Below are 221,366 nucleotides of genomic sequence, written 5' to 3'. Positions count from 1 at the left end.
CATCCGCTCGACCAGCTCTTCCGTCTCGGGGCGGGGGATCAGCACCGCAGGGGTCACGCAGAAGTCCCTGCCCAGAAAGCGCGCCCGCCCCTCGATGTACTGCAGGGGCTCAAAATTGCAGAGCCGCGTCAGAATGTCGTCCAGTTCCTGTTCGTTTTTTGAAGATAAAGCTATATCTTTGCCCAGGTAATAGTCGGCCGACGACTGCCCCAGCAGGTCGCAGCACACGATGCGCGACAGGGCCGCCGCCTCGCCTGCCTCGTAGCAGGCCGCCAGGCGGGAACGGATGGAAGCGATGGTCACTATGCTCATATTGTTGAATTGAAAAGTTTGTACAACGGGGATAATGTCGTGCAAAAGTAGGCATTCTCCCCCAAAAACGAAGAATATGGAAGACGAAAAATACATGCGCCGATGCATCCAGCTGGCGCGAAACGGACTTTGCAACACCGCTCCCAACCCCATGGTGGGGGCGGTCATCGTACACGACGGACACATCATCGGCGAAGGCTACCACGTGCGCTGCGGACAGGCCCACGCCGAGGTGAACGCCGTCCGCTCCGTCCGCGAGCCGGCCCTGCTGAAGGAGGCCACCCTCTACGTCAGCCTGGAGCCTTGTGCCCACTACGGCAAGACGCCGCCCTGCGCCGACATGATTGTGGAGAAGCAGATACCGCGCATCGTCGTCGGGTGTCAGGACCCCTTTGCCAAGGTGGCGGGTCGAGGCATCCAGAAGCTGCGCGACGCGGGCCGCGAGGTGGTGGTGGGCGTGCTCGAGGACGAGTGCCGCGCCCTGATCCGACGCTTCATCACCTTCCACACCCGCCGGCGCCCCTACATCACGCTGAAGTGGGCCGAGTCGGCCGACGGCTTCATCGACCGCCTGCGGACGGACGGACACCCCACCGTGCTCTCCAGCCCCCTGACATCCATGCTGGTACACAAGATGAGGGCCGAGCATGCGGCCATCCTCGTGGGCACCGACACCGCCCGCCTGGACAACCCCAGCCTCAACGTGCGCCACTGGTACGGCCCCGCACCCGTACGCGTCACCATCGACCGCCATCACCGCCTGCCGCAGGACCTGCACCTGTTCGACGGCTCTTCGCCCACGCTGGTCTACACCCGCGAATCGCTGGAAGAGATACTGGCCGACCTCTACGACCGCCAGCTGCAGTCGCTCCTGGTGGAGGGCGGAAGCCGTCTGCACCAGTCGTTCATCGACGCGGGCCTGTGGGACGAGATCATGGTCGAGGAAGCTCCCGTCAGGCTGGGCGAGGGCGTCAGCGCGCCCGTCGTCAGCCCGCGGATACCCTACCGGCGGGAGTGCCACTTCGGCCGCTTCTACCGCCACTACCTGGCGGCGGAGACCTGCCCCGATACACCTGCAGAAAGCCTGTTTTAATCGGCAAAAACCAGCGTATTATCTATAATTTTATATAAAACTTCCCGACAAAGGCATTTTAGAATAAAAATGTTCCTATTTTTGCAGCTTGTAAATAAACAACATAAAAGCAACATAGTAGCCAATTAGCAACAAATGAGACTGAAGTTTTTATCTATCATTGTAAGTTTTCTCATCGTGTCCGTCGCCGTCAGTTCGTGCCTGAACTCGGACAACAACTACGAATTCAGCACCGACGCCACGATACACGCTTTCCAGCTCGACACCATCTATGGCAAGACTTACAAGTTTGAAATAGACCAGATACAGCGCATCATCTACAACCGCGACTCCCTCCCCATGAGCGCGGACACCATCATCGACAGCATCCAGATCAAGACATTCACCACGACCAGCGGCATCATCATGTCGGGCACACCCGACACGCTGCTCAATACGGACAACTACCAGAACCTGCTGCCTGCCATGAACGCTTCGCCCGGCATGACCTTTACCGTGCTGGCCGCCGACGGCGTCACCAAGCGGCAATACCACCTGGTGATCAACGTACACCGCGAAGACCCCGACTCGCTGGTGTGGAAGAAGATGGACGCCATCCCCTCCTTCAACGCCGCCACAGGCCAGCTGAAGGCAGTGACGCTGGACAAATATCTCCTGGTATATACAGGCCTGCAGACGGCCTACCGCACCTCGACCGTGCCCACTGAATACGGCTGGGAAGCCTTGACGACCGACCTGCCGACCAACGCCGTGACGGCCTCCCTCACCAACCATCAGGACACCCTGCTGGTCAACACCGACGACGGGGCTGTCTATGCCTCGACCGACGGCATCGGATGGAGCCGGCGGGAAGCCCTGAGCGGACAGGTGGTCAGCCTGCTGGCCAGCTTCCCCGCCAACCAGACAAGCGCCACGCCCGCCACGCTGAACGCCATCGTGAAGGATGCGGCCGACGGCAAGAGCTACTTCGCCACGACCACCAGCACCCTGTCGGCCTGGACGCTGGGCGAAGAGGTGCCCGAAGGATTTCCCTCGGCTCCCTATACAGCCTGCATGAGCCTGACGTCCAACGGACTGAACAAGGCTTTCCTCGTGGGCAGCGAGGCTGAAGGCAGCGAGCAGACCGTCCCCTGGTCGTCCATGACCGGAACGGGATGGGTGGACCTGAGCACGACTTCCGATACCCATTGCCCTGCCCTGTCGCGTCCCTACATCATGAACTACGGCGACGCCCTCTACATCTTCGGCGGACAGCTGGAGAGCTTCTACAAGTCGGCCACGGGCGGCATCGCCTGGGAGAAGCCCGAAGAGAAATTCCTGTTCCCCGCAGAGTTTGCCCTGAAGGGGACATCCTATACCGCCACCGTAGACCAGAACAACTACATCTGGATCGTATGGGGAGGCGCGGGCCACGAGGTGTGGCGCGGCTGCCTCAACCAACTGAAAAAGTACTAACACCGACTTTATTGATATAAAGATGACGTATAAAGAACAAATCGACCTTGACAGAATACCGCGGCACGTGGCCATCATCATGGACGGCAACGGACGATGGGCCAAGCAACGCGGACAGGAACGCAGCTTCGGACACCAGGCCGGCGCCGAGACGGTACATGTCATCGCCGAAGAGGCGGCCCGCCTGGGCATCCGATACCTGACGCTCTACACCTTCTCTACCGAGAACTGGAACCGTCCCGAAACGGAAATCGCCGCCCTCATGAGCCTGCTCTTCGACTCCATCGAGGAAGAGACCTTCATGAAAAACAACATCCGCTTCCGCGTGATAGGCGACACGGCCAAGCTGCCTGCCAACGTGCAGACACGCCTCAACGCCTGCATCGAGCATACCTCTGCCAACACGGGCATGTGCCTGGTGCTGGCCTTGAGCTACTCCTCGCGCTGGGAACTGACCGAAGCCACCCGCCAGATAGCCCGAAAGGTGCAGGCGGGACTCCTGACGCCCGAGCAGATAGACGACCATACCATCGACGAGCATCTCGCCACGAGCTTCATGCCCGACCCCGACCTGCTGATACGCACGGGTGGCGAACTCCGCCTGAGCAACTACCTGTTGTGGCAATGTGCCTACTCGGAGCTATACTTCTGCGACACCTACTGGCCCGACTTCAAGGAAGAGGAGCTGTGCCGCGCCATCTGCGACTATCAGAAACGCGAACGCCGTTTCGGCAAGACCAGTGAACAAATCAGTTGAACCACCTGACAGACAGACGCTCAACGTTGAAATAAAGGAACCTGTAACATTATTAATATATATAGTGAATAGAATGCAGCATCGTATCTTCTCCATATTGGTAGGAGCACTCCTCATCCTCGGCTGCCTGCCGGTAGCAGCGCAGGACAACAACACGGAAAAACCCGTTGTCCTCTACACCAGCACGCCCAAGAAGTATGAAATAGCAGACATCCGCGTAGAGGGTGCCGACAATTACGAAGACTATGTCATCATCAACCTGTCCGGACTTTCGAAAGGACAAGTCATCTCCATCCCCGGCGAGGAAATCAGCCAGGCGTGCAAGCGCTACTGGCGCCACGGACTCTTCTCGGACGTCGCCATCACGTGGGACAAGGTGGAGGGCGACAAGGCCTGGATCACCATCCACGTCAAGATGCGCCCGCGTGTGTCTGAAATCCGCTTCCATGGCGTCAAGAAGTCCGAACGCGAAGACCTCGAAGCCAAAATCGGCATGATCAAGGGAAACCAGATCACCCCTAACCAGATAGACCGCGCCAAGACACTGATACAGCGCTACTTCGACGACAAGGGATTCAAGAACGCCGAGGTCATCATCAACCAGAAGGACGACAAGAACAACGAAAATCAGGTCATCGTCGACATCGAAATCGACAAGAAGGAGAAGGTGAAGGTGCACAAGATCACCATCGAAGGCAACAAGGCCCTCACGGCCAAGAAGCTGAAGCGCGTGATGAAGAAGACCAACGAGAAGGGCAAGCTGCTCAACCTCTTCCGCACGAAGAAGTTCGTGGAGGAGAACTACGAGGCCGACAAGCAGCTCATCATCGACAAGTATAACGAGCTGGGCTACCGCGACGCCATGATCGTGGCCGACAGCGTGACGCCCTACGACGAAAAGACGGTCGACGTCTACCTGCAGATTGAAGAAGGACAGAAGTACTACCTGCGCAACGTGACGTGGGTGGGCAACACGCTCTATCCGTCCGAGCAGCTGAACTACCTGCTCCGCATGAAGAAGGGCGACGTCTACAACCAGAAGCTGCTCGAAGAACGTACCTCGACCGACGACGACGCCATCGGCAACCTGTACTACAACAACGGTTACCTCTTCTACAGCCTCGACCCCGTGGAGGTGAACATCGTGGGCGACTCCATCGACCTCGAAATGCGTATCTACGAAGGCCGCCAGGCTACCATCAACAAGATTATCATCAGCGGCAACGACCGTGTATATGAAAACGTGGTGCGCCGCGAACTCCGTACCCGCCCGGGCGACCTTTTCAGCCGCGAAGAGCTGATGCGTTCGCTCCGTGAAATCCAGCAGATGGGACACTTCGACCCCGAACAGCTCCAGCCCGACATCAAGCCGCACCCCGAAGACGGTACGGTGGACATCGGCTATCCGCTCGTGTCCAAGGCCAACGACCAGGTGGAATTCTCCGCCGGCTGGGGACAGACGGGTATCATCGGAAAGCTGAGCCTGAAGTTCACCAACTTCTCGCTGGCCAACCTCCTGCATCCGGGCGAGAACTACCGAGGCATCCTGCCGCAAGGCGACGGACAGACGCTGACCATCAGCGGACAGACCAACGCCAAGTACTACCAGTCGTACAGCGTTTCCTTCTACGATCCGTGGTTCGGCGGAAAGCGCCCGAATGCCTTCTCCGTATCGGCCTTCTACTCCCGCCAGACGGACATCAGCAGCCAGTACTACAACGATGCCTACTACAATAGCTACTACAACAGCCTCTATAGCGGCATGTACGGCTACGGCCTCTACAACTATGGCAACTACACCAACTACGAAAACTACTACGACCCCGACAAGTCGGTACAGATGTATGGTGTGGCCTTGATGTTCGGTAAGCGTCTGAAGTGGCCCGACGACTTCTTCCAGTTCACCGCCGAGCTGTCCTACCAGCGCTACGTGCTGAGAGACTGGCAATACTTCCCCGTGACCAACGGCAAGTGCAACGACCTGAGTCTGAACCTGACCTTGTCGCGCAGCTCCATCGACAACCCCATCTATCCGCGCCAGGGTTCCGAGTTCTCGCTCTCCGTACAGTTCACCCCGCCCTACTCTTCGTTCGACGGCGTGGACTACAGCAAGTACAACCTGAACAGCCAGGACGACATCAACAAGATGCACAAGTGGGTGGAATATCACAAGTGGAAATTCAAATCGAAAGTATACATCCCGTTGATGGACCCCTACAACGTGAAGCGCACCCCCGTGCTCATGGGCCGCGTGGAGTTTGGTATCCTGGGCCACTACAACAAGTATAAGAAGTCGCCCTTCGGCACCTTCGAAGTGGGTGGTGACGGCATGACCGGCTACTCCTACTACGCAACCGAGACCATCGCCCTGCGTGGATACGAGAACGGCTCGCTGGCTTCCTACGGCAACGAAGGTTACGCCTACACCCGCCTGGGCCTGGAGCTCCGCTACCCGCTGATGCTCGAGACAAGTACCAGCATCTACGCCCTGACCTTCGTCGAGGCCGGTAACGCCTGGCAGGAAGTGAGCGACTTCAATCCCTTCGAGCTGAAGCGTTCGGCCGGCGTCGGTGTCCGCATCTTCCTCCCGATGGTGGGTATGATGGGTATCGACTGGGCCTATGGTTTCGACAAGGTTCGCGGTTCGAGCTCCTACGGCGGAAGCCAGTTCCACTTCATTCTGGGACAAGAATTCTAACCACAATGTTTCACCAAAACCGAATAATCATGAAAAAGAATGTTTTAACGACTTTGTTGCTGCTGGCTACATTCAGCCTGGCGGCACACGCACAGAAGTTCGCCCTGATCGACATGGAATACATCCTGAAGAATATCCCGGCCTACGAGCAGGCCAACCAGCAACTGGAGCAGGCCAGCAAGCAGTGGCAGGCCGAAATCGAGAAGGCCGGCGAGGAAGCCAAGAGCCTGTATGAGAACTACCAGGCCACGGCCAAGAACCTGAGCGACGCCCAGCGCACGCAGAAGGAAAACGAAATTGTGGAGAAGGAAAAGGCACTGGCCGAACTCCGCCGCCAGTACTTCGGCCCCGAAGGCGAGCTTTACAAGAAACGCGAAGCGCTCATCGGCCCCATCCAGGACCAGATATACAACGCCGTCAAGGAGATTGCCACACAGAAAGGATATGCCGTCGTAACCGACCGCGCATCGGCCACCAGCATCATTTTTGCCTCGCCCAGCATCGATATCAGCAACGAAGTGCTGGCAAGGTTAGGATATTCCAATTAAAATCAATACATTTGCGAACGAGAGAAGTAGAACAAGAATAAACAAATCATTTAAAAATAAACATTATGCTTAAGAAAATCGCACTCATTGTAGTTATGTTCATCCTTCCGCTGGGAATGATGGCACAATCCAAGTTCGGCCACATGAACTCACAGGAAATCATTACCGTGATGCCTGAATTCACCAAAGCCCAGACCGACCTGGACGCCCTTTCAAAACAATATCGTGAAGAAATGCAACGCTCCGAAGAAGAGTTCAACAGAAAATACCAGGAACTGCTCCAGCAGCAGGACTCTCTGCCCAAGAACATCCTCGAAAGACGCCAGAAGGAAGTGCAGGACATGGCACAGCGCCAGCAGCAGTTCCAGCAGGAAGCCTACCAGGCCATGGAAAAGGCTCAGCAGGATGCTATGGTACCCATCTACAAGAAGCTGGACGAAGCTGTACAGGCTGTAGGCAAGGCTGAAGGTGTAGTCTACATCTTCGACATCGCCCGTACGCCGGTCGCTTACATCGGTAGCGAAAGCATCGACCTCACCGCCAAGGTAAAGACTCAACTGGGCATCAAGTAAACCCACATAACCGTACTTTTTAACCAGCAGGGGGGAGGCGGCCGGACAGGCACCTTCCCCCTCTTCATTTCACGCATGAAACAGACACTCCCCACTCAGCCAGGCCCCATCGGCGTGTTCGACTCCGGCTACGGAGGCCTCACCATCCTGAGCAAAATCAGAGAGGCCCTTCCCCAGTACGACTTCATCTACCTGGGCGACAATGCCCGCGCCCCCTACGGCACCCGCTCCTTCGACATCGTCTACGAGTTCACCCTCCAGGCCGTCCGCCGTCTGTTCGAACTGGGCTGCCACCTGGTGATACTGGCCTGCAACACCGCTTCGGCCAAAGCCCTGCGCAGCATCCAGATCAACAACCTGCCTACGATCGACCCCGACCGCCGCGTGCTGGGCGTCATCCGCCCTACGGTGGAGTGCATCGGCAACCTGACCCACACGCGCCACATCGGCGTGCTGGGCACAGCCGGCACCATCAAGTCCGAATCTTACGTGATGGAGGTCCGCAAGCTCTTCCCCGACATCCGCGTCAGCGGGCAGGCCTGCCCCATGTGGGTGCCGCTCGTGGAGTATGGCGAGTCGCAGAGCGACGGAGCCGACTACTTCGTGCAGAAATACATCGACGCCCTGCTGGCGCAGGACGAGCGGATAGATACCGTCATCCTGGGCTGTACCCACTATCCCCTGCTCCTGCCCAAAATCAGGCGCTACATGCCCGAAGGCATCACCATCGTATCGCAAGGCGAGCTGGTGGCCGAGAGCCTGAAGGACTACCTCCGCCGCCACCCCGACATGGATGCCCGCTGCACCCGTGGCGGAAGGTGCACCTACTACACCACCGAGTCCGAAGAGAAGTTTGCCGATTCGGCCTCGGCCTTCCTCAACGAAACCATCCGCGTCAGCCGCCTCGACCTGAACGAATGACAGGGTGCACTACAACCTGCTGCCTTCCGACGACACAACAGAAGAAAACAGGAAGCAAATGTATCTTTTCGCATAAATAATCGTCACTTCACGCGCTTTTGAGAAAGGAATTTGTTACTTTTGTGGGACCAAACCTTTTAAATCGGAAAAGTCATGAAAGCTGAAGACAAAAGCAAACTCGTGGAAGTATTCAAAGGTTCCCTGTGGGAAGCCGAGTTGGTCAAGGGCCTGCTGGAGGCCAACGGCGTGAAAGCGGTCACCAAGGACGACATGGCCGTCAACGTGGCCCTGCCCGAAACGGCCATCGACGTCACCGTACTGGTGAACGAAGCCGACTACGAACCCGCCATGGAGGTGATGCGCGCACGCGACAGGGAAGCCAACCCCTAACAACTATTCTCCCTACCAACTACCACAAATATGAAACAACCTTTCACTCGGATTGCTGTCAAAGTAGGCAGCAACGTACTGACACGCACCGACGGGACGCTGGACATCACCCGCATGTCTGCCCTCGCCGACCAGATAGCCGCCCTCCACAAGACGGGCATCGAAATCATCCTCGTCTCCTCGGGAGCCGTCGCTTCGGGCAAGAGCGAAATCAGCCCGGCCTGCTCGCTGAACGATGTCGACCAGCGACAGCTGTTCTCCGCCGTGGGACAGGCCAAGCTCATCAACCGCTACTTCGAGCTCTTCCGCGAGCATGGCATCCCTGTGGGGCAGGTGCTCACGGTCAAGGAAAACTTCGCCTCGCGCAGCCACTACCTGACGCAGCAGAACTGCATGAGGGTGATGCTGGAGAACGGAGTCATCCCCATCGTCAACGAGAACGACACCATCTCGCTCAGCGAACTGATGTTCACCGACAACGACGAACTGTCCGGCCAGATAGCCACGATGATGGAGGTACAGGCGCTCATCATCCTGAGCAACATCGATGGCATCTACAACGGAGCGCCCACCGACCCGACGTCGCACATCCTGCGCGAAATCAGCCCCGACGACCGGCTGGACGACTACATCCAGAGCGGCAAGTCGAGCCTGGGACGGGGCGGCATGCACACCAAAGCCCGCATCGCCCGCCAGATAGCGGCACAGGGCATCGACGTGTACATCGCCAACGGCAAGCGCAACGACATCCTGACCGACCTGATGGAACGGCCCGAAGAGACGCCCTGCACCCACTTCCTCCCATCGCACCAGCCCGCCCAAGGAGCAGCCGCCCCACCGGCACCTCACTCGCTGGAAGACACCTTCGCCGCCGTCCGTACTGCCAGCCTCCACCTGCTGGCCCTGAACGACGAAGACATCAACCGCGCCCTGCGCGCCGTGGCCAATGCCGTGGAGGCCGACATGCCCTACCTGCTGGAAGAGAACTGCAAGGACCTGGCCCGCATGAGCCCCTCCGACCCCAAATATGATCGACTGAAACTGACCGAAGCCCGCCTGAAGGACATCGCCGACGGCATCCGCCACGTGGCCACCCTACCCTCACCGCTGGGACGTATCCTCAAGGAGTCGACACTGCCCAACGGCCTGCACCTGCAGAAGAGGAGCATCCCCTTCGGCGTCATCGGCATCATCTACGAGGCACGCCCCAACGTGACGCTCGACGTCTTCGCCCTCTGCCTGAAGAGTGGCAACGCCTGCCTGCTGAAGGGCGGGAGCGATGCCGACCAGTCCAATCGCGCCCTAGTGCGTACCATACACCGCGTACTGGCCCAGCAGGGCATCGACACCCGTTGCGTCGAGCTGCTGCCCGCCAGCCATGAGGCTGCCGCTGAACTGCTCCATGCCGAAAAGTACGTGGACCTCATCATTCCCCGCGGAGGCAGCAAGTTGATAGACTTTGTCCGCCGCGAGGCAACCGTGCCGGTCATCGAGACGGGCGCAGGCATCTGCCACACCTACTTCGACCGCGATGGCGACCTGACCAAAGGCACTGCCATCGTCTTCAATGCCAAGACCCGCCGCGTCAGCGTGTGCAACGCGCTGGACTGCCTGCTGACAGACCGCCAACGCCTGGCCGACCTGCCCCAACTCTGCGCGCCGCTGGCCCAGAAGAACGTCATCCTCTATGCCGACGAACCAGCCTACGCCGCCCTGAAGGGACATTACCCCGACGAATGGCTCCTCCCGGCCACGGAAGAAGACTTCGGCCGCGAATTTCTGGATTACAAGATGGCCATCAAGACCGTAGACGGCCTGGACGAAGCCCTGGCCCACATCCGCCGATACAGTTCCCGCCACAGCGAGTGCATCGTGACAGAAAACGCCGCTACCGCCACCCGCTTCTGCCGCGACGTGGACGCCGCCTGCGTCTATGTCAACGCGCCGACCTCGTTCACCGACGGAGGCCAGTTCGGCATGGGTGCAGAGATAGGCATCAGCACGCAGAAGCTGCATGCCAGAGGTCCCATGGCACTGGAGGAAATCACCACCTACAAGTGGATCATTGAAGGCAACGGACAGGTGCGCAAGCCTTAGAAGACGGGGATGGTATAGACCAGTCCCAACGAGATGCGCTGCGAGGAATAGTCATCGGCCCCCAATGCCTTGGCACGAGCCGTCAGACCATGCTGCTTGTAGAGCAGGTGCAGGTAAATCTTCAGCTCGCTGTTGTCCATCGGGAAGTACTCTGCGCAAAGCTGGGCATTCCACGTCCGGCGGTAGAGGCCTTCCTCGTACGGACCGTTCGCACGATACACACCGCCCAGTTCGTAGGCACCTTTGGCATAGACATTCCAATGCTTGTGTACCCGATAGTCCAGGTTGACGATGGTGGTGAAGTATTGTACGTGCTGGGCCGTCACCCCACCCTCGGGTAGGGAGGCCGACAGCTCGCTGACCAGTCCCTTCGTGTCGATGCCCTCGCGCGAGTACATCAGGTCGACGTAGGCCACCACAGGCCCCTTTTCCCAGACATTACCCGCTGTTACATACAGGATGTCACGTTTGCGGGCCAGCTCGCCCCACGAGAGGGAGTAACGCAGGTTCAAGGCCTTGTTGCAGAAATAGCCGTCCCAGTTGAGGGTCGAAAGCACAGGTACCTTCACCTTCTCCACCCCCTCGGGCCGCCCGTACAGAAAGGCTTCATCGCCCCGCCCGGCCGAATTGTTCACCATCTGCACATTAATCTGCTGCGTGGGCGACAAGATGACAGACCCGTTCACGCCCGCCTGATAGCAGTCGATATAATTGTTGAAGTCGCTAAACTCACGCACCCGAATGGCATTCACCCAATATTCATAACCGCCCAGCTGGATGGCCTGCTTGCCCACCGTCAGCGCAAAGCGGGGCTTCACGTGCCACCCGACGGACGCGCACTCTACCGACGAGGACAGGTTGTCCAGCACGCGTGGATTGCTGTACTTGTTGAAGGACTGGCGGAAATGATAGGAAAAGTTCTTGCCAAAATCGCCCAGCAACTCCAAGCGCACTCCGTTGATCTTGAACGCAGCCTCGTCGAGCGACCCGTCCACAAAATTGGCGGCCGCCGAGGTATAGAACTGCAGGTTCATGCTACTCGACGTGATGGACTTGCCTCCCTTGGTGAAGCGTTCGAGCAAGGTACGGCCTTCTTCCGGCTCGATCAGAGGTTCCTGCGCCTGCATCTTCATGCCCAGCAACAGACAGCAGGTCAATAGCCATGTTTTCTTCATATCAGACTTTTTGTAGGGTTTACAAGGCAAATATAAAGAAAAAGCCGGACATTGTCCGACTTCCTGCAAAAAAAAGAAGGTGTGCCACAGGGGAAATTCCCTTCCGACACACCTTCTTCTTTATATCAAGTTTACTTATTTCTTGTCAGCTTCCTGAGCCCATTCCTTGGCGCCCTGCTCTTTCAGCTTGGCGGTGAAGGCCTGTGCTTTCTCCATGCTGGCTTTTTCGTCCTCGGGGCTTGCATAGGCATGCTTGTAACCCTTCACAACGTTCCATTCGCCACGGGTAAAGTCGGGGAATTCGACCGGAGCGCAACCGTTGTCCATAGACAGCTCACCCAGCTCGGCCAGGCAGCACCACTCGGCCAGGTCGTATACATCCATATCCAGCGGCAGACCGTTCTGCAGGCAGTATACCAGACGGCTGTCCATGATGAAGTCCATACCACCGTGACCGCCCACTTCCTTGGCCATCTCACCATATTTCTTCAGGATGGGGTGCTGGTATTTTTCAACCAGTGCCTTCATGTCGGCATCAGACATGAATCCGTGTGCACTCAGGTCGTCTACCTTGGGCTGTACACCCGAAGCGCTCATCTGTGCGGCGTCGAGGGCATAGCCTTCTACCGGATATTTGTTGGCGAATCCCTTGGTACCGGTCAGCTGATACAGACGGTTATAGGGCTGGGGAGTCATAACGTCGTGCTGGATTTCAATCACCTTGCCATTGGCAGTGCGAATCAGCGTAGTGGTGTGGTCACCGTTGCGGAAGTTGTTGCAGACAGAGTCTGTTCTTTCCTCCACGAGAGCCTTGCCGATCACCGACTTGGTATCCATAGCTACCAGCGTCGTCATGCGGTCGCCACGATGGATGTTGAGTGCCTGTGCCACAGGGCCAAGGCCGTGAGTGGCGTATACGTCGCCGCGATGACGCATGTTGTAGTCCAGACGCCAGCCCAGCTTGTCGTTCTCGCCGTTCTTCCAATAGTAATCCCAGAATTCGTTCAAGTTGTGGATATAGGCACCCTGTGCACGGATGATTTCGCCGAACACGCCGTTCTGAGCCATGTTCAACGTATTCATTTCAAACCAGTCGTAGCAGCAGTTCTCCAGAATCATGCAATGCTTGCGGTTTTTCTCGCTCAGGTTGATCAGCTCCCAGCATTCCTTCAGGTTCATGGCCGAAGGTACTTCGATAGCCACGTTCTTGCCGTTCTCCAAAGCACACTTGGCGATGGGGAAGTGATGCAACCAGTCGGCAGCGATATAAACCAAGTCAATGTCATCGCGCTTGCAGAGCTCTTCATAGCCCTTGGCGCCCGAATAGATGGCAGCTTTCGGCAGGGAAGCCTTCTTCAGCAGCTGCTGGCAGCGCTCGGCACGTTCCTTCTCATAGTCGCAAAGAGCTACAATCTGAGTACCGGGGATATAAGTGAAGCGCTCTACAGCACCCGGACCACGCATGCCCAGGCCTACAAAGCCCACACGTACAACGTCCATCTTCGGGAGGGTCAGTCCCAGCACGCTCTGTTGTCCGGCCGGACGTTCAGGTGTTTTCACTACAATGGTTCCTTGTTTCCACTCCCACTGCGTACCCTTGTCGTTCGTCTGAACGGTCGAGGTCGATTGTGTGGAGCATGCACCCAAAGCCAATGACATGGCTAACAATAATGTTCCAATTTTTTTCATAAACGGTTTATATTTAAAAGTTAAAGAATAAAATGATTCTTTTCACAGAAAGAAGGGGCGCGTCCGGCCCATGGTTTCGAACCGCCACGCGCCTCTTCTATTAAATATGTCGCAAAGGTAGACATTACTTGCTCACGAAACAAGAATATCCCTTTCTTTTTCAAAACTTTCTGACTTCCATCCGCTTGTTCACCAGTAGACCGTCCTTGGCCTGCAGATTGAGCTTTACGTTTCAGCCAGCCTTCAGCTTGACGACAAACAGGTCCCATCGGTCAAACCGGTCTGTTTCTTACCGGTCTGTCACTCCGCAATCGACACGTTCGTCACCCGTTCCAGCCGGAAACGGTTCCGATTGAAATGGAACGGAGGATATTCCCGGTTCGTCCGAATCACATTGTTCCGAAAGGCCAGACCGTCGACCGACTTCGCATACAGGATAGGGGCATCGAACGTGTCGAACGTATTGCCCTCAATCACAATGCCGCCGTCTTTCCCACCATGGAAATAAGCCTGTTGTTGCTCCAGTTCGGGAATTTCGGGATATATGGATATCACGGCATTGGTGAATTGGTACAGGCTGGTCAGGGCATTGATGAAGCGGTTGTTCCGAATCAGGACCTTGCGGCAGGCACCTGTCTCAAACCATCCGTTACAGTCGCCGCACAACAGGATGGCCGTACCCGAAGTATGGTCGAAGGTATTGTTTTCCACCAACGTAGGCCGTGGCGTACTGAACAAGGCTCCCCGGGCCCGGTTGTTGCGGATCAGATTGCCCGCGAACACCACTTCGGGAGCCCATGTCAGATTCTCGATGCCGAAACCGTCCGCTTCACTGACAGAAGCATCTACCGGTTCCTGAAAGATGATCAGAAACTCGCGTGCGCCCTCCGTCGTCTCGCGGTCGTAAGGGCGGATGGAAGCGATGCGGTTCATCCCGCCTGTCAGTTCCATGGTACGCGAACGGATGAACTGCACTTCGTCACCTGCCCGTCCCCATTCGAAGCCCCAGGCCTGGTCGTGCATGTAGCGGCCCACCAAGGTATGGTCGTCCAGCCGTTTGATGACTTTCAGATACGTGCCGTGCACATTGATGGCATCGTCCATCATTCCCTCGTACAAGCCGTTGCAGGAAACAATCTTCCCCTTGCAGCCCGAAAAATGGGTGGCATCGGCCTGCGTCGTGAAGTAACGCGGATCGTCGTCTCCCTTCAGACAGACCTGGAACTTCTCGAGCGTGATGTTTTCACAAAGCTGTGCCAGCAGCCCCATCCCTTCGGCATAGTGCACCCGGATGTTCTCCAAGCGCGTATCCACGTTGTGTGACAGGAATATTCCCGGCGTAGGCCGCCCCCATCCACGCATCACGAAGATGGTACCCGGCACCAGCTTCTCGTCCTTCCAGGCAGGCGCCTGTACGCAACCGTCGTCCGTCAGGAAAGCTCCCCGGGTGTTGCAGCCACGGTCACCGGCGTTGTAGACAATCCGTTTGGTCGTCTTTTCAAAAGGAATGCCCCAGCTGTGCCTCACCGTCCAGCCGTCACCGTATGCTTCGAATACGCTGTCCTTGGAAATGCGGTACTTTACCCACGGAGCAGGTTTGAAGGTGATACCCTCCCGAGGGTCGTTCTTCACTATCTCTACCTGCGCGATATGTGGATTGGCAAAGTCTATACTGAAATTTTTCAGTGTGCACCCCTCCGAACGGAGCAGAGAGACTGGCAGCATCCGCCCATGAAAGACAAACGAAGCCCCGCCGCCATCCAGCGTCAGCCGCTTCATATCCTCCAAAGCAAGTCCCACTTTCTTCGGATTGTCCTGATCGTGATTGGAAATATAGTACTCCCGGACGGTCGCACCTTTTTCATAGAAATGATAGGTTCCTTCGTGAAAACGGACCACTACGCTGTCACCGTCTCCACATTCGGCCTTGATTTTCTTTCGCATCTTCTGCCACACGGCCGACGCATCTTTCGTGCCGCCCGCCTTCAAGCCAAAGTCGGCCACGTCATACACGCGGACAATCTGTGCACCCAGGGGAAAAGACATCCATACTCCCAGCAGAAACAAGCACAACGCTTTCATTCTTTTCATGATCTTTAGATTCAGTCCATGTTATAAAAAGAGGATGCCAGACCTTACAATCGGGCATCCTCCGCAAAGATACTTAGATTTTAAAAGGTAGAAGAAATTATGGCTTTAAATTTTTTCGTATGCCTTAAAATAGGCTATTTGGCAGGCATTGTTGCTTGTGTTGGTTTCGGTAATCTCAATCTTCATGTAACGAGCCTTTACCGGTTCCGCCGGGAAAATCTCCTCATAAGCCGGAATCAGCGGGCTATTCGGACCCTCTACAACGGTTCCATCAGCAGCCGTCCAGGGGAAAGTGAAGGTAAAGCCGCCCACTTCCGTAAAGTTCTCGTTGTCCGTGCTGGCATACAGCTTCAAGGTCTTCACCGAACCGTAATTATTGCCATTGCCTGCATAATATCTTCTACCGATATCAAATTTGGCAATCTCCAATTCTTCCTGCATATCCACGACAATCCAATAAGGCAAAGAGGGAGCGTCGCCACTATACTGGCTGTGCCAGTAAGTCGTACGGTCATCACTGAACAGGCTGGCATAACCGCCACCGTCGCTGCTCTCTACACTGTTGCCGGTAGCAGTCCAGCGCGTCCAGTCGTACTGCAGATATTCCTGTCCGGCATATTTCTGCAGCACCTGGAATGACTTCAACCAATAACCGCATTTCACATTGACCGTGGCCGTACGGTAGTTCGCACCCGTGTTGGCCTGAGTCGTAGTCACCGTAATCTCCTTACCGCTGGTAGAGATGGTACACCATTCGTCCACCCCTTCTCCAAAATCGATGGATTTGATTTCAATCGGCGAGTCGATGTCCGTGTCGGCAGTTATGGTAGCTGTCGAATTGGCCTCAGCTTCGACTACCGCACGCTCTATCACCACATATCCCACATAGGGCTGCTCCGTTTCGGCACATCCGGCATACACAAATGCCAGAAGGAGCAAGAATAAATATGATAACTTTTTCATTTTACAAGTTCTGCTATTTATAGATGAAACAATTTTTTTAATCGTATCCGAATGTTTGTCTGCATTCGGATACGGAAGGTATCTTCACACCCGATCAGGGATTCTGTCCCAAATCGTAGGGATAAGCATCATACTGGGCCTGCGGGATATATTCGCATACCGAAGGTGAGTTGTAAGGTATCTCCAGATAGCGGTCACCCTGTCTCAAGGTATGTCCGCCCGGATACTTGCGGTCCAGCGTCTGGCGCCAGCGGAACACATCGAAACGACGGAGTCCTTCCCATGCAAATTCCAGCATGCGTTCTTCCTCGATAATCTTGTGGACATCCTTCGGCTGGCCGTATTCGGCAGTTCTGATATTGTCCAGCGTCCACAGAGGAATACCGGCTCTTTCACGCAGTACATTCACGTCGTCCAGCGTAGCTTGGGTATCGCCGCCCTTCTCCAGATTGGCTTCGGCACGAATCAGATACATTTCGGCCAGACGGGAAATGATGGGCGACCACAGGTGATAATACTGTTCCTGATAAGAGCACTTGTTAATAGCATAAACCAGGAACATGGCTTCCTTCTGACGGAGCGTCTTGGCATCGTACACACGCGGCTCGATACGTCCGATATACTTAGTACCATCCGATGCCACTACATAATAACGGGTACCCAAGTTATAGGGTTCCGACTGAATGGTAGCGCTTTGGAACGATGCAGCATCGTCAGCACTCATGGCATACGTTCCGTCGTCCTGCTTCGTAATGGAAATCTGGCGATACTCATAGTTGGAGTTTGCACCGGCCTGCTTGGCTCTATAGGCAAAAGTCCAGTCCTGATAGTTCCGCTCTGGATTGCCGGTAATGGGATACTTGGACGTATTGGTTCCGTCTTCCACATAACGCTTGGTAATGAAGCTGCTGCGCAAATCCTTCGGATATCCCTTGTCATCCAAATACAGCTCCAACAATTCCAGATAAGGAGCAGAAGCATACATTTCTTCCCAACCATTATTGTCTACCTGGATATACAAACCACCCATTCTACCATTTCCAGCATCATCCTTCAATTTTGTACGGCGAACGGCAAAAATCGTTTCAGTATTTTCTTCCGGAACATGCTGGGAATAGATTGCATATTCTTCACCCTGCAACAGTTCGAAACGGCCGGAGGTAATGACGGCATTCGCCATGTTCCAGGCACCTTCCCAATTTTCCATATACAGATATACTCTGGCCAGCAAAGCCTCAGCAGCTTCCTTGGTGGCATAGCAACTGTTTTTCGGAGACATACCGGCCGGCAGTGTCATATAAGTGATGGCATCCTGCAAGTCTTTCACCACCTGGTCATAGATTTCGGCCACCGTCGAACGGCTTTGGGGCAAATCGTCCGGATCGCTGGTCAGCTTCAACGGCAGACCCGGATTCTGTGTGGGATTATTGGAGTAAGGCTGTGCAAACTCGTTTACCAGCAGGAAATAGGACAAGGCACGGAGGTAATAGTTTTCACCGACAATCACCTTCTCCTCATCGGTAATGTTGGACCCCAACTCATTACCCATTTCAATGACTTTATTGCAATTGCCGATGGTACGGTAACCCAACTCCCAGGCATATTCAGTAATGGAACTGGTAATGTTACGACCGTAGTCATAGATATCAAACTTTTGATCGGTAGAAGTACCCCCCCAGGAGAGGTCGTCTGCGCCATAGGCCCAGAAATAATAACCGTAGTCAATCAGTCCGCCATCGTATTTCAACATGCTGTAACTGCCTTGCGACAATTCCACAATGTTACGGGCAGTGACATCCTCACCCGTCACGCCGTCGTACATATTTACGTCCAGACTGCAGCCGGCCAATGCAGACACGGCAGCCAGGGCACCCAATGTATATTTCAGTTTCATAGTTTGTTCTTTATTGGTTATCATTACTTAGAAATTAACACTCAACCCTACGGTGAAACGTCTTACGGTAGGATAGCCGAAACTGCTGGCACTTCCGTTGTAATTAGAAGACAACAGGATTTCGGGATCCTGGCCGGAGAACTTGGTAACAGTGAACAGGTTTTCGCCCGTCAGGCTGATATTGGCTCCCGTAATCTTCATGGGCTTCAGCCACTTCTTGGGAAGGCTGTATGCCAACGTCAAGGTTTTCAGCTTAAAGTAGTCTCCATTCTCCAGGTAACGGGTAGAGGTATTGGAAGACTTGTTATTACCACCGGCTATCAGCTGCGGATGAGTGGCAATGTCGCCCGGCTTCTCCCAACGGCTCCAGCCGTCGGCCAGCTTCATGGCAGGCTGCGAAGGACGTTCTGCATCACGGTCGAGCGCACCGGCACGCATGCCGTTGTAAATCTTGGCTCCGGCGCTGAAGGTAAAGTTGGCATTCAGCGACAGGCCTTTCCAACTGAGGTTGGTGCTCAGACCACCATTCACTTTCGGTGTAGGAGAAGCGTCCAGCAACACGTTGGTAGCTTCATTGTAATTGCTGGTCACAGTCTTTTCACCGGTGGTCGAATCAACCTTGAACCACAGCGGTGTTCCGGTCATGGTATCCACACCGGCCCATTCCTTCATATACCAGTTCATGTACGGATAGCCCACAGCGACTGCCTGCATCGTCAAGTCATCTCCATCCGGCATGTAGGTCACCTCATTGCGGTTATAGCCCATGTTGAAGCTGATGTCCCAGTACCAGTCTTTCGTCTTGATGATTTCAGGAGTAATGGTCAGTTCCACACCCGAGTTTTCCATCTTTCCGTTGTTGGCCGTCTGACGGTTGAATCCCGTCACAGCAGGCAGGTGACGCAGGTAAATCAGGTTCTTCACTTTCTTCAAATAATAATCGAACGTGATGTTCACGCGATCGAACAGGCGGATGTCCACACCGGCATCGAAGTTGGCCGTCTCTTCCCAAGACAAGTCGGGGTTACCCTGATAGTTGGACAAGAAAGCAATCTCGTTGGCATATTGAGAAGTGTAACCGAAAATGGTAGCCCATTCGTAAGCGCCACCCGGCTGGTTACCGCTGATACCGTAAGAAACACGAGGCTTCAATTCGTTGATCCACTCGAACTGGCTGATAAAGTCTTCCTTGTGCATGTTCCAACCGGCACCTACCGACCAGAAAGTAGCCCAACGCTTGTCGCTACCGAACTTCGAAGAACCGTCGCGACGGATCATACCCTGAATCAGATACTTGTTGTCGAACGAATAATTGACATTCAAGTAAACGGCAGCATTCTTGGATTCCGATTTGGTACCGCTGGCGTCGGGGTCATCCGCACCGGCGTTGATAATCTCGGCACCCTGGAAAATCTTATAGGCAGTGGCCGACAAGTCATAATAGCGGTACTCATCGTAGTCATAACCCAAATAGGCATTGATTTCATGCTTCTCACCAAAAGTCTTCAGGAAACGCAGTAACTGGCTGGTATAGATGGAGCGTGTATTGGACTCGCCGTCATAATACGATCCGCTGGTACCTGCACCCGAACGGCTGTTCGGATCCACGTAGGAGCTGGAGTAGTTGTTGGTAAAGCCGATGCGGTTGTTGGACTCGAAAGTCAAACCATCGATAATCTTGAAATCAAAGCCCACACCCAGGTCAATACCGTTGTTGCGGCTCTTGGACCAACTCAAATCACGGTCATACAGGAAGTTCGAACCACCGTCCGAATACCAGTAGTCATCAGGATTGGCAGTCGGAGCAGCGTCGGCTGTCGGCACGCCTTGCGTACCATCCTTCAGGTTACCCTGCGAATCCCACGGCGTATCCCACGGCGTATAGCTGGTATGGGCCAAGGAGTATTCCTGATTGAACGTTTCCTTATAGCTGGCAGCCACTTTGGCCTTCAACGTCAGGCGGTCATTCACAATATAATCGGTATTCGAACGGAACGTGAAGCGGTCGTAATCAAAACCCTTGATGGTACCTTCTTCCGTATAGTAGTCACCGGAAACATACGACCGGATCTTGTCGTTACCGTAACGGTAACCGATGTTGTAGTTCTGGGTCAAGGCATTTTGTGTAGCCAGGTCCCACCAATCGAAATTGCGGTCACGCAGATAAGGCTGCAACCAACCTTGTGAATCCAGTGTACCGGCATTCTTGTAGGCTGTATATACATAATCGTAATACTCGGCACCCGTCATCATTTCCAGATTACCCTTCTGCAACTGCGACACACCGAACTTGGCGGACAAATCAACCTGCGACGTACCGGTAGCGGCACGCTTGGTAGTCACCTGGATAACGCCGTTGGCACCACGAGATCCATAGAGGGCAGTCGCCGAACCGTCCTTCAAGATTGAGATGGTTTCAATGTCGTTGGGGTTCAGGTCTGCGGAAGAGGCACCGACCACACCGTCGATGACCCACAAGGGTTCCACGTTACCGCGAATTGAACCGATACCACGCACACGGATGCTCACACCCTCGCCCGGACGACCGGAAGTGGGGGCAACCACTGCACCGGCCACCTTGCCCTGCAGCATATTGGCAACACTCGGAGTCGTGATATCTTTCAGCTTGTCGGCCTTGATGGACGAGATAGAACCGGTGATGGAGCTCTTACGCTGCATACCGTAACCTACTACCACCACTTCGTCCAATGCCTCAGCATCCGGTGCCAGGTTTACGGTTACCTTATTGGCATCCTTCACCACAATCTCGTGGCTGGCATATCCGATGAAGGAAACCACCAGCGTCGTACCTTTGGGTACGCTCAGCGTAAAGTTACCGTCGATATCGGTCACTGTTCCGATGGAAGTATTCCCCTTGACGGTTACATTGGCACCCGGAATGGTCTCGCCGTTCTCGTCAAAAACCTGTCCGGTCACCTTGATGGTGCTGCCCTGCTGCTGTACAACCGGAGCCTTTTTTGTCACCGTCACCTGACGGTCGCTGATCTTGAATTCCAGATTGGCTGCAGCAGCCAGTTCGCGCAAGATTTCTTCGGCATTTTTTCCATTCGTATTGATGGAAACCTTCCTGTTCAGTTCAGACAAAAGACCTTTAGAATAAAGAATGACGAAATTGCTGTTCTTTTCAATGTAGTTGAACAGTTCCTTCACCGTCAAGGTCGTTTGTACTGCTTGTCCGTTACTTCCGCCCGTATCAGCGGCACGAAGGGGGAACAAGGCTCCTTCTGTTACTAAAAAAACACTAATTAATAGATAAAGAGGTAAAAAAAAGCCCTTCATCCGACCAAAAGTCGTTTTCTTTTTCATACTTTCGTACTGATTTTGGTTACTAATAATTGGGATAATTAAAATCACTTTCCGGTCGGGCAATATTGGGAGTATTGTCCGACTTTTTTTAGGTTCATACACATGCTTTCTTTACGTCATCGGTATATCAATTTAAGATTAATATTCAAGTCTTCTCATTCGACGGCAATGCCCAGCGTTTCCTGCGAAACTTGCAGTTCCTCCGGTAGCGTCCGTCGGATGGATTCCAACACTTTATCCAGTTCTTCATTCAAGAACAACTTGCCGTAAAACAGTTCATCCGCCACGGCCGGATTGCAAACAATCCGTTTTCCGTAGTATTCGCTCAGATAGTCCAGCACCTCCTTCAGCGGTTTACCGTTCAACACCCACACGCCGTCTACCCAATGGATATAGTCCAACGCATGGACGGTCTCCTTCTGCAAGTCACCGGCATCATCCAGCTGCACCCGTTCGTTGGGCTGCATCCTGACATGACGGTCTGCTCTATCCTTCACATCCACCGCGCCTTCTACCAGCACTACCGATGCATGAGCGTCTCCGCGGTAGGCCGACACATTGAACGACGTGCCCAGCACCTCGACATCCAGCGCGGAAGTATTGACAACAAACGGGCGGGTCTCGTCACGGGTCACCTGCAGATAGACTTCACCTTCCACAAAAATTTCCCGTCGCTCTCCGGTAAAGGTACGCGGATAAATCACCTTACTGCCGGAATTGACCCACATCTTGCTGTTGTCGGCCAGCACGACCATCGAGCGCCTCCCCTTCGGTACAATCAGCTGATTGTATTCCACCGTTTCGCTTTCGCGGGCAGCAGCCTCCTGACTTTCCTGTTGCTGTGCAACGGTCTCAGACAAACGGGTAGAATTGACACTTACCTGCCCCGATGCATCATAGGCAACCTTCGAGTTATTGGCCAGCTCGATCTTTTTCTCGTCCGAAACGACCAGTGTCACTTCTTCCACTCCACTCGTATCGGCATGAGCCAACATCATCTGCTCCATTCTGGTGCGTTCATCCATTCCAGTCTCCGTATTCGTCCTCCAGAACAAAGCCGCACCTATCAACAGAACAACGGAAGCTGCAGCTGCCCATCCCCATACGGGAACAAGACGTCTTCTGCGCCCAGTCTGCTGTTGTTCCACCTGCCCAATCCGTTGAAGAATCTTTTTCCAAACCTTCTCAGCATCCGCTCCGGCCGGATGGCATTCATTCCACAGATACAAGAGCTTGCGGGCCTCCTCATCCGAAGAAAACGGCTCCTCCTCGTCCGAACGCTTTGGTTCGTCCAGAAAGGCCGCTAACTTTTCATACCTATTATTATATTTCTTTTTGTCGTCGTTCATCTTTTCACAATATATTAATCAAGACGCAATTTTGGCAAGAATCTCCTATTGCGTCTTCGTTTTTTTTTCAAATAAAATTCAAAGTTATTTTTTCAAGGCCGAAGAAATGGCCTCCAAAGCCTTGGCTACGTGGACATTAATCGTTTTTACCGAAATGCCTAAAAAATCTGCAATTTCCTTATAGGGAAGCCGTTCGATCTTGGCCAGGACAAACACCTGACGGCACCGGGGAGGCAACTGGGCAATCACCCGGTTGATGCGACTCATCTCCTCCCGACTGATCAGCCGGGTATCGGGAGTCTGCAAATCGACAGGAGTACCGTAATCCTCTATCTCTTCCCAGGAAACGGAATAAGGATCATTTCCCTTTTTACGCAGCAAAGATACGGCCTTGTTGTGAGTGACTCTCAACAGCCATAACTTCTCCTGCCTGATCTCCGAGAATTTTTCCCGATTCTGCCAGACCTCAAAGAAAACATCGCTCACGATTTCCTCCGCCTCCTCCTTGGAATGGAGCAGATACTGCGCATAGTAAAGCAAATCATCGGAATATGCTTCAAAAAGGCGTCGGAGGGAACGCTCATCCATATGATTATTATTACTATGCATTTCGGATACTTAATAAATTTCTACACCGGCAGGGAAAAACGGCATATAAAACTGGCCTCCGCCGGAACATTTGGCAAACTTACAAAATTTTTTCGTCTTTATATGGATTTGAACAAGATAAGAAGTTTCACTGCAAAAAAAATCGGAAAAATTGTACCCTTCTGCTCTTGGATCAGATTATCTTTGAACAAGACAGGAGGCGGCTCGGCATAGCCAAACTGAAAAACTTTGTTTTTCATTTGTCTCTGCTCTCGCCTTTCACTATCTTTGCTACCAATAAACATCCTAAAAAGAAGTAAGTTATGAGAAACTTTACCTGCGTGCAGGACATCGGAAACCTGAAAACTGCACTCGCCGAAGCATTCGAAATCAAAAAAGACCGGTTCAAATATGTAGAACTGGGCCGCAACAAGACACTGATGATGATATTCTTCAACTCCAGCCTGCGCACGCGACTGAGTACACAGAAAGCCGCGCTGAATCTGGGAATGAATGTCATCGTGCTCGACATCAACCAAGGAGCTTGGAAGCTGGAAACCGAACGGGGCGTCATCATGGACGGAGACAAGCCCGAACACCTGCTGGAAGCCATTCCCGTCATGGGCTGCTATTGCGACATCATCGGCGTACGCTCCTTCGCACGCTTCGAAAACAAGGAGTACGATTATAACGAGGTTATCCTCAACCAGTTCATCCAATACTCAGGCCGACCCGTATTCTCGATGGAAGCCGCTACCCGTCATCCGTTACAGAGTTTCGCCGACCTCATCACCATCGAAGAATACAAGAAGAAGGACCGTCCGAAAGTGGTCATGACGTGGGCTCCCCATCCGCGCCCTCTTCCACAGGCCGTACCCAATTCATTCGCTGAATGGATGAACGCTACAGATTATGAGTTCGTCATCACTCATCCCGAAGGCTACGAACTCGATCCGAAATTCGTAGGTAATGCCCGCGTGGAATACGACCAGATGAAAGCTTTCGAAGGTGCCGACTTCGTTTACGCCAAGAACTGGGCCGCCTATACCGGCGACAATTACGGCCAGATTCTGAGCAAAGACCGTGCCTGGACGGTAAGCGACCGCCAGATGGCTGTCACCAACAACGCCTACTTCATGCATTGCCTGCCTGTACGCCGCAACATGATTGTGACGGACGATGTCATCGAAAGTCCGCAAAGCATCGTCATTCCCGAGGCTGCCAACCGTGAAATTTCGGCAACGGTTGTATTGAAACGCATGCTGGAAAGCCTGTAGGATTTTGGCTTTCAACTAACAAAAAGAGCGTGTGCTCCAGACGGGCATACGCTCTTTTTTCATATCATGGGAATCTATTCTCCTATTCCAAAATAATCTCATCCACAAACAGGAAACCCGGATTTCCCTTGCCGCCATGCCATGCCGGAATCTCATGCTCGGAAAGCGCCTTCACCTTGACGTAGCGCGTCTTTACAGGATCGAATTGCAACTTGTGGGTGTAAATCTGATTGGGATCATCAGCCTTCATCGCCGGATAGGATTCGGAAGCCACTTCCTTGAACGTCTGGTTGTCATCCGAAACCGATACCGTAATGCCACGGGCATCAAAGATCCAGTCACCCTTCTCCACACAAGTATGCAGTGTCATCGAAGAGATTTCCGTCGGTTCCTTCAGGTCGATCACGGCTTCCATATCGTTTTTGTAGAAGGCAATCCAGCGCCCCGTCTTATAGTTCATGTTGCCCGTCATGCCGTCCACCAGCACCGTAGCGCCGGTAAACTCGTATTGCTTGTTGATGGGCTGCAGCATGGTTATCGGCTTCATCGACGACTTGCTGAAGCTGATTTCATCAGTTGTCACCTTCGACTTACCAGAAGGACGGATAGCCACGGTACGAAGCGTACAAGGCTTGTCAATCTTCAACACTTCCGTATAGAGTTGCGAAGCACTGGTAGGCTCACTGCCGTCCAATGTATAATAAACAGGAGCATTGTCAATTGTACCGGCAGTCACATCAAGGGTACCGGTTTCCGTATTGGGTTTCAGTTCAAGCCGCACATCGAATATATGGGTGGCATAGTTCCATCCATTCTTCTGATAGATGTCCACCAGACGGCTTACCCGCTTCAGGAACGATTCGTAATCCTTCTGCCCGGACAGGCTCCACTGTACCTCGCACAGCGCTGCCATGCGTGGCAATACCATGTATTGTATCTGCTTCAGGTCCGGAATGTATTCGGTCCACAGGTTGGCCTGTACACCAATGATGTGCTTCTGCTCTTCGTCCGACAGCGCCTTGGGCATGGGTTCATAGCTATAGACACGTTCCATCGGCAGGTATCCTCCGATGGCCAGCGGTTCGGTATCCGTATCTTTCGACTGGTAGTAGTCAAAATACAGGTAAGTATTCGGGGTCATCACCACATCGTGCCCCTGCTTGGCCGCCTCAATGCCTCCACCTTCGCCGCGCCACGACATGACCGTAGCCCCGGGGGCAAGGCCGCCTTCCAGCGTTTCATCCCAACCGATCATCTTCCGTCCCTTCGTGGCAAGGAAGGCTTCGGCTTCGTGGATGACATAACTCTGCAAACGTTCTTCCTTGGTATGCCGGCTGTCGCTCTTCAAGCCCAACGCCTTGATGCGGGCCTGGCACTTGGGGCACTTCGCCCATACCGTCTTGGGACACTCGTCACCTCCCACATGGATGTATTCGGAGGGGAATATTTCCACGATTTCGGCCAGTACATCCTTGACAAACTGGATGGTCTTGTCATTGCCGGCGCACAGCACATTCTCCGAAACGCCCCACTGCGTCCATACTTCATACGGTCCGCCCGTACAGCCCAGTTCAGGATAAGCCGTCAAAGCCGCCTGCATGTGTCCGGGCAGATCAATCTCCGGAATGACCGTGATATAGCGCTCGGCGGCATAAGCCACGATTTCCTTCGCCTGCTCCTGGGTATAGAAGCCACCGTAAGGCTTTCCGTCGTATTTGCCGCCATTGCGTCCGATGACCGTTTCCTTGCGCTGCGAAGCAATCTCGGTCAGCTTCGGATATTTCTTGATTTCGATACGCCAACCCTGGTCATCGGAGAGATGCCAGTGAAGACGGTTGATGTTATGCAGAGCCAGCATGTCGATATAGGTCTTGACATCGTCCACGGAAAAGAAGTGACGGCTCACGTCCAGCATCATTCCCCGATAGCTAAAGCGCGGTTCGTCCGTTATCTGTACAGCCGGCAGTTCCACAGCGCCACCTTCGGCCACACCGACGGACTTGCGCAACGTCTGGATGCCATAGAACACACCGGCCTCCGTCGGCGCAGCAATCGTCACCCGGTCCTGATTCACCTCCAGCGTATAGGCTTCCGGGTTGTCGGCTTCCAGTCCCAGCGTCAGCAGGATACCTTTTCCTTCTTCACCGCCCTCTTTCACTTCCAGACGGATTCCCGTCTGCCGCTCCACGTAGGAAGCCAGGAACTCGGCATTCCGGCGCATCCGTTCGTTATCAGGCGTATAATGAATCGCCATACCTTCTTTCAACAGGAAAGGCTTCTCCTGCTCCACCGCAATTTCCCTGGGAATGGGAACGATTTCATAATCGGCTACCACGGGTGCCTTACCCGCACAGGAAGCCAACAGCCATCCGGCCACTGCCAGACTCCCCCAACTGACATTTGATAAAATTCGCATATTCAATAAACTTAAAAATTAATGACGACCTGACAACAGGTATTTTCCGCGTCAAGATAAGGAAAAAAATCGGGACAAACAAGCATCAGGGACAAATACTGCGAAAAAACATTTTCCAGAACAAGAAACGACGACGGCAGCACTATTTCTCAACCGTCTGTCCGGCTTCCACCCAGCCGTTAAAGCCCGTGGACAGTTCATAAACCTTGAAGCCCTTTTCACTCAATATGCGGGCGGCCTTCTTGCTCCGCTTGCCACTGCGGCAATAGAGGGCCACCGGCCGGGAAGGCTGCAATACAGAGTCGGCCACAGCAGCAAACGATTCGTCCAGCACATTGACGTTCACACTGCCGGGGATATGCCCTTCGGAGTATTCGGCCACCGTACGCACGTCCAGACGCTGGACATCCGGATCGCTGATGACATCGGCAAAATCGCCGACAGACAGGGATTCAAAACTTCCTCCCTTTTGCTGGCAGGAGAAGAAAGAGGAGAACAACAGACAAATGGATGCAAACAAAGTTTTCATGATAAAAATCGCTTTTATACGGTCTGCAGGCGCAAGATGTCCGGCAGATATTTATAAGATTGGAATATATTCAAAATGATAGGTACTTACTTCGCCCGAATAGGTATGTACATGGAAGTCCAACTCCACAACATCCACTCCCTCCACGGCATATCCCGCCAGGGGCACGGAGCAATAGGCCCGCTGGGTATAGGCCTGCGTATCGCCTCCATCGTCGTGATACAGGGTCAGTTCCACCGACGAACGGCGGGCTTCGGTATCGACCGTCACCCGGTTCTCCACGAAATGGAATTGATGCCGGGCGTGCTGGGCCTTGACTTCGAGCATCAGATTCAGGTAATTGCGCCCCAACCAGATGCTCAGCACATCCACGGGGTCGGTCTTTACGCCATCGGCAAACTTGTCGGCAGGCAAGGGTACAGGAGCAATAGCCGCCGACACGGCATACAGGCGTACCCCTTCCGTCCCCTCGGCCTGCACCACCTCGTAATTGCTGATGATGCGTACCAGCGAGTCGGGACGGGTCTGCAAACCGGAGTCGTCGGTCCATACCGGATATTCCTTTCCGTCATCGGCCACCACCCGGTCCAGCCATCCTTCCGCATCCGAATAGGCCGTCAGAAATTCCAGCCTGACGGACGGATAGTGATAGGCATCCTCCCCGCAGGCCGACAGCAGCAGACCGACCGTTATCCACACCCACATCCACAGACCGTATTTTCTTCCCTTCCTCATGCCTCCATCGCCTTCAAGTGGTTCTTCAACGGATTGGCATACATCTCCAGTATCTTCGTGCGCAGGAAGGATTCATCCTTGTTTGCCAACTGAATATGTTCTATCCGTTCCTCCAGATAAGACAGGAATTTCCACCGATCTTCCTCGGTATAATGTCCGGCATACACATAGGTCCCGGCCAGCAGGTCGGCCGCCACATAGTTGCACGGATACAACCGATAGCCCCGATGAATTTCCCGGTCAATCAGGGCGGAGACATGACTGAATAGTTCCTGACGGGGCATCTTGCGGTCCATAACAGCCAGCCGGTCGTTGATGCACGGGGCAATGTGGAAATGTACCCGTCCCTTGTAGCCCAACAGTCCTGTCTGCATGTTCTTCAGGTCGTCGGCCGTAGACTTCTTATAGTCGGGATGGTCGCGCTTCAACTGGAATTCCCAAGCCTTGAGGAAGTCACAGGGATCAAATTCATAGGAGATGGAAAGTGGAGCGATGTTCATCTGCATCAGCCGGTCCACCACATCGCCCTCCCCGCCGATGGCCAGCATCTTCAGCACACTGTCCTGCGTACGGTCGTCGGAGTCCTTGGCACGGCCTTCGCGCTGGGCTATCCAGATGGACTGCCGCTTCTCGCCGATGGTGTAGTGCATGTAACGCGACATGCGGGCCGACGATTCGAGCATCTGACGCATGGGAAGCCCCCGCTGCACAATGAACGACTTGTTGATGCGTACCAGCTTCTTGATCCAGGGATAGATGAGCAGGTTGTCGCCGATGGCTATCTCCACCGTATCGCCTCCATTGTCCACCAACAATACGGAAAGGAACCCTGAATCGAGAATGATGTCACGGTGGTTGGAGATATAGGTATAGGCCCCTGCCTTGTCGGCCAGCTCATTGTCCAGCGTCACCCCGTCCGAAGCCTCCTGCATGATCTTCTTCAATATCACATAGCCGAAAGCCTTCTGGAATTCCAGCTTCGTCCGGCAACTGCGCATCTTGGCGGCCAGCATTTCGAAAGGCACACCGGGAAAGGCAGCCATGGCCACCTGCCTGAAAGCGGGGTCGGCAATCAGCTCTTCATACACCCCGGGAAGCTCTTCGTCGTGGTAAGGGCGGATTTCATCAAATTCGTCGTACATAGCGATTCGTGGTTAAAACTTGTTTTCTATAATGTCTGTCATCACATCCTTGATGTCCAGGCCGGCCGCACGCACCTGCTGGGGAATGAAGCTGGTAGCCGTCATGCCGGGGGTCGTGTTCACCTCCAGCAGATTGATTTTGCTGCCTTCGGTGACGATGTAGTCCACACGGATAATGCCCTGTGCCCCCAGGATGTCATAGATGGCCGAAGTCAGCTTCTTCACCCGGTCGGCCAGTTCGTCGGGGATGCGGGCGGGCGTAATTTCGTCGGACTCGCCGTTGTACTTCGCCTTGTAGTCGAAGTATTCGTTGTGACTCACCACTTCGGTGATGGGGAAGACCACCGACTTGTCGCGCGTCTTGTAGCAACCGCAGGTCAGCTCGATGCCGTCCATAAAGGCTTCCACCACCACTTCCTGCGCTTCGTCGAAAGCCTTGGCAATGGCGGGCTGTATCTGTTCGCGTGTCTTCACCTTGGTCACGCCGAAGCTGGAGCCTCCCAGGCTGGGCTTGATGAAGCAGGGCAGGCCGATCTTCTCCACCACTTTGTCATCGGTAATGGTCTGTCCCTGACGCAAAAGGAGCGACTCAGCAATGCGCACGCCATAGGCATGCAGGTACTGGTTGCAGGCAAACTTGTCATACGTAAGCGCCGCCGCCAGCACGCCACAACAGGAGTACGGGATGCGGAGCATGTCGAAGTAGCCCTGCAGGCGTCCGTCCTCGCCCGGCGTACCGTGGATGGTGATGTAGGCAAAGTCGAACTTCACCTTCTGCCCGTCCAGCTGGAAGCTGAAGTCATTGCGATCCACGGGCAGCGTGCGTCCGTCGTCGAGCCGCACATGCCAGTCAAGACCGTGCATGCCTACTATATATAATGTATATTTCTCCTTGTCGATGAAGGAGTAAATCCCTTGTGCGCTGCGCAGGGAAACTTCATACTCGGAGGTATCGCCTCCGGCAACAATGGCAATCGTGCGTTTCATTCCAATTCTCTGTTACTGATGTAGCTTCTCCATTTGCCGATGAGGTTCGTCATGTCGTCGGGCAGTTCGGAAGTGAAGTACATTTCCTCACCGGTGACGGGATGGACAAAGCCCAGCGTCATGGCGTGGAGCGCCTGACGCGGGCAGATGTCAAAGCAGTTGTTTACAAATTGTTTGTATTTGGCAAAATGTGTACCTTTCAGGATTTCGTGGCCGCCGTAGCGTTCGTCGTTGAAGAGCACGTGGCCGATGTGTTTCATGTGCACGCGTATCTGGTGCGTGCGCCCCGTCTCGAGGATGCACTCGACGAGCGTGACGTAGCCGAAACGCTCCAGCACGCGATAGTGGGTCACGGCATGCTTGCCTTCGCCCTCGGGCAGGACAGCCATCTGGAGGCGGTCCTTGGGATTGCGGCCGATGTTGCCCACAATCGTTCCCTCGTCCTGCTCCACGTTGCCCCACACCAGGGCCCGGTAGCGGCGCTTGGTCGTCTTGTGGAAGAACTGCCAGCCCAGGTTGGTCTTGGCGTCAGCCGTCTTGGCAATGACCAGCAGGCCGGAGGTATCCTTGTCGATGCGGTGCACCAGCCCCAGGTGCGGGTCGTTGGCATCGTAGCCCTTGGTGTCCTTCAGGTGCCACGCGATGGCGTTCACCAGCGTGCCATGCCAGTTGCCATGGCCCGGATGCACCACCAGTCCGGCGGGTTTGTTGACCACCATCACGTAGTCGTCCTCATAGACCACGTTCAGCGGGATGTCTTCGGGCACCACTTCGTTGTCGTAGCGGGGGCGGTCCATCATCACCGTTATCACATCGAACGGCTTTACCTTGTAGCTGCTTTTCACGGGCTTGCCGTTGGCCATGACAAAGCCCGCGTCGGCCGCCTTCTGGATGCGGTTGCGCGAGGAGTTGGTGATGCGGTCGAAGAGATACTTGTCCACGCGCATCATCTCCTGCCCCTTGTCCACCACCACGCGGAAGTGTTCGTAGAGCTGGGCCTCGTCGCCCACCGGCTCCACGTCGTCCGGGCAATCGTTCTCTATATCGTCTATTATGTCAATGTCTTCTTCCATCATAGGCCGTCAAAACCAGTCTTCTTCTTCCAGCATCTGTTCGTCGGTCTGCGTAGATTCGGTCTGCGGGTTGCCCAGCGAGTCCGTACCCAGTGTCTCGTCGGGCTGGGGAGCCTCCTTACCGTTCCCGATAACCAGCGTGAGCGTGGCCCCCGTCGGCACCTTGTCGCCCAGCCTCAACACCTGTCCTCTGTATCTCACCTCGTACACCCAGTCCTTCTCGCCGGGAATGGAGTCGTTGTTCGTCAGCCGGAAACCGGCAGCCAGCAAACGGGCTTCAGCCTGGCGGACCGAACTGTTGTCGGCCACATCGGGCACTTCCTGCAACGGGGTGCTCAGCGTATTGATGGTCAAGTAGACCGTCCGTCCTTCCTTGACCCGCTGTCCGGCCACGGGATTATAGTCGAGCACACATCCCGCAGGCTGGTTTTTCACATAGCTGGAGTCGGCCACTACCGCCGTCAGTCCACGGTCGGCAAACATTTTCTGCGCATCCGCCAGGTCCAGCCCCTTGACATCGGGCACCACCACCGCTTCGCCGTGGCGGGTATAGACATCCAAAGCCTTCAGCACGCCGAATATCACCACAACCATCACCACGACCATCGCAATGATGTTTACCCAGAAAAAGCGGTTCTGCCGGAACGAGAAAAATTCTTTTATAGTCATAATCCTTCATTTATTGCGACAAAGATAGTGCAAACCGAGAGAAGTACAAAGCAAAAGCCATGATTTTGCTTTTACTTCCGAGGTGCAGCCTGTCTTATCCAAAAATGAAAATAAAGGTAAATACTACGTCATCCCGGCCTTGAGCCGGGATCCATGCCATGACTTTTGTTTGTGTGTACTGGATCCCGCATCAAGTGCGGGATGACTACGAAGTGCAGGGTAACGGGATAAATACGGGATGACGGAACGCCAGCCCTCCCCACCACGATGCAGCCCCAACTGCAAGCACAAAAGAAAAACCGCAAAAGACAGAAGCTATCTGACTTTTGCGGTCTTCTTATTTTTTCTTTCTACGAGAAGATGCTTATGCCTTCACGCCGTTGTATTCGTCGGAAACGGTCAGTTTCTTGCGACCTTTGGCGCGACGTGCTGCCAATACTCTGCGGCCATTGGCTGTAGCCATTCTCTCACGGAAACCGTGTTTGTTTTTTCTCTTTCTGTTAGAGGGTTGGAATGTTCTTTTCATTGCTGTATCTTGTTTTACGTTATTATTCTCACGAATTCGGGCTGCAAAAATAGGGAGTTTTTTCAAATAAACCAAGAGATAACTCATTTTCTCTCAAAAGTTTTTGTGTTTTTTACCGAATTGCATTAATTTTGCACCGCATTTCGCAAGGAAAGTACTCATTAATAACATATAATATATAAAAGAAGAAAGTTATGATTAATGCCCAAGACATTAAAATCGGAACTTGCATCCGTATGGACGGCAAGCTGTATTTCTGCATCGACTTCCTGCATGTAAAACCGGGAAAAGGCAATACCTTCATGCGTACCAAACTGAAAGACGTAGTGAACGGCTACGTACTGGAACGCCGCTTCAACATCGGTGAAAAGCTGGAAGACGTACGCGTAGAACGCCGCCCCTACCAGTTCCTCTACAAGGAAGGTGACGACTACATGTTCATGAACCAGGAAACATTCGACCAGATTCCCATCGCCCACGACCTGATCAACGGTGTGGACTTCCTGCTCGAAGGCCAGGTAGTGGACGTCGTATCGGATGCTTCTACCGAAACCGTGCTCTATGCCGACATGCCCATCAAGGTACAGCAGAAGGTTACCTATACCGAACCAGGCCTGAAAGGCGATACGGCAACCAACACGCTGAAGCCCGCCACCGTTGAATCGGGTGCCACTGTCCGCGTACCCCTCTTCATCAACGAAGGCGAAACCATCGAAATCGACACGCGCGACGGTTCTTACGTAGGACGCGTGAAGGCATAAAGAAGGAACGGGACATCCGTTTTCCCCATGAGACTGCTTCTTCATTTTTGAGGCAGTCTCATTTTTTATTTCCGGCAACACGATCCTTTGTAAGCATTTATACACAAGCATCTATTATTCTGCAACCGTCTGATTATCAGCACCCATAAAAACAGATACCATGAGTATAGGACTCAAGTACCATGAGTCGTATACAGATGGTACATGAGTCCTATACTCATGGTACCTCCCTCCGGGACTCATCCTGCACCGTTTCCAGTTTGTAAAGGAAATTCTCACCGCTCGAAGAAAAAAGAATGGTACATGTGCAAACTCTTCCCCGGAACCTCGGGCGGAACCGAATATTTTTCCTACTTTTGTACAACGGCTCCCCCGGGAGCAGGCATTCTTACGAAAAGTCAGACAAACCTATGAAATACTCATTCATCATCCCCGTGTACAACCGCCCCGACGAGGTGGACGAACTGCTGCAAAGCCTCACGACCCTGACGTTCCGCGATTTTGAAGTGCTGGTGGTGGAAGACGGGTCGTCGGTCCCCTGCCGCGACGTAGCCAAACGATACAGCGACCGGCTGGACCTGCACTACTACGCCAAGCCCAACTCCGGCCCCGGACAGACGCGCAACTACGGTGCCGAACGCAGCCGGGGGGAATACCTCATCATACTGGACTCCGACTGCATCCTGCCCCCGGACTATCTGGCTGCCGTCGAAAAGGAACTCCAGACGGCACCCGCCGACGCCTTCGGAGGCCCCGACCGGGCACACCCGTCGTTCAGCGACATCCAGAAGGCCATCAACTACTCCATGACCTCGTTCTTCACCACCGGCGGCATCCGCGGCGGCAAGAAAAAGATGGACAAGTTCTACCCCCGCAGCTTCAACATGGGCGTCCGCCGCGAAGTCTACCTGGCCCTGGGCGGATTTTCGAAGATGCGCTTCGGCGAGGACATCGACTTCAGTATCCGCATCTTCAAGGGCGGATACCGCTGCCGCCTCTTCCCCGATGCGTGGGTGTACCACAAGCGGCGTACGGACCTGAAGAAGTTCTTCAAGCAGGTACACAATTCGGGCATCGCCCGCATCAACCTCTACAAGAAGTACCCCGAATCGCTGAAGCTGGTCCATCTCCTGCCCGCCCTGTTCACGCTGGGCACGGCGGTGCTGCTCGTCGGAGCCCTGTTCTGTCCCTACGCCCTGCTGCCTCTCGTGCTCTATGCCCTGCTGGTGTGCACCGACTCGGCCGTGCAGAACCACAGCCTCCGCATCGGCCTCTACTCCATTGCCGCCGCCTACATCCAGCTCATCGGTTACGGCACCGGCTTCTGGCGCGCCTGGTGGAACCGCTGCGTTTGCCGGAAAGGAGAATTTGAAGCATTCAAAAAGAACTTTTATAAATGAAAAAGAAGCGGTGAGTGGTTAACGGTGAGCGGTGAGTATCCCCCATTAACCACTAACCACTAACCGTTAACCACTAACCACTATCACCATGGACAAACTCACCATCAAGCAACTGGCCGAAGCCGACCGCCCGCGTGAAAAGATGATGCAGAAGGGAGCCGAAGCCCTGACCGACGCCGAGCTGCTGGGCATCCTGATCGGCTCGGGCAATACGGACGAGAGTGCCGTGGCCCTGATGCAACGTATTCTCTCCGCCTGCGGCAACGACCTGAACCGGCTGGCCAAGTGGGAAGTGCGCGACTTCGCCCGCTTCAAAGGCATGGGACCCGCCAAAAGCATCACCGTCATGGCTGCCCTCGAACTGGGCAAACGCCGCAACCTCCAGACACCGGGCGAACGACCGGCCGTCCGGGCCTCCACCGATATCTACCGTCTCTTCCATCCCCTGCTGCGCGACCTGCCCACCGAAGAATTCTGGGTCCTGCTACTCAACCAGGCAGGTAAGGTGATAGACAAGGTCCGCATCAGCCGCGGCGGCATTGACCAGACCACGGCCGACGTGCGGGCCATCCTGCGCGAAGCCCTCCTCCAGCGGGCCACACAGATTGCCCTGGTACACAACCATCCGTCGGGCAACGTACGACCCAGCAACGACGACCTCCGGCTGACGCAGGTCGTTCAACGTGCCGCACAGACCATGAACATCCGTCTCGTAGACCACCTCATCGTGACCGACGGACACTACTACAGCTTCAACGACGAAGGCAATCTGTAACAAGGACTTAAAAAAAGTTTTTTATTTTCCACCTGTTGCATCTCAGGCAAATAAGTGTATTTCAGACAATTAATTAATCACCCTCTCCGAAGGGGAGAATCCCGTTTACTATATTACACCTGTTTTGTACAGAATTCCCCCCATGAAACTGATAAAGAGTGTAGATTTGCCCAAAAACCTGAAAAGTCTATGAAAGCAAGTATGAACTACACTACCCGCAAGCGGATATCCGAACGGACGAGCGGCTATCCCCACCTGCCAGCCCCTTTGCACGATGCTCCTCCCGGAGAAGGCTGTAAAGGATTACCAATACTATAAATAACACATTGATTATCAAAAAGATATAAAAACTATGTAACAAGTCTGTCACACAGATGTAACATTTCCCCGATACCTTTGCACCGCGAAATCTAAAGAAGAACATTATAACCAACTATAGTGTACAGACAAATAATAATTCACCAAACTAAAAATCTAATTTTATGCTGAATGTACAATCAAAAAAGAGGTGGACATTATTGCAAAGCGTAGTCTTTGTGATGTTCCTGCTAAGCAGTACCTTAGCATTTGCACAAAACAGAGTGACCGGTACAGTGAAAGACAAGACCGGTATGCCGCTTCCCGGCGTAAACGTCCTTGAAAAGGGCACAACCAACGGAAGCATCACGGATGTAGACGGAAAATACATCATTAATGTAGAAAAGGGCAAGACCCTTCAGTTCTCTTACATCGGTTTCACGACGCAGGAGATAACAGTCAACAAGAGTACCATCAATGTAACGCTGCAGGAAGACCTGCAGGCTTTGGACGAAGTCGTAGTCATCGGTTACGGTAGCATGAGCCGCAAGGATGTGACCAGCTCTATCACAACAGTCAAATCAGACAAGCTGAATGTAGGAACTTATACAGACCCTGCCCAGCTGCTGCAAGGTAAAGTTCCCGGTTTGACTATCACTCAAAGCAGCGACCCCAACGGAGGAACTTCATCCATCACGCTACGTGGTGCTTCTTCTCTGCGTGGCGGCGAAGCAATGGAACCCTATTACGTAGTAGACGGTGTGCCAGGTGTATCTTTGGCGTTAGTTGCACCTGAAGACATTGAGAGCATCGACGTACTCCGCGACGCTACCGCAACAGCCATCTACGGTTCAAAGGCAGCCAACGGTGTGATCATCGTTACTACCAAAAAAGGAAAAGCTGGCAAAGCAACGGTAAACTACAATGCATATGTAGCCATAGACAATGTAATGAAGAATCTCGACATGCTGTCGGCTTCTGAACTGCGCGCCTATGCACAACAGCATAACCTGACCCTCGGCAATGACTTCGGAGCTAGCACGGATTGGCAGAAAGAAGTACAGCGCACCGCCTTCACCCACAACCACAACGTATCCATCAGTGGAGGTTCGGAAAGCACAACCTACAACGCCAGTATCAACTATATGGACAGACAAGGTGTCATCAAGGGTACAGACATGGATCGCCTGATTGGACGCGCTTTTGTACAGACCAAAGCATTGAACGACCGTCTGACATTGTCCATGAACTTGAATGCCAGCATCACGAACAATTATTCCGTAGAAACCGGCGGCGACAACACCAGTGTATATGATGCCATGAACTATTATTCTCCGTTGGTACCTGTACGCGACGCTGAAGGAAACTGGAGCATCTATGAAGGCGTTTCGCAGAACTACAACCCGATGTCTTTGATCAACGAAGATACGTACAAGCATACCACCAAGAAACTACAGGGTACAGCCAAGGCCGAACTGGACATCATCGACGGACTGAAATGGAACGCCATGTTGTCTTATCAGAACGAACAGTTCTTGTGGGATGAATATCACACCAGCAAATCACAACTGACAACCGTAAAAGACAACGGACAGGCCCATCGCCGTACAACCCAGGACTACAGAAAGGTATTTGAAACATACTTGAACTATGACAAGACTTTCAACGATGTTCACAAACTGGGAGTCATGTTGGGTTATTCCTGGGAAGAAACAACGAAAGCCGATGGTTATGGTCTGACCGTCTATGACTTCTATAACGATGAAACCGGCTACAAGAACATGGGACTTGCCAACAAGATAGACGGGATGAACGGTGTTTGGTCGTCTGCCGAAAACACACTGCGTATGATTTCATTCTATGGACGTGTCAACTATAGCTTCAACAGCAAATATTTGTTGCAGGCTACTATCCGCCGAGATGGTTCTTCCGCTTTCGGTGAAAACAACCGTTGGGCAACCTTCCCCTCCTTCTCTGCAGCATGGCGTATCTCTGAAGAAGATTTTGCCCAAGACTGGGGATTTGATGACTTGAAGCTGCGCGCTGGTTATGGTATCAGTGGTAACTCTTTGGGATTTGACCCGTATTTTTCAAGAATGGTCTATGGAGGAACTGGTTGGTTCCAGTATACAGACGGCAACCAATACCATACAATTGGCGCCTTAAGAAACAACAATCCCGATTTGAAATGGGAAACAACCTCCATGTTTAATGTCGGCATTGACTTCTCCGTTCTTGGAGGCCGCTTGGGCGCAACTGTAGAATATTATAGCAAGCAGACTTCCGACTTGATTCTGGACTATGCAGTTTCAACCAACAGATATCCGTTCGGAACCATGTATGCCAATGTCGGCGACATCAGCAACAAAGGTATTGAAGTCAGCATCAACGCTATTCCAGTAAAGACCAAAGACTTCCAATGGAGCACCACATTGAACTTGTCTCATAACAAGAACGTGGTAGAGAAAATCTCCAATGATACATATTCGGTAGATTATATCAACAAAGCGAACCCCAACATCGGCGGTTTCTCAGGTACGAACTCCATTCAGCGCATCATGGAAGGTGAACCTATCGGTACATTCTATACCTATCATTGGGAAGGCTATAACGCAGACGGTGTTTCCGTATTCTCAGACTATGATGAAAACGGTAATTACGTGGGTACTACCACTACTCCGAACGAAGGCGACCGTGTAAAAATAGAAGGTTCCGCACAACCCAAGCTGAATTTGGGCTGGAACAACACACTGAATTATAAGGATTGGACATTGACGGCATTCTTCCAAGGTACGTTCGGAAATAAGATTTTCAACGCAACACGTGCCCAGTACAACAACGTAACAAACTTGGGACAAGGCAAGAACGGTTTGAAAGAAATTCTGGAACGGAACATGCCTAAAGATGTCAACGCGCAAGCACCGTCTGACCGCTATATCGAAAACGGCAGCTACCTACGTCTGTCCACCCTGAGCTTGAGTTACGACTTCGGCAGACTGGGAAACTGGATCAACAACCTGAAGTTGACCGCTACTTGCAACAACGTCTTCACAATTACCGGCTATAAAGGTACCGACCCCGAAGTCAGCTTAGGCGGTGTAGAACCGGGTGTTGACTGGCGAAATTCATTCTATCCGCGTACCCGCACATTTATGCTGGGACTGAATGTTAACTTCTAATTAACTGATAAACTGAAACAAATATGAAAAAGATATCTAAATTACTTGTATCAATCGGACTATTGGCCACGGCAACTACCGGCTGTACCGATCTTGATGTGGATATAACGTCGCAATATACAGAATATCCTGACTCGGAGATTGCGATTGAAGCCAAAATGGCAAATGTTTACTATTCATTTCGTGCTGCATTAGGCCGCCGTTATAATGAGGCTTGTGAATTTTCGAGCGATGAATTTACCGGAATCTCGTTCGACGGCGACTATTACGACAACGGCGATTATGCACTTCCGTCACTACACAAAGTTACTCCTGACACGCACTGCGTTGATTGGTATGGAGACATTACAGCAGGTATTACAAACTGCAACAGAGCCATCGTCGACTTCGGCGGTGAAGATGCTCCGGCTGCAGCTCCAGCACTAGCCATGCGTGCCTTCTATCACTTTATTCTGATGGATATGTTCGGAGCAACCCCCATCCTGGACCACCTGTTGGATGACGACGAAGCTATAGACCGTTCTCCTCGTCCGGAGGTAGCTGCCTTCATTGAACAAGACTTATTGAAAGCACTTCCCAACCTAACCCAAGAGAACAATGCAAGCACCTACGGCAAGCCAAACTATTGGATGGCAAAAGCATTGCTTGCCAAGCTGTACATCAACTGGGGTGTCTATTCTTGTGCAGATGTAGCGACTTATGACCCTAATACAGTCGAAAATAAAAAACTGGATGAATGCATCGCCATCTGTGATGAAATTATGCAGCAAGGGCCCTTTGACCTGAGCGACGGATATCGCGAAAAATTCTGGCCGGAAAACGGTTCCCATATCAAAGATTTCATTTATGCAATGCCTTACGACCGTATTACAGCTCAAGGAATGACATATGCCCGTTTCCGCACTTGGCGTCAAATGAATGGTCCAGACCTTTCGTTCTACGGCTTCAAACTAAATGCATCAGTAGGCGGTATGTTTGCGGTAAATTCCAATGTGGTAGACTTGCTTTCACTGCCTGGCGATGAACGCAACCTGTCAATTGTTGGTGGGCCGGTTTACTATTATGACGAGAACCGTAATATCAGTGATGAACCATACATTTACGATGGAAATGGATTCAATGGACAACTGGTATTTACCAAAGAAATCACCTTAAAATCCAACTCACAATCTGACATGGAACAACTCAATACGGGTAAAAGCGTTGAAGGATGGTCACAAGGATACAAATCTGTCAAATGGTTCCCTACCTATGACGATTATCTCAATGGACGTAACCAAAGCAATGATGTGCCTATCTTCCGCTACGCAGACATCATCTTGACGAAGGCAGAAGCACTCCTCCGCGGCGGCGCATCGACCAATGGTGATACACCGCAAACGCTGCTGAACCAAATTCGTGCGTATGTCAATGCTCCCGCATTCGAAGGGAATCCAACGCTGGATGATATTTTGGACGAACGCGGCCGTGAGTTCTTCGATGAGAACTGGCGTCGCAACGACCTGATCCGCTTCGGTCGCTTCGAAGACGACTGGGGATATAAGAACACCGTCAATCCGGCAGCAAAAACTGAATTGTTCCGTCGTATTTTCCCGATTCCGACCGGTGTAATGGAAACCAACACCAACTGGACACAGAACCCCGGATACTAATCACTCAAAATAAGGTTTTATAAGGTAAAAACAAGCGATTGTTTTTAGAGTAAACAAGGAAGCTCCGTGTAACCGGAGGTGTAAAAAAACATTAAGTTTTCATTCCCCCCTTCCCAGAGGGGGGAATTCAGTCACCCATCTCTATTCTGACACACCTCTGCAAATGCACGGAGCTTCTATTTTACCACTCTAAAGACTCACAGAGACAGAACCATGCACCGACTTCCTACAAGGATAATGTCATCGTTCCGATAGCAGCAGCCGGCAGGCTCTTCCAGAAGCCCGCCCGTTTCTGCTATTTGTCTTTTTATCACGTTACAAACAAACATCATTAAATAAGCCATAAGCATTATGAGAATATTCCGAACCTTATCCTGCGCCCTGCTGGCATATTGCCTGGCAGACACAGGGATGGCCACAGCAACACCGCACAATCATGCAACCGCCGAGTTGACGGCTTCACAAGATTCCTATCCGCTGTCCCGATACGTCGATCCGCGCATCGGTTCCGAAGGACTGGGACGCGTATTCATCGGCCCTTCCTGCCCCTTCGGCATGGTGAAACCCTCGCCCGACTGTACACCCTCACCCAACAGCGGCTGGCTGCCCATGCCTGCACGGGTGGACGGCTTTGCCCAGGTACACGTCAGCGGAACGGGCGGCGGCCCCAAGTACGGGAACATCCTGGTAACACCCTTCTGCGGTGCACTGGACCGCACACAGCACATCGACTACCGCGAGTACGAAAACATCCGCCTGGGCTACTACGACACCCGCTTCCAGCAGAGCGGCATTCGGACGGAGATAACGACTGCCGAACGGGCCTCGTTCTACCGCTTCACCTATCCGCAGGCCGACAAGTCGCTGGCCATTGACGCAGGCTTCTTCCTGGGCGAAAGCCCTATACCCGATACACGCGAGGCACAGCAGTTTGTCGGTTCCGAAATACAGATCCTCTCCGACCACGAGGTATGCGGTTACACCCGCATCCGTGGAGGTTGGAACAACGGCCGGGCCTACACCGTGTACTTCTATGCAGAGACCGACCAACCCTTCAGTGAAACGGCCACCTGGAAAGGCGACAGCATCACTACAGACCGCACCCAATATGATTCCCACCAGAAGACCGGTGCCCTGCTCCGCTTCAAGGGCGACAGCCATACGCTGCAGCTTAAAATAGGAATCTCCTTCCTGAGCTGTCTGCGGGCCAAAGCCAATGCACACAACGAAATTCCCCACTGGTCGTTCGAGGAGGTACACAACCGACTGTTGGCCCAATGGGAAGCCCTCTTCTCGAAAATAGAGATAGACGAAAAAGCCCCCGAGGCCCACAAACGGATGTTCTACACCGGCCTGTACCACACCATGCTAATGCCGGTAGACCGCACCGGAGAGAATCCGTTGTGGAGCGACCCGGAACCCTACTACGACGACTTCTACGCCATTTGGGATACCTACCGAGCCTCCTCTCCCCTCATCACCCTCATCGACCCCGACAGGGAAGTGAGCATCGTCCGCTCGCTGGTGAACATCTACAAACGCGACGGCTACATGCCCGATGCCCGCAGCGGCAACTGCAACGGACGTACGCAAGGCGGCTCGAATGCGGAAATCGTCATTGCCGACGCCTTTGTAAAGGGGCTGAAAGGCATTGACTACGAACTGGCCCTGCAGGCCATGCTGAAGGATGCCACGGTAGATCCGGGCGGCAACCATGAAGCGGAGGGACGCGGTGGACTGCGCGAATACCTGGAGTTGGGATATGTGCCCTGGGGTATCGACCGCGCCGGCAACCGTACCGTGGAATACAGCTACTGCGACTATGCTATCGCCACCGTGGCAAAAGGACTGGGCAAAGAGGAACTCTACCGCCACTACCTGAAACAAAGCGGCAACTGGAAGAACCTGTGGCGTGACGACTACCGGCACAGCGGAGCACAGGGGTTCATCATGCCGCGCGACGCCCACGGGCAATGGCTGGACAGCCTGCCCTACGGCCACAGCCGCGTGATGCAGCTCAAATACGTCTACACGCCCATGACTTTCGAAGGGCCCTGGTACACACCCTGGTGGAGCATGTTCTTCTATGAAGCCTCCTCGTGGGAATACTCGTTGAGCATCCCGCACGACGTGCCGGGACTGATTGCCAAATGCGGAGGCCCGCAAGCCTTCGAACAGCGGCTGGACACGTTCTTCATCCGTAAGTACTACAACGTGAACAACGAGCCTTCGTTCCTCACACCCTGCCTCTACCACTGGCTGGGCAAGCCCTGGCGGAGCAGTGACCGCATCCACACCATCGTGGAAGAGAGTTACAACGACGGTCCAGTAGGGCTGCCGGGCAACGATGACTCGGGAGCCATGTCGTCGTGGCTGGCTTTCCACATGATGGGCCTCTACCCCAATGCGGGACAGGACTACTACCTCATCAACACGCCGCTGCTGCGCACCACCACCCTGCATCTGGAGGGCGGACATGACTTCCGTATCGTGGCCGAAGGACTTTCGGAGAAGAACCGCTACATCCAGAGTGCCACACTGAACGGGCAGGACTATCCCTACTCCACCCTGCGCCACAAGGACCTGACGGCGGGCGGTACGCTGGTACTGAAAATGGGAAAGAAACCCTCGGAATGGGGAAAGGAAATGTTCAAACCTGAAAAATAAAGAAAGGAATATGAAACAAAAAATAGCTATGACTCTGCTCCTCCTGTGTATTGCCCTGGGAGGAGCCGCCCAGAACGCGCTGCCCGACACGCTGCTCTTCGTATTTAAGCTGCACGGACAGACGCGCAAGTATGAAATGACCTTTACGCCCAAGAATGACGCTGTTGTGCTGAACTGGCGCATTCTGCGCAACCTGCACTGGCAGAAAGGCACGTACACCCTGACACCCCAGGCCCTGCAAAAGGCGACCCAGCTGAGCTTCCTCATGCCTGAGGACAAACGGCACGTCACGCTGCCCGACGACCAGACGGCCTACCTCTTGTCGCAGGAAGCCTACCGCAGCCTCAAGGCACGACAACGCTTCGCCTATAACCACACGGAATATGAGCTGCTGGACAGTAACGAACGGGCCGCAGGCTTCGCCCTGCTGCATGTGCGCGACACCCTGGAAGGCGGAGAAATGTGGATTCTGGACAATCCCTCCCTGCCCCTCGTATGGAGCATGCAGAACAATCCGTTGGAAATAAACTGGCGGGTGGAAATCAAACAATAAAAAACAAGCGCGGATGGCACGGAAACACACAGAAGAAGACTCCCTGTGAAAAGGCCCGTACCATCCGTGCCTGTCAAACGAAAAATCAGTCAACGCCGTCCAGCAATCCCATAAAATAACGGCGCAACTCCTTCCAATCATAATAAGGCCCTTCGACGGCAACAAGAGGCAGATGCACTTCACGCTCGTTGTGAAGCAGCTTCACCAGCACATCGCCCGCCTCATTGCGGAAAAAGACAAGCTGCAGGTTGGCAGCCATCGGCGAAACGCGGTAGTCCTGCCAAGCCAGATGGAACTTCTCGATATCCGCCTCACGACCCTCACAACCTTCCACTCCCATCAGGGCAAGCAACCGGATGAGATGGGTATCGTGCCCGAAACGCAGGTCGGCACACGGCTTGCCTCCGGCGATGGCCTTATCAGCACTCTCGACGATGTTTCGCAGCAAAGGCGCTGCCTGACGGGGCATCAATCCCCCGTTGAGCGGAGCGGCGGCATTGCACACGTACATGCGGGCATTCACCACCTTCCACAACGACATCAGTTCATCATAGGTAAAGAGATCAAAAAAAACGACTCCCTTCAGATGGTCGCAATTCTGCATGTCGATGGCAATCCAATAGATATCTTCCATCAACTTCCGTTGCTGCGCGTAAGTCAGAGGCACGGCTGGAGCAACCAGAGCTTTCACAAAACGTTCCGGCTGTATCTGCTCCTGTTCGAAACGGCGGAAGTCCGCACGCCAGGATGCCGTATCGGAACAGAAAGCCTCTGCCTGGGACGAAGTATGGGCAATATAGTCCATATAACTCTGATAAGCCCGACGGCTGACACGCAAGCGGGGATTCTGCTCCTTCAAAGCCTCGGTGAAATAACTCATACTCATGGCACAGCGGAGCGATGTGGACGAGCGGGCATCCACCAAGGCACTGTCAGCAAAGACCGACGGGAACGAGGCAAACATGCGGCAGGCAATGTCGTGATGCTGACGTTCGCCCAGCGGCGTGATGTTGCCGCTACGGCCACGGGCGTCTTCCCACACCCGATGCAAACGCCCGCGAACATCCTCGCCCAACGGAGTGAGAGCCTGTGCCACAGCCAACGAATCGAAAGCATCGACCACTACCTTGTAATGGGCATCATCGGTACGCCAACGTGAGCCATGACGGCCGTAGTGCGAGATGTAGAACGGTTCAAATCCCGCAGGGGCCGGTGTCTGGCTGACGGCTGGTGCCGGATAGGCAAAATAGATACTGCCCAGTTCTTCTTCCGTGGGCCTCAGCTGAGCGGTGGCAGTAGCCACCGCACACACGCATATACATAAAAAGAGAGCTATTCTGTTCATAACGGTTCAAGCATTTAAGATTTTCATTGGGCCACCACGACATTCGTCGAAGCCTTCTGCTTCAGCAACTCGCCGGAAGCAGCTATCGGACGGGTATCACCCCACGTCAGACGGGGACAGTTGATGAAAATATCACTGGCGGTATCGATATAGAAGCCGTAGACCTTATCGTTCACAAAGCCTTCACCGTCGCATGGACGCTTGTCGTAGACACCGCCCGGATAGTCCGTACGCTTCAACAACTGAAGATTGATGTCATCGAAATAGATGTGGTTCACCTTACCGGGAACATCCCCGCCGACAAAGATACCGTTCTCGCTGATGCACTTCACATTGGAGAACCAGATGCGGCTCACCTCCCCACAACGGCCTTCGGTAGCGCCCTTGGGGAAACGCCAGCCGGCATCCTTATGGTTGCCCACGGCACGCGGATAGGAAGTGACGTAAATGGGTTCGGCCTTGCCCCACCACACATCCGACCACAGACGGCAATCGACAATCATGTTGTCGAATACGACATTCGTCACGGTTCCTTCGTCACGGTTCTGGATGCCGATACCCCGGTTACTGTCACGGACGATGCAGTTGTTGAACAGGACGTTGTTGATGACATCCATATTCTCGGAACCTATCTTGATGGCACATGAACGCGAAACCATGGTACAGTTTGTCACCACAATGTCCTCGCAGGAGCCATATTCCTCGAACTCGCGCCGGTTCTTCAGACAGATACAGTCGTCGCCCGACTCGATGTAACAGTTGGCAATGCGTACATGACGGGAATGGTCTACGTCAATGCCGTCGCCGTTGCGTATCTTCAGGTTGTTGCGGATGCTGATGCCGTCGATGACCGCATCCTTGCAACCGATGAGATGGACGGTCCAATAGGGACTGTTGCAGATGGTGACATCCCGAATAACCAGACGGTCGATGGCTTCCAGCGTCAACACATGCGGACGGGGATCGAAGTCGGTCACGGGCTTCAGTTCGTACGAGTCTTCCAGTTCCTTGCCCATAAAGGCCACGCCGTTGCCGTCGATGGTACCTGTGCCGGTGATGAAAACCTGCTTCAGATTCTTTCCGCTGATCCACATCATGCCTTCGCCCCGGTTCTCTCGAAAAGCGCTCTCGGTATAGACGGTTTCATCGGGATTGGCCAGCAGACGCGAATTGGCCTCCAGATGCAACTCCACAAACGAGGCCAGCTTGAACGGACTGCACAGGAAAGTATGGCCCGCCGGTACCAATACCCGGCCGCCACCGGCTTTTGTACAGGCATCGACTGCTGCCTGGATAGCCGGTGCATCATCGGCCTTTCCATCACCTACAGCCCCGAAATCCATGATGTTGAACACATTGCCCGACTGTTTCTGCCCTCCGCAGGACGTCAGCAACAAACAACAGAAAACGAAAATAATATTCTTGATATTCATATAGTTAATTTAATGTTCAAAGGTCAATAACCAATCGCCAATTATCAATTATCAATTATCCATTTACTCCATTACTTCTGGCGGACAATCCGAAGGCGAACTGCCCCATTCGCGGTTAGGTTCCGGTCCCATCTCCAGCTCCAAGACACCGCCCTGCACAATGTCTGCATGATTCAGATAGTTCCGCGTATAGGGACGGCCGTTCAGCGTAGCACGCTGGATATAGATGTTACGGGCGGAAGCCCCCTTGGCCTTGACGGTAAACGGATGTCCTCCCTCGGGATACAGCGTCACAACCGGGAAGGAGGGACTGGCCAACATATAATAAGGAGTACCCGGACAGACCGGATAGAAGCCCATGGCAGCAAACACATACCAGGCCGACATCTGACCTGCATCGTCATTGCCAGCCAGACCGCCGGGCGTATTGTGGTATTCCGTATCCAGAATGTGGCGCACAGCCTGCTGTGTCTTCCACGGCTGTCCGGCATAGTTGAACATAAAGGCCACCTGATGGCAAGGCTCATTACCATGCCAATAGCGTCCCTCGGTAAACATGGAATCGAGCTTGGCAGCATAAACTTCCCGACCACCCATCAATGCCATCAGGCCATAGGGATCCTGCGGCACATACCAGGTGTAATGACAAGGGGCTCCCTCGGTAATGAAGCGGGTGAAACGGAAGGCATTGTCGTCGTTCAGGAACGTACCATCAGCATGACGCCCTTGGGCATAACCGGTACGGGGATCGATAACGTTCCGATAATTGCGGGCACGTTCCATCAAAGCCCGGCAGTCGTCCGTCTTTCCCAAAACGCCAGCCACCTGGGCCAACGCAAAGTCATCGTAGGCATATTCCAGGGTACGCGATACCTGCTCACAGGTATGGAATGCATCGGGCACACTGTCCTCCAACGGAATATAGCCATACTTGACATACGAATCGAGGGCCCGTCGCCCCATACCATTCCGGTATTCCTCCAAAGTGGCCGGACGATCAAAAGCGTTCTTACGCATGCCTTCGTAGGCTTTTTCCATGTCAAAGTTTGTAATTCCCTTTATCCAAGCGTCGGCCAAAGCGGCTGTTCCGTGATCGCCAATCATGGCCGACGTATAACTGTTCCAACAAGGGAAAATGGGCATCCAGCCGCCTTGTTCGTACTTGCGTACCAGCGACTGCATCATTTCACCGCCCCGCTGCGGAGTAATCAGATTGACCAACGGATGCAGGGCACGGTACGTGTCCCACAGGCTGTAATCATCGTAATATGTCTGTCCTTCGGCCAGCTGCATCACCGGCTTCCCGGTAGCAAAAGCCGGATAACGACCGTCCACATCGTTGTATGTACGCGGCAGGAAGCTGGCCCGATAGAAAGCACCGTAGAACTTGGACAAGGCTTCCCGGTCGTCACTCTCCACCTGAATGAGGCTGAAACGCCGTTCCCAGATATCAGTCAGTTCGTGACGGGTCTGCTCAAAATCCCAGTGAGGAATCTCCGACAGCAGGTTGCGTTGCGCTCCGTCGGCATCCACGAAAGAAGACGCTGCCTTCACCAGCACTTCCTCACCGGCAGTGACATCAAAAGCCACATAGGCACCGACAGCCGAACAACCAGTCTGCTGCGACACAGCCTCGAACAGCGAATCAGCAGAGAAGGTTCCATAACCACTGATTTTCTTCTGGAATTCTACGACAAAATGTCCACTGAATCCTGCCGGTTGTCCCCAGCCCTGATAGATGCGGTGAACAGGATTATAACCATAAATACGATTGTTCACCGTATCGATGCACACGAAACCCTGCCCTTCGTCACTGTTAGGGGTCACCACCAGATAGGCCTTGCCGGCCTGCCGATAGGTAAAGCGGAAGATAGCCGAACGCGAACGGGCTGTCAGTTCCGCCCGAATACCCTCATCGGGCAGGGAGACCGCATAATAGGCCGGTGTAGCCACTTCATCCGCATGGGAGAAACGGGTGGCACGCTCCCCGGCCTGGCAACGCAAGGTGCCAGACAACGGCATCAGCGTCATGGAGCCGTAGTCCTGGGTACAGCCACCTACAATCCAATGGGAATTGCGGAACCCCTGGAACAGGCTGTCACGATAGTAATAGGGGGCAATGCACTTCTCTTCGGAATCACGGGTCTGAGGTGTCCAGAAATTCATGCCATTGGGCTCGAGTACAGCCGGCAAGGTCTGCCCGTACTCTTCGGTATTCTTACCGAACATGCCGGCTGTCCGCGTCGTACTGGGCGCCGTACCCACCCGCGTATCTACATACGACAGTCGCGATACCCCGGCCGGTGCATCGGTACATCCTACGCCACAACAAAGGCTGCATGCAGACAAACCTATAGCAATGAATACGGACCATCTCATAATTTGATATATATTTTCTTCTTATACAACGGATAACCGGCAGCTGCCATCAAGCCGACAAACAACAGGGAATAGACGGCAGAAGCCAGATAAGGATTGGCTACCAGCGAGTGGATGGCTTCATAAATAGGAGGTTTGATGCCTGTAGCCCCAATAACGATGGCCAGCACCTCGCTCAGCACATAGAGGAACAATGGATTCACCCCGAATACTTCAAAGCAACGGCACCAGTTCCGTTTGCCCTTGAAATCGATGAAATACATCAATGTAGCCTGCAACATGGCAGCCAGTCCGCAGGTGGTCAGAGCAAACGTGGGCGACCAGATGCGCTTGTTCAACGGCAAAGCCTCCGTCAGCAGGAAACCGACCGACATCAGCAGGAAGCCGGTCACAAACAAGCCGACAATCTTCTTGTCCAACGTATCAGCCTCCATAATCAGACGCCCGCAACAAAAGCCTATCAGGGTATGGGCAATGGAAGGCAAGGTGCTGAACAGGCCTTCGGGATCGATGGGACTCTTCAGATACAAATGGTCGGCACCCAACACGGCACGGTCGATGACCGAAAGCAGGTTGGTCTCGTCGGGAGCGTACCCGTTGGCCGACAACAGGAAGATACCATAACCGGCCAATATGACGCCGGCCAACCAGCCTAACCATTTATGGGGCATGTACAAAGCCAGGAAAGAAGCCGCACAATAACAGAGGGCAATACGCTGCAAGACACCTGTCAACCTCAGATGAGCAAAAGGAAAGAAATCACCCTTACAAATATATTCGAACCAATGGATGGCAATGCCTATCAGCAATATCAGCAAGGTACGTTTCAAGATTTTCCGAACAACTGGTCCGGATGGTTCAAAACGAAACTTGCGAAGCGCGATATAGGTGGAAATACCCATAATGAACAGGAAGAAAGGAAATACCAGGTCGCAAGGCGTCATGCCATTCCAGGCCGAGTGGCGCAGCGAGTCGTAAGACAAGGGGCCTCCCGCATTGTTCACTACAATCATGCCAGCCACAGTAATGCCCCGCAAGACATCGAGCGACAACAATCTCTTCTTAACCAATACTTCAGTCATGGTTCCTCCCTTCCTTCTTCATCAGTCGTTCAATACCAGTTTGATAGCTTTCTTCGACATTTCGATGCAATCGCCTTCGGGCTCGGCCGTATAAGGATTCTTGGCCAGCGTCCAAGGCTCTTCCATGGCATAATAATCGAGCTTCACTTCGGGCTTGCCGTCCAGCTGGTCCTGCAATGTCTGCCAATAGGCTGCCCAGCGCTTGTAATAGAAGTCACGCAAGAGACCGTTCCATTCCTTGTGGGCATAATCACGCAAGCCACCGTCGTCGGCACAGGTGCGGTTGCCCCAGGTCGTAATCTGTACGCGAGCATTCCACTCATAGAGGTCCTTCTCTTCAGGCGTAGTTCCCAGCTTGCGGGCCTGCTGTATCCAGCGGCCTACGCGGAACTCGCTACGGGTAGCCAGCAGGCTGTCCTGCATCAACAACAGATCGAGGAAGCGTTTGGAGTCACGGGCAAAGCTCTTCTTGTCGAAGCTCTTGAAATCGGCCACCGTACGGTTGTAAACGATACGTGCTTCATCGGAAATGGACTGGCGGACGATATCGACCAAATCGTATTCAAAATTATTGTTACCCCGATACTTGTCGGCCACTTCCACCATCAGGGCAGCCGCCTGGGCTGTGGTGGTGGGATCGTAATAGTTCTGCATCTTCGACCAGCTGCTAGCCTGGAAATTGTTCAGTGTGGGGCGTCCACAGAAGATGGATTCATGAGTTCCCTGCTGGTTGTTGCCGAAAGGACAATTATAAATGCCGTTGGCAAGAATGGTCCAAGCCTGCTCGATCTTGGCATCGCGCACGCCATAGCGGGCAAAGAGGTAATCCTTGAGCCAAGCTTCCTTGGTAAACTTCTCGGGATGCCAAGGCAATTCGCACATCAATTCGAACATTACCGGATTGTTTTCCGAGCCTTCCATCGTCAGGCCAATGCCCTTCAGATGAGCAGCCAGGGGATTGTTCTTGGTCAGATAGAAGTTATTCAGCAACTGGTCCATACGGCCATGCAGACCGACATTTCCCCCGAAGTTCTCGAGCATACAGAACAGCCAGTCGTGCTGTTCATAGCCGTTGTCACGCTTCCAGATGGAGGGGATACCCCACATGGGACGACATTCGCTGAAGAGATCGAGTATCAACAAATCACCATTCTTCAGGTTCTTCATCATTTCGGGACGCGGATTTTCCGTCCAACCCTGTACCACCCAAACGGCCTTTGGGTTCACCTTCTTCATTTCGGCCATCACTGCCTTGCCAGCCGCATCAAAGTCTACCTCGTCGGCATTCGACAATTCGTGGAAGGGGTCCATCGAATAATAGTCGGCCTTGCCATAAAGTTTCTGCTGCTCACTATAATATAGAGAAGCGATTTCGCTGTAACGAGGATCGGTAGGCTGCAGGAAGGCAGGACGGACAAAGCCGTTCCACAATTCCGGTTTCTCGATATCCAGGCCCAGCTTCTCATCAGCATCATGGGGTACCATGCCGCTATAACCGGGGAAGACCGGCTTGATGCCGTATTCTTTCATCCGCTTCAGGATTTTCTTCTGCAAGGCTTCCTGCTGAGTATACCAACTGTCGGGATTGGGACCGCCCCAACCTTCCAGGTTGTTCATAGCCCACCAGGCCAGGAAAGCAGGACCGGCAATGAAACGGTTCACTTCATCGCTGCTATAGCCCAGCTTCAACAGCATGTTACGCCACACACATTCCATGCCGACAGCAGCGAGCGGCAGGTTGATGCCGTGCAAAGCCATCCAGTCGATCTCCTTTTCCCAACGCTCCCAATCCCAAAACGCCATGGTATAGGAATAAGTACAATAATTGAAATCATAACGCAAACGCAAGTCTGTCTCTTTACGCAGAGGCTGGCTGACCGGAGGAAGCACATCGGGCAACTTGGCCTGCATACCGTTCCAAGACAACTGGATACCGGCGTAATATTTCAGATACCAGTTAAGTCCGGTTGCGATATTGACATAGGTATTGCCGCGCACCACGACCTTCGAACCTTTCTGATCCAGTTCAAAGAAGTCCTTGTCGCCTTTCTTCAACTCGATGACAAACTTACGAGAAGCACCCTTGTCTATCCGCTCCAACAAACCGTCTATCGGATTAGCCCAAGCGGCACCCATCGAAATAAAAAACAATAGAATAGTAAAAATAAACCGTCTCTTTCTCTTCATGATATTATTAAAAAAGTTTCTACGCAACAAAAGTAAGCACTTTCCTCTCCCTACAAGTGGAAAATAGAAAACTTTGGGCAGAATATAGTGAAGTTCAGACGGAATAATCCTACTTTTTCTTAAATACCTCGCTCGGCAGATAACCGAAGAACTCCTTGAAGCATTTCGTGAAATACTTGGGATCGTTGAAACCTATCGCATAGGCAACTTCCGAAACATTGGCACTGCCATTTCCCTCCTGCAACATACGCTGGGCCACATTCAACCGATAGCTCTTCATGAACTGGCCGATGGACTGACCCGCCAAGGCCTGCATTTTGCTGTTCACCAAGGTCTTGCTATAACCCATGTCGCGTACGAAACACTCCAGATTATACTCCGAATCGGCAAAGTGCTGCTTCATCAGGCCGAGGGCCTTCGATATGAACTGCTGGTCGCGGGATTCCTCCTTGATGTGCAGCTCACCCACATCGTTGCTAGCCGAGAAACGCTTCCGATACTGGTCCCTCAGCTTCAGCATATTGCGTATGCGAAGCAAGAGAATTTCTTCATCGAAGGGCTTGCACAGATACTCGTCGACACCAATTTCAAAACTTTTCTTTTCCTGCACCTGGGAAGAAATGGCTGTCAGCATCAAGATGGGGATGTGGGAAGTAGACAGATTTTCCTTGATCCGACGCGACAGTTCCATACCGTCCATTACCGGCATCATCAGGTCACTGACAATCAAATCTACATGATGCTTCTGCACCACCTGCAAGGCTTCCTCGCCATTGGAGGCTTCCAGCATTCGGTAGTCTTTGGAAAGCAAGGAAGCGATATAGGCACGCATGTCGGCGTTGTCTTCCACCACCAGAATGTTGGCCCGCCGTGACCCGCCTTCTTCCATCTTGGGCGGAAGGGCTTCTGCCCCACCGTCCACCGTCGAAGCTTCGTTGACGTCGGGCTCACATTCGCAAGCCAGCCAAGGCATCAGAATGCGGAAAGAAGCTCCTTTCCCATGATTGTTGCGCGCATAGACGCTGCCTCCGTGCAACTCCACGATTCTTCGGCACAGGAACAGTCCGATGCCGGTACCGCTCTGTCCGAACACAGGATGTGCATCACTCTTCTTCGACTGGAAGAAACGGTCGAAGATACGATCCTGGTCTCCTTCCACAATACCATACCCCGTATCGAAGACATCGATATACAACTGACGACCACCCTCTTCACCGCCACCCAGGGAAGCGGCATAAACGCAAATATGCCCGTTGTCGGGGGTGAACTTGACGGCATTGGCTACCAGGTTGACCAACGCTTTCCTCATATAAGCCGTATCCAGAAGAACACAAGGAGTCGCCATGTGACAATACAGGCGGATGTCGATGCCCCGTTCCCTGGCGAAGACCTGGAAAGGCAAGAGCAGTTCGGTAAGGAACTTCACCAGATGGCAGGGCCTGCGGTCCAAGGCCACCTTATCCATGTCCAACTTGCGGAAATCCATCAGCTCGTTCACCAGCGAGAGCAGGTAGCTCGAATTGCGTTCGGCTATCTGAAGCTGGGTGCGTACTTCCTCGTCCTGCACCTCCTTCAACGCATGTTCTATCGGGCCGTGAATCAGTGTGACTGGGGTACGGAACTCGTGTGTAATGTTGGTAAAGAAAGCGATCTTCTCTTCGGTAACCTCCTTAACATGCTGGGCCATTACTTCCAGCTGCTTGTTCTGAACGGCCAGTTCCTGTGTGCGTTCTTCTACCTTCTTCTCCAGAATGGCACGCTGCTGGCGATAACGGTTAATCTTCCGCCGGTACAAGATCCACACACCGACACATCCCAATACCAGCAGTAACAGATAGAACCACACCGACTTATAGAAATAGGGGACAATGCGAACCTGCAACTCGGTCAGCTGGTCCGACCAGCGTCCTGTCTCGTCGGTAGCCCGAATCTGAAGGATATATCTGCCTGGAGGAACAGCCGTATACCGCACGAGGTTATCGCCCGGCTTTGTTTCGTTCCATTCTTCTTCGTATCCTTTCATACGGTAAGCAAAGCGAATACGGGTATTGTTACCATAATTGCACGTAGTCAGTTCCAGCGTGAAGCGACTGTCCTTCTCGTGCAGAGTGATGGACGAAGCCTGCTGGATGCTCTCTTCCAGATAATCGCCGCTGGAAGGATAAACGGCATTGCCGGCTATCGTAAGCGATGACAACTTCACCACCGGTTTCACACCCGCCATAGCCTTGTCTTCGGCATGTAACACCAGCATACCGGCATTGGTAGCCAGAAAAATCAAGTCGCGCTTCGGCGAATAGTGGATACCGTTCCAATAGAATTGGGTGAAAGGCAGACCGTCATCCCGACTGAAGTTGGCAAATGTCATGGTACCCACATCCAGCTTGGAAAGGCCATCATCGGTCACCAACCACAGATGCCCCTTCCCGTCTGAAGCCATTCCCATAACAGTATTGTCTGCCAAACCGTCGCGGACAGTATAGTTAACAAAACGAAAACGACCGTCCTCATCATCCGTCAGGCGATACAATCCACTACCGTTTCCACCCAGCCAAAGGGTACCATGTTCATCCTCAAGAATACACGATATTTTCTCCATCTTCATCGAAGACGGATCGTCCAGCTTGTATTTCAGATAAGTATATTTGAAGCGTCTGTGCGAACGGGCGAACGACAGCAAGTCTACCACGACTACACCTTGAGTCGTTCCTATCCACAGGCGTTTCTTGTGGTCTACCGTCAGGGCATAAATTGCCTCAAACTCATTGTCCAGCCCGTCGAACAATACCCGTGTAAACGTACCCTGCGCCTTGTTGAAAAACAGTACTCCACGGGTAGATCCGAACCAGATACCTCCATTCAGCCGGTCTTCACAGGCACTGTTGATGAAATCGCCCTCCAGCGTCGGAATCTCCTCGCGCGTATAACGCTTGAAACGCCTGTTACCCGGCACGTTCAGGTCGAACTCATTGATGCCGACGCCCCAGGTATAAGCCCAAAGATGCTGGTCCGAATCCAGCAGAAGCCCACTGATTGTATTGTTACTCAAGGAGGTAACATCGCCCGGCGAGAAAGAATAGTGGTCGCACGTATTCTCCTCGGGATTCCATTTCACCAAACCACGCTCCACCACGCCCATCCAAAGATGGCCCAACGAATCTTCAGCAATGGCATTGACGGGCGACTTGACACTCTGGTTCATCGTCGGACAGGTCCAGAACTCCGTCTGCAAACGTTTGGGTGACAGCAGGTTCACGCCACCTGTTTCCGTTCCCAGCCAAATGGTTTCGCCCATCGTACAGATGCAGTTGATAGCATTACAGTTGAGGGTAACCTCGTCTTGAGAGCCGCTCTGGCGAATAAAAGAGAAAGTATCGGTGTCGCGATGATACACGTTCACACCGTTCAATGTCGATACGATCAGCGAACCACGCTCCGTCAGCTTGATGTCGGTAATATATGCCTGGCTCAGCATGCCAGACCGATGGGTAGAATAACGATAGCGTTTCATCTCCTCGGTCTTGCCGTTATACTTGAACAACCCCCTATTGGTACCTATCCACAACCAGTCGCCGTCCGTCTGCATACAGGATATCCGCCAGTCTTCCGAATAAGGCTTCAGGCTGTCGGACAGCGAAGAGACCTGAAGCCGATGTTCTCCTTTCTTCTTCAACACACAAATCCGATTGTCCAGTCCGGCACAAATTTCTTGTCCGACGCCTTCTATAGCTCGCACTGGCGACTGGCAAAACTTTTCCAGACAATAATATCCACGGATATTCCCTTTTTTGTCCAACTCGATGCACCACACATTGTTGTTACAAGAAATCCACATGTCGCCCGACTCGTCTTTATATATCCGATGGATGTACCCACCGGACAACGCTTCCAACTCTTCTTCGGCATCGGCAAACAGCTCCTCCTTGGTATACGTATCCAGATTGATAATTTCCAGTCCGCCTTCCGACCCTACCCACAGCCGTTTGAAGCTGTCCTCACACAACGTATGCACGAAGTCATTCTTCAATCCCAGCGGAGCCGTCTGCGAATGAATGGCCGTCACCCGATAGCCGTCATAACGCCCAATACCGTTGTGCGTGGCCACCCAAATAAACCCGTCGGAATCGCAGATGATGTCATCCACAAAGCTATGGGGCATTCCCGCCGTTTCGGTGATATAATAAAAATTGTATTGGCTGAAAAAGCGGTCCTCGCTTTGCGCAAGAAGGACCTGCCGACCAAGCAGCAGGACAAGAGGAAGAAGCAGCAGTCGTAGTTTCATGGTGTCAAGGTCTCTGCTTCCGCCCATACAAGGCCAGACATTCTGTGTGCGTATAGTATCCATCGTTTCAGGGATTCATCTTTATTCAATGTTGCAAAAATAGTTTTTTTAACAGAAAAACCACCATTCCGCCATCTAAAAATCTTCTTGTCCCGTATGGAAACGACACCTTTCGTACCATCCTGACCCTGTACACGCCAAAAAGATGCAATGTTCTGCCTCAAAACAAGCAATGTCCCCACTCGAAAGAAGCAATGTTTTCCGACACAAAAAGCAATGTTTTCCTGCCATCCCGACACGCTCCCCTTTTGGTAGTTTCACAAAAAAACCTTAGCTTTGCTTCTGAAACAAGAATTGTAAACAACATGATGACAAAATTTGAAATAGAAGAAAAGATCGTAGCGATGCTCAAGACCGTGTACGACCCCGAAATACCCGTCAACGTATACGACCTGGGCCTGATTTACAAGATAGACGTGACGGACGACTTCAACGTCAGCATCGACATGACGCTGACGGCGCCCAACTGCCCGGCGGCCGACTTCATCATGGAGGACATCCGCCAGAAGATAGAAAGCATCGATGGCGTGGCCTCGGCCACCATCAACCTGGTCTTCGAACCCGAATGGGACAAGGACATGATGAGCGAGGAAGCCAAACTGGAACTGGGATTCTTATAACCAAAACGACATACCATGAACAAGAAACAATTCAGCCTGCTGGCCTGCACGGCCCTGCTATGCGCCTGCCAGCCCGCACAGAAGCAAACAACCATCACCGGCACACTGACCGGCATGGAGAGCGACACCCTGATTGTGAACTATTTTGCCGTATCGGACCTGAGCCGACGGACACTGAACACGGACACCGTCGCCCTGCAAGAAGGCAAGTTTACCTGCCAACTGGAGAACGACAGCGTACCGATGGAAGTCTACTTCTACGCCAAACCCCGCAACGGCACTCCCATGAAACTGCTGCGGAAAAGCATGGGAGTTGTCGCCTTCCCCGGCGAAACGGTAGAACTGAGCGGTTCGATGGATGAGTATCACATGAAAGGGAACGCCTTCCACCAGGCTTATGAAAAAGTGCGCGCCCTGTGCAAGCCTCATGAGGACAAGATGCACGAGATAACGCAAGTCATCATGGGTATGCAAAGTGATGGTACACTGACACCCGAACGCCTTGATTCCCTGCGTCAAATCTATGAGCCGATCAATGCCGACATGAAAAAGGTGAAGGAAGACTACATCCGCCAGCATCCTGACGAAGACATCTCTGTCTATCTGCTATCCGACTTGGGCAAAGAAGCTGGCGACCTGCTCGACCTCATCGGCAAGAAGGCACAGAACGGTCCGATGGCTCCCCTCTACAAGGCCATGAAAGGAGCCATCGCCCAGCAGAAAGCCCGCGAAGAAGCACGCAAGAATATGGTCGAAGGAGCCGTGGCCCCCGACTTCACACTGAAGGACCTCCAGGGCAAAGACCTCACCCTGTCGTCCCTGCGCGGCAAGTATGTCGTGCTGGACTTCTGGGGAAGCTGGTGCGGCTGGTGCATCAAAGGCGTCCCCGACATGAAGAAATACTACGAAAAGTATAAGGACCGCATGGAAATACTGGGCGTGGACTGCCGCGACACGGAAGAGAAATGGAAAGCCGCAGTAGAGAAATACGAACTTCCCTGGCTCCACGTACGGAATACGGACGAGACAGACATCACGGTAAAATATGGCATACAAGGCTATCCCACCAAGATTGTCATCGATCCCGAAGGCAAGGTGGCGAAGATTGTGATAGGCGAAGATCCCGCCTTCTATAAATATCTGGACGAACTGTTCAAATAAAAATCTAACGAATACGCCTTATGAAGAATGTATATTTCCTCTCCGACGCCCATCTGGGTTCGCGTGCCATCGAGCACGGACGTACGCAAGAACGCCGTCTGGTGAACTTTCTGGACAGCATCAAGCACAAGGCCTCGGCCGTCTACCTGCTGGGCGACATGTTCGACTTCTGGTATGAATTCAAGCTGGTGGTGCCCAAAGGCTACACACGCTTTCTGGGCAAACTGTCCGAACTGACGGACCTCGGAGTGGAAGTACATTTCTTTACGGGCAACCATGACATCTGGTGTGGCGACTACCTGACGAAGGAATGCGGCGTCATCCTGCACCGCGAACCGCTGACCACAGAAATCCATGGCAAGGAGTTCTATCTAGCTCACGGTGACGGGCTGGGCGACCCCGACCGCAAGTTCAAGTTCCTGCGTGCCGTCTTCCACAGCCACACGTTGCAAACCCTGTTCTCCGCGCTTCACCCCCGCTGGAGTGTGGAACTGGGACTGACATGGGCCAAGCACAGCCGCCTGAAGCGGATTGACGGCAAGGAACCGGACTATATGGGAGAAAACGAGGAGCCATTGGTGCTCTACACCAAAGATTACCTTAAAAGCCACCCGAACATCAACTTCTTCATCTATGGGCACCGCCACATCGAGCTGGACTTGATGCTGAACGCCAACTCACGTATCATCATTTTGGGTGACTGGATCAATTGCTTCTCCTATGCCGTATTCGACGGCGAACATCTCTTTCTGGAAAACTACATTGAGGGAGAAACACAATTATAAAATATTAGGCATAAGGTGTGAAACTTGTACTTCACACCTTATGCCTAATACTTAATATCTAATCTTAATACCTAAATCAATATCTTCCCGCCTTGGCAATACGCTTCGGAATGTCCGTATTGTCCATCTTGCCCATAAACAAGTCAGAACCTGCACCAACGGCATAGACAGGAACATATTCAGCCGTATGGCTACTGCTGGTCCATCCGATGCGAGCAATCTGACTCATTACATCGTTAGCAGTTACAGCCAGCGGCTCGGTCTTGGCATAGAGCGTTTCCTTGAAAGCCACCTTGTTCTTTACGAAAGAAGTTTCATATGCATCGCGCAGCGAACGTTCCTGTTCCCATGTCAAAGGCAGCTTGCTCCAGAAGCCCATTGTATCAGACAGAAGTTCCTTAACCTGCTCCCAAGAAGCATGCTCGTTGCGGCGCAGGTCAGTGATGCGACGGGACAAAGCCTCAACCGACTGCTTTTGGCAATCGAGCGCCTTCAAGTTCAGCGTATACGTTCCGGTACCCATACCCAAACCGCCTGTTTCGTGGTCGGCAGAAACTACAATCAGCGTTTCTTTCGGATGCTTCTTGTAGAATTCATAAGCTACACGGATGGCATTGTCCATGTCAATCACTTCCTTTACCATCGTACCCGGATCATTGCTATGGCAAGCCCAGTCAATCTTTCCTCCCTCAAGCATCAGGAAAAATCCCTTCTTGTTATCTTTCGTCAGGAAGTCAATGGCACTTTCCGTGATTTGAGCCAATGTCAAGTCGTCTTCTTTGCGGTCGATAGCATAGGGCAGACAACTGGCAGAAGCACCTTCATCTTGCAGCAGCACCATCTTATCGGCGGTAGCGGCCTTCTCTTTATATTCCTTCAGACCACGGGCAATGGTATAACCCGCTTCTTCTATCATGGGATAAATAGAAGGAGCCTCTTTCTTGTCAAACGTTGTGGAAGGCTTCAAGAAACCTGCACCAGCAAAAAAGTCGAAACCGCTCTTGGGAAGTTCCAAAGCAATCTCATAATACATATTACGATTAGGCTGATGGGCATAGAAGGCTGCCGGCGTAGCATGATCCACACTGACGGTAGTAGCAATTCCCACCTTTTTGCCGCTCTTCTTAGCCAGATAGGCTACACTCTCCAAAGCTTCCTTGTTGACATCCACGCCAATGGCGCCATTGTAGGTTTTCGAGCCGGTGGCCAAAGCCGTTCCGCCAGCCGAAGAGTCGGTTACCGAATTGCTGGCCGAATAGGACGTGGCGATACCTGCAGCCGGAAAAGATCCGAACAGCAGTTTCTGCGTACCGATGCGGCCATCCTCCATCTCGGCACGAAACATTTCCGTTGTATTCACTTGATTGACTCCCATACCGTCGCCGATAAAGAAGAAAACGTACTTGGCCTGCTGGGCATAGGTCATCCCTGCCATCAGGACAAAAAGTAACAAATAAGTCAGTCTTTTCATAATAAATCCTCTATTTAATGAATATTCATGGCTTTTACATTGGGGCAAATATAGTGAAAAGCCCACAAGGAAACATTAAGATTGCGTTAAAAAAAGCCCTGAAACGCATTGCGTTCAGGGCTTTTACATATTTTCCAGGCTGACAATCAAGCTTTCTTATTCAGGATAGCCATCGTATCAGAAGCAATCATCAGTTCCTCATCAGTAGGAATGACAACCACTTTCACCTTCGAATCATCAGTAGAGATGACAGCTTCTTCGCCACGCACCTTGTTTTTCTCGGCATCGAGCTTAACGCCCATGAATTCCAAACCGGAGCAAGCACCCCAACGGGCAGATGCCTGGTTCTCGCCTACACCACCAGTGAAGACAATCACATCCACACCACCCAAGGCGGCAGCGTATGCACCGATATATTTCTTGATACGATAGAAGTACATATTCTCAGCCAGAACAGCTTTCGGATCACCGGCAGCCACTGCATTCTCCAAGTCGCGCATGTCGCTCGATTTGCCGAAGATACCCAGTACACCGCTCTTCTTATTGAGCAGACTGGATACACCGGCAGCGTCCAAGTGTTCCTTCTCCATGATGAACGTCACGGCACCACCGTCAATGTCGCCACTGCGCGTGCCCATCATCAGACCTTCGAGCGGAGTAAGACCCATACTGGTATCTACACACTTACCATCCTTAATAGCCGAAATGGAACCTCCGTTACCGATGTGGCAGGTAATGATTTTCGTACCTTCGGGCTGGATACCCAGAAACTCGCATACACGTTTTGAAACATAACGGTGGGAAGTTCCGTGGAAGCCATAGCGACGTACACCATACTTCTCGTACAATTCGTAGGGAACGGCATACATATAGGCATAGTCGGGCATCGTCTGATGGAAAGCCGTATCGAAGACTCCAATCTGAGGCACATTCGGCAGGATAGCCTCAATGGCACGGACACCTTTCAGGTTGGCCGGATTGTGAAGCGGAGCCAGGTCGTTGCAGGCCGTAAAGGCATCGAGCACTTCCTTGGTCAGCAAGACCGATTCACTGAACTTCTCACCACCATGGACCATACGATGACCTACGGCATTGATTTCGTCCAGCGACTTAATGGCACCATATTCAGGAGAGACAAGGGTGTTCAAGATAAATTCCACACCCACTGTATGCTCGGGAATATTCTTTTCAAGGATTTTCTTCTCACCGTTTGGCAACGTCAGCTTCAGGAAAGAATCGGGCAAGCCAATCTTTTCGATACCACCTTGGGCAATGACTGCCTTGTGGTCCATGTCGAACAACTTATATTTGATAGATGAACTACCACAGTTCAATACTAAGACTTTCATAATCTTACTCTTATTTAAGGTTAATCATTTATTGGCATTGGCTTTCGCGGCGATAGCCTGATTGGCCGTAATGGCAATCATGCGATAAACGTCTTCGATGGAACAACCACGTGAAAGGTCATTTACCGGACGGGCAATACCTTGCAGAATCGGGCCTACGGCATCGGCATGTCCCAAACGCTGAACCAGTTTGTAAGAGATGTTTCCGACTTCCAGACTGGGTACAATCAAGACATTGGCATGTCCGGCTATGGCAGAGCCCGGAGCCTTGCTGGCGCCTACTTCAGGAACCAAAGCGGCATCGGCCTGCAATTCACCGTCAATTGCAATATCAGGAGCCATTTCCTTAGCAATCTTCAAGGCCTCAACAACTTTATCTACCACTTCGTGCTTGGCAGAGCCCTTGGTAGAGAAGCTCAACATGGCCACCTTCGGATCAAGCCCAGCCACTGCATGAGCCGTACGAGCCGTACATACGGCAATCTGAGCCAACTGAGAAGCGTCAGGTACCGGAGTTACAGCAACGTCTCCCATCACTAAAATGCCATTCTTTCCATATTCAGGAGCATGAGTCAGCAACAGCATAGCACCTGAAACACAAGTGATGCCCGGAGCCGTCTTGATAATCTGCAAAGCCGGACGCAAAACATCACCAGTCGTATTGCGAGCACCCGCCAACTGGCCGTCGGCATCACCACTCTTGATAATCAGGCAACCCAGATACAAAGGATTCAACACCAGCTTACGGGCTTCTTCAATCGTCATGCCTTTTTTCTTGCGCAATTCATACAAGAGCTGTGCATATTCCTCCTGCTTCGGATGATTGGCAGGATCAATGATGGTAGCCTTGTTGATATTACCCAATCCCCATTCTTTGGCACAAGCATGGATTTCATCAGGATTACCTAAAAGGATTAAATCGGCAATTCCGTCAGTCAGAATCTGATTGGCAGCTTTCAAGGTACGCTCTTCCGTACCTTCAGGAAGAACGATACGTTGGCGATCAGCCTTGGCACGTTCGAGAATTTCATTAATTAATCTTTGCATGATATATAAGATTGTGTTAAAGACTTGACAATACGTGTTTATCACGTTGCAAAAATACACAATTTTGCAACTTCAACATTGCAAATACGCGGATTTTTGCGACGTGAATGACAAATATTATAATATTTAACACTATCCTTCCATTAAAAAAACGAACTTCCTACCGTAACTCACAAATACGACAAAAACTCCCTGAAAACGCTACACCCTATAAACATTATAACTACCTTTGCACCCGTTTTCAAAAAGGTATTTTAGGATATTTAGTTTTTAGGATTATGATTCGTCAATGCGCCATCCTTTTCGGATGTCTGGCTTTGGGTGAACTGATTGTCTGGCTAACAGGCATCAAACTGCCGTCGAGCATCATCGGCATGCTATTGCTCACCCTGTTTCTGAAATTGGGTTGGATCAAACTGCACTGGGTGCAAGGAATGTCCGACTTCCTGGTTGCCAACCTCGGCTTTTTCTTCGTGCCGCCCGGCGTGGCACTGATGCTGTACTTCGACGTCATAGCGGCTGAATTCTGGCCCATCGTCACCGCTTCGCTCATCAGTACTTTATTGGTTATTGTAGTCACCGGATGGGTTCACCAATTAGCACGTAAAATCAAATGAACTTCTTAGAAAACGAATTCTTCCTGCTGGCCATCACTTTCGGCATATTCTTCCTGGCCAAGCTCCTGCAGAAAAAGACGGGTATTATGTTGCTCAACCCCATTCTGCTTACCATCGCTCTGCTTATCCTGTTTCTGAAAATGACTGGAGTGAGCTATGAAACTTATAATGAAGGAGGACACCTCATCGAATTTTGGCTGAAGCCGGCAGTAGTCGCCTTGGGCGTACCCCTGTACCTCCAACTGGAAACCATCAAAAAACAATTGCTCCCCATCCTATTGTCCCAGCTGGCCGGCTGCATCGTCGGAGTCGCTTCTGTCGTACTGATAGCCAAGTGGATGGGAGCGTCCGACGAAATCATCTATTCGCTGGCTCCCAAATCGGTTACCACTCCCATAGCCATGGAAGTAACCCAATCACTGGGTGGTATTCCCTCGTTGACAGCAGCCGTCGTCGTATGCGTAGGTCTCCTGGGAGGCATCCTGGGATTCAAGACCATGCGACTGACCCATATCGGCAGTCCGATGGCCCAAGGGTTGTCACTGGGCACTGCTGCTCATGCCGTAGGGACCTCGACCGCGATGGACGTCAGCAGGAAATATGGTGCTTTTGCCAGCTTGGGACTGACACTGAACGGTATATTTACAGCATTGTTTACTCCAACCATCCTAAGATTATTAGGATTGCTTTAAACATGTTCATGCAAAAGCCATTAGGCATAGACAAATTGAAAGCCACTTATTTCATTTGTCTATGCCTTATCTTTTTGTATCTTTGCCCACTCTATTAGGAAATACGATGATATGATAGCATTCAAAGACATTGAGCTGAAAGACAAGGCGCTGATCACCTCCTTTACCTTACACAGCAAGAGGCGTAATTGTGACCTGTCGTTCTCCAACCTATGCAGCTGGCGCTTTCTGTACAATACCCAATTCGCCGTATTGGACGGTTACCTGCTACTGAAGTTCTGGGCCGAAGGCGAACTGGTTTATATGATGCCCATCGGAGAAGGCAACCTGAACAAAGTCTTGGAAGCGATGATACAGGACGCCCACGACGAACGTGCTCCTTTCTGCCTATTGGGCATCTGCACAGATATGTGTGCCGAACTGGAAGCGTTCATGCCCGGCAGATTTCAGTTCACGGCCGACCGTGACTATGCCGACTACCTATATCTGCGAACCGACCTGGCGACCTTGGCTGGCAAAAAGCTGCAACCCAAACGTAATCATGTCAACAAGTTTAAGCGTACCTACCCCAACTACGAATATACGCCCATCACGCCCGACCGCATTCAAGAATGCCTTGAACTGGAAGCCGAGTGGTGTAAAGCCAACCATTGCGACCAGCACGAAGGAACGGGCAACGAACGACGGGCATTGGTCTACGCACTGCACCACTTCGATGAATTAGGACTGACAGGCGGTATCCTTCACGTAGATGGACGTATCGCCGCCTTTACCTTCGGCATGCCTATTAACCAAGACACCTTTGGTGTACATGTAGAAAAGGCCGACACACGCATCGAAGGGGCATACGCAATGATCAACTATGAATTTGCCAACCACATTCCCGAACAATATGTCTATATCAATCGGGAGGAAGACTTGGGCATCGAAGGATTGCGTAAGGCAAAGCTATCCTACCAACCTGCCATTATTTTGGAAAAATATGTTGCCTGCCTACGCGATGAACCTGTAGAGCCTATCAAATGGTAGCTATTCGCAAACATTATGAAAGAAAAAGTCAGAAAACTTTGGAAACTCTGTTTCCATGACAGTCCAGCCTTTACCGACCTGTATTTCCAAATGAGATACAACAACGAGGTCAATATTGCCATCCAAAGCGGAGATCTGGTCATTGCAGCCTTGCAAATGCTACCCTACCCCATGACCTATTGTGGTAAAACGATTGCTACGTCTTATGTTTCAGGGGCTTGTACCCATCCGGACTTCCGCAATAAAGGGGTGATGCGCGAGCTGTTGGCCGAGTCCTTTGGCAAGATGCATCAGAAAGGTATCTTGCTATCCACACTCATTCCGGCCGAACCATGGCTGTTTGACTATTACGCCCAAAGCGGATATACGACAGCCTTCCATTATCAAACAACAATCTTTCACCAAACAGCAGACTACGAGCTATCATCAGAGTATGCAATGACAGTAACTAATGAGCTGACGGCCGCTTCCTATGACTACTTTGAACAAAGAATGCACCAACGCCCCTGCTGCATTCAACATACAGCAGCAGACCTTAAAGTCATCCTGGCCGACCTGCAACTAAGCGGTGGTCACATCTATACCCTTTATCATACCCTCCAGCAGGAACCCGTTGCCCTGGCCTTCGCTTATCCAGCTAAAGAAGGAGAATGGTGGATCGGCGAACTATTGGCCAATTCGGAGCAAGAGGCCCAAAATCTGCTGCAACGTATCTGCCAGACGACTCAGCAAGACACCCTCCGTCTGCTCCATCCCGTCCAGGAAAAAGAAAAGAGTGAAAGATTGGGTATGGCCCGCATCATTGACGCCCATGCCATGCTCCAACTCTACGCAGCCGCTTATCCAGAGACTGAATGGAATCTGGTTTTGACCGACGAACAGCTGCAAGCCAACACGGGTTACTACTATCTGAACAACGGGCATTGCATGAAAAGTGCCAAACGGCTGCCTGTCAGCCATCTGGCACTTACTATCGGAGAGCTCACCGCAAAGATACTGGTTCCCCAACACCCCTACATGAGCCTGATGCTCAACTGAATTACAAGCCGCTGAAGTCCACACCTTCAAACAGCAGCGAAGGAATACGCCACGACGAAGACAGACGAGGATCATTCCCCACGGCCGCCAATGACTGCCACAGGGTCAGCATATTGCCCGTCACATTCATTTCGTTGACCGGCTGCACCATCCGTCCGTCTTCTACCAGGAAGCCTTCAATGCCATACGAGAAGTCACCCGTCGTACTATTACAGTTTCCTCCATTGAAGCCCGTTACCAGAATGCCCTTCCCGACACCGGCCAACAGTTCATCCAAACTCTTTTCACCCGGCGCCATAACCAATACAGACGGTGAACTGATGGTAGGCGGCACTCCCATTTTTTTCGAATTGTAAGTATCAATAAAATAAGTCTTCAGAATGCCTTGATCGAAGATGGGACGACGTTCGGTAGCCACTCCCTCCGCATCAAAATACCCGGCACCATTGGCACCTATCAGATGGGGTTCGTCCGTCAGTGTCAGACAATCGGCCCCGACCTTCGTATTCAACTTGTCGAGCAGGAAAGAATTGTGCTGCTGGAGAGACAAACCATACAAGGCACTGAGCAGAGGGCTGAGCAGACGGCTGGAGTTCAGCGAATCGACAATTAACGTATACTTGCCCGAAGCAGCTTTTCTCTGTCCCAGCTTTCGAAGAACGCGTTCCAAAGCCTTTTGCCCGACACCCGTTTTCTGCAGCTTGTCATAAAACAGAGCGGAGTCATACCACATATCCGAAGGACGCGCCTCGCCCTCTCCTTTGATGGATACACTGGCCGAGACAGAATACCAGGTAGAGCGTTCCTCCCCTTCGAAACCATTGCTCGTCAAGCGATAAGAGGCACTCTCGCCATCACTGAAAGACGTGTCGACCGAGATGATGCGTTCGTCCTTGCCCATCACCTCCTCGGCTGCCGCACGGGCAATTGCCACCTTGTCGTCGGGACCTACCTTCCGTCCCTTCTCATCGAACAGTTGCAAGTCGGGCTTGCCTCCTTTATAGTAACGTGAAGGGTCGGGCAAGACACGTGCCTCGTCTACCGCCAGATAGCGGGTCGACTCAATGCCGTTACGGATGAAAGTTTCGAGCTCTTTCTTGTCCAGACGGTTGGTCGAATAGCTGCCGTAACGCCCGTCTACATAAAGATTGATGGTCAGCCCGCTTTCCGAAGCCTGCTGCAGCTTGTCCATCTGTGCATTGCGCAGATCGAACGACGTATTGGAGTTGGCATACAACACCAGCTTGGCTGCCTGGCAACCATTCTTCAGAGCAAAATCCAACGCCCATTGTGCCAGTTTCTTATTATTGTCTGTTATCATAGTCGTACTTTCTCTTTAATCGTTTTTACTCTCCTCCCACTGTCAGCTTGCTGACCAGTGCCGAAGGCATGCCACACGTCACAGGGCAAGACTGTCCGTCCTTGCCACACGTCCACGTGCTGTTGTCTATCTTCGCGTTGTCGGCCACCATCGTGATGTCAGCCAAAGCCTTCGGACCGTTGCCAATGATATTGATGTCCTTGATGGGTTGCGTCAGCTTGCCGTCCTCGATGAGATAGCCCGACTTCACGAAAAATGTAAAGTCGCCCGCACCGATCTGCACCTGGCCGTTGGTAAAGCTGTCCACATAGATACCCTGCTTGACCGAAGAGATGATGTCTTCTTCCTTCAGGTTGCCTGCCTCCATATAGGTGGCACGCATACGAGGGATGGGCATGTTGCGGAAGGTGTCGCGCCGTCCGTTGCCCGTGGGTTGCAGGCCGTAGTGGCGGGCGCTGATGCGGTCGTGGATGTAGCTCGTCAAAATGCCGTCCTTTACCAGATACGTCTTCTGTCCTTCCACTCCTTCGTCGTCGAAGTTGACCGAGCCGCGGTTGAAGGGGATGGTACCGTCGTCTACCACCTGGATGTGTTCGTTGCACACCTTCTTCCCCAGCATGTCGCAGAAGATGGACGTGCGCTTGCGGTTGAAGTCGGCTTCGAACGCATGCCCGATGGCCTCGTGCAACAAGATGCCCGAACCGCCGGCACCCATTACGACCGGCATTTCGCCTCCCTTCGGCTTGACAGCCTGGAAGAGCAGCGAAGTCTTTTCCACGGCTTCGCGCGCCAGCATGTCGACAATGTCGTCGGTCAGGAACTCAAAGCCCTTGCGATAGGAGCGGGAAGCCACATAGTTCTCCACCCGTCCCTTGTCCTGCATGATGCAGACGGCTATAAAGTTCACCATCGGGCGATAGTCGTAATAGCTGGTGCCTTCGGAGTTGCAGAAGAGCACATGCGAGGTGCTGTCCGACAAGACGGCCTGCACCTTCATTACCCGCTTGTCCAGCGAGAAGATTTTTTCGTTCAGCTTCTCCAGATAAGGGATTTTCTCCTTCACGCTGACATCCTCCAGCGACTCTACAACGGCATATCGGCTCTTGGGCAATGTCTTTTCCGTCAGAGCGGCCACGCGGGTCGACTTGCCCGACGAAGCGATGCGGGCAGCCGTGCGGGCGGCACGCAGCATTTCGTCGAGCGTAACACCCTCGACATAGGCATACCCCGTCTGGTCGCCCGACAGGACACGCACGCCCATACCGAAGTCGATGTTGGCACTGCAATTGTTCACCTTACCGTCCATCAGCGTGACACTATTGTTGAATGTATGTTCGAAATAAAGGTCTACATAGTCGCCTCCCTTTTCCAGCGCCGCCTGCATCACTTTCTTCAAGTCGGCTTCGGTTACGCCGAAATGGGCCATGGCTGCTTCCGTAGCCGACTGCTTGCCGGCCGGATTCAGTTTGCCCGACGACATGGCCAGCGAAGGCAGGGTCAATGCACCCAAGGCAGCCAGGCTGCCTGTCTGTAGGAATTTTCTTCTGTCCATTTTTCTGATGATATTAGAATATATTGTTCATGTTCTTTCTAACCAATGTAACTTCCGTCTACCCTTCGTTGGTCAGCAGCCGCTCCAGCTCTTCGGCATTTAGACGCAGGTGGAACTGCCCTTTGTAGGCCACGGAGATGGCACCCGTCTCTTCGGACACGATGATGGCATGAGCGTCTGAAACCTGCGAGATGCCCATGGCCGCCCGATGGCGCAAGCCCAGTTCCTTGGGGATGTCCAGATTGTGAGAGACGGGCAGAATGCAACCCGCCGCCTTGATGCGGTGCTTGCTGATGACCATGGCACCGTCGTGCAGGGGGCTGTTCTTGAAGAAGATGTTCTCGATGAGCCGCTGGTTGATGTTGGCGTCTATCACGTCGCCCGTACGCACCACGTCGTCCAGCGGCATGTTGTGCTCCACCACAATCAAGGCTCCCACCTTCTGCTTGCCCATGCTGATACAGGCCATGACGATGGGCATGATGTCGTCATGCTCCAGCCCGTCCTTCTTGTTGCCGGTAAAGAAGCGCACCAGCGCACTGGCATGCTGATGCGATCCGAGCGTCACCAGGAAGCGTCTGATTTCCTCCTGAAAAAGGACAATCAGCGCCAGCACGCCCACACTGACCAGCTTGTCGAAGATGGAGCCGAGTAGCTTCATCTCGAGTACCTGCGACACCACCAGCCAAATGAGGATGAACACCAAGATACCCGTAAAGATATGGATGGAGCCCGATGCCTTCATCAGCTTGTAGGTATAGTACAGCAGGAACGCCACCGACAAGATGTCTATAAAGTCTTTTATACCAAAATCGAAAAACACGATACTACTATATTATATGATAAAAATACTAACCGCTACTCGTTCGCCTTCATCGCTCCGACAATCTTCACTGCCTCGACGGCCGGACGGACGTCGTGCACCCGCAGGATGTCAGCTCCCTTCATCAGGGCCAGCGTATGGAGCACGGTCGTGCCGTTCAAAGCCTCTTGGGGTGTCGTGTCCAGCAGGCGATAAATCATCGACTTGCGCGACACGCCTACCAGCAACGGCAGCTCGAAGAGTCGGAATTCCTCCAGATGGGCCATCAGCTGATAATTGTGCTCCAACGTCTTGCCGAAGCCGAAGCCGGGGTCGAGTACGATGTCCTTCACACCCAGGTCGCGAAGCTGCTGTACCTTGCGGGCGAAATAGAGGAAGACCTCGCGCAGCAGGTTGTCGTAGTGCGGATGCTGCTGCATGTTTTGAGGCGTTCCCTGCATATGCATCATGACGTAGGGCACATTCAGTTCGGCCACCGTGCTGAACATGTCGGCATCCATTTCACCCGCCGCAATGTCGTTGATGATGGCCACGCCATACTCCCCCACACACATCCGCGCCACGTCCGCCCGAAAGGTGTCGACCGACACCACCGCCTCGGGAGCCGTGCGCCGCAGCACCTCCAAGCCCATGCGCAGACGCTTCATCTCTTCCTCAGCCGACACGTGTTCGGCATTGGGGCGCGAAGAATAGGCTCCCACATCGATGATGGCCGCCCCCTCGTCCACAATCTGCCGCACGCGGGCTTCGATTTCTTCCTCCGTCTGCATGCGGCTCCCGCTATAGAAGGAGTCGGGCGTCACGTTCAGAATGCCCATTACGCACGGCGTCGAAAGGTCGAGCAACCGGCCGTTGACATTCAAGTATTTCGTATATTCCTGGTTCATGGAAATCGTCTTTCTACAATTAATCCCTGCAAATGTAAACAAAAACACAGGCACAGCCGCACAATCCTCGCATTATTTTCAGTTTTCGCCTCCTTGTCTCCTAAAAAACAAAGCATCGTTTTCCGAGCATCAAAGTACCGCTTTGTGCCTGAGAAAGCACTGCTTTGTCTGGCGCAAGGAACAGGCAGGCGCGAAGCATGCGGACAGCCCTTTGCCATCCGAACGCTCCGCGCCCCAAACACAGATGCGATATAGGCCGCCTCAATCCTTGGCCTGATGTACCGTGAGCTGCGGGAAGGGGAAGCCGATGCCTTCCTTGTTGAAGGTGTCGTAAACGAGTTCGTTCACTTCGAACATCACATTCCAATAATCCTCATTCTTTGTCCAGACACGCACCGTAATGTCCACACTGCTTGCGCTCAGAGACTTCAGGACAATCATCGGTTCGGGTGTACGCAAGATGCGAGCATCAGCGTCGATAATGCGGCGAAGGACGGCACGCACCTTCTGCACGTCTTCACCATACTCCACACCGAAAGTCCAGTCAATGCGTCGCGTTTCCTGCTTGCTATAGTTGACTACGGCATTGCTGCTGAGCGAGCCGTTGGGGATATAAATCATCTTGTTGTCTACCGTAGCAATCAGTGTATGGAAAATCTGGATTTCCTTCACCGTACCGCTTTCGCCAATCGCCTCGATGTAGTCGCCCACCTTGAAAGGCTTGAAGACGAGGATGATCAGTCCGCCCGCAAAGTTGGACAGGTTGCCCGACAGGGCCATACCGATGGCAACACCCGCAGAGGCCAGCAGGGCGGCGAAGCTGGTGGTCTCGACACCCAGCTTGCTGATGATGGCAAAAGCCAATATCAGGTTCAAGACAATCTTCAGCAGACTGCGCAGGAAAGTCTGCACACTGATTTCCATCTTGCGCTTCACCATCACAGAAGTGACGAAACGCATGATGTACTTAATGATAAAGCGACCGATGATATAGATGACCAAAGCAGCCAGCAGGCTCTTGCCCAGCTCGATGCCATAGTTCAGCAGGCGGTCCAGCAAATTCTCCACGTTGATGACAGACGCGGCACTCAATAATGAAAACATCATACTCTTCAATTTTATTTGGTTTGACTTCAAAAATGATTATTTCCTGAATTCAGGGCGAATATACAGAAAATTACATGAACAATAACGCAGGAAAAGAAAAAATGTTTGCGACTAAAATTTTCCATTCTCCGTTCACAATTCTCAATTAAAGACTACCTTTGTACCCGTCAACCACAAAAAACAGAAAAGTTATGGAAATTTCGACCCTTTACCAGATATTCTGCCGATGCAACGGCGTGACGACCGACAGCCGCCACTGCCCCGAAGGCTCCCTCTTCATCGCCCTGAAGGGAGACACGTTCAACGGCAACGCCTTTGCCGCCAAGGCATTGGAAAGTGGATGTGCCTACGCCGTCATCGACGAAGCCAAATACCTCGTACCGGGCGACGACCGCTACCTGCTGACAGACAACTGCCTGCTGACGCTCCAACACCTGGCCCGCCATCACCGCCGCCAGCTGGGCACACGCATCATCGGCATCACAGGTACCAACGGCAAGACCACGACCAAGGAACTGATAGCCGCCGTGCTGAGCCGCCGCTACCGCCTGCTCTATACGGAAGGCAACCTGAACAACCACATCGGCGTGCCCCTCACCCTGCTCCGCCTCAAGCCCGAACACGAACTGGCCGTCGTCGAGATGGGCGCCAGCCATCCGGGCGACATCCGCGAGCTGGTGGAGATAGCCGAGCCCGACATGGGCCTCATCACAAACGTGGGAAAGGCACACCTCGAAGGCTTCGGTTCGTTCGAAGGCGTGATGCGCACCAAGGGCGAGCTTTACGACTGGCTGCGCACGCTGCCCGCTCCCGTCGTCTTCCTGCATGCCGACAACCCCTATCTGACAAAGATGGCCGCAGGCCTGCCCCACGTGACCTACGGCGAAGGATCCGACAACGACATCCGCGGCCGGCTGACCGGCTGCTCGCCTTTCCTCGCCTTCGAATGGAAGAAACGGGGAGAAACGGAAACGCATCGCGTACAAACCCAACTGATAGGCAGCTACAACCTGCCCAATGCCCTGGCCGCTGTCACACTTGGCACCTACTTCGACGTGGACGCTGCCCTGACAGACCAGGCTCTGACGGAATATGCACCCCAAAACAACCGCTCGCAACTGAAAAGAACAGCCGACAACACCCTCATCATCGATGCCTATAACGCCAACCCCACCAGCATGATGGCCTCGCTGACCAACTTCCGCCAGATGGAGGCGGCGCACAAGGTAGCCATACTGGGCGACATGCGCGAGCTGGGCGCCGACAGCGCCGAGGAGCATCAGAAGATTGTGGATTACCTGGAGGAATGCGGCTTCGAGCGTGTCATCCTGGTAGGCAGCCAGTTTGCCGCCACGCGCCACTCCTACGAGACGTATGCCGACGCTCCCGCCCTCATCGAAGCCCTGAAGCAGCAGAAGCCCGCCGGCAAGACCATCCTCATCAAGGGGTCGAACGGCGTGCGGTTGAGCAGCATCGTCGAATATTTATAAAGAGATATGACGCCTCATCCAATACCAGCCAATGAGCGATGCCAGCGTAGCTCCCGTAGTATTGGCGGCAAAGTCCCACCAATCGCCACCCCGATAGGTCGTACAATACGCCTGAAGCAGCTCCACCGCCCCGCTGAACAAGACAGGGCAGAGCCAGGCCCCCAACCACGCGTGCCACATCGGCACGCGTGCTTTTTTATGCGCCCGCATGAATTCCAGCCACAACATACCCGACATGCCGAAGTACATGCACACATGCACCACCTTGTCGATGCCGGGGATGGACTCCATCTCCGTCTTGGGAGGCTTGAAGAACGATAAATAAATCACGACCAGAATAATCAGGAGTGAAACAGGATATTTACGGATGTAATACAGCATAATCAAATATATTTCAATACGAGATGCAAATGTACGGAACATTTTCTATATTTGCACAATTCAACCGGTATTAGTAACAATCTGCAAGAATAAACCACGATTTATGACAAAGAACAACAGAGCAAACTTCGGAAGCAAGCTGGGCGTCATCCTGGCTTCGGCAGGGTCGGCCGTAGGGCTAGGCAATATCTGGCGCTTTCCTTTTGAGACGGGCAATCACGGTGGAGCCGCCTTCATCCTTATCTATTTGGGGTGTGTCCTTTTCTTCGGCATCCCCATCATGGTAGCCGAATTTTCCATCGGACGGCATTCGCGTGCCAACACGGCAGGCGCATATCGGATACTGGCCCCCGGCACGCAGTGGCGCTGGGTGGGGCGCATGGGCGTACTGGCCGGCTTCCTGATACTGGGCTACTATTCGGTCGTGGCAGGCTGGACGCTGGAATACATCGTACAGGCCGCCACAAATGCCTTTGCCGGCCAGTCGGCCAACGATTTCATCGCCTCGTTCAACGGCTTTGTATCCAATCCATGGCGACCTGCCCTCTGGATGATTGTCTTCATGCTGATGACCCACTTCATCATCGTGAAAGGTGTGGAGCGGGGCATCGAGAAGTCGGCCAAAATCATGATGCCAATGCTGTTCATCCTGCTCATCGTCCTGGCCGTCTGCTCCATATCATTGCCGGGCGCAGGAGCCGGCATCGAATTCCTGCTGAAGCCCGACTTCAGCAAGGTGAACGGAAACGTACTGCTGGGTGCCATGGGGCAGGCTTTCTTCTCGCTCTCCCTGGGCATGGGGTGCCTCTGCACCTACGCCTCCTACTTCCGCAACGACACCAATCTGACCAAAACGGCACTCAACGTGGGCTGGATAGACACCATGGTGGCCATTCTGGCTGGATTCATTATCTTCCCCGCCGCCTTCTCGGTAGGCATTCAGCCCGACGCAGGCCCCAGCCTGCTGTTCATCACGCTGCCCAACGTCTTCCAGCAGGCCTTCGGCAACCTGCCTTGGCTGGCAGTCATCCTGTCCATCATGTTCTATGTTCTCCTGGCCCTGGCCGCACTGACGTCGACCATCTCCCTGCACGAAGTGGTGACGGCCTACCTGCATGAGGAGTTCAACCTGACCCGCGGACGCGCTGCCAAGCTGGTAACGGCGGGCTGTACAGTGCTCGGCGTGCTCTGTTCACTCTCACTGGGTGTGGGCAAGGAACTGACGATTTTCGGCCTGACCCTGTTCGACCTGTTCGACTTCGTGACGGCCAAGATTATGCTCCCATTAGGAGGTTTCTTCATTGCCATCTTCACCGGCTGGTATCTGGACAAACGCATCGTGTGGGAAGAGGTAAGTAACAACGGAACGCTGCCGAAAGCCATCTACCGGACCTGGTTGTTCCTGTTGAAGTACATCGCCCCGATAGGCATCGGCTTCATCTTCATCAACGAACTGGGATTCTTGAAATAAGAAATACGGCTCATGCGGAAGTGGTTCAGTGAATTTTTCTATTACTCCCGAGAGGAAAGACGAGGCATTCTGGTGTTACTTGCCATTTCCCTTCTCCTCTTCCTGGGAGGGGAAGTCTATGTCCACTTGAAATCGGAGGAGACCTGCTCTTCTGCTGACCTACAGAAGCAACAACAGGCGATGGAAGAATATCAAGCCTTCGTCGCTTCCATCCGCGAAAAAGAAAAGGATGAAAAGGAGAGCCGCAAGTTCCGCTACACGACATGGAAAGAAGAGCGTGACACGCCTCCCATACTTGCTCCCTTCAATCCCAATACGGCCGACTCCGCCACATTCTGCCAACTGGGCCTCCCCGCCTGGATGGCCCGCAACATTCTGCGTTATCGCGAAAAGGGCGGTGTCTTCCGTCGGGTGGAGGACTTCCGCAAGATATACGGCCTGACGGAAGAACAATATGCCACCTTGCAGCCTTACATCCGCATCCCCGCAACCGATACCACCGCCCGCCATCACTCCCTCTTTTTGGCCGACCGACGCAAGGACAGCCTCCGGCAGGCAGTGCCTCTGAAATACGCTCCCGGCACTCTGGTCGATCTGAACCGTGCCGATACCACCGAACTGAAAAAGATACCCGGCATCGGAAGCGGCATCGCACGCCTCATCAGTGGATACCGACAAAAGCTGGGAGGCTTCTACCAGCTCAGCCAGTTGGAAGAAATCAACCTCGACTACCGCCAACTGACCGACTGGTTTCGCGTCGACACCACCGCCATCCGTCGCATCCCCGTCAACCACACCAGTGTAGACCGCCTGCGCCGCCATCCTTACCTCAACTTCTACCAGGCCAAAGCACTGGTAGAATACCGACGCAAACATGGCCCCCTGAAAAGCCTCAAACCATTCGTCCTCTATGAAGAGTTCACACGCGAAGACTTGGAGCGGATCAATCACTACCTAAGTTTCGACTAAATCAATAATATTTACACAAATCCGACCGGGAGCCAAATAGTTTTTTCCTGTCCTCTTTCCTGGGTTTAAACCCCAAAGGGCGAATGTTTCAAACATAGGGGGTGAATGTTTCAAACATAAGGCCCCTTGGTTTCAAACATTCCTATAGGATGCCGGGAAAGAGTTCTAAGAAGACGGAAAGGGAAATCGGACGAAGGGAATAAAGATATCTTACAAAAACTGCAAATTGGCAGAATGCTCTTAAAGTTCACCACAGATTACTCAGATTAACACAGACGATACTTGATAATTAAATTAACCAATCGAGTAATCTGTGAAAATCCGGGTAATCTGTGGTGAAAGTTTTCAGGTACGATTTCTAATCAAAGGAAGTGATATTCGAAGCAAAGTCCCATTACCCTCAGATAGCAGACGCCGTATCCGCCACGACTTCCCCATCCTTCAGATGGATGGTACGGTCGGTAATGGAAGCCAGACTCTCGTCGTGGGTCACAATGACGAACGTCTGCCCCAGACGGTCGCGCAGGTCAAAGAAGAGCTGGTGCAGTTCGGCCTTGTTATGGGTGTCAAGGCTGCCCGAAGGCTCGTCGGCCAACACGACGGCCGGATGATTGATAAGGGCACGCGCCACGGCCACACGCTGCTTCTCGCCGCCCGAGAGTTCGTTGGGCTTGTGCGAGGCACGATCGGCAAGGCCCATCATTGTCAGCATCTCGAGCGCGGAAGCCTGGGCCTCATGCCGCCCCTGCCCGGCAATGAAGGCGGGTATCATGACATTCTCCAAGGCCGTAAACTCAGGCAGGAGTTGGTGAAACTGGAAGACGAAGCCGATGCGGCGGTTGCGAAAGGCGGAAAGCTCGCGCTCCTTCAGTCCGTCGACACGTACGCCGTCGATGCAGATCGTACCCGTATCGGGGCGGTCGAGGGTACCCATTATCTGAAGCAACGTGGTCTTGCCGGCACCGCTGGGGCCGACGATGCTCACCACTTCGCCTTTCTGTATCTCAAGGTCGATGCCACGCAACACTTGCAGGCTGCCGAAGCTCTTGGTTATCTGTTCGAGTCGTATCATACTTTCTTTCCTTATTATTATAGCCGGCGGATGACGTACTCCGCCAAGTAGCAGCCGAAGACAGCGGGCATGTAGCTCACCGTGCCGCAGGTCGATTTCTTGTTTCGTTCGTCGTCGGTCAGAAGCACGGCCTTGGGGTCGGCCTGCTCGGTGCTGAACACGACGGGGAGTTTGTGACGGATGCCCATCTTCTGCAACCGCTTGCGCACAGCCTTGCTCAGGCCGCAATGGTAGGTGTCCCAGATGTCGGCAAAGCGTATCTGCGTGATGTCGCTCTTGGCACCCGCTCCCATGCTGGATACAATCTTGATGCGCCGCCTCAGGGCCTCGGCTATCAGGTGGCACTTAGGCGCCAGGGTGTCGATGGCATCGACCACAAAGTCGTAGCGGGCGGCATCGAGCAGCTGGGGGATGTTCTCGTCCTTGAGGAAAACGGGCAGGACGGTGAGCTCCACCTCGGGGTTGATGTCGCGGAAGCGGGCGGCAAGGACTTCGACCTTGGGCTGCCCCAGCGTGGAGTGCAGGGCCGGGAGCTGGCGGTTGATGTTGGTGGGCTGGACGGTGTCGGCATCGACCAGCGTCAGACGCCCCACCCCCGCACGGCAAAGCATTTCGGCCGCATAGGCTCCCACACCTCCTACGCCTACCACCAGCACATGGGCCTGGCGCAAGCGTTCGCTCTTCTCTTCGCCCAGCAGCAGGCGTGTACGTTGTTTCCAGTCTTCCATCAGCTTTCCTTTTTAAACCATTTATAGAACCACCGGCCCACCTTCTCGTAGTGCTGGCTCTCGTTGCTGCCTTGCGGATTGGAGAAGGAAAGGGCTTCCTGCGGATCGCCCAGCTGGTCGGGATAGAGCACAATGAGACTGTTGTTCGTGAAGTAGCGCCCCAACTGGCCGGGCAGCTTCTCGAACGAGCTGTCGTAGGAGATGGAGCCGCGGCGGGCACTGATGACTACCAGCAGGTGGTCGTAGTTCACCTGACCGGTCAAGAGCAAGAGGTCTTCCCATTCGTCAAGGCGGGAGAACTCGGTCAGCGTATCGCTGTGCTTCTTCTGCACCAATGCCTGGAGCAGGTTGCCCGTCTGTTCGTTGGCAAAGAAGTGGACGCGGCATCCCAACGTACTGCCCATGCGGCAGAAGTGCTCCACCCATTTCTGGAAGCCGGCCTCGTACTCGGCTTTGGGCGGCACGGCCACGATGATGCGGCGCAAGGTATTGATGGGTATCAGGAAGCGGGCCACCATCACCTCGCGATGGAGTCCCTTCAGCAGGTTCTCGGTGAGCATGCCGAAGAAGGAATCCACGATGTTCACCTTCCAGTGGAGACCGATGATGACATCCGTAGCCCCATGCTCGCGAGCCGTATGGATGATGCCGGCGGCAATGTTCAGGTCATAGCGGCTGATGCACTTCAGCTTTACACCCGCCGAAGCCGTAATCTTGCCCGCACGCTCCAGATAGCGCTTGCCCTGCTGCTCCAGGGCATCGGTGCCCGAATGGTCGTTGATGACATTCAGGGCCAGCAGGTTGTCCTTCTGCTTGGGGTCACGGATGACAAGTGCCAGGTTCATCAGGTACTCGATTGTATTGGGGTTGGCCACAGGTATCAGTATCTTTTCGGGTTCGCGCGAGCGGTCTTCCTCGGGATGGGCCTCACCCATGGCTATCTTGCGTGCCGCCCGCTCGGTGGTGAAGGAGCTGACGATGCAGGTGACCAGGATGAGGAGCACCGTGCCGTTGAGCACGTCCTCGTTGAGCAGACGGCTGCCGTCGGGCAGGATGATGTTGTAGCCCACCAGCACGGCCGCCAGTGTGGCCGCCGCCTGCGCATTGCTCAAGCCGAACATCAGCTCGCGTTCGAGCACCGACATGCGGTAAATCTTCTGAGTCAGCCACGAAGCAATCCACTTGCCCACCAGCGCCACCACAATCATCACGCCCGCCACCTTCAGGGCATCGCCCCCGCCGAAAATGACGTGGACGTCGATCAGCATGCCCACGCCTATCAGGAAATAAGGGATGAACAAGGCATTGCCCACAAACTCCAGGTGGCTCATCAGCGGCGACACATGAGGTATGAGACGGTTCAGCACCAAGCCCACGAGGAAGGCGCCCAGAATGCCCTCCATGCCGATGAGCTCCATCAGCCCCGCGCCGAGGAACACCATGGCCAGGACGAAGATGTATTGCATCACATTGTCATCGTAGCGGCGGAAGAACCAGCGCCCGATGCGCGGCAGAAGATACATGATGAGCAAGGCCAGCACCACGAAGCGCACCACCAGCCATATCCAGAAGAAGCCTCCCGCCTCGCCCTTGAAGACACCGCTGATGACGGCCAGCACGAGCAGCGTCAACGTGTCGGTGACGGCCGTACCGCCCACGGCAATGCTCACGCTCCGATGGCGCGAAATGCCATAACGGATCACGATGGGATAGGCCACCAACGTGTGCGAGGCATACATACTGGCCAGCAGGATGGACGTCACGAGGCTGTACTTCAGCAGCAGGACATTGGTCACCATACCGATGCCAATGGGGATGATGAAGGCCAGCAGCCCCAGAACTACCGCCTTGCCGCGGTTCTTCTTAAAGTCGGCCATGTTCATCTCCAACCCCGCCAGGAACATGATATAATAGACACCAACCTTGCCGAAAAGCTCGAAACTGCTGTCGCGCACCAGGATGTTGAACCCATGCTCGCCGATGGCCAAGCCCGCCAGAATCATGCCGATGATGTGGGGTATGCGCAACTTGGTCAGCAGAATGGGCGCAAACAAAATGATGAGCAATACAAGGAGGAAAATCCATGTAGGGTCAGTTACGGGAAGTTTCAAACTGAAGTCTAACCATTCCATAGGCTTGCGTCTTTTTGATTTCTTGTGCAAAAATAGCAAAAAAATTTTCACTCCACACTACCCTCCCCGCCTACTTTCAACAAAACGCCCGCTTTTCTCTGGCAGAAAGCACTGCTTTACAAGGACAAAAGCAACGTTTTCCGAGGGCGAAAGCAATGCTTTCCGCCATCCGCCGCCAATCGTCCTACAAACCAGGCATGTTTTTATCAAAAATAAAAACGACTTCCATCGTTATAATCACAGAATGTTGTAAATTTGCGCCTTGAATTGACATTTTAATAAACCACTAAAGCAATAAAGAAATGAAAGTAGCAATTGTTGGAGCAAGCGGAGCCGTAGGACAAGAATTCCTGCGCGTGCTCGATGAAAGAAATTTCCCGTTGGACGAGTTAGTTTTGTTCGGTTCGAAACGCAGCGCCGGTACCAAATATACCTTCCGCGGCAAACAGATCGAGGTCAAACTCTTGCAGCACAACGATGACTTTAAAGGTGTGGACATCGCTTTCACTTCCGCAGGCGCAGGCACATCGAAAGAATTCGCCGAGACCATCACCAAGTACGGAGCCGTGATGATAGACAACTCCAGCGCCTTCCGCATGGATGCCGACGTACCTCTGGTCGTACCCGAAGTCAATGCCGCCGACGCCAAGGACCGTCCGCGCCGCATCATTGCCAACCCCAACTGCACCACCATCCAGATGGTCGTTGCCCTGAAAGCCATCGAACAGCTTTCGCACATCAAGACCGTTCACGTAGCCACCTATCAGGCAGCCAGCGGTGCCGGAGCCGCCGCCATGGAGGAGCTGTACACCCAATACCGCCAGGTGCTGGCCGGCGAGCCTGTCACCGTCGAGAAGTTTGCCTACCAGCTGGCCTTCAACCTCATCCCGCAGATCGACGTCTTCACCGACAACGGCTATACGAAGGAAGAGATGAAGATGTATAACGAGACGCGCAAAATCATGCACTCCGACGTCAAAGTGAGCGCCACCTGCGTCCGCGTGCCCGCCCTGCGCTCCCACTCCGAAAGCATCTGGGTGGAAACTGAACGCCCCGTATCGGTAGAAGAAGCCCGCGAAGCCTTCAGCAAAGGCGAAGGACTGGTGCTGATGGACAACCCCGCCGAAAAGGAATACCCCATGCCCCTCTTCCTGGCCGGCAAAGACCCCGTCTACGTAGGCCGCATCCGCAAGGACCTGACCAACGATTGCGGACTGACCTTCTGGATTGTAGGCGACCAGATCAAGAAGGGTGCTGCGCTGAACGCCGTACAGATTGCCGAGTATCTGATCAAGGGAAACGCCCTCTGACATCTGGAGAGGCTCTTCCCTTCATACTCACTCACCACAGATGGGACAGACAACAGGAAAAGTTAAATCTGCCCCATCTGTGATAATTTCTAAAAAAATCTATATATTTGTACGGAAATACAAAAACAGCATACCATGAAACTAATAGCTGAAAGCGGTTCTACACGCACAGAATGGGCCTTGGTAGAAGACAATACCCTGATACAAAGAGCCTTTACCGAAGGACTCAACCCGTTCTTCCAGACCCGTCGTGAAATCAGCCGAAGCGTACGGCTGGGGCTGCCTGAGCTATTTTTCAAGAAAAAGCTGGAACAAGTCTATTTCTATGGCGCCGGCTGCACGTCCCACGAAAAGAAAAACATCGTAGGCGCATCGCTTGTCGCCCAGTTCAAGACCCCCATCCAAGTGGAAAGCGACCTGCTGGCAGCCGCCCGCGGACTCTTCCAATGCGATGCCGGCATCGCCTGCATCCTGGGTACCGGCTCCAACTCCTGCTTCTACGATGGCAAAATCATTGTGAAGAACGTCAAGGCCGGCGGCTATATATTAGGAGACGAAGGCAGTGGCGCCGTCATGGGGAAACTGTTTCTGTCTGACGTACTGAAAGGGCTTGCCCCCAAGGACGTGACCAACGACTTTTACGAGAAATTCCGTATCAATGCCAACGAAGTGATGGAGTCTGTCTACAACCGTCCTTTCCCCAACCGCTTCCTCGGCACCCTCTCCTATTTCCTGGCCGACTACCTGGACAACGACTACGTCTACGACCTGATAACCGGCAACCTGCGCAACTTCTTCACCCGCTGCGTCTGCCAGTACGACTACCATAGTTACCCCGTGCGTTTCGTCGGTTCGCTGGCCTACCACTATGCCGACCTCCTGCGCTATGTCGCCCAAGAATTCGACATCAATCTGCAAGTCATTGAGGAGACCCCCATCAACGGACTGATTGAATACCATGCCATGAATATTGAAGTGGAAGAAGGCTAAATATTTCCCATAAACCCGACAAACACAAACAATCACCTCCTGCCGACCCTCCAGTCAAGAGAAAACCTTTTCGAATCTAATATGTTATAGAATACAAAAAACGATGCCTAAACATTAAAAATGTATAGTTTTTATTCTTTTTCCCAAAAATAATATATCTTTGTGATAAAGAAAGCAAAATAATCTTTCCAAAACAGAACGAAACATTTTTGCTTTGTAAACAACTTTTTAGATATCAACATTGAAAAAGAGATGCCTATGAACCCAAAATTTTCACCTCATTGATTTTCAGACGCAAAGGAAATCTGCCTCGCAGAATACCTACACGACTGCTACCCTTCGCTTCCCTATATAAAGCAAAGGCCATTCTCCAATCAGCGTCAACTACATTGTCAAACCATTTTAAAATCTTTTCTTTTATGACTGAAGATCACAAACTATTGAAATTTACCTCCAGAGGTAAACTTCTCACGACAGTGGCCTTATGCGGCACACTGCTCCTAAGCAACGGACCAGCCAACGCTGCTCCGAGTACTTCCAGTGAGACTCCCAAAACGATGGAACAGATGCAAGCCTTGACCGTCAATGGTCTGGTAGTGGATTCAAACGGAGAACCCATCATCGGAGCTAACGTCCTCGAAAAAGGAACAACCAATGGAAGTCTGACCGACGTAGACGGCAAGTTCACCCTCAACGTACGCCAGGGAGCTATCCTCCAAATTTCCTTTATCGGCTACAAAACCCAAGAAGTAAAAGCCACCTCCAATATGATGAGAGTCGTATTGGCCGAAGACAATGAAATGCTGGACGAAGTAGTCGTTGTCGGTTACGGTTCACAGAAAAAGGTTAATGTAACAGGTGCCGTATCGACCGTAGACGTCAACAAGGCCTTGGAAGCCAAACCACAGATGGATGTCACCAAAGCCCTTCAGGGTGTAGTTCCTGGCCTGACCATTCTGAATACCCAAGGTGGTATCAACGAACAGCCCAGCATGACCATCCGTGGCGTCGGTACACTGAGCAATAGCGAGACAAGTGATCCCTTGATTATCGTCGACGGAGTGCCCTTGGACGACCTTTCGCTTATCAATCCGCAAGACATTGCCAGCGTATCTGTACTGAAGGATGCTGCTTCCACCTCCATCTATGGTTCGCGTGCCGCCTTCGGTGTCGTATTGATCACCACCAAACAAGGTACGAAGAAAGACAAATTCACCATCAACTACTCCAACAACTTCGCATGGAGCACTCCGAGCATCTTGCCCGAATATGCAGATGTTCCCTCCCAGCTCAGAGCCTTGATTGAAGTCAACGAGCGCAATGCTACTCCTCCCGAATTGTTCGGTATGTATATGGACGAAATGCTTCCGTACGCCGAAGCCTGGCAGGAACAGCATGGACATAAAAAAGCAGGCTATCGCGAGATGCAGCCCTATCAGAGCATGGACAACGTAGGTGACTATTACCTGGATCCGACAACGGGTAAAGCCATGTTCTATGCCGACTGGGATGTAGTAGGCATCATGTACCAGAACTGGGCTCCCTCTCAAAGCCATAACGTAAACGTACAAGGCACCAGTGGCAAAACCACTTATTACCTGTCTGTAGGCTATGACAAGAAAGAAGGACAGCTGAATTTCAATACCGATAAGCTGAAACGATACAACGTCAATGCCAACATCTCCTCCGACGTAACCAACTGGCTGCAAATCGGCGGACGCTTCAGCTTTACCGACCGTACGTATACCGAGCCTAATACCCGCCGTACCCCCTACCAGTACATGTGGCGTTGGGGTAGCTTCTTCGAACCGCTGGGTACCATCAACGGTACCGACCTGCGTAACACGATCATGTATCTGAAGCAGGCAGGCGACACAGAAACTTCCACCAACTATGTACGTATGACCGGTTTTGCCAAAGCCAAACTTGCCAAAGGACTGACCGTAAATGCCGACTACACCTACAATGTAAAGAACCTGTTCCAAGATATGGTAGGTCTGCCGGTATCTGGCTACGACACATGGGGCAACATGTCTGCACCGACGACCATCACGTCCAGCACCTATTTACAGCAACAGAGTGAAAGAACGACCTCTTATGCTTTCAACCTCTACGCCAACTATGAGTTTACCTTGGCCGACAAGCACAATTTCAATATCATGCTGGGCGGTAACGCAGAAGGACAAGAGTATACTTGGCACCGTTCCAAGAGAGAAGGTCTGTTGAATCCGGACCAGCCTGAATTCAATTTGGCCAACGGTACCCAAACTGTAGCCGGACGTCATATCCATTCCGCTACAGCCGGTTATTTTGGCCGTATTAACTACAACTGGAACGAAATCTGGTTACTGGAACTGAACGGACGTCTCGACGGTTCGTCCTCTTTCCCCGCCAGCGATCGTTGGGCATTCTTCCCCTCTGGATCACTGGGTTATCGCTTCAGTCAGGAAAACTATTTTGAGAACCTGCGCAACATTGTCAGCAACGGTAAACTCCGTGCCTCTTTCGGTGAAATCGGAAACGAAGCCATTGGTGAAGACATGTTCATATCAACCATCAATGCTCTGAGCGGACAACACTGGCTGGGAAGTGACGGCACATTCGTCAACATGTACGACACTCCGTCTTTGGTTTCCAGCACACTGACTTGGGAACGTATCCGCACCTTCGATGTGGGTCTCGATTTGGGCTTCATGAACAACGAACTGAATGTATCGTTCGACTGGTACCAGCGTAAGACTTTGGACATGTTGGCTCCGGGCGTCACCCTGCCCGATATGTTGGGAACAACTGAGCCTTACACTAACGCCGGTTCACTCCGCACCCGTGGTTGGGAATTGAACGTCAGCTGGAACAAGCAGTTTGGTGACTTCACCGTATATGCAAACGGTAACTTGTCTGACTGCAAGACCGTTGTCACCAACTGGAACAATCCGACCGGTATCTTGAGCGACTATTTCACCGGTAAGGTATATGGTGACATCTACGGCTTTGAAACAGACCGTTATTTCACAAAAGACGATTTCACCTACGATGCTGAAGGCAACCGTACCGGTTATGCTCAAGGCATCGCCGATCAAGATGGTCTGGTCAGTGGTGGAACATTCGCTTATGGCCCCGGCGACATCAAGTACAAAGACTTGAACGGCGATGGTGTCATTGACGGCGGTAACGGAACTAAAGACGACATGGGTGACTTGAAAGTCATCGGTAATTCTACTCCGCGCTTCCAGTATGGCTTCCGCTTGGGCGGTTCATGGAAAGGCATTGACCTCGACATGTACTTCCAAGGTGTCGGCAAATGGGATCAGTGGTCTTATGGTGCATTTGTAATGCCGTTCTCTCGTGGTGCCGATGGTATCTATGCCAACCAGATGGATTATTGGACAGAAGAAAACACCGATGCATTCTATCCCCGTCTCTATCCGGGCAACGGAGCCACAGGAACCGTATCAGGTATCGCAGCTGGCAAGAACAACTTCTATCCGCAAAGCAAATACTTGATTGACCGTTCTTACCTGCGTTTCAAGAACCTGACTGTAGGTTACACCCTGCCTCAAGAATGGACCAAGAAATGCTTCATGCAGAAAGCACGAATCTACTTCACAGCCGAAAACCTCTGTGAGCTGATCAACAACAGCTATGCCCCTGTAGACCCTGAAATCGACTCCAGTGATACAGGTAGCAACAGCAACGGCGTATGGGGACGTGTAGCGCCTATCACACGAACCATTTCTTTCGGACTTCAAGTAACATTCTAAACTCTAAAGACAAGAATCATGAAAAAGAAAACATTATTATATAGCGCACTTTTGCTCGGCTCGCTTACATGGTCAAGCTGTACCGATATGCTCGACAAAGAGCCGCTCGACAAATTCACGGACAGCCCGTTGTTCTGGAACAATCCGTCCAGCGTAGAAGGCTATGCCGCAACATTCTATAACCTCTTTACCGGTTATGGCAATTCAGGAGGTACGGGAGACTTCTTCTTCAAATCACTCACCGACGACCAGGTAGGCTCAGGATTCGACAACTGGAAATACATCAATGTTCCAGCCTCCGACGGCAACTGGTCTTCCACATGGGATGAGATACGCCGTGCCAACGCCATGATAACCTCTCTGAACGAACAGGCGACCGATATGGATGAAACTACCAAAAATCACTGGATTGGCGTAGCCCGCCTGATGCGTGCATGGCAATACTGGGACTTGGTACGCAAGTACGGCGATTGCACATGGCTCGACCATGTACCCGATATCAACGATCCGCTTCTCTTTGCAGCCCGCGATGATCGTGACGACGTTATGGACAAGGTACTGGAAGACTTGAATTTTGCATGCGAAAACATTGAAGATGTAGATTCTAAAACTACTTGGTCACGCAACATGGCCAACGCCATGAAGGCACACATCTGTTTGTGGGAAGGCACTTTCCGCAAATACCGTACGCAAGACGAAAACGGAAAGGCTGCTGACTTGGAAGGAGCCAACAAATTCTTGCAAGCCTGTGTAGATGCCTGCGAACAAGTGATGCCCGACTACACATTGGGAACAGATATTGCCAGCTATCGGGCAATTTACAATTCCGTTACGCTGTCCGGAAATTCTGAAATCATCTTCTACAAAGAGTACAAGAAGGACTATTTCTCACACTCTACCATTGCCTATACTTGCAGTAGTACCCAGATGGATGGTATCTCAAAGGATGCATTCGATTCATTCTTGTTCTTGGATGGTAAAACTGCAGCCAACACTTCGTATGACAATACCGACGCAGGTGTTATGGAAGTATCAGCTGTCGATGGAGCAAAACACTTGAATATCCAGAAGCTGTTGGAAGTACGCGATCAGCGTTTAGGACAGATTGTAGACTCAGTTCTATGCTATATGGGTAATCCATGGCAACGCGTAGTTGGCGGTATTGCCATGACATCCTCTTCCGGTTATGGCATCTGCAAGTTCGACAATGTGGAATTGGAAGCTTCCTATCGTCAGACAACTTCAAAGAACTATACTGCAGCTCCGCTTTATTGGCTGTCTGTCATCTACCTGAACTATGCAGAAGCCAAAGCCGAACTTGGAACCATTACCAATGAAGACCTAAACAACACTATCAACAAGTTGAAAGCCCGTGCAGGTCTGCCGCCAATCACAACAGAAGTAGCAGATGCAGGTGACAACGACATGGGAGTAAGCCCGCTGATTTGGGAAATCCGCCGCGAACGCCGTTGCGAACTGATGCTCGACAATGACTTCCGTTATTGGGATTTGATCCGCTGGCATCAACTGGACAAACTGGATACAGAAAGGAATCCTGATATCCGTTTGGGAGCCAACCTGATTAACGACAGGACAAACGAAGAAGTAGAGTTTGACGGCAACTACATCGACGGATATGGAACAAACAAACGTACTTTTGACAAAAAGCACTATCTCTACCCAGTCCCCAGTGGCCAGATTACTCTTAACCCCAACTTAGGTCAGAACCAAGGGTGGTAAAAAACTGAAATAACTCATAGAGCATTTACGGAGGCTGTTCTTGATGATAGGGAGCAGCCTCCTTTTTATATATTTTCATTTCCACCAGAAATATCCAATATAAATTCTACCACACGAAACGAAAACACTTTTTAATATTCAGATACAATAGTTTCATAATCATTGCGAATTTTAAAACGTGAATTATAGTGAAATATAGAATATAAATCAAAAATATAAGATGGTTTATAGCAATAAATATAAAAATAAAACTACCTTTGAAAAGTAATGGGTCAGCATATATCTTATTCCAGAGTACAAAATTGCTGAAGGCTCAACAAATAGGTCTTCAAAAAAGGAATACTCAAATGGATATGTAGAGAACCAGTTATTTAATTAATATACCAAACCTAATTTTAACAAAATCATTACTTATGAAAGAGGACCGCAGACAACGAGGTTTTTCCAACAGAAAGCTCCTCGCAGCTGTAGCCATTACAGCACTATTTCTAAGCGGAAGCGCTCCAACCGCCGCTGCACGGACAGCTTCCGAACGTTCCAATGAAACAATGGAACAGATGCAAACCCAAACCGTTATGGTCACCGTCGTAGATTCCAATGGCGATCCCATTATCGGAGCCAATGTCATTGAAAAAGGTACAACCAATGGCGGCATCACAGACCTGGATGGAAAAATCAAACTGGAAGTAAAACCCAACGCCATCATCCAAGTATCATTCGTGGGCTATACGACACAAGAAGTCAAAGCTGCTCCAAATTTACGTGTCACATTAAAAGATGACACAGAGTTGCTGGACGAAGTGGTAGTCGTTGGTTATGGTTCACAAAAGAAAGTAAACCTGACCGGTGCCGTCGCATCGGTGGATGTAAACAAAACCATCGACAGCCGACCCATCACCGATATCGGACGTGCCCTTCAAGGAAGTGTACCAGGCTTGACCGTTACGACTAACTCCGGTGAAATAGGTGGCGCACCGACAATCAAGATTCGTGGAAGTATAGGTTCACCGAACGGCGACGCCAATCCGCTGATTTTGGTCGATAACGTAGAGGTAACCGATATATCCATGGTCAACCCCGATGATATCGAAAGCATCTCTGTATTGAAAGATGCGGCTTCAGCCTCTATTTATGGTGCACGTGGTGCATTCGGCGTATTGTTGATTACCACCAAGTCCAAAACCAAACACGAACGCCTTTCCATCAAATATACCAACAACTTTGCATGGCGTACTCCGACCAAAACGCCGGAGCAACTCCCTGGCTGGCAACAGGCAGACATCAACCTGCAAGGAGTCATGAATGAATCCAAAGATGCAACAGCATTCTACAACGTAGTAGGCAACATTCGTGTCGACGCAACGGCCGTACAAAAAATGAAAGAATATTGGGATGCCTATGGCTACGGAGATCAATTCGGCCCTGATATGGAATTGGGACGTGATTTCGAATTCCGTGATGGAGGCATGTTCTTTTATCGTACATGGGACTGGTATGACATGTACATCAAAAACTGGTCACCCCAACAGACCCACAACATCTCAATCAATGGAGGAAACGGCAAGACCAACTACAACATTGCATTGGGTTATCTGGGTCAGGACGGTATGATGGAAATCAACTCGGATTCCTACAAGAGATACAACGCCAACATTTCTTTAAATTCCGATTTAAGCAAATACGTGTCTATCCGTACAGGTGTCATGTTCACCCGCTCAGACTATGACAAACCGTTCAATTACAATTCAGACTTGTATGACCAACTGTACTACCTGTACCGCTGGCAACCGATGATGCCTTATGGCACATTTGAAGGCAAGCCATTCCGCAACGCCTTGACAGAACAAAGCACTGCCCCTATGACCAATAAGGAACGCGAATATGTACGTCTGACCGGCGGTGTAACCATTAAGCCTATCAAAGATTTGAGTATTGACGTTGACTTTGTATACAGCACAATCAACGACCGATACAAGAAATATGGTACCCCCAGCAAGACAGCCGGATACGATATTTTTACGGCCAGACCAACCGTAGACGACCTGAGAGGTGCCTACAAGAACTACATTTCCAGCAGCTATGATTATGTATATCAAGAGAATGGACGTACCGAGAACTTGACAACCAACATCGTAGCCACATACTCCAAGCGTTGGGGCGACCACGACTTCAAGGTAATGGGCGGTTCGAACCTTGAAAAGAGTGAATACGAATACTATTGGGCACAACGCAAAGGCCTGCTGGATCCGGAAAAGCCTGAACTGAACATGGCAACGGGCGATCAGACAACCAGCAGTTCGCATACATGGTGGTCGGTTGCAGGTTTCTTTGGCCGAATCAACTACGCCTACAAAGATCGTTACATGATTGAGGTGAACGGACGTTACGACGGTTCTTCACGTTTCCCGTCAGGAGACCGCTTTGCATTCTTCCCCTCATTCTCGGCAGGTTACCGTATCTCGGAAGAAGCCTTTATGGCTCCGCTGAAACCTTACCTCAGCACATTGAAACTGCGTGGATCTTGGGGTATGATTGGTAACCAGGATGTAGGTACTGACCGCTTTGTATCTACCCTGACTACTGCACAAGACAGCTGGATCATCGACGGACAGAAAGTTCAGTCTACCCAAATGCCTACTTTGGTTTCATCGACCCTTTCTTGGGAAAAAGTTTCTACTCTGGATTTAGGTATCGATGCCCGCTTCTTTGATGACGCACTGGGAGTAACATTCGACTGGTACAATCGCAAAACAAGCGACATCTTGACAACAGCCAACCTGCCTTGGACACTTGGCGCCACAGCTCCGTATCAAAATATGGGTGAAATCCAAACGAAAGGTTGGGAACTGGCCGTAGACTATCGTCATACGTTCAAGAACGGATTCCATTTTGGTGTAACGGCTTCTCTGTCCGATGACCGTACAGAAGTAACCAAGTGGACCAACAATACCCAACTTCCTTCCTATGGTGCTACCGGTTGGTGGAGCACCAGCGCTTACAAAGAAGGTATGGTACTGGGTGACATCTGGGGCTTGCAGTTCGACCGCTTCCTGACTGAAAACGACTTCAACGCCGACGGCAGCTTGAAAGCAGACATTCCCGACCAGACCCAAGTATTCCCCGGCAATTACCAATTTGCCCCTGGTGATGTGCTCTACAAAGATTTGGACGATAACGGAAAGATTGAAAAGGGTACGCAAACTACAGCTCCTGGCGATATGTCCATCATTGGCAATGCACTGCCTCGCCTCCAGTTCGGTTTGAATCTGGACGCTGCATGGAAAGGATTTGATGTCAGCATGTTCTTCCAAGGTGTAGGCAAGCGTAACCTGTGGGCTGCCGGTAACCAAGTATTGCCAGGCTTCACGACAGGCGAGCCTTACTATGTAGGCGCCGAAGACTATTGGACACCTGAAAATCAGGATGCCTACTATCCAAGACCAATGGTTTACAACCAGGCACAGACGGGTAACTACAACGTAAACGACCGCTACCTGCTGAACATGGCTTATATGCGTCTCAAGACTCTTACTGTAGGATATACGCTTCCCAAGACTTGGTTGAGCAAGTTCAAGGTACAAAACCTGCGTATCTATTTCACGGGTGAGAACCTCTTCACGGTAGACGGCCTCAAACCGGCCATCGACCCCGAAATCGGTATCCGCACCGTAGGTTCCAGCAGCGATGCACGTAACTTCGGACGTAGCTATCCTTATCAGAAGACCGTATCTTTCGGTATTCAGCTCAGTTTATAACCTAACATTACTTTAAATCATGAAAAAGAAACATCTATTATATTCTGCTTGCATGCTGGCGCTCGCATCCTTAAGCAGCTGCGAAAACTTCCTTGACAAGGAGCCGTTGGACAAGCAAACCAATGATACCTATTGGCAAACCGAAACGTCCTTGCGCACCTATGCACAAGACTTCTATTCGTCCTACTTCAAAGGATATGGCACGGACTACACTGTATTCGGAGGCTATTTCTCGGGCGACGACTATACAGACGACTTCATCAACCTGAACAATGCCAATACGTATAGTGCCGGCTATATTTATTTCCCGACCTCGGCCACTACCGACTGGAACAGCAAGACGTCCATCTGGTCGAACAACTACAGCATCATCTACAAAGCCAATGTGATGATTGAAAAGATTCCTGGCATGAACATCTCCGAAGAAGCCAAGAATCATTGGACAGGCGTTGCCAAATACTTCCGTGCCCTGGCCTACAGCGCCTTGCTCAAGTCTTATGGCGGCGTGCCTTACATTGACAAAGTGATTGACCCTGCTGATGAAACTCTTTACAAGGACCGTGACCCCTATCTGTACGTTGCCCAAAAAGTGCTGGAAGACTTCCAATATGCGTTGGACAATGTACGCAACGACGACACCAAGCTCCAGGTGAACCGCTACGTAGTAGGAGCCTACATGTCGCGTGAACTACTCTACCACGCCACATGGCTCAAGTACCACGGCACAACTGTCGGACCGACTTCGGAAACCGTAGCCGATAGCGACATCAAAGCCCTGCTGCAGGGAGCCATCAACGGAGCCAATGCCGTCATGACTTCAGGCAAATTCAGGATAGGCAATACTTACAATGCTCTGTTCACTACAGACGATTTGGCCAACAATCCTGAAATAATCTGGTATCGTGAATATACGACAGGCTTGCAATGCAACGCCCTGATGTCCTACAACGGCCCTGAAGACCAGACACAAGGTGGCGTCACCCAAAATGTCATCGAGTCTTACCTCTGCACAGACGGACTGCCCATCGGCCAATCACCACTCTACGAAGGCAAGGATGATCCAAGCATTTGGAACTCGTTCAAGAACCGTGACCCGCGCCTTTACCAGACCGTGGCCGACAGCTTGCGCGTCATGAGTGCCCTGGGCACCAACTATACCGCAGGAACTTCACCGACAGGATATGCCACCAAGAAATTCCTGAACGACGAATGGTTTGCTACCAATTCTTCCTTCGTTACAGGTATCCTGAGCCCGGCAGACGCTCCCTGCATCCGCTATGCAGAAGTTTTGCTGAACTATGTAGAAGCACGCTATGAGATAGCCCGTGTAGGAGGAGACGCCTTTACACAGGAAGACTTGGACAAATCCATCAACCAGCTCCGCCAGCGCCAGCTTACAAAATGGGGAAGTACGGAAGCCGAAACCATGCCTCAGGTACAGCTGGGCAATGGCAACATCATCGTCAATGGCGTAGCCATCAACGACCCTGCCCGCGACCCCGAAGTGGATCCCGTTCTGTGGGAAATCCGCCGCGAACGTCGCATCGAGCTGATTATGGAAGGACGTCGTGGTGAAGACCTCCGCCGCTGGGCAAAATTCGAATATCTGAATTCGGAAAATGCAGACGGCACTCCCACCAAGACCTTCTTGGGCGCCTATGTCAACGTAGCCGATTACGCAGGCATGAAGTCGAAAAACGATCGTGGCGACCGCGTACTCTTCCTGTTCGACCCTGCCGATCCGACCAACAAGGATACGGACAAAGGTTACATCAACTACCTGCAAGGCGACGACCTGCGCATCTTCAATAAAGGTGACCTGAACTCCGAACGCTACTATCTGCGCGCCATTCCGGCCGACCAGATAACAGTTTACAAGGACAAAGGCTATACACTGACCCAAAACCCAGGATGGTAATTTTTTGATTGTACAAAAGAGACTTCAGTTCCCAGCCCTTCCTTCCATGAACAGGGAGGGCTGGCCTGAAGTTTTCCAAGCAGGTACTACCTTGAAATGAATCATACCATGAACCGAAAGAATAGGAAAAATTAAGAACAAGCCTTTCTAAAAATATCGTATCTTTGCCCATATCTATTTAGCATGTACATATGAAAAAACTTATTATATCCATCCTTCTCCTGTGTACCCTCTCCCTGCAGGCCTTTGCACAAACAGATGAAAGAGTCATCACTGGCGACGAACAGACTTCCGAATACTTCCCATTGCTGGAAGGAAAGCGGATAGCCATCTTCTCCAACCACACTGGCATGATAGGCAACAAACACCTGCTGGACGTTCTGCTGGAGAACCAATTCAACGTTGTAGCCATCTTCTCGCCCGAACATGGTTTCCGAGGCGACGCCGATGCCGGCGAACATGTATCAAGCTCTGTAGACTCAAAGACGGGAGTACCCATCCTGTCGCTTTACGACGGCAAGCTGGGTAAGCCAAGCGAAGCATCCATGAACAAGTTCGACCTGCTCATTGTCGACATTCAGGACGTAGGGCTCCGCTATTACACCTACTACGCTTCCATGTGCCGACTTATGGACGCCTGTGCCGAGTACGGAAAGAAGATGCTGATACTCGACCGCCCCAACCCCAACGGGCACTATGTGGACGGCCCGCTGCTGGACATGAAACACAAGTCGGGCGTGGGTTGGCTGCCCATCCCCGTTGTCCATGGCATGACGCTGGGCGAACTGGCCCTGATGGTCAACGGCGAGCACTGGCTGCCCGAATCGCGCACCTGCGACGTGACCGTCATCCCCTGCAAGAACTACACCCATCAGACGAAGTACCGGCTCCCCATCCCGCCGTCGCCCAACCTGCCCAACATGACGTCGGTCTACCTCTACCCCTCGACCTGCTACTTCGAAGCGACACCAGTCAGCCTGGGCAGAGGGACAGACAAGCCCTTCCAGGTGTACGGACACCCCGACATGAAAGGCTACAGCTTCAGCTTCACGCCAAGAAGCGTGCCTGGTGCCAAGAACCCGCCCCAGCTGAACAAGTTGTGCCACGGCGTCGACCTGAGCGGCATGAGCGACGAAGAAATCTGGAAGCGGGGGCTCGACCTGAGCTACGTCATCGATGCCTACCGCAACCTGAATATCGGCGACAAGTTCTTCACCTCCTTCTTCGAAAAGCTCATTGGCGTAGATTACGTACGTCGGATGATTGAAGACGGCAAGGATGCCGACGAAATCAAGGCCTGCTGGCAGGACGACGTGAAGAAGTTCAAGGAACAGCGCAAGCCTTATCTGCTCTATGCAGAATAAGCCTCAGAGAGATACGAATATTAAAGCAATGTTTTCCCAAGACTAAAGCACTGCTTTCCGAGGACGAAAGCAATGCTTTGCCAAAAAGAATATAAAGACTGATAGAAATGACTACCGTTTGGATCATACTCACAACCATCGCATGCTACTTTGCCCTGCTGTTCATCATCTCATGGATAACGGGCCGCAAGGCCGACAATGCAGGCTTCTTCACCGGCAACCGAAAGTCATCCTGGTACATGGTGACACTGGCCATGATCGGCGCCACCATCTCGGGCGTCACCTTCATCTCCGTCCCTGGCGCCGTGCTGCACGGGGGATATTCCTACATGCAGATGGTTTTGGGCTTCTTCGTCGGCTCCATCTTCGTGGCTTTCGTACTGATACCGCTCTTCTATCGGATGAACCTGATGAGCATCTACGGCTATCTGGAGAACCGCTTCGGCCTTGCCTCCTACCGCACGGGTGCCTGGTTCTTCTTCGTATCCAAGATGCTGGGGGCATCGGTACGCTTCTTTGTGGTGTGCGTCGTGTTGCAATCGTTGGTCTTCACCCCGCTGAACGTACCTTTCTCATTGAACGTAGTCATCACGGTCGCCCTCATCTGGCTCTACTCTTTCCAAGGAGGCGTCAAGTCGCTTATATGGACCGATTCGCTGAAAACCATCTGCCTTGTGCTGTCGGTAGTGTGCTGCATCGTCTTCATTGCAGGCAGCCTCAACCTGGGCATCGGCGACCTGCCGGCGGCCATTGGCAACCATCCCACCAGCCGGACGTTCTTCTTTGACGACCCCAACGACGGGCGCTACTTCTGGAAGCAGTTCATCGCCGGCGTGTTCATGGTGATAGCCACTACAGGCCTCGACCAGGACCTGATGCAACGTACCCTGAGCTGCAAAAACTTCAAGGAGTCGCAGAAAAACATGATATTGAGTTCATTCATACAGATATTTGTCATCGGCCTGTTTTTAGTGCTCGGTACCCTGCTCTACATGTATGCGGATGCCTACATGCCTGGGCAGGAAACGACAGGCGACGCCCTGTTCGGAGAAGTGGCGTGGAGCGAAAACTTCCCCATTTTCATAGGTATTATCTTCATAATAGGACTGATTGCGGCTGCCTACTCGGCAGCCGGGTCAGCCTTGACCGCTCTGACCACTTCGTTTACCATCGACATACTGAAAGCCAACGAAAAGCAGGATGAAAAGAACCTGTCGCTGACGCGCAAACTGATTCATTTCATCATGTCGCTGCTGATGGCCATCGTCATCATCATCTTCTACGAGCTGAACGACGACAGTGCCATCAACGCCGTCTACAGCCTGGCCGCCTATACCTACGGTCCCATCCTCGGCATGTTCATCTTCGGCATGGCCTGCCGCAAGCCTGTACGCGACCGCTGGGTACCACTGGTAGCCATAGTCTCCCCCATCCTCTGCTACGTACTGAAAAGCAACAGCGAAGCTTGGTTCGGCGGCTATCAGATCAGCTTCGAACTTCTCATCATCAATGCTCTGATAACGGCACTCGGGCTGACCCTGCTGATACGAAAAGATACAAAAAAGAACTTAAACAGTTAATAGAAGAACATAATATGTACGCAAAACATTACTTTCGGTCAACTTTGCTTGCCGCATCCTTATTTCCACTTGCAGGAATCGCGCAAGACCTTCCGACGGACCTCCGTCAAGAAATCGGCAGCTATTTGGACAACGTTGCCCGAAGGGAAGTATCCATCGGACGGATCAAGATTGATTCAGTGGCGACAAAAGGCAAGACACTCCAGCTGTTTGCCAACATCAACTGCTCCTACATTCCCTTCCGCGAAGACAATGTGGACGAAATCTATCGGACCGTAAAATCGATGCTCCCTGCTGAATGGGCCTCCTACCAGCTTGAAATCCGAACCAACGGACGGAGCATTGAAGAACAGATTCCGCTGGCACTCCGAAGCAAAAAGAACAAGAAGGCAATTTTTCCCCAGTCAGGAAAAAATATTCCCTTAGTCAGCAAAAAATCTTCGCCCTATACCCCTACCCGAGGATTGAACAACCGGCACATCGCCATGTGGCAAAGCCACGGCTTCTATTATGAGGCCAAGCTCGACCGCTGGGAATGGCAGCGCGCACGCATCTTCCAGACGGTAGAAGACCTCTACACACAAAGTTATGTCCTGCCCTTTCTCGTGCCCATGCTCGAGAATGCAGGTGCCAACGTACTGCTGCCCCGCGAACGCGACACGCAAACCCACGAAGTGATTGTGGACAATGACGGTTGTCTGGATGGGAAGTCGCTCTACACTGAACGCGATGCCGACCATCAATGGAGCAACGGCCAGGGAGAGGGATTCGCCCACCAGCGCTACATCTACAAAGACTTTGAAAATCCCTTTCAGGAAGGTACCTACCGACAAGCCGAAACCATCCGTAAAGGAGAAGAAAGTACAGCCGAATGGATACCCGAAATCCCTGAAAGCGGCCAGTATGCCGTCTACGTATCCTACCGCTCCCTGCCCAACAGCACGGAGGACGCCCGCTACACCGTTTACCACCGTGGCGGAAAGACCGAATTCAGTGTCAACCAAAAGATGGGAGGAGGCACATGGATTTATTTAGGAACTTTCGGCTTCGACAAGGGATGCAACAACAGCTGCAAGGTTACCTTGAGCAACCGCTCCGACAAAGCAGGAAGAATTGTTACCGCCGATGCCGTCAAGATAGGCGGAGGCATGGGAAACATTGCCCGTAGCCGTTCCTCTCAAGGTACAACCGAAAACCTGAAGAGCTCAGACAAGCGTAACCTTTCCTCTGCTACACCACTGGCAACAGACATGTCCAATAGCACCAGTCAGCCTCAAGTCAGTACTTATCCCCGCTTCTGCGAGGCCGCACGCTATTGGTTACAATGGGCAGGCATCCCCGATAGCGTCTATTCGGAAAGCCAAGGAAAGAACGACTATACCGACGACTACAAGTGCCGCGGCATTTGGGTGAACTATCTGGCAGGAGGTTCCTCTGTCAATCCCGACGAGAAAGGTTTGAACATCCCCATAGACCTGGCCTTTGCCTTCCATTCTGATGCCGGCACCACGCTCAATGACTCCATCATCGGCACGCTGGGCATCTACTATACCAACGTCTACAATGGACAATACACCAACGGAGCCTCCCGCTACCTGGCCCGCAACCTGACCGACCTCATTCAGTCGAACATCGTACGCGATATCCGCACCCTGTACGAGCCCGAGTGGAGCCGCCGCGGTATGTGGAATCAGTCTTACTTCGAAGCACGCGTACCTCGTGTACCCACCATGCTGCTCGAAATGCTTTCGCATCAGAATTTCGCCGACATGCGCTACGGCCTCGATCCTCGCTTCCGTTTCACCGTCAGCCGAGCCGTATACAAAGGCATGCTCCAGTTCCTCAGCTCAGTAAGCGGGACAGAATACATCGTACAGCCACTCCCTGTTGACCACCTGTCGGTAAAGATGATTGAAGACGATGAAATCGAATTGTCCTGGCAACCCGTATCCGATCCACTTGAACCTACGGCAGAACCCGAACAATACATCGTCTATACACGCGTCGGAAACGGTGACTTCGACAACGGCGTGCTGGTAAAAGACAATCACTACCGCGCTTCGTTGCCTGCCGGCGTGGTATGCAGCTACAAGGTGACGGCTGTCAACAAGGGCGGTGAGAGCTTCCCGTCCGAAATTCTTTCCGCAGGACGCGCTTTCAACAGCAAAGGACGCGTACTTGTAGTCAACGGTTTCGACCGCGTCAGTGCTCCCGCCGACTTCGTGGCACCTGCTCCGGCCGACACGCTGCTGGCAGGCTTCTTGGACAACCTCGACCACGGCGTACCCTATATAAAGGATATCAGCTACATCGGCTCCATGAAAGAATTCCGACGCTCCATTCCCTGGATGGACGATGATGCATCCGGCTTCGGTGACAGCTACGGAGATTATGAGACTCAGGTCATCTCAGGCAACACCTTCGACTATCCAGCCCTGCATGGTGCAGCCATATTGAAGGCCGGCTATTCGTTTGTATCATGCAGCGACGAAGCTGTCGAAGATCATCAGGTGTCACTGACCGACTACGCATATACCGACCTCATTCTGGGAAAGGAATGTCAGACCAAAATGGGACGCGGGATCAAACCGTTGGAATACAAGACCTTCAGCCCCGCTTTACAACGTGCGCTGACCGACTATTGTAATCAAGGCGGCAATCTCTTCGTATCGGGTGCCTACGTCGCCACAGATCTGTGGGACAACCGTTTGGCTCCTTCTCAGGAAGCTGACCGCAAATTTGCAACCGATGTATTGAAATACCGCTGGCGTACAGGCCAGGCCGCCCGTAACGGTCGCGTCAAATGCGTACCTTCGCCTTTTGAAAGTCTGGAAGGAAATTATACTTACCACAACGAACTGAACGCCGAGTCGTACGCCGTTGAATCGCCCGACGCTATCGAACCGTCACAAGGCGCCTACACCGTCATGCGCTATGCTGAGAACAATCTGAGTGCAGGTATCGCCTACCGCGGAGCCTACAAGACCATCGTACTTGGCTTCCCGTTCGAAACCATCCGTACAGAAAAAGAGAGAAACGAACTGATGCATAACATCCTGCAATTCTTTAACTCAACTAACAACTAAAATCATGAAGCTAACCTTACCCAAATATCAGTTATACATCAGCATCCTGCTGTTGCTCCTGCTCTCAAACGGCATGCGGGCACAGCAGGAGCGTTTCCGCTTTGCACAACTGACGGACATTCATTTCACGCCGGGTAATCCAAATCCGACAGAAGACCTGCTGCGCTCTATTGCACAGATCAACGCAACGGACAGCATCGATTTCGTGTTAGTAACAGGCGACCTGACTGACAACGGCGACCGTCTGTGTATGGAACGTGTGAAGTCGTGTCTTGACCTGTTGAAGGTGCCCTATTACATCGTCATGGGCAACCACGAGACAAAATGGAGCGAATCGGGCTGCACAGCCTTTTCGGATATCTACGGCGGCGAACATTTCGAATTCATGCACAAGGGCATCCTTTTCCTGGGTTTCAACTCAGGGCCGCTGATGCGTATGGCCTACGGACACGTAGTACCGCAAGACATCCGCTGGATGACAGATGAAATGAAAAAAGCAGGCAAGGACACCCCCGTCATCCTCATTACCCACTATCCCATGATGGAAGGCGACGTGGACAACTGGTATGACGTGACTGATGCCGTCCGTCCCTACAACGTCCGCCTTTTCATCGGAGGACACTACCATCGCAACCGTCTGCTGAGTTACGACGGCATTCCTGGCATCCTGATGCGCAGCAACCTGCGCGATGCCGACGGCAAGCCAGGCTACGGCATCTACGAGGTAGGACCGGATTCTATCCGCGTCTATACCCAGCGTATCGGTGAGCCCAAGCAACAATGGGCTGCTCTTTCGCTCACACACCAATACTATGACCATCAGGGCAAGGCTGAAAAATATCCCGATTACTCCATCAACCAGACCTATCCGCAAGTGAAAGCTGCCTGGACGGTACAGACGGGCGTAGGCATCTACTGCTCACCCGCCACAGATGGCAAACGTGTATTTGTAGCCGACGACTTGGGACAACTGACCGCCTACAGTCTGAAAAAGGGTAAGCGTCTGTGGAGCTTCTCCGCCCAGAAACGCATTGTGGGCACTCCAGGCGTAGCAAACGGAATCGTAGTATTCGGTTCGGCAGACAAGCACATCTATGGTGTCAACGCCGAAAATGGTCAACTGCTATGGACGCTCGAAGCCTCAGCACCTGTACTTGGAGCCGTAGCCATAGCTGACGGCACCGCCTATATCGGAGCCAGCGACCACACCTTCCGTGCCATCGACTTGAAGACTGGCAAACTGCTATGGGCTTACACGGACGTACTGGGTTACATCGAAACCCGTCCATTGCTGACAGACGGCAAAGTCATATTCGGTGCATGGGACAACACACTCTACGCCCTCGACCAACAGACAGGACGCGAGTGCTGGAAATGGACACACGGCCTGCCTGGTATACACTATTCACCAGCAGCCGTTTGGCCTGTAGCAACAGACGACAAAGTCTTCATTGCTGATCCCAAACGTGCCTTGACCGCCATTGATCTCCAGACAGGACAAACCATCTGGCGCACCTTCCAGTCACAAGTACGTGAGAGCATCGGCCTGTCCGAGGACGGACAACGCATCTATGCCAAGACCATGAACGACAGCATTGTCTGCTATGCAGCAGACGGCAAGGAAGCCAGAGAGCTGTGGGCTACCAATGCTGGCTTCGGCTACGAACATGCTCCCAGCATGCTGCCCGAAAAGGAAGGCATTGTCTATACAAGTACCAATGACGGACTGATATGTGCACTGGACGGACTGACAGGACGCATCCGCTGGCAGCACAAAGTAGGCAATTCACTCATCAACACCGTCGTTCCGCTGGGACACGGTGCTCTGCTCGTCAGCAGTACGGACGGCACCGTTACCCTGCTTCAAGACAAGAAACAATAATAATCATCATTAAACATAGAACCACCATGGAAAGAATTGATTGCTACCTCCTCTACACAGGAAACAAAGACATAGAACAAACCATCCAAGGTCTGCAAGCCACCGGCCAGGCCGGACAAATCACCCTCTTCGGCACCGAAGCACCAGCTTCACTGCCCGAAGGATGCAGTTTTCTGACCGTCGACAGTCCTTTCAGCAGCCAAATCCTGAAAGCCATCGCCACACAAGCCGCAGCACCTTACACATTGCTCTATACCAAGGATACCATTCTTAATCTGGGTATGTTTGCACTGGAACGCATGGTACATATTCTGAACGACAGCGGCGCAGGCATGGTTTATGCCGACCACTACCAGCTGAAAGGCGGCCAACAGACCATCGCTCCCGTCATCGACTATCAGCAGGGGTCGCTGCGCGACGACTTCGACTTCGGTTCCGTACTGCTCTACCGCACTGGTGCACTGAAGGATGCCGCCGCCCGTATGAAGGCCGACTATCAGTTTGCCGGACTCTATGACCTGCGACTCAAACTGTCGCAGCGCCACGAACTGGTACATATCAACGAATACCTCTACACAGAAGTAGAGAACGACACCCGCCGCAGCGGCGAAAAGATTTTCGACTACGTAGACCCGAAGAACCGCAACCGCCAGATCGAGATGGAAGCAGCCTGCACAGAGCACCTGAAAGAAGTGGGCGGCTACTTGAAGCCGGAGTTCGAACACATTGAGTTCGACAAGGGTAACTCCGAATACGAAGCATCGGTCATCATCCCCGTACGTAACCGCATCCGCACCATCCGCGACGCTATCCGCTCGGTACTGACGCAGCAGGCCGACTTCAAGTTCAACCTCATCGTCATCGACAACCACTCGACCGACGGTACCACCGAAGCCATCGACGAGTTCAGCAGCGACGAACGTCTCATCCACCTCATTCCCGAACGCAACGATCTGGGCATCGGCGGCTGTTGGAACCTGGGCGTACATCACCCCAAGTGCGGCAAATTTGCCATCCAGCTGGACAGCGACGACGTTTACAAGGATGAGCACACACTGTCCATCATGGTACGTGCCTTCTACGAACAGAACTGCGGTATGGTTGTAGGTACCTACATGATGACCAACTTCGACATGCAGATGATTGCTCCCGGCATTATCGACCACCGTGAATGGACGCCCGAGAACGGCCGCAACAACGCCCTGCGCATCAATGGTCTGGGAGCGCCCCGTGCCTTCTACACCCCCGTATTGCGCGAAGTGAAGGTACCCAACACCAGCTACGGCGAAGACTATGCGCTGGGACTGAACTTCTCCCGCCGCTTCCAGATAGGTCGCGTCTACGACGTCGTCTACCTCTGCCGCCGCTGGGATGACAATTCAGACGCAGCACTGGATGTTGTAAAGATGAATGCTAATAACTTATACAAAGACCGTATTCGTACATGGGAACTGCAAGCGCGCATTGCATTGAACAAGAAAAAGTAAAATAATACCATCATGAATTCTATGAATAAAGAAGTAAACGATTTGCTGGCTCGCCAACTTGCTACATGGGAAACAGCACGCCACAGCTACGAAGCCCTCACGGGCGTACGAGTCAAGGAACTGAACGTGCGCGGCGTACCCTATAAGGTGCAGTTCAACCCCGCCCGTATCGTTTCCTCCGGTGCCAAGGTCGATGCTAAGTCCATCCGCGAACGCCGTTGCTTTCTCTGCGCTGCTAACCGGCCGGCTGAGCAGGAAGGTATTCCCTTCCTGGGCCACTACGAGCTGCTGGTGAATCCCTTCCCTATCTTCCCGCGCCACCTCACCATACCCGAGACTGAACACGTTCCCCAGCTCATCGGCCATCGCTTTGCCGACATGCTGGAACTCGCCCGGGAACTGACGGACTTCACCATCTTCTACAACGGTCCGGGCTGTGGTGCCTCCGCTCCTGACCATGCTCACTTTCAGGCGGGCAACCGCGGTTTTATGCCCATTGAGGCCGATTGGCGCACGCGGATAGGCGAGACGGTAGTGCAGACCGAATGCGCCACGCTTTACAGCCTGGATGACGCCCCGCGTACGACACTCGTCATCGACACTGACGATGCCGACGAAGCCTGCCGTTTCTTCCAGACCATCTACCACGCCCTGCCCGTACCCGAAGGCGACCAGGAACCGATGATGAATATCCTGGCCCTCTATGAGTCCTCCCGCTGGACAATTTTCGTCTTTCCTCGTGCCAAGCATCGCCCTGCCTGCTACACGGCTGAAGGTGATGCCCGCCTGTTGAGCAGTCCTGCTTCGGTCGACCTGGGAGGAGTATTCATTACCCCTGTCGAGCAGGATTTTCTGAAAATTACCGCAGACGACGTGGCACAAATATTAAGCGAGGTATGTCTTTCACCCGAAGCTTTTGTTCACGTGAAGGAGCACATCCGCAACGAAATCCGTTAAAGAAAAGAACAACATTATGAAAGAGCCCAAAGTACACGTGGGAATCCTCTTCGAACCCCAGATAGAATTCACCCTGCTGGCCCCCTACCGCCAGGACGGTCAGGAAGTGAACGGCAACCAAACCGTCACCTTTGACCATGGCCGCATCCTGTGGCAAGGCCGCCTCTACGACGAATTGCTTTTCGAACCCGAAGACGAACAGAACGCCTCGTTCGAACTGCACGGAGTCACCATCGGCATCAACTTCCACTGGGAGCGCAAGGAAGACCAGCGTTTCCAGGGTGCTCTGCGCATCATTGTGGAAAATGACAAGCTGACTGCCGTCAACGTCATCCGCGTAGAAGACTACCTGACCAGTGTCATCTCCAGCGAAATGAGCGCTACCGCCTCGCTGGAGCTGCTGAAAGCCCATGCGGTGATTTCGAGAAGCTGGTTGCTGGCCCAGATTAACAAGAACAAGGAAATCGTAGCCAAACATACAGACTACAAAGCCTGCACACAGACAAATGACGAACTGATCCGATGGTTCGACCGAGAAGACCATACCCGCTTCGACGTCTGCGCCGATGACCACTGCCAGCGTTATCAAGGCATCACCCGTGCTTCGACCGATATCGTACGCCAAGCTATCCAAGCCACCCGCGGACAGGTACTGATGTCTGAAGGGAAAATCTGTGACGCCCGTTTCTCCAAATGTTGCGGTGGTGCCTTCGAAGAGTTCCAGTACTGCTGGGAAAACACACCTTACTCCTACCTGCGGAAGCAACGCGACTGGCGCATCCGCCAGGGCAACACGTCCCAACCGGCCACCGACCTGCCCGACCTCACCGTCGAAGCCGAAGCCGACCGCTGGATACGTACTTCGCCCGAATCGTTCTGCAACACTACAGACAAACACATTCTGTCACAAGTACTCAACAACTACGACCAGGAAACCACCGACTTCTACCGCTGGCGCGTAGAATACACACAAGATGAACTGTCGGCCCTCATCTTGAAACGGTCGGGCATAGACTACGGACAGATCATCGACCTCGTCCCCGTGGCCCGTGGCACCAGCGGACGTCTGTGGAAACTGAAGATTGTGGGTACCAAACGCACACTCACCATCGGCAAGGAACTGGAAATACGCCATACACTGTCGCCCTCGCACCTCTACAGCTCGGCTTTCGTGGTAGACAAGAGCGACCTCTCGCCCGAAGGCATACCCGGACGCTTCACCCTCATCGGTGCCGGCTGGGGACACGGCGTAGGTCTTTGCCAGATCGGTGCCGCCGTCATGGGCGAACAGGGCTACAAATACGATGAAATATTGTTGCACTATTACATCGGCGCCAGCATCGAGCCGATTTATTCCTAAAGGACAAACATAGAAATGACCATGAATAAACTGACTAAGAAAACCAATCCCTGGGCATGGATACCTACCTTATACTTTGCCCAAGGGCTGCCCTATGTGGCGGTGATGACCATTTCCGTCATCATGTACAAACGACTGGGCATGTCGAACACCGATATCGCCCTCTATACCGGCTGGCTGGGACTTCCGTGGGTCATCAAGCCCTTCTGGAGCCCGTTTGTCGACATCATCAAGACCAAGCGCTGGTGGACGCTGGCCATGCAATGGATTGTAGCTGTAGCCTTGGCAGGCATTGCCTTCACCATTCCTACAGAGTTCTATGTCCAGTTCACCTTCGCCATCTTCATGCTGATGGGCTTTGCCTCGGCCACACACGACATAGCAGCCGACGGCTTCTACATGCTGGCCCTAAGCGAACACGAACAGTCGCTGTATGTGGGTATACGAAGCACCTTCTATCGCATTGCCACCGTCATGGGACAAGGCATTCTGGTGATACTGGCCGGCGTCATTGAAATGAACTCCGGCTTGGAACCCGTCAAAATCCAGGTGGTGGCCGACCCGTCGAAACCGGTAGCGGCTGCCGGCCTGCCGTTGTTCATCACCCCGACCGACGACGGACAAACGCTCAGCTTCCTCACTTCCGATGCAACGGTACAGGCCTCCATACAGGCACCGACAAGCGCTACCGACGAACAGGGACAAACCATTCCCTTCGCTGAATATGCGGCCTTGATGCGCGATTCGGTAAACAACATGAACGTACGCAACGGTTTCGTCAAAGGCAGCCTCATCACGAAAGGAGCACCGGCCGTTACTGCAACAGCTACCCAGGAAAGCGCCTTCCGCACCTGGCTGCGCAACACGTTCGGCGAGAAGCATGCTACCAATACAGGTGAAACCGCCAACAACATCGCACTGGCTGCCGTAAGGCTCAACCACCAGCCGGCCCCCGGCGAGAGTATTGTGCTTAACGTAGAATACAAGGATGGCGACCAAAGTATCAAGTTGGAGCAAAGCAAACTGTCCACCCGCTTCGAATTCAACGAAAGCAACTGGAACAAGCCGGCCTACCTCTATTTCGAAATAGACCACAAACTGACCGAACGTACGGAAGCCAACTTCGTGGGCACATCGGGCAACATACCGCTGGCATGGCTGGTGGTATTCATCGTACTTTCGGTGTTCTTCTTCCTGGTAGCCATCTATCACAGTTGGATATTACCACGTCCGGCCAGTGACACTACTCACAAGAGTACCGACGCCGGCAGCATCGTCAGAGGCTTCATCGACGCCTTCCGCACCTTCTTCACCAAGATGCCTTTCTGGCAGACGGTAGCCGCCATCGGTTTCATGCTGCTTTATCGCTTCCCCGAAGCGCAGCTCACCAAGATTATACAACCCTTCCTGCTCGACCCCATCGACAAAGGTGGTCTGGGGTTGACGACCGGCGAAGTGGGACTGGTATATGGTACCGTAGGCATCATCGGCCTGACACTGGGCGGCATCATCGGCGGTGTGGCCGCAGCCAAGGGAGGACTGAAGAAATGGTTACAGCCCATGGCCTGGAGCATGTCGCTCACCTGCCTGACGTTTGTCTACCTGAGTTACTTCCAGGACCATTCTCTGATTACGGTCAACATCTGCGTCTTCATCGAGCAGTTCGGTTACGGCTTTGGTTTTACGGCCTATATGCTTTACCTCATCTACTACTCCGAAGGCGAGTTCAAGACCTCGCACTATGCCATCTGTACCGGCTTCATGGCCCTGAGCATGATGCTGGGCATGATAGCAGGCTGGCTGCAGGAAACCATCGGCTACCGTCACTTCTTCGTATGGACCATGATCTGCTGCATCACCACCATCGGCATGGCGGCACTGGTAAAAGTTGACCCCAAGTTCGGAAAGAAAGAAGAATAACCTACAGATTATCTATCAAATAATAAGAATATGAAAAAATTCATCTGTCACAGACATACGGCAACCAGACAAAAGCTGCTAGGATTTCTGCTTCTGTTGTGCTTCGCCATAGGCGCCCAGGCACAGAAAATACGTATCAAGACAGGCATCGAAGTGCTCAAGTCACAGAACTTCCGCTGCCTGGAGGGAAAACGCGTGGGCCTCATCACCAACCCAACGGGTGTGGACAACGAGCTGCGCTCCACCATCGACATCCTGCACGAGGCGCCCAACGTGAACCTCGTGGCTCTCTATGGTCCCGAACACGGTGTACGGGGTGATGTCCATGCCGGTGACCACGTGTCCGACCAGCGCGACCCCGCCACCGGCCTGCCCGTCTACTCACTCTATGGCAAGACTCGCAAGGCCACACCAGAAATGCTGAAGGACGTCGACGTACTGGTATACGACATTCAGGATATCGGTTGCCGTTCGTTCACCTACATCAGTACCCTGGGACTGGCCATGGAGGCAGCTGCCGAAAACGGCAAGGAACTCATCGTGCTGGACCGCCCCAATCCGCTGGGCGGACTCAAGGTAGAAGGCAATTTGGTTGAAGACGATTGCATTTCTTTTGTCAGTCAATTTAAAATTCCGTACCTTTACGGCCTCACTTGCGGCGAACTGGCACTGATGCTCAACGGCGAACGCATGTTGGCAGGCGGCGTACAGTGCAAACTGACGGTCATCAAGATGAAAGGCTGGAAACGGAAAATGGACTACACAGCCACAGGCCTGCAATGGATACCCTCATCGCCCCACATACCCCACCCACACTCGGCATTCTTCTACCCCGTGAGCGGTATCCTGGGCGAACTGGGCTACATGTCCATCGGTGTGGGCTATACCATTCCCTTCCAGATGTTTGCAGCTTCGTGGGCCGAGGCCGACAAGCTGGCCGATGCCCTGAACGAGCTCCACGTACCCGGCGTCATCTTCCGTCCCATCTACCTGCAACCGTTCTACAGTGTAGGCAAGGGCGAACAGCTGCAAGGCGTACAGGTGCACATCACCGACTATGCCAAAGCACCGCTCAGTCCCATCCAGTTCCTCGTGATGCAGGAAGTAGCACGTCTGTGGCCCGACCGCGCCGTCTTCGACCATGCTGACAAAGGACGCTTCAACATGTTCGACAAGGTGTGCGGCTCCCGCCAGATACGCGAACGCTTCAGCCAGAACAACCGCTGGGAAGACATACGCCCCTACTGGGAAAAGGACGTGGAGAGTTTCCGCCAACTGTCCAAGAAGTACTACCTGTACCGATAGACAGTGTTCGGTTGCCTTCACCGGGGGATAGCCTTCTTGACACAAGTATGGCAGTGAGTGTGACAAGCCTATGGCAATAGTTGTGACAAGCTTGTGTCACAAGCGCTGCCACCACGACGTCACGACCACTGCCACGGGCTTGGCAAATGTTGGCAGTTGTACGAGGAGTCCATATTTTCCTCCACGACTTTCCCAACAGGGCAACACACAAAGGCATTAAAGAAACAAAATGATATGAAACTTGAAACAAGAGATATGAAAGAACCTTACTTATCCTTCCTGCACGAAGCCTCACGCTTCATTCCACAGGACAGGATTTATACTGACGAGCTCCGACGCCTGGCCTGGGGAACAGACGCGGGCTTTTACCGACTGATACCCCAAATCATCATCCGCTCGGAAAACGAGAACGAGGTGGCCGAACTGCTCCGCCTGGCCGACAAGCTCAATTTACCAGTTACATTCCGTGCCGCAGGTACCAGTTTGTCCGGACAAGCCATCAGCGACTCCATCCTCATCGTGGCCGGCAAGCATTGGGAGCAATACTCCATCAGCTCCGACGGCAGCCAGATCACCCTACAACCGGGTATCGTGGGACAACGTGTCAACCAACTGCTGGCTCCCTACGGACGAAAGTTCGCTCCTGACCCCGCCTCGGTAAAAAGTGCCATGGTAGGCGGCATCGTGATGAACAATGCCTCGGGCATGAACTGTGGCACGCACGCCAACAGCGACCGGGTAATGCTCTCGGCGCGCATCGTCCTGGCCGACGGTACCGTGCTTGATACGGGCGACCCCGTCAGCCGTGCATCCTTTGAGGTAACTCATCGCGACTTCATCCGCACCATCTGCCACCTGCGCGACAGCATCCATGCCAATGAACATCTGCGTGAACGCATCCGATACAAATACGCCATCAAGAACGTCACAGGCCTCAACCTGCTTCCCCTGATTACCTTCGACGACCCGTTCGACATCATCGCCCATCTGATGGTGGGCAGCGAAGGTACCCTGGCCTTCCTCTCGCAGGTAACCATGCGCACCGAATACGACTATCCCTGCAAGGCCAGCGCCATGGTCTACTTCACAGACATCCGCGAAGCCTGCCGGGCCGTAGTGGCCATGAAGAAGCTGAAAGGGACAGAAGACGAATGGATTGTCAAGGGAGCCGAACTGCTGGATTACAAGAGTCTGTCGTCTGTCAACGACCCTGTCTATCTCAAATATAAAGGAGAAGCAGCCGATCCCTCGGGTCTCACCGCCGTATTGACGGAAACCAAGGCCCGCACGCCTGAAGAATTGAAGGCCAACATCGCCACCATCGAACAGACGCTCTCGGCCTTCCGTACCTACATACCCATACACTTCACCGACAATCCGGCAGAGTACGGCCAGTTCTGGGCCATCCGGTCGGGCATCTTCCCCAGCGTAGGCGGAACACGCCAACCTGGCACGACCTGCCTCATCGAAGACGTGGCCTTCCACATCGAAGACCTGCCCGAAGCCACGGCCGACCTCCAGCAACTCATTGCCCGCCACGGCTACGACGATGCCTGCATCTATGGCCATGCCCTGGAAGGCAACTACCACTTTATTGTCAACCAGAGTTTTGCCACCCAGGCCGAAGTGGACCGCTATGCCGCGCTGATGGAAGACGTCAAGACCCTAGTCGTTGACAAATACGACGGTTCTCTGAAGGCCGAACACGGTACGGGCCGCAACATGGCCCCCTACGTACGCTACGAATGGGGTGACGAAGCCTTTGAAGTGATGAAGGCTGTAAAACACCTCTTCGATCCCAAAGGGCTGCTCAACCCCGGCGTCATCTTCAACGACGACCCCAAGTGCCACCTGAAGCACTTCAAACCGCTGCCCATGATGGCTACAAACTACAGTCAGCAAGCTGCAAGTGATGAACAGGCGGCCCGTAGCTTGTCTCTCATTTCCAAAGTAGACCGTTGCATCGAGTGCGGCTTCTGCGAAGTGAACTGCCTGTCGTGCGGCTTCACGCTGTCGTCACGCCAACGCATCGTCATTCAGCGCGAACTGGCCCGCCTGCGTCAGGAAGGCGACAACCCCGAACGACTGGCCTTGCTCGAGAAACAATACCGCTACTTAGGCAACCAAACCTGTGCGGGCGACGGACTCTGTTCCATGTCGTGCCCGATGGGAATCAATACAGGCGACCTGACTCATCTGGTCCGCCAACACCTGCTGCCGCCCGACAGCCAGGGATATAAACTGGGCAACTATGCCGCCCGTCACTTTGCAGGCATCAAGAACACACTCCGTCCCGTACTGACGCTGGCCGACACGGCTCATGCCGTACTGGGAACTGCCGCCATGAGCAAGCTTACCCGCGGCATGCACAACCTGCTGGGCATCCCCCAGTGGACTCCGGCCATGCCCAAAGCCTATAAGATGAAGCACGAAGAGCGGAAAATGGAGAATAGCCAGAAAGCGGAAGAAAACAAAGCTTCGCTCAAAGTGGTCTATTTCCCCAGCTGCATCAACCAGACCATGGGCCTGGCCCGCAAGTCGCCCGTCGAACAGGCTTTGGTAAACAAGATGGTGGCCCTGCTCCACAAAGCCGGTTACGAAGTCATCTTCCCCCAGAACATGGAAAAGCTCTGCTGCGGCACCATCTGGGAAAGCAAAGGCATGATGGATATCGCCGACCGCAAGACACGCGAACTCGAAGAAGCCCTGTGGGAGGCCAGCCGGCAAGGACGCTACCCCGTGCTGTGCGACCAAAGTCCCTGCCTGCACCGCATGCGGGAAACCATCCACCGCATGAAGCTCTACGAACCGGCCGAGTTCATCTATACCTTCCTGCGCCCTCGCCTGGTGTTCAAGCCCATAGACCGCCCCGTAGCCCTGCACATCACGTGCTCCATGCGAAAGATGGGACTGGCCGACACGCTTGTCGCCCTGGCACGCCTCTGCTCTACACAGGTCTTTGTACCCGAAGAAGTAGGCTGCTGCGGCTTTGCAGGCGACCGCGGATTCACACATCCCGAACTGAACGCATACGCCCTGCGCAAACTCCGCCCTCAGATAGAAGAACGGAACATCCAGATCGGCTACAGCAACAGCCGCACCTGCGAAATCGGCCTGACGACAAACTCAGGCATTCCGTATGTGTCGATAGCCTACCTGGTGGACGAATGTACGGTTCCTCCAACCCAAAGCTAAAGGAAAAAACGTCATGGAAAAACAAGTAAACCACAGCAAACGCATCCTGGCCCTCGACATCCTGCGAGGCATCACCATTGCCGGCATGATACTGGTGAACAATCCAGGGTCATGGGGACACATCTATGCCCCCCTGCGCCATGCCGAGTGGAACGGTTTCACGCCCACCGACCTGGTATTTCCCTTCTTCATGTTCATCATGGGCATATCGACCTATATCTCACTGAAGAAGTACGACTTCGCCTACAGCCATGCCGCCCTGCGGAAGATTCTGCGGCGTACCGTCGTCATCTTTGTCATCGGCATGGCCATCGGATGGTTCTCACGCTTCTGTTACTACTGGGCCTCAGCTCCCGATGATTTGAGCTTCGGCCAGAACTTGTGGAACGCGGTATGGACCTTCGACCGCATGCGCATTCTGGGCGTGATGCAGCGTCTGGCCCTGTGCTATTGCGCCGCGTCCATCGTTGCCCTCACCGTGAAGCACCGCTACATTCCCTGGATCATCGTCACCCTGCTTGTGGGATACTTCGCCCTGCTGATGGGCGGCAACGGATTTGCCTACAACGAGACAAACATCCTGTCTGTAGTAGACCGCGCCATCCTCACCCCCGCCCACATGTACAAGGACAACGGCATCGATCCCGAAGGGCTGCTGAGCACCATTCCCTCCATTGCTCACGTACTGCTGGGATTCTGTGTGGGCCGCATGATGCTGGGCGACAAGAGCCGTGCCGGGCAAAGCCGCGAAGAGACACTCCGCTCGCACCTCATCCTGCTGTTTCTGGTAGGCACCATCCTTACTTTCAGCGGCCTGCTGCTGAGCTACGGATGCCCCATCAACAAGAAGATATGGTCGCCCACCTACGTGCTTACCACCTGCGGACTGGCCTCCAGCCTGCTGGCCCTGCTCATCTGGATAATCGATGTGAAGGGATACAAACGCTGGAGCCTGTTCTTCGAGTCGTTCGGCGTCAATCCGCTGTTCATGTACGTGCTGGGTGGTGTGCTGGGCATCCTGTTCGGCAGCATCCGCCTGCCGTGGGGCGACGGCAGCATCTCTATCCACGGACTGCTCTATGACCAGATGCTGAAACCGCTGTTCGGCGACACAGGCGGCTCCCTGGCCTATGCCCTGATATTTGTAGCCATCAACTGGTGCATCGGATACCAATTATATAAACGGAAAATATACATCAAGATATAAATTTAAGAACTATGATACTGATAGCAGACAGCGGCTCTACCAAAACCGACTGGTGTTTGGTGGAGCATGGAGAAGTACTCCAGCAGATTTTTACCAAAGGTACCAATCCCTTCTTCCAAAGTGAGGAAGAGATCGGCAACGAGATAGTCACCAACCTTCTGCCCCAACTGAAGAGCCAGGAAGTGGATGCCGTCTACTTCTACGGTGCCGGTTGTGCCTTTCCCGACAAGATAGCCACCGTACGCCGTGTCCTCCTGCGCCACCTGAAGGTGAAAGGCGAAGTGGAAGTAAGCACCGACATGCTGGCCGCCGCCCGCAGCCTGTGCGGACACCGTCCGGGCATCGCCTGCATCATGGGCACCGGCTCCAACTCGTGCTACTACGACGGGGAGAAGATCGTACAGAACGTATCGCCCCTGGGATTCATCCTGGGCGACGAAGGTAGCGGTGCCTGTCTGGGCAAGCTGCTGGTGGGCGACATCCTGAAGAACCAGACAACACCCGAACTGAAGGAAAAATTCCTCCGGCAGTTCAGCCTGACGCCGGCCGACATCATCGACCGCGTCTACCGCAAGCCGTTCCCCAACCGTTTCCTGGCCAGCCTCTCTCCGTTCCTGGCACAGAACCTGAACGAACCTTGCCTGCACCGCCTGGTGCTGGACAGCTTCGAGTCGTTCCTCAGACGGAACGTCATGCAGTACGACTATCAGAACCACGAAGTCCACTTCATCGGTTCCGTAGCCTACTACTACAAGGACGTGCTGGCACAGGCCGCCGAAGCGACGGGCATCCAGCTGGGCACCATCCTCAAAAGCCCCATGGAAGGCCTCATCGCCTACCACAGCTAATCACTTCACCGCTAACCACTAACCAATTAAAAGAATATGGCATTCATCAAGATTTCAGAGCAACCTTCGCTCTACAACGACTTGGAAAAGAAGTCGGTCCGCGAAATATTGGAAGACATCAACACCGAAGACCAGAAAGTAGCCCTGGCCGTACAGAAAGCGATTCCCCAGATAGAGAAACTGGTCAACCTGATAGTGCCCCGCATGAAGCAGGGAGGCCGCATCTTCTACATGGGAGCCGGCACCAGCGGCCGACTGGGCGTACTCGACGCTTCGGAGATTCCGCCCACCTTCGGCATGCCCAACACGCTGGTCATCGGACTCATTGCCGGAGGCGACACCGCCCTGCGCAACCCCGTGGAGAACGCTGAAGACGACATCCACCGCGGTTGGGAAGAACTGGTGGAACGCAACATCACCACCAAGGACACCGTCATCGGCATCGCCGCATCGGGCACCACGCCCTACGTCATCGGCGCCCTGCACGAGGCCCGCGAGCACGGCATCCTGACCGGCTGCATCACCAGCAATCCCGACTCGCCCATGGCCGCCGAAGCCGACGTACCCATCGAGATGATTGTAGGACCGGAATACGTCACCGGCAGTTCGCGCATGAAGTCGGGCACCGGGCAGAAGATGATCCTGAACATGATCAGCACCTCGGTCATGATCCAGCTGGGCCGCGTCAAGGGCAACAAGATGGTGAACATGCAGCTGAGCAACAAGAAGCTGATAGACCGCGGCACCCGTATGCTGGTCGAGGAGCTGGGCCTGGACTACGGCAAGGCCAAAGCCCTGCTGCTGATGCACGGCTCGGTCAAGAAAGCCGTGGACGCCTATCGCGAAGGAAAATAAATCGGCCGACCCAACAAGACAAGACATGAAAACCATCCGTTTGTTATTCATCCTGCTCATGGGCATCCAGGCAGCTGCGGCCCAACCCTTGCAGCGGGTAGCCCCCGAACAGGTGGGCATGAGCAGCCGCCACCTGACGTATGCCGACCGGGCCATCGAACAGGCCATTGCCGAAGACGGCATTCCGGGAGCCGTGCTTGCCGTCGTCCGCCACGGCAAGATGGCCTATCTCAAGGCCTACGGACACCGGAGCCTGCTGCCCGAAGTGGGACCGATGACCACCAACACCGTGTTCGACATGGCTTCGTGCAGCAAGGCCATGTCTACCGCCATCTCCGTCATGATACTGGCCGAACAGGGCAAGCTACGCATGCTCGACCCCGTCAGCCGCTACATTCCCCACTTCAAGGACTGGCAGAGCGCCGACGGAAAGGAAAAGCAGACCATCCGCATACAGGACCTGATGACCCACACCTCGGGACTGCCGTCCTATGCGCCGGTGGCCCAAGTTGCCCGACAGTACGGCCAGCCCAATCCGGACGGACTGATGGAATACATCGCCACCTGCCCGCGCGACTTCCGCCCGCAGACCGACTTCCAGTACAGCTGCCTCAACTTCATCACCCTGCAGCACATCGTCGAGACCGTCAGCGGCCAGTCGCTGCGCCAGTTTGCCAAAGAGCACATCTTCGACGTGCTGGGCATGGAACACACCGACTACCTGCCCTGCCGGCAGGACAAGGACGGCCACTGGGTGAACACCGACGACGTGCCCCAATGGGCACAGGACGGTGCCAGCCTCATGGCCCCCACCGAACAGCAGCCCGACGGACAAGTGCTCCGCGGACAAGTGCACGACCCCCTGGCCCGCATCATGAACGGTGGCATCAGCGGCAACGCAGGTGTCTTCTCGTGTGCCGATGACATCGCCCTGCTCTGCGCCGCCCTGCAGAACGGCGGCGAGTGGAACGGACGGCGCATCCTCAGCCCGCAGGGCGTACAGGCCATGCGCACCGTGCCCCGTGCCGTGGCGTCGCTGGGACGCACGCTGGGATGGGACTGCTTCACGGCCTATGCCTCGAACAACGGCGACCTCTTCGGCCCCCATACCTACAGCCACACGGGCTACACCGGCACCAGCATCGTCATTGACCCCGATACGGACACCAGCGTCATCCTGCTCATCAACGCCGTCCATCCCAAGGACGAGCACAGCGTGGTGCGCCTGCGTTCGCTGGTGGCCAATGCCGTGGCCGCCTCCATCCAGCCCACCCCGCGCACCTATACCGACCATTACTACCGGCGCTTCCTCCAGTTCATGGACGAACCGCCCGTCACCCCGCAGGACATTGTGATGCTGGGCAACAGCCTGACCGAGAACGGAGGCGACTGGGGCCAACGGCTCGGCTGGAAGCACGTGGTGAACCGCGGCATCATCGGCGACGAGGTGATGGGCGTGTACGACCGCCTGCACCAGATTCTGCCCGGCCATCCCAGGAAACTGTTCCTGCTGATAGGCATCAACGACGTGTCCCACGGACTGACGGCCGACAGCATCGCCGGCCTCATCCGCCTCACCGTGGAGCGCATCCGCCGCGAGTCGCCGCAGACGCACCTCTACCTGCAGAGCCTGCTGCCCATCAACGAGAGTTTCGGCCGCTACCGCCTGCTGACGGGCAAGACCGAAACGGTTCCCCAGATCAATGCCCTCCTCCGGGAGCTGGCCTGCGAGCAGCAGATCGACTTCATCGACCTCTTCCCGCTCTTCACCGAGAAGGGAACGAACGTCCTGCGCAAGGAGCTGACCACCGACGGCCTGCACCTCAACGAAGATGGCTACCGGATATGGGTGAAAGCGCTGAAAAAGACATAAATAGCCCTGTTCTGGAACAGTTTCTCAACGAAGGAGTGCATTCTCCACGCAAGAAAGAAGACTCTAAAATACCAGTCATTTCTGTGTGAAGAATGCACTCCTTACTATCTATTCTTTAACTATAGAATTATTTTTGCAACTGATTATAAATCTTCAGGTTTGTAATGCGGCTCTTGAATTTGCCAGCCTGTTCCAACGGGAATACCAAGGTACGTATATAATTCATAGAATCCTTTCCACCATTGTAATAACGCTTTTGAATATCAAGTTTCTCAACCAACCGGCCATTGACAAAAAGAGAAGTAGACAAAGGATCACCTTCTATCCGTATATTTACTTTTTCTTTCGGATAGGGCGTAAAGCCGAAAGTATTCAGATAACCATCCCGGGCAAATCCCCAAGAACCATTTATTGGATTAGAAAGATAGAACACTGCATTGGGAGAACGAAACAGTACTGTTCCCCATTCTTCGGCCTGCGCCTCCAAATCAAACGACACCGCATAATCATATCCGATTTCCGAATAGGGTAACCGGGAACCCGGAAGCACTTCAGCCGTTTCATAAACTAATCCTGGCATTTTGTTGATACGTCCCAAAAGATTCACCCCAGGCGCCTCACTCAAAGTCATCCGAGCAGCATTGAAGTCCACATAAGACATCGTCGGACGAGCATTCCATGTCTTTACAGCCATAGTCTGCAAACTGGGATATATGCGATAGTGAATATCCTTTACCGATATTCCATTACCGACAAGATCATTCCACACGGCAAACAATCCTCCCAAAATTGCAGGGTCCCTTTCATCAAAGACCTCATCAGCCACATGGGCAGGTGTCCATTCATTGTACAAATATTCATTATCCAGATGATCCTGATAATAAGGTGCTAAAGGTACAATATACACTTTTTCATCTGGAATACTTAACAATTTATATCCCAACCGAGCCATCTCACGGGGATTGGCAAAATGATTGTTCCAGATAAACATATCCACCTGGTCAACTTTTACGGGAGTTTTACCGGATGCATGCGTCAATGCTCCCCATACACACGCTCTTTTGCCAAAGCTCTCAATATACTTAATGTAACGGTCTGTAAATGCCCGGAACTGTTCAACGACCTTCTTATCTGTATTAGAATACTCATCTGTTCCAATGTGTACCCTCGGCCCGCGAAAGACCGGATTATCCCCTCCTAAATATTCCTTAAAAAGTGCATCGAGGAAAGTATAAGTTTCCGGATTGGAAAGGTCCAAATGGTCCATACCATATTCCTTACTGCCAAGTTCTGATTTGTAATGACTGAAAGCAAGAGCATGAGCCGGGACATCTATTTCCGGAATGATTTCTACAAATCGGGCAGCCGCTTCCTCCTGAAAATCTATAAATTCTTGTTTTGTATAATAACCGTCACGGGCAGCTAACCCTGGAAAGGTTTCACACTCCAAACGAAAAGCGGCATAAGTCTTATTCCAGTCATGATTGAAAAACTGCTTAAAACCATTGTCATTCAAGTGGACATGCAAGACATTCATCTTATAATAAGCCATTACTTGAGTCAAACCGCGCAAATAGTCCATCGGAATATATTTCCGACCACAATCAAGCATGAATCCACGCATTGCATAATCGGGGAAATCGCGTATAAATCCCTTAGGCAATTTTCCATTTTCATCTTGTTCGCTCATTTGTAGCAGCGTCCTCGTTGCCCAATAAGCTCCTACGGCTTTTGGCGCTGAAATTTTCACACAACGATCCACTTCTATTTCATACCCTTCTCCTCCCAACTTTTCGTCATTCTTCAAAGTCAGAAAGAAATCGCCTGTTTCAGCTTTTCCACGAACCACTTCAGGCATAATGCCGAACAGGGTTTGGTAATCTGCGGCAAAAGCCTCAGCAACCGTCTGCAAAACAAGGTCATCATAAACGACACGTAACGACGTATCAGGAACAAAAAATCCCCTTCCGCCTTTCCACTCCTTCAGCTCAGGAATAACAAACGGCTTCCCGTTTTGAGCCCACACTCCACCCATTGCACACAGCAACAAACATAACAAAGCACTGATTCTCTTCATAATCGACACGGTTAATGTAATTTATAAACACACAGGAATAAGAAAAAGGGGCCGAAACCAACTGAACGCTTCGGCCCCATGAAATTATCAATTGAATATACCTACTGACAAATCTACTGAATCTGGTTACTTCACCAAATCTCTATTCAAATTCGGATTCTTTTCGACTTCCGTATCCGGATAAGGAATATAGATACTATTGTCTCCCGCCCAAGTCGACTTGACTACAGTGACACTTTCTTTTGCCTTAAAGCCGGGAGCTACTTCTATTTCCGGATTAGCAACGCGATAATCAAAGTTCTTTTTCAGTTCGTTCATGCGGAACTCATCAGAACGACGTGTAACCATAGCAACCCAATAGCCTGCCACTTCCCAACCGTGTTCCATGTAACAAGCCTCAGCCAACTGACTGGCGTTCATGTCGTCTATCTTCACCACACTGCCATCACTCAATGCAACACTTTCATAATCTGTAACCGCACGCTGACGAACCCGTTTCAGACATTGCTTGGCCAGATTAAGATCGGATTCACCCGCACGAGCCGCACTTTCTGCATACCACAGCAACACTTCCGAATAACGGATAACACGATGCCGGTGACCATTGCACATGCCTGTATAATTGGGTTGAGTATAGTCATAAGGTTGGGCCAACTCTGCACCACCTGCATCACAATTCGTTGTAAAGATTGTAAACATCGGATGATATTCTGATACAACCGGCTTTCCTTCATTGTCCAATTCCCACCAATCCACAGCTTTTGTTATTCTATAATTTGCATCCTGGAAGGTTATTTTAGGAGCATACACTGCATTTTTGCGCGGACCTTCCGGAAAACGTTTCCAAAAAGCAATTTCTCCCCAGGAGTCGCCCCAACCAGCATCTCCCAGACTCTCAAAACGGTTGCAGGAAGACAACTGCGAGTCGGTTGCCCAGTCCACTACCGGTGAATAGTCAATGCCCAACACGGTTTCCTTGTTGTAATTATGTCCCATAGAATAAACATGACTCCATTCACTATCCAGATAGAAGCCGTACTGTGCCTCCTTATCAATCACTTCCTTGGCCTTGGCTGCAGCCAAAGCGTAATATTCGGCCCCCTTGTTCAAGGGATAACCGGCCATGGACATGTAGACAGCCGAAAGAGTAGCCTGCACAGCCTGTTTGGTCACATAAGCATCTACCCCGTCATGATTGCGCGGAGCCGTTGAATAGCTGGTGGGTAGCATACCCTCAGCCGCCTTCAAGTCATCAACAATCAGCTTATAGACATCTTCCACAGAAGACAATTGGATGTCATTGCTCAATTCATCAGCCGTTTTCACCAAAGGAAGAGGACCGAAAATACGAACCATATAATAATATGCATACGCTCTCCAGAAATGAGCCTGTCCCAAAGCAATATTAACTTCTGTCTCGCTCACCGGTGTATCGCCGGCATTATTCAATATAAGGTTGGCAGCCTTGATTACCGTGTAATGTTTAGACCATGCATCCTGTACACCCTTATTGTTGTTATTGGCACTGAATCCGTCCAATTCGGCCACAGCCTGCTTATTGGAACCCGGGTTGGCCGTCATGTCGTCCCCCTGCCATTGCGGGTACATCATGTTGGTATATGTTTGGGTGCCATTTACTTTAGCATAAAGAGAATAGACACTAGCCTCCAAAGCATCCTGCGACACAAAGAAATTGGAAGGCGTCAGTTGCCCCTTGGGATCTTCCGTCAGGAAGTCACTGCACGAAGTACTTACCAGGGTAGTTGCCACAAGACAACTCAAAATTATTTTAGTTTTCATATTTGATTCAAGAATTTAGAAAGTTATCATTAGAAATTCATGCGTACACCTACCGTAATCGTACGCGGGTTGGGGTAAGCACCCATATCCATACCATTGTCCACATCGACACTGTTGGCACTAAACGATGCGCCAGCCGGATCAATGCCCTTATACCCCGTAATGGTGAAGAGGTTCTGGGCTGAAAGCGAGAAACGGATATCTGCAAACTTTGTCACTTTACGAGGCAGTGTATAAGCAACACTGATATTCTCGCAGCGCAGATAGTCTGCATTCTCAAGCCATTTGCTCGAATTGCCGTAATTACTGTTCGTCACACCCGGAGTCGGCATCGTCTTGCCTACATTTACAAAATAGTCTTTTGCCGTAACAAACATGGAAGCACCCACCATCGAATTCATGGCAAAATCAACCAGATTGAGGCGTTGAGCTCCAAAGGCTGCGTTGAAGAACACATTAAAGTCCCAATTCTTGTAAGTGATGGTATTGTTCCATCCTAAAGTGAAGTCCGGATTGGAACAGCCCAGAACCATTTTGTCATCGCCGGACGGGTTGGTTGTCACTTGTCCATCTTTGGTATAATAAGAGTCCACAAAATCGCCGTTGTCATTCTTTACCAAACCAGCCCACTTATAACCATAAAATGTACCGATTGCCTCACCTTCCTTAATGATTGTAGCGGGATCTACCGTTCCAGGAGAAGGACTGGCGCCATAGATAACCGGCTCTTCAGCAGTCAGTTTTGTCACCTTGTTCTTCAAATAGCTGCCATTGATGCTGCTGGTCCACTGCAGATTGTCATTCTGGATAATGCGCCCTGTAATGGTGAGATCCACACCCTTATTGCTCACTTCACCGGCATTTACCCAGTAAGTTGTTCCACCAACATAGTTTGGAGCAGTACGTTTCAAGAGGGCATCCGAAGTACGTTTGTCAAAATAGTCAACGCTCAAAGTCAAACGGTTGCTGAAGAATCCCAGGTCAATGCCCAAATCAAACTGCTTCACTTTCTCCCAAGTCAAATCCGGCGTAGCCAGTCCGTTAGCCCAATAGCCGGTGTATGTGGTCCCTGTACCGAAATTGAAGGCCGTACTGGTCATCAGTCCCAAAGTTGAATACGGATCTATATCCTGATTACCGATAATACCATAACTTGCACGGATTTTCAAGTCACTCACAGCCTTGACATCTTTCATGAAGTCTTCCTTCGTAACAGTCCATGCAGCCGCAATAGAAGGGAAATAGCCCCACTTCTGATTGGTGAAACGTGAACTTCCGTCAGCACGGAACGTTCCGGTCAACATATACTTGTCGGCATAGTTGTACATGACACGCGCTACCCCCGAAAGCAAATTCCAATTGCTATAGCTGTTCCCGGCGTCACGAGTCTTGGCATTCTTGACATCCCAATAGCCCACCTGCTCGGCAGAAAGATTCTTGCCGGTAATCTCCATATACCGAGTTTCCGACTTAGTAGCCTCCCATACAGCTGTAGCCGTCAACGAATGCTTGTTCCAATTCCCCGTATAGGTAAAGTTGTTGGTCGACTGCAGTACCATATTGTATGTATCAGTGTTCCCCATGCCGTTCTGGGTCTGTACCCGGGTGGACGAGAATGTGTATCCTTTCCAGTCTGAATAATCAATTCCATTGGTTGTGGTAAAAGTGAGCCCCTTCAGGATATTGAACTTCAAGTCTACATGGCCACTGACCACACTACGTTTGCGGTCATTCTGATTTTCATGAAGAATGCCATAAGGATTGTTCTGGATATTGTTATAGGGGTCTGTATTATAGTCACCATTATCGTTGTACATTTCCATTGTAGGCGAATAATTCAATCCCACCCATATCGGATTTTCCTGACTTTGATTGAATCCGGCCCCCGAACCATTACTCTGAGACAGGTTGACATCGGCCGTCAACTCCAGCCATTTATACAGTTTGGAATGTACATTGGCCTTTACCGAATAACGGGTAAAATCAGTATCCGTAATGACACCTTTGGTATTCATATAGTTGCCGGACACATAAAATTGAGTGTCTTCATTACCTTTCGAAATGGCAACTTTATAATTTTGGGTCACGCCTGTACGCAGCAATACATCCATCCAGTCTATACCCGGATTCGTACCGTCCAAATAGCCTGTCATAGTACTGCCATCCACTCCTTTGTAATCAATCAGAGCCTGGGCATATTCTTTCGTTCCCATCACTTCCGGAATATGGTAAGCATTGGAGAATCCAACCGAAGCGTCAAACACAACCTGAGTCTGTCCCGCTTTACCAGTTTTGGTGGTAACCAGCACCACACCGTTTGCACCACGCGAACCATAAATGGCAGTCGAAGAGGCGTCCTTCAGAATCTGCATGCTCTGGATGTCTTCAGGGCTGATGCCATCCAAACCGCTCTCACGCACAATACCATCTACCACATAAAGCGGATCGTTCGACTTATTGATGGAGCTGGCACCACGTACACGAATCTTCAGGTCACCGCCCGGCACACCACTCGAGGTAACGGAAATACCGGAAACACGTCCTTGCAACGCATCTTCGATACGGGTAACCGGCTGGTCTTTGAACTGCTTGTTGTCCATAACGGCCACTGAACCGGCCAAATCGGCCTTACGGACAGTACCATAACCGATAACCACCACCTCATCCAACGCCTCACTGTCCTCACGCAAAGTAACGGTAAGGCTCTTCTGCCCGTTGACAGGGACCTCTACCGTTTTATATCCGATATAAGAACATACCAATACTGCATTGGGGCCGACATTCAGCTTAAAACGTCCGTCCAAATCTGTAATCGAACCGTTCTGAACATTACCTTTCTCCACTACATTAACGCCGATAAGCGGTTCTCCGTTAGCGTCCTTCACGATACCTGTCACTTGCCCGGTCTGCTGATTGACTGCATACTCATACGAAGAAAGTGCAGGAACAGCCAAGACAGGTCCTCCAGCACAAAGCAATCCCATTGCCAATGGCATCATCCGAAGAATTTTTCTTTTTCCTTTTTTCATAAAGTAAAATATTAAGTTTAACAATTTGTTTTAATTTCCATTCCCATAGTTTGACATTCACTCCAAGGTTCATTGGTAACCCTTCGGTTGAATGCGTCGCAAAAATAAGAAAGAGGCAACCCAAATTCCTTTAAAAAAATGCTATTTCTTTTTCAAAAACGACTAAAAACAGCGTTTCTGACTATTTACAAAAGAATTTTTATCTGTTTTTTTAAGCGTACAGCAGCTCGATTACCTAAAAAATCAATAAATACCTCTTTAAAAACATATCCATCCATGAGCCGATTTCAGAAATGAGACACTATCTTTGTTGCCAAATATAACAATGAAGCTGTTTCAAAAACGGAAAAGGAGTTTCGTTCTGTCATACCGGGCGAAACGAAGCGGAATCAGAGCATTTCATGCACGTTGTTTGAGATTCCTTGATGCTCCTCTTCCCTTCCCTTATTATCAGGGGAGCGCAACGCTCAAGATGACAGAATGTTACTTGTCTATTTTGAACCTCTGCCGAAACAGCCCAATATAAAAAATGAAGAGAATGGAAATGGCGAGACAACTGCTTCCCTTATTGGCATTCCTGATATTACACCTAATGCCTTCCAATGCCTATGGGAAGCATTACCTATACAAACAAATTCTTCTGAATACAGGACTTCCAACGACCCTCAACTGCATATCATCGGATACCAAGGGGTTTGTCTGGACTGGAACCAAATTCGGTTTGGGACGTTTCGACGGACACGAACAAAAAAGATATCTGCATCAGCCGGGCGACTCCACCTCTCTCCCCGGAAATTACATTTATCAAATTCTGGAAGACTCGGCCCATCATCTTTGGATACTGACCGACATGGGAGTCGCACGATACAATTATCGAAACAACCAGTTTATCTCCCTCAAGAACAGGGATGGAAAACCCTGCATAGCCTATTCCATCTGCCAATGGAATCATCTGTTATTGCTGGGAGGTATCAACAAAGTCTATTCATTCGACCTCCGTACCGGAGCATTCACAACCTTTCAGGAGCTGCAACATCCGAACCGTTTCGAAATCATACGCATGGCTGTTTCAAAAGGGGAAAGGCTTCTGTGTTGCAGCAGATGGGAAGGCATTTATGCTATAGACTTGCAGACCGGAAGAATGAATGAAGCCCCTTTTAAGTGTGGCAAGGAAATCTCAGACATGTTCATCGATTCCCAACAGCGTATCTGGATTGCCCCTTACAACCAAGGTGTACGCTGTTTTGCCACCGACGGCAGAAGAATGGCAGAATATACGACTCGGAACTCCGGGCTCAGCAATGACATCGTTCTCTGTATTACCGAAAAGGAAGGGCAGATATGGTTCGGCACCGACGGCGGCGGAATCAATATTCTGAATCCGGATTCCGGTAGTTTCGCCCATCTGAAGCATGTACCGGGAGACAAGCTGTACTCCCTGCCTACCAATTCCATCAATTGTCTGTACAGGGATCAATACCAGAACATCTGGATTGGTGGTGTCTACAATGGCCTCATCAACATGCGTGAAGTCCATATGAAAACTTATACAGACGTTCCTTTCGGTTCCTCTTGGGGGCCCAGCCACAACATTATTATCAGTCTGTATCAAGAAAGCCCCGAATGCATTTGGGTAGGGACAGACGGAGGCGGAATCAATCGCTTCAATCCCGCCACGGAAACCTTCACCCACTATCCCTATACGCGAGAAGACAAGATTACCTCTATCTGTGAATTCACGCCGGGAAAGTTGCTGATGTCGGCCTTTGCCGAAGGGTTGTTCGTTTTCGATACCCGAACCGGACGGAAAACTCCGTTCCGTGTCATTGACGAAGCCACTACCCAGACCATCTCGCAACACGGCTATTCAGTCTACCTGCACCGAAACACCCCCAATACCATTCTCCTTCTCAGCAACCACGTATACATTTATAATGTATCCAGCCGCACTTTCAGCATCGCCATCGAAGAAAAAGAAAACCCCGTCAGCTGGGGTTCTCTGCAAGCCATCTTCAGCGAAGAGGGCCGTACTTACCTGTTCGACTCCAAGCGCATCTACGAGATGAACCATACCACCCAGCACCTGAAAACATTGTATACCTCTTCCAAGGACATCAACATCAACTCAGTCTCCTACGACCGGAAAAACCGTTTCTGGATAGGGACTAATCAGGGACTGGCCTATTTTACGCCGGCAACCGGACAATATACCCAAGTACCGACAAGCCTCTTCACAGACATATCGTCCGTCATATGCAGGACGCCGGACGAAATCTGGATCGGTGCCGAGAACATGCTTTTCTCCTACTCGACGGACAAGGAGCGTTTCACCATTTACGGAGAATCGGATGGAGTGTTGCCCAATGAATACATACCACGCGCTCAGCTTGTCATCAACGGACAAGTGTATATGGGAGGAGTGGAAGGACTGCTGTATATCGCCAACAATCAAAAGACCGACGTGAGCGGATTTCCTGAAATCCAGCTCTCGGACATCATCCTCAACGGGACCTCCATCAATGATCAGCTGACCAAGGATCAAAACGTTCTGTCCGTATCCAGAAACAGCAACGTCGTCATCCAGATCATGACGAAGGAAGAAGACATTTTCCGTCGGAAACTATATCGTTATCGGATAGAAGGACTTGATGAAAACTACACGGAGACCTACCAACCGGAAGTAATCATGCGCACCCAGGTGCCGGGAACCTACCGCATCATGGCCTCGTGCACGGCCAAAGACGGAAGCTGGATTCCCGACAGACTGCTGCTTACGATTACCATCCTGCCTCCCTGGTATCAGACTTGGTGGTTCATCACTGCCTGCATCATTCTGTCAATTGCCCTGCTGTCCGAAGCTTTCAGACGGACCTTGAAACAAAAGGACCGCAAGCTGAAATGGGCCATGAAGGAACATGAGCGGCAGGTCTACGAGGAAAAAGTCCGCTTTCTCATCAACATCAGCCATGAACTGCGCACTCCGCTGACATTGATTTATGCCCCACTGAAAAGGATTCTGAAAACCATCGGCCCGAATGATGAACAATACCTGCCCCTTAAAGCCATCTACCGACAATCCCAGCGCATGAAGGCACTCATCAATATGGTGCTCGATGTCCGAAAGATGGAAGTGGGCGAAAGCAGGCTGCATCTGCAGCCTCATCCCTTCAATTCCTGGGTGGGACAAGTCCTGCAGGACTTTATCGGAGCAGGAGAAGCTGAACAGGTACACATCGACTACAGGCCCGACGCTGCGATCGGAGAAGTCAGCTTCGACAAGGACAAATGCGAAATCGTACTGAGCAACCTGCTGGTAAATGCCTTGAAGCACAGTCCGCACAACACCTGCATCACGGTGACCACCCAGCTTTCGGGCGACGACAAGGTCCGTGTATCCATCTCCGACCAAGGATGCGGCCTCAACCAAGTCAACATGGACAAGCTGTTCAAACGTTTTTACCAGGCGGACGGCGAACAAAACGGAACAGGTATCGGACTGTCCTACTCCAAGATACTGGTCGAACAACACGGAGGAACAATCGGTGCCTACAACAATACGGACGCCGGCGCCACCTTCTACTTCGAACTGCCTCTAAGGCACGCATGCGAAGAAATAGTCAGTCCGCCCAAAGCCTATCTCAATGAACTGATTGCCGATGACGGAATCCCAACGGAGACCTCCGCCACAACAGATTTCGATACCACCTCCTACCGGATTCTCGTGGCCGATGACCACCCCGAGATGACAGAGTTTCTGAAAAAAATTCTGGAAGAGCACTTCAAGCAAGTGATGACGGCCTCCGACGGAGAAGAAGCTCTGCAACTGACCCGGAAATACCAGCCCGACATCATCGTGAGCGATGTCATGATGCCCCGCATGAACGGATACCAGCTCTGTCAACGCATCAAGGAAGACATTGACATCAGCCATATTCCCGTAATTCTGCTCACTGCCCGCGATGACGAACAGAGCCAAAAAGAAGGATACAAAAACGGAGCCGATGCCTATCTGGCAAAGCCCTTCGAAGAAGAGACCCTGCTGGAACTAGTCCGCAACCGACTGAAAGACAGAGAGAATATACGCAAGCGCTACATACATGCCGGCCCTGTACCCATACCTAAGGAAACGGCTATCAGCCAGGCAGACGAGGCCTTCCTGTCAAAGCTCAACCAGATTATCCAGGACAACATAGACAACAGCGGACTCGACATTTCAACCATCTGCCGGGAAATACACATGAGCCGCGCTTCCCTTTACAACAAGCTGAAGGCGCTGACAGATGTCAGTACCAATGAATATATCAACAAGTTCAGGCTTGAAAAGGCCATCGCCCTGATGAGCACTACCAACTTGTCTTTCTCCGAAATTGCGGAACAAGTGGGATTTGCCACAGCATCCTACTTCAGTACAGCCTTCAAACAATATACCGGCGAAACACCTACCCAATACAAGAAGCGGATAAGGTTGTCTGACGACGAGAAAGGGAAACCGGCCTAAACGAAATGGGCCGCAGCGAGAAAGAATGGTAAAAAAAGCAAACTTAAAGAGTACGGAAGAGAATCTCCGCCAGAGCAGCATGTCATCTCAAACGAGACCTTCACAGATTACGCCAACCAGCTGATAATCAGTATTCATTTTTTCAGGTGGCATTCCGGAAAAACCTGAAAGGTTTTCAGGCTGGACCTGAAAGGTCTTCAGGTAGGGACTGAAAGGCTTTCAGGTCTAACCTGAAGACTATTCAGGTAGCACCTGAAAAACGCCTGAAAATACAGAGCTTCCTTTCATGGTTATCTATTTTGACATGGAATCCATAAGAAGGCAGGCACGATGGAGCAAAAAGGAAAGGCTTGCCGCAGCATCATCGCCGCCGGCAAGCCTTTCTTATGTTTCTTTAAAGGAAAAGAGTCAGGTCATTCCTCGTCTGCCACGATATCATCCAGGATGATGTCGAATGCCAGTGCGGAATAACCGGGGATGCTTCCGCTCCCGCTGGTACCGTAGGCCGACTGATAAGGCAAATATACCATCCAGCGTTCGCCTGTCTTCATCAGCTGAAGGGCAGCCTTCCAACCAGTGCGCAAGCTCGAATTATTGATGGCAAAATCAGCCGTCCAATCAAACTCTGTCACGACTTTATCGGGAGGCGAAGGTATCTCTTGGTCTATGGCTGAATATCCATTAAACGTTCCGTCGAACTTTTCACCGGTTATCAATGTACCATAATAATAGGTAGACACCGTTTCCGTATAAATCGGACGCCGTCCTTCCGTATTCGCCACAATCTTCTTGCAATAGATGTAGACTTCGGTACCTGTTGTAGATGCCAAATCGTCCTTGATGCGGAAAAGTTGCCCTACAGACATTTGGTCTGCATCCTCTTCTTTGGCCACAAGAATTTTCGTCTCATGTGCGATGGAATCGATGTAGGCTTCGTTGCGGGCCTGCCAGTTGTCATACTTGCTGGCCTCCTGCACTTCCTCACACGAAGCGAAGAGGAGGGCGGCCAGGGGAAGTACGAAACAGATTGTCTTGAATAGTCTCTTCATTGAAAACTGATTATTCATTATTCATCATTTATCCATTCTCCATTGTCAGAGCGTCTTCAGCAGTGAAGTGATGCTCACGCGGTCGGCAATCAGACGGTCGAGGTCGGCCACGGGTACACGCTCCTGCTTCATGGTGTCGCGGTCGCGCAGGGTGACGCATCCGTCTTCCAGTGTCTGGTGGTCAACGGTGACGCAGAACGGCGTACCGATGGCGTCCTGACGGCGGTAGCGCTTGCCGATGGAATCCTTCTCGTCGTACTGGCAGTGGAAGTGGAACTTCAAGGCTTCGATGATTTCGCGGGCCTTCTCGGGCAGGCCGTCCTTCTTGACGAGCGGCATCACAGCCAGCTTCACGGGAGCCAGGGCGGCGGGCAGCTTCAGCACCACGCGGGTTTCGCCGTTCTCCAGCTGCTCTTCCTGGTAGGAAGCGGACATGATACTGAGGAACATACGATCCACACCGATGGAGGTTTCGATGACGTACGGCGTATAGCTTTCGTTCGTCTCGGGGTCGAAGTACTTGATGTTCTTGCCCGAGAACTTCTCGTGCTGAGAGAGGTCGAAGTTCGTGCGGCTGTGGATACCTTCCACTTCCTTGAAGCCGAAGGGCATCAGGAACTCGATGTCGGTAGCGGCGTTGGCATAGTGGGCCAGCTTCTCGTGGTCGTGGAAGCGGTAGTGGTCGTCGCCGAAGCCCAGGGCCTTGTGCCACTTCAGGCGGGTTTCCTTCCAGGTCTTGAACCACTCCAGCTCGGTACCGGGCTTCACGAAGAACTGCATCTCCATCTGCTCGAACTCGCGCATGCGGAAGATGAACTGGCGGGCCACGATTTCGTTGCGGAAGGCCTTACCGATCTGTGCGATACCGAAGGGGATCTTCATACGGCCCGTCTTCTGCACGTTCAGGTAGTTGACGAAGATACCTTGCGCCGTCTCGGGGCGGAGGTACACCTTCATGGAACCTTCGGCCGTGGAACCCATCTCGGTGGAGAACATCAGGTTGAACTGACGTACCTCGGTCCAGTTCTTCGTGCCGCTGATGGGGCAGACGATTTCCTCGTCAAGGATGATCTGGCGCAGCTCGTTCAGGTCCGGACCGGCATTCATGGCCTTAGTATAGCGTTCGTGCAGGGCGTCGCGCTTGGCCTGGTGCTCCAGCACGCGGGCGTTGGTCGAGCGGAACTCGGCTTCATCGAAGGCGTCGCCATACTTCTTGGCAGCCTTGGCCACTTCCTTGTTGATTTTCTCGTCGTACTTGGCTATCTGGTCCTCGATGAGCACGTCGGCGCGGTAGCGCTTCTTCGAGTCGCGGTTGTCGATGAGGGGGTCATTGAAGGCATCCACGTGTCCGCTGGCCTTCCAGATGGTGGGGTGCATGAAGATGGCCGAATCGATGCCCACGATGTTCTCGTGGAGCAACACCATGCTCTGCCACCAGTATTGCTTGATGTTGTTCTTCAGTTCAACGCCGTTCTGACCGTAGTCATACACAGCTCCCAGTCCGTCATAGATTTCGCTGCTGGGGAATACGAAGCCGTACTCCTTGCAATGCGAAACGATTTTCTTAAAAACGTCTTCTTGTGCCATTTTCTTCAAATATAGATTAATTTTATTTCTGATTTCCACTAAAAACGCCACAAAGATAGAGATTTATCCGATACATCGGGTCTCGGGAAATATTAAAAATGCACAAGCCGCCCCGGCTTCGGGCGGAGAACGATTGTCCGCAAGCCGACGCAGCCCTGCAAAAACCTCCTGACGACTCCAGAAAATTCACAAAATCGGCACGGGTACCGGTATTTTCCGCGCTTTTTCATGTATTTTGATAAAATAGAGTGCCGCCCGCCACCGTCCGATGAAAAAACGGGGCTTTTCACTTGCCTATGCGCCCGTCTTTTGCTATTTTTGCCTGCAACGAAATTATCGACGACCGCATACGGACCCAAATTCAATATGAGCGAAGACTTTGACAAGAACCTGGAAGAACAAGACAACCTGCCCCAAGGACGGGAGGAACATTCGGACTACAAACCCGCCGACACGAAGGACGAGAACGTGAAGCACCAACTGAGCGGCATGTACCAGAACTGGTTTCTGGACTATGCCTCGTACGTGATACTGGAACGCGCCGTACCCCACATCATGGACGGACTGAAGCCCGTGCAACGGCGCATCCTGCACTCCATGCGGCGCATGGAAGACGGGCGTTACAACAAGGTGGCCAACATCGTGGGCCACACCATGCAGTTCCACCCCCACGGCGACGCCTCCATCGGCGACGCGCTGGTGCAGCTGGGGCAGAAAGACCTGCTCATCGACTGCCAGGGTAACTGGGGAAACATCCTGACGGGCGACAGCGCCGCCGCTCCCCGTTACATCGAAGCCCGCCTCTCAAAGTTTGCCCTCGACGTGGTGTTCAACCCCAAGACCACCGAGTGGAAGCTGTCCTACGACGGCCGCAATCGCGAGCCGGTCACCCTGCCCGTCAAGTTCCCCCTGCTGCTGGTGCAGGGCGTGGAAGGCATTGCCGTCGGCCTGTCGTCCAAGATCCTGCCGCACAACTTCAACGAGCTGTGCGACGCCGCCGTCAGCTACCTGCATGGCGAGGACTTCCGCCTCTATCCCGACTTCCAGACGGGGGGCAGCATCGACGTGTCGAAGTACAACGACGGTGAGCGCGGCGGCTCGGTGCGCGTACGTTCGCGCATCGAGAAGGTGGACAACAAGACGCTGGCCGTCCGCGAGATACCCTACGGCAAGACCGTGGCCAGCGTGTGCGACTCCATCGTGAAGGCCAGCGAGAAGGGCAAAATCAAGATACGCAAGGTGGAAGACCTGACATCGGGCAACGTCGAGATACTGGTGCACCTGACACCCGGCACGTCGTCGGACAAGACCATCGACGCTCTCTATGCCTTCACCGACTGCGAGGTGAGCATCTCGCCCAACTGCTGCGTCATCGACGACCGCAAGCCCCACTTCCTCACCGTCAGCGACGTGCTGCGCAAGTCCGTGGACAACACACGCGACCTGCTGCGCCGCGAACTGGAGATACACCGCGACGAGGTGCGCGAAAGCCTGCACTTCGCCTCGCTCGAAAAGATATTCATCGAAGAACGCATCTACAAGGACAAGGAGTTCGAACAGGCTCCGACCATGGACGCCGCCTGCGAGCACATCGACCTGCGCCTGACGCCCTACTACCCGCAGTTCATCCGCGAGGTGACGAAGGACGACATCCTCCGCCTGATGGAAATCAAGATGGCCCGCATCCTGAAGTTCAACTCCGACAAGGCCGAGGAGCAGATAGCCCGCATGAAGGCCGACATCGAGGAGACCGAACGCCACCTGGCCAACCTGGTGGAATACACCGTCGACTGGTTCCGCATGCTCAAGGAGAAGTATGGCAAGAACTTCCCCCGCCGCACGGAGCTGCGCAACTTCGACACCATCGACTCCACCAAGGTCATCGAGGCCAACGAGAAGCTCTACATCAACCGCGAGGAGGGCTTCATCGGCACCAGCCTGAAGAAGGACGAGTTCCTGGCCAACTGTTCGAACCTGGACGACGTCATCCTCTTCTTCCGCGACGGCCGCTACATTATCACCCCCGTAGCCGACAAGAAATTTGTGGGCAAAAACATACTCTACGCCAACGTCTTCAAGAAGAACGACAAGCGCACCATCTACAACGTGTGCTACCGCGACGGCAAGGATGGCACGACCTATATCAAGCGATTCGCCGTGACATCCATTGTACGCGACCGCGAATACGACGTAACGCAAGGTACACCCGACTCCAAAATCATGTACTTCAGCGCCAACCCCAACGGTGAGGCCGAAATCATCAAGGTCACGCTGAAACCGAACCCGCGCATCCGCAAAATCATCTTCGAAGAAGACTTCAGCCGGATAGGCATCAAGGGACGCCAGGCTATCGGCAACATGCTGACGCGCAACCCGGTACACAAGATTACGCTGAAGCAGCGCGGCGGCTCCACGCTGGGCGGACGCAAGGTGTGGTTCGACCGCGACGTGCTCCGCCTCAACTATGACGGTCGCGGTGAGTTCCTGGGCGAATACCAGAGCGACGAACTCATCCTCGTGGTGCTGAACAACGGCGACTTCTATACCACCAACTTCGACGTAAACAACCACTACGAAGACGGTATCCGCATCATGGAGAAGTTCGACCCGAACAAAGTGTGGACGGCCGTGCTCTACGACGCCGACCAGCAGAACTATCCCTACATCAAACGCTTCTGCTTCGAGTCGAGCAGCCGCAAACAGAACTACCTGGGCGACAACAAGAACAGCAAGCTCATCCTGCTGACCGACGAATACTATCCGCGACTGGAAGTTGTATTCGGCGGACACGACAACTTTCGCGAACCGATGGTCATCGAGGCCGACGAGTTCATCGCCGTCAAAGGCTTCAAGGCCAAGGGCAAGCGACTGACGACCTATACTATCGATACCATCAACGAACTGGAACCGACCCGCCAGCCCGAACCACAACCCGTCGCCGAAGAACCTGAAGAGGAGCCTGAGAACCTGGACCCCGATCAGGACAAGAGCGAAGGCGATATTCTGGACGAACTGACGGGACAGATGAAGCTGTTCTGATGTGTGAAAAGCTATTTGACTGAATTGTATGATGATGATACACAAACTGACAGGAATCGCGGCAGGCCTGTTCCTGACCGTCGGCAGCCTGACGGCACAGACACCCGCAGATTCCATCACCTTGAACGACCCGACCCGCTACGTCACCCGCGCTACCCTCTACGGTGTGGGTGCGGCCAACATGTACGACACCTACCTGTCGCCACAAGAGTATCGGGGCATTGAGTTCCGCCTTTCGCGCGAAAGCATGCGCATGACCCGCTGGGCCGACGGAAACCTTTCGCGCCAAAGCTTTTTCCAAGGCTACGTGAACTACACGCACAACCACGTGGACAACAACAATACCCTTGCCGCGCTGGTCAACTGGAACTATGGCCTGCATTACCACTTCCGCCTGACCGACCGCTTCCGCCTGCTGGCCGGAGGCGTGGCCGACCTGAACGGCGGCTTCGTCTACAACCTGCGCAACGGTAACAACCCCGCCTCGGCCCGCGCCTACGCCAACCTCGACGCCTCCGTCATGGCCGTCTGGAACCTGCGCATCAAGCGCTATCCCATCACCCTGCGCTATCAGGCCAATCTGCCCGTCATGGGCATGATGTTCTCGCCCCACTACGGGCAGTCCTACTACGAAATCTTCTCGCTGGGTCATGCCGACGGCGTGGTGCGTTTCACCTCGCTCCACAACCAGCCCTCCCTGCGCCAGATGCTCACCGCCGACCTGCCCATAGGACGGATGAAAATGCGCCTGGCCTACGTATGGGACGCCCAGCAGTCCAGCATCAACAACCTGCGGACACACGCCTATTCGCATGTGTTCATGGTAGGCTTCGTCAAGGAATTCTACCTATTGTCCAACAAGAAAAAGCACTCCTTATGAAAATATCCGCCTTCTTCCGCACTCCGCTTCTGCTGACGGCGGCCCTCCTCGTCCTGCTTTCGGGCTGCATCCGCGAAGAAGAATTCGACAATACCCCTCAAGGCAACTTCGAAGCTCTCTGGAAAATCATCGACGAGCAATACTGCTTCCTGGACTACAAGCAGATAGATTGGGATGCCATCCATGACAAATACCAGCCGCTGATTACCCCCGACATGAGCAGCGACGGTCTGTTCGAAGTATTGGGCAACATGCTGGCCGAGCTGAAGGACGGGCACGTGAACCTCTACTCCGCCTCGAACACCGCCCGTTACTGGGACTGGTACCTGGACTATCCGCGCAACTACGACGAAAGCCTCGTCGAACGATACCTGGGGCGTGACTACCGCATCTCCTCCGGACTGAAATATACCATTTTGGACGACAACATCGGCTACATCTCCTACACCTCCTTCTCCGACGGCATCGGCGAAGGCAATCTGGACGAGACTCTCTCTTACCTGGCCGCCTGCAACGGCCTCATCATCGACGTGCGCAACAACGGCGGCGGCAACCTCACCTACTCCACCCGCTTCGCCGCCCGCTTCACCAACGAACGCATACTGACGGGCTACATCCAGCACAAGACGGGCAAGGGGCACAGCGACTTCTCCGAGCCGGAACCCATCTACGTAGATCCGTCGGACGGTGTGCGCTGGCAGAAGAAGGCCGTCGTGTTGACCAACCGCCACTCCTACAGCGCCACGAACGACTTCATCAACGCCATGCGCTACATGCCCAACGTCACCCTGCTGGGCGACAAAAGCGGCGGCGGTTCGGGCCTCCCCTTCACCTCCGAGCTTCCCAACGGTTGGGTGGTGCGTTTTTCAGCCAGTCCGCACCTCGATGCCGACAAGCAGCAGATCGAATTCGGCATCGACCCCGACGTGAAAGTCGACATGACCGAAGAAGACAAGGCCCGCGGCCTCGACACCCTCATCGAAGCGGCCCGCCGGCTGTTGCAGGTGAAACCGGAGTAAGCCGTTACAATCTGTAGAAATCTGTTGGCAGAACAAAAAATATTTTTTACCTTTGTCCCCGCCGAAGAGGCAGACACCGTTGCGGGTGTGGCGTAATTGGCAGCCGCGCCAGACTTAGGATCTGGTGCCGTAAGGCGTGTAGGTTCGAGTCCTATCACCCGCACAATTTTACTTCAGAGGATTTTCCGTCAAGAAAATCCTCTTTTTCATTTTTATAACTTCTTGAAATTCTAGCAATTACAGAAAGAGCTTCATTTTCATCAAAGGTTCGATAATCGTCTATCTCTTTGTCCCACAAAATTCCATGGGGAAAGAGCAGGTTCTGTAATTTCTGCTCTATTTCCAAAGAAGAATTTTTCCATAAGGAGTCTAATTTACAGCACATTAAAAACACTTCGTCCACTTCTTCCTTGCGGTTCGATAACTCTTTTTGGCACTGAGCCAACTCCAACTCTATTTTATTCAACTTCCCTTGAAGTTCTTCATTGGTAAGCCGATATACATCCTCATCAATATCTCCTATTCCAAACCTAACTTTACAGGCTTTCAACTTATTCTGATATTCAGTTTTCTGCTTCTTTAAAAGGCTTTCATTCTTCCGTTGTTCTTCATTATCGGAAAGTATCATTGTTGATATAATATCGTGTAAGATAGGTTTTAAGACCTCTGGAATTTTGTAAGTACGCAAAAGCTCCTCATACTTACTATGCAACTTCTTTGCCGACACATTGGTTTTACAACCGTTCAAGTTACATTTGTAGTAGTCAATATTCTTTCTCTTTACAGTGTACGCTGTAAATGGTGTATGGTCTTTACTGCACAATACATGCCGTTTCAAAGGGAAACGGGGTGTTTCCTTCTGATGTTTATACACTCCCGTTTTACCGTTCAAGATATCCTGTACTCGCAAAAAATCAGCATAACTCACTACACAAGGTTGATTGCCATCTACTAATTTACCCGCTAACATCTTATGGCGAATTTTGCCTGCATAAAATGGATTGGTCAGAATGTGATGTAGCTTCTGTTTACTCATTTCCAGCCCATAAACGGCAAGTTTGCTTATTATCTGATGATTTGCCAATCCTTGTAATTTCCATCTGAAAGCCTTTGCTATCAGCTTCCCCTTATCATTGATAGTAAAGGTAGTTCCCATAGATTTACCATGTTTATCATAGCCCAGCGGCTTGGCTGCCCCACAGTATACACCGCTTTCAAGGCAATGTTTACGACCCGATGTAAACTTGTCGGTACGGTTACCATTGTCCCATTCAGCCAACGTCAGTTTGAATTTAATCATCATTACCCCTTCACGTGTAGAGGTATCTATCCCAGTGGAAGCCTCAACCACAACCACATTCTGCTTGCCTAACTCATCTATAATTGTTGAGGCTTGCCCTACATTTCGGCTGAATCGGTCAATAGCAGCTACTATAATATAGGTAATCGTTTTATCCCTTTTAATCGCTTGGTACATATCCCTTAATAGGGGACCTGGAGTTTTGGCGGATTCGTGCGTACCGCCAAAATATCCTTTTATATCATATCCATTTTGCTTTGCAAATGCCTCACATTTACATCTTTGGTCATCCAATGACCCACCATTATCCTCTTGGTGCTTAGTTGACACTCTTGTCCATATTACACAATTCTTCATTTTCCCTATCTTTTTTTTCATTATTAAATTTAATACCTATCTCAGCTATAGCTTGCAAATAATCTAAAACGATACAAGCATCTGTTTGGAATATTCCTAATTGATTAAATTCATCTTCATAGTCTTGATATTTAAGCATTTATTAAAAAAATAACTCCCTTACGGGTTATTTGTTTTTTGCCTCTTGTGTATTACAATAATACCACAAGACTTTTACCGCGGCAGGGATAAGCGTAAAACCCTTTTTTAGATTGCTATACTCTTAGCTCTTTTCTTTGTTTTGTTGCATATTTTTCCTCCTTATTTCTTGCTTTTAAATTCAACGTTTTTACATTGCAAATATACTACAAATCGCGACTGGAGAAGGATTTGTTAAAATCCCGATTTTCCATCAAATTTTCCACGTAACTATATGATAATCAGCATTGTGAAATCTTAATTGATTTATATTTTTATCTCAATTAATATTTTGAATATATTTAACTAAAATCTGTGCCATTTTTGCGACCCAGAACCACGTATTAACAAAATTTATCATATAATTTGCGTAAAGTGTTAACGCTCGTGTGGGTGAGTTTTGCCACATTTCGCAGCGAATATCCTTTTTTCAAGAGCCGAATCTCCTCAGCATATTCATCTTTCATGGTCTCATCTGATTTCCTATATCCTTGTTTTCGCCCCACCTTTCCACCATTATTTCTGAAATTTTGATAACCACTGGCAATACGTTCGCGGATAGTTTTCCTCTCCATTCGCGCCACTTCTGCCAGTATAGTAATTAATAATTGGCTCGTGGGATTTATATCCCCTTTTGTGGTCAATGTTTCAATGCCGTAGTTTTGGATGTAAACAGAAACTTTATATTGGTTTAAAATTTCGATGGTTTGTAACACTTGCAAGGTATCACGCCCTAATCTTGATAGTTCAGTAACTAAAACCTTATTGATGTTGTGTGATTTGATGTATTTTATCATGTTCATCAATTCTGTGCGTTCAATGTTCTTTTTTGCACCCGAAATTTTCTCCGCAAAAATGGCTTCAACTAACCAGTGTTTTGCTTTTGACAATGTTTGTAAGTCGTTTATTTGGCGTTCATAATCTTGCGTTCCATTGTCGCTTGATACCCGTGCGAATATTACTACTTTTTCCATTTCTCTTATCAGTTTATGATACAAAGTTAATGATGTATGTTTAATATACATCATTTTTGTGGTTAAAGAAAGCTAGAGATATGGCTTATATTAAATATTTGTCATTACTTTGTGAGACAATAATCTGTAATATGAGCAATAAGAAAGAAAGGACGATAATTCATGTAGAATATGGTGGGCGACACTTTTATTTTGGTTCGTTTTCTGCTATTTATACCAAATTCACGGCAAATGAATTAGGTGTTGCATTGGGTACATTACGAAATTATGGAGTGAAGGAGGATAAACCATATCAAAACAGCAATTGTACTATAAGAAAAGGTGTTTTGGTAACGATGCCCAAAGGTGTAGAGTGATTATTCCACGTCTACCAAATCTTTTAGTTTAATACCTAAAGCACAACTTATTTTAAATGCGGTTTTTATCGTCAGATTGGTGCGTCCTGCCTCAATTCTAGACATATTGGCCTTCTCAAAGTTGCATTTTGCGGCTAAATCTTGTTGACTTATTCCTTTTTCGAGCCTTTTTTCTCTAATTTTATCCCCAATCTTAATAAAAAGTTGCTGCTCATTCATATTTTTTAAGTTATCATTTGTGATAACAAAGAAAACAGCTTACCTTTGCTCCGTGGTTATCATATATGACAACCGTCGATTATATCTAATTAAACTATTAAAAAAATGAAAAAGTTATTATTGATTGTGAGCTTTATCGCTCTTGGGATTGTAAGTGCTTTTGCTCAAAAAGGAGAAAAGGCTATTGGGATTAACTTGGGTTATGGGACCGAGGTTAGTAATGTTGGGCTTGGAGCTAAATTTCGATATGGTATAACTGACGCTATTCGTACTGAAGCTTCTTTCGATTATTTCTTTAAAAAGGATGGGTTAAGCATGTGGGATATTAATCTTAATGCTCATTATCTTTTCCATTTATCCGACAAGTTAAATGTTTATCCCCTCGTAGGATTAACATATACAAACTGGAAAATGGCAGGCTATGATATTGATTTGGGCGATTTTGAGGATTTTGGAAATGATTGGGGTGATTATATGGAAGATATTACGGATGAAAGTTCTAAAAGTGGAAAATTTGGTGTAAATTTGGGTGCTGGTATCGAATATGGTTTAACGTCTAATCTTAGTATTGGATTTGAGGTTAAATATCAACTGATTGCAGATTTCAATCAAGCGGTTTTTGGAATCGGTGTTGCTTATAAATTTTAATGTATCATGAAAAAGACTTTTTTAGGATTATGGATGATGCTGTTTGCATCTCTTGTGATTGTTTCTTGTTCTGACGATGACGTATCGTCTGATGATATGTCAATTATTGGAAAGTGGCAACTGGTCTCAGTCTCTCCTGCTAGCATGGCAGATGATTATGAAGAGTGTGATTATGAAGGATATATCGAGTTTGCTTCCGATGGTAAGTATTATGACCACAGACCATGTGGTGTTAGTGAGATAGGGGGTGGAAAGTGGAAATTATCAGGTAAAACTTTGACCATAATATCTGATATTTTTCCTATTCCAGTAGAGGCAACAATTGAACTTACAGATGATAGGCTTGTTATTATACAAGATGCCTTTGATATCGATGATGACTATAACCCTGTGGAAGTAGAGCTGCGCGAGACATATAGGCGAGTAGATTAATTATTTAGATTATACTAATACAAAAAAGGAGTGTATCAACTAGTCTATTAAAGATTAATTTGATACACTTCTTTTGTTGATACGCAAGCCTCATCAAAATAACAGACTACGTACCGTTTCAATAAGATTTTCGCTTGTTGAGGCTGATGCCATTGTGTAGTATATTGCCTCGATTTTTTTCATGCGTTTTAGAGCACCACTACGTGATGGATATTTGTCTCTGATTTCTTGCTCTAAACGTTTTAAGTCCCCGTTATATGCTTCAATCAACACTTTCATGCTCCAGTCCTCGTAATTGTTAAATTTTGAAGTTTCCGATACAAGTTTTGTACTGCTGAAAATTTTGTCATACTGATAAAGAATAGGATTAGCTTTAGCATTTAAGACACTGTATACTTTTGTGTCTGTTAAATTTAGATAACTCATTATCTTTTGGGGAGTATCCAGTGTGACCTCAAACCTAGTTTTTCCTATAAAGTAATTCACAAGCGATTGTGGTTGGGATACGTAACTAAGAAAATCTTTGTTATGGCTAGCGCAAATTTCTTTTTCTTTATCATACACTATCATTGTTTCTGTGCAGTCTTTAGATTTTACATTTTTGCTAAATGTAATACCTTCTTTATTATAATGTATCCATTTATATCTCCTGTAATTGTTTACTTGTCTGTTGAAAGCATTCAGAATGTCATCATTTAAGGTAAGGTTAATATCTCTTGTGACATCTAATGACGTAATGACCCCATTCAATAGAATGTTGTCAACATCGATACTACAAATGTTTAATTGATTGATGTTGTTTAAGCATTCTCTTATTGAAGTTTTAGAGATTAAATGAATATATTTATCTATGAGAATCTTACTTGAAAATTCAATTGTTAAGGTCTGTTTTGCATAATTGACAGCAATATATAAATTGTAAGGTATATTTGTGTCGTTTTTAGAACTATAATATATGCCAATTCTATTTCCATTTCGTGGATTATATGTCTCATTAAATCGAACTTTGGTATCAAGAAGATATTTATGGTCACATTTAATTTTAATTCTATCGAAAGTTAGAAAGTGTTTTTCATTTTGTAAAGTCATTAAAAATAGATTTTATCTTTTATTCTTATAGAAATGTAGCCTACAGAGTACATTTCCCCTTTTGATAATAAAAAGATGAAAAAAGAGGGGGATTTTATAGTCCCTCTTCTTTAATTTCATCCTCTGTTTTTTTAGGAATACTTTCCCAGTACTTTTTCATTGCCTTTGAAATAGCCTGTATATGTGCCGCGGATTTACGCCTACCTCTTAAGGCTTGGCTAATCTTCTGTTTTGTTTCCTCATTGAGTTCACGATACATTCTTTTCTTTGTGCTTTTCATAAACTTTTTTATATAAATAATAGTGTAATAAGTAAGAATGTAAAGAGTAGTAAGTTGTTAATTTATCTGTTACAAAACAGCTGGTATTTAGAGATAAAACCGTTCGGCTGTTAATATACCTACCCCAATCCCCTATTTGGGAGAGCGGGGTTACGGTCTTTACAACTGAAAATGAGCCGAATATGAGCAAAAAGCAAGTTTAATAGATTTCATAATTTGTTATTACAGCACTTGTCTTCCCCTCTTCCTATATAGAGCATTTCTAAGCCAGAAATACAACAGAAAGCCGATTTTTACCCTACGTCTACACACACGTCAAGATTAACAAAGTACATGAAACTCTTCCAAAAGTATTATTTAGCATACACAAAAGGCTATCAGAGAATCATCCTGTATAATCTTTGTACCACTCCGCAAACTCTACCAACTTGAAGAAATCTTCTTTGAAGGTTCGATAATCTTTCATATATTCGCACACAACGAAGCGAGGGGCGCATCCCGACAGGATGCGCCCCTCGCTTCTGTTCTGATGGTACCCCGATTTTCCGCAAACTGTGCAGAAAAGCGGCGGGGTATGTGCCCGCACCGCTTTGTGCCCTCCTGACGAAGTGCTTCATGAAGGTCCGACGAAGTGCTTCGTCAGGGTGTCATGCAGTGCTTCGTGAGGGGGTCAGGAAGCACCGTGTCACACCCTCACGAAGCACCGTGTTCCGACGGCATCATTCGCCTCCTGCACCACCCCCGGCACCGGTACTGCTGCCGCCCGACTTCACGTCATCGTTCGTAATGGTACGCGCGGCCTTCTTCACACTGGCCTTCAGCTCACCGATGCGGTAGCTCACGCTGAAGCCGAAACGCATCTGCGGATACTTGTTCCAGCTGTCCTGCAGGAATCCCTGCCCCTCGATGTGCGACTCAAACTTATTGTATTTCTGGAAGAAGTTGCTGGCAAAGGCCGACAGCGACAACCGGCGGTTCAGGAACGACTTGTTCAAGTTCACACTGTAGCTGAAGAAACTGCTACCCTTTCCCTGCAGCATGATCCAGGGCGTCTGGCCGAAGACGTTCACGCTCAGGCGCCAGTCGTGCTTGAAGGTCTGCTGTGCGCCACCAAAGGCAAAGAGGTTCCAGCCGTCGTTCTCCAGCCCCTCGGCTCCCTTCAGGCTGGTGTAGCCGCCGAACAGGTTGGCATAGATACGGGTGTCCTTCGTGGCATTCCAGTTGACGTAGGCGCTCAGGTTGAGGTTACGGCTCTTGCCGATGTTCTGATAGGTGGTATAGAGCACGTCCTTGCCCGTCTTCTTATCCTCGGAAAGGTCGGGGATGTCATCCTCGGACACGAGGCTGGTGACGGACTGGATGCTGTTGTTCGTAAACGAATAGCGGGCAGACAGGTTGATGTTGAACTTGGGTGTGAAGTTGCTGTAGCTCAAGTCAAACGCATGGCTGTGCTCGCTGTCCAGCTCCGGATTGCCCTGGCTGATGCTGGACGGATTGCTGTCGTCCAGATAAGGATTCAGATACCAGATGCCGGGGCGGTAGATGCGCATGTTATAGCCCACGCGGAGGTTGGACAGGTCGGTCAGCTTCCAGCCCAACGAAGCGGAGGGCACCACGTCGTCGTAGTTCTTGCGGAAGTCGTCGCCGCGGCCCAGCAGATACTTCACGTCCTCGATGGTATGCTCGTAGCGCACGCCCAGACGGCCGGACAGCTTTTTCCACTTCAGGCCGTAGCCCAGGTAGGCGGCGATGATGTCGTTCTGGTGGCGGTAGTGTGTGCTGTATTCATTGTCGAACACATAGTCCGCATTGTCGGCCGAGGTCCGCAGATAGCGGTCGTTGTCCGAAGAATTGTTGCGCAGGATGTACTTCACGCCCGACTCGATGGTGTGCATCTCGCCGATGGGCGTCGTATAGTCGGCCTGGAAGGTGTGCTCGGTCGTATTCTGGCTGCCGTCGTTGTGCTGGTCCTGCAAGCGGCGCAGGTAGTCGGTCCAGTCGTCGTGGCCGTAGGCGATGTCGTATTCCGAGTAGGAGTCCGACGTCTGAGGCCGGGTATTCACCTTATAGGACAGGGTGAACATACGCCCCTTTATGGTAGGCGAAAGGCGCTGGTAGTCGATGCCGCCGTCGATGGAGTACCAGGACGACTTGCTGTGACTGCCGATGCCGTACTGATAGAGCAGATGGTTGTCCAACGGCGAATTGCCCACATAGTTGCTGCCGCCGTTGCTCGAGTTTCCGCCGCCCCACAGGCCGAACGAAGCGGAAATCAGGTTCAGCGAATCGATTTCATAGCTGGCCTCCATGCTGCCCGACTGGAAGGACCCGTCGCCCTTGCTGCTGCCTTCATAGTCCAGATTGGCCACCTCCGAATGGGGGTCCGTAGCCCGCTGCGTGCCGCCCGAGTAGCTGCGCGGACTGTCGTTGTAATTGTAATTGTAACGGGCGCTCACGGTGAACTTGCCTTTCTGCACCGTGCCGAAGACACCGCCTCCCGCACCGCGGTTGCTCACGTTGCCGCTCACCGTCACGGTGTAGCCTTCGAAGCCGCCGCCTTCGGTCACGATGTTCAGGATGCCGCCCACACCTTCGGCATCATACTTCGGACCCGGATTGGTGATGACCTCGATGTGCTTGATGGTATTGGCGGGCATGCTCTTCAGCACCTCCGTCGGGTTGTTGCTCATCATGTTGTTGGGCTTTCCGTTCACATAGACCTTGAACGAGCTGCTGCCGTTCACCTTGATGTTGTCTTCGCCGTCCACGGTCACCATCGGCACCTTGCGGAGCATTTCGAGCAGGGTGTTGGTCTCCGAGTCGGGGTCGTCCTTCACATTATATTCTATCTTGTCGATGTCGGCCTTCACCAGCGGTTTCTGTGCCACAATTTCCACCTGTCCCAGTTCGTTGGACGCATCGGTGACATACAGCGTACCGAAGTCCACCAGCTTCTGCCCGGCCTTGACCGAGAAATTCTTCACAATGGGATTACGGCCCACCGACGTGATGGTCAGTACAAAGTTTCCGGTTCCCTTCACGTTCTCCTTGAAGCGTCCGTCCAGACCCGAAACCAGCATCTTGACCGGTTTGCCGGGGGCCGACTTACGCGCCACGCGGATGGTGGCATACGGTTCTCCTTCCTGCGTCAGCGAATCGAGCAGGATGCCTTTCAGCTGGAAAGTGGATACAGCTGAATTTTGTGCCGCTGCCAGCCCGGACACCAGCAGTATCCACAGCAGCACGAGTGTTTTCAATTTCATTTGTTTTTCCTTTTTTAGTTGACTATTCTTGTTTACATCGTATCAGACGCCGCATGTACCCTAAAATCACATGCGGACACAAAAATAGTTGCTTTTCTTGTACCTACGACCATCTCGGAGTTAAAAAAGGTTAGTAAGGAAGAAGTAAAGGAAATGGCGGAGAGCAGGCCCGCATCCTCAAAGCAGATAGAAAAGAAGCAGCAGCACCAGATTGACGCCGATTACACCACCGAACCCACGCAGCATCCAAGGGCGCAAGGCGCTCTGACGCCCTGCAAAGAACAGCCCGTAGCACAGGTTCACGGCAATGTTGCTGATGATGGCCTGCAGACTGCAGGCCGTAATGACCAGCGTAGCCACCCCGCCTGTGCCCTGAAGCAGGTTCAGGATGAAAGGTGTAATGTCGCTGAAGCCGGAGATGAAGGACAACAGGTTCAAGCCTCCGGTACCGGCATAGACCAGCGTATAGTGGGTGACAACGGTAAACACCACGAAAAGCACGGCAAATATCAACGCGACCTTGAACTCCAGCGGGTTGCTGCTGTCGTCTTCCTCGACCTCACCCGCCACGGCCGCAGGCCGCTTCTTGTGCAGGAACCAGGCCACGCCGGCCGACACCAGCGACATGGCCAGCAGATAGGGATAGATGACAGCCAGCGTCTCCCGGCTGAAGATGCCGATCAGTATCAGAAAACGCAGGAACATCATGCTGACCGCCATCAGCATGGCAGCCACATACTCGGGCGCCTCTTCGGGCGTGGCCGTGCGGCTCTTGCGTGCCAGCACGGAGATGGTAGCCGTACTGCTGTAGAGCCCGCCGACGATGCCGGACACCAGAATGCCCGACTGATGGAACACGTAGCGGCGCAACAGATAAGAGAGGTAGGAGATACCCGACACGACGACGGTGGCCAGCCAGATGGCATACGGCGTCAGATGGATGCCGGGAATCAGATCGGACTTGGGCAGCATGGGCAGGATGATGCCGCTGATGGCCAGGAACTTGGCAAGCGTCGTCATCTCGTCGTTCTTCATGCGCTGCGCCAGCTCGGTGAAGGTATGCTTCAGCTCGGTGAAAAGCAGGACCGTCACCACGACCATCACGTAGAACCACGAAGGCTGGGTCACCACAATCGGAGCCAGGCAGTAGGCGATGAGGGCTATGACGATGGTCGTCACGCCGAAGACATGGTAGCGTGTCTGCTTCACGTAGTAGTTCAGCGCCAACAGTGCGCCGAGCACAAAGCCGCCTCCCATGAACAGCCGGTACTCCTCCGGGTCGAGGATATAGAGCAGATAGCCCAAAATGCCGATGAAGGTAAACGTGCGGTCGGTACCGAAGAGCGTAGTCTCCCCTTCGCGCTTCAAGCTGATTCGCCGCTGTGAAAGCCCGATGAGCAAAGAGAACAAGGTTACCAGTACAAAGGTAACCAGCTCTTCCGGCAGGTATTGATAAATCTGTTCCATACCCTTCCTCCCGTTGGGTCCTTATGTTGTCTTACGAATTGCCGTCCGCCTGCGTCTTCCACTCCGCATACGGATGCTTCATCAGTTGCGAATTGTAGTAACGCACGTCGCCCGTCACTTCCCGGCCGATGAAGGCCGGTTTTTCGAAAGGTTCCGTTTCCGAAGCAAGCTCCACCTCGGCCACCACCAGTCCCTGGTTGTCGCCATAGAACTCGTCCACTTCGAACACGTGCCTGCCGCTGCGCACCAGGTAGCGCGTCTTGTCTATCACGCCCGGTTCGCAGAGCTTCATCAGTTCCTCCGCCTCGGCAAGGGGGATTTCCCTCTCCCACTCGTAGCGGCTCATACCTGCGGCATCCGAAGCTCCCTTGATGGTGAGATACCCTTTCGTGTCACGGATCCTGACACGCACCGTCCGCCCCCGCGCACTGCAGATGTAGCCCTGCACAATGCGGCTGCTGGCATAGGCCTGCGACTTATATTCTCCCCGGACCAGGAATTTCCGTTCGATTTCCTGTCCCATTTATGCCAAATATGCAAAAGCGACAAACATCAGGATGGCTATGATGACCGCTGCTACGCCCAGACCGATTATCACTTTCTTGCCCTGCTGTTCTTCCTTGCGCGTGTGCATCACTTTCTTTTCTTTCTTTCCCATAATACTGTATCATTTAAGTTCAACGTTTTAACAAAGTAAGGGAGAATTCGGGAAGAATGCAAGCGAAACGGGATATTTTTTCAAGCACTCATCATTCTTGTTTTTACAATTTCAGTTTGCGCATCGACAAATATCCGTATCTATCAGCCTACTTTTTTATAAAAACAATCCGGAGTCACCTGTTGAAAACATGAAAGAAAAAAAACTATATTTGCCGCACTTAACCCGTATCCGCTTAGTCAAACAAATATATGATGGAAATGAAACAGATACTTAATGACTGGCAAGGGCTGTTCCCCACCTTATCCAAGTACACGCCTTCCACCTTGTACATGAAGGCCGATTTTGTTCTGATAGGGCTCAGGCTGGAGAAAGTCATGTCTGACACCTATCGGGTTGTTTTGGAATGCCTGCCACTATGGGAACAGGACAAAAGCAGAATGAGAATACCTGTTTTCTCATGGGAACTTTATGACAAGAAAGGCATACAGTTCTTCATCAAGGCTTCATTGCACGAATATCTGTTTCCAACAGCGGCCAAGTGTGCCAAAGAACAATTCGGAGTGCTTTTGAAAGAAAACATTCTGTCGGGCGACCTGTGCCGGTGCATCCAGGAAGCCTCCTCTACGTTTGCAATCAAACACAATCCCATGAACTGGCACCGCATCTTTGCATTCAAACTGGCGTTGGCCACTTTTTTGAACGACGCCCGCTTGCTTGCAGAAGTAAGGCAAGAGATAGAAAAGGAAGCCAGGCATTGGAATCCGGACCGCTTCTCCGCACTGTTCCTGAGGTCTAAGGAAGAGTGGAAAGCCGACTTATACCACCAGTTTGAAGACAGAGAAGCGTTGCTCGAACGTATTCATGCAAACATGGATGACAAGAAACTGACCAGATTGAAATCGTCTCATATCTTGTTATAACCGAAAGAAACATGAAAAGAATCGTACGCACCTGCTGCCTGCGGGCACAGCTTCCGCTGCCGACGATTAAATTCTGATGGGCGGCTTGCCCAAATTTTCAACATAAGTCGAGAATTATACCGAACCGCTGGAATATTTAGCTCTATTTTGTAATTTTGAATCCGAATAACCTGAACGACATGAAAGAACGTAAACGATACCTGCCCCTCCTCCTCTGCCTCCTCGCCCTGCTGGTTGCCGGGAGCGGCTGCTCCATCGGCGAAAGCGACTATCCCGAAGGAGGCGGAGCCACCACGTGGGAGCTGTGCGACCACACTTGGGAGGCCAACTATTCGCTGGACGACGGTACGCTGGTCAACCATCAAATCATTTTCTATACCGGCGGGCAGGGCGAAGAATCGCTGCTATACAATTATTATGGCGAGGTGTGGGAGGAATACTACACCTTCTACTGGCGCTGGGCCAACAGCCTGCAAAACTCCATCGCGCTGAGCTACCCGGGAGGAGGCACGCTCTACATGGATCACGTCTACATCAAGCTCGACCTTTTCTCGTGCCTGCTCGACGGTATGTTCGTGACTTTCCGCGGAAAATAAACCATCCGGCAGCCTTGACGCAAGCCGAGGGAAGAGTTTCAGAAACAAACAGCTTCATCTGCTAGATAGTATATTTTATTGACAAAGCAAAAGTAAATTCGGTTTCGATCTCTCCTCCTTGAAATAAATGGGTTTAAACCCTAAGGTACCTATGTTTGAAACATAAAGGGGGAATGTTTCAAACATAAGGTCCCGAAGTTTCAAACCTTCCCTATAGAGGCCTTTCAACGCATCAAAAATTCCCTTTTGAGGATTACAGGAAGAAGCGATAATTTTTATTTATAAAAAGAGGAAGTGACCTCCTTATTCAGTCACTTCCTCCATCATATATATAATAAGTATAAAAGCTATCGCTCACCTTACGCCTCGCCCGCTCCTGCGAACTCCATCAGGTAAGCCTTGACGAAACCGTCTATCTTGCCGTCCATCACGCCGTTCACGTCGCTGGTCTGGTAGTTGGTGCGATGGTCCTTCACGCGACGGTCGTCGAAGACGTAGCTGCGGATCTGCGAGCCCCACTCAATCTTCTTCTTGCCCGCCTCAATCTTGGCCTGCTCGGCCATGCGGTGCTTCATTTCCTTGTCGTAGAGCATGGAGCGGAGGAGGCGGAGGGCATTCTCGCGGTTCTTGGGCTGGTCGCGCGTCTCGGTGTTCTCAATCAGGATTTCTTCTTCCTCGCCCGTGTAGGGGTCCTTGTACTGGTAGCGCAGACGGACGCCGGACTCCACCTTGTTCACGTTCTGGCCACCCGCGCCGCCGCTTCGGAAGGTATCCCAGGAGATGCGGGCCGGCTCGATGTTCACCTCGATGGTATCGTCCACCAGCGGAGTGACGAACACGGAGGCAAACGACGTCATACGCTTGCCCTGGGCGTTATAGGGCGACACGCGCACCAGGCGGTGCACACCGTTCTCGCCCTTCAGGTAGCCGTAGGCATAGTCGCCGCTGATTTCGATGGTACAGGTCTTGATGCCTGCCTCGTCGCCTTCCTGCAGGTTGGCGATGGTAGCCTTGTAGCCGTGGGTCTCGGCATAGCGCAGATACATACGCATCAGCATGCTGGCCCAGTCCTGGCTCTCCGTGCCACCGGCTCCGGAGTTGATTTTGAGCACACAGTCCATCTGGTCGGCTTCCTCGCGCAGCATGTTCTTCAGCTCCAGGGCTTCGACGGCTTCGGCAGCCTTGGCATAAGCCTCGTCCACTTCCTCTTCGGTCACCAGGTCGTCCTTATGAAAATCGAACGCCAGCTGCAGTTCGTCCGAAAGAGTCTTCACTTCGTTGTAGCCGGAAATCCACTGCTGGAGTCCCTTCACTTTCTTCATCTGTGCTTCGGCAGCCTTCTGGTCGTCCCAGAAGCCGGGTGCCTGCGTGCGGAGCTGTTCTTCCTCCACCTGGATTTTCTTGCCATCAATGTCCAGGTAGCGGTTCAGCGCCTCGGTACGGTCTTTGATATCTTTCAGTTGTTCAGCGGTTATCATAATAAAAATACTTTGTTTCGGAGTGCAAAGGTATGAAAAAAACGAATAACTTTGCAGTTATCAATCTAATAAGTCTATTTATGAACGCATTACTCAAGAAAATCGGCCTGCCGCTGCTCTGCTTGGCAGCCTTGGGCCTGAGTAGCTGTACGCAATCGAAGTACAGCTACGAGACAGTTCCCAACGACCCGCTCCAGGCGCGTATCTACACGCTGGACAACGGCCTGAAAGTGTACATGACCGTCAACAAGGACGAACCTCGCATCCAGACTTACATTGCCGTACGTGTGGGCGGCAAGAACGACCCCGCCGAAACCACCGGTTTGGCCCACTACTTCGAACACCTGATGTTCAAGGGCACCAACCACTTCGGCACCATGAACTACGAAGCTGAAAAGCCCTTGCTCGACCAGATCGAACAGACTTTCGAGGTCTATCGCAAGACTACCGACGAAGCCGAACGCAAGGCCATCTACCACACCATCGACAGCCTGTCGTACGAAGCCTCGAAATATGCCATTCCCAATGAATATGACAAGCTGATGGCAGCCATCGGCGCCAACGGTACCAACGCCTACACCAGCTTCGACGTAACCTGCTACACCGAGGATATCCCCAGCAACGAAGTGGAAAACTGGGCCAAGATTCAGGCCGAGAGATTCAAGAACTGCGTCATCCGCGGCTTCCATACTGAACTGGAGACGGTGTACGAGGAGAAGAACATGTCGCTGACCCGCGATGCCCGCAAGGTGTACGAACAGACGCTGGCCGCCCTCTTCCCCCACCATCCCTACGGCACGCAGACCGTGCTAGGCACACAGGAAGACCTGAAGAACCCCTCCATCACCAACATCAAGAACTACTTCAAGACGTGGTATGTGCCCAACAACATGGCCATCTGCCTCAGTGGTGATTTTGACCCCGACCAGATGATTGCCACCATCGACAAATATTTCGGCGACATGCAGCCCAACCCCAACCTGCCGAAACTCAACCTGCCCAAAGAAACCGACATCACGGCTCCCGTGGTACGTGAGGTACTGGGTCCCGAGGCCGAGAACGTGACCCTGGCCTGGCGCTTCCCCGGCGCAGCCAGCAAGGAACTGGAAACGCTGCAAATTGTATCGCAGATACTGTACAACGGACAGGCCGGCCTCATCGACCTCGACCTGACGCAGCAGCAAAAAACACTGAGCGCCTACTGCTACCCGATGGCCATGAGCGACTACAGCGCCTTCATGATGGCCGGACGCCCCAAAGCCGGGCAGACGCTGGACGAGGTGAAGGACCTGCTGCTGGGCGAACTGAAGAAACTGCGTGACGGCGACTTCGACGAAAGTCTGCTGGAAGCCAACATCAACAACTTCAAACTCTACCAGCTGTACCAGCTGGAAAGCAACAGCGCCCGTGCCGACTGGTTCGTGCAGTCGTTCATCAACGGCAGCAACTGGGCCGACGAAGTGACTGCCCTGGACCGCATGGCCAAGCTGACGAAGCAGGACGTAGTGGACTTTGCCAACAAGTACCTGAAGGACGACAACTACGCCATCATCTACAAGCGTCAGGGCAAGGACCCCAACGAGATGAAGATTGCCAAGCCCGAAATCACTCCGATCGTGATGAACCGCGACACAGCCAGCGCCTTCCTGAAGGAACTGCAGGCCGAGGCCAAGAACGTGACGCCCATCGAGCCTGTCTTCCTGGACTACAGCAAGGACCTGAGCCAGCTGACTACCGGCAAAGGCGTGCCCGTACTCTACAAGCAGAACACCTCCAACGACCTCTTCCAGTTGATTTACCTCTTCGATATGGGTAACAACCAAGACAAGGCGCTGGGTACCGCCGCCCAGTATCTGGAATACCTGGGTACCTCGGACATGACGCCCGAACAGGTGAAGAGCGAGTTCTACCGCATGGCCTGCTCGTTCTACGTATCGCCGGGCAGCCGACGCACGTATGTCACCCTCTCCGGCCTCAACGAGAATCTGCCTGCTGCCATGGCGCTGTTCGAGAAGCTGCTGGCCGATGCACAGGTGAACGCCGAAGCCTATACCAACCTGGCCAACGACCTGCTGAAGGCACGCAAGGACGCCAAGCTGAGCCAGGGTACCAACTTCGGCCGCCTCATCAGCTACGTGAACTATGGCCCGAAGAACCCCGCAACGAACTTGCTGAGCGAAGCCGAACTGAAGAACATGAATCCGCAGGAACTGGTGGACCGCATCCACAGCCTGAACAGCTACAAGCACCGCATCCTGTACTACGGCCCAAGCAGCGACAAGGAACTTGTGGCCCTGCTCGACAAGGAGCACCGCACGCCCGCCACGCTGAAGGACGTGCCTGCCGGCGAGGACTTCAAGCAACAGGCTACTCCTGAAACAAAGATTTACCTGGCTCCCTACGAGGCCAAGAACATCTATATGTCACAGATTTCCAACCGTGGCGAGAAGTTTGACGCAGCCATCGAGCCTGCCCGCCAGCTCTACAACGAATACTTCGGCGGAGGCATGAACTCCATCGTCTTCCAGGAGATGCGTGAGAGCCGCGGACTGGCCTACTCGGCCTGGGCCGGACTGAACAAGCCGGGCTATGCCGACGAGGACTACTACTTCATCTCGCAGATTTCGTCGCAGAACGACAAAATGCTCGACGCCATCAACACGTTCAACGACATCATCAACAACATGCCGCAGTCTGAAACGGCCTTCAAACTGGCCAAGGAGGGTATGATAGCCCGCCTGCGCACCGACCGCATCACGAAGATGAGCGTCATCTGGAACTACATCAATGCACAGGATTTGGGTGAGACAGTGGACAGCCGCATCAAGCTCTTCAACGACGTGCAGGGCATGACGCTGAAGGATGTCATCAACTTCCAGCAGAAATGGATCAAGGGACGCACGTACAGCTACGGCATCCTGGGTAACAAGAAAGAACTCGACATGGAGGCACTGAAGAAGATCGGTCCGGTTATCGAACTGACGACTGAAGATATCTTCGGATACTAAAACTGAACGGTTAACGGTGAGCGGTTAGTGGTTAGTGGTGATACTGACGACTAACCGCTTTTTTATGCCAACCACTTACCACTAATCACTCACCACTAACCGCTAATTAACGTTTCCCGAACCGCCAGCCCAAGCCCAGCATCAGGTTGTTGGGGTCCTTGAAGTCATGCAGCTGGTAGCCCACGTGGAGGAAGAGGCGGGGCGTGACAAAGGTCTTGAGCGCCAAGACCTGATAGAAACCGCGGGTATCCTCGCCCTGCTGGATGAGGTTCCGGCCGAAACCTACGTTTACCGAGAAGATGGGCATATTCAGTTCAGCACGGAGCGACAGACCTACGGCAAACTGCTCGCGGAAAGGCGGGCGATAGAATTTCAGGTCGCCTCCGCTGGTTCCCTCCACATGATGTGCCTTCAGATTGGCACTCTCGTCGTATTGCGCGTCGAGCGACGCACCGGCACGGAAATACTTGTTGACCCGATACATGGGATTGAAGTTCAGACCGACTACGGCAAACGATCCGGGAATCAGCTCGGCACCGTTGTCCAGAAAAAGTCCCCGGCGACGGGTAGAACCATAGAGCACCACGTCATAGCTGATGCGGTCGGCCACAGACGAAGCCTCTTCTTCCCTTCCGACAGAAGCCGTCGCAGGTTCCGCCGCACTGTCTCCGAAAGTACGTACCAGCCCGATGCGCGCTCCCACCGTATTGACACCCGAATTAGGATAGTTTGTATTACCGTTCGAGTAGTGGGTCAGATCGACACCCGCCGTCAAGTTCCATTGCGGAGCCACCTGCCAGTTCAGGAAGAAGCCGGCATTGATGTAGGCGTTGATGCGCGAACCCACCACATCATTATAATAATTGGTTTCGGGATTATACTGCTTCCAGCCAAACGAGGCTCCGAAGTTCCACTCATAATCCAGCGTCAGCCCCGGAGCCAGCTTTGCGATACGCGAACCCTGAAAAGCATAGACCGCAACAGGTGTCCCGACTTCCGACGAATTGAAGAAGGTGTTGTAGGCCACACCGATGCCCTGATAGGCATAAGGATACAAGCGTCCCAAACGGGAGTCGGGCGAAAAGCGGAAGGCATATTTCAGATGAGCCGAAAGAGCCGTGTTGATGGGTTCGCCCACCGCATTGTTACCTCTAAAAAAACTGCTGGTGGGAAATACATAGCTGGGGCGCAAGTCAAAGCCAATGCTGTGCAACGGACGGTGGCGGAGTGTATCCGACGATTGCTGTAAAGACTGGGCCCGAACGACGCCGCCGGCAAACGGCAGGCAGAGAGCTGTCAGGAGAGCAAGAATAGTCTTCTTCATGGAAAGAGTCAATAGATTATTTATTGATGTTCACATCGCGTACGGCAGTTGTCAGCGAATAGCTTTGCGGAGTGTAAAGGTCGGCCCGGCCTTCCAGCACGCGGCGGCGGTCCGTCTGCGGGCAACTGGCATAAATCTTATAGGGAACGCTGGTATAACGGAACCAGCACTTCACGGTGCACTCTACCGCCTTGCCGGGCGGTACGACAACGGTATCTGTCACGGCCAACAGTTCGTCGGACAAGGGAAATTCATAGTTTTCACCCGAGAGCGGAAGTTCGTCGCCCAGCAAAGCAGGACTATTGTATTTGTCCAGGCGGGGCACGGGGACGACAGGCATCTCGGTACCGAACATCTGGAACAGTGACGGGTCGATGCCGGGGTGCCACTCGTCGCCACCTCTGAAGGTGAAACTTTGCCGGAAACTGTCATAAGGATGAAGCGGATATTTCCAGGGATTGTCCGTAAGATTGGTGGGAGAAATCACCATCCGATCTGTTCTCGCACTGTCTTGCTCCAAGTACCAGGAATCCAACGAATAGACGATACTGTCCAGCCGGTAGCGGGGTGAGGGTTCGAGAAGCAGCTCCACTTCGCGGTATTCGTACTCGTTGCCCACACCGAGGGAGAGCCGGCACGACTCCAGCCCGATGTTTTCGGCGTCCGAGATTCGCAGTTTCTTTCCTCCTGTACGCTCCAGTGTGAGCGAAAACTGCGGATAGCTGACCACGTATTTCGCCAGCCCGAGGTCACTGAAGTGGAAGGGGACGTCGAAATAGAGCTGGGTGCCGTCGGGGGCATAGATATCTCCCTGGATTTCTTCATACTGATCTTTCTTTTCCAGAAAGAGGCCGCGTACGTACCAATTGTCGCTGCCGAAGCGGAGGGTGGAGGCCGAGCCATCGGCGGGCACTTGCATGTTGTCTGTCGCGGGGGCGCACGAGTCAATGAAGACATCGGAGTTGCAGCCGCACAGCACAGCCATCAGAAAGAATATGGATAAAAGAGGAAAAGCTCTCTTCATGGCGTTCATAGTTTTAATTGGGTTACAAAGGAATGAAATATTATTCAGAAATCCAATAACCCAATCAAACTATCAACATATGTTCACTCTTCGTACATCCGATCGATAACCTCCTTATAGTTCTGGGCAACGACTGCCCGCTTCAGTTTCAGTGTATTGGTCAGCTCGCCACGCTCCATACTGAAAGGTTCGGGCAGCAACGTGAAGCGCTTAATCTGCTCGTAATGAGCAAACGACTGTTGCAGGGTATCAATGCGGTCGCGGTAGAACGCCACGATGGCAGGATGCTGCAGCAACTCGGCACGGTCCTTGCAGACAATGCCTTGTTCGCGGGCATACTTTTCCACCAAGTCATAAGCCGGTACAATGAGCGCCGAAACAAACTTCCGCTGGTCGGCAATGACAGCTATCTGGTCGATGTAGCGGTCTACAATCATACGCGTCTCCAAAGCCTGCGGAGAGATGTATTTCCCGTTCGAGGTCTTGAACAGGTCCTTGATACGTTCGGTCAGATACAAGGTACGTCCCTCCAGCCGTCCGGCATCACCCGTATGGAACCATCCGTCCTTGTCTATGGCAGCAGCCGTCGATACCGGTTTCTTGTAGTAACCCTTGGTAATGGTCTTGCCACGGAGCAGTATTTCGTTATTTTCACCGATCTTCACCTCCAGGTCGGGCATCACTTCGCCCACCGAGCCGATGACATAATTCACAGACGGGAAGCAGGAAACCGTAGCGGTAGACTCTGTCAGTCCGTAACCCACTACCATGTTGATGCCCACCGAGTGGACAAACTCACACACTTCATCCGACACAGCTGCTCCAGCAGTAGGAAAGAACGTGCCATTCTCAATACCGATGGTCTTCTTCAGCAAGGCATAGACCGTCTTTTCGTAGAATTTATACTTGAGATGCAACATCAAGGGAGGATTCTTCCCCTGACGCACGTATTGCAGGTTGTGTTCCCGGCCCACCTTGATGGCATCGAGAATCATGGCTTTCCGCATCCCCGACTCCTGGGCAATGCGCTCCTGCACGCCCTGATAGACTTTCTCCCAAAAACGAGGAACACTGCACATCATCGTCGGACGCACCTCCTTAATGGCCATCTGTACATCCTGCGGATGCAAGTTGATGCAAATCTGCACACCACGCTGAATGCAAACATACGTCCAGCCCCGTTCAAACACATGCGTCAGCGGCAGGAAACACAATGACACGTCACGGTCTGATATAAAGGGCAACCGAATCTGATGGGTACGGAAAGCCTCCAGATAATTGGAATGATGGAGCATTACTCCCTTGGGTTCACCCGTCGTACCAGATGTATAAAGGATGTTGGCCAAATCGTCAGGGGATGCCTGTGCCGAGCGGGCCTCCACCACTTCGTTGAAGGGCAAACCCTCGCCCAGCTTCATGAACTCATCGAAATAGACGGACGTCATGTCACGGGGATCGCGCACCACGCTGCGGTCGAAAATAATCAGCTGTTGCAACGACTGGCAAAGCCCGAACACTCGGAAAGCCGCATCGTACTGAAACTGTTCTCCCACAAACAGGAAACGAATCTGGGCATCATTGATAATATATTGGGCCTGGGCAGGCGAACTGGTGGCATACAGGGGAATTGTGACCGCCCGATTGGCAAACGCCGCAAAATCGACAAACAGGCATTCCGGTTTGTTCTGTGAGAAAATGCCTACGTTTTCCTGCTCCGCAATGCCCAACGCCACCATCGCATTGGCAGCCTGACGCACGTTCTGCGAAAACCGGTTCCACGTAATCGGAATCCATTGTTGCGTTCCATAGTCCCTGTATTTCAGGGCCACTTTTTCTCCATACTTCTCTGCCTGGCGGTGAACCAATACAGATAAATGATGATAAACCATGATTGTGCGATTTGGTTAATATGTTGCAAAGTTATTAGTTTTATTTGAAACTAATTCATAAAAAGCAAATAATTGTAACATTTTCTTCGTATTGTTCCGTGAAAATGCCCCACTAAGAAATAACAAGGGAATCGGAAGAATGTTCCGAATTTATCCGTATGTTTGCAACCGGAAACAGACTAAAGACAAAATGAAAGACATGAAATACGATATTCCCGCTCTGACCGCTGAAGCTGTCGGCCTGCTCAAAGCGCTGATCAGCATTCCCTCCGTCAGCCGCGACGAGGAAAAGGCAGCCGACTGCCTGCAACAATACATCGAACTGCAAGGCATGCAGACCGGCCGTAAAGGTAATAATGTATGGTGTCTCGCTCCCGGATTCGACCTGAAGCGTCCCACCCTGCTGCTCAATTCGCACATCGATACCGTAAAGCCCGTACAAGGTTGGCGCAAGGATCCCTATACGCCCCAGCTCGAACCGAACGGCAAGCTCTACGGGCTGGGCAGCAACGACGCAGGTGCCAGCGTAGTAAGCCTGCTGCAGGCCTTCCTCACGCTGTGCCGCACCGCCCAACATTACAACCTCCTCTACCTGGCCTCGTGCGAAGAAGAAGTATCGGGAAAGGAAGGTATCGAAAGCGTCCTGCCCCAACTGCCACCCATCGCCTTCGCCCTTGTGGGTGAACCGACGGAGATGCAGCCCGCCATCGCCGAAAAGGGACTAATGGTACTGGACGTTACCGCGACTGGGCGATCGGGCCATGCCGCCCGCAACGAGGGCGACAATGCCATCTACAAAGTGTTGGACGACATCGCCTGGTTTCGCGACTATCAATTCCCAAAGGTATCTCCTCTGCTGGGGCCCGTGAAGATGAGCGTGACGATGATCAATGCCGGCACGCAACACAACGTCATCCCCGACCGCTGCACATTCGTGGTTGATATCCGCAGCAACGAGTGCTATACCAATGAAGAACTGTTTGAAGAAATCAAGAAAAACATCCATTGCCAGCCGCAGGCCCGTTCGTTCCGTCTGAGCTCGTCGCACGTATCTCCCGAGCATCCGTTGGTACAGCGTGCCGTTGCCATGGGCCGTACTCCTTTCGGCTCACCCACCCTCTCCGACCAGGCCCTGATGCCCTTCCCCTCCATGAAGATGGGGCCCGGCAAGAGTGCCCGCTCGCACACGGCAGACGAATTCATCTTCGTCAAGGAAATTGAAGAGGCCATCGGACTGTATCTGGAATTGCTGGACGGAGCAGAGCTGTAACGTCACCGGTTGAGCCACGGTTCAGGGTTGAGCTTCTCCTTTTCCCTGCGCAGCTGGAAGTGAAGCACCGTGCGCCCGCCGTCTGCCCCGTCGGAGAAGATAGATCCCAGTGTCTGCCCTGTCTTTACGACATCATCAGCCTTGACCGAAGCCGAAGACAGGTTGCAATAAACGGAGATATAGGCACCGTGACGTACCAGGATATTGAACAGGCCGTTCAGCTGGAACACGGCAGCCACCTTACCATTGAAGACAGCCCGGGCCTGCGCACCCGGCTTGGCCTGTATGTCGATACCCTTGTTGTCGAGCTTCACACCCCGCAGTCCGGGTACGGTATATTCGCCGTAATGACTGGTAATGATATAAGGACCAGTAACGGGTACAGGAAGCTTTCCCCGGTTATTGGCAAAAGTACCAGACAGCTGTCGGTCGGCCTTGTTCATCGTATACGTTTCCAACGGTGCAGCCTTCGGACGGTCTGATGACGCTGCTTCGCTCTTGCCTCCGGCCTTCTTGCGGGCTGCCGCCTCCCGCCGGGCTTCCTCTTCGGCCCGTTTGCGAGCCTTCTCTATCTCTTCAGCAATCAGGCGGTCGATACGGGCATTCAGTTGATTGGCCTCTTTCCGTTTCTTGCTGATCTCACTCTGCAGGCTACGCTGTTTCTTGCGCAAGTTGTTCACCAGCGCCTTCTGTTCCTTTTCCTGTTGTTCCAGACGGGTCTTTTCATCCTCTCGTTCCTTCAACAAATCTTCCTTGGCCTTGCGTGCCTGTGTCAGCTCAGCCCGCTTGTTGCTGATCTGTGTCTGTTTCTTCAGGATTTCTTCCCCTTGCATACGCTGGTAGGAAGCGTATTCGCGCACGTAACGCAGACGCCGATAGGTCTGTTCCAGAGTAGAAGCTGAAAAGATGAACAACAACTTGTCCTGAATCGTGTGGTTGCGGTAAAGGTAATTGACCGAAGCGGCATATTTCCCCTTCTTGTCCTTCAGTTCCTGTTGCAATCGATTGAGCTGGCGTTGCAGGGAAGTCAGTTCCTGATTGATGAGCTCCACATCGTGATTGATGGACAGAATATAGCGTTTACGCTCTTCAATCTGCCCCGTCAATGCCGCCAGGCCTTTCAACTGGCTGCCGACATTTTTTTGCGTTGACTTCAAAAGGCTTTCCGACTCAGCAATCTGCTTCTGCAAGGCACCACGTCTGCTTTCCAGCTCCTTTATCAGCTTGTTAGACTGAGCCATCAACGGCAACAGCAGACAGAGGCAACCCGCCAACACACACAAGAACCGCTTCATAGGCTCATCAGCAATTCAAGGATTTCGTACAATTCTACCCGCTGGTAACGTGAAGAAAGCTGCGTCGGCGTCAAATTGAAGGGCTTCGTAGAAAAGTCCGTAAGCTCAATCTTCCCCTTTTCCAGCGAAGGAATGCCCAGTTCGCTACCAGTCAACGTATTCTTTCCGCCCGGACGTGAAGCTGCATACAATAATTTTTCCAAGTGCTGGAAAGTGGCCTTCTTGGGAAGTATACCTTTCAGCTCCTGGCGGGAAGCTTGTACATAACGCTTGCCCATGCGATCCACCAGAATCACTTCCTCAGGAGTAACATCAATACGAGCTACCTCCGAGCGCAAAATAGGCATGAGGAAGGAGAGCTGCATACGTTCACCCGCCTTCAGCTTCATCGTGCCGTTGACCGTCAGTACGGCATCCTTGGAAGGTACCGTCAGAACGACCTTGGACGAAAGGAAACCGGTTTCTCCCTTGGTTCCCTCTGCCTGACGAGAGGTCTTACAACCTGCCAGACCTATTAACAAAGCCATGAGCCACATCAAACGGACCAATGGCCGACAACAGAATATCTTTATAGTTTTCATCATCATTCAGTCTTTTGTTCCGGTTCACGGATGTACTTCCGCAACTTTATCTTCTGTTTCAAGGTTTTCGAATCACTGCCCATGTCGAGCGCCTGCTGCCAGTACTTCACGGCATCCTCCACTTCACCCGCCATGTAATAGATGTCACCGCAATGCTCCACCACTTCCGCACTTTTTTCTTCGTCGCTCTTCATGGCCTGGTCGATATACAGACGGGCCTGGGCATAATTGCCTTTCTCAAACAAGATCCAAGCATAGGTATCCAAATAGGTGGCGTTCTGCGGTTCAGCTTTTACCGTCTTGTAACTCATTTCCTCTGCCTTATCCAAATTCTTTCGTTCCAAGGAAAGATAATAGGCATAATTGTTCAGCGCGCCAATGTTGTTCGGATTGTAGACCAAAGCCGAATCATAGGCGGCATAGGCCTCCTCGTTCCGCTTCTTCATGTGCCAGGCATCACCGATGATGGCATAGAAGTCTGACACTACCTCCTTCGGACTGTTCTTGGTGACATGCGTCAATGCCTTGCGGGATATTTCGAGTACATCGTCCGTACGTTCAGCCTGATTATAGGCAATTGCCAGATAGAAATAGAACTCCAGCATGTCCGGATTGGACTCTACGCCCGCCTCGCACAACCGGATGATTTCCTTATAATCTTCTCCCCGCACCGCTTCACCCAACAGTGTCATGCGGGCAGCCGTATTGGTCGGATCGATGTCGAGTACCTTGTTGAGCACCGGCACCGACTGCTTGTTCATCCCCTTGGAAAGAAGGTATTGGGCATAAAGCATCGGCATGTTGGCATCATCGGTATCCTGCTCCATGATGCGGTCGAACAAAGTGATGATACGTGTGCTGTCTTTACCAGCCTGTTCGTTCTGCACAATCAACCTGCGCATTACGTTCAGTTTGGTCACCGGTTCCACTTTCTTGTTCAGGAGGATGGTGTCCAGCTGCTGGTCGTAGAGTTCCTTCTGCCCAGTCTCCTCGTAATAGGAAGCCATGGAATAGAGTGCCATCGCATTATCAGGTTCTTCGGCCAACACCTTCTGATAGAGCGCATGGGCCTCCTCTGTCTTACCATTTTCCAGATAGACATCGCCAAGTACTACCTGATAACGGAGTTCGTTTGGATACTCGGCCACCAGGCTTTCCATTTCACGGAAGGCGTTCTTACGGTCTTCCTGCTGCAAATAGATACGGAACTTCTCCATACTGATCTGTTCGCTCTTGCCCAGCTTTTCTTCGAGCCGGTTCAGAAGTGCCAGTACCCGATCGTACTTCTGCTGGCGATTATAGATGTCCAGCAGATTGTATACAGGATCCAGCTTGTCGGGGAAGCGTACCGCCATATCCTCCAACAAGTTGACAGCCTTATCCGTTTCTTTCTGCTGCTGATATAAGTTTACCAGTCCCTGCGCATACCAATAATTGTCAGGAGCATAGTGCACAGCCTTTTCCAACGAAGCTACCGCCTGCTTTTCCTGCTTCAGAGCCATGTAGTACTGGGACAATTCGAACAAGGCCGAAGGAGCATTGGGGCGGATACGCAGGCAATATTGCAGCAAGTCGAAAGCTGCATCATACTTCTGCAAAGTCTTCATCCGCACAGCTTCCAGGAAGAAATAATCGTACTTGCGCTGGAGAGCCGGCGCCAAGGTATCGGCAGGAATAGCCATTGCGGCATCTGCCGACATTCCCGCTCCGTTTCCTTTACGAACCATCCCGCACGAAACCAGCAGGCACACCGAGAGCAGTACTCCCAGCCATCTATTCAGTTTATGTTTCATCACTCGCTTCATTCGTTTTTCCATTCACAGACTTCATACACCGGTATGTCCGAAGCCACCGGTACCGCGCCGAGTTTCATCCAGCACCTCCACCTCTTCCCAGGCTGCCTGTTCGTGTCGGGCAACTACCATCTGGGCAATGCGTTCGCCGTCTTCGATGACAAACGGTTCGTCAGACAAGTTAATCAGAATAATGCAGATTTCCCCGCGGTAATCAGCATCGATTGTACCTGGAGAGTTGAGTACCGTCACTCCTTTCTTCAAGGCCAAACCACTGCGGGGACGCACCTGTGCCTCGAATCCGGGAGGCAAGGCAATGTACAGTCCGGTGGGTACCAGACAGCGCTGCATAGGGGCAAGTGTCAAGGGTTCGGACAAGTTGGCACGCAAGTCCATGCCCGCCGACAAAGGAGTGGCATAGGCTGGAAGCGGATGCTTCGAACGGTTGATTATCTGAACTTTCAGCATATTCGGTATCGTCTAACTAATTTTATGTACTTATTTAACGGGCGAAAGTACGGATTTTGAAGCAAATAGTCATACATTTGCAGTTAAATAATAGTAACCGGATTTGTATTTTATCAAACGCCAAGCCCACATACACCCATGATGAACTGGAACACCCTCCTGTCAGCCAAGCGTTTCGGACTGGAAGAATTCCATCAGGAACGCCACGAAAACCGCTCTGAATTCCAACGCGACTACGACCGGCTGGTCTTTTCGGCTCCCTTCCGCCGCCTTCAGAACAAGACACAAGTATTTCCGCTGCCAGGCAGCATATTTGTGCACAACCGACTGACGCATAGTCTGGAGGTGTCGTGCGTGGGACGATCGTTGGGCAACGACGTGGCAAAAGGCATCCTGGTCCGTCAGCCCGAGCTGCAACACAGTTTCCTGCCTGAAATCGGCGCCATTGTTTCAGCTGCCTGCCTGGCCCATGATCTGGGCAATCCACCCTTCGGTCATTCGGGCGAAAGGGCCATCTCGACCTTCTTTTCCGAAGGTAAAGGACTTGCCCTGAAGGAACAACTCAGCGAAAACCAATGGGAAGACTTCACTCACTTTGAAGGCAACGCCAATGCCTTCCGCCTGCTAACCCATCAGTTTGAAGGACGGCGTCCAGGTGGATTCGTACTGACCTACTCTACCCTGGCCAGTATCGTAAAATACCCCTTTTCATCGAGCCTGGCCGGGCGGAAATCGAAATTCGGATTCTTTGCCAGTGAGGAAGAAAGCTTCCGCCGCATTGCCGAAGAACTGGGAATGACGAAACTGAACGAGCAACCGCTGAAATATGCCCGCCATCCACTGGTCTACCTCGTGGAAGCAGCTGATGACATCTGCTACCAAATGATGGACATCGAAGATGCACACAAGCTGAAGATACTGACGACCGACGAAACCAAGGACTTGCTTCTGTCTTACTTTGACGACGCTCGCAAAGCCCATCGGGAAGAAACACTGAAAATTGTGAGCGATGTCAACGAGCAGATTGCCTACCTGCGCTCCAGCGTCATCGGACTGTTGATACGCGAATGCACACAGGCCTTCCTGGACCACGAAGAGCAGATTTTAGCTGGTACGTTCGAAGGTCCGCTCATCAGACACATCAGCCCCCTGCCCGCCTCGGCCTACCGACACTGTTCCGAAGTGTCGCAAGAGAAAATCTATCGTTCACGCGACGTGCTCGACATCGAGCTGGCCGGTTTCCGCATCATCGGTACCCTGCTGGAACTGATGACCGAGGCTGTTTGCTCACCCGAGAAGGCTTACTCCAAGCTGCTCATCAATCGCGTGTCCAATCAGTACAAAATAAAATCGCCCGTATTCTATGAAAGAATACAGGCGGTATTGGATTATATCTCAGGCATGACTGACGTCTTCGCCCTCGACCTTTATCGGAAAATCAACGGCAACAGCCTACCTGAAATCAGCTGACGGACGCAAGATCAACGAACAACCTCGTTCCGATCAGACTTAAGCCTTCTTATTGAACACAAAGCGGCTGACATCCTGTTCGTTCTCGACGAACGACTGGATGTGGCGGATGCGCTTCTCAGCCAGGATTTCGTCGACGGCAATCAGGATACCAGTTTCCTCCACATCACCAAACTCGTAGTTGATGGCCGTGCCGAACATGCGCATCGTAGGGCTCAGGCTCATGTAAGCATTGACCAAGGGAGGAATGTTATAGCCCACCTTGCGTATCTCAGCATTCAGTATCTTGTAATCGTCCTTGAATGAATCCTTGCAGAACAAGGCGGCCAACTGCTTCTCGTCGGTATCCAAGTGAAGCGGCTCTATCGGCACAACCAGCCCCTCCTTGTCAGCAAAATGCTTGTGCAGGAAATAGAGTATCATGTCACGACTCAGACGGTGATAGCTGGGATACATGGTCACCTTGCCGAAGAAGTACTTCACATTGGGCATCACTACGGTCAAGGCGCCCAGGCCGTCCCACAGATTGTCCAGCGCAAAAAGCCCCTTGCTGTCGGCACGGGTGGACTGATATTCCAACGTGACGAACGAACGTCCCAATTCAATGGTTGTGGGCAGATACTCCTTAAGGAACTTCTCGGAGAAGTGGAACATGTGCGAGGTGGCCAAAATGGGAGCTCCCTTCTCGTCGAACCTCACGTCCGTGCCCAATATATACCGATACCCCCCCAGTATTTCCTCCGCTTCCGGATTCCACACAATCAACTGCTTGTAGGGATTCTCCATCGTGTCATACTCATCAATGTCCATCGACATGCCCGTTCCGCCACCGGCTGCCCTGAAGGCTATCTCGCGCAAACGGCCGATTTCCCTCATCGTGTTCGGTGCATCCTGTGCGGTGACAATGTATATCTGGTTGTGACTGCGGTTGGTCATGCGCAGACGCTTGTCTTCTGTCAGCTCCGCTTTCAGCAACGCCTTGTCTACCGGTGCAATAATCTCTTCCATACTCATTACCTATTTTTCTATAAACTCAATGTCCTTACAACTTATATACGATATCCTTGACGTACTGTGCCCACTGTACGGGCGTCTTCGACTTGTCGAACGTCTGCCACGGAATGGGTTTTCCGATGGTGACGGTAAAAGTCTTGTGACGGTTCTTCAGCATCTCGTCCGCCAGGTACAGCATGGCGATGTTGAACTTGATACCTAAAAATTTACACAGATTGGCCAGATTATAAAAGAAATTGGAATTACGTCCCTCGAAATGAATGGGGACCACATCGCGCTGATGTTCCACACTCTTTACGATGAATGCCTTCTTCCAGTCCAGATCGGCAATCACCCCGCCCTTCTGACGGCGCGAGCAAAGGCCGGCCGGAAACATGATGAGCTGGTTATCTGACGCAAAGCCTGCTTCCACCAGCTTCGGGAAGTCCTTGGCCTGACGACCGGTCTTGTTAATGGGAATGCAGAGGGGAGCCAAGCCGTGCAGGTTCATCAGCAGGTCGTTTACCAGGTATTTCACCTTGCCGTTGTAGTGCCTGCCCAGCACATAACCCAAGGCAATGCCGTCCTGCCCGCCCAGCGGATGGTTGGAGACAAACGTACACAACTTGCCTTCCGGCAGGTTCTCCCGTCCTTTCACTTCAATCTTGTCGTCCAGAAACTCCAGGCAGGCCTCCAGAAAGTCAACGCCGACCTTGTCCTTCGATTCACGCAGAAAGACGTTCAGCTCGTCCTGATGCACAATGTGCTTCAGATACGAAACGACGAAACGGGGCACGTACTTCGACTGCTTCGGAGCCTTTTCCCGAAGAATGCGGTCGATGTCGATCAAAAACAAAGAGTCTTCTGCCATTCTTTATCCAGATAAAATACTGCGCAAAATTAACGCTTCTTTTTAATTATCTGCAAGACTTTGACAGAAAATACACCCGAAAACTGACAAAAGACACCCGAAAGCTATCAATAAACAGATTTTCCCCCTATTATTGCTTGTTTTCCGGCGACCCTACCGGCAGATTGTCCGTATCATTGCAACGTCGAAATCAAAATACGACAACTAACCCTTTAACACGCATGTATGATATGAACAGTGCAACATTTACAAAAGCCTTGGTGGGAATGCAGGACGACTTGCTTCGTTTTGCCTACAAGCTCACCGCCGACCACGAAGACGCAAACGACCTTCTTCAGGAAACTTCCTTGAAAGCTCTCGACAACGAAGACAAATATACCCCCGAAACCAACTTCAAAGGATGGGTCTACACCATCATGCGCAACATCTTCATCAACAACTACCGCAAGATGATGCGCGACCAGACCTTCGTTGACCAGACGGACAACCAGTATCACCTGAACACGCCGAGCGAAAGCTACGCCGACAGCACCGAAACGGCCTACGATCTGAAAGAGATGCACCGCATCGTCAACGCGCTGCCCAAAGAATATCGCATACCGTTCTCCATGCATGTGGCTGGTTTCAAGTACCGCGAGATTGCCGAAAAGCTGGGCCTTCCCTTGGGTACCGTGAAGAGCCGCATCTTCTTCACGCGCCAGAAGCTGCAACGCGAACTGAAAGACTTCGTATAACCCTCCCTAACCAGTAAGGTGCAAGCGTCTTTTCGCCCGAAAAGACTGCGTATATTTTTAGTTGTGCAAATGAAAAGACAGGCTCCACCCGAAGCCTGTCTTTTTTGTTTTATCAAGCCAACGCCAGAGCCCTCCGCCGACAGGCTACATATCAAACGAAAACAATCATTCTCTGACGGAAAAAGACCGAATGTTCTACAACAAAGAAAGCAATGTTTTCCTGCAAAGAAAGCAATGTTTTGCATCAGAAGAAGCAATGTTTTCCACCGTTTCCGACACAGAAGCCCATACTTCCTCCGTAAACGCTGTTTTCACTTAAAGTATCATTCGCACAAGCAGGCAGAACCCTCTGCAAACAAAGGATTTAAGGTTGTTGAAAACTTGTTCATTGATTTTAGTGAAAACCTTGCCCATAATTGTGGAGAAATGTGTACTTTTACAGCCGTTTTATATTACTAAGGTGCAAATGGCAGAAAAAGAACCGACATACCACATCCCCGTGCTGCTGAAACCCAGCGTAGACGGCATGAACATCCGCCCGGACGGAACGTACGTCGACGTGACCTTCGGCGGAGGAGGACACTCGCGCGAAATCCTGTCCCGACTGGGCGACGGCGGACGACTGCTGAGCTTCGACCAGGACGAGGACGCCGAACGCAACATCGTGGCCGACCCGCACTTCACCTTCGTGCGGAGCAACTTCCGCTACCTGCACAATTTCCTGCGCTACTACGGCGTGGAGCAGGTGGATGCCGTCCTGGCCGACTTGGGCGTGTCGTCCCACCACTTCGACGACAGCGAGCGGGGCTTCTCCTTCCGCTTCGACGGCCGGCTGGACATGCGCATGAACAAACGCGCAGGCCTCACCGCGGCCGACGTGGTAAACACCTACGACGAAGAACGCCTGGCCGACGTGTTCTACCTCTACGGCGAACTGAAGAACAGCCGCAAGCTGGCCGCCCTGCTGGTCAAGGCGCGCAATACGCAGAAGATTGACACCATCGGCGACTTTCTCGAACTCGTGAAGCCCCTCTTCGGCCGCGAGCGCGAGAAGAAGGAACTGGCCAAGGTCTTCCAGGCCCTGCGCATCGAGGTGAACCAGGAGATGGAAGCCCTGAAGGAGATGCTCTATGCCGCCACCGAAGCCCTGCGCCCGGGCGGACGACTGGTCGTCATCACCTATCACTCGCTGGAAGACCGCATGGTGAAGAACATCATGAAGACGGGCAACGTGGAAGGCAAGGCGGAGAAGGATTTCTACGGCAACGTACAGACACCCTTCCGCCTCGTAAACAACAAAGTGATTGTGCCCGACGAAGAAGAGGTGGCCCGCAACCCCCGCTCGCGGAGCGCCAAACTGAGAATAGCAGAAAAACGATGAGATAAAGGAGACATGGCAATGGAAAGCAGACAAGAAAACATCGCGCAACCGGAAAAGAAAAGCAAGCACGCATCCTGGAGGAGCATCGTGGGAGGAGACATCCTGGCCACCGACTTCTTCCGCCGGCAGACCAAACTGCTGGTACTGGTCATGGTGCTCATCATCTTCTACATCCACAACCGCTACGCCTGCCAGCAGCAGATGATAGAGATTGACCGGCTGAAGAAGGAACTGACCGACATCAAGTACGACGCGCTGACCCGTAGCTCCGAACTGATGGAGCGCAGCCGCCAGTCGCGCATCGAGGAGTACATCTCCACCCGCGAGAGTGATCTGCAAACGGCAACCACCCCTCCCTATCTGATCAAGTAAAACCACAAAACGGAACAAACAACCATGGCTGTAAACAAAAAAAACATAATGACCCGCTACTTCTTCGTCGTGCTGCTGATGTCGCTGATGGGGATAGCGGTGGTAGTCAAGGCCGGCTTCATCATGTTTGCCGAGCAAGGCTACTGGAAAGACGTGGCCGACCGCTTCGTACGAGAAGGTGTGCCCGTCAAGCCCAACCGCGGCAACATCCTCTCGGCCGACGGCAAGTTGATGGCCAGTTCCCTGCCCGAATACCGCATCTACATGGACTTCAAGGCCGGCGGACACCAGAAGGACACCATGCTGATGAACCACCTGACAGAAATCTGCGAAGGCCTGCACAAAATCTTCCCCGACCGGAGCGCCGCCCAGTTCAAGGCCCATCTGCTGAAGGGCCGCAAGAAGGGAAGCCGCAACTACCTGATCTACCCCAAACGAATCTCATACATCCAGTACAAGGAAGCAAAACGCCTGCCAGTGTTCAATCTGAACAAGTACAAGGGAGGCTTCCACGAACTGGCCTACAACCAGCGTAAGAAGCCGTTTGGCTCACTGGCCGCACGTACGCTGGGCGACCTCTATGCTGATACGGCCCAAGGAGCCAAGAACGGCATCGAACTGGCCTTCGACTCCCTGCTGAAGGGACGCGACGGCATCACCCACCGCCAGAAGGTGATGAACAAGTACCTGAACATCGTAGACCGCCCGCCCGTGGACGGATGCGACATCATCACCACCATCGACGTGGACATGCAGGACATCTGCGAAAAGGCATTGGTAGACAAGCTGAAGGAGCTGGAAGCCGTGTCGGGCGTAGCCATCCTGATGGACGTACCTACGGGCGACGTCAAGGCCATCGTCAACATGACCCGCGGACAGGACGGCAACTATTACGAGATGCGCAACCTGGCCATCAGCAACCTGCAGGAGCCCGGCTCCACCTTCAAGACTGCCTCCATCATGGTGGCACTGGAGGATGGAAAGATTACACCCGACTATACCGTCGACACGGGCAACGGCATCAAGATGATGTACGGACAGGCCATGCGCGACCATAACTGGTACAAGGGCGGCTACGGTGTCATCGACGTGAACCGCATCATGGAAGTGTCGTCCAACATCGGTGTGTCGAGCATCATCGACCAGTTCTACAAGGACGACCCGCAGAAGTTTGTGGACGGCTTGAAGCGTATGAGCATCGACCAGCCGCTGCATCTGCAGATACCTGGCGAAGGTATCCCAAATATCAAAGGGCCGAAAGAAAAGTATTTCGCCAAGACTACCCTGCCATGGATGAGTATCGGCTACGAAGTGCAGATACCGCCCATCAACATCCTGACCTTCTACAACGCCATTGCCAACAACGGCACCATGGTGCGGCCCCGTTTCGTGACCAAGGCCGTAAAGGACGGTGAGACGGTGGAAGAATATCCGGTCGAAGTCATCAATTCCAAGATTTGTTCGGACCATACCCTGGACCAGATACGAACCATCCTGCAGAACGTCGTCAGCCACGGATTGGCCAAACCGGCCGGCAGCAGCCAGTTCCACGTATCGGGAAAGACTGGTACGGCACAGATTTCGCAGGGGGCAGAAGGCTATAAAGGCGGCGTCCGCAACCACCTGGTCAGCTTCTGCGGATACTTCCCCTCGGAGCAACCACGATACAGTTGCATCGTTTCCATCCAGATCAACAAAGGCATCGCCTCGGGTGGTGGCATGGCAGGAAGCGTATTCGGCAAGATTGCGGAAAGAGTGTATGCCAAGAACCTGCACTTCGACCTGAGCAATGCCATAGACAGCACCACCAACGTCATTCCCTCCGTCAAGGCCGGCAACCTGAACGAAACGCTCCGCGTGCTGGAAGGTCTGAAGGTCCCTGTACAGAAGGACTTCAAGCTGGCGGATGGCCGCACCACCTGGGGACATGCCCAGCAGTCGCCCAACGCCGTCATCCTGCAAACCGAAAGCGAGAAATCGGGACAGGTGCCCAACGTCATCGGGATGGGAGCCAAAGATGCAGTCTATCTGTTGGAAAGCAAGGGATTGCGCGTACAGGTTTATGGCATCGGCAAAGTGAAAAACCAGTCGATAGCCGGCGGAAGCAGGATAGTGAAAGGACAAACCATTAGTCTGCAACTGAAACAATAAGGAACAACGAATGAAAAGAGGAAGAAGCCCAACACGGGTTCCTCCTCCATAATCCATTATAACGATAGATATATGAAACTGAACGAATTGTTGAAAGCCATACAGCCGGTAAAAGTGACCGGCAGTACTGACATCGAGATAACTGGAGTAAACATCGACTCACGACTGGTGGAAACCGGTCACCTGTTCATGGCCATGCGTGGCACGCAGACCGACGGGCACGCCTACATTCCCGCCGCCATCGAAAGAGGAGCAGTAGCCATCCTCTGTGAGGAGATGCCGGAGCAAACCAATCCCGACGTAACCTACATACAGGTCAAGGACAGCGAAGATGCCGTAGGCAAGGTGGCAACCACCTTCTATGGCGACCCCACTTCCAAAATGGAACTGGTAGGCGTCACCGGCACCAATGGCAAGACAACCATCGCCACCTTATTATATAATGTGTTCCGCTACTTCGGCTACAAGGTAGGACTGATATCAACCGTATGCAACTACATCGATGACCAGCCGATACCGACCGAACATACTACGCCAGACCCCATCACCCTGAACCGTCTGTTGGGACAGATGGCCGATGCCGGATGCAAGTATGCCTTCATGGAAGTCAGCTCGCACTCCATCGCCCAGAAACGCATCAGCGGCCTGCGCTTTGCCGGTGGCATCTTTACCAACCTGACGCGCGACCACCTGGACTATCACAAGACGGTGGAAAACTACCTGAAGGCCAAGAAGAAATTCTTCGACGACATGCCTAAGGATGCTTTCAGCCTGACCAACCTGGACGACAAGAACGGACTGGTGATGACGCAGAACACCCGTTCGCACGTATACACTTACTCGCTCCGCAGCCTGAGCGACTTCAAGGGACGGGTATTGGAATCACACTTCGAAGGCATGTTGCTTGAGTTCAACAACCACGAGGTGGCCGTCCAGTTCATCGGACGCTTCAATGCCTCCAACCTGCTGGCCGTATTCGGCGCCGCCGTCCTGTTGGGCAAGAAAGAGGAAGACGTACTGGTGGCACTGAGCACCCTACATCCGGTAGCCGGACGCTTCGATGCCGTTCGCTCGCCGAGCAAAGCATTCACAGCCATCGTCGACTACGCCCATACTCCCGATGCGCTGGTCAACGTACTGAACGCCATTCACGGCGTATTGGAAGGTAAAGGGAAAGTCATCACTGTGGTAGGTGCCGGCGGTAACCGTGACAAAGGCAAGCGCCCCATGATGGCCAAGGAGGCCGCCCGCTTGAGCGACCGTGTCATCATCACCAGCGACAACCCGCGCTTTGAAGAGCCGCAGGACATCATCAACGACATGCTGACCGGACTCGACCAGAACGACCTGCAGAAGACCATCAGCATCGTGGACCGCCGCGAAGCCATCAAGACGGCCTGTCTGCTGGCACAGCCGGGCGATGTCGTGCTGGTAGCTGGCAAGGGACACGAAAACTATCAGGAAATCAAAGGAGTAAAACATCACTTTGACGACAAGGAAGAACTCCTGAAGATTATGAACTGAGCAACAACCATTCATTGTATATTGTAAACGATTCATTGCTATGTTATACTATTTGTTCCATTGGCTTGACCAGTATGACTTCCCGGGTGCGGGTATGTTCGGCTATACGTCGTTCCGCGCCTTGATGGCCATCATCCTGGCCCTGCTGATTTCCACAATCTGGGGTGACAAATTCATCCATCTACTGAAACGGAAACAGATTACCGAAACCCAACGCGATGCCAGCATCGACCCGTTCGGAGTAAACAAGGTAGGCGTTCCCAGCATGGGAGGCATCATCATCATCTTTGCCACCCTCATTCCCTGTCTGCTGCTGGGCAAGCTGGGGAATATCTACATGATACTGATGCTCGTCACCACCGTGTGGCTGGGTTCGCTGGGCTTTGCCGACGACTACATCAAGATATTCAAGAAAGACAAGGAAGGTCTGCACGGCAAGTTCAAGATTATCGGGCAGGTGGGACTGGGACTGATTGTAGGACTGACCCTTTACCTCAGTCCGCAGGTTGTCATCCGCGAGAACATCGAGGTGGAACAGCCCGACGGACAGATTGAAGTGGTACATGCCGCCAAGGAAATCAAGGCGACGCAAACGACCATCCCCTTCTTCAAAAGCAACAACCTGGACTATGCCGACATCATGGGCTTTCTGGGTGACCATGCACAGACGGCCGGATGGATCTTGTTCGTCATCGTTACCATCTTCGTGGTTACGGCCGTGAGCAACGGTGCCAACCTGAACGACGGCATGGACGGCATGGCGGCAGGCAACTCAGCCATCATCGGACTGACGTTGGGCATCCTGGCCTATGTGTCGAGTCACATCGAGTATGCCGGCTACCTGAACATCATGTACATTCCAGGTTCTGAAGAGCTGGTTATCTTTGTCTGCGCCTTTATCGGTGCCCTCATCGGTTTCCTGTGGTACAACGCCTATCCGGCCCAAGTATTCATGGGCGATACGGGCAGCCTGACCATCGGAGGAATCATCGCCGTCTTTGCCATCATCATCCACAAGGAACTGCTGATACCGATCCTCTGCGGCATCTTCCTGGTAGAGAACCTGTCCGTCATCCTGCAACGGGTGTACTACAAGGCCGGCAAACGAAAAGGCGTCAAGCAGCGCCTGTTCAAACGGACCCCGATACACGACCACTTCCGCACAGGCATGAACCTGATTGAGCCGGGGTGCAAGGTCGTGTTCACCAAACCCGAACAGTTGTTCCACGAATCGAAGATTACCGTCCGCTTTTGGATTGTGACCATCATTCTGGCAGCCATTACCATTATAACATTGAAGATCAGATAACTTTAGATATGAACAGAATTGTAGTTTTAGGAGCCGGCGAAAGCGGCGCAGGTGCTGCCGTGCTGGCAAAAGTGAAAGGTTTCGACACTTTTGTTTCAGACATGGGTGCCATCAAGGACAAGTACAAAGAACTGTTGAACAAGTATGACATTCCCTGGGAAGAGGGAGGACATACGGAAGAAAAGATTCTGAATGCTGATGAAGTCATCAAGAGCCCTGGCATCCCCAACAATGCTCCCCTGGTACTGAAGCTGAAGGAACAAGGAACACCCATCATTTCCGAAATAGAATTTGCCGGACGCTATACAAAGGCCAAAATGATCTGTATCACCGGATCGAACGGTAAGACAACGACCACATCACTGATCTACCACATCTTCAAAAGCGCAGGCATGAACGTCGGACTGGCCGGCAACATCGGTAACAGCCTGGCTCTCCAGGTAGCCACCGAACAACACGACTATTACGTCATCGAACTGAGCAGCTTCCAGCTGGACAACATGTATAAGTTCCGTGCCAACATCGCCGTGCTAATGAACATCACGCCCGACCATCTGGACCGCTACGACTACTGCATGCAGAACTATGTAGACGCCAAGTTCCGTATCACCCAGAACCAGACTGAAGACGATGCGTTCATTTATTGGAACGATGACCCCATCATCCGACGTGAACTGGCCAAACACGGTTTGAAGGCTCACCTCTACCCCTTCTCTGCCGTCAAGGAAGACGGTGCTATCGCCTATGTGGAAGACGGTGAAGTGGAAATCAACACCCCCATCGCCTTCAACATGGAACAGGAAGAACTGGCTCTGCACGGCACACACAACCTGTACAACTCACTGGCCGCCGGCATTTCGGCCAACCTGGCCGGTGTGAAGAATGAAGACATCCGCAAGGCCTTGTCCGATTTCCAGGGAGTTCCCCACCGGCTGGAAAAGGTAGCTACCGTACGGGGCGTCCACTTCATCAACGATTCCAAGGCCACCAACGTCAACTCTTGCTGGTATGCCCTGCAAAGCATGACCACCAAAACCGTACTGATTCTGGGAGGCAAGGACAAGGGCAATGACTACAAAGAGATAGAGGAACTGGTACGAGAAAAATGCTCGGCATTGGTCTATCTGGGACTTCACAATGAAAAACTGCATGAGTTTTTCGATCGTCTGGGACTACCGGTAGCCGACGTACAGACAGGCATGAAGGATGCCGTAGACGCCGCTTTCCATCTGGCCAAGAAAGGAGAAACCGTTCTGCTGAGCCCCTGCTGTGCTTCGTTCGACCTGTTCAAGAGTTACGAAGACCGAGGCGACCAGTTCAAAGCCTGCGTACGGGCCTTATAAGGGAAGGACAGAAGCATACGGTCCTTCTAAAAAACGAAAAGTAGAACATCTAAATTCTGAATAAAGTGGATTTACTGAAAAGCATATTCAAAGGCGACAAGGTGATATGGATTATCTTCCTGGTACTCTGTCTCATCTCCATCACCGAGGTATTCTCCGCCGCTTCTACACTGACCTATAAAAGCGGCGACCACTGGGGCCCCATCACCCAGCATACCATCCTGCTGTCTATCGGAGCCTTGATTGTCGTGTTTGTACACAACATTCCCTACAAGTGGTTTCAGGCACTTCCCTATCCGTTGCTGCTGGTGTCCATTGTACTGCTGCTCTTCGTGATGGTTACAGGCTTCGTCACAGGCGACCGCATCAATGGTGCAGCCCGCTGGATGACCTTCATGGGAGTTCAGTTCCAACCGTCGGAACTGGCCAAGATGGGAGTGGTAATGGGAACAGCCGTCATCTTGTCACGAGGACAGGATGAAAACGGGGCCTCTCCCAAGGCATTCAAACGCATCATGATCATGACGTGCATCGTCTGCGGCCTCATCCTGCCTGAGAACTACTCAACCGGTGTGTTGCTTTTCAGTACCGTCTACCTGATGATGTTCATCGGACGTATACAAGCCAAAAAGCTGCTGATGCTGGGAGGCGGATTGGTCGGACTGGTTGTACTGTTCGTATCCTTCCTGCTGGCTACCCCTAATGACACGCTGGAAAAGATTCCGATGGGACACCGCTTCACAACGGTCAAGGCACGTATCGTAGATTTCGCATACGCCAAGGAAGTACCGGCGGCCAAATTTGACATTGACGGCGATGCACAGGTAGCGCATGCCCGCATTGCTGTAGCCACCAGCCACGTCATTGGCAAGGGGCCGGGCAACTCCGTACAGCGCGATTTTCTGAGTCAGGCCTATTCGGATTTCATTTATGCCATCATCATTGAAGAACTGGGACTGATTGGCGGTATCGTCGTCGTCTTTCTTTATGTTTGTCTGCTGATACGCGTCGGGCGCATCGCCAAGAAGTGCGACCGGACGTTTCCCGCCTTTCTGGTGATAGGCATCGCCCTGCTACTGGTAACCCAAGCTTTGTTCAACATGATGGTAGCCGTGGGACTGGCTCCCGTCACTGGACAACCGCTGCCGCTCATCAGCAAGGGAGGTACATCCACCTTCATCAACTGTGCCTACATCGGCATGATACTGAGCGTGAGCCGATATACCGCCCAGCTGGAGGAACAGCGCCTGCATGACGCACAAATCCCCATGCAGATAGAAACGGGCGACAAGACAACAACCGAACAGCCGTCTGCCGGTCAGGAAGCCGAAGAACCAACCTCCAAGCTTCTGAACAGTGACAGTGAATTCAAATAAGCACATATATAATAAGGTGAAAATATGAAGGAGAACAACAATCATAACCATCCGCGTATCATCATCAGCGGAGGCGGTACGGGAGGTCATATCTTCCCGGCCGTATCCATTGCCAACGCCATCCGTGAACTGTGCCCCGAAGCAGAAATCCTGTTTGTCGGTGCCGAAGGAAGGATGGAAATGCAACGCGTACCCGACGCCGGCTACCGCATCATCGGTCTGCCGGTAGCAGGCTTCGACCGACAACATCTGTGGAAAAACTTTGCTGTTATCATCAAACTGCTGCGCAGCCAATGGAAAGCCCGCAAAATCATCAAGGAATTCCGTCCGCAAGTAGCGGTAGGAGTAGGCGGATATGCCAGCGGCCCGACACTGAAGACAGCCGGTATGATGGGTATCCCCACCCTGATACAGGAACAGAACTCATATGCGGGAGTGACCAACAAGCTGCTGGCTCAAAAAGCTGACCGCATTTGCGTGGCCTACGAAGGAATGGAAAAGTTCTTCCCGGCCGAGAAGATTCTGCTGACGGGTAATCCCGTGAGACAAACCTTGCTCAACGACCCGATTACGCGTGAAGAAGCGGCCCATCTGTTCAGTCTCGACCCTAGCCGGAAGACCATCCTGATTCTGGGAGGCAGTTTGGGAGCCCGTACTATCAATCAGACATTGACAGCCGGACTGGCACAAATCAAAGCCCACCCCGAAGTACAGTTCATCTGGCAAACCGGCAAGATATACATCGAACAGGTGAAAGCCGCCATTACGGCATTTACAGGTGAAGCTGTCCGCAACACTCGTGTCAGCAGCCTGCCAAACCTGTATGTGACCGACTTTATCAAGAACATGAACAGTGCCTACACACTGGCCGACCTGGTCATCTCGCGGGCTGGCGCCGGATCCATTTCTGAGTTCTGCCTCCTGGGCAAGCCGGTCATTCTGGTCCCTTCGCCCAACGTTGCCGAAGACCATCAGACCAAAAACGCATTGGCACTGGTCAACAAGGATGCCGCCCTGTATATTAAAGACGCCGAGGCACAAGAGAAACTGCTTGACACGGCTCTGGCAACAGTAACCGACGATGAGCAACTGAAGCAGCTAAGCCAAAACATCAGCAAGCTTGCCCTACCCGACTCGGCCCGCATCATCGCACAGGAAGTGCTCAATCTGATAAAAGAGAAAGATAAGTAATCACCCATCAACGAGTATTTAAGAAAATGAATATAGAAACTATACAATCCGTTTATTTCGTCGGTGCCGGAGGGATCGGCATGAGCGCCCTGATACGCTACTTCCTGTCGAAAGGAAAGCGGGTAGCAGGATACGACCGAACGCCCAGCGAACTGACTGCCAGACTGATAGCTGAAGGGGCTGCCATCCACTATGAAGAAGATGTCAACTTGATACCGGACTGGTGCAAGGACAAAGCCACAACACTGGTCGTATATACTCCTGCCATCCCTCACGAGCATGCCGAACTGAACTACTTCCGTACCCAGGGTTTTGAAATCCACAAGCGCGCCCAGGTACTGGGCATCATTACCCGCAGCAGCAAGGCACTCTGCGTAGCCGGCACACATGGTAAGACCACCACCAGCACCATGGCGGCCCATCTGCTGCATCAGTCGTCCATAGGATGTACCGCCTTCCTGGGAGGTATCTCAAAAAATTATGGAACCAACCTGCTCCTGTCACAGGATAGCCCGTACACAGTTATCGAAGCCGACGAGTTCGACCGCTCTTTCCATTGGCTCTCACCGTACATGAGCGTCATCACAGCTACCGACCCCGACCATCTGGACATCTATGGTACCCGTGAAGCCTACCTGGAAAGTTTCCGCCACTACACCACGCTCATCCAGCCGGGCGGGGCACTGATCATACACGAAGGACTGGCTCTACAGCCCGATGTACAGCCGGGCGTAAGGACTTATACCTACAACCGCGAAAGTGGAGACTTCCATGCCGAGAATATCCGAATCGGAGGCGGTGAAATCTTTCTGGACTTCGTAGCCCCCGACACACGCATCAACGACATTCAGTTGGGCGTGCCCATCAGCATCAACATCGAAAACGGGGTGGCAGCCATGGCTTTGGCCCATCTGAACGGCGTTACGGATGAAGAGATCAAACGCGGCATGGCCAGCTTCCAGGGAGTGGACCGACGCTTCGACTTCAAACTGAAGACTGACCGCATCGTCTTCCTCAGCGACTACGCCCATCACCCGGCCGAAATTGCCCAAAGCGTGAAGTCTATCCGCGAGCTGTATCGGGACAAGAAGATCACCGCTATCTTCCAGCCGCACCTGTACACCCGCACACGCGATTTCTATCACGAGTTCGCCGACAGCCTCTCGCTTCTCGACGAGGTGATACTGACCGACATCTATCCGGCACGTGAGCAACCGATACCCGGTGTCAGCAGCCGGCTCATCTACGACAATCTGCGTCCGGGCATCGAGAAATGTATGTGCCGGAAGGAAGACATCCTGAATCTGCTTGAACACAAGGATATCGAGGTACTGATTGTATTGGGTGCCGGCGACCTGGACAACTACGTGCCCGAGATTACCCGCCTGCTGGAAAAGCGATGCTGAACGCATCGGCAAACAATCACATAGAATTCGGAAACAACCCAAAGATATGATAAGAAGAATATTACTGACCATCGTCCTACTACTTGCCACAGCCTACCTGATTGTGGCTGTCACCGCCTTCAACCGGAAGCCGGCAGACGCAACATGTACCGACATCGAACTGGTTATCAAGGACACGGTGTACGCCGGATTCATCACAAAAAAGGAAGTGCTTTCCATGCTTCGGAAGCAAAAGCTCAATCCCGTCGGCAAGAATCTGAAGGACATCCGCACCAAGGAAATGGAGGAAGCCTTGTCCACACACCCGCTTATCGACCGTGTGGAATGCTACAAAACCCCCAGCCACAAGATATGTGTCGAGGTCAGCCAGCGTATCCCCATTCTGCGGGTCATGAACAACCGAGGTGAAAACTATTTTCTGGACAACAAAGGAACCGTCATGCCACCCGATGCCAAATGCGTGGCCCATGTACCGCTGGCCACCGGATACATAGAAAAATCCTTTGCCGTGAAGGATTTATATAAGTTTGGTGTATTTTTGCAGAAGAATCCTTTCTGGGACGCACAGATCGAGCAAATCTATGTCCTCTCGGACCAGAATGTAGAACTGGTACCTCGCGTAGGCGACCATCTCATCTACCTCGGCCGGCTGAAAGACTACGACCAGAAATTGGCACGGCTGAAGGAATTCTATCAGAAAGCCCTCAACAAGGTGGGATGGAACAAGTATTCGCGCATCAACGTAGAGTTTGACAACCAAATCATCTGTACCCGAAGAGACTGACGGAAAGTATTTTGAACAACAAGAAACAATTTACAAAACAACAAAGATATGGCAACAACAGATTTCATCGCCGCTATCGAGCTCAGTTCCTCCAAAATCTCCGGCATTGCCGGCCGCAGGAACAGTGACGGAAGCATACAGGTACTGGCATACGCCACCGAAGAAGCTGCCTCCTTTATCCGCAAAGGGTGCATCTACAACATCGGCAAAGCAGCACAGGCCCTGACTTCCATCATCAACAAGCTGGAAGACCAGCTCAAGAACTCCATCGCCAAAGTATATGTAGGCATCGGCGGACAGTCCTTACGTACGGTCAAGAACGTCGTCAGCCGTACACCCGAAGAAGAAGTCATCTCGCAGGAACTCATTGACAGCCTCTGCGACGAAAACCTGAACTTCCCCATCGTGGACATGAACATCCTGGACGTGGCGCCGCAAGAGTACAAGATAGACAACAATCTGTATGCCGAACCGGTAGGCGTTACGGGTAAATTCATTACAGGTCAGTTTCTGAACATCATGGCCCGCACTTCTCTCAAGAAGAACCTCGAGCTCAGTTTTGAACAGGCTAAAGTTGAAATTGCCGACCTGCTCATCGCACCGACAGCCCTGGCGCAGGCCGTACTGACCGAAAACGAATTGCGTTCGGGCTGCGCCCTTATCGACTTCGGTGCCGACACCACGACCGTAATGGTGTACAAGAACAACATGCTCCGTTACCTCAGCGTCCTTCCCTTGGGCGGCAACAACATCACCCGCGACATAGCCACCCTGCAAATGGAGGAAGAAGAAGCCGAGAAGCTGAAGCTGCAATACGGCGATGTCCTCTACAAGGAAGACGAAGATGCCGAAGCACCTGCCGCCTGTACGACTGAGGACGGTCGCAGCATCCTGCTGGGCGAATTGAACAACATCGTAGGTGCCCGTACCGAAGAGATTTTGGCCAACGTATGGAACCAGATTCAACTATCGGGCTACGAAGACAAGCTGCTGGCCGGACTGGTCATCACGGGAGGAGCCTCCCAACTGAGAAATATGGAAGGAGCCCTGCTCCAAATCAGCAAACTGAAGAAAATCAGAACGGCTTCCTTCGTACAGGAAACCATCCGCGGTTTCAACGAGCAGATTAAGAAGGATGGTACCCAAAACACACTGCTGTCCCTGCTCATCGCCGGCAAGGACAACTGCTGCCTGCAGGAGGAGCCGCAACCCATACAACCCAAACCCAGCAAACCGGCTGACATCTTCAAGGACGACGAGGCTCTGAAAGCCCAAGAAGAAGAAAACCGCCGCAAGCGCGAAGAAGAGGAAAAGAGAAAGAAAGAGGAAGAGAAGCGCAAGAAGGAAGAAGAAAGACGGAAAAAGGAACAAGCAAAAAAGAACAAGCCCAGTTGGTTCAAATCCAAGATAGATACACTGACCAAGGAATTATTCGACGATGACAAAATGTAATAACTAAAAGCAAGATATATTATGGACGATATCATCAAAGATTTCGGTTTTGCAACCGATTCTCCCAAGATAATCAAAGTCATCGGTGTAGGCGGCGGAGGAGGCAATGCCGTGAACCACATGTATCGCGAAGGCATACACGACGTAGCCTTCGTGGTGTGCAACACCGACCGCAAGGCGCTCGAAGAGTCACCCGTCCCCGTCAAGCTCCAGCTGGGACACGAAGGACTGGGAGCCGGCAACCGCCCGAACAAGGCCAAGGAAGCCACTGAAGAAAGCATCGAGGAAGTGAAGGACATGCTGAACGACGGCACGAAAATGGTGTTCATCACCGCCGGTATGGGTGGCGGCACGGGTACCGGAGCGGCGCCGACCATCGCCCGCATTGCCAAGGAGATGGATATTCTCACCGTAGGCATCGTTACCATTCCCTTCCGCTGGGAAGGCGACAAGAAGATAGACCAGGCCCTGGACGGTGTGGAAGAAATCAGCCGCCACGTGGATGCCCTGCTCGTCATCAACAATGAAAAGTTGGGCGAAATCTATTCGGACCTCTCTGTCACCAGCGCCTTTGCCAAAGCCAACGATACCTTGCTGATTGCCGCCAAGAGCATCGCCGAAATCATCACCATGCGAGGCATCATCAACCTCGACTTCAACGACGTGAAGACCGTCATGAAAGACGGCGGCGTGGCCATCATGAGTACCGGCTACGGCGAAGGGGAAAACCGCGTAAGCGAAGCCATCAAGAACGCCCAGCACTCCCCCCTGCTCAACAACAACGACATCTTCAACTCAAAAAAGGTCCTGCTCAACATTTCCTATAGCCCCGACCACGAGCTGATGATGAGCGAGATGGACGAAATCAAGGACTTCATGAACCGCTTCAACCGTGACTTTGAAACAAAGTTCGGCATGGTGGAGGACAAGGAGCTGGGAGAACGCGTGAAGATTACACTTCTCGCCACAGGTTTCGGCATCCAGGATATCCACATGCAGGAGATGGACGCCCGCCTCAGCCAGCGCAGCGCCGAGGAACAGCAACGCCTGGCCGAACAGGAAGAAGAAGAAGAACAGCGCCGTACACGTCGCGAAACCTATTATGGGAAGGATGCCAACCAGCGTACACAACGAACACGCCGCCGCCACATCTACCTCTTCAGCCCCGAAGATCTGGATAATGCCGACGTAGTGGCCATGGTCGAGAACTCGCCCACTTACCTGCGCGATAAGGCCACGCTGAACGCCATCAAGGCCAAGGCCGAAGAACAAAGCCAGCAGGCCGCCCAAGAAGCCGGAGGCACCGAAGACGGAGGTATCATCAGTTTCGTATAACCTCCGTGCAACCTGTCCCGATAACGTATCTGGACGCCCGTCCGGCACAAGGTAAACCCATTGCAAAGCTTGTGCAGTCTTTCTGTTTCCCTTTTGCAGTTCTTCTGCAAAGCTTGTGCAGAAACTCTGCAAAGCTTGTGCAAGACTACAGCAAACCCTTTGCAGCGGCCGGACAAAGTCAGAAAACGACAAGGATGACGTTTGCCAACTCTGAGTTCAATCACTTTAATACATACATTGACGATGGATTTATTTGAGAAAGTCAGCGAAGACATTAAAACCGCAATGAAGGCCAAAGACAAAGTGGCCCTCGACACCTTGAGAAATATCAAGAAAGTGTTCCTCGAAGCCAAAACCGCTCCGGGAGCCAACGATACCTTGACCGACGATGCCGCCCTGAAAATCATTCAGAAACTGGTGAAACAAGGCAAAGACTCCGCCGAAATCTACCTCCAGCAGGGACGTCAGGATCTGGCCGACGGCGAGCTGGCACAGGTAAAGGTCATGGAAACCTACCTGCCCCAACAGATGAGCGCCGAAGAACTGGAAGCTGCCCTGAAGGAAATCATTGCCGAAGTGGGCGCCACCAGCGGCAAGGACATGGGCAAGGTAATGGGAGTGGCCAGCAAGAAACTGGCCGGACGTGCCGAAGGCCGTACCATCTCTGCCAAAGTAAAGGAACTGCTTGGATAACGAATCCCTGCAAAGCATACCCGAAAGACTGTATCCCGACCGGCAACACGGCGGATGCAGTCTTTTTTGTTTCTCCGCTGTCTGCCAATCAGTTATACTCATCTCCGACAGAACGGCCATAGACAGGCCTCCCCCTACGCCCGACATTCTCTTCCGGCAGGCATACAGCAGGAGAAAATCTTCGGACGGAACGACGTTTTCTTGAAATATAATCTTATCTTTGCGAAAACTATATTTTGTTTCGATTATGAGCACAATCTTACAACTGGCTCCACAGAATGTGTGGAAGCATTTCTATTCACTGACCCGCATTCCCCGTCCGTCGGGTCATGTAGAACAAGTGACCGAATTTCTGGTGAATTTCGGCAAGGAATTGGGACTGGAATCATTTACCGACGAAGTGGGCAACGTCATCATCCGCAAGCCTGCCACACCAGGAATGGAAAACCGCCGCGGAGTCATCCTGCAGGCCCACATGGACATGGTACCGCAGAAGAACAACGATACGGTTCACGACTTCACCAAAGACCCCATCGAGACATGGGTAGACGGCGAATGGGTGAAAGCCAAAGGCACGACACTGGGAGCCGACGACGGTCTGGGTGTTGCCGCAGCCATGGCCGTACTCGAAGCCAAAGACTTGAAACACGGTCCGCTGGAAGTGCTCATCACGAAAGATGAAGAAACCGGCATGTACGGTGCTTTCGGCCTCAAGGAAGGCACACTGAAAGGCGACATCCTGCTGAACCTCGACTCAGAGCAGGAAGGCGAACTCTACATCGGCTGCGCAGGAGGCATTGACATCACCGCTTCTCTGGAATACAAGGAAGAAGCTCCCACCGACGGCTTTGTAGCCCGCAAGCTGACGCTGAAGGGACTTCGCGGAGGCCACTCTGGACTGGAAATCAACGAAGGACGCGGCAATGCCAACAAGTTGCTGGCACGTGTCGTACACGACCTGCTGGTGGAATTCGACTGTCAACTGGCCAGCTTCGAAGGTGGCAACATGCGCAATGCTATTCCCCGCGAAGCACACGCCATACTTCTCTTCAACCCCGATGACATGGAAGGTTTGGACGACTACATCAAAGAATATGAGGCACAGATCAATTCCGAGTACGAAACCATCGAAAGCAATGTCAGCCTGAAGATAGAAGCAGTGGAAGTACCCGCCACCGTAGTCCCAGAAGAAATCCAGGACAACATGATCAACGTCCTGATGGCCTGCCAGGACGGCGTGATGCGCATGATACCGACCGTCCCCGACACGGTTGAGACTTCCTCCAATCTGGCCATCGTCATCATCGCCGGCGGAAAAGCCGAAGTCCGCATCCTGGCCCGCAGTTCGTGCGACACGATGAAAGATTTCCTGGCCGACAGCCTGGCCGCCTGCTTCTCCATGGCAGGAATGAAAGTAGAATTCAGCGGAGGCTATTCCGGCTGGCAGCCCAATGTTAACTCTCCCATCCTGCAAGCCATGAAGGCATCCTATAAAGAACAGTTTGGCACGGAACCTGCCGTGAAAGTAATCCATGCAGGATTGGAGTGCGGCATTATCGGCGCTACCTACAAGAACCTCGACATGATTTCATTCGGTCCGACGCTGCGTTCTCCCCACTCCCCCGACGAACGTGCCTACATTCCATCAGTGACCCGATTCTATGATTTTCTGGTAGCTACGCTGGAGAAAACACCCGTCAAGTGAGAAGAAAGTGACAGGTAAGCCGCATGGCATCGTCCATATACGCCATGCCCTGGCTTATATAATATAATAAGGTATAAGAGCTGCACCTTCGGGTGCGGCTCTTTCTTTTTCTGCCACTTTGGCGGCTGGCAGATGAGACAAACCATCAGGCAGGTCGTTTTGGCAGGATTTGGATGTATAAACTTCGGACGAATTGATACAGGTCAAGAAATATGTTGTATAACATGTTTTTCTACCTCAAAACGCTTGTCATTTCCATAAAAGGCACTACTTTTGTGTTGTAAAACATGAAATCAATAAGATTTCGGTAAGTTTTCAATAGGATAACAAGATTGATTTAGGAGGATAACAAAATGAAAATGTTAAAGAAAATTTTTAAGAACGTCAGCAATGCCGACAAGAACATTTGGGGTTATGTAATGCTCTAAGCATTCATAAATCCCCATTTGAAAGTGAGAATTGAATCGTTGTTTTCAGGTAACCTAAAAAAGAAAGGGAATTAATTATGAAAAAGCTGTTTGCATATTTGATAAATGCTTTGGCCATCATGGGCGAAAGCGAAATGCACTCCCTGGGATATGGAAGTGAAAGATAACAAAGAATTCAGTTTCTAAGAGAGAGAGAGAAACAAATAGAGTACATTCATTTTTTAAAGCGAAAGATAAGAAGGAGATGCGTCCACGTGATGCATCTCCTTTTTTTTATACGCCATTACTGAATTGTTTTATACTTTTTCAGTTAAAACATTCGTTTTTTTAAACCTTTATTGCTTACTTTGCTCTAATGGTATATGCTCGGACACTCCAAACGATACCAATCGGTCCGAGCCAAGTAAAAACGCTAAAAACCAAATGACTATGAAACGATTGGCTCACATGGGATGGTTGCTTGTCATCGGCCTCTGCCTGACGGGGAGCATGCAAGCACAAACGTACGAAAAGCTGTGGAAGCAAGTGAAGCAGGCACAAGAAAAAAGCCTGCCGCAAACCGTCGTAAAACTGACGGACGATATCTATCGGAAGGCACTGGCAGAAAAGAACTCACCCCAGCTGCTGAAGGCCTATCTCTGCCGGACAGCATTTCAAGAACGTCTGACGCCGGACAGCCTCTATACACGACTGAACGAGATGGAGCAATGGGTTGCCACAGAAGCCGATGAAACGGACCGCGCCATCCTGCATTCCCTGCTGGCAAGCGAGTACGCGGAGTATTGGCAGAGCAACCGACGCGCCATAGCCGCACGGACAGACTTGGTTACAGACAACCAGCCTGCCGATATCCGCGAGTGGACGGCCCGCCAGTTCGTCGAGCAGACAGACCGGCACAGCCTGGCTTCAACGGCCAACGTGGATCTGCTTCTCAAGACATCGACCGATGCATACGTGCCCTTTGTGGAACAAGGCGAGCAGAGTGCCTATTACAGCCACGACCTTTACCATCTGCTGGCACGAAGGGCCATCAGCACCTTGCAATCCATGTCTGGTGCCGGAGCAGACTCATTGATCGATACACGCATCGAAAGCCTTTATCGGCAAACCATGCAAACATATGCCGCCCGCCCCGACGGAGCGGATGCCTGCCTGCTGACCACACTCGACTATTGGGAGTGGAAGAATGGAAGTGCCTCGCAGGATGAGGCTGCTTATCTGCAAGCCCTCGACGACCTGATGACTCGCTATGCCGACCGCCCCTTGTGTGCCGAAGTCTATCTGCGCAAGGCGCAATGGATGAGCCGTGGAGGCGAAGGACGCAGTGTGGGCGAAGCCATCCGCCTGTGCGACGAAGCCATCCGCCGCTATGCCTCCTATACACGCATCGGGCAGGTGAAGCAGCTTCGTGCCGAACTCCTGCGGCCACAACTGGCTATTTCCGCCGAAGGCATCGGCTATCCTGGCGATACCTTGGATTTACGCGTGCGCTATCGTACGATGGAGGCACCTGTCACATTGAATATCTATGCCACGAACCTGAACAGCTATTCTAACCGCTATGATTGCGATAACGACAAGACTTTCCGTAGTTGGTCGCCCCGCCGCATCTATAGTCGGCAACTCACCCTGACTCCTCTGCCTGCCGAACATAAGTCGGAGGCTGATCTTCCTTATCTGGAAAGCATCACAAATATGCCCATGCCTGTACCTCAGGAGCCGGGTGTCTATGTCGTGGAAATCATGCCTCAAGGCAAGAACGGACGCAAAAGCCGTTGCCTATTGCCCGTGAGCCGCCTGCGGGCCCTGACACTCGACCTGGGCGGCGGACAAATGGAAATCACCACACTCGACGGCCAAAGCGGCCATGCCGAAGCGGACGTCCGCGTCTGCTTCTATTCATCGAACGATGAAGAGAGCCGCCGCCTGTTGAAGGAAGTTGTAACCGACGGCCAAGGAAAAGCAGTCGTTATGCTCGACCCATATACGTATAATACCTGCTATACCCTCAGCAAGGGAGCAGATACGGCACTTCCCGCTACAAACATTTACTTGAGCCGCTCGTCACAACCATCAACGAATACGCACTATGACCTTTCACTCCTCACCGACCGAAGCATCTACCGCCCTGGTCAGACCGTTTACTTGAAAGGTGTTGTCTATCATAAAGGGAAAAACAGTGCCCAAGTGGTAGAAGGTGAATGGGTAAACTTGGAGTTACTCGATGCCAACCTCAAACAGATAGCCACCCGACGCGTGCAAACCAACGAATTCGGCTCCTTTACCGCCGACTTCACCTTGCCTTCCGCCTGCCTGAACGGCCAGTTCATGGTGCGTGTTCAGGAAAAGCAGATATCGGGAGCCGCCCGCTTCCAGGTGGAAGAATACAAGCGCCCGACGTTCGAAATCACCTTCCAGCCCGTCACCGTTCCCTATTGTCTGGGCGAGACGGTGACTCTGCGTGGCGAAGTGAAGGCTTTCAGCGGGGCTTCTGTTCAGGAGATGCCGCTGGCCTGGAGCCTGAAACGCTACGACCGCCTGCGCGGCTATCTGAACACGGACAAGACGCTGAAGGCCGACACGATACGCCTTGACGCGCAAGGCCGATTTGCCATCGACATCCAGCTGGAAGGAGAATCTGGAAAAACCCTCCAGCCGTGGCAGAGCTACACATTCGAAGTGGAAGCAGCCGTTACCGACGAGGCAGGCGAAACACAAACTGCCTCCTACACCCTTTCGGCTGGCTCGCAGGCATTCAACCTGAGCCTATCCATTCCCACGCAAGTGTGCAAGGAAGACACGACCCAATGGATGATTCATGCCTCCAATCCCCAAATGTCTCCGCTCACGCTGACTGCCGACTGGCGCATCGACCCTGAGACGCAAGAAGGTGAACTGGTGACCAAGGACGGTAAGCCGACCTTAAACGGAGGATGTATCACTGGCACGAACAATCCCTCGCTCATGTGGCAGGGAGTACCTTCAGGCCGTTATCGCCTGACGGCATGGGCTATCGACTCGTTGGGCCATCGGGTGGAGAGCACCGCTTCGTTCGTTCTCTTCTCGACAGAAGACCGACGCCCGCCTGTCCACTCCCCCCTCTTCTTCCACGAACGGAAGATGGAGGTGGCTGCTGGCGAAGAGGCCTCCTTCTGCCTGGGAACTTCGTTCAAGGATGCCTGGGTGTGGATGGATGTCTTTACAGGTGGGAAACGTGTGGAGAGCCGCCTGTTGCAACTCTCCGATACCCTGATGTGCGTCGAGATGCCTTACCTGGAAAGTTATGACGAAAGCGTCACCCTCCTGTTCAATATGCTGAAGGGAGGCGAGCTGTATAGCCGGACCGCTTTCTTGAAGCGTACCCAGCCCAATCGCACCCTGCAAATGAAGTGGGAAGTCTTCCGCGACCGCCTGCGTCCTGGCCAGGAAGAGGAATGGCGTCTTGTGGTGACCACGCCCGAAGGCCTGCTCGCTTCGGCCGAGATGCTGGCGTTGATGTACGATGCTTCGCTCGACAAGCTTTATCCCAACCGTCAGTTGTGGGGAGTTTTCTTCGCTCCGCAACTCGACTGGCGCAATGTACGTCTGAATACGGTCAGCCGCCTCTACCTGTCGCCCTACTTCACGATACCCGACTGGAAGGTACCCGGCTGGTCGTTCGACCGCTTCTGCTCGCCGTGGCTGGTACCCCAAGTCATGGAGATACGCAATGATGCCCTTGTTGTAGGATACGGCTCCAGCCGGACGCCCACTTTAGTAAGAGGAACCGTCCTGCAGAAGTCCGCATCCAACGCCCTCTTCAACACGAAGGAAGAAGCCGGCCTTGCCGCAGAAGCCGCCTACGCGCCTTCTGCGGCCGATGGTGTCTTGTTCGAAGAAGAAGTGGTGAATACCGCCGAAACCCTCCAGCCCGATGCCGACCTCCGCACCAACTTTGCCGAAACGGCCTTCTTCTATCCCCAGCTCCGCACCAACGAACGGGGCGAAGTGGTTGTGGCCTTCACCCTGCCGCAAAGCCTGACCCGATGGAACTTCCGCGGCTATACCCACACGAAGGACATGCAGACAGGCCTGCTCGAAGCATCGGTTGTCAGCGCCAAGGAATTCATGCTGCGCCCCAACCTGCCACGCTTCTTCCGCATGGGCGACCAGGCACAGGTGGCCACCACGGTGAGCAACCTGACCGAGGGCACGATAAAAGGGCGTGTGACATTACAATTGTTCGACCCCACAACCGAAAAAGTCATCCTGACCCGCCGCGAAAAGTTTGAAGCGGAAGCCGGCCGCAACGCCGCCGTCGGCTTCGCCTTCGATGTGGACGACCGCTATCCCCTGCTGGGCGTACGCCTCACGGCCGATGGAGGCAACTTCAGCGACGGCGAGCAGCATGTCCTCCCCGTGCTCAGCAATCAGAAATATGTGACGGAAACCTTGACCTTCGACCTGAAGGGTAACGATGCCTGCACGCTCCACCTCGATACGTTGTTCAACCGCAACAGCTCCACCGCCACCCAACGGCGCCTGACTGTCGAGATGACGGGCAACCCTGCCTGGATGGCCATACAGGCCCTGCCTTCCTTGACGCAACCCGACGGCAAGAATGCCATCTCGTGGGCCGTAGCCTATTATGCCAACACCTTGGCCGCCGCCATTGCCCAGTCGCAACCCCGCATCCGCGAAGTCATCGAGGCTTGGCAAGCCAGCGGGCAGAGCAAGGAAACTTTCCTCAGCCGTCTGGAGCAAAATGAGGATATAAAAAATATGTTGTTGAGCGAAACGCCCTGGCTGGCCGAAGCCACTTCGGACACGGAGCGCATGCAACGTCTCGTACAGCTGTTCGACGCCAACCGCCAACGCAACCTCACCCTCTCGGCTCTTATCCGCCTGAAGGAATTGCAAGGCGAAGACGGTGCCTGGAGCTGGTACAAAGGCATGGGCAGCAGTCGCGACATCACCACCTACATCGCCACCCTGCTTGTGCGCCTGCCCCTGCTGACAGGCAGCCCGCTCGACGCCGATGCCTCGGCGATGAAGCAATGTGCTTTTGCCTACCTGCATCAGGAAGCCCTCAAGGAGTACAAACGCCTGCGTGAAGCCGAGCGCAAGGGTACGCAGATAACCGCCCTTTCGCCTGACGCTTTCGACTACCTCTACCTGCTGGCTATGGATGCCGACGCGATGAAGCAAGCCGACAAGGAGGTACGAAGCTACTTCCTCTCGCTTCTGCCCCGCCAGCTGACGACGGCCTCCATACAACGCAAGGCGCAAGCCGCCGTCATCCTGCAAGCTGCTGAACGCCAGGCCGATGCCGAAGCGTTCGAAGCCTCGCTCAAAGAGCACCTCGTGCAGGAAAAGACGATGGGAGCCCACTTCGCCTTCAACGACGGCTATTATAGCTGGGGCATGATGCCCGTCACCGCCCACGTGGCCGCCATGGAAGCCCTGTCGCGCTTCGAAGGCAACGCTACTATTATGGAAGAGATGAAACGCTGGTTGCTGAAGCAGAAGCAGACGACCCAATGGAATACGCCCGTCGCCTCGGCAGACGCCATCTATGCCCTCTTGTGCAACGGTCGCAACTGGCTGGCCGACCGTGGCGACATCACCCTCACCTTGGGTCGCGAACACCTTCGCACCACCGACACTTCCGTCCGTCCGTTGCAGGGCTTAGGATACATCAAGGAAACCTACGAAGAAGGCAGCGCCGCCCTCAAAGCCCGCACCCTCGAAGTGGAGAAACACGACGAAGGCATGGCTTGGGGAGCCGTCTATGCCCAGTATCTTTCGCCCGTGGCTGATGTCCGAGCACAAAGCACTGGTTTGTCCATCGAAAAGCAATGCTTTGTCGAGCGTAAAACAGCCTTTGGCCGTTCGGAACTCCATCCGCTGGAAAAGGGAGGCGGCCTTCGCGTGGGCGACAAGCTGGTCATCCGCCTTGTGCTCCGCCTCGACCGTGCCATGGATTATGTCCAGCTGAAGGACAGCCGTGCCGCCTGCCTCGAACCGACCGCCACGCTCTCGGGCTACCGCTGGGCAGGAGGATTCGGCTACTATGCCGAGACGAAAGATGCCTCGACCCGCTTCTTCTTCGACCACTTGGGCAAGGGAACTTATGTATTGGAGTACAGCTGCCGCGTATCGCAGGCAGGTACTTACCAGCCGGGGCTTGCCACCGTCCAATGTGCCTACGCCCCCGAAATGGCCGCCCATTCGGCGGCTGGCGAGGCCTTGCAGGTAGCTGATTGAGAACTGACGTCAGTCGAAAAGCTCCTTCAGCACCTCGAGCGACTTCAGTTCGGGAAAATCGGGCAGATGCAGACGGTAATACTGCTCAATGACGGCCAGGCAGCGCATGCGCTCGGCACGGTTCATCGCAAACAGATGCATCGTGTCGTAGTTCATGCGCATCAGGGTTGTCAGCCGCTCCGCCTCGGCAGGGCCTATATAATAGGAATGCCCCGACGGACGCAGGGGAGTGAAGCAGGCATTCAGCAGGTCGAAGTAACATCCCGACGAGTACCCCTCCAGATTGGGATAAAGTCCCAAGAAGCGTGACAGGCGCATGAGGAACACGAGATGGAAATTGGCAAACCCCGTACGGCACTCGTCCAACCACACGATGGAGTGCCTCAAGTAGGAAAAGAGCGACTGGTTGTCCGACTCGACACGCACCGCCCTGCACAAAAACTCCGAAAGGAACAGGGCAATGGCCGACTTATAGGGGTCGTAGGGCAAGGTCGTGAACGGATGCCACGACTTGGCCTCCTTGATCCGATAGATGGAAGTGTTCGGCCGGAAGTCCGCCTCCAGTTCCACCAAAGCCAAAGGCTGAAACAGGACAGGCTTGACAGCCGCCTTGCGCGAACGGGGCACCGGCACCAGGAACGATGCCCGCCCCGCCACGTCCGTATAGACGTCGGCTATCCACGACGTATCCTTGTATTTCACCGTCCGAAGCACGATGCCCTGCGTTTTCTGCAACATACCAGTTCTTTTTATCCAGTGACAAAGCTACAAAAAAAGAACAGAAGTACCTACGCCCGCACCTCCTACAATAAAAAAGTTTCGTCCGGCAGAAAAAATATCAAGCAAACAAATTCCTGTATTTCAGATAAATACAAAACAACTCTAACAAAAAGAAGAAGGACACAAGCAAAAAAAATATCAAGAACATTTTGCCAGTTCAAAAATAGTTCCTACCTTTGCATCCGCAAACGAAAGGAAATGCGGTTGCAAAAGCGGAAACGCTTGCCAAAGGATGGCCCGTTCGTCTATCGGTTAGGACGCAAGATTTTCATTCTTGAAAGGGGGGTTCGATTCCCCCACGGGCTACAATTAAAAAGATAAACGAATTTATAAAAGATTAGTCGAGATGGCAAATCATAAATCATCACTGAAAAGAATCAGACAAGAAGAGAAGAGAAGACTTCACAACAGATATTATGGCAAGACCATGAGAAATGCTGTTCGTAAGCTTCGTGCTACTACAGACAAGGCTGCAGCTGTTGCTATGTATCCTGGTTTGGTTAAGCTGTTGGACAAGTTGGCAAAGACCAATATCATCCACAAGAACAAGGCTAACAACTTGAAATCAAAGTTGGCTTTGCACATCAATAAGCTCGCTTAAGAGAATTATACTTAAAACAGCATAAGGAAAAGAAGGCTGGATTCATACCGAATCCGGCCTTTCTCGTTTGTACCTGTCCTTACTTTCCTCATCCAATAAAAAAGCTGCACAGACGCAAAAAACTCACACGCCGGCACGGCATAATCCAAAGATTTTCACTATTTTTGCTCTGTTATTACAATAAGGACCATTTTATGACAGAAGAAGAAAAAATAAACGGTGAAAACAACTATTCGGCCAGCAACATCCAAGTGCTGGAAGGACTGGAAGCGGTGAGAAAACGCCCCGCCATGTACATCGGCGACATCAGCGAAAACGGTTTGCACCACCTGGTATACGAAGTGGTGGACAACGCCATCGACGAAGCCATGGCCGGTTACTGCGACCACATCGAAGTAACCATCAACGAAGACAACTCCATTACCGTACAAGATAACGGCCGCGGTATCCCCGTGGACTTCCACGCCAAGGAAAAGAAATCGGCCCTGGAAGTCGTCATGACCGTGCTCCATGCCGGAGGCAAGTTCGACAAAGGTTCCTATAAGGTGTCGGGCGGTCTGCACGGCGTAGGTGTGTCGTGCGTCAACGCCCTGTCTACGCACATGACGACGCAGGTATTCCGCAACGGAAAAATCTACCAGCAGGAGTATGAATGCGGCAAGCCGCTCTACGACGTCAAGGAAGTGGGCACCTGCGATCCGGGCTTCACCGGCACCAAGCAGACCTTCTGGCCGGACGGAAGCATCTTCACCACCACCGAATACAAGTACAGCACGCTGCAGGCCCGCCTGCGCGAACTGGCCTATCTGAACGCCGGCATCCGCATCACGCTGACCGACCGCCGCCAGAAAGAAGAAAACGGCGAGTTCGTGAAGGAAGTATTCCACTCCGAAGAAGGCGTCAAAGAGTTTGTCCGCTACCTGAACAGCAACAACACGCCGCTCTTCGACGACGTCATCTACCTGAACACCGAAAAGGCCGGCGTACCCATCGAGTGCGCCATCATGTATAACACGGGCTATCGCGAGAACCTGCATTCCTACGTGAACAACATCAACACGAAGGAAGGCGGTACGCACGAAGCCGGCTTCCGCGCCGCACTGACCCGTGTACTGAAGAAATATGCCGAAGACACCTGCGCCAAGCAACTGGAGAAAGCCAAAGTCGAAATCTCGGGCGAGGACTTCCGCGAAGGCCTCATCGCCGTCATCTCCGTCAAGGTATCCGAACCCCAGTTTGAAGGACAGACCAAGACGAAGCTGGGCAACAGCGAAGTGAGCGGCGCCGTCAACCAGGCCGTAGGCGAAGCCCTGACCTACTATCTGGAGGAGCATCCGAAAGAAGCCAAGCTGATCGTAGACAAGGTGATACTGGCCGCTACCGCCCGTGTAGCCGCCCGCAAGGCACGCGAGTCAGTACAACGCAAGTCGCCCATGAGCGGCGGAGGTATGCCGGGCAAACTGGCCGACTGCTCCAGCAAGGACCCCGACGAATGCGAACTGTTCCTCGTCGAGGGTGACTCGGCAGGCGGATCGGCCAAGCAGGGCCGCAACCGCACCTTCCAGGCCATCCTGCCCCTGCGCGGTAAGATTCTGAACGTAGAGAAAGCCATGTGGCACAAAGCCTTCGAAAGCGACGAGGTGAACAACATCATCCAGGCACTGGGCATCCGCTTCGGCCTCAACGGCGAAGACAGCAAGGAAGCCAACATCGACAAGCTGCGCTACAAGAAGGTCATCATCATGACCGATGCCGATGTCGATGGTTCGCACATCGACACGCTGATCATGACCCTCTTCTTCCGCTACTTCCCGCAAGTCATCCAGCAAGGCTACCTTTACATCGCCACCCCCCCGCTCTACCTCTGCACTAAGGGTAAGGTGAAGGAATACTGCTGGACCGACCAGCAGCGCCAGCGGTTTATCGACACCTACGGCGGCGGTTCGGAGAATGCCATCCACACCCAGCGCTACAAAGGTTTGGGTGAAATGAACCCCGAACAGCTGTGGGAGACGACCATGAACCCCGAAAACCGCATGCTGAAGCAAGTCAACATCGAGAATGCCGCCGAGGCCGACTACATCTTCTCCATGCTGATGGGCGAAGACGTAGGCCCGCGACGCGAATTCATCGAAAAGAATGCAACATACGCCAACATTGACGCATAATTTATTATTTACCAACCTCACATCTTACAACTGAAGCAGTCCCGGAGCAGCAGGAAAATCCTGCCGGCCGGGACTTTTTCTTTCAATACTCCCCCGAAACGTAAATCCGCCTTCTGTGACCTCCCCTGAAACATTCTTGCAAAATGACTCCCCGACAACCCATACCCGCCGGCACAAAATCGGTCAAAGAACAGAAGTTTTCAAGAAAAAAGAGAGAATAAAATTGTTTTATTAAAAGAAAAGTATAATTTTGTAACAGATTGCTGGAAGAAACAGTTTATCCATGACAAAAGTTCAATATCCGACACAGGAAAGGGAAATTGGGACATGGGACAAAACGGACGACCTTCCAGCTGATTTTTGCTGAAGGAAAGGCATACGGGATGCCAGTAAACAAGATAAGACATAAAATTAACCTCTTAAATTTTTTGCTTATGAATGTACAAAGTATCGGCGAAAACGCAGGAATCATCTGGAGACTGCTCCAGAGTGAGAACCGGAAATGGGACTATCTGGAAATCAAGAAGGCGACCGGGCTGCCGGACAGAGACATCAATGCGGCCATCGGTTGGCTGGCCCGTGAAGGCAAACTGACGATAGATGAGACCAAAGTCGGAAGAAGAAACATCATATACATCGAGTTAAACTATTATATCGGTTGAATTATGGATAAAAGTACCATTGGAAACAATGCAGGCATCGTCTGGCGACTGCTGAACAACGGCAAGCGATGGAGTTATGAAGACCTGAAAACCGCCTCCGGACTGACGGACAGGGACTTGAACGCCGCCATCGGCTGGCTGGCAAGAGAGGACAAAGTCTACTTCGAAACAGACAAGGACAACACGGAGTACCTTTATCTCTCTGTCAACGTGTACTTCTGACATGCCCTGCCACAGGACCTGGACCTGCCTTTGAAAGAATTGAAATGTGCCATGGCTCCACACCGCGGTGCGACGCAGAGCGGAACGATGGAAGTGAACGAACACGCCGGAACGGAAGACATGCTCCCGCTCCGGCGCCCCTCTTTTTCCGGCCTGTTAAGACTAAATAAGACTGATTCCTTGGCACGCTGAAGCAAAATTGTCATCTTTGGTCTGAAAACTCCAAACGACGACATCATGAAGAAATTACTCCTGGCCCTCTGCCTTGCCACCGTACAAACCGTCTCCGCACAAACCGCCGACCAGCACATCGGCACCCTGATCAATGAAAGCAACTGGTTCGAGCTGAAACGAACAATGGACGAAACGCCTCGTGACTCCGTCAGCCCCTTGCTCTACTGGATGGGAACGGCCATGACGGCCCACTACTTCAACCGCCCCGACTCGGCTTGCGTCGCCATCGGCACAGTGCTGAACGAACATCAGGAAGAAATAGGTGGACAAAACTCCGTGAACATGGCAGCACTGATGGCTACCAACCTGACGCGCTGCGGCCGATACGAAGAAGCTGCCGCACTGATGCAAAGCCTGGCCCAGCAGTTGCAGGCACAGGGCGTGGACACCGCCACCACGGCCTCTATCCTCAAGGCGGCCGACCTCTACACCATGTATGCCCACGAGTCGCCCCTCTGCCGCCCGCTTCATCCGACAGGCGAATACCGCCTCCCCTTCACGTTCAACGACGACATGCACCAAGGATACAAGAAGCAGGGGCACTTCCTGATGCTGGATGCACGCATCAACGGTACAAACGAACCGGTTGTGTTCGACACGGGTGCCGGCATGAACATCATCAGCAGCCGCCAGGCCGAAGCGTGTGGTCTGCGACAGACCGAAATCACCATCGACATGCAGGGCATCGGCAGGCAGCAGGGACGCATCGCTATAGCCGACACGCTGCGCATCGGCCCGATGGCGTGGCAGAATGTTCCCTTTCTGATTGTCGATACACGCACGGGCGATGCCGAAGCCGACAGCGTCGGAGGGATGCTCCAGCCCGTCATCGGCCTCCCCATTATGCTGAGCATGAAAGAAGTGCAGTTTGATTTTGAACACCGCGAACTGGTGATTCCCGCCACGCCGACACCCAATCCACTGAACAGCAGCAACTTGCTGCGCACGGACAGCGAAGGCCTGCGGGTGGAGAGCCGCGACGACGAGGGGCACCCGATATACATGCACCTCGACACGGGCTCGTATGGCAGCGACCTGACCGCCCGCTGGTATGCCGCCCACCGCACACAGGTGGAGGTACAGGGCCAACCCGACTCGCTCCGCATGGCTGGCGTCGGAGGCGTGAGCAAGCAAAAGACCTACCGCATGCCGCGCATCACCTACCGCATCGGACAGGGACAGGCGACGCTGGACGACGTACACGTCAGCACAGGACTCGACCTTCGCACGGGACAGTCTGTCGGCAATCTGTTCGGCATCAGCGATATAGACGGCATTATCGGATTGGGACTGCTGGAGCGGTTCCGCCGCGTCACACTGAACCTGGAAGAGATGTATATCAATGCAGAATGACGTGCGAAGATTACAAGCAGGCCCAGAAGGATAAAAAGCCAGACAAGCAAACTATCCATCACTATTGATTCATTCATTATACATATCGAGATCTACTACCCAACAATCGTCTACGTACATCGTTGTGCCCGCATAGCTATGTATCTCAAATACAAAAGAATGAGCAATGGCAGGCACCTGTATCGTATAATCGAACAACTGCCATTCACCGTACTCCAACGGAAAAGAAGACAAACCGTAACCGCCTCCCCTTATGATACCCCAGGTCGCATCATCATAAAATGTAGACAAGACATCGTTTGGAATGTTATCAGAACCACCCTCACGAAAATAACAATACATGCGCGGTTTGGTTCCTGTACAGGACTCTTCTATGTAATAATGAAAACGGATGCGGATTGTATGACCGGGAGAGACTCCAACACTCTGACTGATACTCGCCGTGATTCCTTTCTCAGGAGAGGACATACGTGCAGACGAAACACCTTCGTACACAATTTCATTCTCTTGGCGGACGCTGCCATAATGCTCTTTTAAGGACCAGCCCGATAGGTAGTTTTTCTTACCAACCGCCGGGTCTCTTCCAATCCATTCTTCACAAGCACCATTCTTCAACAAATTCATAATCGGAGACAACTCCAGCTCTGATTCCTCTTTCGGACAATCCTTTCCCTGTTCACACGAAAGCATGAACAGACATAATGCCAACAGAAACAAACTCCAGCAACGTGCCATCACTTCCTTACTTCATCTGTTACAACATCCCCTGCTTCTCCAGCTCCTCCGCCGCGATCTCCAGTTCCTTGTACCACGCCTCGCCGAACTTGCGGACGAGGGGTTCGCGCAGGAACTTATAGACAGGCACATTCTCCTTGCGCCCCAGCAGGACGGCGGCCTTGCAGACGTCCCAGCGGTGGTAGTTCACTGCCTTGTAGGGACCGTAGTCGCCCACGCGGATGGGATAGAGGTGACAGGAAACGGGCTTGTAGAAGTCGGTCTTGCCTTCGCGAAAGGCTTTCTCGATGGCGCAATAGCAGCAGCCACGGTTGTCGTAGCAGGTGAAGACACAATCCTTGTTGTTGACAATGGACGTGACGAGGTCGCCCTCACAGTCGGTATACACCACCCCCTGACGGTCGATGACGGCCCGCGCTTCGGGGCTGAGGTCGTCCCATATCACGGGGAGCACTTCTTCGAGCTTCTCCACTTCGTCCAGTTCTACCGGCGCTCCGGCATCTCCCTCGATGCAACACTCGCCCTTGCAGGCCGACAGGTCGCACAGAAACTTCTCGCGCAGCACGTCGAGACTTACCACTACATCGTCTATCTGTATCATAAATTACCGTTCTTTTATCAAAGTCTTTCTTCACAATCGGTCGCTTGCATAAACCGTTATAAATCAAATATATATCAGTTTATTTCAGTTTACAGAAAATAAACTCTCAGTTTAATGCGGATAAACCAACAGTTTAAACGGACTAAACTGGCAGTTTAAACGGAGTAAACTGACAGTACAAAGGCTTTAAACTGACAGTACAAACGGGGTAAACAATGCCCTTTGTGAATAAAGACAATCCTTATAAAATACAAGGGCAGACAGAAGGAATCTTTTCATCAGCACCTTCTGCCTGCCCTCTATTCATTTATAATCTTCCGATCAATTACTTAATCAAGTCCTTGCCGGTCATCTCGGCGGGCTGAGGCATGCCGAGGATGTGGAGGATGGACGGAGCTACGTCGGCCAGCACACCGTTCTCTACCTTGGCGTTCTTGTTCTCCGTCACGTAAACGAAGGGAACAGGATTCAGCGAGTGGGCGGTGTTGGGCGTACCGTCGGCGTTCAGAGCGTGGTCGGCATTGCCGTGGTCGGCAATGATGATCACCTCGTAGCCGTTGGCCTTGGCAGCCTCAACGGTATCGCGGACGCAGTTGTCGATGGCAACGACTGCCTTCTCGATGGCTGCATAAACGCCCGTGTGGCCCACCATGTCGCCGTTGGCGTAGTTCACCACGATGAAGTCGTACTTCTGCGTGCCGATAGCCTCCACCAGCTTGTCCTTCACTTCGTAGGCGCTCATCTCGGGCTTCAGGTCGTACGTGGCAACCTTGGGCGAGGGAACGAGGATGCGGTCTTCGTTGGCATACGGAGTTTCACGGCCGCCGTTGAAGAAGAAGGTGACGTGCGCATACTTCTCCGTCTCGGCGATGTGGAGCTGCGTCTTGCCGTTGTTGGCCAGGTATTCGCCCAGCGTATTCTGCACGTTCTCCTTGTCGAAGAGGATGTGTACGCCCTTGAACGATGCGTCGTAGGGCGTCATGCAGTAGTATTGCAGGCCGGGGATGGTGTGCATGCCCTGCTCCGGCATATCCTGCTGGGTCAGTACGATGGTCAGCTCCTTGGCGCGGTCGTTGCGGTAGTTGAAGAAGATGACCACGTCGCCTTCCTTGATGGTGCCGTCAAACGAGCCGTTTACGATCGGCTTGATGAACTCGTCGGTCACGCCTTCGTCGTAAGACTCCTGCATGGCCTGTACCATGTCGGTAGCCACCTTGCCCTGTCCGTTGACGAGCAGGTCGTAAGCCTCCTTGATACGCTCCCAACGCTTGTCGCGGTCCATGGCGTAGAAGCGGCCCACGATGCTGGCGATGCGTCCGGCCGACTGTGCGCAGTGGGCGGTCAGCTGCTCGATGAAGCCCTTGCCGCTCTTCGGGTCGGTATCACGGCCGTCCATGAAGCAGTGGATGAAGGTAGTGTCCTGCAGGCCATATTCATTGGCGATGTCGCAGAGCTTGAACAGGTGGTCGAACGAAGAGTGTACGCCGCCGTTCGAGGTCAGACCCATGAAGTGGATGTTCTTGCCATGTTCCTTGGCGTAAGAGAAAGCGGAAACAATCTCCTTGTTCTTCAGGATGCTGCCGTCGGCGCAGGCACGGTTGATTTTCACGAGGTCCTGATAAACGATGCGTCCGGCACCGATGTTCAGGTGGCCCACTTCGGAGTTACCCATCTGACCGTCGGGCAAACCTACGTTCTCGCCGCTCGCCTGGAGCTGTGAGTGCGGATAGTTGGCCAACAGACTGTCCCAGTAAGGCGTGGGAGTGTTGAAGATCACGTCATCCTTCTGATGGTCGCCACAACCCCAACCATCGAGAATCATTAAAAGAGCTTTCTTTGCCATAATGCTTAAAGTATTTAAAGTTTGAATCAATCTTATTTTCCGACCGCAAAGTTACAAAAAAAGATGCGTATGTAAAGGATTAATCTATGTTAAGTTAACACCCCTTCCGAAGGTTGTCTGAAAAGAATCCTTACTTTTGTACGAAAATCAAGTACACATAATCAACACTGATACCATATGAACCCAATGAAAAAAATCTTTTGCAGTCTTTTGTTTCTTTTGTCGGGACTCCTGCTGACGGCACAAACCATCGAGAACCCCACATTCAAGGCCCGCAACGGCAGCGTCCACAACATCACCCGCATCGAACGGACGCCCGAGTGTACCAAAGTCTATATCCACGCCATCTTCCGCCCGCATTGGTGGATTATGGAGAACGGCGACAGCTATCTGGAAGATGCCGCCACCGGTAAACACTATGCACAAACGGGCGCCGAAGGCATCGAGCTGAAAAAGGAAACCTACATGCCCGACTCGGGTGAAATGGATTTCGTACTACTGTTCGAGCCGCTCCCGTCGGATGTACAGACCATCCACCTCATCGCTCCGAATGATACGGAAGGTAATACTTATGACATCTCGCTCGTCCCCGCTCCCAAGGATAAGCAGCCCTTGAAGTCGGTGGAAGGCAACTGGTTTGCCGACGACACACAAGGCCGATGGGCGTATGGCATCTACGACTCACTCGTCATCGCAAACAACCGTCTGTACGACCTGAAGGAATGTCGCAAGAAAGGCAAACGGCTGATACTGGCTGCACAAAGCCGCGCCGACGGCTCTTCCGTAACGCTGCAGCTGACACCCCGCAAGGACGGTTCCTGCCTCATCGCCCTTGACGGCGGCGAAGCGCAACGCTACGTCCGCACCCGCCCCGACACACCTGCCGTGGAAGCCGACAACGGCTATGGCGACGACTTCTTCCGCAGCGACAGCGTCTGCCTGCAAGGCTATCTGGACGGTTACGACCCGCGGCTGGGCTTCGACAGCGGCATCCTGTATCTGGAAGACAATATCATCAGTCAGGAATATCCCGTGGTTGTTCCCATCAAGCCTGATGGTAGTTTTCAGTGTAAATTCGTCCTGCAACATCCCATCTGCCACAACTTGCTACTCAACAACAACTGGATACCCTACTATGCCGAGCCGGGCGACACCGTCACCCTCTACCTGAGCTGGGAAGACCTCATGGCACGCAGCCGGGCACGCGACAACAGCTATCTGCTCCCTCATACAGCCCATATGGGAAGAAGAGCCGACCTGTCTTATCTCGCCACTACGCTGAGCAAGTATTTTGAATATCCATACGCCAAACAGGACAAGGCGCAAAAGACACTGACGCCTGCCCAATTCCAGGAAGAAATGAAACCCGTTGTGGCCCAATGGCAACAGCAGGCCGACTCGCTCTGCCGCCTCTATGCCCCTTCGCAAAAAGCCGCGTCGCTGATACGCAACCACATGAACCTCCAAAAAGGAAGGTATTTCCTCGATTTCCAAATGATGCGCAGTTTTTATGCACAGCAAGACAGCACCAACCAGGCACTGAAGGTACAGCCCGACGCTTCATACTACCATTTCCTAAAAGAGATACCTTTGGATGAACCGTCGGCATTGGCAGATTTGTCTATTGGAATCTTCATCAACCGCTTTGAATTCATGAGTCCCCTTTCAGCAGCCTATCAGGATCAGAAAAACATGCAGAACGATGAAGCTTTCCAGGCTCTGCCCAGCGACGAAAAGATGCTACGGCTCCAACTGAGATTTTATGAGAAAAAAGACAGCATTATCAACAGCCTGTGCGCCACGCCCTCGCCCTTGCTCTGGCAGGTAGCCTGTGTACGTAACCTGCGTTCTACGCTGTCCAATGTATTAAAGCGGCGACAGGATGCCGAAGTCTTCCTCAGCCGGGTGGAGAAGACCCTTACCCATCCCTACCTGCGAGCCACGGCCCGCAACCTGCTGGACGAGCTGTGTCCCGAAAACCGACCTGCATCCTATCAGCTGCCCGAGGGAAAAGCGACCGACATCTTCCGCCGCATCATCGCTCCTCATGCGGGCAAGGTATTGTTTGTCGACTTCTGGGCCACCACCTGCGGTCCCTGCCGGGGAGGCATACAAGCCACAGCCGACCTGCGCAAGCAATACCGCAACCATCCCGAATTCCAGTTTGTCTACATCACCAGCGAAACCGAATCGCCCGAGAAATCCTATACGGACTATGTGGAGAAGCACCTGAAAGGCGAAGCCTGCTACCGCCTGACGGACACGGAATACAAGTACATGCGCCAGCTCTTCCAGTTCAACGGCATTCCGCATTACGTTGTGGTGGAGAAAGACGGCAGCATCTCTACCGAGGAAGTGGGTACCCACAACCTGGCCGACTTCCTGATACGGCGTTTCGGGGACTAACAATGAAACCGACAGCAGCACCGTAAAATTGAAACAAAACCTAAAAAACAGAATCGGAGGCACCGCAAATGCCTCCGATTTTCTATCTTTACGCCGCAAAAATAAAATTGAGAACAACAGATATGGACGATTCAAACCCTCGAACGTGTAACAACAGTATGAATCCCTAACCGCGAACGGAGACCTTCTGCATCGCCAGCCTCCGTACGCAACCTAAGAAAGGAGGCCTTAACCGATGAGAAAGTATCTCTACAGCGAAAACGGTTTCGTTGAGAAACCTTTGTGGGCGCCCAATTGCTGGGTAAACGTAGAATGCCCCGACCACGACGATTTCCAGTTCCTCACCCGCGAGCTGAATGTTCCCGAATCTTTCCTCGAAGACATTGCCGACGCCGACGAACGGCCGCGTACCGAAACCGAAGGCAACTGGCTGCTCACCATCCTCCGCATCCCCATGCAGAGCAGTAATCCGCAGATTCCCTTCATCACGGTGCCCATCGGCATCATTACCAACAACGACATCATTGTTTCCGTCTGCTATTACCGCACGGAGCTGCTGCCCGACTTCGTCCAGCACACGCGCCGCAAGGGCATCGCCGTGAACAACAAGCTGGACCTCATCCTGCGCCTCATCTACTCCTCGGCCGTCTGGTTCCTGAAGTACCTGAAGCAGATCAACAACGAGGTGGCCAACGCCGAAAAGGAACTGGAGAAGAGCATCCGCAACGAAGACCTGCTGCGACTGATGAAGCTCCAGAAGACACTGGTCTACTTCGACACCTCCATCCGCGGCAACGAGGTGCTGATAGGCCGGCTGAAGAACATCTTCCAGAACACCGGCATGCTGGACATGGAACTGCTGGACGACGCCGTCATCGAACTGCGCCAGGCCTACAACACGGTGAACATCTACAGCGACATCCTCACTGGCACAATGGATGCTTTTGCTTCCATCATCTCGAACAACGTGAACGACATCATGAAACGCATGACGAGCCTCAGCATCACACTGATGATACCCACTGTAATCGCCAGTTTCTACGGCATGAACGTAGACATCCATCTGGATTCGTTCCCCCATGCTTTCCTGTTCATCGTACTACTGTCAGCAGCCATCTCGGCAGGGACATTCGTGTGGTTCAGGCGAATCAAGTGGTTCTGATATCTCAACCGAAGTCCAGGGAGAGCTGGCCGTCACCCAGCAAGTTGAACGACAAACGATGATAGGACGTCGTGCCATGCTCAGCAATAGCGGCACGATGCTCTTTCGTGGGATAGCCCTTATTGCGGTTCCATCCGTAGCAGGGAAACTCTTCGTGCAGGCGGTTCATGTAGTCGTCGCGGTAGGTTTTGGCCAAGATGGACGCCGCGGCAATAGAAAGATACTTGCCATCGCCTTTCACTACCGTGGTATGGGGAATATCTGGGTACTTACGGAAACGGTTGCCGTCGATGAGCAAGTGCTGCGGACGAACAATGAGCTGGTCGATGGCACGATGCATGGCCAAGAACGAAGCGTTTAAGATATTGATTTCATCAATTTCCTGCGGCGAAACGACACCGACAGCCCATGCTACGGCTTCACGTTCGATAACCTCGCGCAAGGCGTAGCGCTGATGCCCGGTCAATTGTTTGGAGTCGTTGAGCAGGTCGTTACGAAAATCCTTTGGCAGGATGACAGCAGCGGCATAGACAGCTCCAGCCAGGCAACCGCGACCGGCTTCATCGCAACCTGCCTCCGTCAGATCGGCATTCAGATAGGGAAGTAACATGGTCTTATAATCTTTTTACACGACGCAAAGATAAGAGGAAGCTGACAAAATATTGTTATCTTTGCCCCGTTTTTCAAAAGAATAATAAAAGATGTTCACAGTCATAGGACTCATGCTGACGGGAATGGTTGCCGGTTTTCTGCTACGCAGACACCGTTTAAAGGGCATCCAGCGTTTCATCACCATCCTCATCTGGCTATTGCTCTTCCTGCTGGGCGTAGAGGTAGGAGGCAACAAAGATATCATACAAGGCCTGCACACCATCGGGCTGGAAGCCATCCTGCTGACAATAGGCGGCACACTGGGCAGTGTAACAGCGGCCAAACTGTTGTGGCACATGCTCAACAGACACAAAAAAGCACAAGAGCAGACTTCTTCCGATGCGACAAAGGGTAGCGGCAACCTGCAAGCCCTGAAAGGCAGCCTTGTCATTGTCATCTTTTTCGTTCTGGGAATCATCAGCAGCTTATTCCATATCCTGCCTGCACAACCGGGCAGCCACATCAGCTTCTACGCCCTCTGCGCACTGATGACCAGCGTGGGCATCAGCGTCGGCAACGATCCCCAAACACTGAAAAACTTCCGCACGCTCAACCCGCGACTTATCTTCCTCCCCGTCATGACCATTGTGGGCACACTGGCGGGCACAGCCGTTATAAGCCTGCTGCTGACCCACCGCAGCCTCACCGACTGCCTGGCCATAGGTTCCGGCTTCGGCTACTACTCACTGTCGAGCATCTTCATCACTGAATACCGCGGAGCCGAACTGGGCACCATAGCCCTGCTGGCCAACATCAGCCGCGAAATCATTACCCTACTGGCAGCACCACTGTTGGTACGCTGGTTCGGGCGTCTGGCACCCATTTCGGCCGGAGGTGCCACCACAATGGACACCACGCTTCCCATCATCACCCGCACTTCGGGACAAGAGTTTGTCGTAGTGTCCATCTTCCACGGGTTCACGGTGGACTTCAGTGTACCATTCCTCGTAACGTTGTTCTGTTCACTTTAAAAGCACCCCACAACATCCACCGATAGGAAAACATAGTATATTTTCATCGGGGGAAAGGAATAATTTGCATCTAAACATCCAATACTTTACACCGCAAAAGGTAATGCGCCGCCACAACTCTTCACACCACTAAATAGAGCTAAAGGCTACTCTTAGTCGATTATCTCGGAGAATACTAACAAGTATCAAACGAAAACATTATAGGCAGGGGCAATATTTCGCTTCAGCCATTATGACTAAAAACAGGAAACACACAAAAATACGAATAAAAACAGAGACAATCCACAGTAGTTTACAGCCAACTTGGCAAGAGTTAACTCGCAGCATGATAACAGTTAGTTCACAGCATGGTATCAGTTTACTCCTTGGTTACGACTTTCCTAAGCCATGCAAGTATCCGTCAAATGGAATTCAATTGTCTATACATTTCCATAAACAACAAAAAACGGACGGTTCGAAAAGCATTTCTTGCCATATTTAAACAAAAAGAGATGCTTCACAAACCATCCGGGGGGAATATTTAACAAATTCAAAATAAGCAATCGTACAATCCACATTACTAACCATCTACCCCACTTGCACGAACAAGAGAAAAAGAGCAAGAACACAAACGATTGCTTCCTCCTATAGTAGGAAGATTATTGAGGCCGTATACTGATGGCATATCCACCACCTGCCGCCGTCCAAATCTTCAGTTTCGTCTTAGGAGACACTTTCTTAGTACTGATGACATAGTTTTGAGGATTCTCTTTATAATGAGCATCTTTACCGTCCTGATAGATGATCGCCACATACTTGCCTGCCGGCAAGAAATTGAGGTTAATGACCGAAATACGGGGTTGTTCACCGTTGGTACCGCCCACAAACCACAAATCTTTTCCTTTGGCCTTGCGTGCCACGGTGACATACTCCATCGGTTCAGCCTCCAGATACCAGCTTTGATCCCAATCCACTTCCACGTCTTTAATGAATTGGAAGGCATCCATAAACCGTTCGTAGGTTTCGGGTAGGTCGGCTGCCATCTGCAACGGGCTCGACATGCTGACGTACAGCGAGAGCTGGTTGCACAACGTTGTGTTTACCCACGAAGAGTTGTTGGGGTTGTACTTCTTTATGTCGTTTTCAAACAGGCCGGGGGTGTAGTCCATGGGGCCGCCTATCAGTCGTGTGAAGGGCAGGATGGCCGTGTGGCCGGGCTTGCTGCCTCCGAAAGCCTGATACTCGGAACCGCGCGCCGACTCGTTGCCGATAAGGTTGGGATAAGTGCGGCACAAGCCGGTGGGGCGCACGGCTTCGTGGGCGTTGACCATAATCTTGTATTCGGCCGCTTTCTTCACGGCATACAGGTAGTGGTTCACGTGCCATTGGTTGTAGTGGTTCTGTCCGGGAGGAATGATGTTGCCCACATAGCCGCTCTTCACGGCGTCGTAGCCGTTTTCTTTCATAAAGCGGTAGGCCTCGTCCATGCGGCGCTCGTAGTTGCGGATGGAAGACGAGGTCTCGTGGTGCATAATCATCTTGATGCCTTTCTGCCTGGCATAGTCGCGGATGCCCGGCAGGTCGAAATCGGGATACGGCGTCACGAAGTCGAACACTTCGTCCTTGGCGTTGCCGAACCAGTCTTCCCAACCGATGTTCCATCCTTCCACCAACAGGGCGTCGAAGCCGTGTTTTGACGCGAAATCAATGTACCGCTTCACGTTTCCGGTTGTGGCGCCATGGCGTCCGTGGGGTTTCAGTTTGGCATAGTCTGTCTGGCCCAAGTGGATGTTGGGCGCATCGTAAGTGTAGCTCCACTCGCTCTTGCCGGTAATCATTTCCCACCAGACGCCCATGTACTTGCAGGGCTTTATCCAGGATGTATCTTCCAGCTTGCAGGGCTCGTTCAGGTTCAGCGTGACGCGCGAAGCGAGGATGTCGCGGGCGTCGTCGCTGACAATGACCGTACGCCAAGGCGTGCGGCAGGCCGATTGCATGTAAGCCTTGTCGCCGTTGGGGTAGGGCGTAAGCCAGGAGGTAAAGACAAAGTTCTTGTCGTCCAGGTCGAGGTGCATGCACGGATAGTCCACCAGAGCGGCTTCGTGCAGGTTGATGTACAGGCCGTCGTCGCTCTTCAGCATCAGGGCCGTCTGTACGCCGGTGGGCGAGAAGCTGGTTTGCGACAGGTTGCCGGTGATAGAACCTGTCATTAGGCCACGTATCTCGCTCAGGCGACTACGTGTGTAGTCATACTCCTGCGTGTCGTAATCACCTGGAATCCACCAAGCAATGTGGTCGCCTGTCATAGCAAACTGCGTACATTCGTCGGTGATGACAAAATAGCTCAGGTTACGCTGTTGCGGAAACTCGTAACGGAAGCCCAAGGCGTGGTCGAATACACGGAAACGGATGTTCATCAGCCGCTTGGAAGAGGTTTGCTCCAGTTCCACCAGCAGCTCTTTGTGATGGTCGCGTATTTCGTTCTCTTCGCCCCACACGGGTTTCCACGTCTCGTCTTTCTCGCTTTGGGATGCTTTCACCAGCCTGAAATAATCTACCAGGGCCGTGCCGTCCTTCAGCCGGAAGCCCATCCCGCTGGGTTTGACCACATCCTTGCCTTTATATTGCAACGAATAGCGGGGCGCTCCTCCTTCGCCCAGTTCGAAACGGAGGGTCAGGTTTCCGTCGGGCGACGTGACCGACTGTACTGTGCTTTCTTGTGCCTGTGCCAGTAAGCCCATGAAAGAGGCTGACAAGGCCAGGCAGATGGTTTTGAAAAAAAGTCTCATGTTGTTTGGTTTAAAATGATTACTCAAGATACGTTATTTCTTACTCAGTTTTACTATTTTGCAACCATGCGGAGGCAGCTCCACTTCCAGTCGCGAGGCTTCGCCTTCGTCGGTGTGTGTCCATAAGTCGCGCACGTCCATGCTGCCTTCGATGCCCAGCTCGGCAAACTCCACAGAACGTTTCTGCCTGCTGTCTTCGCGGTTGAAGAGCCCCAACACCCAATCGCCGTCAGAGAGTTGCCCGTACCATATCTGGCTTCGGCTGTCCCAGCGGTCGGCGGCAAGCGGCTTCCCGACAAAGCGGTCGGCGTTCAAGGCCAGCAGTTCGCTGTTCTGGTAGAAGCGGAGGTTGTCGCCTATCGTGTGATACTGGTCGGCCACGGTCACGGGGCCTCCGGCCATCAGTTGCAACGAGATGACCGACTGTTTCTCCTCGTCCGTGCCGAAGGTGCTCAGGCGGATAAAGTCACCGTCCAGAATCACGCCGTTCCGTCCGCTCACATCGGAGAAGTGGAGAAATCCGTCGAACATGTTCATGCTTGCGGGCCAGGAGCCGTAAATCTTCCCCCGTTCGTTGGCAGAGAAATGTCCCCACCCTCCATCGCCCGTATCGGCCACGATGCGCACCATGTTGCCGTAGCGTTTCTCCAGGTCGGCATGGTCGAACAGGTGAGGCATGACCAATGAAGTAAACACGCCGTACTTTTGTGCCGATTCGCAGATGTACTGCAAGGCCAGCCGATAGGTCTCGCGTCCGTAGCCACGCCCCACGACGCCCATTGAACGGTCTTGCCCGTTTTCATACCAGCTCAGGAAATCAATGCGGATGTAATCCACCCCCATTTCCGAAAAATGCTTGAAGAATCCGTCAATGTATTCCTTGGCGCCCTTATGTGAAGCTACCACCCAGCTGAACCAAGTGTCGTCATGCCCGGAATTATCTATCTTATCGCCCGACTTGTATTTTAGATCGCCAAAGGTCACGTCCGTGCCCGGTATCGGGGTGTCGTCGGGTCCGTGCAGCCACAAGGGGTTGTCGTAGACGCCCACTTTCAGACCCTTTGCCCTGCATCTGGCAATGAGCTCCTCCAGCGGCATGCTTCCATAACGGGTCATATATCCCGATTCATCGTCGGCTATCATCGGAATGAATCCGTCGGTGCATATCATGTCGTATCCGTAAGGCTTCAGGTCGCGTGCCACCCAGTCGATGATGTTGTCCCATTCGTCCGGGCTGATGTCCATATCCTCATTGGCCACTCCGTTCTTGCTCTGGTTCCAGCAATATTCGTACACACTCCAGTACAACGGGGCTTTGTAGACGTGAATGTCCGTTTCAGGCTCCTGCGGCTCCTGCAAAGAACCGCTTCCAGAATCCTGGCATCCTCCTAAAAGGAATGCCAGGACTATCATCAAAATACCCATATTGAAAACTGTTGCCAATTTCATCCCTAATTACTTTGTTATACGTATTACTTGGCAACTGTGAGGCTCTAACGTCACAGCATAGGAGCCTTCCATAGCGCCCAAGTCCTGATGTGTCCAGAGGTCGCGCACATTTCCCGCTTTTCCCGTTTCGATGCCCAGTTCTTTCCCGAAATCGATGCGGTATTCGTCCGCTGCATCTTCACGGTTGAAAAAAGCGACAATCCAATCGCCGCAAGGCAATTTCCCAATCCAGCGGGAACTGTCTTTGCTCTTGACATCCCGGGACAACGGTTGGGCACAGAAGCCAGCCTTGTTCAGTTCTATCAGCTCCTTGTTCCGATAGACCTCCAAGCACTCCTCCGTCGCCGTGTCAAACTGGTCTGAAACGGCCAGCGCAGACCCTGTGACAACCATCAACGAGAACAGGAAACGGCGTTCGTCCACATCGGCCATAGTGTTCATGCGCATAAAATCTCCGTCCATAATCAACCGGCCGGGGGCCGCTATGTCAGAGAATCCGATGAAGCCATCGAACGCATTGCCGTATTGCGGCCAGTTTTCCTGACGTTCGCCCCTCCGGCGTCCACTCACAAAGTCCCATCCGCCTTTGAAGCAATCGTCACTGATGCGTATCATGTCGCCATACGGTATTTCGTTCTTGCCGTGACTGAAACAGTTGGGCATCACCAGGCTGATGAAAATCTCATCGCCTGCTTCCTCCTTAATCCATTTCAAGGCTTGCACGTATTTGTCCGAACCGTAGTTCCGCTCGTAATTCTCCAGGAAGTCGATGCGCAGGTAAGTGGCCCCTAAGTCGATGAAATGACGCACATATCCCTTTATCCACTGCTCGGCTCCGGGACGGGCGGTATCCACCCAATACAAATCGGCGTTGAAACTGTTCTTCCCCACGATTTGGCGGGCGGTGGTTTCCGCGCCTGCCACCGGACAGTCTTGCTCCCACGCGGCACGTGTCAGCCACATCGGGTTGTAGTAGACGCCGAACTTCATCCCTTTGCCACGGATGTAATCACTCCAATAGCTGAAGTCATGCTGCCAATCACTGTTGTACTTGGTGATGTATCCGTTGGCATCTATCGTTTGCGCCTGTTCTATCCACCCGTCAGTGCATATCATATCGTAGCCATACGCTTTCAGATGCGTGTCCATCCAATCGATGTTTTTCTTGTAACGGTCTTCGGGCAGAGGCCGGTTGTTGTCGTAGCAATACTCGTAGGCCATCCAATACATCGGACCGCTGCCCTTGCGGGTAAACTTGCTGTCGCGGGAGTGGACGGGGAGGAAGTTTGCCAGAAGCAAACTTCCCAATAAGAATAGTCTAAAAACGAAGTTCATATACCATACAAATCGTTTTAGTAATTATTCGCCCAAATAAGATGCCGAGATGGTCCAGTTGCGCAGGTCGAAGGTCAGATTGTAGGTTCCCGCAGCGGTAACCTTCCACTTCAAATCTTCGCCTCCGGCGTACATCAAGAATACTTCGGCATTGATGCCGCTCTGGTTTATCTCACGTCCTTGCGTAATAGGATGTACGAACGGTGCATCCCAACTGCCCGTCACCAAGCAGCATTTCAACTCGCCGGTGTTCAGATGCCCTTCATACACGAAAATCAACGGATCAGCTTCCGTCGGTGTCAAAGCCGTAGGGTTGCTGATATCCCACCCTGCTGGAGTGGCATCGCCTACCATGTAAAACGTTTCGGTTTTAATCGGCAGATTTCCTTCGATGACAATCAAGTCTTTTTCTCCTTCGCAACCAGCCAAGGCTATGGTCAGCAGCAACACGGCTGCTTGTACAAAATGATATAGCTGTTTCATAAGAATAAGTCTTTTTTAGTTATAAAATTTATTTGTCGTATCCAGGATTTTGCTTCAAATTATGATTAGCATTCAGCACGTCGCGCGTAATGGCAAAAATCTCGGTATGATTATCGGAATCAGCCTCCTTATCCCACCAACATCCACTGTTGAACTGTCCGAAACGGATAAGATCAATGCGGCGGCGTCCTTCAGCAAAGAACTCGCGTCCCCACTCATCCAGCAATTCGCTCTCAGTAAGTTGGGCTTGTCCTTCGGGTGCATAAAGGTTACGTGTCCAGCTTTCCGCCGGATAGTTGCGCTTGCGCACACTGTTCAATAACTTGGCCGCTCCCTCTACATCACCTTGGCGGAATTTGCATTCAGCCAATGAGTAGACAATCTCAGCCAGGCGGATTTCAGTAAAGTCAGATTCCATCTGCTGGTCATCTTCGTCACTATAGAAAGGATACTTACAGAAGTGCCATCCTGAATTGTGATCGCCCGTTGTGAGGTTACTGGTCTTGTCGTCTGGATACTGTCCTTCGGGAAGTCCGTGGAACTTTCCAACGGCATCGCGGATACACAAATCATAATCTGAATTAGGAGAAGGTACATACTTCAGTTCACCGTTTTCATCCGTGTAGGGCAGTTTGCCGTAAAGGAACATTCCTTCACGAGTATTATTGCCCAAGTTCCTATACAATTTCAAACGTTCATCTTCAGGATATTTGCGGAACTTCTGGATAGGCATACCCAACGTGTACTCATACAAATTGCCACTCAAGTCATAGCTGGGTGAAGCAGCATACTTACAGTTATGATCACCCGCCTTTGCCTTGGAGTCGTTGAAGTAGAAACGGATGCGCGCCGGCACAGTCCACCAATAGGTATCGCCTTGATAGTGCCAATAAGAGTAGCCCTGTGATGCAGGGAATCCAAAGATGACTTCGTCGCATGTCTCGTTATTCCAATCGAACGGAGCATCCCAAGTGGCAGCCAATTCGTACTTGCCATACTTGCCGTCCAAGATTTCCTGAGCGTAAGTGGCACAATCGGCATAGCGGTTTTCGTCGATATAGGTCTCTGCATTGAGGTAAAGCCGTACCAACAAAGAGGCAGCCGCTGCTTTGGTCCATTGTCCCTGAATACCTTGATTACCTCCCAACGTCTCTTTCGTGGTCAGCAAATTCAAGCATTCTTTCAGCTCCGTCTCAATGAATTCAAAAATGACTTTCGGCTCTACTTGCCCTTCAGAGTTCAACGATACATCATTGAAGCTTACTGCCAACGGGACGTTGCGGAAAGCATCCAATAATCTCAGGTAAAACCAAGCTCGTAATGCTCGGCACTGTGCCTTGAGGTTGTTGAACTCGTCATCCGTAAAACCAAATTTCTCGGGCGATAACGAACTGAGGTCTTCAATCACATAGTTGGCCTGCATGATACCTTGGAAACATCCGTTCCATTCAGTCTGTGCATCGCCGTCTTCAATCGTCCACGTATGGTAATGCAAACGGCGCCAGCGCCCTCCGTCATCCCACCAACCGTCACGCGTCGGTGTTATCAACTGATCGGCCGAGAGTTCGTTCAAAACATGTCGAGACTGTATGCTCCAGAAAGCATGTTCAAAAGGACGGAATGTAGCACGTACCACATCCATCTGGGTATTGTAATAGTTCTGGGAACCCACTTGGTCGTAAAGGGTTTCATCCAAATTGGTGCAACCGGTTGCAAACACGGTAGCTAATGCCGTTGCGGCTATATATATCTTTTTTAAGACTTTCATATTCTTATTAATTTTAAGGAATCTTAGAAATCAATCTGCACACCTACAATAAACTGGCGGCTCGACGGATAGTAACTGCGCGAACCGGTACCCCCCGGATTCAGTCCGTTTACCTGATAGGTAGAAGGATCTACACCACTAAATTTAGTGAAAGTCAACAGGTTCTTCCCGGTACCATAAACACGTAATTTCTTCAGGTATTTCCATTGAGGATTGAAGGTATAGCCCAAAGTCAACATATCCAGCTTCACGTAATCGCCGCGCTCCAAGAAATAATCACTTACTACCGGGTTGGCAGTAATCTGTGCATTCTTCTCATAAGCTTTCTTCAGCACGTTACCAATGAAGCTCTTGGTGCCATAGTAAAAATCATGGATGTTAAAGATATCATATCCAAAAGCGCCACGGAAGAAAATGGAGAGGTCGAAATTCTTATAACGGAAATTATGAGTCATAGAGCCAGTAAACTTAGGAAGTCCGTTGCCTACAATCTGGCGGTCTTCATCCGTAGCCTGGTCGGCTTTAATCATATCTCCGTCCTTGTCATACACAATCCAGTTGCCCTGTTCATCGATACCGGCATATTTGAACATATAAAAGTTTCCTAAACGCTTCCCTTTCTCAATGCGCTGCAAGTAATGGAAAGGATAGGGATCCTCAGTACCCACTACGTCGTAGAAATCTTGTCCCACATATTCCGAGTTACTGAAATCAACAAACTCATTACCCATGGTCGAACCGACTACTGACACTGAATAATCAAAGTCTTTGGTCTTCACAGCATCCCAAGTAATATCTATTTCCAGACCAGTATTCTTCATTGTACCTACATTGACAAACGTTGTGTCAAACAAGTAGGGCGGAACCGACACTTTGTAATCACCCAACAAGTCTTGCTGACGACGGTTGAAGTAATTGATAGAACCGTACACTCGGTTCTTGAAGAGGGCAAAATCAATACCTATGTTCCAGTTCTTTCCTTTTTCCCATTTCAAATCAGGATTTACGTTCTTTGACGGACCCCATACCTGGAAATAGCGACCATTGTAATAGTAATAACCAAAAGACGACATTGTACTCAGTGACTTATAGCTGTCGAATTCTTGGTTTCCTGTTATACCGAAGTCACCGCGCAGCTTCAAATCATTAATCCAGTCAATACCCTTCATAAACGATTCTTCCGAAATACGCCATCCGAGTGAAATGGCCGGGAAGTTACCCCACTTGTTGTTAGCTCCAAACTTTGAAGAGCCTTCATGACGCAGTGAGGCTGTCATCAGATACTTGCCCTTGTAATCGTAACTGATACGGCCAAAGAATGCTATGAGTTTTGAATCATTCTTATAAGAGCCCATTCCCACTTCGCCTTCATCTTTAGCATATTCACCCGAGCCAATATTGTTGAATCCCAAACCATCGTTGGAAAAATCCTTGTTTGAAGCATTCAACCCGGAATATTGCGAATACTGGTAAGAATAACCGGCCATAGCCTTCAGGTTGTGGCCACCGAAAGATGTCTGGTAGTTAGTTATCCACTCCAATACGTGTTGGCGTTCCTTGCTATACGAGCGAGAAGCCTCTCCGTCACGTCCAGCATTTATACACAACGTACTGGTAGAAGGACGGAACCAGCCGTTAAAGTTGTCATATTGGTGATCGGCAAATGTGATTTGTGTGTTCAGCGAATGATTGCCGGTCTTGTCTTTCAGCAACAAAGGCAACAGGTTCAAACGGGCCGTAGCATCCCAGTCAAGCAACTTGGTTTCTCCTTTGTCTTCTTCCAAAGCCATCAGTTCCACAGGATTGTATCCTGCCGTCTGCCCTTGGAAGTTATAATATTTTGAAGGATCTTGAGGGTCACGAATTGGCGTGGTAGGATTGGCCTCAATAGCGTTGCGGAACACATCCCACGCTGCTTGGTCACGATAAGCGATACGTGGAGCGATGTTAACAGTAAACGTAAACAAGCCATCAGCCGTTGTATGGTTTAAAGAAGCACGTGCACCATATTCTTCACGCCCTGAACGAAGGTCGATACCGCGTGCATCGCGATAATCTGCACTTACACGATAGGAGGTACGGTCGTTTCCGCCACTTAAAGTCAGCGTATGCTGCATGCTAAATCCTGTCTGGCTTACGGCATCCAGCCAATCATCGTTACCCCCTAAATCATAACCTACCGATGAATCAGAACGCAAGTCGCGGTATTCTTGTGCAGTAAGCATATCCAGTTCTTTCTTCATCACATCGAACGAGAATGTGCCGGTATAAGATGTATGTATGCTGCCGTCCTTGCTACCTTTCTTAGTCGTAATCAGGATAACACCGTTGGAACCCCGTGTTCCATAAATAGCCGAAGCCGCGCCGTCTTTCAATATATCGAAACTGGCAATGTCATTTGGATTAAGATTTGTAAGATTACCTCCAGGCACACCGTCAATTACAATCAACGGGCCCAAACCTGCCGCACGCGACGAAACGCCACGTATCTGAATACTGGCTTGGTTGTTGGGGTCGCCCGCACCGGTATTGGTAATAGACACTCCGGGCACTTTGCCTTGAATCATCATGGTAGGGTCAATACTGCTCACGGCAAGAAAATCTTTTTGAGAAACGTGCGAAATGGCTGAAGTCAGTTCTTTCTTATCCATCGTACCTTAGCCAATAACCACCACTTCGGCCAACATCTCAGTGTCTTCACCCAAGGCAATTTTCAGCTCTGTACGCCCATTCACCGGCACTTCAACAGTTTTGTAACCAATGTAGGACACTATCAGCACATCATTTTTGCCTACTCCCTCGAGCACAAACTGCCCGTCTAAATCAGTAATGCAACCTTTTGTTGTAGATTTAACTTGGATGTTTACTCCAGGAAGTGTTTCTTGAGTAGCTGCGTCTGTCACTACTCCCTTTACGCTTAATTGCTGCGCCCACGCAGTTTGAGCCAGTCCTCCAAGCACAAACAACAAGCATAATAAAAAACCCAGTTTACGGAATTTTCTTCTCATAGCTTTACATTTTAAAGTTAAACAATGTGGTTCATTTGTTTACATGCAAAGGTAGATAAGATGTCTTCCAAGAGCAACTAATTTAGGTCATTTTAATACTACTTCTTACATTGCGCCACTATAAATCAGCTAAATACAAAATATTAAATCAACATAAAATTAAGATTCCCGAGGTTTACAAATACGCAAAATATGATTGTCAAATTCATCTTTTGAAACGAGCGATTTAGCTTTTACCTTAGCTTTGTAGACATAAATCGTATTTTGTGAAATATTCAGGTATTTGGCCACCAATGCCGTGTCGGCAATACCCAACCGCATTAAGGCAAAGATACGTACTTCGGTGGGCAACATGCCACTATCGGTCAGACAAGCCTGATATTCCTCTGGAAAGAGTTTGTTATATTCCTCCAAGAAAGTAGGAAACAGTTTCAAGAAGGCGGCATCAAACGATGAAGACATACGCTCACGCTCCTGCCTGATATTGATTCCGTTAATGATAGACAGCAAATCATCATACTGTTTGGCTTTCAGTTTACGTTTCAACTGCTTACACTTCTCCTCTACATCATTCACAAAGGATGAATCACCATACAACGACTGAACGATATAACTGTCTTTTATCTCATTAGCCTCTTGCAGCTGCATATTGATGACAGACAACTGCCGATTGACCGCATCACGTTCACAGGCCTTCCGCTCGACTTCATTCCTTGCCTCGCACAAGCTACGATTCTTTTTCTTCAAAATGACATACAAAACGGCTAACAACAGCAAAGTAAGCAAAACAAAAGCGCCGAAGGCAAATAGGAAATTCCGCTGGCGGCTCATCTGTTCGTAACGGCGGCTTTCTATCAGCGGCAATATGGAGTTGATTTCCATTTTACGAATACGCGTGTTATAGAAGTTGGCATCACTCTGTGCCCTATGCACATAGCGTGTCGCACGGTCAATGTCGCCTGCCTCGTACATATAAGAGGCAAGCGTCTTGCCGGCGGAAGTCTCACGCGTATTAGAGCGAATGTCATTAATGGCAGAAAGCGCCATGTAATAGGTGGCTTCGGCTCTCCGCCCCAACTTGTCGCACATTTCACCTATCATGAAACATTGCACTGCCTGATCGTGTAGCGACAACGAATACTTACCCAGCAACTGTTTCCGCCTCTCAATAATAGAAGCCGGCGGAAGGAACTCCACCGAAAGCATGTCTTTCGTGTAAGTCCTCCGGTATACGTCAGCGTTCATAGCGGCACTTGCCAGCACTTGATCACGAGCCTGTTCACGCAAAGACTCGTAATGTTGCCAAAGGCTGTCGTTATCTACCGAAAAATCACGCATATTCTGATATAAATATAGGCATTGCGCGTAATAATGCTCCAACATTTGGGGACTCAAGCCTTCCACCGAAAAACTTCTATTCATCTCGTCGGCCTCTTTGTAAAACCCTACTGCCGTATAACAAAACATCAGGCTGCTCTTGGCCAACGCTATCGACTCCGGCTGCTGCAACTTCTCTGCCATCCACAAAGAACGCACAGCGTACACGTAAGCCGAATCGTATTGATAATGTTTGTATTCTTCAAACAGCTCGTTACATAAAGCAAAAGTGTGTTGGTCATCAGCCGACTGATGCAACAGGCTCTTCAATGAAACCAGTTTTTCTTCCTTCTTTTGCGTATATGCATCACACTGGCTCATCTCGTAATCCAACACATTCAATATCGAATCAATATTCAACCCCGTAACATCCGCTTGTGCCCTACTGGCAAACGACATTCCAACCAGAACTAATAAGGCAAAACAATAATTTAACCAGAATCTTGAAACCATTTCTTCCTTAATAAACATAAAGAACAAACTCACAAGGTGATACACAGAAGACTACCTCACCTCGCCAACTTGTCTACTGAAACAAAATTACGTTGTCCACTCCTACTCAGAACACACTCCACGCCACCGTCAGCCCGGCCATCACAATGGCCACCATCGACATCAGCTTGATGAGGATGTTCAGGCTGGGGCCCGACGTGTCTTTGAACGGGTCGCCCACCGTATCGCCCACCACCGTCGCCTTGTGGACGTCGCTTCCCTTGCCGCCGAAGTTACCCTCCTCCACGTATTTCTTGGCATTGTCCCAGGCTCCACCGGCGTTTGCCATAAAGATAGCCAGCACAAACCCACTGCTCAGGCCCCCGATAAGCAGGCCCAAAACACCGGGAACGCCGAAGACAAGCCCCGTCACGATGGGCGCAATGATGGCGATGAGCGACGGGACGACCATCTCCCGCTGCGCGCCTTTGGTCGAGATGGCCACGCACCGTGCATAGTCCGGTTCGGCCTCTCCCGTGAGGATGCCCTTGATTTCGCGGAACTGACGGCGCACTTCGTCCACCATCTTCGCGGCGGCACGGCCCACGGCGTTCATCGTCAAGCCGCAGAAAAGGAAGGCCATCATGGAGCCTATGAACATACCTGACAGCACTTTGGGGTTCATTAAGGTGACATCGTAGTGGTGCATGAAGTCGAAGAAGGTAGCGTCCTGCAGCGGCACGGCACGGTCTCCTACGAGGATTTCCGTAGTGCCCAGACGGGTCAGTCCGATGCGGATTTCCTCAACGTACGACGCCAAGAGGGCCAAACCCGTGAGCGCCGCCGAGCCGATGGCAAAGCCTTTGCCCGTGGCGGCCGTGGTGTTGCCCAGCGAATCGAGGGCATCTGTGCGGCGGCGCACGTCACTTCCCAGGCCTGACATCTCGGCATTGCCCCCGGCGTTGTCGGCTATCGGACCGTAAGCATCCGTGGCAAGCGTGATGCCCAGCGTGGAGAGCATGCCCACGGCGGCGATGCCGATGCCGTAGAGGCCGAGGCCCACGTTGGCAAAATCGAAGCCCGAGGCAAACAGATAGGAGGCTATGATGCCTACCACCACGGCGACAACGGGCACGGCGGTAGAGAGCATGCCCAGCCCGATGCCGGAGATGATGACCGTTGCAGGCCCCGTTTGCCCGCTTTCGCTCAGGCGGCGGGTGGGCTTATAGGATTGGGAAGTGTAGTATTCCGTGGACCTTCCGATGACGATGCCCACGAGCAGACCCACCACGACGGAGCACGAAATCCACATCCAGTTGTCCAACTGCAGCATCCACATAATAAGAAAGGTGGCCAAAACGATGAGCACAGAGCTGAGGTTGGTGCCGAAAGACAGCGCTCCGAGCAGGTCTTTCATGGTGGCATTCTCACGGGTTCGCACGGCAAAGATGCCGAGGACGGAGAGCAGAATGCCTACGGCGGCGATGAGCATCGGCGCGATGACGGCCTTGTACTGCATCAGCGTGTCGCCGCTGTGTATAAAGGCTGCGGCGCCCAAGGCGGCCGTAGCGAGGATGGAGCCGCAGTAGCTTTCGTACAGGTCGGCACCCATTCCGGCCACGTCGCCCACGTTGTCGCCCACATTGTCGGCGATGGTGGCGGGGTTACGCGGGTCGTCTTCGGGGATGCCCGCCTCGACTTTGCCCACAAGATCGGCGCCCACGTCGGCCGCTTTCGTATAGATGCCGCCGCCCACACGGGCGAAAAGTGCCTGCGTACTGGCACCCATGCCGAACGTAAGCATGGTGGTTGTGATGATGCAGAGCTTGTGAGTGGGTATCAAAGCATCGGCGGGAACCACCGCATCGAGCAACAGATACCAGAAAGAGATGTCGAGCAGGCCCAGCCCCACTACGACCAGCCCCATCACCGCCCCGCTGCGGAAGGCGATGCGCAAGCCTCCGTTCAGCGATTGCCGTGCGGCATTGGCCGTACGCGCCGAGGCTTGTGTGGCGGTCTTCATGCCGAGAAAGCCCGAAAGGCCGGAGAAGAAACCGCCCGTAAGGAAGGCTACGGGCACCCAAGGATTCTGTAGGCCGAAGCCGTAGGCCATGACGGAGAAGAGGATGACCAGCCCGAGGAAGACCCAACCCACAACCTTGTACTGCTGCCGCAGGTAGGACATGGCGCCCCGGCGCACGGCCGCGGCTATCTTCTGCATCTGAGGAGTGCCCTCACTCTGACGCATCATCTGCCGGTGAAAGTACCAGGCAAAGGCCAGTGCCA

General features: G+C 52.2%; 155 protein-coding genes, 2 tRNA genes and 6 pseudogenes (1 of these 163 running past the window's edge). 89 read left to right on the top strand and 74 right to left on the bottom strand.

Translation table 11 applies throughout. The features are described 5' to 3' along the window. Window positions 1-312 (bottom strand): annotated as a pseudogene (locus BQ7483_RS17845) (peptide chain release factor N(5)-glutamine methyltransferase); the annotation flags it as partial. Window positions 313-388: 76 nt separating this feature from the next. Here BQ7483_RS17845 and ribD point away from each other — a divergent pair. From ribD to BQ7483_RS17110, 10 genes and pseudogenes are all read left to right on the top strand, one after another. Beyond that, window positions 389-1,405: a bifunctional diaminohydroxyphosphoribosylaminopyrimidine deaminase/5-amino-6-(5-phosphoribosylamino)uracil reductase RibD gene (gene ribD / locus BQ7483_RS17155; protein WP_072546725.1), complete on the top strand. Its 1,017-nt coding sequence runs from the start codon at window positions 389-391 to the stop codon at window positions 1,403-1,405. 135 nt (window positions 1,406-1,540) lie between these two features. After that, window positions 1,541-2,860 carry a DUF6242 domain-containing protein gene (locus BQ7483_RS17150; protein WP_022019704.1) on the top strand — a complete coding sequence of 440 codons (1,320 nt, stop codon included), beginning with the start codon at window positions 1,541-1,543 and terminating at the stop codon, window positions 2,858-2,860. Between the two features lie 22 nt (window positions 2,861-2,882). Further along, entirely contained in the window at window positions 2,883-3,617 is a 735-nt protein-coding gene (locus tag BQ7483_RS17145) for an isoprenyl transferase (protein ID WP_072546724.1), read from the top strand. A gap of 73 nt (window positions 3,618-3,690) precedes the next feature. Beyond that, the gene (bamA, locus tag BQ7483_RS17140) at window positions 3,691-6,315 is read left to right on the top strand and encodes an outer membrane protein assembly factor BamA (RefSeq protein WP_072546723.1); all 2,625 of its coding nucleotides are present in this window, start codon (window positions 3,691-3,693) and stop codon (window positions 6,313-6,315) included. Between the two features lie 29 nt (window positions 6,316-6,344). Continuing rightward, window positions 6,345-6,863: an OmpH/Skp family outer membrane protein gene (locus BQ7483_RS17135; RefSeq protein ID WP_072546722.1), complete on the top strand. Its 519-nt coding sequence runs from the start codon at window positions 6,345-6,347 to the stop codon at window positions 6,861-6,863. Window positions 6,864-6,928: 65 nt separating this feature from the next. Next, window positions 6,929-7,435, top strand: coding sequence for an OmpH/Skp family outer membrane protein (locus tag BQ7483_RS17130; RefSeq protein WP_072546721.1), 507 nt, complete (start codon window positions 6,929-6,931; stop codon window positions 7,433-7,435). A gap of 75 nt (window positions 7,436-7,510) precedes the next feature. After that, the gene (gene murI / locus BQ7483_RS17125) at window positions 7,511-8,356 is read left to right on the top strand and encodes a glutamate racemase (protein ID WP_072546720.1); all 846 of its coding nucleotides are present in this window, start codon (window positions 7,511-7,513) and stop codon (window positions 8,354-8,356) included. Window positions 8,357-8,509: 153 nt separating this feature from the next. Continuing rightward, complete coding sequence (locus tag BQ7483_RS17120) at window positions 8,510-8,746, top strand: DUF2007-related protein (protein ID WP_022019698.1); 237 nt, start codon at window positions 8,510-8,512, stop codon at window positions 8,744-8,746. Between the two features lie 30 nt (window positions 8,747-8,776). Then, a pseudogene (gene proB, locus BQ7483_RS18105) lies at window positions 8,777-9,544 on the top strand (glutamate 5-kinase); the annotation flags it as partial. 54 nt (window positions 9,545-9,598) lie between these two features. Continuing rightward, a complete protein-coding gene (locus tag BQ7483_RS17110) occupies window positions 9,599-10,843 on the top strand; it encodes a glutamate-5-semialdehyde dehydrogenase (RefSeq protein WP_072546796.1) in 1,245 nt (414 codons plus the stop codon). Here BQ7483_RS17110 and BQ7483_RS17105 read toward each other — a convergent pair. From BQ7483_RS17105 to BQ7483_RS17065, 9 genes are all read right to left on the bottom strand, one after another. Beyond that, on the bottom strand, window positions 10,840-12,018 hold the full coding sequence (locus tag BQ7483_RS17105; protein WP_072546719.1) for a porin: 1,179 nt from the start codon (window positions 12,016-12,018) through the stop codon (window positions 10,840-10,842). The two genes, BQ7483_RS17110 and BQ7483_RS17105, sit on opposite strands and share 4 nt — an antisense overlap. Before the next feature lie 135 nt (window positions 12,019-12,153). Then, window positions 12,154-13,677: a Gfo/Idh/MocA family protein gene (locus BQ7483_RS17100; RefSeq protein WP_407657237.1), complete on the bottom strand. Its 1,524-nt coding sequence runs from the start codon at window positions 13,675-13,677 to the stop codon at window positions 12,154-12,156. Window positions 13,678-13,727: 50 nt separating this feature from the next. Beyond that, complete coding sequence (locus tag BQ7483_RS17095; protein WP_072546717.1) at window positions 13,728-13,976, bottom strand: hypothetical protein; 249 nt, start codon at window positions 13,974-13,976, stop codon at window positions 13,728-13,730. Window positions 13,977-14,007: 31 nt separating this feature from the next. After that, window positions 14,008-15,789: a right-handed parallel beta-helix repeat-containing protein gene (locus BQ7483_RS17090; protein WP_072546716.1), complete on the bottom strand. Its 1,782-nt coding sequence runs from the start codon at window positions 15,787-15,789 to the stop codon at window positions 14,008-14,010. A 114-nt stretch (window positions 15,790-15,903) separates the two neighbouring features. Next, window positions 15,904-16,761: a discoidin domain-containing protein gene (locus BQ7483_RS17085; RefSeq protein ID WP_072546715.1), complete on the bottom strand. Its 858-nt coding sequence runs from the start codon at window positions 16,759-16,761 to the stop codon at window positions 15,904-15,906. 94 nt (window positions 16,762-16,855) lie between these two features. Continuing rightward, complete coding sequence (locus BQ7483_RS17080; RefSeq protein WP_072546714.1) at window positions 16,856-18,655, bottom strand: RagB/SusD family nutrient uptake outer membrane protein; 1,800 nt, start codon at window positions 18,653-18,655, stop codon at window positions 16,856-16,858. 27 nt (window positions 18,656-18,682) lie between these two features. Further along, window positions 18,683-21,892 carry a TonB-dependent receptor gene (locus BQ7483_RS17075; RefSeq protein WP_235847394.1) on the bottom strand — a complete coding sequence of 1,070 codons (3,210 nt, stop codon included), beginning with the start codon at window positions 21,890-21,892 and terminating at the stop codon, window positions 18,683-18,685. Between the two features lie 245 nt (window positions 21,893-22,137). Beyond that, window positions 22,138-23,331 (bottom strand): FecR domain-containing protein, encoded by a 1,194-nt coding sequence (locus BQ7483_RS17070; protein ID WP_072546712.1) that lies wholly within the window; start codon window positions 23,329-23,331, stop codon window positions 22,138-22,140. Window positions 23,332-23,415: 84 nt separating this feature from the next. Further along, window positions 23,416-23,919, bottom strand: a complete 504-nt coding sequence (locus BQ7483_RS17065; protein ID WP_235847393.1) for an RNA polymerase sigma factor — start codon at window positions 23,917-23,919, stop codon at window positions 23,416-23,418. A gap of 323 nt (window positions 23,920-24,242) precedes the next feature. Between BQ7483_RS17065 and BQ7483_RS17055 the strand changes: the two genes are divergently transcribed. Next, on the top strand, window positions 24,243-25,196 hold the full coding sequence (locus BQ7483_RS17055) for a Rossmann-fold NAD(P)-binding domain-containing protein (protein ID WP_072546709.1): 954 nt from the start codon (window positions 24,243-24,245) through the stop codon (window positions 25,194-25,196). Window positions 25,197-25,278: 82 nt separating this feature from the next. On the opposite strand, the gene BQ7483_RS17050 is transcribed toward BQ7483_RS17055, so the two are convergent. The 8 genes from BQ7483_RS17050 to rpmH all read right to left on the bottom strand — a co-directional run bounded on the left by BQ7483_RS17050 (window position 25,279) and on the right by rpmH (window position 33,273). After that, window positions 25,279-27,612 carry a glycoside hydrolase family 20 protein gene (locus BQ7483_RS17050; protein ID WP_072546708.1) on the bottom strand — a complete coding sequence of 778 codons (2,334 nt, stop codon included), beginning with the start codon at window positions 27,610-27,612 and terminating at the stop codon, window positions 25,279-25,281. A gap of 142 nt (window positions 27,613-27,754) precedes the next feature. Next, entirely contained in the window at window positions 27,755-28,141 is a 387-nt protein-coding gene (locus BQ7483_RS17045; protein WP_072546707.1) for a rhodanese-like domain-containing protein, read from the bottom strand. A 51-nt stretch (window positions 28,142-28,192) separates the two neighbouring features. Continuing rightward, on the bottom strand, window positions 28,193-28,876 hold the full coding sequence (locus tag BQ7483_RS17040; RefSeq protein WP_072546706.1) for a NigD1/NigD2 family lipoprotein: 684 nt from the start codon (window positions 28,874-28,876) through the stop codon (window positions 28,193-28,195). Then, on the bottom strand, window positions 28,873-30,018 hold the full coding sequence (locus BQ7483_RS17035) for an acyltransferase (protein WP_072546705.1): 1,146 nt from the start codon (window positions 30,016-30,018) through the stop codon (window positions 28,873-28,875). Before BQ7483_RS17035 ends, BQ7483_RS17040 begins: the two co-directional genes overlap by 4 nt. Window positions 30,019-30,030: 12 nt before the next feature. After that, the gene (locus tag BQ7483_RS17030) at window positions 30,031-31,005 is read right to left on the bottom strand and encodes a D-alanine--D-alanine ligase (RefSeq protein ID WP_072546704.1); all 975 of its coding nucleotides are present in this window, start codon (window positions 31,003-31,005) and stop codon (window positions 30,031-30,033) included. After that, window positions 31,002-32,078, bottom strand: a complete 1,077-nt coding sequence (locus BQ7483_RS17025; protein WP_407657236.1) for an RluA family pseudouridine synthase — start codon at window positions 32,076-32,078, stop codon at window positions 31,002-31,004. The genes BQ7483_RS17030 and BQ7483_RS17025 overlap by 4 nt, the downstream gene beginning before the upstream one ends. A gap of 9 nt (window positions 32,079-32,087) precedes the next feature. Next, window positions 32,088-32,747 carry a PASTA domain-containing protein gene (locus BQ7483_RS17020; protein ID WP_072546702.1) on the bottom strand — a complete coding sequence of 220 codons (660 nt, stop codon included), beginning with the start codon at window positions 32,745-32,747 and terminating at the stop codon, window positions 32,088-32,090. A 364-nt stretch (window positions 32,748-33,111) separates the two neighbouring features. After that, complete coding sequence (rpmH, locus tag BQ7483_RS17015) at window positions 33,112-33,273, bottom strand: 50S ribosomal protein L34 (protein ID WP_004292199.1); 162 nt, start codon at window positions 33,271-33,273, stop codon at window positions 33,112-33,114. A 194-nt stretch (window positions 33,274-33,467) separates the two neighbouring features. Between rpmH and efp the strand changes: the two genes are divergently transcribed. From efp to BQ7483_RS16980, 7 genes are all read left to right on the top strand, one after another. After that, on the top strand, window positions 33,468-34,034 hold the full coding sequence (gene efp, locus BQ7483_RS17010) for an elongation factor P (RefSeq protein WP_022019843.1): 567 nt from the start codon (window positions 33,468-33,470) through the stop codon (window positions 34,032-34,034). A gap of 410 nt (window positions 34,035-34,444) precedes the next feature. Continuing rightward, on the top strand, window positions 34,445-35,434 hold the full coding sequence (locus BQ7483_RS17005) for a glycosyltransferase family 2 protein (protein WP_072546701.1): 990 nt from the start codon (window positions 34,445-34,447) through the stop codon (window positions 35,432-35,434). Between the two features lie 88 nt (window positions 35,435-35,522). Then, window positions 35,523-36,209 carry a RadC family protein gene (gene radC, locus BQ7483_RS17000; RefSeq protein ID WP_072546700.1) on the top strand — a complete coding sequence of 229 codons (687 nt, stop codon included), beginning with the start codon at window positions 35,523-35,525 and terminating at the stop codon, window positions 36,207-36,209. Window positions 36,210-36,691: 482 nt separating this feature from the next. Next, window positions 36,692-39,685: a SusC/RagA family TonB-linked outer membrane protein gene (locus BQ7483_RS16995; RefSeq protein ID WP_072546699.1), complete on the top strand. Its 2,994-nt coding sequence runs from the start codon at window positions 36,692-36,694 to the stop codon at window positions 39,683-39,685. Between the two features lie 23 nt (window positions 39,686-39,708). After that, window positions 39,709-41,337, top strand: coding sequence for a RagB/SusD family nutrient uptake outer membrane protein (locus tag BQ7483_RS16990; RefSeq protein WP_022019837.1), 1,629 nt, complete (start codon window positions 39,709-39,711; stop codon window positions 41,335-41,337). Between the two features lie 411 nt (window positions 41,338-41,748). Then, window positions 41,749-44,004: a GH92 family glycosyl hydrolase gene (locus BQ7483_RS16985; protein ID WP_083535777.1), complete on the top strand. Its 2,256-nt coding sequence runs from the start codon at window positions 41,749-41,751 to the stop codon at window positions 44,002-44,004. A 10-nt stretch (window positions 44,005-44,014) separates the two neighbouring features. Continuing rightward, window positions 44,015-44,557, top strand: a complete 543-nt coding sequence (locus BQ7483_RS16980) for a hypothetical protein (protein ID WP_022019835.1) — start codon at window positions 44,015-44,017, stop codon at window positions 44,555-44,557. An 85-nt stretch (window positions 44,558-44,642) separates the two neighbouring features. Here BQ7483_RS16980 and BQ7483_RS16975 read toward each other — a convergent pair whose 3' ends face one another. From BQ7483_RS16975 to BQ7483_RS16950, 6 genes are all read right to left on the bottom strand, one after another. Then, window positions 44,643-45,902: a histidine-type phosphatase gene (locus tag BQ7483_RS16975; protein WP_072546697.1), complete on the bottom strand. Its 1,260-nt coding sequence runs from the start codon at window positions 45,900-45,902 to the stop codon at window positions 44,643-44,645. Window positions 45,903-45,925: 23 nt separating this feature from the next. Beyond that, the gene (locus tag BQ7483_RS16970; RefSeq protein WP_022019833.1) at window positions 45,926-47,335 is read right to left on the bottom strand and encodes a glycoside hydrolase family 28 protein; all 1,410 of its coding nucleotides are present in this window, start codon (window positions 47,333-47,335) and stop codon (window positions 45,926-45,928) included. A gap of 63 nt (window positions 47,336-47,398) precedes the next feature. After that, entirely contained in the window at window positions 47,399-49,714 is a 2,316-nt protein-coding gene (locus BQ7483_RS16965) for a GH92 family glycosyl hydrolase (RefSeq protein WP_083535776.1), read from the bottom strand. After that, the gene (locus tag BQ7483_RS16960) at window positions 49,711-50,796 is read right to left on the bottom strand and encodes an acyltransferase family protein (protein WP_022019831.1); all 1,086 of its coding nucleotides are present in this window, start codon (window positions 50,794-50,796) and stop codon (window positions 49,711-49,713) included. The genes BQ7483_RS16965 and BQ7483_RS16960 overlap by 4 nt, the downstream gene beginning before the upstream one ends. Before the next feature lie 21 nt (window positions 50,797-50,817). Continuing rightward, window positions 50,818-52,932, bottom strand: coding sequence for an alpha-N-acetylglucosaminidase (locus BQ7483_RS16955; RefSeq protein ID WP_407657235.1), 2,115 nt, complete (start codon window positions 52,930-52,932; stop codon window positions 50,818-50,820). 160 nt (window positions 52,933-53,092) lie between these two features. After that, window positions 53,093-57,265, bottom strand: coding sequence for a hybrid sensor histidine kinase/response regulator transcription factor (locus BQ7483_RS16950; protein WP_072546696.1), 4,173 nt, complete (start codon window positions 57,263-57,265; stop codon window positions 53,093-53,095). Between the two features lie 368 nt (window positions 57,266-57,633). Between BQ7483_RS16950 and BQ7483_RS16940 the strand changes: the two genes are divergently transcribed. The 3 genes from BQ7483_RS16940 to BQ7483_RS16930 are packed head-to-tail and all read left to right on the top strand — an operon-like array spanning window position 57,634 to window position 59,891. Next, window positions 57,634-57,945, top strand: a complete 312-nt coding sequence (locus BQ7483_RS16940) for a metal-sulfur cluster assembly factor (RefSeq protein ID WP_072546793.1) — start codon at window positions 57,634-57,636, stop codon at window positions 57,943-57,945. Window positions 57,946-57,960: 15 nt separating this feature from the next. Next, a complete protein-coding gene (locus BQ7483_RS16935) occupies window positions 57,961-59,106 on the top strand; it encodes a TlpA disulfide reductase family protein (protein ID WP_022019827.1) in 1,146 nt (381 codons plus the stop codon). Between the two features lie 20 nt (window positions 59,107-59,126). Further along, the gene (locus BQ7483_RS16930) at window positions 59,127-59,891 is read left to right on the top strand and encodes a UDP-2,3-diacylglucosamine diphosphatase (protein WP_022019826.1); all 765 of its coding nucleotides are present in this window, start codon (window positions 59,127-59,129) and stop codon (window positions 59,889-59,891) included. Window positions 59,892-59,967: 76 nt separating this feature from the next. Here the strand turns inward: BQ7483_RS16930 and BQ7483_RS16925 are convergent, their stop codons facing one another. The 3 genes from BQ7483_RS16925 to pta all read right to left on the bottom strand — a co-directional run bounded on the left by BQ7483_RS16925 (window position 59,968) and on the right by pta (window position 63,758). After that, on the bottom strand, window positions 59,968-61,362 hold the full coding sequence (locus tag BQ7483_RS16925; RefSeq protein ID WP_072546694.1) for an alkaline phosphatase: 1,395 nt from the start codon (window positions 61,360-61,362) through the stop codon (window positions 59,968-59,970). Between the two features lie 146 nt (window positions 61,363-61,508). Then, complete coding sequence (locus BQ7483_RS16920) at window positions 61,509-62,711, bottom strand: acetate kinase (RefSeq protein WP_072546693.1); 1,203 nt, start codon at window positions 62,709-62,711, stop codon at window positions 61,509-61,511. A gap of 24 nt (window positions 62,712-62,735) precedes the next feature. Then, the gene (gene pta / locus BQ7483_RS16915) at window positions 62,736-63,758 is read right to left on the bottom strand and encodes a phosphate acetyltransferase (RefSeq protein WP_022019823.1); all 1,023 of its coding nucleotides are present in this window, start codon (window positions 63,756-63,758) and stop codon (window positions 62,736-62,738) included. Between the two features lie 278 nt (window positions 63,759-64,036). Here pta and BQ7483_RS16910 point away from each other — a divergent pair, with 278 nt between their 5' ends. The 4 genes from BQ7483_RS16910 (at window position 64,037) to BQ7483_RS16895 (ending at window position 67,134) form a co-directional block, all read left to right on the top strand. Continuing rightward, window positions 64,037-64,375 carry a CidA/LrgA family protein gene (locus tag BQ7483_RS16910; RefSeq protein WP_022019822.1) on the top strand — a complete coding sequence of 113 codons (339 nt, stop codon included), beginning with the start codon at window positions 64,037-64,039 and terminating at the stop codon, window positions 64,373-64,375. Continuing rightward, window positions 64,372-65,067, top strand: a complete 696-nt coding sequence (locus tag BQ7483_RS16905; protein WP_072546692.1) for an LrgB family protein — start codon at window positions 64,372-64,374, stop codon at window positions 65,065-65,067. The genes BQ7483_RS16910 and BQ7483_RS16905 overlap by 4 nt, the downstream gene beginning before the upstream one ends. Window positions 65,068-65,178: 111 nt before the next feature. Beyond that, entirely contained in the window at window positions 65,179-66,096 is a 918-nt protein-coding gene (locus BQ7483_RS16900; RefSeq protein WP_072546691.1) for a DUF2156 domain-containing protein, read from the top strand. A gap of 15 nt (window positions 66,097-66,111) precedes the next feature. Then, the gene (locus BQ7483_RS16895; RefSeq protein WP_072546690.1) at window positions 66,112-67,134 is read left to right on the top strand and encodes a GNAT family N-acetyltransferase; all 1,023 of its coding nucleotides are present in this window, start codon (window positions 66,112-66,114) and stop codon (window positions 67,132-67,134) included. Window position 67,135: 1 nt separating this feature from the next. On the opposite strand, the gene BQ7483_RS16890 is transcribed toward BQ7483_RS16895, so the two are convergent. The 5 genes from BQ7483_RS16890 to BQ7483_RS16870 form a co-directional block, all read right to left on the bottom strand. Beyond that, window positions 67,136-68,455 carry a TldD/PmbA family protein gene (locus BQ7483_RS16890; RefSeq protein ID WP_072546689.1) on the bottom strand — a complete coding sequence of 440 codons (1,320 nt, stop codon included), beginning with the start codon at window positions 68,453-68,455 and terminating at the stop codon, window positions 67,136-67,138. A 25-nt stretch (window positions 68,456-68,480) separates the two neighbouring features. Then, the gene (locus BQ7483_RS16885; RefSeq protein ID WP_072546688.1) at window positions 68,481-70,007 is read right to left on the bottom strand and encodes a TldD/PmbA family protein; all 1,527 of its coding nucleotides are present in this window, start codon (window positions 70,005-70,007) and stop codon (window positions 68,481-68,483) included. A gap of 58 nt (window positions 70,008-70,065) precedes the next feature. Continuing rightward, window positions 70,066-70,830, bottom strand: coding sequence for a diadenylate cyclase CdaA (gene cdaA, locus BQ7483_RS16880; RefSeq protein WP_072546687.1), 765 nt, complete (start codon window positions 70,828-70,830; stop codon window positions 70,066-70,068). 35 nt (window positions 70,831-70,865) lie between these two features. Continuing rightward, a complete protein-coding gene (folP, locus tag BQ7483_RS16875) occupies window positions 70,866-71,717 on the bottom strand; it encodes a dihydropteroate synthase (RefSeq protein WP_022019815.1) in 852 nt (283 codons plus the stop codon). 261 nt (window positions 71,718-71,978) lie between these two features. After that, window positions 71,979-72,824, bottom strand: a complete 846-nt coding sequence (locus BQ7483_RS16870; protein WP_072546686.1) for a mechanosensitive ion channel family protein — start codon at window positions 72,822-72,824, stop codon at window positions 71,979-71,981. A 191-nt stretch (window positions 72,825-73,015) separates the two neighbouring features. Between BQ7483_RS16870 and BQ7483_RS16865 the strand changes: the two genes are divergently transcribed. Then, entirely contained in the window at window positions 73,016-74,314 is a 1,299-nt protein-coding gene (locus BQ7483_RS16865) for a UDP-N-acetylmuramoyl-tripeptide--D-alanyl-D-alanine ligase (protein ID WP_072546685.1), read from the top strand. Here the strand turns inward: BQ7483_RS16865 and BQ7483_RS16860 are convergent. Then, on the bottom strand, window positions 74,309-74,695 hold the full coding sequence (locus BQ7483_RS16860; RefSeq protein ID WP_072546792.1) for a VanZ family protein: 387 nt from the start codon (window positions 74,693-74,695) through the stop codon (window positions 74,309-74,311). The genes BQ7483_RS16865 and BQ7483_RS16860 overlap by 6 nt on opposite strands. A 103-nt stretch (window positions 74,696-74,798) precedes the next feature. Here BQ7483_RS16860 and BQ7483_RS16855 point away from each other — a divergent pair, with 103 nt between their 5' ends. Next, entirely contained in the window at window positions 74,799-76,166 is a 1,368-nt protein-coding gene (locus BQ7483_RS16855; protein ID WP_072546684.1) for a sodium-dependent transporter, read from the top strand. Between the two features lie 12 nt (window positions 76,167-76,178). After that, entirely contained in the window at window positions 76,179-77,135 is a 957-nt protein-coding gene (locus BQ7483_RS16850; protein WP_072546683.1) for a ComEA family DNA-binding protein, read from the top strand. 400 nt (window positions 77,136-77,535) lie between these two features. Here BQ7483_RS16850 and BQ7483_RS16845 read toward each other — a convergent pair whose 3' ends face one another. From BQ7483_RS16845 to BQ7483_RS16835, 3 genes are read right to left on the bottom strand one after another with little or no spacing between them, the layout of a single operon-like run. Continuing rightward, window positions 77,536-78,207: an ABC transporter ATP-binding protein gene (locus BQ7483_RS16845; RefSeq protein WP_072546682.1), complete on the bottom strand. Its 672-nt coding sequence runs from the start codon at window positions 78,205-78,207 to the stop codon at window positions 77,536-77,538. 17 nt (window positions 78,208-78,224) lie between these two features. Further along, window positions 78,225-78,935 carry a tRNA threonylcarbamoyladenosine dehydratase gene (locus BQ7483_RS16840; protein ID WP_072546681.1) on the bottom strand — a complete coding sequence of 237 codons (711 nt, stop codon included), beginning with the start codon at window positions 78,933-78,935 and terminating at the stop codon, window positions 78,225-78,227. Beyond that, a complete protein-coding gene (locus BQ7483_RS16835; RefSeq protein WP_022020143.1) occupies window positions 78,935-81,067 on the bottom strand; it encodes a cation:proton antiporter in 2,133 nt (710 codons plus the stop codon). The genes BQ7483_RS16840 and BQ7483_RS16835 overlap by 1 nt, the downstream gene beginning before the upstream one ends. 302 nt (window positions 81,068-81,369) lie before the next feature. On the opposite strand from BQ7483_RS16835, the gene BQ7483_RS16830 reads away from it, so the two are divergent. The 21 genes and pseudogenes from BQ7483_RS16830 (at window position 81,370) to BQ7483_RS16735 (ending at window position 117,460) form a co-directional block, all read left to right on the top strand. After that, window positions 81,370-82,377, top strand: a complete 1,008-nt coding sequence (locus BQ7483_RS16830) for an aspartate-semialdehyde dehydrogenase (RefSeq protein ID WP_072546680.1) — start codon at window positions 81,370-81,372, stop codon at window positions 82,375-82,377. A 135-nt stretch (window positions 82,378-82,512) separates the two neighbouring features. Further along, window positions 82,513-83,367, top strand: a complete 855-nt coding sequence (locus BQ7483_RS16825; protein ID WP_072546679.1) for a hypothetical protein — start codon at window positions 82,513-82,515, stop codon at window positions 83,365-83,367. A 419-nt stretch (window positions 83,368-83,786) separates the two neighbouring features. Beyond that, window positions 83,787-87,128 carry a SusC/RagA family TonB-linked outer membrane protein gene (locus BQ7483_RS16820; protein WP_072546678.1) on the top strand — a complete coding sequence of 1,114 codons (3,342 nt, stop codon included), beginning with the start codon at window positions 83,787-83,789 and terminating at the stop codon, window positions 87,126-87,128. Window positions 87,129-87,146: 18 nt separating this feature from the next. Further along, window positions 87,147-88,868 carry a RagB/SusD family nutrient uptake outer membrane protein gene (locus tag BQ7483_RS16815; RefSeq protein ID WP_072546677.1) on the top strand — a complete coding sequence of 574 codons (1,722 nt, stop codon included), beginning with the start codon at window positions 87,147-87,149 and terminating at the stop codon, window positions 88,866-88,868. A 548-nt stretch (window positions 88,869-89,416) separates the two neighbouring features. After that, the gene (locus BQ7483_RS16810) at window positions 89,417-92,623 is read left to right on the top strand and encodes a SusC/RagA family TonB-linked outer membrane protein (protein ID WP_235847392.1); all 3,207 of its coding nucleotides are present in this window, start codon (window positions 89,417-89,419) and stop codon (window positions 92,621-92,623) included. 19 nt (window positions 92,624-92,642) lie between these two features. Further along, the gene (locus BQ7483_RS16805) at window positions 92,643-94,541 is read left to right on the top strand and encodes a RagB/SusD family nutrient uptake outer membrane protein (protein ID WP_072546675.1); all 1,899 of its coding nucleotides are present in this window, start codon (window positions 92,643-92,645) and stop codon (window positions 94,539-94,541) included. Window positions 94,542-94,732: 191 nt separating this feature from the next. Beyond that, window positions 94,733-95,905 (top strand): exo-beta-N-acetylmuramidase NamZ family protein, encoded by a 1,173-nt coding sequence (locus BQ7483_RS16800; protein ID WP_022020136.1) that lies wholly within the window; start codon window positions 94,733-94,735, stop codon window positions 95,903-95,905. Window positions 95,906-96,012: 107 nt separating this feature from the next. Beyond that, window positions 96,013-97,485: a sodium:solute symporter gene (locus BQ7483_RS16795; protein ID WP_072546674.1), complete on the top strand. Its 1,473-nt coding sequence runs from the start codon at window positions 96,013-96,015 to the stop codon at window positions 97,483-97,485. A 14-nt stretch (window positions 97,486-97,499) separates the two neighbouring features. Further along, window positions 97,500-100,571, top strand: coding sequence for a golvesin C-terminal-like domain-containing protein (locus BQ7483_RS16790; protein WP_072546673.1), 3,072 nt, complete (start codon window positions 97,500-97,502; stop codon window positions 100,569-100,571). Between the two features lie 4 nt (window positions 100,572-100,575). Then, window positions 100,576-102,453: an outer membrane protein assembly factor BamB family protein gene (locus BQ7483_RS16785; RefSeq protein WP_072546672.1), complete on the top strand. Its 1,878-nt coding sequence runs from the start codon at window positions 100,576-100,578 to the stop codon at window positions 102,451-102,453. 26 nt (window positions 102,454-102,479) lie between these two features. Continuing rightward, complete coding sequence (locus BQ7483_RS16780; protein WP_072546671.1) at window positions 102,480-103,940, top strand: glycosyltransferase family 2 protein; 1,461 nt, start codon at window positions 102,480-102,482, stop codon at window positions 103,938-103,940. Between the two features lie 21 nt (window positions 103,941-103,961). After that, window positions 103,962-104,897 (top strand): DUF4922 domain-containing protein, encoded by a 936-nt coding sequence (locus BQ7483_RS16775; RefSeq protein WP_072546670.1) that lies wholly within the window; start codon window positions 103,962-103,964, stop codon window positions 104,895-104,897. A 16-nt stretch (window positions 104,898-104,913) separates the two neighbouring features. After that, window positions 104,914-106,257, top strand: a complete 1,344-nt coding sequence (locus tag BQ7483_RS16770) for a SpoIID/LytB domain-containing protein (protein ID WP_022020130.1) — start codon at window positions 104,914-104,916, stop codon at window positions 106,255-106,257. A 21-nt stretch (window positions 106,258-106,278) separates the two neighbouring features. Then, window positions 106,279-106,785: pseudogene (locus BQ7483_RS18100) on the top strand (MFS transporter); the annotation flags it as partial. Between the two features lie 606 nt (window positions 106,786-107,391). Continuing rightward, a pseudogene (locus tag BQ7483_RS18350) lies at window positions 107,392-108,177 on the top strand (MFS transporter); the annotation flags it as partial. 30 nt (window positions 108,178-108,207) lie between these two features. Further along, complete coding sequence (locus BQ7483_RS16760; protein ID WP_022020128.1) at window positions 108,208-109,482, top strand: exo-beta-N-acetylmuramidase NamZ family protein; 1,275 nt, start codon at window positions 108,208-108,210, stop codon at window positions 109,480-109,482. Between the two features lie 255 nt (window positions 109,483-109,737). Continuing rightward, the gene (locus tag BQ7483_RS16755) at window positions 109,738-112,677 is read left to right on the top strand and encodes an FAD-binding and (Fe-S)-binding domain-containing protein (RefSeq protein WP_072546669.1); all 2,940 of its coding nucleotides are present in this window, start codon (window positions 109,738-109,740) and stop codon (window positions 112,675-112,677) included. Between the two features lie 13 nt (window positions 112,678-112,690). Beyond that, entirely contained in the window at window positions 112,691-113,884 is a 1,194-nt protein-coding gene (locus BQ7483_RS16750; RefSeq protein ID WP_022020126.1) for an acyltransferase family protein, read from the top strand. A gap of 11 nt (window positions 113,885-113,895) precedes the next feature. Next, window positions 113,896-114,732, top strand: coding sequence for a BadF/BadG/BcrA/BcrD ATPase family protein (locus tag BQ7483_RS16745; RefSeq protein ID WP_072546668.1), 837 nt, complete (start codon window positions 113,896-113,898; stop codon window positions 114,730-114,732). Between the two features lie 36 nt (window positions 114,733-114,768). Further along, complete coding sequence (murQ, locus tag BQ7483_RS16740; protein ID WP_022020124.1) at window positions 114,769-115,587, top strand: N-acetylmuramic acid 6-phosphate etherase; 819 nt, start codon at window positions 114,769-114,771, stop codon at window positions 115,585-115,587. Between the two features lie 25 nt (window positions 115,588-115,612). After that, window positions 115,613-117,460, top strand: a complete 1,848-nt coding sequence (locus BQ7483_RS16735; protein ID WP_072546667.1) for a serine hydrolase — start codon at window positions 115,613-115,615, stop codon at window positions 117,458-117,460. Between the two features lie 127 nt (window positions 117,461-117,587). Here BQ7483_RS16735 and BQ7483_RS16730 read toward each other — a convergent pair whose 3' ends face one another. The 3 genes from BQ7483_RS16730 to BQ7483_RS16720 all read right to left on the bottom strand — a co-directional run bounded on the left by BQ7483_RS16730 (window position 117,588) and on the right by BQ7483_RS16720 (window position 124,336). Further along, complete coding sequence (locus BQ7483_RS16730; protein WP_407657227.1) at window positions 117,588-119,546, bottom strand: family 20 glycosylhydrolase; 1,959 nt, start codon at window positions 119,544-119,546, stop codon at window positions 117,588-117,590. 117 nt (window positions 119,547-119,663) lie between these two features. Then, entirely contained in the window at window positions 119,664-121,337 is a 1,674-nt protein-coding gene (locus BQ7483_RS16725; protein ID WP_072546666.1) for a RagB/SusD family nutrient uptake outer membrane protein, read from the bottom strand. Window positions 121,338-121,366: 29 nt separating this feature from the next. Next, the gene (locus tag BQ7483_RS16720) at window positions 121,367-124,336 is read right to left on the bottom strand and encodes a SusC/RagA family TonB-linked outer membrane protein (protein WP_235847391.1); all 2,970 of its coding nucleotides are present in this window, start codon (window positions 124,334-124,336) and stop codon (window positions 121,367-121,369) included. A 568-nt stretch (window positions 124,337-124,904) separates the two neighbouring features. Between BQ7483_RS16720 and BQ7483_RS16715 the strand changes: the two genes are divergently transcribed. Then, complete coding sequence (locus tag BQ7483_RS16715) at window positions 124,905-128,864, top strand: response regulator (RefSeq protein ID WP_072546664.1); 3,960 nt, start codon at window positions 124,905-124,907, stop codon at window positions 128,862-128,864. A gap of 413 nt (window positions 128,865-129,277) precedes the next feature. Here the strand turns inward: BQ7483_RS16715 and BQ7483_RS16710 are convergent, their stop codons facing one another. Beyond that, on the bottom strand, window positions 129,278-129,913 hold the full coding sequence (locus BQ7483_RS16710) for a BamJ family beta-barrel-assembly machinery protein (RefSeq protein WP_072546663.1): 636 nt from the start codon (window positions 129,911-129,913) through the stop codon (window positions 129,278-129,280). A gap of 45 nt (window positions 129,914-129,958) precedes the next feature. Next, the gene (locus BQ7483_RS16705; protein ID WP_072546662.1) at window positions 129,959-131,500 is read right to left on the bottom strand and encodes a glycine--tRNA ligase; all 1,542 of its coding nucleotides are present in this window, start codon (window positions 131,498-131,500) and stop codon (window positions 129,959-129,961) included. A 366-nt stretch (window positions 131,501-131,866) separates the two neighbouring features. Here BQ7483_RS16705 and BQ7483_RS16700 point away from each other — a divergent pair, with 366 nt between their 5' ends. The 4 genes from BQ7483_RS16700 to BQ7483_RS16685 all read left to right on the top strand — a co-directional run bounded on the left by BQ7483_RS16700 (window position 131,867) and on the right by BQ7483_RS16685 (window position 136,601). Then, a complete protein-coding gene (locus BQ7483_RS16700) occupies window positions 131,867-134,539 on the top strand; it encodes a DNA gyrase/topoisomerase IV subunit A (RefSeq protein ID WP_072546661.1) in 2,673 nt (890 codons plus the stop codon). Window positions 134,540-134,570: 31 nt separating this feature from the next. After that, on the top strand, window positions 134,571-135,419 hold the full coding sequence (locus BQ7483_RS16695) for a DUF3316 domain-containing protein (RefSeq protein WP_072546790.1): 849 nt from the start codon (window positions 134,571-134,573) through the stop codon (window positions 135,417-135,419). Beyond that, complete coding sequence (locus BQ7483_RS16690) at window positions 135,416-136,438, top strand: S41 family peptidase (protein ID WP_072546660.1); 1,023 nt, start codon at window positions 135,416-135,418, stop codon at window positions 136,436-136,438. Before BQ7483_RS16695 ends, BQ7483_RS16690 begins: the two co-directional genes overlap by 4 nt. Window positions 136,439-136,519: 81 nt before the next feature. Next, a tRNA-Leu gene (locus BQ7483_RS16685) sits at window positions 136,520-136,601 on the top strand. On the opposite strand, the gene BQ7483_RS16680 is transcribed toward BQ7483_RS16685, so the two are convergent. The 3 genes from BQ7483_RS16680 to BQ7483_RS16675 form a co-directional block, all read right to left on the bottom strand. Further along, window positions 136,593-138,095, bottom strand: a complete 1,503-nt coding sequence (locus tag BQ7483_RS16680; RefSeq protein WP_072546659.1) for a recombinase family protein — start codon at window positions 138,093-138,095, stop codon at window positions 136,593-136,595. The genes BQ7483_RS16685 and BQ7483_RS16680 overlap by 9 nt on opposite strands. Next, complete coding sequence (locus tag BQ7483_RS17840; RefSeq protein WP_162274265.1) at window positions 138,058-138,234, bottom strand: hypothetical protein; 177 nt, start codon at window positions 138,232-138,234, stop codon at window positions 138,058-138,060. The genes BQ7483_RS16680 and BQ7483_RS17840 overlap by 38 nt, the downstream gene beginning before the upstream one ends. Before the next feature lie 382 nt (window positions 138,235-138,616). After that, window positions 138,617-139,246, bottom strand: coding sequence for a recombinase family protein (locus BQ7483_RS16675; protein WP_072546789.1), 630 nt, complete (start codon window positions 139,244-139,246; stop codon window positions 138,617-138,619). A 131-nt stretch (window positions 139,247-139,377) separates the two neighbouring features. Between BQ7483_RS16675 and BQ7483_RS16670 the strand changes: the two genes are divergently transcribed. Next, the gene (locus BQ7483_RS16670; RefSeq protein ID WP_072546788.1) at window positions 139,378-139,602 is read left to right on the top strand and encodes a hypothetical protein; all 225 of its coding nucleotides are present in this window, start codon (window positions 139,378-139,380) and stop codon (window positions 139,600-139,602) included. On the opposite strand, the gene BQ7483_RS16665 is transcribed toward BQ7483_RS16670, so the two are convergent. Further along, entirely contained in the window at window positions 139,603-139,821 is a 219-nt protein-coding gene (locus BQ7483_RS16665) for a helix-turn-helix domain-containing protein (RefSeq protein ID WP_072546658.1), read from the bottom strand. 105 nt (window positions 139,822-139,926) lie between these two features. On the opposite strand from BQ7483_RS16665, the gene BQ7483_RS16660 reads away from it, so the two are divergent. Both BQ7483_RS16660 and BQ7483_RS16655 read left to right on the top strand, forming a co-directional pair. Further along, window positions 139,927-140,469 (top strand): outer membrane beta-barrel protein, encoded by a 543-nt coding sequence (locus tag BQ7483_RS16660; RefSeq protein ID WP_072546657.1) that lies wholly within the window; start codon window positions 139,927-139,929, stop codon window positions 140,467-140,469. Between the two features lie 6 nt (window positions 140,470-140,475). Next, on the top strand, window positions 140,476-140,901 hold the full coding sequence (locus BQ7483_RS16655) for a lipocalin-like domain-containing protein (protein ID WP_083535774.1): 426 nt from the start codon (window positions 140,476-140,478) through the stop codon (window positions 140,899-140,901). A gap of 93 nt (window positions 140,902-140,994) precedes the next feature. On the opposite strand, the gene BQ7483_RS16650 is transcribed toward BQ7483_RS16655, so the two are convergent. The 6 genes from BQ7483_RS16650 to BQ7483_RS18215 all read right to left on the bottom strand — a co-directional run bounded on the left by BQ7483_RS16650 (window position 140,995) and on the right by BQ7483_RS18215 (window position 147,658). Then, window positions 140,995-141,990, bottom strand: a complete 996-nt coding sequence (locus tag BQ7483_RS16650) for a hypothetical protein (protein ID WP_072546655.1) — start codon at window positions 141,988-141,990, stop codon at window positions 140,995-140,997. Window positions 141,991-142,084: 94 nt separating this feature from the next. Beyond that, window positions 142,085-142,270: a hypothetical protein gene (locus BQ7483_RS16645; protein WP_072546654.1), complete on the bottom strand. Its 186-nt coding sequence runs from the start codon at window positions 142,268-142,270 to the stop codon at window positions 142,085-142,087. A 719-nt stretch (window positions 142,271-142,989) separates the two neighbouring features. Then, window positions 142,990-145,533 (bottom strand): TonB-dependent receptor domain-containing protein, encoded by a 2,544-nt coding sequence (locus BQ7483_RS16640; protein WP_072546653.1) that lies wholly within the window; start codon window positions 145,531-145,533, stop codon window positions 142,990-142,992. 177 nt (window positions 145,534-145,710) lie between these two features. Further along, window positions 145,711-147,000, bottom strand: a complete 1,290-nt coding sequence (locus BQ7483_RS16635; RefSeq protein WP_072546652.1) for an MgtC/SapB family protein — start codon at window positions 146,998-147,000, stop codon at window positions 145,711-145,713. A gap of 31 nt (window positions 147,001-147,031) precedes the next feature. Beyond that, a complete protein-coding gene (locus BQ7483_RS16630) occupies window positions 147,032-147,523 on the bottom strand; it encodes a CYTH domain-containing protein (RefSeq protein ID WP_072546651.1) in 492 nt (163 codons plus the stop codon). After that, window positions 147,524-147,658 carry a hypothetical protein gene (locus tag BQ7483_RS18215; protein ID WP_022019621.1) on the bottom strand — a complete coding sequence of 45 codons (135 nt, stop codon included), beginning with the start codon at window positions 147,656-147,658 and terminating at the stop codon, window positions 147,524-147,526. 260 nt (window positions 147,659-147,918) lie between these two features. On the opposite strand from BQ7483_RS18215, the gene BQ7483_RS16625 reads away from it, so the two are divergent. Next, complete coding sequence (locus BQ7483_RS16625) at window positions 147,919-148,581, top strand: hypothetical protein (protein WP_204246018.1); 663 nt, start codon at window positions 147,919-147,921, stop codon at window positions 148,579-148,581. A gap of 179 nt (window positions 148,582-148,760) precedes the next feature. Then, window positions 148,761-149,177, top strand: a complete 417-nt coding sequence (locus BQ7483_RS16620) for a hypothetical protein (protein WP_139247683.1) — start codon at window positions 148,761-148,763, stop codon at window positions 149,175-149,177. A gap of 359 nt (window positions 149,178-149,536) precedes the next feature. Here the strand turns inward: BQ7483_RS16620 and prfB are convergent, their stop codons facing one another. Further along, on the bottom strand, window positions 149,537-150,655 hold the full coding sequence (prfB, locus tag BQ7483_RS16615; protein WP_022019617.1) for a peptide chain release factor 2: 1,119 nt from the start codon (window positions 150,653-150,655) through the stop codon (window positions 149,537-149,539). 80 nt (window positions 150,656-150,735) lie between these two features. Between prfB and BQ7483_RS16610 the strand changes: the two genes are divergently transcribed. Next, on the top strand, window positions 150,736-153,663 hold the full coding sequence (locus tag BQ7483_RS16610; protein ID WP_072546648.1) for a M16 family metallopeptidase: 2,928 nt from the start codon (window positions 150,736-150,738) through the stop codon (window positions 153,661-153,663). 106 nt (window positions 153,664-153,769) lie between these two features. Here the strand turns inward: BQ7483_RS16610 and BQ7483_RS16605 are convergent, their stop codons facing one another. From BQ7483_RS16605 to BQ7483_RS16595, 3 genes are all read right to left on the bottom strand, one after another. After that, entirely contained in the window at window positions 153,770-154,987 is a 1,218-nt protein-coding gene (locus tag BQ7483_RS16605) for an acyloxyacyl hydrolase (RefSeq protein ID WP_072546647.1), read from the bottom strand. 16 nt (window positions 154,988-155,003) lie between these two features. After that, complete coding sequence (locus BQ7483_RS16600; RefSeq protein ID WP_139247682.1) at window positions 155,004-156,011, bottom strand: hypothetical protein; 1,008 nt, start codon at window positions 156,009-156,011, stop codon at window positions 155,004-155,006. Window positions 156,012-156,094: 83 nt separating this feature from the next. Next, window positions 156,095-157,900, bottom strand: a complete 1,806-nt coding sequence (locus BQ7483_RS16595; RefSeq protein ID WP_072546645.1) for an AMP-dependent synthetase/ligase — start codon at window positions 157,898-157,900, stop codon at window positions 156,095-156,097. 199 nt (window positions 157,901-158,099) lie between these two features. Here BQ7483_RS16595 and BQ7483_RS16590 point away from each other — a divergent pair, with 199 nt between their 5' ends. After that, window positions 158,100-159,170: a M20 family metallo-hydrolase gene (locus tag BQ7483_RS16590; protein WP_072546787.1), complete on the top strand. Its 1,071-nt coding sequence runs from the start codon at window positions 158,100-158,102 to the stop codon at window positions 159,168-159,170. 2 nt (window positions 159,171-159,172) lie between these two features. On the opposite strand, the gene BQ7483_RS16585 is transcribed toward BQ7483_RS16590, so the two are convergent. The 4 genes from BQ7483_RS16585 to dut are packed head-to-tail and all read right to left on the bottom strand — an operon-like array spanning window position 159,173 to window position 163,304. Further along, window positions 159,173-160,465, bottom strand: coding sequence for a murein hydrolase activator EnvC family protein (locus tag BQ7483_RS16585; RefSeq protein ID WP_072546644.1), 1,293 nt, complete (start codon window positions 160,463-160,465; stop codon window positions 159,173-159,175). Next, window positions 160,462-161,001, bottom strand: a complete 540-nt coding sequence (locus BQ7483_RS16580; protein ID WP_407657234.1) for a DUF4292 domain-containing protein — start codon at window positions 160,999-161,001, stop codon at window positions 160,462-160,464. The genes BQ7483_RS16585 and BQ7483_RS16580 overlap by 4 nt, the downstream gene beginning before the upstream one ends. 47 nt (window positions 161,002-161,048) lie before the next feature. Next, entirely contained in the window at window positions 161,049-162,839 is a 1,791-nt protein-coding gene (locus BQ7483_RS16575; protein ID WP_072546643.1) for a tetratricopeptide repeat protein, read from the bottom strand. Window positions 162,840-162,872: 33 nt separating this feature from the next. Continuing rightward, window positions 162,873-163,304 (bottom strand): dUTP diphosphatase, encoded by a 432-nt coding sequence (gene dut, locus BQ7483_RS16570; protein ID WP_072546785.1) that lies wholly within the window; start codon window positions 163,302-163,304, stop codon window positions 162,873-162,875. A 141-nt stretch (window positions 163,305-163,445) separates the two neighbouring features. Here dut and BQ7483_RS16565 point away from each other — a divergent pair, with 141 nt between their 5' ends. Further along, window positions 163,446-164,777 carry a deoxyguanosinetriphosphate triphosphohydrolase gene (locus tag BQ7483_RS16565; protein ID WP_072546642.1) on the top strand — a complete coding sequence of 444 codons (1,332 nt, stop codon included), beginning with the start codon at window positions 163,446-163,448 and terminating at the stop codon, window positions 164,775-164,777. Between the two features lie 39 nt (window positions 164,778-164,816). Here the strand turns inward: BQ7483_RS16565 and BQ7483_RS16560 are convergent, their stop codons facing one another. Together BQ7483_RS16560 and BQ7483_RS16555 are read right to left on the bottom strand one after the other, a co-directional pair. Then, entirely contained in the window at window positions 164,817-165,785 is a 969-nt protein-coding gene (locus BQ7483_RS16560) for a glycine N(alpha)-acyltransferase GlsB (RefSeq protein ID WP_072546641.1), read from the bottom strand. A 34-nt stretch (window positions 165,786-165,819) separates the two neighbouring features. Continuing rightward, the gene (locus BQ7483_RS16555; RefSeq protein ID WP_072546640.1) at window positions 165,820-166,641 is read right to left on the bottom strand and encodes a lyso-glycine lipid O-acyltransferase GlsA; all 822 of its coding nucleotides are present in this window, start codon (window positions 166,639-166,641) and stop codon (window positions 165,820-165,822) included. Window positions 166,642-166,871: 230 nt separating this feature from the next. Between BQ7483_RS16555 and BQ7483_RS16550 the strand changes: the two genes are divergently transcribed. From BQ7483_RS16550 to BQ7483_RS16475, 16 genes are all read left to right on the top strand, one after another. Further along, window positions 166,872-167,375, top strand: a complete 504-nt coding sequence (locus BQ7483_RS16550; RefSeq protein ID WP_022019604.1) for an RNA polymerase sigma factor — start codon at window positions 166,872-166,874, stop codon at window positions 167,373-167,375. A gap of 466 nt (window positions 167,376-167,841) precedes the next feature. Then, entirely contained in the window at window positions 167,842-168,756 is a 915-nt protein-coding gene (gene rsmH, locus BQ7483_RS16545) for a 16S rRNA (cytosine(1402)-N(4))-methyltransferase RsmH (protein WP_072546784.1), read from the top strand. A 12-nt stretch (window positions 168,757-168,768) separates the two neighbouring features. Then, window positions 168,769-169,128, top strand: coding sequence for an FtsL-like putative cell division protein (locus BQ7483_RS16540; protein ID WP_072546639.1), 360 nt, complete (start codon window positions 168,769-168,771; stop codon window positions 169,126-169,128). A gap of 24 nt (window positions 169,129-169,152) precedes the next feature. Continuing rightward, window positions 169,153-171,279, top strand: coding sequence for a penicillin-binding protein (locus tag BQ7483_RS16535; RefSeq protein WP_235847390.1), 2,127 nt, complete (start codon window positions 169,153-169,155; stop codon window positions 171,277-171,279). Between the two features lie 72 nt (window positions 171,280-171,351). Continuing rightward, entirely contained in the window at window positions 171,352-172,803 is a 1,452-nt protein-coding gene (locus BQ7483_RS16530) for a UDP-N-acetylmuramoyl-L-alanyl-D-glutamate--2,6-diaminopimelate ligase (RefSeq protein ID WP_072546638.1), read from the top strand. A gap of 40 nt (window positions 172,804-172,843) precedes the next feature. Then, window positions 172,844-174,112 carry a phospho-N-acetylmuramoyl-pentapeptide-transferase gene (mraY, locus tag BQ7483_RS16525; RefSeq protein ID WP_072546637.1) on the top strand — a complete coding sequence of 423 codons (1,269 nt, stop codon included), beginning with the start codon at window positions 172,844-172,846 and terminating at the stop codon, window positions 174,110-174,112. Between the two features lie 8 nt (window positions 174,113-174,120). Further along, a complete protein-coding gene (murD, locus tag BQ7483_RS16520) occupies window positions 174,121-175,455 on the top strand; it encodes a UDP-N-acetylmuramoyl-L-alanine--D-glutamate ligase (protein ID WP_072546636.1) in 1,335 nt (444 codons plus the stop codon). Window positions 175,456-175,520: 65 nt separating this feature from the next. Then, window positions 175,521-176,831 (top strand): FtsW/RodA/SpoVE family cell cycle protein, encoded by a 1,311-nt coding sequence (locus BQ7483_RS16515; protein ID WP_072546635.1) that lies wholly within the window; start codon window positions 175,521-175,523, stop codon window positions 176,829-176,831. Window positions 176,832-176,855: 24 nt separating this feature from the next. Beyond that, window positions 176,856-178,022 carry an undecaprenyldiphospho-muramoylpentapeptide beta-N-acetylglucosaminyltransferase gene (gene murG, locus BQ7483_RS16510; protein ID WP_022019595.1) on the top strand — a complete coding sequence of 389 codons (1,167 nt, stop codon included), beginning with the start codon at window positions 176,856-176,858 and terminating at the stop codon, window positions 178,020-178,022. Window positions 178,023-178,048: 26 nt separating this feature from the next. Continuing rightward, window positions 178,049-179,428: a UDP-N-acetylmuramate--L-alanine ligase gene (gene murC, locus BQ7483_RS16505; RefSeq protein WP_022019594.1), complete on the top strand. Its 1,380-nt coding sequence runs from the start codon at window positions 178,049-178,051 to the stop codon at window positions 179,426-179,428. A gap of 46 nt (window positions 179,429-179,474) precedes the next feature. After that, entirely contained in the window at window positions 179,475-180,212 is a 738-nt protein-coding gene (locus tag BQ7483_RS16500) for a cell division protein FtsQ/DivIB (RefSeq protein ID WP_022019593.1), read from the top strand. Window positions 180,213-180,260: 48 nt separating this feature from the next. Next, window positions 180,261-181,664 (top strand): cell division protein FtsA, encoded by a 1,404-nt coding sequence (gene ftsA, locus BQ7483_RS16495; RefSeq protein ID WP_072546634.1) that lies wholly within the window; start codon window positions 180,261-180,263, stop codon window positions 181,662-181,664. A 21-nt stretch (window positions 181,665-181,685) separates the two neighbouring features. Beyond that, window positions 181,686-182,999, top strand: a complete 1,314-nt coding sequence (gene ftsZ, locus BQ7483_RS16490; RefSeq protein WP_022019591.1) for a cell division protein FtsZ — start codon at window positions 181,686-181,688, stop codon at window positions 182,997-182,999. 243 nt (window positions 183,000-183,242) lie between these two features. Further along, window positions 183,243-183,692 carry a GatB/YqeY domain-containing protein gene (locus BQ7483_RS16485; RefSeq protein WP_022019590.1) on the top strand — a complete coding sequence of 150 codons (450 nt, stop codon included), beginning with the start codon at window positions 183,243-183,245 and terminating at the stop codon, window positions 183,690-183,692. Window positions 183,693-183,939: 247 nt separating this feature from the next. Next, entirely contained in the window at window positions 183,940-185,397 is a 1,458-nt protein-coding gene (locus BQ7483_RS16480) for an aminoacyl-histidine dipeptidase (RefSeq protein ID WP_072546633.1), read from the top strand. 857 nt (window positions 185,398-186,254) lie between these two features. Then, entirely contained in the window at window positions 186,255-192,071 is a 5,817-nt protein-coding gene (locus BQ7483_RS16475) for an alpha-2-macroglobulin family protein (protein WP_072546632.1), read from the top strand. Between the two features lie 9 nt (window positions 192,072-192,080). Here BQ7483_RS16475 and recO read toward each other — a convergent pair whose 3' ends face one another. Then, window positions 192,081-192,809 (bottom strand): DNA repair protein RecO, encoded by a 729-nt coding sequence (gene recO / locus BQ7483_RS16470; RefSeq protein ID WP_072546631.1) that lies wholly within the window; start codon window positions 192,807-192,809, stop codon window positions 192,081-192,083. Between the two features lie 276 nt (window positions 192,810-193,085). Between recO and BQ7483_RS16465 the strand changes: the two genes are divergently transcribed. The 7 genes from BQ7483_RS16465 to BQ7483_RS16440 all read left to right on the top strand — a co-directional run bounded on the left by BQ7483_RS16465 (window position 193,086) and on the right by BQ7483_RS16440 (window position 198,091). Then, window positions 193,086-193,157: transfer RNA gene (locus BQ7483_RS16465), tRNA-Glu, on the top strand. Between the two features lie 40 nt (window positions 193,158-193,197). Continuing rightward, complete coding sequence (rpsT, locus tag BQ7483_RS16460; protein ID WP_072546630.1) at window positions 193,198-193,452, top strand: 30S ribosomal protein S20; 255 nt, start codon at window positions 193,198-193,200, stop codon at window positions 193,450-193,452. 194 nt (window positions 193,453-193,646) lie between these two features. After that, window positions 193,647-195,620, top strand: coding sequence for a DNA topoisomerase (ATP-hydrolyzing) subunit B (gyrB, locus tag BQ7483_RS16455; protein WP_072546629.1), 1,974 nt, complete (start codon window positions 193,647-193,649; stop codon window positions 195,618-195,620). A gap of 434 nt (window positions 195,621-196,054) precedes the next feature. Next, the gene (locus BQ7483_RS16450; RefSeq protein WP_022020776.1) at window positions 196,055-196,282 is read left to right on the top strand and encodes a winged helix-turn-helix domain-containing protein; all 228 of its coding nucleotides are present in this window, start codon (window positions 196,055-196,057) and stop codon (window positions 196,280-196,282) included. 3 nt (window positions 196,283-196,285) lie between these two features. Then, window positions 196,286-196,504 (top strand): winged helix-turn-helix domain-containing protein, encoded by a 219-nt coding sequence (locus BQ7483_RS16445; protein ID WP_022020777.1) that lies wholly within the window; start codon window positions 196,286-196,288, stop codon window positions 196,502-196,504. 30 nt (window positions 196,505-196,534) lie between these two features. Beyond that, the gene (locus BQ7483_RS17790; RefSeq protein WP_154673578.1) at window positions 196,535-196,696 is read left to right on the top strand and encodes a hypothetical protein; all 162 of its coding nucleotides are present in this window, start codon (window positions 196,535-196,537) and stop codon (window positions 196,694-196,696) included. A gap of 45 nt (window positions 196,697-196,741) precedes the next feature. Next, a complete protein-coding gene (locus BQ7483_RS16440) occupies window positions 196,742-198,091 on the top strand; it encodes a retropepsin-like aspartic protease (RefSeq protein WP_072546628.1) in 1,350 nt (449 codons plus the stop codon). Window positions 198,092-198,160: 69 nt separating this feature from the next. Here the strand turns inward: BQ7483_RS16440 and BQ7483_RS16435 are convergent, their stop codons facing one another. The 3 genes from BQ7483_RS16435 to gpmI all read right to left on the bottom strand — a co-directional run bounded on the left by BQ7483_RS16435 (window position 198,161) and on the right by gpmI (window position 201,270). Next, on the bottom strand, window positions 198,161-198,715 hold the full coding sequence (locus BQ7483_RS16435) for a hypothetical protein (protein ID WP_139247681.1): 555 nt from the start codon (window positions 198,713-198,715) through the stop codon (window positions 198,161-198,163). 130 nt (window positions 198,716-198,845) lie between these two features. Further along, entirely contained in the window at window positions 198,846-199,427 is a 582-nt protein-coding gene (locus BQ7483_RS16430) for a DUF3109 family protein (RefSeq protein ID WP_072546627.1), read from the bottom strand. Window positions 199,428-199,752: 325 nt separating this feature from the next. Continuing rightward, on the bottom strand, window positions 199,753-201,270 hold the full coding sequence (gene gpmI / locus BQ7483_RS16425) for a 2,3-bisphosphoglycerate-independent phosphoglycerate mutase (RefSeq protein WP_072546626.1): 1,518 nt from the start codon (window positions 201,268-201,270) through the stop codon (window positions 199,753-199,755). 186 nt (window positions 201,271-201,456) lie between these two features. Here gpmI and BQ7483_RS16420 point away from each other — a divergent pair, with 186 nt between their 5' ends. Then, window positions 201,457-203,676, top strand: coding sequence for a TlpA family protein disulfide reductase (locus tag BQ7483_RS16420; protein WP_072546625.1), 2,220 nt, complete (start codon window positions 201,457-201,459; stop codon window positions 203,674-203,676). A gap of 235 nt (window positions 203,677-203,911) precedes the next feature. Then, window positions 203,912-204,838: a magnesium transporter CorA family protein gene (locus tag BQ7483_RS16415; protein WP_072546624.1), complete on the top strand. Its 927-nt coding sequence runs from the start codon at window positions 203,912-203,914 to the stop codon at window positions 204,836-204,838. 4 nt (window positions 204,839-204,842) lie between these two features. On the opposite strand, the gene BQ7483_RS16410 is transcribed toward BQ7483_RS16415, so the two are convergent. Then, window positions 204,843-205,448, bottom strand: a complete 606-nt coding sequence (locus tag BQ7483_RS16410) for a ribonuclease HII (protein WP_072546623.1) — start codon at window positions 205,446-205,448, stop codon at window positions 204,843-204,845. Window positions 205,449-205,539: 91 nt separating this feature from the next. Between BQ7483_RS16410 and BQ7483_RS18095 the strand changes: the two are divergent. Together BQ7483_RS18095 and BQ7483_RS16400 are read left to right on the top strand one after the other, a co-directional pair. Beyond that, window positions 205,540-205,785, top strand: a pseudogene (locus BQ7483_RS18095) (LysO family transporter); the annotation flags it as partial. Between the two features lie 75 nt (window positions 205,786-205,860). After that, window positions 205,861-206,460, top strand: a complete 600-nt coding sequence (locus BQ7483_RS16400) for a LysO family transporter (protein ID WP_072546782.1) — start codon at window positions 205,861-205,863, stop codon at window positions 206,458-206,460. A 638-nt stretch (window positions 206,461-207,098) separates the two neighbouring features. On the opposite strand, the gene BQ7483_RS16395 is transcribed toward BQ7483_RS16400, so the two are convergent. The 8 genes and pseudogenes from BQ7483_RS16395 to BQ7483_RS16360 form a co-directional block, all read right to left on the bottom strand. Further along, complete coding sequence (locus tag BQ7483_RS16395) at window positions 207,099-209,180, bottom strand: glycoside hydrolase family 97 protein (RefSeq protein ID WP_072546781.1); 2,082 nt, start codon at window positions 209,178-209,180, stop codon at window positions 207,099-207,101. An 81-nt stretch (window positions 209,181-209,261) separates the two neighbouring features. Further along, entirely contained in the window at window positions 209,262-210,677 is a 1,416-nt protein-coding gene (locus BQ7483_RS16390) for an alpha-galactosidase (protein WP_072546622.1), read from the bottom strand. Between the two features lie 6 nt (window positions 210,678-210,683). Continuing rightward, window positions 210,684-212,012: an alpha-galactosidase gene (locus BQ7483_RS16385; protein ID WP_022019551.1), complete on the bottom strand. Its 1,329-nt coding sequence runs from the start codon at window positions 212,010-212,012 to the stop codon at window positions 210,684-210,686. 24 nt (window positions 212,013-212,036) lie between these two features. Next, window positions 212,037-212,495, bottom strand: coding sequence for a SusF/SusE family carbohydrate-binding protein (locus BQ7483_RS16380; RefSeq protein ID WP_072546621.1), 459 nt, complete (start codon window positions 212,493-212,495; stop codon window positions 212,037-212,039). Between the two features lie 28 nt (window positions 212,496-212,523). Next, window positions 212,524-214,263, bottom strand: coding sequence for a RagB/SusD family nutrient uptake outer membrane protein (locus BQ7483_RS16375; protein WP_072546620.1), 1,740 nt, complete (start codon window positions 214,261-214,263; stop codon window positions 212,524-212,526). A 23-nt stretch (window positions 214,264-214,286) separates the two neighbouring features. Continuing rightward, window positions 214,287-217,271: pseudogene (locus BQ7483_RS16370) on the bottom strand (SusC/RagA family TonB-linked outer membrane protein). A 159-nt stretch (window positions 217,272-217,430) separates the two neighbouring features. Then, window positions 217,431-219,119, bottom strand: a complete 1,689-nt coding sequence (locus tag BQ7483_RS16365) for a DUF6377 domain-containing protein (RefSeq protein ID WP_162274263.1) — start codon at window positions 219,117-219,119, stop codon at window positions 217,431-217,433. 88 nt (window positions 219,120-219,207) lie between these two features. Further along, window positions 219,208-221,366, bottom strand: the 3' portion of a protein-coding gene (locus tag BQ7483_RS16360; protein ID WP_072546618.1) for a sodium-translocating pyrophosphatase. It continues 43 nt past the right edge of the window; the window shows 2,159 of its 2,202 coding nt (coding positions 44-2,202); its start codon lies beyond the right edge, outside the window; its stop codon occupies window positions 219,208-219,210.

Source organism: Mediterranea massiliensis (assembly GCF_900128475.1).
Classification (GTDB): domain Bacteria; phylum Bacteroidota; class Bacteroidia; order Bacteroidales; family Bacteroidaceae; genus Bacteroides; species Bacteroides massiliensis_E.
The sequence above is the reverse complement of the archived record's forward strand: the minus strand, read 5'-3'. Positions and strand labels throughout refer to the sequence as shown.

Coding starts and splice junctions, on each gene's coding strand:
- ribD (WP_072546725.1), top strand. CDS start 389: ATGGAAGACGAAAAATACATGCGCCGATGCATCCAGCTGGCGCGAAAC.
- BQ7483_RS17150 (WP_022019704.1), top strand. CDS start 1,541: ATGAGACTGAAGTTTTTATCTATCATTGTAAGTTTTCTCATCGTGTCC.
- BQ7483_RS17145 (WP_072546724.1), top strand. CDS start 2,883: ATGACGTATAAAGAACAAATCGACCTTGACAGAATACCGCGGCACGTG.
- bamA (WP_072546723.1), top strand. CDS start 3,691: ATGCAGCATCGTATCTTCTCCATATTGGTAGGAGCACTCCTCATCCTC.
- BQ7483_RS17135 (WP_072546722.1), top strand. CDS start 6,345: ATGAAAAAGAATGTTTTAACGACTTTGTTGCTGCTGGCTACATTCAGC.
- BQ7483_RS17130 (WP_072546721.1), top strand. CDS start 6,929: ATGCTTAAGAAAATCGCACTCATTGTAGTTATGTTCATCCTTCCGCTG.
- murI (WP_072546720.1), top strand. CDS start 7,511: ATGAAACAGACACTCCCCACTCAGCCAGGCCCCATCGGCGTGTTCGAC.
- BQ7483_RS17120 (WP_022019698.1), top strand. CDS start 8,510: ATGAAAGCTGAAGACAAAAGCAAACTCGTGGAAGTATTCAAAGGTTCC.
- BQ7483_RS17105 (WP_072546719.1), bottom strand. CDS start 12,018: ATGAAGAAAACATGGCTATTGACCTGCTGTCTGTTGCTGGGCATGAAG.
- BQ7483_RS17100 (WP_407657237.1), bottom strand. CDS start 13,677: ATGTCATTGGCTTTGGGTGCATGCTCCACACAATCGACCTCGACCGTT.
- BQ7483_RS17095 (WP_072546717.1), bottom strand. CDS start 13,976: ATGGGACCTGTTTGTCGTCAAGCTGAAGGCTGGCTGAAACGTAAAGCT.
- BQ7483_RS17090 (WP_072546716.1), bottom strand. CDS start 15,789: ATGAAAGCGTTGTGCTTGTTTCTGCTGGGAGTATGGATGTCTTTTCCC.
- BQ7483_RS17085 (WP_072546715.1), bottom strand. CDS start 16,761: ATGAAAAAGTTATCATATTTATTCTTGCTCCTTCTGGCATTTGTGTAT.
- BQ7483_RS17080 (WP_072546714.1), bottom strand. CDS start 18,655: ATGAAACTGAAATATACATTGGGTGCCCTGGCTGCCGTGTCTGCATTG.
- BQ7483_RS17070 (WP_072546712.1), bottom strand. CDS start 23,331: ATGAACGACGACAAAAAGAAATATAATAATAGGTATGAAAAGTTAGCG.
- BQ7483_RS17065 (WP_235847393.1), bottom strand. CDS start 23,919: ATGGATGAGCGTTCCCTCCGACGCCTTTTTGAAGCATATTCCGATGAT.
- BQ7483_RS17055 (WP_072546709.1), top strand. CDS start 24,243: ATGAGAAACTTTACCTGCGTGCAGGACATCGGAAACCTGAAAACTGCA.
- BQ7483_RS17050 (WP_072546708.1), bottom strand. CDS start 27,612: ATGCGAATTTTATCAAATGTCAGTTGGGGGAGTCTGGCAGTGGCCGGA.
- BQ7483_RS17045 (WP_072546707.1), bottom strand. CDS start 28,141: ATGAAAACTTTGTTTGCATCCATTTGTCTGTTGTTCTCCTCTTTCTTC.
- BQ7483_RS17040 (WP_072546706.1), bottom strand. CDS start 28,876: ATGAGGAAGGGAAGAAAATACGGTCTGTGGATGTGGGTGTGGATAACG.
- BQ7483_RS17035 (WP_072546705.1), bottom strand. CDS start 30,018: ATGTACGACGAATTTGATGAAATCCGCCCTTACCACGACGAAGAGCTT.
- BQ7483_RS17030 (WP_072546704.1), bottom strand. CDS start 31,005: ATGAAACGCACGATTGCCATTGTTGCCGGAGGCGATACCTCCGAGTAT.
- BQ7483_RS17025 (WP_407657236.1), bottom strand. CDS start 32,078: ATGGAAGAAGACATTGACATAATAGACGATATAGAGAACGATTGCCCG.
- BQ7483_RS17020 (WP_072546702.1), bottom strand. CDS start 32,747: ATGACTATAAAAGAATTTTTCTCGTTCCGGCAGAACCGCTTTTTCTGG.
- rpmH (WP_004292199.1), bottom strand. CDS start 33,273: ATGAAAAGAACATTCCAACCCTCTAACAGAAAGAGAAAAAACAAACAC.
- efp (WP_022019843.1), top strand. CDS start 33,468: ATGATTAATGCCCAAGACATTAAAATCGGAACTTGCATCCGTATGGAC.
- BQ7483_RS17005 (WP_072546701.1), top strand. CDS start 34,445: ATGAAATACTCATTCATCATCCCCGTGTACAACCGCCCCGACGAGGTG.
- radC (WP_072546700.1), top strand. CDS start 35,523: ATGGACAAACTCACCATCAAGCAACTGGCCGAAGCCGACCGCCCGCGT.
- BQ7483_RS16995 (WP_072546699.1), top strand. CDS start 36,692: ATGCTGAATGTACAATCAAAAAAGAGGTGGACATTATTGCAAAGCGTA.
- BQ7483_RS16990 (WP_022019837.1), top strand. CDS start 39,709: ATGAAAAAGATATCTAAATTACTTGTATCAATCGGACTATTGGCCACG.
- BQ7483_RS16985 (WP_083535777.1), top strand. CDS start 41,749: ATGGCCACAGCAACACCGCACAATCATGCAACCGCCGAGTTGACGGCT.
- BQ7483_RS16980 (WP_022019835.1), top strand. CDS start 44,015: ATGAAACAAAAAATAGCTATGACTCTGCTCCTCCTGTGTATTGCCCTG.
- BQ7483_RS16975 (WP_072546697.1), bottom strand. CDS start 45,902: ATGAACAGAATAGCTCTCTTTTTATGTATATGCGTGTGTGCGGTGGCT.
- BQ7483_RS16970 (WP_022019833.1), bottom strand. CDS start 47,335: ATGAATATCAAGAATATTATTTTCGTTTTCTGTTGTTTGTTGCTGACG.
- BQ7483_RS16965 (WP_083535776.1), bottom strand. CDS start 49,714: ATGAGATGGTCCGTATTCATTGCTATAGGTTTGTCTGCATGCAGCCTT.
- BQ7483_RS16960 (WP_022019831.1), bottom strand. CDS start 50,796: ATGACTGAAGTATTGGTTAAGAAGAGATTGTTGTCGCTCGATGTCTTG.
- BQ7483_RS16955 (WP_407657235.1), bottom strand. CDS start 52,932: ATGGGTGCCGCTTGGGCTAATCCGATAGACGGTTTGTTGGAGCGGATA.
- BQ7483_RS16950 (WP_072546696.1), bottom strand. CDS start 57,265: ATGAAACTACGACTGCTGCTTCTTCCTCTTGTCCTGCTGCTTGGTCGG.
- BQ7483_RS16940 (WP_072546793.1), top strand. CDS start 57,634: ATGACAAAATTTGAAATAGAAGAAAAGATCGTAGCGATGCTCAAGACC.
- BQ7483_RS16935 (WP_022019827.1), top strand. CDS start 57,961: ATGAACAAGAAACAATTCAGCCTGCTGGCCTGCACGGCCCTGCTATGC.
- BQ7483_RS16930 (WP_022019826.1), top strand. CDS start 59,127: ATGAAGAATGTATATTTCCTCTCCGACGCCCATCTGGGTTCGCGTGCC.
- BQ7483_RS16925 (WP_072546694.1), bottom strand. CDS start 61,362: ATGAAAAGACTGACTTATTTGTTACTTTTTGTCCTGATGGCAGGGATG.
- BQ7483_RS16920 (WP_072546693.1), bottom strand. CDS start 62,711: ATGAAAGTCTTAGTATTGAACTGTGGTAGTTCATCTATCAAATATAAG.
- pta (WP_022019823.1), bottom strand. CDS start 63,758: ATGCAAAGATTAATTAATGAAATTCTCGAACGTGCCAAGGCTGATCGC.
- BQ7483_RS16910 (WP_022019822.1), top strand. CDS start 64,037: ATGATTCGTCAATGCGCCATCCTTTTCGGATGTCTGGCTTTGGGTGAA.
- BQ7483_RS16905 (WP_072546692.1), top strand. CDS start 64,372: ATGAACTTCTTAGAAAACGAATTCTTCCTGCTGGCCATCACTTTCGGC.
- BQ7483_RS16900 (WP_072546691.1), top strand. CDS start 65,179: ATGATAGCATTCAAAGACATTGAGCTGAAAGACAAGGCGCTGATCACC.
- BQ7483_RS16895 (WP_072546690.1), top strand. CDS start 66,112: ATGAAAGAAAAAGTCAGAAAACTTTGGAAACTCTGTTTCCATGACAGT.
- BQ7483_RS16890 (WP_072546689.1), bottom strand. CDS start 68,455: ATGATAACAGACAATAATAAGAAACTGGCACAATGGGCGTTGGATTTT.
- BQ7483_RS16885 (WP_072546688.1), bottom strand. CDS start 70,007: ATGGACAGAAGAAAATTCCTACAGACAGGCAGCCTGGCTGCCTTGGGT.
- folP (WP_022019815.1), bottom strand. CDS start 71,717: ATGAACCAGGAATATACGAAATACTTGAATGTCAACGGCCGGTTGCTC.
- BQ7483_RS16870 (WP_072546686.1), bottom strand. CDS start 72,824: ATGATGTTTTCATTATTGAGTGCCGCGTCTGTCATCAACGTGGAGAAT.
- BQ7483_RS16865 (WP_072546685.1), top strand. CDS start 73,016: ATGGAAATTTCGACCCTTTACCAGATATTCTGCCGATGCAACGGCGTG.
- BQ7483_RS16860 (WP_072546792.1), bottom strand. CDS start 74,695: ATGCTGTATTACATCCGTAAATATCCTGTTTCACTCCTGATTATTCTG.
- BQ7483_RS16855 (WP_072546684.1), top strand. CDS start 74,799: ATGACAAAGAACAACAGAGCAAACTTCGGAAGCAAGCTGGGCGTCATC.
- BQ7483_RS16850 (WP_072546683.1), top strand. CDS start 76,179: ATGCGGAAGTGGTTCAGTGAATTTTTCTATTACTCCCGAGAGGAAAGA.
- BQ7483_RS16845 (WP_072546682.1), bottom strand. CDS start 78,207: ATGATACGACTCGAACAGATAACCAAGAGCTTCGGCAGCCTGCAAGTG.
- BQ7483_RS16840 (WP_072546681.1), bottom strand. CDS start 78,935: ATGGAAGACTGGAAACAACGTACACGCCTGCTGCTGGGCGAAGAGAAG.
- BQ7483_RS16835 (WP_022020143.1), bottom strand. CDS start 81,067: ATGGAATGGTTAGACTTCAGTTTGAAACTTCCCGTAACTGACCCTACA.
- BQ7483_RS16830 (WP_072546680.1), top strand. CDS start 81,370: ATGAAAGTAGCAATTGTTGGAGCAAGCGGAGCCGTAGGACAAGAATTC.
- BQ7483_RS16825 (WP_072546679.1), top strand. CDS start 82,513: ATGAAACTAATAGCTGAAAGCGGTTCTACACGCACAGAATGGGCCTTG.
- BQ7483_RS16820 (WP_072546678.1), top strand. CDS start 83,787: ATGACTGAAGATCACAAACTATTGAAATTTACCTCCAGAGGTAAACTT.
- BQ7483_RS16815 (WP_072546677.1), top strand. CDS start 87,147: ATGAAAAAGAAAACATTATTATATAGCGCACTTTTGCTCGGCTCGCTT.
- BQ7483_RS16810 (WP_235847392.1), top strand. CDS start 89,417: ATGGAACAGATGCAAACCCAAACCGTTATGGTCACCGTCGTAGATTCC.
- BQ7483_RS16805 (WP_072546675.1), top strand. CDS start 92,643: ATGAAAAAGAAACATCTATTATATTCTGCTTGCATGCTGGCGCTCGCA.
- BQ7483_RS16800 (WP_022020136.1), top strand. CDS start 94,733: ATGAAAAAACTTATTATATCCATCCTTCTCCTGTGTACCCTCTCCCTG.
- BQ7483_RS16795 (WP_072546674.1), top strand. CDS start 96,013: ATGACTACCGTTTGGATCATACTCACAACCATCGCATGCTACTTTGCC.
- BQ7483_RS16790 (WP_072546673.1), top strand. CDS start 97,500: ATGTACGCAAAACATTACTTTCGGTCAACTTTGCTTGCCGCATCCTTA.
- BQ7483_RS16785 (WP_072546672.1), top strand. CDS start 100,576: ATGAAGCTAACCTTACCCAAATATCAGTTATACATCAGCATCCTGCTG.
- BQ7483_RS16780 (WP_072546671.1), top strand. CDS start 102,480: ATGGAAAGAATTGATTGCTACCTCCTCTACACAGGAAACAAAGACATA.
- BQ7483_RS16775 (WP_072546670.1), top strand. CDS start 103,962: ATGAATAAAGAAGTAAACGATTTGCTGGCTCGCCAACTTGCTACATGG.
- BQ7483_RS16770 (WP_022020130.1), top strand. CDS start 104,914: ATGAAAGAGCCCAAAGTACACGTGGGAATCCTCTTCGAACCCCAGATA.
- BQ7483_RS16760 (WP_022020128.1), top strand. CDS start 108,208: ATGAAAAAATTCATCTGTCACAGACATACGGCAACCAGACAAAAGCTG.
- BQ7483_RS16755 (WP_072546669.1), top strand. CDS start 109,738: ATGAAAGAACCTTACTTATCCTTCCTGCACGAAGCCTCACGCTTCATT.
- BQ7483_RS16750 (WP_022020126.1), top strand. CDS start 112,691: ATGGAAAAACAAGTAAACCACAGCAAACGCATCCTGGCCCTCGACATC.
- BQ7483_RS16745 (WP_072546668.1), top strand. CDS start 113,896: ATGATACTGATAGCAGACAGCGGCTCTACCAAAACCGACTGGTGTTTG.
- murQ (WP_022020124.1), top strand. CDS start 114,769: ATGGCATTCATCAAGATTTCAGAGCAACCTTCGCTCTACAACGACTTG.
- BQ7483_RS16735 (WP_072546667.1), top strand. CDS start 115,613: ATGAAAACCATCCGTTTGTTATTCATCCTGCTCATGGGCATCCAGGCA.
- BQ7483_RS16725 (WP_072546666.1), bottom strand. CDS start 121,337: ATGAAAACTAAAATAATTTTGAGTTGTCTTGTGGCAACTACCCTGGTA.
- BQ7483_RS16720 (WP_235847391.1), bottom strand. CDS start 124,336: ATGATGCCATTGGCAATGGGATTGCTTTGTGCTGGAGGACCTGTCTTG.
- BQ7483_RS16715 (WP_072546664.1), top strand. CDS start 124,905: ATGGAAATGGCGAGACAACTGCTTCCCTTATTGGCATTCCTGATATTA.
- BQ7483_RS16710 (WP_072546663.1), bottom strand. CDS start 129,913: ATGAAGAGACTATTCAAGACAATCTGTTTCGTACTTCCCCTGGCCGCC.
- BQ7483_RS16705 (WP_072546662.1), bottom strand. CDS start 131,500: ATGGCACAAGAAGACGTTTTTAAGAAAATCGTTTCGCATTGCAAGGAG.
- BQ7483_RS16700 (WP_072546661.1), top strand. CDS start 131,867: ATGAGCGAAGACTTTGACAAGAACCTGGAAGAACAAGACAACCTGCCC.
- BQ7483_RS16695 (WP_072546790.1), top strand. CDS start 134,571: ATGATGATACACAAACTGACAGGAATCGCGGCAGGCCTGTTCCTGACC.
- BQ7483_RS16690 (WP_072546660.1), top strand. CDS start 135,416: ATGAAAATATCCGCCTTCTTCCGCACTCCGCTTCTGCTGACGGCGGCC.
- BQ7483_RS16680 (WP_072546659.1), bottom strand. CDS start 138,095: ATGAAGAATTGTGTAATATGGACAAGAGTGTCAACTAAGCACCAAGAG.
- BQ7483_RS17840 (WP_162274265.1), bottom strand. CDS start 138,234: ATGCTTAAATATCAAGACTATGAAGATGAATTTAATCAATTAGGAATA.
- BQ7483_RS16675 (WP_072546789.1), bottom strand. CDS start 139,246: ATGGAAAAAGTAGTAATATTCGCACGGGTATCAAGCGACAATGGAACG.
- BQ7483_RS16670 (WP_072546788.1), top strand. CDS start 139,378: ATGAGCAATAAGAAAGAAAGGACGATAATTCATGTAGAATATGGTGGG.
- BQ7483_RS16665 (WP_072546658.1), bottom strand. CDS start 139,821: ATGAATGAGCAGCAACTTTTTATTAAGATTGGGGATAAAATTAGAGAA.
- BQ7483_RS16660 (WP_072546657.1), top strand. CDS start 139,927: ATGAAAAAGTTATTATTGATTGTGAGCTTTATCGCTCTTGGGATTGTA.
- BQ7483_RS16655 (WP_083535774.1), top strand. CDS start 140,476: ATGAAAAAGACTTTTTTAGGATTATGGATGATGCTGTTTGCATCTCTT.
- BQ7483_RS16650 (WP_072546655.1), bottom strand. CDS start 141,990: ATGACTTTACAAAATGAAAAACACTTTCTAACTTTCGATAGAATTAAA.
- BQ7483_RS16645 (WP_072546654.1), bottom strand. CDS start 142,270: ATGAAAAGCACAAAGAAAAGAATGTATCGTGAACTCAATGAGGAAACA.
- BQ7483_RS16640 (WP_072546653.1), bottom strand. CDS start 145,533: ATGAAATTGAAAACACTCGTGCTGCTGTGGATACTGCTGGTGTCCGGG.
- BQ7483_RS16635 (WP_072546652.1), bottom strand. CDS start 147,000: ATGGAACAGATTTATCAATACCTGCCGGAAGAGCTGGTTACCTTTGTA.
- BQ7483_RS16630 (WP_072546651.1), bottom strand. CDS start 147,523: ATGGGACAGGAAATCGAACGGAAATTCCTGGTCCGGGGAGAATATAAG.
- BQ7483_RS18215 (WP_022019621.1), bottom strand. CDS start 147,658: ATGGGAAAGAAAGAAAAGAAAGTGATGCACACGCGCAAGGAAGAACAG.
- BQ7483_RS16625 (WP_204246018.1), top strand. CDS start 147,919: ATGAAACAGATACTTAATGACTGGCAAGGGCTGTTCCCCACCTTATCC.
- BQ7483_RS16620 (WP_139247683.1), top strand. CDS start 148,761: ATGAAAGAACGTAAACGATACCTGCCCCTCCTCCTCTGCCTCCTCGCC.
- prfB (WP_022019617.1), bottom strand. CDS start 150,655: ATGATAACCGCTGAACAACTGAAAGATATCAAAGACCGTACCGAGGCG.
- BQ7483_RS16610 (WP_072546648.1), top strand. CDS start 150,736: ATGAACGCATTACTCAAGAAAATCGGCCTGCCGCTGCTCTGCTTGGCA.
- BQ7483_RS16605 (WP_072546647.1), bottom strand. CDS start 154,987: ATGAAGAAGACTATTCTTGCTCTCCTGACAGCTCTCTGCCTGCCGTTT.
- BQ7483_RS16600 (WP_139247682.1), bottom strand. CDS start 156,011: ATGAAGAGAGCTTTTCCTCTTTTATCCATATTCTTTCTGATGGCTGTG.
- BQ7483_RS16595 (WP_072546645.1), bottom strand. CDS start 157,900: ATGGTTTATCATCATTTATCTGTATTGGTTCACCGCCAGGCAGAGAAG.
- BQ7483_RS16590 (WP_072546787.1), top strand. CDS start 158,100: ATGAAATACGATATTCCCGCTCTGACCGCTGAAGCTGTCGGCCTGCTC.
- BQ7483_RS16585 (WP_072546644.1), bottom strand. CDS start 160,465: ATGAAGCGGTTCTTGTGTGTGTTGGCGGGTTGCCTCTGTCTGCTGTTG.
- BQ7483_RS16580 (WP_407657234.1), bottom strand. CDS start 161,001: ATGTGGCTCATGGCTTTGTTAATAGGTCTGGCAGGTTGTAAGACCTCT.
- BQ7483_RS16575 (WP_072546643.1), bottom strand. CDS start 162,839: ATGAAACATAAACTGAATAGATGGCTGGGAGTACTGCTCTCGGTGTGC.
- BQ7483_RS16565 (WP_072546642.1), top strand. CDS start 163,446: ATGATGAACTGGAACACCCTCCTGTCAGCCAAGCGTTTCGGACTGGAA.
- BQ7483_RS16560 (WP_072546641.1), bottom strand. CDS start 165,785: ATGGAAGAGATTATTGCACCGGTAGACAAGGCGTTGCTGAAAGCGGAG.
- BQ7483_RS16555 (WP_072546640.1), bottom strand. CDS start 166,641: ATGGCAGAAGACTCTTTGTTTTTGATCGACATCGACCGCATTCTTCGG.
- BQ7483_RS16550 (WP_022019604.1), top strand. CDS start 166,872: ATGAACAGTGCAACATTTACAAAAGCCTTGGTGGGAATGCAGGACGAC.
- rsmH (WP_072546784.1), top strand. CDS start 167,842: ATGGCAGAAAAAGAACCGACATACCACATCCCCGTGCTGCTGAAACCC.
- BQ7483_RS16540 (WP_072546639.1), top strand. CDS start 168,769: ATGGCAATGGAAAGCAGACAAGAAAACATCGCGCAACCGGAAAAGAAA.
- BQ7483_RS16535 (WP_235847390.1), top strand. CDS start 169,153: ATGGCTGTAAACAAAAAAAACATAATGACCCGCTACTTCTTCGTCGTG.
- BQ7483_RS16530 (WP_072546638.1), top strand. CDS start 171,352: ATGAAACTGAACGAATTGTTGAAAGCCATACAGCCGGTAAAAGTGACC.
- mraY (WP_072546637.1), top strand. CDS start 172,844: ATGTTATACTATTTGTTCCATTGGCTTGACCAGTATGACTTCCCGGGT.
- murD (WP_072546636.1), top strand. CDS start 174,121: ATGAACAGAATTGTAGTTTTAGGAGCCGGCGAAAGCGGCGCAGGTGCT.
- murG (WP_022019595.1), top strand. CDS start 176,856: ATGAAGGAGAACAACAATCATAACCATCCGCGTATCATCATCAGCGGA.
- murC (WP_022019594.1), top strand. CDS start 178,049: ATGAATATAGAAACTATACAATCCGTTTATTTCGTCGGTGCCGGAGGG.
- BQ7483_RS16500 (WP_022019593.1), top strand. CDS start 179,475: ATGATAAGAAGAATATTACTGACCATCGTCCTACTACTTGCCACAGCC.
- ftsA (WP_072546634.1), top strand. CDS start 180,261: ATGGCAACAACAGATTTCATCGCCGCTATCGAGCTCAGTTCCTCCAAA.
- ftsZ (WP_022019591.1), top strand. CDS start 181,686: ATGGACGATATCATCAAAGATTTCGGTTTTGCAACCGATTCTCCCAAG.
- BQ7483_RS16485 (WP_022019590.1), top strand. CDS start 183,243: ATGGATTTATTTGAGAAAGTCAGCGAAGACATTAAAACCGCAATGAAG.
- BQ7483_RS16480 (WP_072546633.1), top strand. CDS start 183,940: ATGAGCACAATCTTACAACTGGCTCCACAGAATGTGTGGAAGCATTTC.
- BQ7483_RS16475 (WP_072546632.1), top strand. CDS start 186,255: ATGAAACGATTGGCTCACATGGGATGGTTGCTTGTCATCGGCCTCTGC.
- recO (WP_072546631.1), bottom strand. CDS start 192,809: ATGTTGCAGAAAACGCAGGGCATCGTGCTTCGGACGGTGAAATACAAG.
- rpsT (WP_072546630.1), top strand. CDS start 193,198: ATGGCAAATCATAAATCATCACTGAAAAGAATCAGACAAGAAGAGAAG.
- gyrB (WP_072546629.1), top strand. CDS start 193,647: ATGACAGAAGAAGAAAAAATAAACGGTGAAAACAACTATTCGGCCAGC.
- BQ7483_RS16450 (WP_022020776.1), top strand. CDS start 196,055: ATGAATGTACAAAGTATCGGCGAAAACGCAGGAATCATCTGGAGACTG.
- BQ7483_RS16445 (WP_022020777.1), top strand. CDS start 196,286: ATGGATAAAAGTACCATTGGAAACAATGCAGGCATCGTCTGGCGACTG.
- BQ7483_RS16440 (WP_072546628.1), top strand. CDS start 196,742: ATGAAGAAATTACTCCTGGCCCTCTGCCTTGCCACCGTACAAACCGTC.
- BQ7483_RS16435 (WP_139247681.1), bottom strand. CDS start 198,715: ATGAATTTGTTGAAGAATGGTGCTTGTGAAGAATGGATTGGAAGAGAC.
- BQ7483_RS16430 (WP_072546627.1), bottom strand. CDS start 199,427: ATGATACAGATAGACGATGTAGTGGTAAGTCTCGACGTGCTGCGCGAG.
- gpmI (WP_072546626.1), bottom strand. CDS start 201,270: ATGGCAAAGAAAGCTCTTTTAATGATTCTCGATGGTTGGGGTTGTGGC.
- BQ7483_RS16420 (WP_072546625.1), top strand. CDS start 201,457: ATGAAAAAAATCTTTTGCAGTCTTTTGTTTCTTTTGTCGGGACTCCTG.
- BQ7483_RS16415 (WP_072546624.1), top strand. CDS start 203,912: ATGAGAAAGTATCTCTACAGCGAAAACGGTTTCGTTGAGAAACCTTTG.
- BQ7483_RS16410 (WP_072546623.1), bottom strand. CDS start 205,448: ATGTTACTTCCCTATCTGAATGCCGATCTGACGGAGGCAGGTTGCGAT.
- BQ7483_RS16395 (WP_072546781.1), bottom strand. CDS start 209,180: ATGGGCTTACTGGCACAGGCACAAGAAAGCACAGTACAGTCGGTCACG.
- BQ7483_RS16390 (WP_072546622.1), bottom strand. CDS start 210,677: ATGAAATTGGCAACAGTTTTCAATATGGGTATTTTGATGATAGTCCTG.
- BQ7483_RS16385 (WP_022019551.1), bottom strand. CDS start 212,012: ATGAACTTCGTTTTTAGACTATTCTTATTGGGAAGTTTGCTTCTGGCA.
- BQ7483_RS16380 (WP_072546621.1), bottom strand. CDS start 212,495: ATGAAACAGCTATATCATTTTGTACAAGCAGCCGTGTTGCTGCTGACC.
- BQ7483_RS16375 (WP_072546620.1), bottom strand. CDS start 214,263: ATGAAAGTCTTAAAAAAGATATATATAGCCGCAACGGCATTAGCTACC.
- BQ7483_RS16365 (WP_162274263.1), bottom strand. CDS start 219,119: ATGTTTATTAAGGAAGAAATGGTTTCAAGATTCTGGTTAAATTATTGT.